The sequence below is a fragment of the Streptococcus nakanonensis genome, from assembly GCF_059738785.1.
Window position 1 is genome coordinate 362,501 of sequence record NZ_AP027139.1, and the last position, 230,686, is coordinate 593,186.

The following is a 230,686-nucleotide window of genomic DNA, read 5'->3' on the forward strand; positions in this document are numbered from 1 at the left end:
TTATAGAAGTATAATAACTCATCTGCAGGTGTTTCGAAGAAAGCACGCCAGATTTCTATGATTAATTCATTTCTTGTTATGGGTGCTGGTGATTTAAATAAGCTAGCAGCTTTTTCTTTTAATTCTTGTGGGAAGTCTTGAATAGTGAAGTTGATTCCTACTCCAATAATGATATCTGTGACTAAGCTTGTTTCTACAGAGGTCATTGCTTCAGTGAGAATTCCTCCAATTTTATGATTGTTTAGGTAGATATCATTGACCCATTTTATGTCGACATCTATTAAAGTTAGGTTCTTAATGGCTTTGTAGACAGCTCCGGCTACAAGTAGTGTGTAGGATGGTAATTTATCGTAGGGGAGATTTGGTTTAAGATGGAGGGTCATATAAATGCCACCTTGTGGTGAGTAGAAGGAACGTTGAAAACGGCCTCGGCCTGCTGTTTGATAGGAAGCTAGATAGAGGGTATTTGCTTCATGGCCTAAATCAATTGCTTCTTTTGCATCTAGTTGTGTTGATTTTGTTTCGGGTTTAAAGCTGACTTTAATTGGAAGATTTTCTTCTAGAAGTTCTGGAAGAATAAGGTCTCCATTCATCAATTTATAGCCTTTGTTTTTGATACTATCAATTTCAATGCCTTCTTGTTCTAGTCGCTTGATAGCTTTCCAAATTGAAGTTCGGGTCAGTGATAGTTCTTCTGCAATCTTTTCTCCGCTGATATAATCGGTTTCTTTTGCTAGAATTTGGTAGACAGCTTGGTAGGATTTCATAGTGTTTCCTTTCTCACTAGTTGATGTTGGGAATATTCTTTTCTTGTATGACTTGGGGTCTGATTAAAGTATTGTTTATAAGCTTTTGAAAAATGGAGTGGATCTGAAAAACCTACCGAGTATGCAATTACCTTGATGGACTCTTGGGTATTTTCGAGAAGTTGTTTAGCTCGGTGCATTCGAACGTAGAGTAGGTATTCTTTGGGGGATAAGGTGTTAAACTCTTTGAATACGCTTGATAAGTAGCTTCTGTGAACGGATAGTTCTTTTGCTAAATCTTGAATTGTAAGTGATTGAGGATAGTGGCTATCAATTAATCGTTTGCATTCAAGATAGAGTTGGTGGGTTGATGAAATATTCTTTTTTTTCTGATTGGGAGCAATAGTTCCCAGATGAAACATCAGTTCATGGAGCTGTCCCATGATATGGAGTTGAGCTAATTCATTTGATTTTGTAATCTGAGCGAAGCGGACAATGTCTGAGATGAGTTTTGCAGTAGACTGAGTATGACAAGTTTCAGATTGGATGAGATAGGATTGGTCAGAAATTTGAGAAAGTGCAAAATAATCAGGAGCTTTCCCTCCAGTGATTCCTAACCAGTAGTAGGCCCAAGGTTCTTTACTATCTGCTTGATAAAAGGTTAGTTCCTCTGGTTTTAATAGAAAGAAATCTCCTTCTTTTAAATCAACAATTTTACCCTTGTAATGAAATTTTCCTTGTCCTTTACTAATGTAATGTAGGACGTATGTATCTCGAATTGCTGGACCAAAAGAGTAATTAGGTGTGCATTCCTCATATCCATAAAAGCTTAGGGAAAGGTCAATTGTTCCAGTCTGGTATTCTGAAAAAACTAGCATGTGCTACCTCCTACCTAACATTTTACCATATTCTTGAGACATTTTTCTATTTTGGAAAGCGGTTTCAGGTGATAAAATAGAATCAATAAAGTGATGAGGTGAAGTAAATGGGAATTAGGATAGAGAATAATCTATTTTATGTTGAGAGTAAAAATTTAAGTTTGATTATTGAAAATCGAAATGGCTACTTACTTTTGAAACATTTAGGAAAGACTATTAAGAACTATAAAGGTTCCAATAGTGTTTACGAACGAGATCATGCTTTTTCAGGGAATCCGACAGCTACTAATCGAACCTTTAGTTTAGATACGCAACGTCAGATTTTTGGACAACATGGTTTGGGTGATTTTAGAAAACCAACTTTACAGATTCAGCACGATGCAACTGAGGTAACAGATTTTCGGTTTATAAAAGCAAAGATTTTAAAAGGTCAAAATGGTCCACAGGGTTTACCTTCTCCACACAGCATGGATGGTACAGAGACTCTTGCCTTGATTTTAGAAGATTCTAAGGCTCAACTTAGTCTGACTCTGTATTATACTGCTTTTGATAATAATGCGACAATTGCTAGCTACAGTAAATTGGAGAATAAGAGTAACCAGGAAGTTATCATCCATAAAGACTTTTCTTTTATGGCTGATTTTCCAGCGGTAGCTTACGAAATCGTAACTCTTCAGGGAGCTTATGCTCGTGAAAAGACTGTTCGACGTCAACAGGTAGAACAAGGAATCTTTTCGATTAGTTCGAACCGTGGTGCTTCTGGCCATGCCCAAACACCAGCTCTTCTCTTATGTGATCAAGGAGTCACAGAGGATGCTGGAAATGTGTTTGCTATTCAACTACTGTATAGTGGCAACTTTGAAGCTTTTGTTCAAAAGAATCAATTGAATGAAGTTCGGCTGGCTATTGGGATTAATCCGGAAAACTTTTCTTGGAAGTTAGACCCTGAGGAATACTTTGAAACACCGGTAGCTTTAATGACCTATTCAGACAAGGGATTAACTGGTGTTAGTCATGAAAGTCAGAATTTTGTACTGAAGCACATTATGCCAAGTAAATTTTCTACAAAAGAACGCCCAATTCTAATTAATAACTGGGAAGCTACTTACTTTGATTTTCAGAGAGAAAAACTGTTAGATTTAGCAGATGAAGCTAAGAAAGTTGGCATTGAACTTTTTGTATTAGATGATGGTTGGTTTGGCAATCGTTTTGATGATAATCGTGCTTTAGGTGATTGGGTTGTTAATGAGGAAAAACTGGGTGGAAGTCTTGAAAGTCTGATTTCAGCTATCCACGAAAGAGGTTTGCAGTTTGGGCTTTGGTTGGAACCTGAGATGATTTCTGTAGATAGTGATTTGTATCGTCAACATCCTGACTGGGCTATTCAGGTTCCAGGATATGAACATACCTATTCTAGAAATCAACTAGTACTTAACCTTGCCAATCCTCAGGTAGTAGAATACTTGAAAAATGTCTTAGATCAACTCCTATCTTATCATGAGATTGATTACATTAAATGGGACTTGAACCGCAATATCACTAACTTAGGAAATGGCTTAACTTATCTAGAGACACAGATGCAATCTCATCAGTACATGCTGGGGCTTTATGAACTTGTCGCTTATCTGACAGAGAAGCACAGCCATATTCTCTTTGAGTCCTGCTCTGGTGGCGGTGGACGAAATGATCTGGGTATGATGCGCTATTTCCCACAAGTCTGGGCTAGTGATAATACTGATGCGATTGCACGTTTACCAATTCAATATGGTTCATCCTATCTCTATCCAACCATTTCTATGGGGGCTCATGTGTCAGCAGTACCGAATCATCAGATGGGACGAACGACACAATTAGAAACACGTGGCCATGTAGCAATGATGGGAAATTTGGGATATGAGCTTGATTTGACAAGTTTATCAGATGAAGAGAAAGCTGAGATTGCTAATCAGGTGAACTTGTATAAAGAATTACGACCAGTAGTTCAGTTAGGACAACAGTATAGGTTAATCAATCCCGATTCTGCATCCAATGAAGCAGCTGTACAATTTAACTACGGAAATCAAACGATTGTAACCTACGTTCGCGTTTTGTCAGTTGTAGAGACCATGGAAACAACTTTAAAGTTAAAAGATTTGGATGAAGAGGGACTATATGAATTACAGGAAAATGGAGTAGTTTACTCAGGTGCAGAACTCATGTATGCAGGCTTAACTGTTATCTTATCCCAAGGAGATTTTTTGAGTAAACAGTATATTTTTAAAAGGCTATAATAAAGGTGTATAAATTTATAAAGGAGGCTTTCCAATGAAATGGTATAAAAAAATCGGACTTCTTGCAACTACAGGTTTAGCTTTGTTTGGGCTCGGCGCTTGCTCCAACTATGGTAAATCTGCGGATGGCACAGTGACCATCGAGTATTTCAACCAGAAAAAAGAAATGACCAAAACCTTGGAAGAAATCGCTCGTGATTTTGAGAAGGAAAACCCTAAGATCAAGGTCAAAGTCGTCAATGTACCAAATGCTGGTGAAGTATTGAAGACACGTGTTCTCGCAGGAGATGTGCCTGATGTGGTCAATATTTACCCACAGTCCATCGAACTGCAAGAATGGGCAAAAGCAGGTGTCTTTGAAGATTTGAGCAACAAAGACTACCTGAAACGCGTGAAAAATGGCTACGCTGAAAAATATGCTGTAAACGAAAAAGTTTACAACGTTCCTTTTACAGCTAATGCTTATGGAATTTACTACAACAAAGATAAATTCGAAGAGCTGGGCTTGAAGGTTCCTGAAACCTGGGATGAATTTGAACAGTTAGTCAAAGACATCGTTACTAAAGGACAAACACCATTTGGAATTGCAGGTGCAGATGCTTGGACACTCAATGGTTACAATCAATTAGCCTTTGCGACAGCAACAGGTGGAGGAAAAGAAGCCAATCAATACCTTCGTTATTCTCAACCAAATACCATTAAATTGTCGGATCCGATTATGAAAGATGACATCAAGGTCATGGACATCCTTCGCATCAATGGCTCTAAGCAAAAGAACTGGGAAGGTGCTGGCTATACCGATGTTATCGGAGCCTTCGCACGTGGGGATGTCCTCATGACACCAAATGGGTCTTGGGCGATCACAGCGATTAATGAACAAAAACCGAACTTTAAGATTGGGACCTTCATGATTCCAGGAAAAGAAAAAGGACAAAGCTTAACCGTTGGTGCGGGAGACTTGGCATGGTCTATCTCAGCCACCACCAAACATCCAAAAGAAGCCAACGCCTTTGTGGAATATATGACCCGTCCAGAAGTCATGCAAAAATACTACGATGTGGACGGATCTCCAACAGCGATTGCAGGGGTCAAACAAGCAGGAGAAGATTCACCGCTTGCTGGTATGACCGAATATGCCTTTACGGATCGTCACTTGGTCTGGTTGCAACAATACTGGACCAGTGAAGCAGACTTCCATACCTTGACCATGAACTATGTCTTGACCGGTGATAAACAAGGCATGGTCAATGATTTGAATGCCTTCTTTAACCCGATGAAAGCGGATGTGGATTAGGAGTAGAGAGACTATGAAAAAAGTATTACAAAAATATTGGGCATGGGCTTTTGTGGTCATCCCCCTCTTGTTACAAGCAATTTTCTTCTATGTGCCGATGTTTCAAGGAGCCTTTTACAGTTTTACCAACTGGACAGGATTGACTTATAACTACAAATTTGTCGGCTTAAACAACTTTAAGCTCCTCTTCATGGATCCAAAATTCATGAATGCGATTGGCTTTACCGCAATCATTACGATTGCCATGGTGGTTGGTGAGATTGCACTCGGGATCTTCATTGCGCGTGTCTTGAATTCTAAAATCAAAGGCCAAACCTTCTTCCGTGCTTGGTTCTTCTTCTCAGCTGTTTTGTCTGGTTTGACAGTGGCTTTGATCTTCAAGCAAGTCTTCAACTACGGTCTTCCAGCGATGGGGCATGCCCTTCATATTGAATTTTTCCAAACCAGTCTTTTAGGGACTAAGTGGGGAGCGATCTTTGCGGCTGTCTTTGTCCTTCTTTGGCAAGGGGTGGCTATGCCCATCATCATCTTCCTAGCTGGTTTGCAATCTATTCCAACTGAGATTACAGAGGCAGCAAGGATTGATGGCGCGACTAGTAAGCAAGTTTTCTGGAACATTGAATTGCCTTACTTGCTACCAAGTGTCTCTATGGTCTTTATCCTAGCCCTAAAAGGTGGGCTGACTGCCTTTGACCAAGTCTTTGCCATGACCGGTGGTGGTCCAAACAATGCCACAACCTCACTTGGGCTTTTGGTTTATAACTATGCCTTTAAAAACAACCAATTCGGTTATGCCAATGCCATTGCCGTAATCTTGTTCTTCTTAATTGTAGTGATTTCGATCATCCAATTGAGAGTATCTAAGAAATTTGAAATTTAAGAGGAGAAGCATGATGAAACAAGATGAAAGAAAAGACCTGATTGGCAAATACATTCTATTGATTCTAGGATCGGTTCTGATTTTAGTGCCGCTCCTTGCTACCCTCTTTAGTTCCTTCAAACCCACTAAGGATATTGTAGACAATTTCTTTGGCTTTCCAACCAACTTCACATGGGACAACTTTAGTCGTCTCTTAGCTGATGGGATCGGAGGCTATTATTGGAACTCTGTCGTCATCACTGTCTTGTCTTTACTTGCAGTAATGATCTTTATTCCTATGGCAGCCTACTCCATCGCTCGCAATATGAGTAAAAGAAAAGCCTTTACCATCATGTATACCCTCTTAATCCTCGGAATTTTCGTACCTTTCCAAGTCATCATGATTCCGATTACGGTTATGATGAGTAAACTCGGTTTGGCTAATACCTTTGGTTTGATCTTGCTCTACTTGACCTATGCGATTCCACAGACCCTCTTTCTCTATGTTGGCTATATCAAAATCTCGATCCCAGAAAGTCTGGATGAAGCAGCAGAGATCGATGGGGCTAATAAATTTACAACCTATTTCCGCATCATCTTCCCAATGATGAAACCGATGCATGCGACAACCATGATCATCAATGCCCTTTGGTTCTGGAATGACTTCATGTTGCCACTCCTTGTCTTGAACCGGGATTCAAAAATGTGGACTCTGCCTTTGTTCCAATACAACTACGCAGGCCAATACTTCAACGACTACGGGCCAAGCTTTGCCTCATACGTTGTCGGCATTATCAGTATCACCATTGTCTATCTCTTCTTCCAACGCCATATAATCGCAGGAATGAGCAACGGGGCAGTGAAGTAAGAAGAGACTAGAGAAGCTATAATTCCTGATACAGGGGAATAGTTCAGCTAGTTGACAATTTTATGTGAAAACAAGAAAGTAGTACTTAGTTTATTGAAGTCTATATTTAGTACGAGTTTGATGATAAACAGAGATTTAATACTCAATGAAAATCAAAGAGCAAACTAGGAAGCTAGTCACAGGTTGCTTAAAACACTGTTTTGAGGTTGCAGATAAAGCTGACGTGGTTTGAAGAGATTTTCGAAGAGTATAACATGAATTTGATTTACGAAGCCAAGTCATACGAGACTTGGCTTCAATTTAAAAAGGAGAGTAATGATGCCAATTCAGAATAAAACCATGTTGATTACCTATTCAGATAGTCTGGGAAATAATCTTAAAGACTTATATGAGAATTTGGAAGAGCATTTTGGAGATGCTATTGGGGGAGTTCACCTTCTACCATTTTTCCCATCAACAGGTGATCGTGGATTTGCGCCAGTTGACTACGACGAAGTGGATTCAGCTTTTGGTGATTGGGAGGATGTTAAGCGTTTAGGTGAGAAATATTATCTTATGTTTGACTTTATGATTAATCATATTTCTCGTCAATCTAAGTATTATAAGGACTATCAAGAAAAACATGAAGCCAGTGAATTTAAAGATCTCTTTTTAAACTGGGATAAGTTTTGGCCGGAAAACCGTCCGACACAGTCTGATGTAGATTTAATTTACAAGCGTAAGGATCGTGCACCAAAGCAAGAGATCGTGTTTGAAGATGGTTCAGTGGAACATTTGTGGAATACCTTTGGTGAGGAGCAGATTGATCTTGATGTGACCAAAGAAGTAACGATGGAATTTATCCGTAAGACCATTCAGCACTTGGCAAGTAATGGGTGTGATTTGATTCGCTTAGATGCCTTTGCTTATGCAGTGAAGAAATTGGATACCAATGATTTCTTTGTGGAACCAGATATTTGGGATTTATTGGACAAAGTTCGAGATATTGCTGCTGAGTATGGGACAGAGCTCTTACCTGAAATTCATGAACACTACTCGATTCAGTTTAAAATAGCGGATCACGATTACTATGTTTATGATTTTGCTCTTCCAATGGTGACACTTTATACTCTTTACAGTTCTAGAACAGAGCGTTTGGCTAAGTGGTTAAAGATGAGCCCAATGAAGCAATTTACGACGCTAGACACCCATGATGGGATTGGAGTGGTGGATGTCAAGGATATCCTGACTGACGAGGAAATCGACTATGCTTCAAATGAGCTCTATAAGGTTGGAGCTAATGTCAAACGTAAGTACTCTAGTGCAGAGTATAACAATCTAGATATCTACCAAATCAATTCAACCTATTATTCTGCGCTTGGAGATGATGATGTTAAGTATTTTCTTGCACGCTTAATTCAAGCTTTTGCCCCAGGTATTCCTCAGGTTTACTATGTAGGTCTATTAGCAGGCAAGAATGACTTGAAATTGTTAGAAGAAACTAAAGAAGGTCGAAATATTAATCGTCATTACTATAGCAATGAGGAAATAGCAGAAGAGGTCCAACGTCCTGTAGTGAAGGCCCTTCTCAATCTATTTTCTTTCCGAAACCGTTCAGAAGCATTTGATTTAGAAGGAACTATTGACGTTGAAACACCAACAGCCCACAGCATTGTAATCAAACGTCAAAATAAAGATAAGTCCGTAACAGCAGTAGCAGAAATTGATTTGCAAAATCAGACTTATCGGGTAATTGAGAATGGAGTTGAAGTAACATTTTGAAGCCTTGATATGATTGATAAAATAGGTTTTTATTTTAGTAAACGTTTCCTTTGTTTTCAAATTGCTAAAAAAGTGGTACAATAGTGGTACAATATAGGATAGCTTACTATTATCTGAATCAACTGATTTGGAGAGAAAGGATTCATTTTGAAATCAATAGGCTTTATTGAAAAGCTGAGAGGGTTGTCTAGTAAAGAGCTGATTTTATTGGGAATTATCCTGAGTATCTTTTTACCCTTTTATCTTTTTGTAGTTGTATTCTGTTTATATATTATCAGTTTGATTTTTACAGGAGACATGAAAAGTATTCTTCAGAAAATGGGGGAGCATCTGATGCTGCTTCTTTTTCTTGGATATAGTACTGTTATATCCATTCTTGCACAAAATTGGATGGGTCTTGTGGCTTCAGTAGGAATGTTTCTATTTACTGTTTTCTTTTTGCACTATCAGTCGATTTTATCCCATAAATTCTTTCGCTTGATTTTGCAGCTCGTCTTGTTTGGTAGTGTATTGTCAGCTGCTTTTGCGAGTTTAGAGCATTTCCAAATTGTGAAGAAATTCAACTATGCTTTTCTTTCACCCAATATGCAGGTCTGGCATCAGAATCGTGCAGAAGTGACCTTCTTTAATCCTAATTATTATGGAATTATTTGTTGTTTCTGTATCATGATTGCCTTCTATCTGTTTACAACGACCAAGTTAAATTGGTTGAAAGTATTCTGTGTGATTGCGGGCTTTGTTAATCTCTTTGGTTTGAATTTTACGCAAAATCGAACTGCCTTTCCTGCTATTATCGCTGGAGCCATTATTTATCTCTTTACGACCATTAAAAATTGGAAGGCCTTTTGGCTTAGTATTGGGGTCTTTGCGATTGGCTTGAGTTTCCTCTTTTCCAGTGATTTGGGAGTTCGTATGGGGACTTTAGACTCTTCTATGGAAGAACGCATTTCTATCTGGGATGCTGGGATGGCTTTGTTTAAGCAAAATCCTTTTTGGGGTGAAGGGCCATTAACCTATATGCACTCTTATCCTCGGATACATGCTCCTTATCATGAACATGCTCACAGTCTTTATATTGATACGATTCTGAGTTACGGAATTGTGGGAACTATTTTATTAGTTTTGTCTTCTGTTGCTCCTGTTCGCTTGATGATGGATATGAGTCAGGAGTCGGGGAAACGTCCGATTATCGGTCTTTATCTATCTTTCCTTACAGTGGTTGCTGTGCACGGAATCTTTGACTTGGCTCTTTTCTGGATTCAGTCAGGCTTTATTTTCTTGCTAGTTATGTGCAGTGTGCCATTGGAGCATCGAACCTTGGTATCGGACATGACGGATTAAGTATATAAGATTAGAATCTTCTACCTTGGGTAGGAGATTTTTTATGCGATAGGCATGTCGTGCATCTGAGGTGTAAGTTCTCTGTAGGGATCCACTACCGGCGAATACAATAGCGCTCCCCAAGCCTGACTATCGTGAGGTAGCGGATTAAAATGGTCTGGAGATAGATCGTTTTAAGTCTGACGCAGGAAATAAGAGTTGTCAGAGGAAAGGATAGCGAAATCGTGGCACTACTAACAGGAACGTGATAGCAAGGCGTATATAGTGGACAAGGTAGCGAGAAATTTTAAAGTATAAAAGATAGTCTTAATCTATATGTGTAAATCACGAAAGTAATTGAATTCGGAATAAGGTTGGTGTGAAAAAGATATAGTAAACTGAATCTTGAATACTAGAATGATACTTCTACAATATTGTGATAAAATGATTTGAATTCCAAAATCACATTGTTCAGTCTGTATTTCGTTTTACTATAGGTCTTCCTAAGCTCCAAAGTTTCTGCGTCAAATTTCTTATTTTCGCTGTAGTCTTTGATACTTCGAACGACAATTTGAATCATATATTCAGAAAAAATGAAAAATTTGTGTTAATAAGCCTAAATATTCTGAAAATTCGTTTATTTTTCTTGAAACATCTTAAAATCTATGGTATAATTGACAATAACCTATACTTTATTACGAGGAGTGAAGAAATGAAAAAAAGTCAAGTGCTTGCTGTAGCAGGAGCTACCTTATTAGCGTCAGGAGTTCTAGCTGCGTGTTCAAACACTAGTTCAAGTAATGCTAAACTAGCAAAAGATTACCAATATGTTTATCAAACAGATCCAGAAACTTTGGATTATATTGTCAGCAATATCGATTCAACATCATTCATCACAACAAATGCTGTAGATGGTTTGTTGGCTAACGATAAATATGGTAATCTGGTTCCTTCTATCGCTGAATCATGGACAGTTTCAAAAGATGGTTTGACGTATACCTATAAAATCCGTAAGGATGCTAAATGGGTAACTGCAGAGGGAGAGGAATATGCTCCTGTCACTGCTAAAGACTTTGTCACTGGTTTGAAACATGCTGTAGATGGAAAATCAAAAGGACTTTCAATCGTTAGCTCTTCTATTAAGGGATTAGAAGCCTATATCAAGGGTGAAACAAGCGATTTTTCAACCGTCGGAGTAAAAGCACTTGATGACCAAACACTAGAGTATACCTTGAACCAGCCAGAAACTTTCTGGAATGATAAGACAACTAGTGGTGTTTTGATGCCAGTTAATGAAGAATTCTTAGCTTCAAAAGGGGAAGGTTTTGGTTCTCCAACAGATGCTAACTCTATTCTTTATAACGGTCCATTTGTCTTGAAAGCTGTAACTCCTAAATCATCTATTGAGATGGCTAAAAATGACGCTTACTGGGACAAAGAAAATGTAAAAATTGAGAATGTTAAGTTCACTTTCTGGGACGGTAAGGATCAAGATGTAATTGCCAAAGGTTTTTCTGATGGTCAATATAGCAAGGCTCGTATCTTCCCTACAAGTTCTACATATGAAAAATATGCAGCTGACTTCAAAGATAACATTTACTTTAACGAACCAGGTGCGGGTGTTGCAACTGTCAGCTTGAACTATGGCCGTACAACTTATAACCACACTGCTAAGACAAGTGATGCCCAAAAGACATCTACTCAAAAAGCTTTGCTAAATAAGGAATTCCGTCAAGCCTTGAACTTTGCGGTCGATCGCAATTCTTACTCAGCTCAAACAAATGGTACTGATGGAGCGGCAGTAGCCATCCGTAATACATTTGCACCATATAATCTTCAAGTTGGTAAGAAAACATTTGGTGAATTGGTACAAGATAGCTTGGCTAAGACAAATTCTTCTACTTGGTCAAACGTGTCTCTAGCAGATTCTCAAAATGGTCTTTACAATGAAGAAAAAGCTAAAGAAGTCTTTGCTAAAGCTAAATCAAGCCTACAAGCTGAAGGTGTTGAATTCCCAATCCACTTGGATGCCTTGGTTATCCAAGAATCAACAGCGGTTGTAAACCGTGTTCAATCATTGAAACAATCAATTGAAAAAGTATTGGGTTCAGATAATGTTGTTGTAGACTTGCAACAAATGACTCAAGCAGAAGCTTTACCAATTTCATTTAGTGCTCCAACAGCTAAAGAGCAAGATTGGGATATCCACACCTTGCTAGGATGGAACCCTGACTATCAAGATCCTTCTACTTTCTTGGATCAGTTTGTCATCAAGGGAGGAAACACTCGCCTTTACCTTGGTATTGACCAAAACACTGATGCATCAGTAGTAAGCAAACTTGCTTTAGCTGACTATGGAAAATTACTTGATGATGCAAACAGCGAAAACCAAGATGTTCAAAAACGTTATGAAAAATACGCGGTAGCACAAGCTTGGTTGACTGACAATGCTTTGACAATTCCAGTAATGGCTTCTCCTAAAGAAACAGCCGTTTCATATGTTTCAAAAGTTCTACCATTTAGCTCATCATATTCTGAATCTGGTCTTAAAGGTGAAAATTCAGGATACTTGAAGTACACTGAAGTTGGTGAAAAAGCAATCACCAAAGAAGAGTATGAAAAAGCTCGTGAAAAATGGTTGAAAGAAAAAGCTGAATCAAATGAGAAAGCTCAAAAAGAATTGGCAAGTCATGTGAAGTAAATAATTTCTAATAGAACTTTCTCTCCATGAGGAGAAGGTTCTTTTGGGATTTTTAAAGGAAATAATATGAAAAAATATATTTTTATGCGTGTTTTGCGGTCATTGGTTTCGATTTTCTTAGTGACGACTTTGACCTACACGATTATCTATACCTTGGTTCCTCGAAAATTGATTTTCAAGCAGGACCCTAACTATAATAAAATTGCGACAACGGCTGATAAACGTGATAACTATGAAAATACTGTGTTTGAGCGTATGGGCTACATTGAGTATTACGATACTAAGGAGTTGCAAGAAAAGGCAAGTAGCATGGATTCTTCTGTAACAGTAGAGGCAAATGCGACCAATAAAGCTATTTATGAAAAGTACATCAATCAATTAGGTCGTGGTTGGACTTTGGGAGAATTTACTGAAAGTGGTCAATTTTATGCTACTCGTGAAATTCCAATTTTTGAACGTGTTTTTCACTTCTATGCTAACTTGATTGACATTGACCATACAAATAAAATTCAAGACCCTGAAAATCCAGACTTGAAACGTTACCTTCGTTTCGAAAATGATCCAGCTATCGGATGGTCCTTGGTCGGTTCAGGTACTAAACATAAATATCTCTTGTACTTCAACAGTCAGTTCCCATTTGTGCATCAAAATTTTGTGAATATCAATTTAGGTGACTCTTATCCAACCTATGCTAATACACCAGTTCTTCAGGTTATTACTCAAGGTCAAGGACAAACCAAAACTGCTCAAGTTCAGTTCCCAACAGGTAAGAAAACCTCTTCTGTAAATATTTACTCAAGAACCTACAAGTCACCTAGTCAGGCTGACTCTCGTGAAGTAGCTAGCTATGGGAAAGATGATCCTTATACAGCGACTGAAAGTAATTACCAATATCCATCTATGATTGTCAGCTCTGCTATTGCTGGTTTGATTGGTTTGGTGATTTCTTATGCGATTGCAGTGCCACTTGGTTCAGCCATGGCTCGTTTCAAGAACACTTGGATTGATAGCTTCTCAACAGGGGCTTTGACCTTCTTGCTTGCTCTTCCAACCATTGCCTTGGTTTACATCGTTCGATTGATTGGATCATCTATTGGTCTTCCAGATTCGTTCCCTATCTTGGGAGCTGGAGATTGGCGTTCTTACGTTTTACCAGCAGTCATCCTTGGTTTGTTGGGTGCTCCTGCTACAGCTATTTGGATTCGTCGTTACATGATTGACTTGCAATCACAAGACTTTGTTCGTTTTGCTCGTGCAAAAGGTTTGTCTGAAAAAGAAATTTCAAACAAACACATCTTTAAAAATGCCATGGTTCCGCTGGTTTCAGGAATTCCTGGTGCCGTTATTGGGGTTATCGGTGGTGCAACTCTTACTGAAACAGTCTTCGCCTTCCCAGGTATGGGTAAAATGTTGATTGACTCTGTAAAAGCATCCAATAACTCTATGGTCGTTGGTCTTGTCTTCATCTTTACATGTATTTCTATCTTCTCACTTCTTTTGGGAGATATTTGGATGACGATTATTGACCCACGTATTAAATTGACTGAGAAAGGAGGCAAATAATGTCTACAATCGATAAAGAAAAATTTCAGTTTGTAAAACGTGACGATTTTGCCTCTGAAACTATTGATGCGCCAGCATATTCTTACTGGAAGTCAGTGTTTAGACAATTTATGAAGAAAAAATCAACTGTAGTCATGTTGGGAATCTTAGTAGCCATCATTTTGATGAGTTTCATCTACCCAATGTTTTCTAAGTTTGATTTTAATGATGTCAGCAAGGTAAACGACTTTAGTGCTCGTTATATCAAGCCAAATGCTGAGCATTGGTTCGGTACAGACAGTAACGGTAAATCGCTCTTTGACGGTGTCTGGTTCGGAGCTCGTAACTCTATCCTCATTTCTGTGATTGCGACAGTGATTAACTTGGTTATCGGTGTTTTTGTCGGTGGTATTTGGGGAATTTCAAAATCAGTTGACCGTGTCATGATGGAAGTTTATAACGTCATCTCAAACATCCCATCTCTTTTGATTGTTATTGTCTTGACTTACTCAATCGGAGCTGGATTCTGGAATCTGATTTTTGCTATGAGTGTAACGACATGGATTGGGATTGCCTTTGTAATCCGTGTGCAAATCTTGCGTTACCGTGATTTGGAATACAACTTGGCGTCACGTACTTTGGGAACGCCAACCTTGAAGATTGTTGCCAAAAACATTATGCCACAATTGGTATCTGTTATTGTGACAATGATGACCCAAATGCTTCCAAGTTTTATCTCATACGAAGCCTTCTTATCTTTCTTCGGTCTTGGATTACCGATTACCGTACCAAGTTTGGGGCGTTTGATTTCGGATTATTCACAAAACGTAACAACCAATGCTTACTTGTTCTGGATTCCATTGACAACCCTTGTCTTGGTATCCTTGTCCCTTTTCGTAGTTGGTCAAAACTTAGCGGATGCTAGTGATCCACGTACACATAGATAGGAGTAGAAATGACAAAAGAAAAAAATGTAATTTTGACTGCTCGCGATATTGTCGTGGAATTTGACGTTCGTGACAAAGTATTGACAGCCATTCGCGGCGTTTCTCTTGAACTAGTTGAAGGAGAAGTATTAGCCTTGGTAGGTGAGTCAGGATCAGGAAAATCTGTTTTGACAAAAACTTTCACAGGTATGCTTGAAGAAAATGGTCGCATTGCCCAAGGTAGCATTGACTACCGTGGTCAGGATTTGACAGCCTTGTCTTCTCACAAGGATTGGGAACAAATTCGTGGGGCTAAGATTGCGACTATCTTCCAGGACCCAATGACTAGTTTGGACCCCATTAAAACAATTGGTAGTCAGATTACAGAAGTTATTGTAAAACACCAAGGAAAAACAGCTAAAGAAGCGAAAGAATTGGCCATTGACTACATGAATAAGGTTGGGATTCCAGACGCAGATAGACGTTTTGATGAATACCCATTCCAATATTCTGGAGGAATGCGTCAACGTATCGTTATTGCGATTGCCCTTGCCTGCCGACCTGATGTCTTGATTTGTGATGAGCCAACGACTGCCTTGGATGTGACTATCCAAGCACAGATTATTGATTTGCTGAAATCTTTGCAAAATGAGTACCATTTCACAACAATCTTTATCACCCACGACCTTGGTGTGGTGGCAAGTATTGCAGATAAGGTAGCGGTTATGTACGCAGGAGAAATTGTTGAGTATGGAACTGTTGAGGAAGTCTTCTATGACCCTCGCCATCCATATACATGGAGTCTCTTGTCTAGCTTGCCTCAGCTTGCTGATGATAAAGGGGATCTTTACTCAATCCCAGGAACACCTCCGTCACTTTATACTGACCTGAAAGGGGATGCCTTTGCTTTGCGTTCTGACTATGCAATGCAGATTGACTTCGAACAAAAAGCTCCTCAATTCTCAGTATCAGAGACACATTGGGCTAAAACTTGGCTTCTTCATGAGGATGCTCCAAAAGTAGAAAAACCAGCTGTGATTGCAAATCTCCATGATAAAATCCGTGAAAAAATGGGATTTGCCCATCTGGAAGACTAGGAGGAAGGAAATGTCTGAAAAATTAGTAGAAATCAAAGATTTAGAAATTTCCTTCGGTGAAGGAAGTAAGAAGTTTGTCGCAGTTAAAAATGCTAACTTCTTTATCAACAAGGGAGAAACTTTCTCGCTTGTAGGTGAGTCAGGTAGTGGGAAGACAACTATTGGTCGTGCTATCATCGGTCTCAATGATACAAGTAATGGTGATATTATTTTTGAGGGTCAAAAGATTAATGGTAAGAAATCGCGTGAACAAGCTGCGGAATTGATTCGTCGAATCCAGATGATTTTCCAAGACCCTGCTGCAAGTTTGAATGAACGTGCGACTGTTGATTATATTATTTCTGAAGGTCTTTACAATTATCATCTGTTCAAAGATGAAGAAGAACGTAAAGAGAAAGTTCAAAATATTATCCGTGAAGTAGGTCTTCTTGCTGAGCACTTGACTCGCTACCCTCATGAATTCTCAGGTGGTCAACGTCAACGTATCGGTATTGCCCGTGCCTTGGTCATGCAACCAGACTTTGTTATTGCGGATGAGCCAATTTCAGCCTTGGACGTTTCTGTACGTGCCCAAGTTTTGAACTTGCTCAAAAAATTCCAAAAAGAACTTGGTTTGACCTATCTCTTCATCGCCCATGACTTGTCGGTTGTTCGCTTTATTTCAGATCGTATCGCAGTTATTTATAAGGGTGTTATTGTAGAGGTTGCAGAAACAGAAGAATTGTTTAACAATCCAATTCACCCATATACTCAAGCCTTGCTTTCAGCGGTACCAATCCCAGATCCAATCTTGGAACGTAAGAAGGTCTTGAAGGTTTACGACCCAAGTCAACACGACTATGAGACTGATAAGCCATCTATGGTAGAAATCCGTCCAGGTCACTATGTTTGGGCTAACCAAGCCGAATTGGCGCGTTATCAACAAGGACTAAACTAATAATGGTTTTATAATTTCCATGTCAATTTTTATGGAAATTATAAACCTTTTTTTGTTGGACTGATTTGAAAACCTTTGAAAGTGGCTTGAAAGAATTTTCGAAAGAAATAGAATTCTTAGAAAATCATTGAATTATAGTGAGATGAAATAAAATCTGAACAACTTTATTAGGAAAGTCAAATTCATTTCTAGAAAAGGTTTAGAAGTCGCGGCGTATTACTCTAGCTTCAATCTACTATAGTCTAATACTCTTCGAAAATCTCTTCAAACCACGTCAGCGTCGCCTTATCGTATATATGTGACTGGCTTCGTCAGTCTTATCTACAACCTCAAAACAGTGTTTTGAGCAGCCTGAGGCTAGCTTCCTAGCTTCCTAGTTTGCTTTTTGATTTTCATTGAGTATAATATCTACAATGTAAAAAACTCTAGCTATCAGTTCATTGATAGTTAGAGTTTTTTCTATTCATATGATTTAAGGAGATTAAATAAGGCTTCTACTTCTGATGACGGTGTAGCTGATTTAAGGTAAGCGTAATAAACTGTAAAAGTTATCTTGTCCTTCGGTATAAGAGGAATTTTTATTAAATCATCATCTTCATCAGAAAGTGCGATATCAGCCAGTAAACTAAGGCCAATCCCTTTCTTTAAAAGTTCTTTAAGGATGGCAATGTCATCAGTCTTAAAGAATATTTCTGCCTTGTTTTGATACTTTTGATTAAGCGTTTCAAAAGCTTTCAGGTGAACAAAGTGTTCGTCTAAGAGTATAAAGGATTGATCTGTTAATTCTTCAAAAGCGAGTGAAGGAGCAGTAGCAAAAGGATGGTTCTTAGATAAAACGACATACAGTTCTTTATGAAATAGCTCGTGTGACTCTATTGAAGGATAGTTGAGAGGTTCAATCAAACCGAGTAGGCTTGCATCAAGGTCTCCTTTGACGAGAAGGTTTAATAGCTCCACGGAGCCACCGCGGATAGGGCGTACCTTTTTTAAAAAATCGAATTTATCTTTTTCGTTTAAGGCAGCAAAGAGATACTGAATGATAATAGGAGGGAATCCTACAGTAGAGTATTGTGCCAAGGAGCGATTAATTTCTTTGCGAGTAGAAATGACCTCAGGTAAAATCAGTTCTGTATGCTTTAGAAGGATTTGTCCTTGAGGAGTTAGCTTGAAGGAACGATGCGAGGGGTCATGGTGAATCAATTTGCAGTTAAAGGATTCCTCTAAGCGCTTGATAGCATAAGAAATAGATGGTTGGCTGACTTTATGTTGTTTTGCTACTTCCGTATAGGATTGAAGCTGGCAGAGGTCATAAAAATATTGTAGATCTTTTAAATTCATATGGGCTCACTTTCATTAGTTGGAGAAGGAAAATAAATGGAAAACAGCAGATAAATAATTTTTATCCGTATCCTACAATTTGACTATACGAGTATTCACCAGTTAAAATGTAAGTGAGTCAGGGATCTCAAAGATTATCTAAGATACTCTCAAAAATGACCAACATCTTTTCTCGTTTATCAATAGGGAGCTGTTTAATCTTCATGTTGATTCTTTTGAGTGAAAGATTGTCACTCTTATCAGAGGTTGATTCAAGGCTATCAAAATTGAAAAATTCCTCTGGGGTCATTTCTAGGGCGTCAATCACTTTTTCAAGACTGTGAATGGTCAGATTCACATTTTGGTTTTCAAGTTGATTGATATACTTAAGCCCGAGTCCTGCTTGTTCCGAAAGTTCTTCCTGGCTCATTTTATTTTGTGTTCGAAAATATTTCACTTTTTTGGAAATATATTGTTGTAAATAGTTTTTAGTTGTCATATAAATAGAATACAAGTTTTATATGACAAAAAAACACCTTAAAAAATACAAAGTACTACATAACAAACTTATATGATATTTATTTTAATGAGGATTGTCAATTTGTATGATTGGTTTCTTTTACTCGAAACTTTTAGTAAAGAGTGATCATCGAGAGTTTGATGAGTTCAGAAATTTATAAAATATAACAACTTAAAGTATTATCAATAATAGTGTTTTAAGTATCAAAGAGCCTATTAGAAATTGTTTTCGTAGGCTCATTATAACATATGCGTATACAATTGTATTGTTTAAACAACAACGTTTCATGAACAATTCGTTTCATGTGGTATAATATAAGTAAAAAGGAGGTTGCACTATGACTGCACATGATATTTTAAACAATCCTTTCCTCAATAAAGGTACTGCCTTTACCTTAGAAGAGCGAAAGGAACTAGGCCTTATTGGTTTACTGCCACCGTATGTTCAAACGATTGAAGAACAAGCGGCGCAAACTTATGCACAAATGCAAACAAAAGCCAATGATTTGGAAAAACGTCTTTTCCTAATGGAAATTTTTAATACCAACAGGACTCTTTTCTATTACCTCTTTTCTCAACATTTGGAAGAATTCAATCCAATTGTATATGATCCAACCATCGCAGATACCATTGAAGGCTATAGTGATCTTTTTGTAGATCCCCAATATGCGGGATATCTTGATATCAGTCATCCTGAAAATATTGAAGCCACTTTGAAAAACGCTGCCGGGGGTCGCGAGATTCGTCTCATTGTTGTAACAGATGCAGAAGGAATCCTTGGAATTGGCGACTGGGGAACAAATGGTGTCGATATTTCTGTTGGGAAATTGATGGTCTATACGGGTGCTGCTGGAATCGATCCTTCAATGGTCCTTCCTTTAGTTATTGATGCAGGGACTAACCGTGAAGAACTTCGAAACAATCCTAATTACTTAGGAAATCGTCACGAACGGGTCCGCGGAGATCGTTACTACGACTTCATTGACCAATTTGTTCAAACAGCAGAACGTCTCTTTCCTAAACTCTACCTTCACTGGGAAGATTTTGGTCGCATGAATGCTGCCAATATTCTTGAAAAATACCGGAAACAAATTCCGACCTTTAATGATGATATTCAAGGTACAGGAATCGTTACCTTGGGTGGTATCTTTGGTTCGCTGGATATTAGTGGTGAAAAATTAACAGATCAAGTTTATCTCTGCTATGGTGGTGGTACTGCGGGTGCAGGAATTGCCTCTCGTGTTCTTCGTGAAATGGTAAGTGAAGGTCTTTCTGAAGAAGAAGCCTATAAACGTTTCTTTATGGTTGATAAACAAGGTCTTCTCTTTGATGACATGGATGACTTGACACCAGAGCAAAAACCATTTGCTAAGAAACGTACTGACTTTAGTAACACAGATAAGTTGACTGACCTGCTTGAAGTAGTGAAGACTGTGAAGCCAACCATTCTTGTAGGAACTTCAACTCAGCCTAATACCTTCACTAAAGAAATAGTAGAAGCTATGTGTGAAAACACAGAACGTCCAATGATCTTCCCTTTGTCAAACCCAACTAAATTGGCAGAAGCTAGTGCCAAAGATTTGATTGAATGGTCAGATGGCAAAGCTTTTGTCGCAACAGGAATTCCTGCTGATACGGTTTCTTATAAAGGTGTAGACTATGTGATTGGTCAAGCAAATAATGCCTTGATTTACCCAGGTCTTGGTCTAGGTATGCTGGCTTCTGAAGCAAGTCTTTTGACTGATGAAATGATTGGAGCGGCGGCGCATTCATTGAGTGGTATTGTCAATCCAGGCCAACCAGGAGCTCCTGTCTTGCCACCATTCAAGTATGTAGCAGATGTTTCTATTAAAGTAGCAGAAGCAGTCGCTAAAAAAGCACAAGAGCAAGGTCTTGCACGCGTTAAGGAAACAGATATGGCCAAAGCAGTTCGTGATTTGAAGTGGTATCCAGAGTATAAATAATTCATTTCTGCTGCTATCCTTCTATAGTGGCAGATTTGTATGGGCTGTGGACTTAAGTAATTTAGAAAGGATACCTATGTCACTCTTTTTAACCTCGATTACGAGTATCATTCCGATTATTGCTATTATTGTTTTGGGGTATATTCTTCAGGTGAGGGGATGGTTTGGAGATAGTTTTGGATCCAATCTATCTCGTTTGATCATGAATGTAGCCTTGCCAGCGTCAATCTTTGTGTCGGTGATGAAATACCTAACGCTAGATAAACTAATCAGTCTTTCTGGAGGACTCTTTTATACTTTTGTAGCATTTAAATTGGGATATATAGTAGCTTATATTGCAGTTAGGCTTTTCAAGGTTCGTCCGGGACGGCGAGGAACCATGATTAATACCTTTGTGAATGCCAATACTATTTTTATCGGTTTACCATTAAACGTTGCTCTTTTTGGTAATCAGGCTCTTCCATATTTCTTAATCTACTATATCACCAACACGATTTCCACCTGGACATTAGGCGTGTATGTGATGACGAGCGATAGTAAATCGGGTCAAAGCAAGAAGAAAACTAAATTTGACTGGAAGAAATTGCTTCCAGCTCCGCTTGTAGGTTTTCTTGTCGCTCTACTATTTTTGATCCTCCGAATCTCTATTCCAGATTTCGCAACAAATACCTTAACTTATGTTGGAAATATCGTCACTCCCTTATCTCTGATTTATATTGGTATCGTTCTTGCAAAGGCAGGCTTGAATACTATTACTTTTGATAAAGATACAATTGTCACTTTAGTTGGACGCTTTATCCTAGCTCCTCTGATTATGCTTCTTGTATTGAAGTTCTCTGCACCAAATATGGCGACAGTAGAATTTAAGACCTTTATGATTCAGTCCGCTACACCAGCTCTAGTTGTTCTCCCAATCCTTGCTAATCAGGGAAAAGGAGATGTGGAATTCTCTACGAATGTGGTGACTCTAAGTACGGTTCTATTTATCGTTGTTATTCCAATATTACAAACTTTATTAGGATAAGAGGAAGAGCTTGTGAGAACAATTTTGAATTGCGTGAAAAAATGGCAGATACTCATCAAGATTACCTTATTTTTATCTATTGTTAGTCTAGTTATTGTAGAGATAATCAGACTTTTTAAGACAATTTCGTTTGATAAGATTGGAGAAATCTTGGGGGAACTCTCTCCAATAAAAGTCATTGCTTTAGCTTTGCTCGGTTCTATGGCTGTTGCGCCAATGATGCTCTATGATAGAATCCTAAATAAAGAACTTAATCAGAAACAAAAATTATCTTACTTACTAGAAACAAGTTGGACTATAAATAGCTTGAATAATATGATTGGCTTTGCCGGTTTGGTGGATGTTGGTTTACGCTATTCTTTCTATGGAGATGAAGAACGCTCTGAAAAAAGTATGCAAGGAATTTCTCGTGTCATCCCTTATTTTATGAGTGGTTTCTCACTGTTTGCACTGATAAGTTTAATTTTCACAATTATATTTCCTATTTCAATGGGGATTAAACAATATTGGCCAGCTCTTTTGGGAGCTTGTCTCTATCTTCCAATTATTTTATTTGTTTCAAATAGAAAAAAATGGGTCTATTTTGGTCAATTGAGTGGAAGGACAATTTTATCTTTAGTGCTAACTTCTGCCCTTGATTGGGCTAGTGTATTAAGTTTTTTCCTTTTGGTTGGGTATGTTTTAGGCTACAATTTACCAATTTATGATGTAATCCCCCTCTTTATGATTGCTATTACAATTGGCATTATATCGATGATTCCTGGTAGCCTAGGTAGTTTCGATTTAATTATGGTATCTGGTTTAGTTGGCCTTGGTATTGATAAAGATCAGGCGCTAAGTTGGTTACTAGTATTTCGTTTATTCTATTATATTCTTCCTTTCTGTTTAGGAGTTGTTTTATTCTTAAAAAATATGGGTGGCCGACTTAATGAGAAATATTTGGGAATTCCCCAAAAGGTTATTGGATCACTATCAACTATAGTATTGGTTTGGGGGTTACGACTGTTTGCTTTCTTCCTCGTGGTTTCAGCTATAGTTCCTCAAGAATTAGGACATCTTCCTTTGTTTAAAGAACTTTCACCTAGCACTGGACAGTTTGTTTTTCAACTTCCTAGTATCATTCTCGGCGTTCACTTCTTCCTTCTTGCAAGACTAGTGAAACGACGTTTAAAATTTACATTACCATTAGCTACTGTACTAGGTCTAGTAAGCCTTGTTTATTTGAATATTGGTAGTCTTTCATTCGCAAGTAGTTTTTTTCTAATCATTATTTTGTCTATCATATGGTGGATTAGAAATACATTTGTTCGCAGTCATTATATTTATGCTTGGGAAGATTGTTGTAAGGATATATCGTATATTGGTGGAAGTTTCTTCTTGACCCTTGTTTTGTTAGGACATTTGAACCCTCATCATGTATTTGAAGTTAAACATCTTCCTCATTTGATTACACACTGGATTCATCTTTTTGGCTCGTCTCTGATATTGGTGATTTCGTATGTTTTGGTACTCCGTGAGAGCAATCAAACCAAAGAGAATTTTGGAGAAGTTTTCGATAAGCAACGTTATCAAGACTTTATTGCAACAATACCAAATATAAATTTAGATGCTACCCTGGCTTATTTAGATGACAAATACCTTTATTGGTACCAAGAGGATGGTCAAGACAAGGTTGTTTTCCAATTTGCAATTGAAAATAATAAATGTGTCGTTATGTCGGATCCACTGGCACAGTCAGGATACTTAGAAAAAGGCGTATCGAAGTTTTTAGAGGATGCGGAGGACACAAATGTCTCTGTTATTTTCTACGAAATTAATCAAGAAACAACCCTATTACTTCATGAATATGGGTACGACTTTATGAAATTTGGGGAGACTGCTCAGGTATTACTCGATAGATTTACAACCGAAGGAAAACAAGGAAAGAAATTTAGAACAGTTGTTAATCGATTAGAAAGCAAGGGGTATCAATTCCAAGTATTACAACCACTTTTTGATAAGAAGTTACTTAACACCCTTAAAGAAATATCGGATAATTGGCTAGATGGTCGCCAAGAAAAAGGGTTTTCACTTGGATTTTTTGATGAGAAGTACATTCAATTAGCACCAATAGCCCTTGTAAGGGATCAGGAAGATAAGGTTCAGGCTTTTGTTACCTTTTTAGCTTGTAATGGTCCTGAAGAAGCTAGCATCGATTTGATGCGCTACCACTTAAAGACAGCACCCAATGGTATTATGGATTATCTCTTTGTGAAATTATTACTTCATTTTAAAGAAGAAGGAGTTCGTTTATTTGAATTAGGCATGGCGCCGTTGTCAAATGTAGGAACTGAGAAACATAGCTTTCTACAAGAAAAAGTAGCCTATCTCATCTATGCCTTCACTAATCGATTCTATTCATTTAATGGTCTTAGACAGTATAAACAAAAGTTTAATCCTATCTGGACACCTAGATATGTTGCCTATCCTCGGGATACTTGGCTTATTTTGGATATGTTAGCAATCTACAGAGTTGATAACCGAAAAGTAAAGAAATTGTCGTATTGACTATTGGTTTTAAACAGTATAAAATAACTGTCGATTTTTTGTCCGACTGCCAAGAGTCAGTTTAATACTATACTAAAATCAAAACGCATTATATAATAGTGATATAAAATCAACCAAAGAAGAAATACAAGCCATCAAAACACTTTTAAAAGACTCTAGTACAACCAAATACCAAAAAAGTCTTCAAATCGTTCTATTTTGTCTAATGGGCAAATCTTTGAAATTATCCTAAAAGAATTGAAAGCATCCTGAAAGAATTTTCGAAAAATTTTAAAATATTCTGAAATATTCTTGACAGGTGATGAAAAAGGTGGTAAGATAGGAAACATCAAAAAAGAAAGCAGAAAAGAAATGAATAAAAGACAAGCTGTAACGATGAATCAAAACTTTTACTTTAGCTACTTTAGATAGTGTTTGTAGACATGTCACCATGGATGCAAACAGTTCAAGCAATTTGTTTGTATCTATGTGGCTAAGATTTTTGATTGTGGTCCATATAGATGAATATCTAAATGGACTAGCAAAGTTATAACTTGTTAGATTATTTCAAGCATCCGTTTAGATAGTATCTAGGCGGTTTTTTGTTTTATACTCTTCGAAAATCTCTTCAAACCACGTCAACGTCGCCTTGCCGTACTCAAGTACAGCCTGCGGCTAGTTTCCTAGTTTGCTCTTTGATTTTCATTGAGTATTATCTTTTCTGAGAAGGAGTTTCATTATGAAAGTTGTTCGAAAATTACTAGCACCCCTCTTGGTAGTGGGGATTCTCTTGACCTCTCTGATTAGTTTGCATCAGTTGAAGGCAGATAAGAAAAAAGATGTATTTCGTATCGGTATTTCGCAGTTTATTACTCATCAATCTTTGGACGCTACTAGAGAAGGTTTTGTGGATGAGCTGGCCAAGCAAGGCTATGTTGAGGGGGAAAATATTGAGATTGATTTGCAAAATGCACAAGGAGAACAACGAAATCTTAAAATGATTTCCCAGCAACTAGCAGAATCTAGTGATGTCGTTCTAGCTATCGCAACGCCTTCTGCTCAGAGCTTGGCCAATACAACACAAACGACACCTGTTATCTTTTCAGCGGTAACAGATCCTGTCAGTGCCAAGTTGGTTGAGTCAAGAGAGCATCCTGGGGGCAATGTAACTGGGACAAGCGATCAGTCATCAGATGCCATTTCAACCCAAATCAATTTGATAAAGAAAGTGTTGCCAAAAGCTAAAACGATTGGAATTCTTTATACTCAGAGCGAGCCAAACTCAGTTGTCCAAAAGGATGAAGCTAAGCGCCTTCTGGAAGAAAAAGGCTTTACCGTTGTTGAAAAAACAATCTTGGACAGTAACAACGTCAAGGCGGCTGCAGAAAGCTTGATGGCAGAGGTGGATATGGTTTTTGTACCAACGGATAATATCATTTCATCAACCATGGAAACAGTCAAGCAGGTTTCTATTAAACACAAGGTTCCAGTATTTGGTGGTTCAACAGAAATGATTGCTGTTGGTGGCTTGTATAACTACGGAACCAATTATGAAGAATTGGGACGTCAGACAGCACGTATGCTGATTCGTATTTTAAAAGGTGAAAAGCCAGAAAATATAGCAGTTGAGTTGCCTGAAAAACTGGAATTGCATACCAATCAAGAAATGGCAGATGCATTGGGAATTGATATTAGTAAGTTAGAAGGCAAGGAATAAGGAGGTTTAAGATGAATTTTGTGTTATCTAGTTTATCAGAAGGTTTGTTGTGGTCGATTATGGCGATTGGGGTCTACTTAACTTTCCGTATTTTGGATATTGCGGATATGACTGCTGAGGGAGCCTTTCCACTGGGGGCGGCTGTCGTCGTATCTCAGATACAGGCAGGGACAAATCCTTGGATTGCGACCTTACTTGCCTTGCTGGCAGGTATGGTAGCAGGTCTAGTATCAGGAATGCTCCACACCAAGATGAAAATTCCAGCTCTCTTGACAGGGATTGTGACCTTGACAGGGCTTTATTCGATCAATATTAAAATCATGGGAAGTGTGCCTAATCTTTCCTTGGGAGATTCTTCGACTGTCTTTAAACAGTTGGCGAGCTTGGGGCTGTCAAATGAAGAAGCTGTTTTCTCATTCAGTTTGGCCTGTCTCTTACTTGTTTGTTTGGTCTTGACTCTTTTGATGAAAACAGAGATTGGCTTGGTCTTGCGTTCGACTGGGGACAATATTCCTATGAGTGAGGCTAATGGGGTCAATGTAGACACCATGAAGATTGTTGGTTACATGATTTCAAACGGCTTGATTGCCCTATGTGGTTCCTTGTTTGCCCAAAATGATGGATTTTCAGATGTGACTTCTGGGACAGGAACCATCGTTGTTGGTTTGAGTGCAGTGATTATTGCGGAAGTCTTGATACACGACTTGACCATTGGAGGCCGCTTGTTATCCATCGGAATCGGTGCTATTGTTTACCGTTTGATTATTTTAAATATCTATGAAATTCCAAATCTAGATCAAAACCTAGTTCGTCTCTTTAATGCAATCTTGTTAGCCTTAGTTTTATTTGCACCAGAATTGCAAAAGAGATTAAAGATTCGTGGTCTGAAATTGAGAAATGAATAGGAGGAGAAAGTTATGGCAAGTTTGTTAACACTTGAAAATATTCACAAGACATTTGAAGCAAGGACGGTCAATGAGAACCATGTCCTCAAAGGATTAGACTTAGAGGTTGAAGAGGGAGATTTTATCTCTGTGATTGGTGGAAATGGAGCAGGGAAATCCACTTTGATGAATATCCTGGCTGGCAATCTATCGGTGGACGAAGGGGATCTTTTATTGGCAGGCAAATCCATTAAAAATCTGAGTGTAAGAAAGAGAGCCAAGGATATCGCTCGTGTTTTTCAAGATCCTAAGATGGGAACAGCTTCTCGTTTGACGATTGAGGAGAATATGGCTATTGCCTTGAGACGCGGTCAGAAGAGAGGGCTTGGTTGGGGTGTGAAGGAGAAGGATAGAATCCAGTTCCAAGAGGCCTTGAAGGAGTTGAATATTGGTCTTGAAAACCGCTTAAAAGTAGATACCCAATATCTCTCAGGAGGCCAAAGACAGGCCTTGACCCTAGTCATGGCAGCTCTGGTGAAACCCAAACTTTTGCTTTTGGATGAACACACTGCGGCACTTGATCCGAAAACTAGTCAAATGGTGATGGACTTGACGCAAAAGATTGTGGAATACCATCAGTTGACGACTTTGATGATTACCCACGATATGAACCATGCGATTGAGTACGGCAATCGTCTCATTATGCTCTATCAGGGTAAGATAGTGGTGGATGTCAAGGGAGAAGAGAAAAAGCATCTGACAGTTGAAGACCTTATGCATCTTTTCCAGAAAAATAGTGGCCAAAGTCTAGTTAGTGATGAATTGGTTTTGGGATAAAGAAAAAGGCTGAGATCCAGTGTCTCAGTCTTTTATTTCTTGCGCTTTGCAAAGTCTACAAAGTGAAATTTTTCTAATTTATGGCGACTTTCGGTAAACTGAAATTGGCGTCCGTCTTGGAGATAGACTTTTGATTTAATCGAAACGACATAAGGGTCTTTGCCAATGTCCATGAGAATCTTGTCTCGGTCATTTGAGTGGTCAATGGTTATTTCCTTTTGAGCATAATCAATAAGGAGTTTGAGGTCGTCCTCTATATAAGAATAGATAGAATGCTCAGCAATTTGGCGAGTGATATTTGGGATTAGTTCCATATCCAGATAGTCCGTATCCAGAACGGATACCAGATCATCCACCACACGCTGGCGGACCACCTTCCAAACCATGCGAAATTCTGGGAAGCCGGTTATTAGTGAGGATTTTTTATCAATAATAATCTTGTCCAGACTGACCACGTTGGTTTTAGAGCGCAGTCCAAGTTCTTGAACTAGTTCTTGGTAGCTGGTTAGGTTGGATACAGGGAAATTGACGGTTTCTTCTTTGACGACTTGAGAACCTTGCCCCCGTATCTTTTTAATCAATCCTTCCTCTTGGAGGAGAGACAGGGCCTTTCGGACGGTATCACGGCTTACCTGATATTGCTCCATGAGGTCATGCTCGCTAGGAAGGAAATCTCCGACAGCGTAAGTCTCGTTTTGAATGGTTTCTTGGATTCGCTTAAATAATTGTTGGTATTTCTTCATTGTACTTCCTTATACTCTTCGAAAATCTCTTCAAACCACGTCAGCTCTATCTGCAACCTCAAAACAGTGTTTTGAGCAACCTGCGGCTAGCTTCCTAGTTTGCTCTTTGATTTTCATTGAGTATTAAATGGGTTTTTAGTCTAGTTTAATGAACACCTGTATCTATTTTACCATACAAGTGCTAGAAAATTTACAAAAAAACACTCTTTTTACACCAAACAAGTTGCAGACAAGTTTGGTATCGTTTACAATATACTTATCAAATCAAACTTGCTTTGACAAGTATAAGGAGAATCAAATGGGAAAATTTGAACAAGAAGCCAAAGATTTGCTTCAGGCAATTGGAGGTAAAGAGAATGTGACTGCCGTCACCCACTGTGCGACACGGATGCGGTTTGTTTTAGGAGATGATAAGAAGGCTAATGTTAAAGCTATCGAGTCAATTCCAGCTGTTAAAGGAACCTTTACAAATGCAGGTCAATTTCAGGTAATCATTGGAAATGACGTGCCCATCTTTTATAATGATTTTACAGCCGTTTCAGGTATTGAGGGTGTTTCCAAAGAAGCAGCCAAGTCTGCAGCTAAGAGTAATCAAAACGTGGTCCAACGTGTTATGACCACTCTGGCGGAAATCTTTACTCCGATTATTCCAGCCTTGATTGTTGGTGGATTGATCCTCGGTTTCCGTAATGTCTTGGAAGGTGTCCATTGGTCGATGTTGGATGGCAAGACCATCACAGAATCCTCTCAGTTTTGGGCAGGGGTTAATCACTTCCTCTGGTTGCCTGGTGAAGCTATCTTCCAGTTCTTACCAGTAGGGATTACTTGGTCTGTATCTCGTAAGATGGGAACCAGCCAAATCTTGGGAATTGTTCTCGGAATCTGTTTGGTATCGCCTCAGTTGCTCAATGCCTATGCGGTTGCTTCAACGCCAGCAGCTGATATTGCGGCAAACTGGGTTTGGAATTTTGGTTACTTTACTGTTAATCGTATCGGTTACCAAGCCCAAGTTATTCCAGCCTTGCTTGCAGGTTTGAGTCTGTCTTATCTTGAAATTTTCTGGCGCAAGCATATTCCAGAAGTGATTTCCATGATTTTTGTGCCTTTCTTGTCATTGATTCCAGCTTTGATTTTGGCTCATACTGTTTTGGGACCAATTGGTTGGACAATTGGTCAAGGACTTTCATCAGTTGTATTGGCAGGTTTGACGGGTCCAGTTAAATGGCTCTTCGGTGCGATTTTTGGTGCCCTCTACGCTCCATTTGTCATCACAGGTCTACATCATATGACCAATGCTATTGATACACAATTGATTGCGGATGCTGGTGGAACTGCCCTCTGGCCTATGATTGCTCTTTCTAATATTGCCCAAGGTTCGGCCGTATTTGCTTACTATTTCATGCACCGTCATGATGAGCGTGAGGCTCAGGTTTCACTTCCTGCCACTATTTCAGCCTATCTTGGTGTTACAGAACCAGCCCTCTTTGGGGTCAATGTCAAATACATCTATCCATTTGTAGCTGGAATGACTGGTTCAGCTCTTGCAGGCATGTTATCCGTTACTTTTAATGTAACTGCGGCTTCTATTGGTATCGGTGGTTTGCCAGGTATCCTCTCTATTCAACCTCAATACATGTTGCCATTTGCAGGAACTATGCTAGTCGCTATTCTTGTTCCAATGCTCTTGACTTTCTTCTTCCGCAAGGCCGGTCTCTTTACAAAAACAGAGGACGATACGGACTTGCAGGCAGAATTCGTTGCTCAAGAAGAAGCGGAATTTGTGAGCTATGAACCAGTAGAACATACTCCAGTAGAAATTGTTAGCCCACTGACTGGTCAAGTAAAAGAACTAAGTCAAGCAACGGATCCAGTCTTTGCTTCAGGTGTCATGGGGCAAGGTCTGGTCATTGAACCAAGCCAAGGTGAGTTGACTTCTCCAGTCAATGGGACAGTCACGGTTCTTTTTCCTACCAAGCATGCCATCGGTATTGTCTCTGACGAGGGGGTGGAATTGCTCATTCACATCGGTATGGATACAGTAGGTCTTGATGGCAAAGGATTTGAAAGTCTTGTAGCCCAAGGAGATCATGTCACAGTTGGTCAGAAACTGATTCGTTTTGATATGGATGTCATTAAGGCTGCAGGCCTGGTAACAGAAACTCCTGTCATTATTACCAATCAAGATGCTTATACAGCGACCATCACTGGAACTTATCCGACAACGATCCAAGCTGGAGAAGATCTCATGGTCGCAACACGAATCTAATACTCTTCGAAAATCTCTTCAAACCACGTCAGCTCTATCTGCAACCTCAAAACAGTGTTTTGAGCAACCTGCGGCTAGCTTCCTAGTTAGCTCTTTGCTTTTCATTGAGTATAATTGAAATAAAACAAACAGGGACGGAAGACAGCTTCCTCCCTTTTATCAGAAAAGGAGAAACAGATGACACTTGATAAAGGAAAAGTAGTCTATCAAATCTATCCAAAATCTTACAAAGACACCACTGGCAATGGTATTGGGGACTTCCGTGGAATTATTGAAAAAATCCCTTATCTAGCCAAACTAGGTGTGGATATGGTCTGGCTCAATCCATTCTATCCAAGTCCTCAACGGGATAATGGTTACGATATTTCAGATTATATGGCAGTAGATCCTCTTTTTGGTGATATGACTGATTTTGAGGAAATGGTGTGTGTTGGTAAAGAACACAAGATTGACTTTATGCTGGACATGGTCCTCAATCATTGTTCGACAGAGCATGAATGGTTTCAGAAAGCCTTAGCTGGGGACAAGTATTATCAAGACTTTTTCTTCATCCAAGACCAACCAACAGATTGGCAGTCTAAGTTTGGTGGCTCTGCATGGGCGCCCTTTGGGAATACAGGGAAATACTACCTTCACCTCTTTGATGAGACCCAGGCTGACCTTAACTGGCGCAATCCCAATGTCCGTAAGGAGCTTTTCAAGGTTGTTAATTTCTGGCGCGACAAGGGTGTCAAAGGTTTCCGATTTGATGTGATCAATTTGATTGGCAAGGATGAAGTCTTAGTGGATTGTCCTGAAAATGAAGGAAAGCCAGCTTACACAGACAAGCCCATCGTTCATGACTATTTGCGTATGATGAATCAAGCCACTTTTGGAGCAGACGATAGCTTTATGACAGTTGGGGAAATGTCTTCTACAACTATGGGAAATTGTGTCCTCTATTCGTCGCCTGACCGTCAGGAATTATCCATGACCTTTAATTTTCATCACCTCAAGGTGGACTACAAAGATGGGCAAAAGTGGACCTTGGCTCCCTTTGATTTTGAAGAGTTGAAGAGTCTTTACCATAGTTGGGGTAAGGAAATGAGTGATAAAGGCGGTTGGAGTGCCCTCTTTTGGAACAATCACGACCAACCACGCGCCCTGAATCGTTTTGTCGATATTCAGAACTTTCGCAAGGAAGGGGCTACCATGCTAGCAGCCAGCATTCACCTGTCACGTGGGACACCTTATATTTATATGGGCGAGGAAATCGGGATGATTGACCCTGATTATGATTCTATGGCTGATTATGTGGATGTCGAATCGCTTAATGCTTATCAGATGCTCTTAGAAGAAGAGAAGAGTCAGGAAGAAGCCTTCCAGATTATTCAGGCTAAGTCGCGTGATAATTCACGAATTCCTATGCAGTGGGATGTTTCTGAAAATGCAGGATTCACAGTAGGCACACCTTGGCTCAAGGCAGGAAAATCCTATCCTCACATCAACGTTGAAAATGAAATCCAAGGCCCGATTTTCACCCTCTATCAAGACTTGATTCGACTTCGCAAAGAAATGCCTATCATCTCAGAAGGAAGTTACAAACCAGCCTTTGAAGATAGCAAACAAGTCTATGCTTTTGAACGCCAGTATGAGGATCAAAAGTTACTAGTGCTCAATAATTTTTATTCCACAGAAGTGGAAATCGATTTACCAGTAGCCTACCAAAATGGACAGATTTTGCTTTCAAACTATGAAGATGCAGAAGTGTCTGAAAAAATGCTACTCAAACCTTATCAAACACTGGCTATCTATGTAAATTGATACTTTTCTAAAATCTCTTCAAACCGTGTCAGCTCTATCTGCAACCTCAAAACAGTGTTTTGAGCAGCCTACGGCTAGCTTCCTAGTTTGCTCTTTGATTTTCATTGAGTATAAATTCAGTAAGGAGCTCTCTTTCGCAGAAAAGCAGGGTTCTTTTTGCTGTCTATTCCCTCCCTGAAAGCGTAAAACAAACTAGTCAGGGTGGCTAGTTTGTGGTATAATGAAAGAGACTCAAAAAGAAACAGGAGAAAAATGATGGATTTACTTTTAGCAATTGTATTGATTGTGCTAGCTTTTCTAGGAGGAGCTCTTGGAGGAATGTACTTGGTTCGTAAGCAAATTGAAAAAGAATTCGCTGACAACCCACGTTTGAATGCTGAAGCAGTTCGTACTCTTTTGAGTGCAAATGGTCAAAAACCAAGCGAAGCTAAGGTACAACAAGTTTACCACCAAATCATCCGCCAACAAAAGGCAGCCCTTGCTAACAATAAAAAGAAAAAATAAATAAGGAAAAGTCTGGGATGAAAGTTCCAGACTTCTCACTATGTTGGTTATGGTTTAGGGATGAGACTTTTTCCTTGCATTCTATTGATATTTGATTATGATTAAGAGAGATAGTTGTTGATTAGGCTGTCATTATTCAGTTCATAAGGAACGGTAATCATAATGAACTATCAATCAGAAAAAAGACTAGAAAGAAGACTGTATGGATAATCGACCAATTGGTTTTTTGGATTCGGGTGTCGGGGGCTTGACCGTTGTGCGCGAGCTCATGCGCCAACTTCCCCATGAAGAAATCGTCTATATTGGAGATTCGGCACGGGCGCCTTACGGGCCCCGTCCTGCTGAGCAAATTCGTGAATATACTTGGCAGTTGGTCAACTTTCTTTTGACCAAGGATGTCAAGATGATTGTCATTGCTTGTAATACTGCGACTGCCGTCGTCTGGGAAGAAATCAAGGCTCAACTAGACATTCCCGTCCTAGGTGTGATTTTGCCAGGAGCTTCGGCAGCTATCAAGTCCAGCCAAGGTGGGAAAATCGGAGTGATTGGAACGCCCATGACGGTACAATCAGATATCTACCGTCAGAAAATCCATGATTTGGATCCGGACTTACAGGTGGAGAGTTTGGCCTGTCCCAAGTTTGCTCCCTTGGTTGAGTCTGGCGCCCTGTCAACCAGTGTCACCAAGAAAGTGGTCTATGAAACCCTGCGTCCCTTGGTTGGAAAGGTGGATAGCCTGATTTTGGGCTGTACCCATTATCCACTCCTCAGACCTATTATTCAAAATGTCATGGGGCCCAAGGTTCAGCTCATCGATAGTGGGGCAGAGTGCGTACGGGACATCTCAGTCTTACTTAATTATTTTGAAATCAATCGTGGTCGCGATTCTGGACCACTTCATCACCGTTTTTACACAACAGCCAGTAGCCAAAGTTTTGCACAAATTGGTGAAGAATGGCTGGAAAAAGAGATTCATGTGGAGCATGTAGAATTATGACAAATAAAATTTATGAATATAAGGATGAACAGGACTGGTATGTCGGGTCCTATGGTATTTTTGGTGGCGTCCGGACGTTGACGGATGATGACTTGGATTTTCCTCTATTGGAGTTTGCCCAAAGATTTCGAGATGAGGATCGAGGTTTTCCTGTTTCTGTTACTGTTTTACGCTATGGTTCTCTCTACCGTTTATTGTCTTTTGTGGTAGATATCCTCAACCAAGAAATGGGACGAAATGTGGAAGTCATTCAACGTCAGGGGGGGGTTCTCTTAGTTGAAAATGGGCAACTCCTGCATGTAGCATTGCCTAAAGAAGGTGTTGATGTAGAAGCCTTCTTTGAGACAAACAAGGTCAGAGAAACCTTATTGATTGCGACTCGTAACGAGGGCAAGACCAAGGAATTCCGAGCTATCTTTGACAAGCTAGGCTACGATGTGGAAAATCTTAATGATTATCCAGACTTACCTGAAGTAGCAGAAACAGGCATGACCTTCGAAGAAAATGCTCGTCTCAAGGCAGAAACTATTTCTCAATTAACGGGCAAGATGGTTCTGGCAGATGATTCTGGACTCAAGGTCGATGTCCTTGGTGGCTTGCCAGGTGTCTGGTCAGCTCGTTTCGCAGGTGTGGGAGCAACTGATCGTGAAAACAATGCCAAGCTCTTGCACGAATTGGCCATGGTCTTTGAACTCAAGGACCGCTCGGCTCAATTCCATACAACCCTAGTCGTAGCCAATCCAAACAAGGAAAGCTTGGTTGTTGAAGCAGACTGGCCTGGCTACATTAACTTTGAACCCAAGGGTGAAAATGGCTTTGGCTATGACCCTCTCTTCCTTGTAGGAGAGACAGGCAAGTCCTCAGCTGAATTAACCCTTGAAGAAAAAAATAGTCAATCTCACCGTGCCTTAGCCGTTAAGAAACTTTTGGAGGTATTTCCATCATGGCAAAGCAAACCATCATTGTAATGAGCGATTCCCATGGCGATAGCTTGATTGTGGAAGAAATCCGTGATCGCTATGTGGGCAAAGTTGATGCCGTTTTTCATAACGGCGATTCTGAACTGCGTCCTGATTCTCCCCTTTGGGAAGGCATCCGTGTTGTTAAAGGGAATATGGACTTCTATGCAGGTTACCCAGAACGTTTGGTGACTGAGCTTGGTTCGACCAAGATTATCCAAACCCATGGTCACTTGTTTGACATCAATTTCAACTTTCAAAAGTTGGACTACTGGGCTCAGGAAGAAGAGGCCGATATCTGTCTCTATGGTCACTTGCATGTGCCAAATGCTTGGATGGAAGGAAAGACTCTTTTTCTAAATCCAGGTTCTATCAGTCAACCACGTGGGACCATCAGAGAATGTCTCTATGCTCGTGTGGAGATTGATGACAGTTATTTTAAAGTGGACTTTTTGACACGAGACCATGAGGTGTATCCGGGCTTGTCCAAGGAGTTTAGCCGATGATTGCCAAGGAGTTTGAGACTTTCTTGTTGGGGCAGGAGGAAACTTTTTTGACCCCTGCTGAAAATTTAGCCGTGTTGATTGATACCCACAATGCGGATCATGCGACCCTCTTGCTCAGTCAGATGACCTATACCCGTGTTCCTGTTGTGACAGATGAAAGACAGTTTGTTGGGACGATTGGGCTCAGAGATATTATGGCTTATCAGATGGAGCATGACTTGAGTCAAGAAATTATGGCGGATACGGATATTGTTCATATGACCAAAACGGACGTAGCGGTCGTCTCGCCTGATTTTACTATTACGGAGGTCTTGCACAAGCTGGTAGATGAGTCTTTCTTACCGGTTGTGGATGCAGAGGGTATTTTCCAAGGGATTATTACACGCAAGTCCATCCTCAAGGCCGTTAATGCTCTCTTGCATGACTTTAGTAAGGAATATGAGATTCGATGCAGATGAGAGATAGGATTTCAGCCTTTTTAGAAGAAAAGCAGGGTCTGTCTGCCAATTCCAAGCAGTCCTATAAGTATGATTTGGAGCAATTTTTAGACATTGTAGGCGAGCGGATTTCTGAGACCAGTCTCAAGATTTACCAAGCCCAGCTAGCCAATCTAAAAATCAGCGCCCAGAAGCGAAAGATTTCGGCCTGTAACCAATTTCTCTACTTTCTCTATCAAAAAGGAGAAGTGGATAGCTTTTATCGTTTGGAATTAGCTAAACAAGCTGAAAGGAAGACCGAAAAGCCAGAACTGTTAGACCTAGACTCTTTTTGGCAAGAAAGTGACTATTCAGAGGGTCGCTTGCTAGCGCTCTTAATCCTAGAAATGGGGCTCTTGCCGAGTGAGATTTTAGCTCTAAAGGTTGCGGATATCAATCTGGATTTTCAAGTGTTGCGAATCAAGAAGTCTTCCCAACAGAGGATTGTCAGCATTCCCACAACCTTGCTTTCAGAATTAGAACCCTTGATGGGACAGGCCTATCTCTTTGAAAGGGCAGGGAAAGCCTATTCTCGTCAGTGGGCCTTTCGTCAGTTAGAAGCTTTTGTCAAGGAGAAAGGTTTTCCAGCCTTATCAGCCCAAGCCTTGCGGGAACAGTTCATTCTACGACAAATTGAAAACAAGGTCGATTTGTACGAAATTGCAAAAAAATTAGGATTAAAAACAGTCCTGACCTTAGAAAAATATAGATAATGGATATTAAACTAAAAGATTTTGAAGGGCCCCTGGACTTGCTCTTGCACCTGGTTTCTAAGTACCAGATGGATATCTACGATGTGCCCATTACGGAAGTTATCGAACAGTATCTAGCCTATGTCTCAACCCTGCAGGCCATGCGTCTGGAAGTGACGGGTGAGTACATGGTCATGGCCAGTCAGCTCATGTTGATTAAGAGCCGCAAGCTCTTGCCAAAGGTAGCGGAGGTGACAGATTTGGAAGATGACCTGGAGCAGGACCTTCTCTCTCAAATCGAAGAATACCGCAAGTTCAAGCTCTTGGGTGAACACTTGGAAGCTAAGCACCAAGAACGGGCCCAGCACTATTCCAAAGCGCCGACAGAGTTGATTTACGAAGATGCGGAGCTTGTTCATGACAAGACGACCATTGACCTCTTTTTGGCTTTTTCAAATATCCTAGCCAAGAAAAAAGAGGAGTTTGCACAGAATCACACGACTATCTTGCGGGATGAGTATAAGATTGAGGACATGATGGTTATCGTGAAAGAGTCCTTGACTGGACGAGATCAATTGTGCTTGCAGGATTTGTTTAAGGAAGCCCAGAATCTCCAAGAGGTCATCACCCTCTTTTTGGCAACCCTAGAGTTAATCAAAACCCAGGAGCTGATCCTCATGCAAGAGGAGAGTTTCGGAGATATCTATCTCATGGAAAAGAAGGAAGAAAGTCAAGTGGCCCAAAGCTAGACTTGATAGAGAGGAAAGATGATTACTTTAGCAAAAATAGAAGCGCTCTTGTTTGTAGCGGGTGAAGATGGGATTAGAGTCCGCCAGTTAGCTGAACTCCTCTCTCTGCCACCGACAGGCATCCAACAGAGTTTAGAAAAATTAGCCCAGAAGTATGAAAAGGACCCAGATTCCAGTTTGGCTCTGATTGAGACAAGTGGTGCTTATAGATTGGTGACCAAGCCTCAATTTGCAGAGATTTTGAAGGAATACTCTAAGGCACCTATCAACCAGAGCTTGTCTCGGGCTGCCCTTGAGACCTTGTCCATTATTGCCTACAAACAGCCGATTACGCGGATAGAAATTGATGCCATCCGTGGGGTCAACTCGAGTGGGGCCTTGGCAAAGTTGCAGGCCTTTGACTTGATACGAGAAGACGGGAAAAAAGAAGTGTTGGGTCGCCCCAACCTCTATGTGACTACAGATTATTTCCTAGATTACATGGGGATAAATCATTTGGAAGAATTACCAGTGATTGATGAGCTTGAGATTCAAGCCCAAGAAAGCCAATTATTTGGTGAAAGGATAGAAGAAGATGAGAATCAATAAGTATATTGCCCACGCAGGTGTGGCCAGTAGGAGAAAAGCAGAAGAGCTGATCAAGCAAGGCTTGGTGACGGTCAATGGTCAAGTAGTGCGTGAACTAGCAACGACCATCAAGTCAGGCGACAAGGTCGAAGTGGAAGGTCAACCTATCTACAACGAAGAAAAGGTCTATTATCTGCTTAACAAACCACGTGGTGTGATTTCCAGTGTGACAGATGACAAGGGCCGCAAGACGGTTGTCGATCTCTTGCCCAACGTGAAGGAGCGCATCTACCCTGTAGGTCGTTTGGACTGGGATACATCAGGAGTCTTGATTTTGACCAATGATGGGGACTTTACGGATGAAATGATTCACCCTCGTAATGAGATTGACAAGGTTTATGTCGCGCGTCTTAAAGGTGTGGCCAATAAGGACAATCTCCGTCCCTTGACCCGTGGACTTGAGATTGATGGTAAGAAAACCAAGCCGGCTGTCTATGAGATTCTCAAAGTGGACCCAGTTAAAAACCGCTCTGTGGTGCAGTTGACCATCCATGAAGGGCGTAACCACCAGGTTAAAAAGATGTTTGAAGCTGTCGGTCTCCAAGTGGACAAGTTGTCACGTACCCGTTTTGGACATCTAGACTTGACAGGACTCCGTCCAGGAGAATCTCGTCGTCTTAATAAAAAAGAAATCAGCCAACTACACACCATGGCTGTAACCAAGAAATAATGAAACGAATCTTAATAGCGCCTGTGCGCTTTTACCAACGGTTTATCTCACCAGCCTTTCCACCCTCTTGTCGCTTTGAGCCGACTTGTTCCAACTACATGATTCAGGCTATTGAAAAACATGGCTTCAAGGGTGTTTTGATGGGTTTGGCTCGAATTTTACGTTGCCATCCATGGTCGAAAACAGGTAAGGACCCCGTCCCAGACCATTTTTCCCTTAAACGGAATCAAGAAGAAAAATGAGGCGGGGTAAAAATATTTTAGTAAAATGATAAAAACGCATCCAATCAGGTTTGAGTGAGCTTGATTGGATGCGTTTTATCATGTAAAGATGTTAGTTGATACTCAATGAAAATCAAAGAGCAAACTAGGAAACTAGCCGCAGGCTGTACTTGAGTACGGCAAGGCGACGTTGACGTGGTTTGAATTTGATTTTCGAAGAGTATGAGTTTAAAGTAGCTTATTTCAAGGCTTTTTGTGCATCTTCAATCATGAGTTTGGTTGATTCAAGTCCGCCTCCGCTTAGATACCAGAGGTCTGGTGTTAATTGGATAATCTTACCATTTTTAGCAGCAGGTGTTTCAGCGATAAGGGCATTTTCTAGGACACCGTCGTTGCTAGAGTTGTCCCCACCGATGGCAAGGGTACGGTTGATGACAAAGAGGATGTCAGGATTGATTTCTTTGACACTTTCAAAGCTGACTTCTTGTCCGTGGCGAGAATCTTCAAATTGAGTATCAGTTGGCTTGAATTTCAAGGTTTGGTACAAGAAAGAGAAACGAGATTGGGCACCAAAGGCTGCCATTTTTCCCTCGTTGAGGAGGATGGCAAGGGCTTTTTTGTCAGAACTTTCATTTTTAGTTGCGACTTCTTGAATGCTCTTGTCAAGCTTGGCCAATTCTTCCTTGGCTTTCTGTGTACCTGTTTCGCTGAAGGCGCTTGCTAGGGATTCAATATTAGCCTTGGTAGAAGTCCAGTAGTCATCTTTGCCTGCTTGGAAGAGAACAGTCGGAGCGATTTCGTTGAACTTATCTACGAATTTTTGGGTACGTGGTGAAGCGATAATTAGGTCTGGTTCAAGAGCAGCAAGGGCTTCTAGGTCTGGCTCAACCATAGAACCAACATTTTTAACTTTTCCAGCTAGATCTTTTAGATAAGTCGGAACAGTTTTTGTAGGCATTCCGACGATATTCTTTTCAAAACCTAAAGCGCGAATAGTATCCGCAGCACCGAGGTCAAAGGTCACAATCTTTTCAGGGACTTTTGAAAGTGTGACTACACCTAGTGAACTTTTAATGGTTACCTCTGTTGGAGCAGAGCTACTTGACTCCGTCTTACTAGTGCTTGAGTTTGTACTACATGCACCAAGTAGGAGCAAGAAGCTGGCCGCTAGGGCAGTGAGATAAAGTTTAAGGGATGTTTTCATAATTTCTCCTTTTTAAAATGTGATAACGATTTAGGGAGTCTCTAGGTTTTATTGACTAAGAGACTGAAGGTTCTCTAACTTGAACTTCTATGTTATTAGCTATAGATACAGATCTTTTTGCCATTGATGTCAGCCAGCGTGATGGGAATCTCATAAAGTTGACTGAGCAGGTCAGCCTGCATGATTTGATCTGTTCTTCCCTTGCTAAAGACTTGACCGTCTTTGAAGGCGACAATTTCATCTGCATACTGACTGGCCATGTTGATATCGTGAAGGACGATGATAATGGTTTTCCCTAGTTCTTCCACCAGTCTCCGAAGAATCTGCATCATGCTAACGCTTTGTTTGATGTCGAGATTGTTGAGTGGTTCGTCCAGCAAGATAAAGTCTGTATCCTGGGCCAGTACCATAGCGATAAAGACTCGCTGGAGTTGTCCCCCAGACAGGCTGTCGATGTAGCGGTCTTTTAAGTTGGTTAGTTCCAGATAGTCCAGAGTTTCTCGGATTTTTTCCCAATCTTCTGGTCTCAGTCGACCTCGGCTGTAGGGAAAACGTCCAAAACTGACCAGTTCTTCCACCGTCAATTTGGCTTGGTAATTGATTTTCTGCTTTAGGATAGTCAGTTCTTGAGCCAGTTCTTGCGAATTCCAACTCTCGATTTCACGGCCTTTGATACTGAGAATTCCCTGATCTTTCTTGGTCAGTCTGCTCATGATGGAGAGGAGAGTCGATTTTCCAGCACCATTTGGACCAATAAAGGCTGTCAGTTTCTGAGGACTGACTTCAAGTGAAATGTCTTGCAAAATATCCTGTTTTTGAATGGATTTGTCAATGTTTTCCAGTTTCACTGACGCGCCCTCCTGTATAGTAAGATAAAGAATAAGAGACCACCTACGCTCTCGATGATCATGCTGATGCGAATTTCCAGCGCAAAGACTCGTTCAATCAGGGCTTGTCCCAAGGTCAAACTAATAAATCCAACCAGAATGGCTACGATAAAGAGTAACTTGTGCCGATAGTCTTTGACAATCAGGTAGGTGAGGTTAGCCAACATAAAGCCGAAGAAGGCCATAGGCCCTACCAAGGCAGTGGCCGTTGAAGTTAAAAGCACGATGCCCCAGAGGAGTTCTCTCTGTTCTTTTTCAACATCGAGTCCCAATATCTGAGCCGTTTCTCTTTGTAGGTGCAAGACATCCAGAATGACTGCTTTCCGAAAGAAAAAGATGGTCAAAGCAAGGATAATCAGAGAGCCGATGGCTAGGATGGAAGTATTGAGATGCTGAAAGGAAGCAAAGAGACTGTTCTGCAGTTTATCGTATTCGTTTGGATCCATCAGGACTTGGAGGAAGGTACTGATATTTCGAAAGAGACTTCCGAGGGCTAGACAGATCAGCAGGATGAAGACCAGATTTTGTTTCATCAGTGTCTTCAAATAGCCTTGCAAGGCGAGAAAGAAGAGGGATTGGAGCAGAAGCAAGACTAGGAATTCTAAGATAGGAGACTTCCCAAGCTGTAGAAATTTGTTTTCAAAAACCAGTAGCAGGGTTTGTAGTAGGACGTAGAAGGATTCGATTCCCAAAATACTAGGTGTTAGGAAGCGATTTTCCGTTAGGGTTTGAAAACTAATGGTCGAAATCCCTGTTGCGATAGCCACCAAGAGATAAACAACTATCTTTTGTGAACGCAACTTCCAAGCAAAGGCAGACAGATGGGTGATGGGCCAAAAGTAGAGAAGACAAGCTCCGATGGCCAGAATAATGAGAAGCCAGAAGAGTTTGGTATGTTTGCTTTTAGACTGCATCTTTTCGTCCCCCTCTCCATAGAAGTAGGATAAAAACGAGGCTACCTATGATTCCTAGCAAGAGGCTGACAGACAGCTCATAGGGTCGAATCAAGACTCGAGAGAGGATGTCGCAGGCCAGAACCAGATTGGCACCGACCAGTACGACCATGAGTTTGGTTTGACTCAGATTATCTCCATAGCGCTTGCGAACCAGATTGGGAACGATGACCCCGAGAAAAGGCAAGCCACCCACGGTAATCATGGTGACGCTTGTCGTTAGCGCAACCAGAAAGAGGGCCAGTTTTTCAAGTAGAGAGTAGGAAATCCCCAAACTTTCGCTAGTTTCTTTTCCTAGATTCATGATGGTAAAGGTTTGGGATAATTTCCAAACGGCTATCAGGATAATGAGCCCTGAGAAAAGCCATTCATACTGATGAGTCTGAATCATGGAGAAGGAGCCCTGGGTCCAAGCGGTCATACTCTGAACCAGATTGAAACGATAGGCGATAACTTCTGTCACAGAGCCGAGAATCCCGCTATAGATGATCCCAATCAAGGGTAGCATCCACCTTTCCTTTACAGTAAAAATGGTCATAAAGGCTAGGAAGAAGAGAGTAAGTACGATGGATGAAACAAAAGCAAAGAGCATCTTTTGAGTCAGACTAGCCGACGGAAAGACAAAGAGGCTCAATACCATTCCTAGTTTAGCGGCTTCAGTGGTTCCAACTGTACTCGGAGCAGCAAACTGATTTTGAGTGATAGTCTGCATGAGGAGTCCTGCCATACTCATACTAGAGGCAGTAAGGAGAATGCTAATGGTTCTTGGAAGACGGGACTCTTGAAAGAGAAGCCAAGTTTCATGATCCAGTGCAAAGAGTTTTCCCCATGAAAAATCACTGGTCCCAATGCTAATAGATAGAAAGACCAGGAGTAGAAGTAAGCCAATTAAATAATGAGAAAGTTTCATACCCCATCCTTTCATGTTGATTTGGTACCGAAAGATACCTGCGGATATTACTGTAACACGATTTCTTTAATCTGTCAATAAATTTTCTGACAATTTAATGTGAAAAGAAAGAAAAATTCCTGAAAGAACATCTGTCTCTCTTTTTTATAGGAAAACTGAGTAAAAAACTATCAACCTTCCTGCTATCCTTCTCCTATAAAAAGTGGTAAAATGGATGAAAGAAAGAAGGAACTGAAATGACAACATTATTTTCAAAAATCAAAGAAGTAACAGAACTTGCTGCGATCTCAGGTCATGAAGCGCCTGTCCGTGCTTATCTTCGTGAAAAGTTGACACCGCACGTGGATGAAGTGGTGACAGATGGCTTGGGTGGTATTTTCGGGATTAAACATTCAGAAGTTACGGATGCACCGCGCGTCTTGGTCGCTTCTCACATGGATGAAGTTGGTTTTATGGTCAGCGAAATAAAGCCAGATGGTACCTTCCGTGTCGTTGAAATCGGTGGTTGGAACCCCATGGTAGTCAGCAGCCAACGTTTCAAACTCCTGACTCGTGACGGTCGTGAAATTCCTGTGATTTCGGGTTCTGTCCCTCCACATTTGACTCGTGGAAAGGGTGGACCAACCATGCCTGCTATTGCAGATATCGTCTTTGATGGCGGTTTTACGGATAAGGCTGAGGCAGAAAGCTTTGGCATCCGTCCTGGCGACACCATCGTACCAGATAGTTCTGCAATCTTGACAGCCAATGAAAAAAATATCATCTCAAAAGCTTGGGATAACCGCTACGGTGTTCTTATGGTTAGCGAGTTGGCGGAAGCTCTGTCAGGTCAAAAACTGGGAAATGAACTCTATCTTGGCTCTAATGTCCAAGAAGAGGTTGGTCTTCGTGGTGCTCATACATCTACAACTAAGTTTGACCCAGAAGTTTTCCTAGCAGTTGACTGCTCACCTGCTGGTGATGTTTATGGCGGTCAAGGCAAGATTGGAGATGGAACCTTGATTCGTTTCTACGATCCAGGTCACTTGCTTCTCCCAGGAATGAAAGATTTCCTTTTGACAACTGCTGAAGAAGCTGGAATCAAGTACCAATACTACTGTGGTAAAGGCGGAACAGACGCTGGCGCAGCTCATTTGAAAAATGGTGGTGTCCCATCTACAACAATCGGTGTTTGCGCTCGTTATATCCATTCTCACCAAACCCTCTACGCTATGGATGACTTCTTAGAAGCTCAAGCTTTCTTGCAAGCCTTGGTGAAGAAATTGGATCGTTCAACGGTTGATTTGATTAAAAATTATTAAACTTAAGGAGGTGGTAGGGATGGTAGAACCAAACCTAGAAAGCCTTGTAACAGATCTTTACAATCATGCTCGACATGATTTGAGTGAAGATTTAGTTGCTGCTCTCCTAGAGACTGCTAAAAAACTGCCTACTACAAATGAGCAATTGCTGGCAGTTCGTCTCTCAGGACTGGTCAATCGTGAATTGCTCAAGAATCCCAGACATCCGGCACCTGAGTTGCTCAACTTGGCCCGCTTTATCAAAAGAGAAGAAGCTAAGTACAGAGGAACCGCAGCTTCTGCGCTTATGTATGGGGAGATTTTTAAAATGCTTTGATTCCATTGTGGATCAAAGCATTTTTTATAAGACCTATCTCGTGAGCGCTCAGATAGTAGTAACAAGGAATCATGAGAAGTTAGCCGAGACCATAGTAGTGAAGAAACTTCTGTAATGGAAGTGGAGAGAAGTGAGGAATCGTCAAACGGTAGGGGATAGGCTGTTTGAAGAGTGCTATGAGAAAGATAGGGTAAGGTAAAATTAAATACGAACAAATTGATTGGGAAATTCAAATCGCTTTCTATCAATGTTTTAGAAGATACAGTGCCCTAGTCCAACTTCAATATACTATAAAAGAACAGATGGAAGCAATTAAGATTGACTTCTATCTTTAAAATAAATGGTCTGATAGGAAAAACGTATCCCCTAATAAAATATAGGACAGTACGGATGGAAGACTTTTGTAGACTGGAGGACGAGGGAGTTTAGAAACTCTCGTTAAAAGTTAGTTGAGCCGGAGTATGGTGGTGTGAATCATTAACAAAAATTATTTCTATATCGAAATAGTTGACAGTTGGAAGGACAAGTGTTACAATTATTTTATTCGTTTCGATATCGAAATAAATTGGAGGTGTTATGAAAAATAGTCATTTGCTAGCCCATCATATTCGTTTGTTGAATGGACGGATTTTTCAGAAGTTACTGAGTCAAGATCCTGAGGCTCTTTATAGGGGTGAACAGGGCAAGATTTTAGCGGTTTTATGGAATAGTGAAACTGGCTGCGCAACTGCGACAGATATCGCGCTTGCGACTGGGCTTGCGAATAATACGCTGACGACTATGATAAAAAAGCTAGAGGAACAAAAGCTTGTAATTGTTAGTCCGTGTGGAAAAGACAAGCGTAAGAAGTATTTAGTTTTAACGGAGTTAGGCAAGTCCCAGAAAGAAGTGGGACATCGTGTCAGTCAGAAATTGGATACGATTTTTTACAAAGGATTTTCAGAGGAAGAAATTCGGCAATTTGAAGCCTTTCAAGAAAGAATTTTGGCAAATCTGAAAGTGAAGGCAAAAGAGGATTAAAATATGTCACAACAAGTGAAAAATGCTCACAACCTATACATCCATGCCATTCAAGACGGACGAGTTGCTGAGGCTCAAGCCCAGTCTGTAGGGGATACCTATATCCAACATTCGACAGGTGTTCCTGACGGGAAAGAAGGATTTGCAGCCTTCTTTGCAGATTTCTTTGAGCGTCATCCAGAGCGTCAGATTAAGATTGTCCGCACCATTGAGGATGGCAATCTGGTCTTTGTTCATGTTCATCAATATCTGAATGGTGGAGAAGCTCAATGGGTGACGACGGATACTTTCCGTGCGGATGAGAATGGTCGTATTGTTGAGCATTGGGATGTCATTGACTACTATCGAACACCTGAAAATGACCAACTAGATCAAATTTTTGGAGATTTTGAAATCAAGGATTTGGATAAGAAAGCAGAAAATAAAAAGCTGGTTCGCCGTTTCTTGACAGAAATTTTCCAAAATGGGGAGCTAGAGCAGTGGAGTGATTATGTGGCAGACGATTTGATTCAGCATAATCATGAAATTGGACAAGGAAGTGCTGCGTATAAAAACTATGTGGCTGAACATGGTGTCACTTTCGACTTTGTTTTCCAACTCTTAGGACAAGGAAACTATGTGGTTAGCTATGGTCAGACTCAGATTGACGGAGTTGCCTATGCCCAGTACGATATCTTCCGTTTAGAGAACGGGAAAATTGTGGAGCATTGGGACAATAAGGAAGTCATGCCTAAGGTAGAAGACTTGACCAATCGAGGGAAGTTTTAAATGAGGATACAGAATGATTGAATACAAAAATGTAGCTTTACGTTACACAGAAAAAGATGTTTTGAGAGATGTCAATTTACGGATTGAGAATGGGGAATTTATGGTTTTAGTTGGACCTTCTGGATCCGGTAAGACGACCATGATTAAGATGATTAACCGTCTCTTGGAACCGACTGATGGAAATATTTATATGGATGGCAAGCGCATCAAAGACTATGACGAGCGGGAGCTTCGTCTGTCTACTGGTTATGTTTTACAGGCCATTGCTCTCTTTCCCAATCTAACGGTTGCGGAAAATATTGCCTTGATTCCTGAGATGAAGGGCTGGACTAAGGAAGAAATTGCTCAGAAAACTGAAGAGCTTTTGGCTAAGGTTGGTTTACCAGTAGCCGAGTATGGGCATCGACTTCCGAGTGAATTATCTGGTGGAGAACAGCAACGGGTCGGTATTGTCCGAGCCATGATTGGTCAGCCTAAGATTCTCCTCATGGATGAACCTTTTTCAGCCTTGGATGCTATTTCGAGAAAACAGTTGCAGGTTCTGACAAAAGAATTGCATAAAGAATTTGGGATGACAACGATTTTTGTGACCCATGATACGGATGAAGCTTTGAAATTGGCGGACCGTATTGCTGTCTTGCAGGATGGAGAAATTCGCCAGGTAGCGAATCCCGAGACCATTTTAAAAGCGCCTGCCACAGACTTTGTAGCAGACTTGTTTGGAGGTGGTGTTCATGACTAATTTAATTGCAACTTTTGAGGATCGTTTTAGTGATTGGTTGACAGCTCTATCTCAACATTTGCAGTTGTCACTTTTGACCCTGTTACTAGCTATTTTTATCTCAATTCCCTTGGCTGTTTCTCTTCGCTATCATGAGAAGTTGGCCGACTGGGTCTTGCAGATTGCAGGGATTTTCCAGACCATCCCGTCTCTGGCCTTGTTGGGACTCTTCATTCCCTTGATGGGAATTGGAACTTTGCCTGCATTGACAGCTCTAGTGATTTATGCGATTTTTCCGATTTTGCAAAATACAATCACTGGGCTAAAGGGAATTGATCCGAGTCTGCAAGAGGCTGGGATTGCCTTTGGGATGACTAGGTGGGAGCGACTCAAGAAGTTTGAAATTCCGCTTGCTATGCCCGTTATCATGTCTGGGATTCGGACAGCAGCGGTCTTGGTTATCGGTACGGCAACCTTGGCAGCCTTGATTGGGGCGGGAGGACTGGGTTCCTTTATCCTTTTGGGAATTGACCGTAATAATGCCAGTCTGATTTTGATTGGGGCACTTTCTTCTGCAGTGCTTGCCATTGCCTTTAACTTCCTACTAAAAGTGATGGAAAAAGCAAAATTACGGACGATTTTCTCAGGTTTTGCCTTGGTGACCATATTGCTCGGTCTGTCTTATAGCCCAGCCCTCTTAGCTCAAAAAGAGAAAGAAAACTTGGTGATTGCTGGAAAATTGGGACCGGAACCAGAAATTTTGGCCAATATGTATAAGTTACTGATTGAAGAAAATACCAGCATGACTGCGACTGTTAAACCGAATTTTGGGAAAACAAGTTTCCTCTATGAAGCTTTGAAAAAAGGCGATATTGACATCTATCCTGAATTTACCGGTACGGTGACTGAAAGTTTACTTCAGCCATCACCGAAAGTGAGTCATGAGCCAGAGCAGGTTTATCAGGTGGCGCGTGATGGCATTGCCAAACAGGATCATCTAGCCTATCTCAAACCCATGTCTTATCAAAATACCTATGCTGTGGCTGTTCCGAAAAAGATTGCTCAAGAATATGGCTTGAAGACCATTTCGGACTTGAAAAAAGTGGAAGGGCAGTTGAAGGCAGGCTTTACACTTGAGTTTAATGACCGTGAAGATGGAAATAAGGGCTTGCAGTCAATGTATGGTCTCAATCTCAATGTGGCGACCATGGAACCAGCCCTTCGCTATCAGGCAATTCAGTCAGGTGATATTCAAATCACAGATGCCTATTCGACAGATCCAGAGTTGGCGCGTTATGATTTACAGGTCTTGGAAGATGACAAGCAACTTTTCCCACCTTATCAAGGGGCACCACTGATGAAAGAAGCTCTTCTCAAGAAACATCCTGAGTTGGAAACAGTTCTCAATAAATTGGCTGGCAAAATTACTGAAAGCCAGATGAGCCAGCTCAACTACCAAGTCGGTGTTGAAGGCAAGTCAGCAGAACAAGTAGCTAAAGAGTTTCTCCAAGAACAAGGTTTGTTGAAGAAATGATGTGGCAGAGACTTTAAGCAAACTGAACTCAACTTTCTTAAACGACTAGATAAAAGAACGCTCAGACAATGTCGTCTGGGCTTTTTTGATGTGAGAATTACTGAATGTCACTTAAAAGGGAAAGAAAGAGAAAATTTTCAGGATTTTGTAAACTTTACTGTAAAGACACTTGGCTATTCACAAAATAGGTGTATAATGTGTTGTGAACCATTTAAAATATAAGGATTTTCAGCTCATGTCGACTAAGGCTGGAAATCTTGTGTATAGACAGTTCATTATCTAATAGAGCGTTGCGTCCGAAAGTCTATCCAGACACGGCTCTTTAAAAACAAAAGGAGAAATGATGCATACTTATTTGCAAAAGAAAATTGAAAATATCAAAACAACTCTAGGTGAAATGTCAGGTGGTTACCGCCGTATGGTTGCGGCTATGGCTGATTTAGGATTTTCAGGAACTATGAAGGCTATCTGGGATGACCTCTTTGCCCATCGTAGTTTTGCCCAGTGGTTGTATTTGCTGGTTTTAGGAAGTTTTCCTCTCTGGCTAGAGTTGATTTACGAACACCGTATTGTTGACTGGATTGGGATGATTTGTAGTCTGACAGGGATTATCTGTGTTATCTTTGTATCGGAAGGTCGAGCAAGTAATTATCTTTTTGGCTTGATTAACTCTGCTATTTACCTTATTTTGGCCCTACAGAAAGGCTTTTATGGTGAGGTACTGACGACACTTTACTTCACAGTCATGCAGCCAATTGGACTTCTAGTGTGGATCTACCAAGCACAGTTCAAGAAAGAAAAGCAGGAGTTTGTTGCACGTAAATTGGACGGCAAGGGTTGGACAAAGTATCTTTCCATTAGTGTTCTTTGGTGGTTGGCCTTTGGTTTTATTTATCAGTCTATTGGTGCTAATCGTCCTTATCGCGATTCCATCACTGATGCGACCAATGGGGTAGGGCAAATCCTCATGACAGCTGTTTACCGTGAGCAATGGATATTCTGGGCAGCTACCAATGTCTTTTCAATCTATCTCTGGTGGGGAGAAAGCCTGCAAATTCAAGGGAAATACCTAATTTATCTCATTAACAGTCTAGTTGGTTGGTATCAATGGAGCAAGGCAGCAAAGCAGAATACTGATTTACCTAACTAGGAAAAGATGTTTTAAGTTTTGGGATAAAACAGATAGAGTTGATAATCAAGGATTGGATATGATGAAAAAGAGGAGCAGTAGTTCCTCTTTTATTGTCGAAAAGATAAAAACTCAGTAGCCTGGGCATAAGGCAACTGAGCTCTAGTCTGTATTTAGTCTTTAGAAATGAGAAGGTCTAGATAAAACTGGACAACTTCCTGATTTGTGAAGTCTTGCCCTTTTTTGAGCCACCAGGTCAAGGTTTCGATAAAGTTGGTCACGACCAAGTGTTGGAGATAAGAAACAGGCAGACTTGGGTGAGATTCTTTCAACTCATCAGCCAACATGGGATAGACATGGTGCTCCAGTTCTTTATGAAGTTGGCGAAGGAAATAGTCATTTTTGGAGAATAGCAGACTGGTGATATGGTCTTGGTTTTTCTGAAAATGAAGAAAGAGATGGGCGAGATAAACCTTAGTTGAAATGGATTTTTCTCTTTCAAAGAGGTGATGGAAGAGGTAGCGGCAGAGCTCGTCCAGAAGCAGCTCCTTACTCTCATAGTGACAGTAAAAGGTGGAGCGTCCCACATCTGCAAGATCAATGATATCCTGAACAGTAGTGGTCTCGTAGCCCTTAGCATTCAAAAGTTGTAGAAAAGCTTGATAGATGGCTTTTTTTGTTTTACTGATACGGCGGTCAATGTTAGTCATATGGACACTTGGGGCAAATTGTTCAGAACTGAATAAAGCTGACCTTTTGCTTCTATCCTTTCTTTGAGTTTTAGTGGATAATGATAATGAACAAGATGTTCATAAATCTATTATAACAAAGGAATGAGAAATATGAAGGCAAAATATACTGTTTGGCTAGCTTTTTTCTTAAATTTGACTTATGCCATTGTCGAGTTTATCGCTGGTGGAGTGTTTGGGTCCAGTGCAGTTCTTGCTGACTCGGTGCATGACTTGGGAGATGCGATTGCTATTGGGATCTCAGCCTTTTTGGAAAGTATCTCCAATCGTGAAGAAGACAGCCACTATACCTTGGGCTACAAGCGTTTTAGCCTTTTAGGGGCCATGGTAACGGCTGTGATTCTTATGACAGGGTCCGTTTTGGTCATTTTGGAAAATATAGCGAAAATCTTTCATCCACAACCGGTCAATGATGAGGGGATTCTCTGGTTAGGAATTATTGCGATTACTATCAATGTGCTAGCGAGTCTCGTCATTCGCAAAGGACAAACCAAGAACGAATCCATTCTCAGCCTGCACTTTCTGGAAGATACCTTGGGTTGGGTGACTGTCATCCTGATGGCCATTGTTCTTCGATTTACCGATTGGTATATCTTGGATCCGCTCTTGTCTCTTGTTATTTCCTTCTTTATTCTGTCAAAAGCCCTTCCACGTTTTTGGAGCACGCTCAAGATATTCCTCGATGCAGTGCCAGAAGGAGTAGATATCCAGAAGATCAAGACGGATTTAGCAGAATTGGACCATGTCGCTAGTATCAATCAGCTTAATCTCTGGACTATGGATGGTTTGGAAAAAAATGCCATTGTCCATGTTTGTTTAAAAGAGATGGAGCATATGGAAACTTGTAAAGAATCTATTCGAATTTTCCTCAAAAATTGTGGCTTTCAAAATATTACCATTGAAGTTGATGCAGACCTAGAAAGTCACCAAGCACATAAGCGAAAGGTGTGAGTTGGAGCAGAATCATAGAGATTATTAGAGAAACAGCCTTGCTAGAGGTCGTTTTGTAATCCTAATCATTCCTTGTACTCTCTCTCAATGTCAGTCTGGTTCCCAGCATAGTAAGGCTAGGGATTTTGCGACCGTGGAGTACTTCCTTATTAAGAATATCCATGCCTGCTCTGCCCATTTCTTCGGTATAGACGGTGATGCTGGAGAGGGGAGGATAGACTTGCTTGGTCAGGCTAGTATCGTTAAAGGAAATGAGGCTGACGCGGTCTGGCAGGCTGATTCCAGCTTCTTGGAGGGCACGGAGGGCACCGATAGCCAAACTATCGCTGGCTGCGAAAAAGGCTGGTGGGAGTTGGTCTCCTAAACTCTGAATGGCCTCCTTCATCAAGTCATAGCCAGACTGGGCAGTAAAGCTTCCTTGAAAGACTAGTTCATCATGATAGATTCCCTTTGCTTGACTGTAGTTTCTGAAATTTTCCAGCCGCTTATCCTCAATGATTTCTTCTTGGTCGGTTGTTTCCTCAAGCCCTGTTAGAATCCCGATACGGTTCATTCCTTGGCTGAGGAAATAATCGATAACCTGTTTCATGGCAGTGTAAAAGTCCGTGATAATGCAGGTGTGTCCTAGTGAGAGGGTATCGCTGTCTAGAAAGACAAGAGGCTTTTGGTATTCTTCAAAGGCAGAAATCTGAGCTCGGCTAAACTTTCCGATGCAGAGAATCCCAATCACCTCCTCGCTTAGGGTAAAAGGATGGTCATTAAAATAGCGCAAGATATCATAGTCCAACTCTTGGGCTCTTTTTTCTATGCCTAGGCGAATCTGGTAGTAGTAGAGATCGTCCAGCTCTCCTTGTTCGCTGACCCATTGGATAATGGCAATCTTTTGCTTGGGTTTGTGGGACTCGCCTGTCTTGAGGTGCTTGGTGTAGTCCAGCTCTTCAGCAACGGTTAAAATACGGTGTCGGGTTTCTTCTGTAACAGATAGACTCTGGTCGCGATAGAGACAGAAGCTAGTTGTGCAATGTCTTTTAAGGTAGCCATAAATCCTCCTTCTTTAAGGTTAGTATATCATATTTTTCTGCTTTTTACTGATAATTTAGTAAAATTTTAGTAAAAAGGATTGACCTTGGGAAATCCCTTGGATACAATAGAAGAAAACGATTACACGTTAAGGTGACTTAACGGACAGTCAAAGGAGAATTCATATGTCACAACATCTTACTGCAGAAGCACTTCGTAAAGACTTTCTTGCTGTTTTTGGTCAAGAAGCAGATCAAACCTTCTTTTCACCAGGTCGTATCAACTTGATTGGTGAGCACACAGACTATAATGGTGGACATGTATTTCCAGCAGCCATTTCCTTAGGAACTTATGGGGCTGCTCGCAAACGTGATGACCAAGTCTTGCGTTTCTACTCAGCTAACTTTGAGGACAAGGGTATTATCGAAGTGCCTCTCGCCGACCTCAAGTTTGAAAAAGAGCATAACTGGACCAACTATCCAAAAGGGGTTCTTCATTTCTTGCAAGAAGCTGGGCACGTGATTGATAAAGGTTTTGATTTTTATGTTTATGGGAATATCCCAAATGGTGCTGGTTTGTCTTCTTCAGCATCCTTGGAACTTTTGACAGGAGTAGTGGCTGAGCATCTCTTTGACTTAAAATTAGACCGTTTGGATTTGGTTAAAATCGGAAAACAAACAGAAAACAACTTTATCGGAGTCAACTCTGGTATCATGGACCAATTTGCTATCGGTATGGGAGCTGACCAACGTGCTATTTACCTTGATACCAACACCTTAGAGTATGATTTGGTACCACTTGATTTGAAGGACAATGTCGTTGTTATTATGAACACCAATAAACGTCGTGAATTGGCGGATTCTAAATATAATGAACGCCGTGCTGAGTGTGAAAAAGCAGTGGAAGAGTTGCAAGTTGCTTTAGATATTCAGACCTTGGGTGAATTGGATGAGTGGGCCTTTGACCAATATAGCTACTTGATTAAAGATGAAAATCGTTTGAAACGTGCTCGCCATGCTGTGCTTGAAAACCAACGTACCCTCAAAGCTCAAGCAGCCCTTCAAGCAGGAGATTTGGAAACATTTGGTCGCTTGATGAATGCGTCACACGTTTCCTTAGAGCATGACTATGAAGTAACTGGCTTGGAATTGGATACCCTTGTTCACACAGCTTGGGCACAAGAAGGCGTTCTCGGTGCTCGTATGACAGGGGCAGGTTTTGGCGGATGTGCCATTGCTTTGGTGCAAAAAGATGCTGTTGATGCCTTTAAAGAAGCTGTAGGCAAGCATTACGAAGAAGTAGTTGGATACGCTCCAAACTTCTATATCGCTGAAGTTGCAGGTGGCACTCGCGTCCTTGACTAGTCAAAAGGAGGCTCTATAGTGACCTTAGTAGATAAATTTGTAACACATATCATTTCTGAAAATTCATTTGAGGAAATGGATCGAATCTACCTGACCAATCGTGTCTTGGCACGAGTGGGAAATGGTGTTTTGGAAGTTGAGACCAATCTGGATAAATTGATTGACCTCAAGGACCAGCTAGTTGAGGAAGCCGTTCGATTAGAAACGATTGAGGATAGTCAGACTGCGCGTGAAATCCTTGGTGCTGAACTGATGGACTTGGTGACTCCTTGTCCGAGTCAGGTCAATCGTGACTTTTGGGCAACCTATGCCCAGTCACCAGAGCAAGCGATAGCGGATTTCTACCAACTCAGTCAGAAGAATGACTACATCAAACTCAAGGCCATTGCTAAGAACATTGCTTACCGTGTTCCATCTGATTACGGTGAACTTGAAATTACCATCAATCTCTCTAAGCCTGAAAAGGATCCAAAGGAGATTGCGGCAGCTAAGTTGGTGCAAGCTAGCAATTATCCTCAGTGTCAGCTTTGTCTAGAGAATGAAGGCTACCATGGTCGGGTCAACCACCCAGCCCGTAGCAATCACCGAATTATCCGCTTTGAAATGGCGGGTCAGGAGTGGGGCTTCCAGTATTCGCCCTATGCTTACTTTAATGAGCACTGTATTTTTTTAGATGGCCAGCATCGTCCCATGGCCATTAGTCGTCAGAGTTTTGAACGTCTGTTGGCTATCGTAGAGCAGTTTCCAGGATATTTTGCTGGATCTAATGCCGACTTGCCGATTGTGGGGGGCTCTATTCTGACTCATGACCACTATCAGGGAGGTCGTCACGTATTTCCTATGGAATTAGCTCTCTTGCAAAAGACCTTCCGATTTGCTGGTTTTGAGCAGGTTAAGGCTGGGATTGTCAAGTGGCCAATGTCAGTGTTGCGTTTGACTTCGGATTCCAAAGAAGATTTGATCAACTTGGCTGATAAGATTTTGCGAGAATGGCGGCAATATTCAGATCCTGCAGTGCAGATTTTGGCAGAGACAGATGGGACACCGCATCACACCATCACACCTATAGCGCGTAAGCGTGATGGACAGTTTGAGTTGGACTTAGTCTTGAGAGACAATCAGACTTCTGCAGAACATCCTGACGGGATCTATCATCCTCACAAGGATGTCCAACATATCAAGAAGGAAAATATCGGCTTGATTGAGGTCATGGGCTTGGCCATCTTGCCACCACGTCTAAAAGAAGAAGTAGAGCAAGTCGCTAGCTATCTTGTAGGAGAAGCTGATACAGTTGCCGATTATCATCAGGAATGGGCAGACCAACTTAGAGGCTAATATCCAGACATAACAGATAAAGAAAAAGCCCTTGAAATCGTCAAGGACTCTGTGGGTACTATCTTTGCGCGTGTACTTGAGGATGCAGGAGTCTACAAGCAGACGGAACAAGGGCAGACAGCCTTTATGCGCTTTGTGGAGCAGGTCGGAATTTTGCCAGACTAGGTGCTTTCTCCTTGCACAGTCCTATAAAAAGTAGTATCATAGTGTCGTTTGAAATATCAGGAGGAAACGATGAAAGACTTTCATTTTGACGCTATATCTGCCTTTGAAAATTACGAAATTGAACAAATGAGAGATGGTCACGTTGTGGTGACGACGAAAGTAGTGGACTCGTCGCTCAACTACTATGGCAATGCCCATGGTGGCTATCTATTCACACTATGTGACCAAATCAGTGGTTTGGTGGTTATCTCGCTGGGGCTTGATGGGGTGACACTCCAATCTTCTATCAACTACCTCAAAGCAGGAAAACTCGACGATGTATTGACCATTAAAGGAGAATGTGTCCATCAAGGTCGCACAACCTGTGTAGTGGATGTCGATATTACCAATCAAGAAGGCAGAAATGTCTGCAAAGCAACCTTCACCATGTTTGTCACAGGCCAACGGTCAGAAGATAGACAGGTAAGGATATAAAGAGTAATTTAATAGAGTGAGGTGAATTTTGGAATTTATAAAATTTGCCTTACTCATTTTTTGATATTGATATGATTTAATTCTAAAATAGAAAATTTAGTAATGTGGTAGAAAATACAAGAGTTGTGTTTTAATTTCTATGGTATAATTAAAAGCATGAAGATAAAAGAAATAAAGGAAGTTACTTTACAACCGTTCACGAAATGGACAGGTGGTAAAAGACAATTATTGCCTGTTATTAGAGAATTAATGCCTAAAACCTATAACAGGTATTTTGAACCTTTTGTTGGAGGTGGAGCTTTATTTTTTGATTTAGCTCCTAAAGATGCAGTCATTAACGATTTTAACGCTGAACTAATAAATTGCTATCAACAAATTAAGGACAATCCTCAAGAATTGATTGAAATTTTGAAAGTTCATCAGGAATATAATTCAAAAGAATATTATTTAGATTTACGTTCTGCTGATCGTGATGAAAGAATAGATATGATGTCTGAAGTACAAAGGGCAGCACGTATACTCTATATGTTGAGAGTAGACTTTAATGGTTTATATCGTGTGAATTCTAAGAATCAGTTTAATGTACCTTATGGTCGTTATAAAAATCCTAAAATTGTTGATGAGAATTTGGTATCTGCTATTTCAACTTATCTGAATAATAATCAAATAGAAATTAAAAAAGGAGATTTTGAAAAGGCTGTTTTGGATGTTCAACCAGGGGATTTTGTATATTTTGATCCCCCGTATATTCCATTGTCAGAGACAAGTGCCTTTACTTCCTACACTCATGAGGGGTTTTCATATGATGATCAAGTAAGATTAAGAGATACCTTTAAGAAATTGAGTGATGCAGGGGCTTATGTTATGTTGTCAAACTCCTCTAGTTTTTTGGTAGAGGAGTTGTATCGAGATTTTAATATCCATTATGTTGAAGCTACCCGAACTAATGGAGCAAAATCTTCGAGTCGAGGAAAAATTTCTGAAATTATAGTCACAAATTATGAAAAATAACGAATATAAGTATGGAGGTGTTTTAATGACAAAACCATACTATAATAAAGATAAAATGATTCTTGTTCATGCAGATACGTTTAAGTTATTATCGAAAATGAAACCAGAAAGCATGGACATGATCTTTGCTGATCCTCCATATTTTTTGAGTAACGGTGGTATATCAAATTCTGGGGGACAGGTTGTATCTGTAGATAAAGGTGACTGGGATAAGATTTCTTCCTTTGAGGAAAAGCACGAATTCAATCGTAAATGGATTCGTTTAGCAAAAGAAGTTTTGAAGCCTAATGGGACTATTTGGATTTCAGGGAGTTTGCACAACATATACTCAGTTGGAATGGCATTAGAGCAAGAAGGTTTTAAAATTCTAAATAACATTACTTGGCAGAAAACAAACCCTGCCCCCAATTTATCTTGTCGTTATTTTACCCATTCTACAGAAACCATTTTATGGGCCAGAAAAAATGATAAAAAAGCTCGTCATTACTACAATTATGATTTGATGAAAGAGCTAAATGATGGTAAGCAAATGAAAGATGTTTGGACAGGTGCTTTGACGAAAAAAGCTGAGAAATGGGCTGGCAAGCATCCAACACAAAAACCAGAATATTTATTGGAACGTATAATTTTGGCCTCTACTAAAGAGGGTGACTATATTCTAGATCCATTTGTTGGTAGTGGCACTACGGGTGTTGTTGCGAAGCGATTAGGTAGAAGATTTATAGGTATCGATGCTGAAAAAGAATATTTGAAGATAGCTAGAAGAAGATTAGAGGAGGAAAACTATGGCTAGAAAACCAAATAAACATGGAGGAGGAGCCAAAACGACCACTAATGGTTTGAAATTTGAAAGAGATACTGATTTTTCGGAATTAGTAGATTCCCTTCCAGGATATGAAGTTAACGAAATAGATTTCAAGGATAGAAAAGCAACAAAAGGATTTGAAGTTTTTAGAGTTGGGGAAGAAGAAATCATTGGTAAAATTATGCCTCAATATAGATTTTATGATTTTTTGAAAGAATTGGGGATTAAGAATACCAATTCTAAACAATGGAAACCAGATGAAGTATTTATAAATTTTGAAAATCATACAGTTTATATAGTTGAGAAAAAATGGCAGGAAAGCGAAGGAAGTGTTGATGAAAAACTACTGGGCTTTGGCAATAAAAGACGTATTTATCAACGTTTGTTAGATAGTGTGCAAGAGGGTGAACCATTTTCTGTGCAATTCATATTTGTTGGAAATAAAAGTTTTTTTGGTCAAGATAAATATCGTGATACTTTTGAAATGTTACGAGGGGATGGCATCAAAATAATGCTTGATGAATACGACATGACATTTTTTGGTTTATTTTAATTACAAGGTGAATTATGGATTTTAATACTTACATTTCTTCATCATCAGAAGATAGATTACAAAATTTTTTAAATACTCTCTCAATTACCAACAGAACTCCTGAATACTATGTAAATTGGGAGAAAGTTGATCGTGAGACAAAGAAGTATGAACTAGAGTTGAACACTTTAAACTACTTAATTGGTAAAGATGATATTTATATAGAAGCTCTTGACTTGTTCTCTAAACAACCTAATTTGTTAAAAGCAATTCCTAGTCTGATTGCAAGTCGTGATAATGTTTTAGATATTCTGACAATAGATAATGACGATAATATGTCTTTTGAGCAATTGGATTTCAAAACGATAGACACTAGCAGAATAGATGATTACATCAAATTTATTGAGAAATCTGGTTTATTAAAGTTTTTACAACAACATGCTAATCGTTCATTAGTTGATTATGTTTATGGAGTGGAGACTGGATTAGATAGCAATGCACGAAAAAACCGAAGTGGGACAACCATGGAGGGAATTTTAGAGAGACACGTAGCAAAGATTTCTCAGGAACAAAAATTGGATTGGAAAGCTCAAGCTACAGCCCAATATATTAAAGATAAGTGGGGGATTAAAGTACCTGTCGATAAGTCTGAAAGAAGATTTGATGTTGCAGTTTATTCCCGAGAAAAACATAAGGTTTGGTTGATTGAAACGAATTACTATGGCGGAGGAGGAAGTAAATTAAAAGCGGTTGCTGGAGAGTTTACTGAACTCAGTCAATTTGTTATTACTTCAGATGACGATGTTGAATTTGTTTGGGTTACTGATGGTCAAGGATGGAAAACAGCACACTTACCATTAGCAGAAGCATTTAGTCATATTACGAACGTATTTAATTTAGAGATGTTAAGAGAAGGATTTTTAGCTGATTTATTTTTATAATGATTGCTCATTAGCTACACAAAAAAGAGGTTCGCACCTCTTTTTCTTATTTCTTTTTATGATTTAATACGGCATTGAGGACAATGGCGAGGAGGCTGGCTACGACGATTCCGTTTGAGAAGAACATTTGGAAGGCTGTCGGCATGCTGACAAAGAGATTACTGTTATTTAGACCGACACCTGCAGCGATTGAAACAGCTGCGATAAGGAAGTTATGTTCATTGTTAGCAAAGTCAACACGGGCGAGGATTTGCATCCCTTGAATCGATACAAAACCAAACATCACCAGCATAGCACCACCGAGGACAGGGCTCGGAATGATTTGGGCAAGGGCACCAAACTTAGGAAGGAGTCCAAGGAGAACCAGGAAACCAGCTGCGTAGTAGATTGGCAGGCGAGTCTTAATGCCTGACAATTTAACCAAACCAACGTTTTGTGAAAATCCTGTGTAAGGGAAGGTGTTAAAGATTCCTCCGAGAAGTACGGCCAAGCCTTCTGCGCGATAACCGTTGCGCAGGCGCGTGCTGTCGATTGGGTCTTTCGTGATATCAGACAAGGCTAGGTAAACACCAGTAGACTCAACCATAGACACCGTTGCGATTATACACATCATGACGATAGATGAGATTTCAAAGGTTGGCATCCCAAAGTAGAGTGGAGTTGGGACATGGACAAGAGGTGCTGCTGCAACAGGAGAGAAGTCAACCAAGCCCATGCTAGCAGCAATGGCAGTTCCAACAACCAAACCAATCAAAATAGAGATAGACTTGATAAATCCTTTGGTAAAGATGTTAATCAAGAGGATAATCAAAACAGTGATAGCTGCAAGCAAGAGACTTTGACCAGTTGGTTCTGGAACGTTATTTCCCATATTTCCAATAGCGACAGGAATCAAGGTTAAACCAATCGTAGTAATAACAGATCCTGTTACGATAGATGGGAAGAGATTGGCTACTTTTGAGAAGATGCCTGAAACAAGAACCACGTAAATACCTGATGCGATAAGGGCACCAAACATAGCACCACTACCATGGCTTTGCCCAATCATAATCAAGGGAGCGACCGACTGGAAAGCAACTCCTAGAACGACTGGGAGTCCAATACCAAAGTATTTGTTGAGTTGGAGTTGTAGGAAGGTTGCCACCCCACACATGAAGATATCTGTAGAAATCAGGTAGGTCAACTGCTCAGCTGAATAGCCAAGGGCTGTCGCAATCATGATGGGAACCAGGATGGATCCTGAGTACATGGCTAGTAAGTGTTGCAAGCCAAGAACGGCTGCTTGCGAATGTTTTTCTTGAGTTTGCATTAGAGATCTGCCTCCTTAAATACGACTTGACCATTTTCAAAACGATCCAAACGAGCGAGTGATAGAACAGGGTAGCCTGCTTTTTCAAGCAAATCACGGCCATCTTGGAAGGATTTTTCAATCACAATACCGATAGCTTCGACTGTGGCTCCAGCTTGTTCGATGATTTGAATCAAGCCTTTAGCAGCTTGGCCATTAGCAAGGAAATCGTCGATAATCAAGACCTTGTCCTCTGGTGAGAGGAATTTTCCAGCGATAGAAACAGTGCTGGTCACTTGCTTGGTAAAGGAGTAAACTTGGGCAGTTAAGATACCTTCGTTCATAGTGATGTTTTTAGCTTTTTTAGCGAAAATCATGGGAACGTTTAAGGCTTCAGCTGTAAAAACGGCTGGAGCAATACCTGACGCTTCAATGGTTACGACCTTGGTAATGCCAGCAGCAGCGAATTTTTCCGCAAAAACCTTACCAATCTCTCGCATCAAGCTAAAGTCAACTTGGTGGGTTAAGAAGGAATCCACCTTTAGGATGTTATCACCCAAGATATGCCCATCCTTGAGGATGCGCTCTTCTAATAATTTCATAAGACCTCCTAAAGTCTAAAAGCCAATCCATTTGCTTGTTTATAGTTTCTAGCAAGAAATAGAAAAAGGACCTACTTAATCTCTAAGTAAGTCCCCAAAATAGGCATGGCAAAAACGACCATACCTCACTGCTGACTTACTTATTGTTAGGTGTTCCGGCACCTTGTAGAAACGTCGTGCCAATTCACGACATAAACAAGTAAAATGATATTCAATTTCAAATAGGCTTGAGCCAATGTTTTTATTTTACACTAAATAACTTTAGAAATCAAATATTTTATCAGTGTTTTGAAATAAAAAAACGAATAAAATGAAGAAAAATGGACGAATTCTCAATTATAAGCTAACCTTTAGAAGGTTTTTCCATCATAAAAGGCATATTATCAAGATTTTTCAAGATCTGCCAATATACCTTTCTCTAACTTTAAAGACTTTTTCCCAATCTTTATTATTCTACTCGCTAAATCTTAAAAAATAGCCATCTGGATCCAAAATCGCAAATTCATGAGGATAGATATAGTGATCCCCAACACGAAACTTTCTTTTGGTTAAGGGACGGTAAATAGGATAGTTTGCCTCCATCACTTTTTGATAGAGTTTTGGAACATCCTTTATGCCAAAGGAAATATTGACACCACGGCCGAAAGGATAGGTCAGCTGAGCTAATTCTTCTGCGCTGCCTTCTTCTAGCATAAGCTGGCAATCTTCAAGTGAGAGGAAGAGAAATTTCTCCTCTGGACGCTCGTATTCGACAGAAAATCCCAGCAAGTCGCAGTAGAAGTGGCGTGACTTTTCGAGGTCAGATACTACAAATTCAGGAATGACAGATTGATAGTCCATTAGCTTTCTCCTTAGAGCTCAATCTCCATGACAATCGGTGTATGGTCTTGGCGAGCTCCTGAGTCAATCATATCAGATTTAGTGACCTTGTCTGCGAGACGGTTACTTGTGAGCCAGTAGTCGATTCTCCAGCCTGTATTGTTGATTTTAGAAGTCTTGCTGCGCTGTGCCCACCAAGTGTAGCGTTCTGGAACATCGCCGTGAATGTGGCGGAAGGTATCCGTAAATCCAGTTGCTAAAAGGTTGGTAAATCCAGCACGTTCCTCGTCTGTAAATCCTGGTGAACGGCGGTTGCTAGCAGGATTTGCAAGGTCGATTTCATTGTGGGCTACGTTGTAGTCACCGGTCGCAAGGACTGGTTTTTCTTTGTCTAGTTCAGTCAAGTATTCAGCATATTTGACATCCCAGACTTGACGTTCTTCCAAGCGTTTGAGACCGTCGCCAGCGTTTGGAGTGTAAACTTGAGTTACGAAAAATTCATCAAATTCCAAAGTGATGATGCGGCCTTCCAAGTCCATGGTAGAAGGGGCACCAATTTCTGGAAAACTGATTGTAGGCGTAAGTTCTTTCTTATAAAGGAACATGGTTCCAGCATAGCCTTTACGGGCAGGCTCTTGAGAAGAGCGCCACGTGTTTTCGTAGCCTGGGAAGAGTTCTTCTAAAATTTCCAAGTGTTTCTTTGTAGGACCCTTGGCAGAAAGCTTGGTTTCTTGGATAGCAATGATATCAGCATTTTCAGCGACCAAGGTTTGTAGGACTTCTTGGGACAATTTGGCACGAGCTGAGTCACTAGTTAGGGCTGCGTTAAGGGAATCAATATTCCATGAGATAAGTTTCATAAAGTTACCTTTTTCATTCAGATTATAGATTTTATTATACCAAAAAAAGGACTATTTCCCCAACGTATGGTTTGAAAAATCACTCTTTAGACTTTATCCTGAGAAAATAAAAATTCCCTAAACTATTTAGAAAAAAATCTAAATAGTTCTTGTGTTTAGAATAGAAAGGTGTATAATATTATTTAGAAAAACATCTAAATAGAAAGTGAAGTTACATATATGTCAAATAAGAGAACAATCCTTCTTTTTGTAGTCTTGTCTTATGGGCTTGCTTGGATAATATGGTTGGCACTATGGCTAAGTGGTGTTGGTCTAAATTCTCCATGGAGTCAACTTGCTAGTATTGTAGCCATGTGGATGCCTGCACTTGCAGTCTTTATTTTAGGGAAAATCACGAATCAGCCTAGTGGAATCAAATCTAAATTAGTTGTGAATCTCAAGAGCAACTGGCGCTTTTACTTACTAGCTATCTGGTTACCAGCAGTCATCAGTTTTTTAGGAGCGGGACTTTATTTTCTTGTATTTCCTAGCAATTTCAGCCTTGGTTTTGAATCTATTCAAGCTATTTTACAAGAAAAAGGTGTCTCTCAATCAACCATTCCCTTATCTTTCTTGGCTTTGATTCAAATCCTATCTAGTTTGACCTACGCTCCTTTTCTTAATAGTTTCTTTGCATTGGGGGAGGAAATTGGTTGGCGTGGCTATCTTTACCCAGTGCTAAGAGGACGCTTTTCACTAGTCCAGACTCATGTCTTACTTGGTCTCATTTGGAGTCTATGGCATTTACCAATCAATTTGCAAGGATATAATTATGGCCTTACTTATTTTGCTTATCCCGTTTTGGGAGTTGTTGCTATGTTTCTATCTTGTTTTAGCCTAGGAATATTGTTGAGCTGGTTGTTGGAAAAGACAGGTTCTATCTGGGCTTCTGCCCTATTTCATGGGGCAATCAATGCAACTGCAGGTATTGGGTTACTCTTTCAATTACCAGGAGAAAAAGTTTCAAGTCTCTTGATTTTAGGGCCATCACCGACTGGAATGCTATCAGTTCTACCTTGCTTATTCCTAGCCCTACTAATATTACAAAGGGAAAGGAGTCATTATGAGTTTTGCAAATAGTTTTAAAGCCTTATCTCATCCAGTTAGGAGAGAGATTTTAAATTTACTCAAAGCAGGTAGATTATCTGCAGGAGAAATTGCCAGTTATTTCGAGTTGACAGGTGCAACGATTTCACACCATCTCACGATTTTGAAAGCAGCGGATTTAATTCATGAAATGAAAGAAAAAAACTTTATTTATTATGAGTTAAATACATCGGTTTTAGAGGATATAATGGTTTGGTTAGCAGAACTGAAAGGAGATCATTTTGATGAAGATAAAAATCAATAAGAAATTGGTATTATTTACGAGCATTCTCATCCTACTACCTTCCCTTGTAGGTTGTGTTTTCTGGAATCAATTACCAGAGGAGATACCCACTCATTTTAATCTACTGGGTCAAGCAGATGGCTACAATCATAAAATGTCTGCTATCTTTGGATTACCGACTCTCATGCTTTTGATGCATTGGTTGCTTCTATTTTTAATGATTAAGGATCCTAAATCTAGCAATATCAGTTCAAAAATACAAGTTTTGATTTACTGGATTATTCCTTTTGTATCTTGTCTATTAATGATTTCTATCTTCGGAGAATCTTTGGGTTATTCCATGATGAGTGGGCTACTAGCTCAGATTTTTATGGGAGTCGTGATGATCGTAATTGGAAATTATCTACCAAAAACACACCGAAATTATATAATCGGTATTCGACTACCGTGGACCTTGGAGAATGATGAAAACTGGAGAAAAACGCATCGCCTAGCTGGAAAAATTTGGGTATTAGGAGGATTGTTATTGTTTCTAAATTCCTTTGTGCAACTGTATGTTTACTGGGTATTCTTCTTGACACTTTTCTTTGTAGTGATAATTCCTAGTGTCTATTCTTATCAATTATCAAAATCAGAATCTTGAAATAGCTAATGGAGTCATTAGTTTGAGAAGTTGGTCTGATAAGTCTATTTCCCCAACGTATGGTTTGAAAAATCACCCTCTTTCGTTTATAATGAAGAATGATTTTATGAAAGGGAGTGAAAATAAATGAAATTTTACTCATATGACTATGTGCTTAGCCAAATCAGTCAGCAAAATGGCATCATGATTGGCTTTGGGATTGTGCTCCTAGCTATCACAGGATTTTTTGCTTTTAAGGCTTATCGTGATAAAAAGGGAACTAAATTTCGGGAATTGGTCATGATTTTGGCTTTGACTTTGGTAGCCATGCTTTTGGTGACAATTTCAAAATACCAGACCAATCAAGCCTCTAACAATCAATTTCAAACCTCCCTTCATTTTATAGAGGTTGTTTCCAAAGACTTGGGAGTAGATAAATCAGAAGTTTATGTCAATACTTCTGCAGCCACTGATGGAGCGCTAATCAAGGTAGGTTCAAATTTCTATCGCGCTTTGAACGGGAGCCAACCAGACAAGTATCTTTTAGAAAAATTAGAATTCAATCAAACAGACGCTATTGAATTGGTGGAGGTAAACAAATGACACTCAACTATATGGAAATTTTAATCAAACTGGCCTTGGGTCTTTTCTCGCTTGTTTTTGTTATCAATGTGACAGGAAAGGGAAATCTGGCGCCTAACTCTGCGACAGACCAAATTCAGAACTATGTTCTCGGTGGTATTCTCGGTGGGGTGATTTACAATAGTTCTATTAGCATTCTCCAGTACGCAGTGATTTTGATGATGTGGACGATTTTGGTTTTGACCCTCAAATGGCTTAATAACAATGTTCGTTTTGTCAAACACTTGATTGATGGAAAACCGACTCTCCTCATCAAAAATGGGCAGATTGATCCAGAAGCCTGTCGTTCAGTTGGCTTGTCTGCAGCGGATGTTGCTCTCAAACTTCGTAGCCAAGGAATTTTCCAGATGAAACAAGTCAAACGAGCTGTGCAAGAGCAAAATGGCCAACTCATCGTGGTCCAAATGGGGGATGAAAATCCTAAGTATCCAGTTGTGACTGACGGTGTGATCCAAGTGGACGTCTTGGAATCGATTGGTCGTAGCGAAGAGTGGCTGCTTGATAACCTCAGCAAACAAGGACATGACAATGTAGCCAACATCTTTATCGCTGAGTATGACAAGGGTGCGGTCACAGTCGTAACCTATGAATAAGAAAAACCTGGGGTCTTGTACTCTTCAAAAATCTCTTCAAACTGCGTCAACGTCGCCTTGCCGTATGTAGGTTACTGACTTCGTCAGTTCTATCTACAACCTCAAAGCAGTGCTTTGAGCAGCCTGCGGCTAGTTTCCTAGTTTGCTCTTTGATTTTCATTGAGTATTGGCCTCAGGTTTCCATTTGCAATCAGAAAGGGATTTTATGTCCATTATTCAAAAACTTTGGTGGTTTTTCAAGTTAGAAAAACGCCGTTATCTAGTCGGGATTGTGGCCCTGGTCTTGGTTTCCGTCCTCAATCTCATTCCCCCCATGGTCATGGGGCGAGTCATTGATGCTATTACATCGGGGCAATTAACCCAGCAGGCCCTCCTTCTTGACCTATTTTACCTGCTGCTTGCAGCCTTTGGGATGTACTATCTGCGCTATGTTTGGCGTATGTATATCCTTGGGACTTCCTACCGTTTGGGACAGATTATGCGCTCTCGCTTGTTTGAGCATTTCACAAAAATGTCTCCAGCTTTTTATCAAACCTACCGGACGGGGGACCTGATGGCGCATGCCACCAACGATATCAATGCCCTAACGCGTCTGGCAGGGGGTGGTGTTATGTCTGCGGTAGATGCCTCTATCACGGCTCTAGTGACCTTGCTGACCATGCTTTTTAGCATTTCTTGGCAGATGACGCTAGTTGCCATTCTACCCCTGCCTTTCATGGCTTATGCGACCAGTCGTCTAGGGAGAAAGACTCACAAGGCCTTTGGCGAATCCCAAGCTGCCTTTTCCGAACTTAATAACAAGGTACAAGAGTCCGTATCAGGTATCAAAGTGACCAAGTCTTTCGGTTACCAGGCGGACGAGTTGAAGTCTTTCCAGGCAGTCAATGAATTGACCTTCCAAAAGAACCTCCAAACCATGAAATACGATAGTCTCTTTGACCCCATGGTTCTCTTGTTTGTTGGTTCATCCTATGTCTTAACCCTCTTGGTAGGCTCCTTGATGGTTCAGGAGGGGCAGATTACGGTTGGTAATCTGGTCACCTTTATTAGCTACTTGGATATGCTGGTTTGGCCTCTTATGGCCATCGGCTTCCTCTTTAATATTACCCAGCGAGGGAAGGTTTCTTATCAGCGGATTGAGGAACTTTTGTCTCAGGAATCACCTGTACAAGACCCTGAGTTTCCTTTAGATGGAATTGAAAACGGGCGCTTGCAGTATGCCATTGATAGCTTTGCCTTTGAAAATGAGGAAACACTGACAAATGTTCACTTTAGTTTGGGAAAAGGGCAAACACTGGGCTTGGTTGGTCAGACAGGCTCGGGGAAAACGTCCTTGATCAAGCTTCTCTTGCGTGAATACGATGTGGATAAGGGAGTCATTTATCTAAACGGTCACGATATTCGTGACTATCGTCTGACAGATTTTCGCGGTCTAATGGGCTATGTTCCTCAGGACCAGTTCCTCTTTGCGACTTCGATTTTAGACAATATCCGCTTTGGAAATCCTAACTTGCCCCTTTCAGCGGTCGAGGAAGTGACTAAGCTAGCTCAAGTTTACCAAGACATTGTAGCCATGCCACAGGGATTTGATACGTTGATTGGTGAAAAAGGAGTCAGTCTTTCTGGTGGTCAAAAGCAGCGTCTGGCCATGAGTCGAGCTATGATTTTAGACCCTGATATCTTGATTTTGGATGATTCTTTGTCAGCTGTGGATGCCAAGACAGAGTATGCGATTATCGACAACCTCAAGGAGACGCGAAAGGACAAAACAACCATTATTACGGCTCATCGCCTCAGTGCAGTTGTCCATGCAGATTTGATTTTAGTCCTGCAAAATGGTCAAATTATCGAACGAGGCAGGCACGAAGACTTGCTAGCTTTGGATGGCTGGTATGCCCAAACCTACCAGTCTCAGCAGCTGGAAATGAAAGGAGAAGAAGATGCAGAATAAGAAAGAACAATGGGCTGTATTGAAGCGCTTGATGTCTTATCTCAAGCCTTATGGACTCCTTACCTTTTTGGCACTCAGTTTTCTCCTAGCGACGACGGTGATCAAAAGTGTCATTCCCCTTGTGGCTTCCCACTTTATCGACCAGTATCTCAGCAATCTCAATCAACTCGCTGTGACCGTTTTGCTGGCCTACTATGGCCTTTATATCCTACAAACTCTGGTCCAGTATGTCGGCAATCTTCTCTTTGCGCGCGTGTCTTACAGTATTGTTAGGGATATTCGTCGCGATGCCTTTGCCAATATGGAAAAGCTGGGCATGTCTTATTTTGACAAGACGCCAGCAGGCTCTATCGTCTCTCGTTTGACAAATGACACCGAGACCATCAGTGATATGTTTTCGGGAATTTTGTCCAGCTTTATCTCAGCAGTTTTCATCTTTCTGACAACTCTTTATACCATGTTGGTGTTGGATTTTCGTTTGACTGCATTAGTCTTGCTCTTTCTCCCTTTGATTTTCCTTTTGGTCAATCTCTATCGGAAAAAATCAGTGAAAATCATTGAGAAAACCAGAAGTCTCTTGTCGGATATCAATAGCAAGCTGGCTGAAAACATCGAGGGAATCAGAATAATCCAGGCCTTTAATCAAGAGAAGCGCCTACAGTCAGAGTTTGATGAAATCAACCAAGAACACTTGATCTATGCCAACCGTTCTGTAGCCTTGGATGCCCTCTTTTTGAGACCTGCCATGAGTTTGCTGAAACTTTTAGGTTATGTTGTCTTGATGGCCTATTTTGGCTATCGTGGACTTTATCTGGGAATAACGGCAGGAACCATGTATGCCTTTATCCAGTATATCAATCGTCTATTTGATCCTCTGATTGAGGTGACGCAAAACTTTTCAACCCTGCAAACGTCCATGGTTTCTGCAGGCCGTGTCTTTGCCTTGATTGACGAGAGGACCTATGAGCCCTTTCAAAATGATGGACAAGCCAAAATCCAAGAAGGCAATATTCGTTTTGAACATGTATGTTTCTCATATGATGGCAAGCACCCGATTCTGGATGATATTTCCTTTTCGGTTAATAAGGGTGAAACCATTGCTTTTGTGGGGCATACAGGTTCAGGGAAATCTTCGATTATCAATGTCCTCATGCGCTTTTATGAATTTCAGTCAGGGCGAGTTCTCTTGGATGGTGTGGACATCAGGAACTACAGTCAGGAAGAGTTGAGAAAAAACATCGGTCTGGTCTTGCAGGAACCCTTCCTCTATCATGGAACCATTAAGTCCAATATCGCCATGTACCAAGAGATCAGTGATGAGCAGGTAAAGGACGCAGCTACTTTTGTCGATGCAGATTCCTTTATTCAGGATCTTCCTCAAGGTTATGATTCCCCTGTTTCAGAGTGTGGTTCGAGCTTCTCTACTGGGCAGCGCCAGCTTCTGGCCTTTGCTAGAACAGTCGCCAGTCAGCCTAAAATTCTGATTTTGGATGAAGCGACTGCCAATATTGACTCTGAAACAGAAAGTCTGGTTCAAGCTTCTCTGGCGAAGATGAGACAGGGGCGGACAACTATTGCCATTGCTCACCGTCTTTCTACTATCCAAGACGCCAACTGTATCTATGTTTTGGACAAGGGGCGCATTATCGAGAGTGGAACCCATGAGGAACTTTTGGCCTTGGGAGGAACCTACCACAAGATGTATAGCTTGCAGGCGGGTGCCATGTCTTAATACTCTTTGAAAATCTATTCAAGCCATGTCAGCTTTATCTGCAACCAAAAAGCTGTACTTTGATTTTCATTGAGTGTAAGAAGGAAATCCTTCAAATTACAGATTTCTTTCACCGCCTTTTCCATTTTGTGGTATAATGAAAAATGTTGACAAATAGTATAATAAAAACAAAGGAGAAACAGCATGCTGAAATGGGAAGACTTGCCCGTGGAAATGAAATCAAGCGAGGTTGAGTCTTACTACCAGCTTGTCTCTAAAAGGAAGGGTTCGCTGATTTTCAAGCGTTGTTTGGACTGGGTTCTAGCCTTGGTCTTACTGGTTCTGGCCTCTCCCATCTTTCTTATCTTGAGCATTTGGATCAAGTTGGATAGCAAGGGGCCAGTGATTTACAAGCAAGAGCGCGTGACCCAGTACAACCGTCGGTTCAAGATTTGGAAGTTCCGTACCATGGTGACGGATGCGGATAAAAAAGGGAGTCTGGTGACTTCTGCTAACGATAGTCGTATTACCAAGGTTGGCAATTTCATCCGCCGTGTGCGTTTGGACGAACTGCCTCAGCTGGTCAATGTCCTTAAAGGCGAAATGTCCTTTGTCGGTACACGACCTGAAGTGCCACGCTACACTGAGCAGTATAGCCCTGAAATGATGGCGACCTTGCTCTTGCCAGCAGGAATTACCTCTCCAGCCAGCATCAACTACAAGGATGAGGATGCTATCATCAGTCAAATGACGGAGAAAGGTTTGTCGGTTGACCAAGCCTATGTAGAGCATGTTCTTCCTGAAAAGATGTGCTATAACCTTGCCTATCTCCGAGAGTTTAGTTTCCTTGGAGACATAAAAATCATGTTTCAAACCGTGTTTGAAGTGCTAAAATAAAGTAGTCATGAGAAAATGAGTACAGATAAAAGGAGCAAATCAATGCCAAATTACAATATTCCATTTTCACCACCCGATATTACGGAAGCAGAAATTGCTGAAGTAGCGGATACCCTGCGCTCTGGCTGGATTACAACAGGTCCGAAGACAAAAGAATTAGAGCGTCGCTTGTCCCAATACACACAGACGCCTAAGACCGTCTGCCTCAACTCTGCGACTGCCGCGCTTGAGTTGATTTTGCGCGTCTTGGAAGTTGGACCTGGTGATGAAGTTGTCGTTCCAGCCATGACCTATACAGCTTCATGTAGTGTCATTACTCACGTAGGAGCGACCCCTGTCATGGTGGATATCCAAGCAGATACGTTTGAGATGGACTATGACTTGCTTGAGCAAGCTATCACTGAGAAAACTAAGGTGATCATCCCAGTAGAGCTCGCAGGGATTGTTTGCGACTATGACCGTTTGTTCCAAGTCGTGGAGAAAAAACGTGACCTATTTACTGCTTCAAGCAAGTGGCAAAAAGCCTTTAACCGTATTGTGATTGTTTCTGATAGTGCCCACGCTTTGGGATCTACTTATAAAGGGCAACCTGCTGGTTCTATCGCTGACTTTACTTCCTTCTCATTCCATGCCGTTAAGAACTTTACAACGGCAGAAGGTGGAAGTGCGACTTGGAAGGCCAATCCAGCGATTGATGACGAAGAGATGTACAAGGAATTCCAAATCCTTTCCCTTCACGGGCAAACTAAGGATGCTCTTGCCAAGATGCAACTGGGCTCATGGGAATACGATATCGTCACACCAGCCTACAAGTGCAATATGACTGATATCATGGCTTCCCTTGGTTTGGTACAATTGGGTCGCTATCCAAGTTTGTTGCAACGTCGTAAGGACATCGTGGACCGCTATGATCGTGGTTTTGCAGGTTCTCGTATCCATCCATTGGCACACAAGACTGATACAGTTGAATCATGCCGCCACCTCTACATCACCCATGTAGAAGGAGCAAGCTTAGAAGAACGCAATCTTATCATCCAAGAATTGGCTAAAGCAGGAATTGCAAGTAATGTGCACTACAAACCGCTTCCGCTCTTGACCGCCTACAAGAATCTTGGCTTTGATATAGCCAACTATCCTAAGGCCTATGCCTTCTTTGAAAATGAAATTACGCTCCCTCTTCACACTAAATTAAGAGATGAAGAAGTAGACTATATCATTGAGACTTTCAAAACAGTTTCTGAAAAAGTACTAGCTTCATCAAAAAAATGACAAACTACAGTCAAGTAATAGTGATTCTGTTTCTAAAAAGTCTAATTGAGTGTAAAACTGTTGTTTTCAATTGAAAGTCCTATAGTAAAATGAAATAAAAACAGGACAAATCAATCAGGATAGTCAAATTAATTTCTAGCAATATTTTAGAAGCAAAGGTGTACTCTTATAGTTTCAATATACTGTATGGTTTGAAATGAGATGTGAGCAATTTGGTGTAGCATTTAGAATTTTTATTAGGCATCATTTAGAAAATGTAGTGTCTTGTTCTAGTTTTCAATTCACCCTATTTTTTGAAAGACGCGAGTTTCCACGAATGAGGTTGTGGAAACTCGCGTCTTTCTTTTTTGTTTTCAGAATATTGTTCAAAGTTTTGAGACTATTTTTCATGTTCTAGTCATTCTTTTGAAATAATCTATAAAATACGTGTCTACAATGATCTATATGTCCTATTCCAGTATTTTAGAAGAACTGCGTCTATTTTTATAGAGCTTGAATTTAGCTTTTATAGAAAATCTATTTAAGAAATATATTGTATTGTTTTGATTTCAATCCGCTATATGAACGATATTCATGTAAATATACCTGGTGAATGCTTGCATGACAAGATATTTGTTTTTGTATTTATAAATTAGTATTTTACGAGATATCAACATGCTTTAAATACAGTGAATAGGATATTTTTATGTTCAGGCTAAGAAAGATAGTAATCACTTTTGAATGGAAGGCTAAAGAATTATTAGAAGTATGGTTAGATATATAAATGGTCACGCTTTCACAATTTTGATATTTTATTGTGTTATTCCTTGACAATTTTGATTTAAAAATATATTATAAAGAAAATGACAGCGGTGTCATTTTCTGGTATGGAATTTATATGAATATTAAATTAGGACATAATATTTTTAATTGGAGGCTAATATGAAATCTTTTCAACAAAATGAGGTTTTCTCTATTCGTAAGTCTAAGGTGGGAGTTTGCTCAGTTCTCTTAGCGGTTTTATTTATTGGAACACAAAGTGTTTTAGCTAATGAAGTAGTTGGTGAAACTTCTTCGTCTAAAGATAATATGCAAATGAACTCTTTGTTGAGTAGCACATCTACATCATTATCTGCGGAACCCCATTCTGATACTCTCAGTCTTGATAACAATTCAAGTTTAAGTACTGATAATAATGGAGGAGTGAGTATTAATCAAAATAAACCTGATATAACAAATGATACTATGATGGGTAACATCTCTGGGATGGAAGTGAATACTATTTTAAGTACTAATCTGAACGAACACGTAGCTTTGAATGTTAAAGATTATGGAGCAATAGGTGACGGGGTTCATGATGATCGACAAGCAATTCAAGATGCAATAGATGCTGCAGCTCAAGGGCTAGGTGGAGGAAATGTATATTTTCCTGAAGGAACTTATTTAGTAAAAGAAATTGTTTTTTTAAAAAGTCATACACACTTAGAATTGAATGAGAAAGCTACCATTCTAAATGGTATAAATATTAAGAATCACCCTTCTATTGTTTTTATGACAGGTTTATTTACGGATGATGGTGCGCAAGTAGAATGGGGCCCAACAGAAGATATTAGTTATTCTGGTGGTACGATTGATATGAACGGTGCTTTGAATGAAGAAGGAACTAAAGCAAAAAATCTACCACTTATAAATTCTTCAGGTGGATTTGCAATTGGAAACAGTACTAATGTCACAATTCGAAATGTAACTTTCAAAGATAGTTATCAGGGGCATGCTATTCAAATTGCAGGTTCGAAAAATGTATTAGTTGATAATTCTCGTTTTCTTGGGCAAGCCTTACCCAAAACGATGAAGGATGGGCAAATTATAACCAAGGAGAGCATTCAGATAGAACCATTAACTAGAAAAGGTTTTCCTTATGCCTTGAATGATGATGGGAAAAAATCTGAAAATGTGACTATTCAAAATTCCTATTTTGGTAAAAGTGATAAATCTGGAGAATTAGTAACAGCAATTGGCACACACTATCAAACATTGTCGACACAGAACCCCTCTAATATTAAAATTTTAAATAATCATTTTGATAACATGATGTATGCAGGTGTACGTTTTACAGGATTTACTGATATTTTAATTAAAGGAAATAGATTTGATAAGAAAGTAAAAGGAGAAAGTGTACATTATAGAGAAAATGGTGCAGCCTTAATAAATGCTTATAGTTATAAAAATGTAAAAGATGAACTTGATTTAAATAAGAAAGTCGTTATTACTGAAAATACATTTTATATTTCTGATCCTAAAACAAAGGCTATTAGAGTAGCAAAAGATAGTGCAGAATATTTAGGAAAAGTATCAGATATTACTGTAACAAAAAATGTAATTAATAATAATTCTAAGGAAACAGAACAACCAAATATTGAATTATTACGAGTTAGTGATAATTTAGTAGTCTCAGAGAATAGTATATTCGGTGGTAAAGAAGGAATTGTTATTGAGGATTCAAAGGGTAAAATAACCGTTTTAAATAACCAATTTTATAATTTATCCGGTAAGTATATATCATTCATCAAATCTAATGCAAATGAGAAAGAACCTGTTATACGTGATAGCGATGGTAATTTCAATATTGTAACGGAGAATGGGCTTTACAAAATTGTAACAAATAATTTAAGTGATAAAAACAAAGAGGAAAAACAATCTAATTCAAATAATGTAATTGATAGTAACCAGAAGAACGGAGAGTTTAACTCAAGTAAAGATAATAGACAAATGAATGACAAGATCGACAATAAACAAGATAATAAGACAGAAGAAGTAAACTATAAAATAGTTGGAGATGGCAGAGAAACTGAAAATCATATTAATAAATCTAAAGAAATAGTAGATGTAAAACAAAAATTACCAAAGACTGGTTCGAACAAGATTATGGAACTATTCTTAACAGTGACAGGAATTGGTTTACTTTTGACACTAAAAGGGTTGAAGTATTATGGTAAAGATAAATAAAATTTGTTCGATACAAGGAAGTTCTGTAGAAAATGAGGATACTGTAGGTTCACAAAATCAGTATTTTTGGATTATCGATGGAGCTACAGATTTATATAATTCTAAAGAGGAGATAGGTTATTCAGTCTCAGAAGTTGTACATATTTTATCAGAAAGTTTGTCGGTTAATTGTAAAGAATCAAAAACTCTTAAACAAATATTTGAAACTGCTTTACTCGAGGTTAAAGATGAAATCGGTTTAAACTCATATGAATTAACAGAGTATTATCGCTTACCAACATTTGCTTTTATATTTGCTAAACTTTCAGAAAAAAAGTTGGAGTATATGATGCTAGGTGACTGCGTCATGTTAGTAAACGAAATGGAAATAACTGATCATAGAGTAGATAACTTATTTGAAAAAGGGAAAAATGAGATAAAAGACTCAATTGGTACAAATAGTGTTTTAAATAAAAAAATTATTTTACAAAAAATCAGAAAATTATCTAATCAACCGAGTGGGTACTGGATAGGTTCGTTGGATGAGAGATTTTTAGACTATGCTATTATTAATCAAATAGATGTTACTAGTGAACAAATTGTTTTAATGAGCGATGGCTTTTATGAATTCTATCAAAATAATCAAAATAAAACTTTTGAAGAGTTAATTAAGATGAGATTTAATTCTTCTGCTATTGATCCAATCTATGGAAAGAAGGATGATGCAAGTATTCTAGTTATTGATGTTTGATATATTGTTTAAAATATTAATTGTTACTATTGAACTTTGTTAAGAAGAGGTACCTAAATGTTAAGGTTATATTTAGAAAATGAAATTATAGAATTATCAAATAATTTAGAGACCATTTGGGTATCTGTGCTTGATAAATATGAGAAGTTATTTGAATATTTATCAAATGAAGAACGAGTAGAATTGATTAAAGAAGATTTAATCATAAATGAGTCAGTTCTAAATATTGATAAAAAAGGATATGAGTTAATTTGTTTACAACATCCTGTTTCATATGACTTAAGAAGAATTATTAGTGTAATAAAAATATCAACTGACATTGAACGTATTGGGGATAGAATTGTTGAAATTTTAAAAAATCTACAGATTATTCAAAATAATGAAATTTTGAAGAAAATTATTTCAGAAATAAAAATACTTCATGAAGTTATCGGACTGCATATGAATAGGGCTATATCTTGTTATAGAGAGGAACAATCTGGATGTTTAGATATGGTTGTTATACAAAAACAGAATGAGATAGAAGAGCTTAGTATAAATATTGAAAAGAAAATAATGAATTATATATTTGAAGATGATGGGAACGTTTCTGAAGTAATTGGTGCTTTGGATATTATTCATCACCTTGATAAAATTGCTCATACTACGCAATCAATTTATAAATGGATAATGTATAGAAAATATGGGAACATAAATTAGAAAGAAAAATATATGAAAACAATTATTGATAATTTTGTTGATAGAGTAATTGAATACGGAATGTATAATGAAATTGACAAAATATATGTGAAAAATAGAGTACTAGCGTTAATAGGTGAGGAGGGAACTGATCGCATTTCCGATGAAAATGACCTGAAACAAATAAAAGATTACTTAGTGGAAATCGCCTTAAAAAACGGTAAAATTAAAGATTTAATCGAGGAAAAGGAATGTTTAGGAGCAGAGTTAATGAATTTCATAGTTCCTTTACCTAGTCGATTAAATGATATTTTTTGGAGTTCATATGATATATCACCTCAAGAAGCAGTTGAAGAGTTTTATAAGTTAAGTAAAGATAGTGATTATATTAAAACTTCTGCTATTGCTAAGAATATTGAATTTAGAGCATCAACTAAATACGGAGAGCTAGAGATTACGATAAATTTGTCAAAACCCGAAAAAGATCCAAAAACAATTGCTGCTGAAAAATTAGTAAAAGCAACTAATTATCCCAAATGTTTACTATGTATGGAAAATGAAGGATATCAGGGGCGAATAAATTATCCAGCACGTTCGAATCATAGAATTATTCGGTTGAAACTTGGTGACGAAGTATGGGGATTCCAGTATTCTCCTTACTCATACTTTAATGAGCATGCGATATTTTTAAATAGTCAACATGTACCAATGGCTATTACCTCTAAAACATTTGAACAATTATTGGAGATTGTTGATATTTTGCCAGGATATTTTGCTGGTTCAAATTCTGATCTTCCTATCTCAGGAGGCTCCATTCTTAGTCATAACCACTACCAGGGAGGGAAACATATTTTCCCAATGGAAAAAGCAAAATTTGAGAGTGAATTTCGTTTTAAAGACTTTGAGGATGTTAATGCTGGTATTGTAAAATGGCCAATGTCAGTAATTAGGTTACAAAGTGAAAATAAAAATCGCTTGTTAGATTTAGCTACTAAAATTCTAAATAAGTGGAGAGAATATTCAGATTTAGAAGTAGACATCATTGCTATGACTGAAGATGTCCCACACCATACGGTGACTCCTATTGCTCGTAAAGTGGACGGGAGATATGAATTAGATATTGTTCTAAGAGATAATCATACTACTGAACAATACCCAGATGGTGTTTTCCATCCTCATCAAGATGTACAACATATTAAAAAGGAAAATATCGGGTTAATCGAAGTGATGGGACTTGCGATATTACCACCTCGTTTGAAACCAGAGTTAGAAGAAGTTGGAAAATATCTTTTAGGAGAGGATAACGCAATTGCGGATTATCATTTAGAATGGGCCGACCAATTGAAAGAAAAATATCCTCGCATTAATAAAGAAGAGGTTAATAGCGTAGTTCAACACGAAGTAGGACAAGTGTTTGCGAGAGTTCTGGAAGATGCAGGAGTTTATAAGAATACACCGTCTGGGCATGAAGCGTTTATGAGATTTGTTAAGTCGGTTGGAATTAATTAGGAGGAAACCCAAATGGCAATATTGGTAACAGGCGGAGCTGGTTATATTGGTAGCCATACCGTAGTAGAATTACTAAATTTAGGAAAGGAAGTTATCATTGTCGACAACCTTTCGAACTCTAGCATCTTGGTGCTAGACCGTATTGAAGCAATTACAGGAATACGTCCCGTGTTTTACGAATTAGATGTTTGTGATAAACAAGCATTGAGAAAGGTATTTGAACAAGAATCGATTGATGCTGCAATTCATTTTGCAGGTTATAAAGCTGTCGGAGAATCCGTGCAAAAGCCTGTGATGTACTACAAAAATAATATTATGAGTACATTGGCACTTGTTGAAGTGATGTCAGAATTTAATGTTAAAAAGATTGTCTTTTCTTCAAGTGCGACTGTATATGGAATTAACAATCAGTCACCACTAATTGAGACAATGCAAACAAGTGCTACAAATCCTTATGGGTATACGAAAGTGATGCTTGAGCAAATTTTAAAAGATGTTCATGTGGCAGACTCAGAATGGAGTATTGCGTTGCTTCGTTATTTCAATCCAATTGGTGCTCATGAGTCTGGTTTGATTGGGGAAGATCCCTCAGGAATTCCTAACAACTTGATGCCCTATATTGCACAAGTAGCGGTAGGTAAGCTGTCAGAACTAAGTGTGTTCGGAAATGATTATGATACGCTTGACGGTACTGGTGTGCGCGATTATATCCATGTAGTAGATTTAGCAATAGGACATATAAAAGCTTTAGAAAAAGTATCTGAAAAAACAGATGTTTATATCTATAACCTAGGCTCGGGAGAAGGAACTAGTGTATTACAACTAGTAAATACATTTGAAAGTGTTAATAAGATCCCTATTCCTTATAAAATAGTTCCAAGACGTTCAGGAGACGTTGCAACTTGTTATGCAAATGCAGACAAAGCATATAAGGAATTAAATTGGAGGACAACAAAATCGATTGAAGACATGTGTAGAGATACATGGAATTGGCAATCAAAAAATCCCAATGGCTATAATTGATGATACTGTCTATATGAGTGCTGTATTTTGGAAAAATTACTTAACCTTTTAATGAAATGCATATTTAATGAAAGATAAATTTTTTTTAAAAAATTTTTGAAAGCGCTTGACAAAGTAAACGGTTTCGTTATATAATATAAGCATAGATGACACCGGTGTCAAATATAAAAAAGAGGGTCTTTATATGAAAAACCTAACAAAAATTAAGTTCAAAGAAAATGGAGAATTTAATCATTTTCCAGGAAATACTGTTGTAGCAAATCTTTATAATAAACAAGATTTGATGGAAGTTGTTGATATTATTCAATCACGTTATAGAGAATTACCATTTATTGATAAGTTCACTTTAACTCCAAGGAATTCTATTCACATGACTGTAATTGAATTGTTGTGCCATGAAAATCGTGAAACGGAGTTTTGGAGCAGTAATCTTCCTTTAGATACACCTTTACAGAAAATACATGATTACTTTGCTAAACAACTTGAAATTTTTCCATTGTTAAATGAAGAAATTCATATGCGTGTGACTGAAATGGGAAAACAAAACATACTAGTTGAACCTGCAGATGAAGCTTCTGCAAAGAGATTAGAAGAAATTCGTACTTATGTTTCAGAAAAAGCAGGTGTTCGTTTCCCTAATCATGATAGATATCAATTCCATATTTCAATTGGATATCTTCGGATTCCTCTAACCGAAGAGGAGGAAGAAGAGTTTACTAAAGTCAGAGCAGAATTAACTGAAATCTTATTAGAGAAGATTCCAACTATTACTGTAAACCGTATTGACTATACTGTATTTGAAGATATGAGACAATTTGTTCCATATCACGAAAAATTTAAATAAAATAATAAAAAAGGAGAACTTATCATGAAAAAAATGAAAATTTGGTCTACTGTACTTGCAACGGGAGTTGCTCTTACTACACTTGCTGCTTGCTCTGGAGGTTCAAATTCTACGACTGCTTCTTCATCTGAAGAAAAAGCTGATAAAAGTCAAGAATTAGTAATCTATTCGAACTCAGTTTCAAATGGTCGTGGTGATTGGTTAACTGCTAAAGCAAAAGAAGCTGGTTTTAATATAAAAATGGTTGATATTCCTGGCGCTCAATTAGCAGACCGTGTTATTGCCGAGAAGAATAATGCAGTTGCAGATATGGTATTTGGAATTGGTGCTGTTGATTCAAATAAAATTAGAGATCAAAAATTACTAGTCCAGTACAAGCCTAAATGGTTAGATAAAATTGATCAATCTTTATCAGATAAAGATAATTATTATAATCCTGTGATTGTTCAACCATTAGTTTTAATTGGGGCGCCTGATGTAAAAGAAATGCCTAAAGATTGGACTGAATTAGGTAGTAAGTATAAAGGTAAATATTCAATTTCTGGTCTTCAAGGTGGTACAGGACGGGCAATTCTAGCAAGTATCTTAGTTCGATACCTTGATGATAAAGGTGAATTAGGTGTTTCCGAAAAAGGTTGGGAAGCAGCAAAAGAATATTTGAAAAATGCATACACTCTTCAAAAGGGAGAAAGTTCAATTGTTAAGATGTTAGACAAAGAAGATCCAATACAATATGGAATGATGTGGGGTTCTGGTGCATTAGTTGGACAAAAAGAACAAAATGTTGTTTTCAAAGTTATGACTCCTGAGATTGGTGTACCATTTGTAACTGAACAAACTATGGTTTTAAGCACTAGTAAAAAACAAGCGTTAGCTAAAGAATTTATTGATTGGTTTGGTCAATCAGAAATTCAAGTAGAATATAGTAAGAACTTTGGATCTATTCCTGCAAATAAAGATGCCCTAACAGAGTTACCTGAAGATACGAAAAAATTTGTTGATCAAGTGAAACCACAAAATATTGACTGGGAAGCTGTTGGAAAACATTTGGATGAATGGGTAGAAAAAGCTGAATTAGAATACGTACAATAAGAAATAAGAGTTAATTTTTATGTCCAAGTCTCTCTATTATTTCTAAATTTAAGGAAGAAATAAAGAGAGGCTTTTGGTTTAGTAATAGAGGGAGTTAGTGAGATGATTAAATTTGATAATATTCAAATTAAATATGGTGATTTTGTTGCAATTGATAATCTAAATTTAGATATACATGAAGGGGAATTCTTTACATTTCTTGGGCCTTCAGGGTGTGGTAAATCAACTACTTTGAGAGCATTGGTAGGTTTTCTAGATCCATCATCAGGAAGTATTGAAGTTAATGGAACAGATGTCACTCATTTGGAACCTGAAAAGCGTGGAATTGGTATTGTATTTCAATCTTATGCGCTATTTCCAACTATGACTGTTTTTGATAATATTGCATTTGGTTTAAAAGTTAAGAAGGTAGCTCCAGATGTTATTAAAGCAAAAGTATCAGCAGTAGCAGCAAAAATTAAGATCTCTGATCAACAGTTACAGCGTAATGTATCAGAATTATCTGGGGGTCAACAACAAAGGGTAGCATTGGCTCGTGCTCTGGTTCTTGAACCTAAAATTCTTTGTCTAGATGAACCATTGTCAAACCTTGACGCAAAATTACGTGTAGATTTGAGAAAAGAGTTGAAAAGACTTCAAAAAGAGTTAGGTATTACTACTTTATATGTTACTCATGATCAAGAGGAAGCCTTGACTTTATCTGATAGAATTGCAGTCTTTAACAATGGATACATCGAACAGGTCGGTACACCAGTAGAAATTTATCATAATTCTCAAACTGAATTTGTATGTGATTTTATTGGAGATATTAATGTTTTGACCGATGAAACAGTCCACGAAGTATTACTGAAAAATGCAAGCGTTTTCTTAGAAGATAAAAAAGGATACATTCGATTAGAGAAAGTTCGATTCAATCGTGAAACTGAACAAGATTTCACTCTAAAAGGGACAATTATTGATGTTGAGTTTTCTGGAGTTACAATTCACTATACAATAAAAGTTTCTGAAAGTCAGATTCTTAATGTAACAAGTATTGATAGTCAGGCTGCTATTAGATCTGTCGGAGAAAGTGTGGAATTATTTATCACACCATCAGACGTTCTGCAATTTTAAGGAGGTGCAGTATGCGTCATAAATTAAATTTAAAAGATTGGCTTATTCGTTTAGGGTTAATCTGGTTCTTAGTAACATTTATTATTTATCCAAACTTTGATCTAGTAGTGAATGTATTTGTAAAAGGAGGAGAATTTTCCCTTGATGCTGTACATCGTGTTCTAAAATCTCAGAGGGCACTTCAGAGTATTATGAACAGTTTTAAGTTAGCATTTTCACTCATTATTACAGTTAATGTCGTAGGTATTCTTTGTGTTCTATTTACAGAGTACTTTGATATTAAAGGGGCTAAAATTTTAAAATTAGGTTATATGACCTCTTTAATTTATGGAGGAGTGGTTTTAGCGACTGGATATAAATTTGTCTATGGTCCTTATGGATTGATTACAAAATTTTTACAAAATGTTATCCCTTCTTTAGACTCTAACTGGTTTATTGGGTATGGTGCAGTCTTATTCATTATGACATTTTCAGGAACTGCTAATCATACATTGTTTTTAACAAATACAATTCGAAGCGTTGACTATCACACTATTGAGGCTGCTCGAAATATGGGAGCAAAACCATTTACTGTTTTCCGAAAAGTAGTGTTACCAACCTTAATTCCAACTCTATTTGCACTTACTATTATGGTTTTTCTTAGTGGTTTATCTGCAGTAGCAGCACCCATGATTGTTGGTGGTAAAGAATTTCAAACTATAAATCCAATGATTATTACATTTGCAGGGATGGGGAATTCTCGTGATTTAGCTGCCTTACTTGCAATTATTTTAGGTATTGCAACTACAATTTTGCTTACTATCATGAATAAGATAGAAAAAGGTGGAAATTATATTTCTATCTCTAAGACTAAAGCGCCTCTTAAAAAACAAAAAATTGCGTCTAAGCCTTGGAATATCATTGCTCACATTGTAGCATATGGATTGTTCACAGTTTTCATGCTTCCACTAATTTTTATAGTATTATACTCATTTACAGATCCAGTTGCAATTCAAACAGGTAACTTAACATTATCAAACTTTACTTTAGAAAATTATCGCTTATTCTTTAGTAATAGTGCGGCATTCTCTCCATTCTTGGTCAGCTTTATTTATTCTATTATTGCTGCGACAACAGCAACAATTCTCGCAGTTGTATTTGCTCGTGTTGTCAGAAAACATAAATCTCGTTTTGATTTCTTATTTGAATATGGTGCTCTACTTCCTTGGTTACTACCAAGTACACTTTTAGCAGTAAGTTTATTATTTACTTTTAATCAGCCACAATTTCTTGTCTTGAATCAGATTTTGGTAGGTAGTTTGGTAATTCTACTTATTGCATATATAGTTGTAAAAATCCCATTTTCTTATAGAATGGTACGTGCTATTTTATTTAGTGTTGATGATGAGATGGAAGATGCAGCAAGAAGTATGGGTGCTTCACCTTTTTATACTATGATGAAGGTTATCATCCCATTTATTTTACCGGTTGTTCTCTCTGTTATTGCTTTAAACTTTAACTCTTTATTAACTGACTTCGACTTATCTGTATTTCTTTACCATCCATTAGCTCAACCACTGGGTATAACTATTCGTTCAGCAGGTGATGAAACAGCAACTTCAAATGCTCAAGCACTTGTATTCGTTTATACTATTGTATTAATGATAATTTCTGGTTCTGTTTTATACTTTACTCAGAGACCAGTTAGTAGAAAAAGGAAATAATAATGCAAGCAACAAGCTTAGGACTATCATATATCGAAATTGTATTAAGAATTGTACTTTCATTAGTTATTGGTGGTGTAATTGGTTTAGAGAGAGGAAGTAAATCTCAACCAGCAGGTATTCGTACACATAGTATTGTTTGTCTGGCTGCATGTTTAATTATGATGACTAATGAGTATGTATCTTATAAATTTGGTACAGGAGATCCTACACGCTTAGGTGCGCAGGTTATATCAGGTGTTGGTTTTCTTGGGGCTGGAACAATACTTATTACAGATAAAAAGAAAATAACTGGTTTAACAACTGCAGCCGGAATATGGGCTTCAGCTGGAATCGGTCTAGCTATTGGTGTTGGTTTTTATGAAGGAGCCATACTAGGAGCAATGTCTGTTTGGAGTGTTATAACTATGTTCCAACCTTTAAAAAAATATCTTCAAAGTCGTTCAAAGATAATCGAATTGTATATCGTTGTTAGATCTACAGAGGCATATAATCGGGTACTAGTATACTGTGCTGAGAATGGCATTAGAATGACTGATTCTAGAACTGCATTTGGAGATGTTAATTCAGAAAGAATTGAATATTTTGATGTTCCAGACAAAAAAATCGCGTCATTTATTACTCTGGAATTATCAGGTAGATTTGAGCACCTTAAACTAATGGAAGAAATTGCTAATATTGTTGGTGTGATTTATGTTGAGGAAATCAGCTAATCTAGGGATAAACAAAGGGACGGATTATTCTAGTCCTTTTGTTTTCTTTAAATAATAAGAAATATAAGGGCACATCTAAAAACTCAATTTCAATACTTTTAAACATTGATGTATCAACGTTTTCTGAGCAATAAAAATAGAAAATCGGTAGTTTTTAGAGGTGTCCATAATAATTTTTGAAGAAAAGGATCTAACTAATTTGAGAGTATATAAAGTGGATTTTGATGCAGGAAAAATAACTTATTTTGATGACTATAATCTCATACAGGTATACCACTTCCATTCATTTTATGATGTTTGTGAGATGGTGTTCGCTTGTCATTTACCATTTGAAGAAATGCTTAGAAATGTTATTGTTAAGGAGAAAGCTGTTCCCATATTAGAGTGTTATATTGAACAGATAATGAATACATTTCTAAATACAGAAGGATTTACTGAAAATGATTCCTTGGAATTTTCAGGTAGTGTATTTTCTTATACGGTGATTTGTAATGCAGTTTACAAAATAGTACAAAACAGTGAATTGAATTGTAAAATTTATGTTACTAGTACTGAAAGTTAATGTAGATTTAGTGAAGTATTTCCTCCAGATGTAAACTAGATTAAAAGATTAGAATGTAATTTTCTTGTTAAAATAATTTAAATATTGTATAGTTATAGTGAAGGTTTATGACAGGAGTATTTTAATGGAAAAAGGGAAAAAGGTAACGATATATGATATTGCACGTTTGTCTGGTTTTTCTCCAAAGACAGTTTCACGTGTAATAAATGGAGGGAATAGAGTAAAACCTGAGACTTATAATGCCATAAAAAAAGTCATCGATGAGTTATCCTATATTCCAAATGCCTATGCTCAGAATTTAACGAAGAAAGAAACCACGAATATTTTAATATCTGTGAAGAAGATTGATTCTTTTCCTTTAATCTGGTTTCAAACACTTTTAGATAAAGTTTTACAAACTTGTAGACAATTTGGAGTAAATGCTATTGTTGAATATTTTGGAGAGGAAGATTCGATTAGTAATTCAATTATTTCAAGTATTGGTAGCCTTGTAGATGGAGTGATTGTCTTTTATGAGGGGGAGAATGATATTCGAATCCAATATTTAAAGAAAAATAATATGCCTTTCATTGTCTTTGGAGAGTCTCAAACACCTGGAGTAGTTTACGTATCTAACAATAACTTTCAAGCTACTTATGATATGATGAAAGTAGTTTTGGAAAAGAATTTTAAAGATATGTGGTTACTTATGGGAGGTGAGTCTTATGTAAATAAGGATCGAGAGAGAGGAGTGAGAACTTTTTTAAAGGATAATAATTATTCTATGGATTTGAAGGTAGTTTATGGTTTAACTACAATAGAGTCAGTTTATTCCTTTGCTGTGAATGATTTGTCTTTTGGAAATTATCCAGATATTATATTTGTTTCAGGCGATGAAAAAGTTCAGGGACTAATTCGTGCGTGTTACGAAAAAGGAATAGCGATTCCGGATAATATATCCGTTGTTGGATTTGATAATATTCCAATTTCACAGTATTACACTCCTGCTTTATCTACAATTTCTCCTAATTATGTTAAATTAGCTCAAGAAATGATTGAAGGGGTATTAGCAATTATAAAGGGGGAAAGTGTCACATCTGTTGAAGTTTCTACTAAACTTGTTAGGAGACAGAGTTTCTAGTATTGTTTAATTCTTGAAAATCCTAATGGAAAAGATGGAGTGTTCTAAAGTAAGTTCTGTTTAGCCTCCATTCAGTTTCTATTGAGTTGGATCCAATTTCTAACAAGTGGGACATTTTCACGTTCGATTTACTAAAGACATTATCACATTCGAATCACACATCTTTCAAAAAAATTGTAAAAAAGTCTTGACAAAGAAAAAACAAAGTATTAAAATAAGTTCAACAAATCAGAAAAGTAACTATTTTTAATCTTCAGGGAGCCTGTGGTGATTGTGAACAGGTGGTTGGAAGTAGTGAAAGTGGGCTGATTTTAAAAATGAATTTGAAACAATGAAAATTCGGTGCGCACACCTTACAGTGCAACTTGTTGTTAGACAAGGTAGAGATGTAAAGGGATAGTCCCTTTATAATTGAGGTGGCACCGCGTTACCAACGCCCTCACACGGAATCCAATCTGTGTGTGGGCTTTTTTCATATCTTGAAATCAATACTGAAAGAGGAAAATTTTATGACAACTAAAGGTTATTTTGGACAATTTGGTGGAAGTTTTGTACCAGAGCCGATTCAGGCTTTGTTGGACGAGTTGGAAGTGACATTTGACAAGTACAAGGATGATCCAGAATTTTTGGCAGAATTTCGTCATTACTTGAAGGACTATTCAGGTCGCGAAACACCGCTCTATTTTGCGGAAAGTTTGACAGATCACTTAGGTGGTGCTAAGATTTATCTCAAGCGCGAAGACCTTAACCACCTTGGTTCTCACAAGCTCAACAACGTTTTAGGACAAATTCTTTTGGCCAAACGCATGGGCAAAAAACGAGTAATCGCAGAAACAGGAGCTGGTCAGCATGGTGTTGCGACAGCAGCGGCTGCAGCCAAGTTTGGTATGGCCTGTGATGTCTACATGGGAGCAGAGGATGTGGAACGTCAACGTCTCAATGTTTTCCGTATGGAGATGATGGGAGCAACTGTTCACGCGGTTGAAACAGGGACTCGTACCCTCAAAGATGCTGTTGATGCAGCCTTTGGAGCATGGATGAATGACCTTGAAGCCTTTTATGTTCTGGGATCTGCTGTGGGACCTCACCCATATCCAACCATTGTTCATGAGTTCCAAAAGGTCATCAGTGAAGAATCTCGCCGTCAAATCTTAGAAAAAGAAGGTCGTTTACCAGACTACGTTATTGCCTGTGTAGGTGGTGGTTCCAATGCCATTGGTGCTTTTTCTCAGTATGTTGCTGATAAAGAAGTCAAGTTGGTTGGGGTTGAAGCTGCTGGTCACGGACTTGATACAGACAAGCACGCAGCTACTATGACAAAAGGTAGTATCGGAATTGTCGACGGTATGAAGACCTATGCAGTCTTTAAGGAAGACGGAGAGCTGGCTCCAGTTTACTCTATCTCAGCTGGATTGGACTATCCAGGGGTTGGCCCAGAACACGCCTACTTCAAAGATTCAGGTCGCGTGGAATATGTCGCTGCGACGGATGAAGAAGCTGTTCAGGCTCTCCTCCTTCTCAGCAAGACTGAAGGAATTATCCCAGCGATTGAAAGTTCGCACGCTATCGCAGAAGCAGTTAAACGCGCACCGAAACTAAGTAAAGACGACATTATCATCATCAATGTCTCTGGTCGTGGAGACAAGGACGTAGCTGCAATTGCGGACTACCTAGAAGCTAAAAAATAATAGATGGAAAAATTACAGTCCTTTCTCTCACAGAGAGCTTGTGGTTGCTGGAAACAAGCAGAGAAAGCTGTAAGGTTGGGTCCATCTGAAATAAGAGAAGAAAACATAATTCTCAAGGGAGTGCCCTTTATCGCACAGCCTGTTACAGGAGGTATCTGAGACAGGAATGAGAGATAGGAGAAATCCTATAATTGAGGTGGCACCGCGAATTTCGTCCTCACGCAAGTTGTTTTGCGTGGGGATTTTTTATACAGTCGCCACCAACTAGAATTAGAACTGAAAGGGAAATTACAATGGAACGAATCATTCATGGAGATGTCTTATCACCAATCTTGGCTTACATGCGCCTAAAGGGGCAACACAAGGTTATCTTAGAGAGTATTCCGAGAGACAAGGAAACAGCTCGTTTTTCTATCCTAGCCTATAATCCTGTTTTTGAGATTAAGTTTGAAAATGGGGTCCTTTATCAAAATGGTCAAGTGATTGATCGTGATCCCTTGGATTTTCTTTATGAAGTGACTCATAAGAGACAACACCATTCAGATCTACCTTTTGGTGGAGGAGCCATTGGTTTTGTTGGTTACGATATGATTTCGCTTTATGAAGAAATTGGTCAAATCCCTGAAGATACAATTGGAACGCCAGACATGCATTTCTTTGTTTATGAGAGCTACATGGTCTTTGACCACAAGAAGGAAAAAATCCATGTCATCGAGGATGCTCTCTATAGTGAGCGAAGTCAAGAAGACTTGGAAAAAGCCTTGAACCAAGTGCTTGAGGAATTACGCATTCCTGCTCCAAATGAATTTGAAGATTTGGATTTATCACCACTTGACTTCAAACCCCATATCGCTCCTCAAAAGTTTGAGGAAATGGTGGAAACAGCTCGTGACTTGATTCGTAACGGGGATATGTTCCAATGCGTACTCAGCCAGCGTTTCTCAGCAGAAGTTACTGGAAATCCATTTGATTTCTACAGAAATCTCCGCGTGACCAATCCTTCTAATTACCTTTATTTCTATGATTTTGGGGATTATCAAATCATCGGTGCCAGTCCAGAAAGTTTGGTTTCTGTCAAAAATGGCATCGTGACAACCAATCCGATTGCGGGTACACGACCAAGAGGAGCTACGGATGAAGAAGACAAGGCTTTGGCGACAGACCTGCTTTCGGATGAGAAGGAAACAGCAGAGCATCGAATGTTAGTAGACTTGGGTCGTAATGATATTGGTCGCATCTCTGAAACGGCCAGTGTTCAAGTTACCAAGTATATGGAAGTGGAGCTCTTCCGTTATGTTATGCATTTGACCAGCGTGGTTAAGGGGCGTTTGCTTCCAGAACTCACTGCCATGGATGCCTTGAAAGCAACACTTCCTGCTGGAACAGTTTCAGGAGCACCAAAGATTCGAGCGATGAGACGCATCTATGAACTGGAAAAAGAAAAACGTAGCGTATACGCAGGAGCAATCGGCTACTTGTCGGCAACGGGTGATATGGATTTTGCCATTGCCATCCGAACGATGATTCTCAAAAATCAAACAGCCTATGTGCAGGCTGGGGCAGGGATTGTCTACGACTCCATCGCCCAAAACGAATACAAAGAAACCATTAACAAGGCTAAATCTATGACTAGAATTGGAGAACTAAAACCATGATTTTATTGATTGACAACTATGATTCTTTTACCTATAACTTGGCCCAATACATTGGGAACTTTGCAGAAGTTCAGGTCTTGAGAAATGATGATCCCAAGCTGTATGAAGAAGCTGAAAAAGCAGATGGTTTGGTCTTTTCTCCCGGTCCAGGTTGGCCAGTTGATGCTGGAAAGATGGAAGATATGATTCGTGATTTTGCTGGCAAGAAACCGATTCTTGGAATTTGTTTGGGTCATCAAGCCATTGCAGAAGTCTTTGGTGGTAAGTTAGGCTTGGCTCCAAAAGTCATGCATGGGAAACAGAGCAATATCAACTTTGAAGCGCCATCTGTTTTGTATCAAGGTATTGAGGATGGCCGTGCGGTCATGCGTTACCACAGTATTTTGATTGAGGAAATGCCAGAAGACTTCGAAGTGACAGCTCGTTCAACTGATGACCAGGCCATTATGGGAATTCAACACAAAAATCTACCAATTTATGGTTTCCAGTACCATCCAGAGAGTATCGGAACGCCAGATGGCTTGTCTTCTATTCGGAATTTTATCGAGAAGGTTGTAAAGTGAGGAAACTAGGATGAAAGAGATTATTGAAAAACTAGCAAAATTTGAAAATTTATCAGGTGTAGAAATGACGGATGTCATTGAGCGTATCGTAACTGGGCGTGTAACGGAGGCGCAGATTGCTTCTCTCCTTTTAGCTCTTAAGATGAAGGGGGAAACACCTGAAGAACGCACAGCCATTGCCCAAGTCATGAGAGGACATGCCCAACATATTCCAACTGAGATTCATGATGCCATGGACAACTGTGGTACAGGTGGGGACAAGTCTTTCAGCTTTAACATCTCCACAACTGCAGCCTTTGTCTTGGCTGGTGGTGGTGTTCACATGGCAAAACACGGTAACCGCTCGATTTCTTCTAAATCTGGTTCTGCAGATGTCCTCGAAGCCTTGGGTATCAACCTAGACCTCAAACCAGCTGAACTAGGTAAGGTCTTTGATAAAACTGGAATCATCTTTCTCTTTGCTAAAAATATGCACCCAGCAATGAAATACATCATGCCAGCTCGTTTGGAATTGGGAATTCCAACGATTATGAACTTGACTGGTCCCCTGATTCACCCAATGGCTTTGGAAACACAGCTTCTTGGTATTAGTCGTCCAGAACTTCTAGAAAGTACAGCTCAGGTTTTGAAAAATATGGGTCGCAAACGTGCCATCGTAGTTGCTGGACCAGAAGGACTGGATGAAGCTGGATTGAACGGAACAACCAAGATTGCTCTTCTGGAAAATGGCGAAATCACCTTGTCAAGCTTCACTCCAGCGGATTTGGGGATGGAAGGCTACGCTATCGAAGACATTCGTGGAGGCAATGCTCAGGAAAATGCAGAAATTTTGCTCAGCGTTCTTAAAAATGAACCAAGTCCATTCTTGGAGACTACAGTTTTAAATGCTGGTCTTGGTTTCTATGCTAATGGTAAGGTAGCTAGTATCAAGGATGGAGTTGCCTTGGCTCGTCAAGTGATTGCTAGTGGCAAGGCCCTTGAAAAACTCAGACTGTTACAGGAGTACCAAAAATGAGTCAGGAATTTTTAGCACGAATCTTGGAGCAGAAGGCGCGTGAGGTTGAGCAGATGGAGCTGGAGGAAATCCAACCTCTGCGCCAAACCTATCGCTTGGCTGACTATCTAAAACAACACCAGGACCGTTTACAGGTAATCGCTGAGGTCAAGAAAGCTAGCCCTAGTCTGGGAGATATCAATCTCGATGTGGATATTGTGCAACAGGCCCAGACTTATGAAGAGAACGGAGCAGTGATGATTTCTGTTCTGACAGATGAAGTTTTCTTTAAAGGACATTTGGATTATCTACGGGAGATTTCCAGTCAGGTACAGATTCCGACGCTTAACAAGGACTTTATTATCGATGAAAAGCAAATCATCCGCGCTCGCAATGCAGGTGCAACAGTTATCTTGCTCATCGTGGCAGCCTTGTCCGAAGAACGCCTCAAGGAACTTTATGACTATGCGACAGAGCTTGGTCTGGAAGTCTTGGTGGAGACCCACAATCTAGCTGAACTAGAAGTGGCTCACAGACTTGGTGCTGAGATTATCGGGGTCAACAATCGCAATTTAACTACCTTTGAAGTTGACTTGCAGACCAGTGTAGACTTAGCCTCGTACTTTGAGGAAGGTCGCTATTACATTTCTGAATCTGCCATTTTCACAGGGCAGGATGCGGAACGAGTAGCACCATACTTTAACGGAATTTTGGTGGGAACAGCTCTCATGCAGGCAGAAGATGTGGCCCAGAGAATCAAGGAGTTGCAGATTGACAAAGGTTAAAATTTGCGGATTATCGACCAAAGAAGCGGTGGAAACAGCCGTATCAGCAGGAGCCGACTACATCGGTTTTGTCTTTGCACCTAGTAAAAGACAGGTGACTTTGGAAGAGGCTGCTGAGCTGGCAAAGCTTATTCCTGCAGATGTCAAAAAGGTTGGTGTATTTGTTTCACCAAGTCGGGCAGAACTGCTAGAAGCGATTGAAAAAGTTGGTTTGGACTTGGTTCAAGTTCACGATCAGGTGGCAGATGATTTGTTTGATAATTTGCCTTGTGCCAGCATTCAGGCTGTGCAAGTGGATGGAGAGGGGCATGTACCCAATTCTCAGGCAGACTATCTACTCTTTGATGCCCCTGTGGCTGGGAGTGGCCAGACCTTTGACTGGGGCCAACTGGATACGACTGGACTAACTCAGCCCTTCTTTATCGCAGGTGGGCTTAAGGAAGACAATGTAGTAAAAGCAATTCAACACTTTACTCCCTATGCAGTAGATGTATCAAGCGGAGTGGAGACAGACGGACAAAAAGATCATGAAAAGATTAGAAGATTTATAGAGAGGGTAAAGAATGGCATATCAAGAACCAAATAAAGATGGATTTTACGGAAAATTCGGTGGACGTTTCGTCCCAGAAACATTGATGACAGCAGTTTTGGAGTTGGAGAAAGCCTACCGTGAAAGTCAGGCAGACCCAAGTTTCCAAGAGGAATTGAACCAACTCTTGCGACAGTATGTGGGACGTGAAACTCCCCTTTACTACGCAAAAAACTTAACCCAGCATATTGGCGGAGCTAAGATTTATCTTAAACGTGAAGACCTTAACCATACAGGGGCCCACAAGATTAACAATGCCTTGGGACAAGTTCTTCTGGCTAAACGCATGGGTAAAAAGAAAATTATCGCTGAAACAGGTGCTGGTCAGCACGGTGTGGCAACTGCAACTGCTGCAGCCCTCTTTAACATGGAATGTACTATCTACATGGGTGAGGAAGATGTCAAACGCCAAGCCCTCAATGTCTTCCGTATGGAGCTTTTGGGAGCCAAGGTTGAGGCAGTGACAGATGGTTCGCGCGTGCTCAAGGATGCGGTCAATGCAGCCCTTCGTTCATGGGTAGCTAATATCGATGATACCCACTATATCCTTGGTTCTGCCTTGGGGCCTCATCCTTTCCCAGAAATCGTTCGAGACTTCCAAAGTGTCATCGGTCGAGAAGCTAAGCAACAGTATCGCGATATGACAGGTCAAGATCTGCCAGATGCCCTAGTAGCCTGTGTTGGTGGTGGGTCGAATGCCATCGGTCTCTTCCATCCATTTGTAGAAGATGAGTCAGTAGCTATGTATGGAGCTGAAGCAGCAGGACTTGGTGTAGACACAGAGCACCACGCAGCGACTTTGACTAAGGGTCGTCCGGGTGTCCTTCACGGTTCTCTCATGGATGTGCTCCAAGATGCCCATGGTCAAATTCTTGAAGCCTTCTCTATCTCAGCAGGTTTGGACTATCCTGGTATCGGTCCAGAACATTCTCACTACCACGATATCAAACGTGCCAGCTATGTTCCTGTGACTGACGAGGAAGCCTTAGAAGGATTCCAACTCTTGTCTCGTGTGGAAGGGATTATCCCAGCCTTGGAATCTAGCCATGCTATCGCCTTTGCAGTAAAATTGGCCAAAGAACTCGGACCAGACAAGTCCATGATTGTCTGCCTATCAGGTCGTGGAGACAAGGATGTGGTTCAAGTCAAAGACCGCTTGGAAGCAGATGCAGCAAAGAAGGGAGAAGCTAATGCCTAAGACTCTAACAGAAAAATTGAACGCTATCAAAGCAACTGGAAAAGGAATTTTCGTTCCCTATATCATGGCTGGAGACCACGAAAAAGGTTTGGATGGACTAGCTGAAACAATTCACTTTTTAGAAGATTTAGGTGTTTCGGCCATTGAAGTGGGCATTCCCTTTTCAGATCCTGTCGCAGATGGACCTGTTATCGAAGAAGCTGGTTTGCGTAGTTTAGCCCATGGGACTTCGACACAAGCTTTGGTTGAAACCTTGAAAACCATTCAAACAGAGGTTCCGCTGGTCATCATGACCTACTTTAACCCCCTCTTTCAGTACGGTGTGGAGAACTTTGTCAAAGAATTGGAAGATACAGCGGTTAAGGGTTTGATTATTCCAGACCTGCCTCATGAGCATGCCAACTTTGTAGAACCATTTTTGGCAGATACAGATATCGCCTTGATTCCCTTAGTTAGTTTGACGACAGGGATTGAGCGCCAGAAAGAGTTGATTGAAGGGGCAGAAGGATTTGTCTATGCGGTTGCCATCAATGGGGTGACAGGGAAATCTGGCAATTACCGTGCAGACTTGGACAAGCACTTGGCACAATTGCATCAAGTGGGCGACATTCCAGTCTTGACAGGATTTGGCGTATCTAGTCAAGACGATGTAGAACGTTTTAATGCGGTGTCAGATGGCGTTATCGTCGGTTCAAAAATCGTAAAAGCTCTCCATCAAGGAGAGCCGATTGAGGACTTTATCAAACAAGCAGTAGCTTACCAAAAATAAGCACACAAGTAGCAAGTAAGAGGAAAGGCACGAAAGGAAGTCTTTCCTTTTTCTTTTGCAGGAGAAAGGCTAGAATTCCCATCGCAGAAGCAAACTGAATCAAGATGAGTAATTCTGTTGCGCTAAAGACGAGAGCACAAGAAGCTAAAAAGAGAAAATCCCCTGCGCCCATGCGGATATCGATAAAATGAGCCAACATTCCAAGGACAAGGAAGAAGACCATGACTAGATTCCAGCCAGAGGAAGCCATGAGGATTAGGTGGAAAATCATCCAGACCAGTAAGGGATATTCCTGATGGCGAAAGTCGTAGATGCCCAAGGTCAAACCAGCAGTGATTAGGATGACTTGACTCAAGGAAAGTAATTCCCAAGAGTAAAGCAGAAAGAGGAGTCCTAAGCCTAGTTCAAAGAGGGCATACCAGACAGGATAAGGAGCCTTGCAGTAGCGACAGCGAAAGCGATTGAAGACCTGCGAGAGAATCGGAATCAAATCTAAGGGACGCAAGCGAGTCTGACAGGAATCGCAGTGACTAGCTGGACTGATAATGGATTGCTCAGGAAAACGGTCAATGACCAAGCCAAGAAAGGAAGCGAAAATGCTCCCAACAAGAAAAAAATAAATATCAATCATACTTATCTATTCGTAAAAAATGGGAGAAGTAGTATAATGGAGAAACATAGATAAGATGGGGAGGTCAAGATGACAATTCGTTTTGAAGAAAAGGTGAGTATAGAAAACGCTCAACGCGTATGTCAATGGTCCAACTCCCTTGGCAAAGTCTTTCAAGAACAATGGATGGGACCAAGGATTCCTTTTCCCTTGACAATTCAAGTTTTGCAAGAGTTGGAAGGAATCTTTTCAATCTTTGAAGGACAAGAGTTTGTGGGGCTTATCCAGAAAATCAGATTGGAAAATAGCAATCTTCATATCGGACGATTCTTTATCAACCCCCAGAAACAGGGGCAAGGCTTAGGTAGTCAGGCTTTAAGGAAATTTGTTAGTTTGGCCTTTGAAAATGGAGACATAGATAGTATTTCTTTAAATGTCTTCGAAGCAAATCAAGCAGCCCAGCACCTTTATCAAAAAGAAGGATTTGAAATCGTTCAAATGATTGAAGCACCAGAACGAAAATACATCATGAAAAAGGGGAGATAGGAGCAAAAAAGCCTTTTTGTCTAGTCTAATTGTTTAGTTATTTTTTTCGATGATTCATATCTAAATCTTTTAATAGTTTCCCAGTTAAGTGAAGAGTTTTATCCTGTTTACAGTTTGTTATAATATCAAAAAGTTCCTTTGATATTTCTTTAAAAATTTTCTTTGATTCATCAGTTTGAAGTCTAGGAGATGTTTCTTTGGCTACATAGTAAGCATGATTGTCTCCAACAGTTATTAAACTCAGAATTTTATTAGCAATATTCTCATCGAAATAGTATGGTTTGAAAGAATCTCCTTTTTCTTTCATAGGTAAAAACTACTCGGTTTCATCACCTATACAAGTATAAAGTTTCTTTTTATTATGTTCAGTCAAATTACCATCATAGCAATCTGGCAAGTGATAATTCTTTATTTTGGGATTAAAGATTTCAGGAAGTATTTCTTTGTTTCTTTGCCCTTTTTCAGGCCACTTGTATAGTTCTTTGGCTTTTATAATTGTGTCAATTTCCAGGATTTCCTTATTATTTTCATCCTTAGCTTTAGATACAAATACAAAATAAACTTCCTCTTTTTCCTCTTTGGTTTCAATCCACTCTCTGACATCTTTACTTAGAGAAACATTTGTATGACAAAATGTATAAAGAAAATTATCATTCCAAATGAAGGGATCTTCATTGTGTTTCCCAGATTTAAATTCATCAAAACTAATTTCATATTCCTTATTTTCGATAGATAGAGTTTTCTTTTCTCGTTTAGGGTGCCCAATGATAATAATATGTTTCATATTTCCAACTCCTTTATTGGCAATAAATTAGATTTTAAGATGTTTCATTTTTATTGTGGGAAGATTTACTTCGTTTTCTCCTGAAATTGAGTTCCTGCCCAGTCTTCCTCTTGTAATAAATTTCTAATCAAGCTCGGCGTATTTCTATTTAAACAACTCAATTTTATCATTACAGTAATTGATTAAATCTCGAGCCTTCTCAAAAGTATAGCCTTTTTTAGATACAGATTTCACTTTCTTCTCATCAAAATAGTAGCCAGTCAAACCAGTGATTTCTTCTGATAATGTAAGATAGTAATCTGTTTCAATTCCCTCGTCTAGATTTTTGGAAAATGACTTCATCAAACGTCCAAAGAGAGGCTTTTTTGTCTTTTCATCACTGGAATCATTCCCTAAATTTGTTGAAATTAAGTCCGGATGGTAAGAATTGACGGTGATGCTTGAACCTTTTAGAAAGAATTCTCTGGCTAGATGGCGTGTCATCCAAATAGTGTAAAGTTTGGAATTATTGTAGGCTAAACCAGGATTGTAGTTCGTCTCAAATCCAAAGTCTAAATCCTTGATCTTGGCAAAATGATGCATATAGGAAGAAGTATTAATGACACGGCCGTCAGACGCTTTTTCTAACAAGGGACTTAGCTCAGCTGTTAACATATAGGGAACCAGAACAGATAACATAAAGGTCAACTCGACCTTTTCAGCACTCGCTTCTCGTTCTTTTCCTGCATACAGGCCTGCATTGTTAAACAAGACATCGATCTTTGAAAAGTCTCGCTTGATTTCCTCTACAAATCGATAAACATCGTCTAATTTTGAAAAATCTGCCAAGTAGCTAGAAACTCTCCCTCTCAAGGAAACTGCCCGAACCTCTTGAAGCGCCAGCTCAAGTTTTTGGGGATTTCGACCATGGAGGATGACATGATGCCCTTTACTGACCAATTTCTTTGCCAAATGTTTACCGATACCGTCAGTAGCACCTGTAATCAGAATGGTTTTGACCATATTAGTCCTCCAAGAAAGCTATTAGTTCTGTTGAAAATTCATCTGCATATTGGAAAATCGAACCGTGGCCAGCATTTGGATAGATGATGAGTTTACTATCTTTTATTTTCTCATGCATATCATAAGAATTTTCCGTTGGAACCTGCATATCCTTATCCCCGTTGACGATTAAGGTTGGTTGGGTGATAAATTTTAGGTCGTCCTGAGAATCTTTCCCCCAACGTTTAATGGCTTTGAGCTGGGTCAAAAATCCCGGTACCTTCATGTCTTTGTCCGCAAATTCCTTGGTTCTCATCCCCATTCGTCCTAGGACTTTCAAAGCTTCAATTTTCCCTTGTTCATCATGATTATAGAAGATATAGCGTTTAGGATCAATGCGCTCGAGTCCCGCTTTAAACATATAGTTAAAGGTTTTCCCTGTTACCTTATCGACCTCTTTTCCACCTCGAGGTCCTGTTCCAGCCAAGATTAAACGATTGACTAGAGTAGAATTTATTCGGATGATTTCTTGAGCAATCATACCTCCCATAGAAAGGCCAAGAAGATTGATTTTATCGTAACCAAGCGCTTTTACAAAGTCAATTGTCTGCTCAGCCATTCCAGGCATCGTCGAAGCAACTTTGCCCTGACTTGCTCCAACACCAGGAAGATCGACTACAATGACATGGTGCTTTTCAGCAATCAAGTCTAAGAGTTTAGGATCCCAGTTATCGAGAGTTGCTGCCAAATGGACCAGCATCAGAAGAGGTAGTTTTGATTTGCCTTTACTAAGTTCGCGATAGGCAATTTGATTTCCTTGGACAGTGATGTATTGATTTTTAGTTGTAATATATGACATGATTTTTTCCTTTTTATTTCTTAAAGCTGAGGACTGTTTTTCCACGTGAGCGACCATTAGCAACCTTGTCTAATGCGCTATTTACCTCTTCAAATGGATAAACTGTATCGATAGAGGGTTTGATTTCTAATTTACTAAAGAGGTCAGCTACCTCTTGTAATTGAGCGCCATTGCTTTCTACAAAGATAAAATGGAAGTGAACGCCGTATTTGTCAGCCATTTTATCAAATTTGCGACCCACTAGTCCAAGTAAGATTTGTTTCCATTTTGGTAGATTCATGCGTTTGGCAAAGGCACCGTTTGGCATGGCACGAAGTGAAACAAGATGACCACATTTTTTCATGATAGACATTTGTTTTTCAGTTTCAGCCCCACCAAGTGTATCGAGGACATAATCCACCTTACTAACAGTTTTTGTATAATCCTCTGTTTTGTAATCGATAAAGCGGTCTGCTCCTAGTTTTAACACACGCTCAGCACTATCTCCAGATCCATTGGTGATGACTTTCAATCCTTTGGCCTTGGCAATCGGAATGGCCATTCCACCCACTCCGCCAGCACCACCAGAAATAAAGATCGTTTTCCCAGCTTGAGCGCCCATGAGGTCAAGAGCCTGCATGATAGTTAAGGCAGTAAGCGGAACAGCAGCAGCCTCCTCGTCTGATAGATAGTCTGGAACCTTGGCTAAGGCTTGGCTATCGACAGCTACGTATTCTGCAAAGGCGCCGATATGATCAAGTGGCAGACGGCCAAAGATACGGTCTCCTACCTGAAAGTTGTCAACTTGCTTGCCAATGCTTTCAACGATTCCAACCACTTCGTTACCTGCAGTTTGAGGAAGTTTGTAAGGAACAATCATCTTAACCTCACCACGAGAGATCATGTTATCCAGAGGATTAACCCCGGCTGCGTATACTTTCACCAAGACTTATTTGCCTGTAATACTTGGTTTAGCGATTTCTGTGATGTTCAGTGTGATATTGTTTTTGTTATAAGTGGTGTGTTGTGCGGCTTTCATTGTTTTCTCTTTTCTTTTTAATATGATTTTATATACCTGTATCTGATACAAGTATATGTTGTTTCCAGTAAAAACTGACTTGTTATCAAATCAGTTTCGGACTTGTTTGGCTTGTTTATATAGATTGTCAATGACATCTTCTAAAGTTTGATTTGCTAATTCCTTCTCTAATTGAGATTCGGAACTAGCGAAAAGCGGTGAAACTGCTCCTTGGATATGTTTTCCAACAGGGCAATCGGGATTACTATTTTGATGAACAGGGAATAAACTAATGTGATTGATTTCTTGAGTAGCATAGTAGATCTCTAGTAAAGTCATTTTCTTTGGAGGCTTACTGAGCTGATAGCCTGTTTTTCCTTGCTGGGAATGAATCAAACCTGCATTTTTCAACAAGGCAATCACCTTTCGAATGTAACTAGCGTTAGTTCCAACACTAATAGCTAATGCTTGAGAACTTAATGTTTCCTTGCTTTCACTAATCATTGTTAAGATATGCAAAGCAACTGAGAATTTTGTATCCATCTGAACTCCTCTTTTGATAAACTTGTATCAGGTACAAGAACAAGTATAGCATAAATTAAAAGAAAAGCAAGACTTTTGTTTTAAATTTTTTAAAATTTTAAGTGTAATCAGATTAGAGATGTCTGGAAAGGGTGTTCACAAAATTATATCTTTAATATCCATTGGTAGAACAAAAGTAGAACAGATACGAAAAAAAGCCTTTACTCAAGGCTTTTCCTGTTGTATGTAGATGCCCCCTACAGGATTTTCAAAATATATGTTGCTTTGATATTCTTGATTTTATAGTGTTTTCGTGATGTTTAAGTGAATATATGAGTTTGTAAATAGTATGTTTCACGTCAAATTCACTCCAAAATTGAAATTTTTAAGGATAGACGCTTGACATTGGAAGAAAAAAGTAGTATAGTGGTCTTATCAAGATACATGAGAGGAATTATGAGGATATATAAAAGTGTTCGCCTAGCTTCTATTGTTAATGCCTGGGTTGATGATTTGGTAAACTTAAAACAGATAGAGTTAGAAAATGAAGAAGGGTTAGCAGAAAGAGCAGAAACTAGCTTGTTAGATACTTTTCCGGTTTTAAATGGAGTTTCTAGAAATATTTCATTTAAAGTAAGTTTTTCAAGTATTGTTGAAATGTGTTATAGAAATACTGCTAATTATACTAAAAATGAATGGGAGGTACTTGCAAACGAGATGGAGAAACAAAATTATAAGATAGAAACTAGTACCACCACTCCAAAGCTATACTTAGACAATGAAATTTGGAATGGCTTAGAAAGTTACCAGAGAAAATTAATGGGAGAAAACAATAGACGAATTTTAAGGCTTTCTTACATCATAAAGTTGGTAATTTTTGCTGGTTGGAAGCAATATCAAAATTAAACCTCTGTAAAGGTTTAATTTTTACCCAATTGTGTATCTTAGCGTAACCACTAAGAATATTTTAATAAAGGAGAATGAAGATGAAAGCTAGAGCTTCACCGTTTATAACAGTATAAAAACGTATAATAAAAATATTTTAACTTGAATTATAGAAAAGGAGAAACAGACTATGAAACAAAAACAACCGATTGTTTCTAGAACGAAACAACATACATTTGAAGAGCTTATTCAAGCCCAAAAGTTAGAAAGATTGGCTAAGTTGGCGCCCGATTTGGTTGGGAGGTATGGTTTTACTGCTAGCTGTGCATCTTCATTTGCGAACTTGATTAAAGAAGCGTATGGGGGTAAAAATCTAAACGTAGTTTATGCGAGTCGGATGTTGGCTCTCTGGAATATTGCTTGCAGTTGTTATCATAAGGCTGATGGGTATTCTTTAGCAGATGCGCTTTTTAGTGATAAAAAAATTTTTCTAGAATCTTTTTATTATCACGATAATACATCAGATATCATCACTATTGATATGATAGAAGACGTTCGTCAAAACTGTTTAATGTTAAGTACTTTTGCTACTTCTGATAGTATTTCTGTTATTGAGTTTGAGATGGAGGAAGAATCCGACTTGTATTATTTTATTAAAGCAACATTAGGTTCTTCTTTTAGTCGCATGCACTATTCAGTATTAGTCAAGGCTCTTGCTGGTGCACTTACAAAGAATATATAAATGTATATTGTGATGGGGAGGACCTCCTCCCTATTACATAGTTGAGAAATGGAGGTTTTCTTTTATGAGTAACAATATTTATAAATATTTATTCTATATATCATTCTTGGGGTTCGCCGGTCTGTTGTACTATGCATTAATTTTAATGAATGTCTTTTCTCCATTGTACGAAGGGACGGCAATCTTGTTATCTTATGTTATTATAATATTTCTTCTCATATGCATAGACATGGCTGCTACACCATTAGAGAAGAATAAAGAGGAGAATAAAAATGATAAGGAAATATAGATTTTGCTTTTTTTGTATGTTCGTCTTCGCTCTTTTATCTGTGTATAACCCCATAGGCTTTGGTTCAGCCCTCAGTGTGCTGTTTTCAATTATAGCATTTCTTTTCTTTGCTATATTCCTTTACTATTTTATTAGAGTTAAATTGATAGCTCTTTCTCTTATTATCAAGGATATAAGAAATAAGATGAGGTAAAATATGTTTCATATAAATATGTTTCATATAAATCGTAGAGTCTCTCTTTGTGAGTCATACATATTATCAACCTCCTTAATGAAGACTTGTTATTGGGCTTGTATACTATCTCAAGTTTTTATATTTATTTTATTGGTTTTAATCTTTAATATCTCAGGACTTTTACTAGTTTTGGCTGTGGTCTTAGAAATTTTAATCGCCAAGAAATTTATATCTAAGCTGAGTGAACTATATAATAGAATTCAGCCCATTCTTGCTATACGCGAGCAATTACTGTTTTTGCTTGAATCTAACAATCTATTTGTGTCTTCTTCTGACGGAGTTATAGTTCGTTCTGTTGTTCTAGACTTTTCTATAGATGAGGAATACATATTTATTTATGCTCGTGTTATGGGTGATAATTTCTCTAATAAGGTGTCAGAGATAGATATATATTTGAGTGCTTGTTTGAATTTGAACTTAGAAGAGAAAGTACAGACTGCTAGTTGTGTTAAGTATACATTTAGAATATATCCTGAAAAAAGAGTGTCTTGGGAGAGCACTCTACAAACTACAAAGCTCACAATTTCCGATAGCGTTGGTTTCCAGTTTGGTTGTCCGCCCCATGTCCTTTTGGCAGGGTCGACACGTTCAGGCAAGACGGTGATGATAGAGAACCTTGTGGCTCAATACTTAATTTTAGGGTCTGACATAAAATTGCTGGATCCGAAAAAAGGCGATTTGAGTTTTCTAATTGGTAAGAAGCTAGAAGATAGATTAAGTTATAAGGTAGTATATAATTCTCCATTCCAGATTGCTGGTGCTTTAAGAGAGGCTGTTGAAGAAATGAATAGACGCTTTCAGGTTATGGCGGATAACCCAGATATATATGTTTCCAAAGGGAAGGTTCTGTCTTGGGCTGATGTCAAGGGAAATTTCCCCCTTGTAGTGGTACTTGATGAAGGGATTGCCTTTAAAACCGAGGCCGAGACGTCTAAAGAAGGGAAAAAAGCCTATGAAGAGGCAATGTCAAATCTTGGGAGTCTCTTGGTAAAATCACGCCAAGCTTCAATAGAGGTGATAGTCGGTTTACAGAGGGCTTCAAGTGACTTTATTCCCACTTATATGAGACAAAACTTTGGGGTAGCTTTATTGTTGGGGGCAACTACGGCTGATTCTGACTCCTGTCGCATGATGTTTTCAAGTCAAGATATTGATTATAAAACTTGCGACATTGGGACAGGGTACATTCAAATAGATGGGGTTATCCCTACTCCTCGGTATGTCGAGACACCGTTTAAGTCTGATGAATTAGACTTTGAGGCATATTTTGACGAAGCTTGTGATAGGTATATGAGGATGCGAAATGAACGAAATTAGTGTTGTTGTGAAGTTATCGAACGGCAGTTTAATGGGTGCTACTGAATGTGATGAAAATCCTTATAAAGCTTTGTTACAAATTTTACAAGTAGTACATATGCAAATTGTAGATGAATTAGAATAATGTAAGGTGGTATTTGAAATGCTGTTGAAACATATTTGCGAGGTATGTGAAAAAAGTGAAATCATTGATTCAGATTTAGCTTTTGATGAAGGATGGGAATATCCTCCATTAATGGGTAGTTTTAGGATTTTATCCCCCAGAACCTGCCCTAATTGTACGATTGAAAAAACTGTGTGGTGGGCATTAGCTATGGAGGGTAAGTCTCTTGAAGATTTATCAAAAAGGCAAATAGAGGTATTAACGAGGATAAACAATGAACCTCTGAGTATTTTACCAAATTCAGATGACGGTCTTTTGGACTAGCGGAATAGGGAGGATTGCCCAGGGGGGCATAATCGAGCGGAGCGCTCATCTTTCCGCTAGTCCAAAAGAGCCAACCGACTGCTTTGCAGGAGGTCAGAAAAAACAGCCCCAGTACTAACTAGGGGGGTATACCATACATAAAATGGTGCTTGAAGCTTTGATACAGTAAGGCGTGGGGCTTGTTGGTTACTGATTCATAGAAATTTGACAAAAGCCCTTGTCCTATAAGGTTTTTGGGCGACTTGTTGAGTAGGGTACGATTTTTAACATAGAAATGGAGTAAAAAATATGACTTATAACATGACGGATACAAACATCAAAATTGGGGCACTTGACTTGGATATGTCCCAGTTTGATATTCCAAAGAAATTCGTTATTTTATCGGCGAGAGTTAATAATAAATATAACGAAGTGAATGGGGAAAAAGTAAAAACTGAGGAAGTATCAAAAATCAGTTGTACTGCTCTTGATTTTGACAAAGTGAAAGTTTTAACAGACATGGGAATCTCAACGGATGATTTAAAGGCTATTAACTTAGAAATTGTTGGTAATGTAGATAAAATTGCAAAAATTGCTCAGAGTGAGGCTTTATTGAATGTTCCTGTAGAACTAGTTCAGCCAAAGGTAAGACTGGCTTGGAATATTTCACGAAGTAACTGGGCAGGTGTTAAACTTGTCTGTGAGGATATTAAAATACTAGGATAGGAGTATATTCCTATGAATACAGTTAGAATTGATTATTTTGCTGTAACAGTTAAGGATGTTTCGCCAGAAAAAGTTCTGACTGACATCCTTTTGATTCCTCTTGAAAGCTTTACCTTGAATGATTGGGGGCTGAATAAGTATAAGCAACACTATTCATGTTCAGAAATTAAGGTGTATTTTAATGCCGATAGGCCTTCTATGGGAGTATTCATCGAATTGAAGGGGCAAGGGTGCCGCCAATATGAGGAATTTATGGAGGGGAATGTTAATAACTGGATTGCCCTAATTACTCGTTTATATCAGTATAATGTTAATTTCACTCGTTTAGATATTGCACATGATATATTTGATGGTACTTTAGACGTACAACGAATATATGACTATTGCAAAAAAGGGTTATGTATTTCTAAGGCAAAGCATTTTGAGTATCATGAGAAATCAGTTCTAGATACTGGGGAGTGTGTAGGAGAAACAGTTGCGATAGGTTCACGAGGTAATCAGCAGTGGTGTGTATATAATAAACGCATGGAGCGACTTGGTAAGCAAGAGCTTGTAGAAGTTTCGTCTTGGACTCGCGCAGAGCTTAGATGTTGGCAGGAGAAGGCTAATATAATTGCTGAGCAGTTATATTTAAAACGTCCCTTATCGTCAATATATTTTGAGGCTATCAACGGTCATTATCGCTTTATTCGTCCAAATGCTACAGATAGCAATCGTTGGAGAAGAAAAAAAGTTAAGTGGTGGGTAAACTATCTAGGGACAGAAAATCAGACAGTTCTTAGTATTACAAGGGCTAAAACGACACTACGGCAGTCTGAGGTTTGGACAGAGAAACAAGTTGCTAAAACATTAGCAAAAGTCTATATTGCAAAGTATCAGGCTTATGATGTTCAAAAGGCAGAGGAATACATTCAAAGCTTACTTAAAGAGGGGCTTTCGAGGCTAACTGATAATGATGAAAAGGATATAGAACAATATATAAGAGAACAGAATAGTTCCCAACTTTGGGGAATTGATGGAAGGAGTGACTGACATATGGCGGATACTATATCAAATAAGGATTTGATTTCAATGGGTTATAGGCCATCAACAGCTAATGCTATTATTCATCAGGCAAGAGATATACTTGTTTCCAGAGGGTATACATTTTATAATAGAAAACGTTTGATGGTTGTTCCAAAAAGTGTTGTGAAAGAGTTGTTGGGAATGGACTTGTGAAATGGCTTATATCGAGTATAAACAGCGTGGGAAGAAAAGGCTTTGGTCGTTCTCTATACGTGAGAGGAGCAAGAGCCTACTCCATAAAAGCGGATTTAAAACAAAACGAGAAGCTAAAATAGAAGCTGAGAAGGTGCTTCATAAGATAAACACAGGAAGTGTCTTGCGCTTTGATATGACCTTACCAGAACTGTACCAAGAATGGCTTGATTTAAAAATTTTTCCTAGCAATAGAAGTGAAGTCACAAAAAAGAAATATCTTATGAGAAAAAATGTTATTAAAAGGCTATTTGGAAATAAACCTGTATCACAAATTAAGCCTAGTGAATACCAAAGAATTATGAATAAGTATGGGCAAACAGTTAGTAGAAATTTTCTGGGTAGATTGAATTCTGGAATTCGTGCAAGTATACAGATGGCTATTGCTGATAAGGTGGTAATAGAAGATTTTACTGCTTATGTAGATTTATTTTCATCCAAGAGTGGACAAAAGGTTGAAGAAAAGTATTTACATACTGAATCTGACTATCAAAAAGTCTTAGTGTATTTGAAAAATAAGTTTGATTATCAGAAATCTATTGTACCGTATGTGATTTATTTTCTTTTTAAAACTGGCATGCGTTTTTCTGAGTTGATAGCTTTGACTTGGAATGATGTTGATGAGGTTGGAGAGCAAGTTAAAACTTATCGTCGTTACAATACCGCTATTCATAAGTTTACTCCACCAAAAAACAATACTTCAATAAGATTAGTTCCCATTACTTCAGATATGCTTTCCTTGTTAAAAACATTGAAAATATTACAACTAAAAACAAATAAAGAATTAAACATTGACAATAAAAATAATTTGATTTTTCAGCATTTTGGCTATGCCTACGATGTTCCAGATATTGCAACAGTCAATAAATCTATAAAAGTAATGTTGAAGGAATTGCAAATTTCTCCATTGATTACTACCAAAGGAGCTAGACACACTTATGGTAGTTATTTATGGCATAATAATATTGATTTGGGAGTTATTGCGAAAATTTTAGGACACAAAGATATCTCTATGCTGGTTGAAGTTTATGGTCATACATTGGAGGAAAAAATTAGTGAGGAATTTATGGCTGTGAAAAGTTTGTTGTAAAAACACGGCAAATTGCACGACAATTTTTAAAAGGAAAGCAAAAAAAGCCCTATATTATAAGACTTTTCCTGTTGTATTTAGATGCCCCCTACAGGGATCGAACCTGTGACCCACGGATTAAGAGTCCGCTGCTCTGCCAGCTGAGCTAAGGAGGCAAAGAAAAAAGCTGTATTGGTGCCGAAACTTCACGGTTTGTATTGAACCCGCGCAATTAAGCAGGTGGGCAACTCGCTCTAACTGAAGCTGTTTCCGTGTGAGACGGCCTACATGCTGTTAGAAGACTTTTGTTTCCCTAATAATACAAAAAATAGTCGGTCAACACTTAAGTGTGAAGTCGTACACCACAGCGTTTCTATGTTTATATGATACCACTTTTTCAAAAAAAATCAAGAGGAAAATGCAATTTTTTGAAAAGGATTTCAGATTTTTCGCAAACGGTCGATAGCTTCCTTTCTTTGAGCCAAAGCCCGTTCATATTTACCAGTATCTTCTGCTTGGAAATAGTGATGATTACGAATTTTTTCTGGCAGATAGTCTTGCTTGACCCAATTTCCAGGATAGTTGTGTGGATAGAGATAGTCTTGGGCATTCCCCAGTTCCTTGCTTCCGCTGTAGTGCCCATCACGCAGGTGTCGCGGAATAGGCAAGTGCCCTGATGTTTTGAGGTCAGCAAGTGCCTTATCCATAGCCACATAGGCCGAGTTGGATTTTGGAGAAAGGGCTAAATCAATCACCACATTGGCAATGAGAATGCGAGCTTCGGGGAATCCAATCCTTTGTGCAGCATCCAGAGCAGTCACGGTATGAATCTGGGCTTCAGGATTGGCCAAACCGATATCTTCATAGGCGATAACGGTCAAGCGACGCGCGAGACTAGGAAGATCCCCAGCCTCTATCAAGCGAGCAGCATAGTGAAGACTGGCATCAACATCTGAGCCACGGATAGACTTTTGCAGGGCAGATAGAACGTCATAGTGACCGTCTCCATCCTTGTCCATGGTAATGTAGCTCCGCTGCAGGCTATTTTCCATGATGTCTAGAGTGATATGGCGGATGCCCTCGTCATTCTCAGGGGTAGAGAGAACAGCCAAGTCCAGTGAGTTGAAGGCAGAGCGCAGGTCTCCGTTTGTAGAGGTTGCGATGAAATCCAGTGCATCCTCATCTAGTTCTACTGGGAAATCAAAACCACGTTCAGGATTATTTAGAGCTATCTGAAGAGCCTCTTTGACGTCTTGGTTAGACAGAGGTTCCAACTCAAAAATTTGAACACGACTGCGAATGGCAGGAGTGACAGAGAAGAAAGGATTTTCAGTCGTAGCGCCAATCATGATGACCAGACCACTTTCCAAGAGAGGCAAGAGGAAGTCTTGCTTGGTTTTATCTAGTCTATGAATCTCGTCTAGTAATAGGACGAGACCACCAGAGAATTTAGCCTCTTCCGCAATTTCTTGCAATCGCTTTTTGCTATCAACTGTCGCATTGAAAGTTCGAAAGGCATACTTAGTAGTCCCAGCGATGGCTGAGGCAATACTGGTCTTGCCTATTCCCGGAGGGCCATAGAGAATCATGGAGGACAGGCGGTTGGCTTCTACCATGCGGCGGATGATTTTTCCTTGTCCGACCAGATGTTCCTGACCGATGACTTGATCGATGGTTTTAGGGCGCATGCGAAGCGCGAGATTGTCTGGCATAGCAGTCCTTTCTAACGTGGATTTTCTGATGTATATGTGGTAAGATGGTAGTATCTATTTTAGCATATTTCCGAGCAATCGGGGCGATTTAAGAGTCGCATAGAAAGAGGACAAAATGGCAACATATGGATTTTTAGATGTTTTAGAGGAAGAGTTGGAGAAGAATTTTCCCTTTGACTTTGAGATTAGTTGGGACAAGCGCAATCACGCGGTAGAAGTGAGTTTTCTACTGGAAGCGCAAAATGCTGCAGGTGTGGAGATGGTGGATGAGGACGGAGAGGTTTCATCAGATGACATTCTCTTTGAAGAAGCAGTGCTTTTTTACAATCCTGCCAAATCAACCGTCAATGAGGAAGACTATTTGACGGTTATCCCTTACCTGCCTAAAAAAGGATTTTCTCGCGAATTTTTAGCTTATTTTGTGTTATTCCTTAAAGATACTGCCGAGGTTGGACTAGATGCCCTTATGGACTTTTTGGAAGACCCAGAAGCAGAGGAATTTGTCATGGAATGGAACCAAGAAGTCTTTGAAGAAGGAAAAGTCGGCTTGGAAGAGGGGGAGTTTTATCCTTATCCGAGATACTAGGAGTTGGATGGAGATTTTATGAAGAAAATTGGGATTTATTTGGTTTATGTGCTAGCTGTTGTCTTTATTATGTTGGCTTGTGCTTGTGGTACAATCGCATTTGCAGAGCTGGGATATTCCGCAGTTTTAGTCTTTACTTTTGGTTATGGCTTCGCTCTTCTAAGTATGTATTTAATCTTTATTCTTCATGAGCTGGGACATGCTTTTTGTGGCTATCTGACAGGCTATCGTCTGGTGGCTTTTGGATTAGGGAACTTTCTTTTAACCAAAAAGTCAGGAAGGCTTCATCTTAGTCGAACAGCAGTTATAAAAAATGTTGGTGCTCAATACATTGGATTAAAAGAGGATGAAAGCGATCAAAGAATCATCCTGATGCTTTCAGGAGGCTTGATGGTTCATCTCAGCTTGATATTATTGGCGATAGTGTTTGGATTTTTGACAAGAAGCTGGTATTTTGCAGGGACTTGGATTTTTCTTAATTTGTCTTTCTTCCTAAATAACATTTTGCCAGTTGGCATCACCGATGGCGCAAAAATTTGGGAATTGCTACAACACCCTGCAAATACGAAATGCGCCTACCTGATGTTGAGGCATTCTGCCCAGACCTTGCTAGCTCCTCAAGAATATGATTTAAAAGACTTTATCATGTCTGTTGATGAGGATGTGAGAGGGAGTTTTGCAGAAAGTGTTCAGACTCTTCAGGGATTGGTATTCATATTGGATGATAATATAGAGCTTGCAAAGCAACAGTTTCAGTCTGTGTTAGAGAAAACAGATAATCCAATGTCTAAAACTATTTCTCAAATATACCTTCTTCAAGTTGCTCTGATGGAAGGAGATAATAAGAAAGCGGAAGAATATGCAAGTATTCGAGGTGTCAAATCCTTTTTATCTCTAAAAACAGCAGATATGCAGGTCATTCAAGCTTGGTATCAATTTAAGGTAAAGAAAGATATAGTTCAAACTCACAAGGCTATGAAGATTGCTAGACAGAAAATGAATAGCAGCCGGATGTTACGGGATGAGAAAATCTATTATCAAAACTGGTTAGCCGAGCTGGAAAAGGAATTGACCGAAGGAGTCTAATATGGAAATAGAAATTTCTGATTTCACAGGCTGTAAGATTGCTTTGTTTTGTGTGGATAAGCTCTTGACTATCTTACGCGATGATAAGGCAAGCATTCCCTGGCCCAATATGTGGGAACTGCCAGGTGGGGGACGAGAGGGGGATGAAAGTCCTTTTGAGTGCGTGGCGCGTGAAGTTTATGAAGAACTGGGAATTCATCTGACTGAGGATTGTCTGCTTTGGAGTAAGGTTTATCCAAGTATGCTTTTTACGGATAAACAATCTGTATTTCTAGTTGGCAAGTTGGCTCAGGACCAATTTGACAAGATTGTCTTTGGAGATGAAGGACAGGGCTATCAGTTGATGAATGTCGAGGAATTTCTTAGTTCCAGTCAAGTTGTACCTCAGTTGCAGAATAGAGTGAGAGATTATTTGGAGGAAGTTCGATAAATGGCGAAGCGTAGCAAAAATATCAATATGTTTCTCATGGATGGTGAAGTGACTGGAAAAATCAAATGTACTTTGTCAAATTGGACGGGAGTGATTTACAAAATACCTCGTATTCAGTTGGGAGATTTGAAGTCGCGTGATGAAATGAAACAAAGTGGTATTTATTTCTTATTTGGTCGAGATGAAGATAAACAGAAAGATGTGACCTATATTGGTCAGGCGACAACTCGGAAAAATGGTGAAGGGGTATTGTTGCGAATTCAAGAGCATACCCGCGATACTCATGCAGATTATTTTAATGATGTCATCATTCTAACAACTCAAAATAATTCTTTCGGGCCAACAGAAATTAGCTATTTGGAAAATAAATTTACTCAACTTGCTAAAGAAGCTGGTCGCTATATTGTGAAAAATGGGAATGATCCAAATCCTGGTAATGTGACTGAGGAAAAGGAATCTGAACTGGATGAAATTGTTGAAAATACGCTAATGATTATTGGAACTTTAGGTTATCGTGTTTTTGTTCCAATGACAAAGAAAGTTAGTCAAGATTTACCTGATAATCATTCAACTTATCTTTATTTAAAGCGTAAAACTAAGAAATCTAACAAAGTAATAGAAGCAACTTGTGAACGGACAACTGAAGGTTTTGTTGTTTTAGAAGGAAGTCAAGTAGAAATAAAGGATTCTCCATACCTTCCAGCAAGTTTAAAAGAAATGCGTCAGAATTTAATAGCTTCTCGGGTCATTCAAGATGGAGTGTTAAAAGAAAAACAACTCTTTTCTAGCCCTTCTTATGCAGCGGCTTTTTTACTGGGTATGCAAACGAACGGTCGAACTGATTGGAAGGATCAGGATGGAAGAACTTTAAAAGAATTAGAAGAATTAATAGATTGATAAGGAAAAAATTTATGGAAACATGGCAAGAGTTAAAAGTTACAGTGAAGCGTGAGGGGGAGGAGTTAGTTTCCAATCTCTTGATTGAGCTGGGAGCGCAAGGTGTTGCGATCGAAGATAGTATGGACTATGTGGGAAATGTGGATCGTTTCGGCGAGATTTTCCCAGAGGTCGAGCAACAAGAAGAAATCGTAGTGACAGCCTATTACCCTGATACGGTTGATATAGCAACGGTTGAGGCAGATTTGCAGGCTCGTCTCGCGGAACTAACTGATTTTATGGACTTGGGAGAGGTAAAAATGGGTACGACTGCCTTGACTGAGGAAGACTGGGCAGACAACTGGAAGAAATACTATGAACCTGCTCGCATCACTCATGATTTGACTATCGTGCCATCTTGGACAGACTATGAGGCGACTGCTGGGGAAAAGATTATCAAGCTAGATCCTGGTATGGCCTTCGGGACAGGAACCCACCCAACTACTAAGATGAGCCTCTTTGCCTTGGAGCAGGTTCTTCGTGGTGGCGAAACGGTGCTAGATGTGGGGACTGGTTCAGGGGTTCTCTCTATTGCCAGTTCACTTCTGGGTGCTAAGGAAATTTTCGCCTACGACCTAGATGATGTGGCGGTTCGTGTTGCTCAGGAAAATATTGAACTAAACCCTGGTATGGAAAACATCCATGTAGCAGCAGGAGATTTGCTTAAGGGAGTTGAGATTGATGCAGATGTGATTGTAGCTAATATCTTGGCGGATATCCTTGTTCATCTGACGGATGATGCTTATCGCTTGGTCAAGGATGAAGGCTACCTCATCATGAGTGGAATTATCAAGGACAAGTGGGACATGGTGCGCGAGTCGGCTGAGTCAGCTGGATTTTTCCTTGAAACCCACATGATTCAGGGGGAATGGAATGCCTGTGTCTTTAAGAAAACCAAGGATATTTCCGGTGTGATTGGAGGCTAGCATGCAACAGTATTTTGTCAAAGGCAGTGCAGTCTCTCCTGTCACCATCGAGGATAAGGAAACCAGCAAGCATATGTTTCAGGTTATGCGCCTGAAGGAAGATGATGAGGTTACTTTAGTCTTTGATGCTGGGATTAAGCGCTTAGCGCGCGTGCTGGATGTGGAAGCTCGTCAGTTCGAATTGGTAGAAGAACTAGATGACAATGTGGAACTGCCAGTCCAGGTGACCATCGCATCTGGATTTCCTAAGGGGGACAAGCTGGAGTTTATCACTCAAAAAGTAACCGAGCTCGGAGCCAGCCAAATCTGGGCCTTTCCTGCCGATTGGTCCGTTGCCAAGTGGGATGGCAAGAAATTGGGTAAAAAGGTTGAAAAACTAGAAAAAATTGCCCTTGGAGCGGCCGAGCAAAGCAAGCGTAATTTGGTCCCAAGTATCAAGCTTTTTGAGAAGAAAGGAGATTTTCTAGCCCAACTTGACCAATTTGACCGCATTGTAGTGGCTTATGAAGAGTCGGCAAAAGAAGGAGAAGCCGCTGCGCTTCTGCAAGCAGTCTCTGGTCTTGAAAAAGGAGCAAAACTGCTCTTTATCTTTGGTCCAGAAGGTGGTCTGTCACCTGCAGAAATCGAAAGTTTTGAAGCTAAGGGAGCAGTCTTGGCAGGTCTTGGTCCTCGTATTTTGCGAGCAGAAACAGCACCACTTTACGCCTTATCAGCCCTTAGTGTTTTATTAGAATTAGAGAAATAAGAGGAAGAAAATGGAACAAAAACACCGTTCAGAATTTCCAGAGAAGGAACTTTGGGATTTAACAGCCCTATACCAAGACCGTGAGGATTTCTTGCGCGCAATCGAGAAGGCTCGCGAAGACATCAACCAGTTTAGCCGTGATTACAAGGGTAATCTTCATACTTTTGAGGATTTTGAAAAGGCCTTTGCGGAATTGGAACAAATCTACATTCAGATGAGCCATATTGGCAATTATGGCTTTATGCCTCAGACGACAGATTATAGCAATGACGAATTTGCTAACATTGCCCAAGCTGGGATGGAATTTGAAACAGATGCTAGCGTAGCCTTGACCTTCTTTGACGATGCCTTGGTAGAAGCTGATGAGGAGGTCTTAGACCGTTTGGGTGAATTGCCTCACTTGACGGCAGCCATTCGTCAGGCAAAAATCAAAAAAGCCCACTATCTAGGGGCTGATGTGGAGAAGGCCTTGACCAATCTCGGTGAAGTTTTCTACAGTCCGCAGGACATTTATACTAAGATGCGAGCTGGGGATTTTGAAATGGCCGACTTTAAAGTCAATGGCAAGACCTACAAAAACAGCTTTGTGACCTATGAGAATTTCTACCAAAACCACGAGGATGCTGAGGTTCGTGAGAAATCTTTCCGTTCCTTCTCAGAAGGTCTTCGTAAGCACCAAAATACGGCTGCAGCAGCCTATCTAGCCCAAGTCAAGTCTGAAAAACTACTGGCAGATATGAAGGGTTACGACTCAGTCTTTGATTATCTTCTGGCTGAACAAGAAGTGGACCGTGCCATGTTTGACCGCCAGATTGACCTCATCATGAAGGATTTTGCGCCCGTTGCTCAGAGATACCTCAAGCATGTTGCCAAGGTAAATGGTCTTGAAAAGATGACCTTTGCAGACTGGAAATTGGATTTGGATAGTGCCCTCAATCCTGAAGTGACCATTGACGACGCCTATGATTTGGTCATGAAGTCGGTAGAACCTTTGGGACAAGAATATTGTCAGGAAGTTGCTCGTTATCAAGAAGAGCGCTGGGTGGACTTTGCTGCCAATAGTGGCAAGGATTCTGGTGGCTATGCAGCGGACCCATATCGCGTGCATCCTTATGTACTTATGAGTTGGACAGGCCGTTTGAGCGATGTCTATACCTTGATTCATGAAATCGGGCATTCTGGTCAATTTATCTTTTCTGACAACCATCAAAGCTACTTCAACGCCCATATGTCGACTTACCATGTCGAAGCGCCATCAACTTTCAATGAATTGCTTCTCAGTGATTACTTGGAGCACCAATCTGACGACCCTCGTCAAAAACGCTTCGCTCTTGCTCACCGCTTGACAGACACCTACTTCCATAACTTTATCACTCACCTTTTGGAAGCAGCCTTCCAGCGTAAGGTGTATACATTGATTGAAGAAGGAGAAACCTTTGGAGCAAGCAAACTCAACAGTATTATGAAGGAAGTCTTGACGGATTTCTGGGGAGATGCCATTGAAATTGACGACGATGCGGCTTTGACTTGGATGCGTCAAGCTCACTACTATATGGGCTTGTATAGTTACACCTACTCAGCAGGACTAGTCATCTCGACTGCGGGTTACCTTCATCTAAAGAATTCAGAAACTGGAGCTGAAGACTGGCTCAATCTCCTCAAATCAGGAGGTAGCAAGACACCACTTGAGTCAGTCATGATTATCGGAGCAGATATCTCTACAGATAAACCACTCCGTGATACAATCCAATTCTTGTCTGACACAGTTGACCAGATTATCGCCTACAGTGCTGAGTTGGGGGAGTAGAGGAATTTAGGATAACGATATGAACAGAATTAAAAAATGGCTGGAACACGATTCACAAAGAATACGTTTTATCAAAATAGGCCTAGTCTTGTTGGGAATCATTTTATTGATTGCTTTGCCTGCTCTCTATCTAGTTTTGAGTGGAGTTGGTATTTGGTATTTTGTAAAGAAAGTACCAGATATTCGAAAAAGAAATTTAATGATAGGACTTTTTGTTGTTAGTTTTGTTGCAGCTGCTCTTCAAACCCCAACAGTCACAAAGAAAACTTCATCTTCTCAGTCAGAAACTAAGCAAACTGCGGCATCCACTGCTAAAGTAGAGTCAACAACCGATGCTTCATCTAGTACAGAAGAAGCAAAACGAGTTGAAGAAGAGAAAAAAGTTGAAGAAGAGAAAAAAGCTAAAGAAAAAGCAGAAGAAGAGAGAATTGCCAAAGAAAAGGCCGCAAATGAGTTGCAAGAAAAAGGTGAAGACTTAGTCAAACAATTGGAAGAAAGTCAAGATCCGAGTCAAGTGAAGTCTGCCAAAGAAACAGTTAATCAGATTGAAAATAACGATAAAAAGGCAGAATTGCTCGACAGGATAGGTGCAGTTGAGTCATTAATTTCTCAAAAAGAAGAAGAGAAAAGAATTGCACGTGAAGCTGAAACTAAAGCCCAACAGCAAGATAGAATTGTTTACGTCGCTAAGAATGGTCAAGCGAAAGTATATTGGTATAACAAGGATAGAATGCCGTCAAATACTAATAAAGCCAACGTTGTCGAGATGACAGAGGCTGATGCAATTGCAGCAGGCAAACGTCCATCTAAAAAAGAATAAGATAGAAAGTTATCTTGGACTAGCTTTTTGAACAGTTGCTAGAAATGTAGAGGTATTGACCATGTATCAAGAGTTACTTAGGAAAATAACAGAAGAAAAACCAAGTTATAGCCATGAGGAAATCAAGTGGCTACTTGATCATTTGGGAGATCCTTCTCCAGAAATTCGCGATGACCTTGTTTTTACAAGCTTTGCTAGAGGAATTCAGGAAGAGCTATTTACACAGGAACAATTTCATTTCATTGCTGAGGAAATTTTATCTGATGGAGGACTAGATAAAGAGATTGATAAGGTAGGCCTGCCAACACTTGAACGTTCTTTTAGGGCGCTTATTTATGCAAATCTCTTGGCTGCAGATGCCAACCAGCAATCGGTTTTTTATCAGGGATTAAAAGGAGAGATTCGCAATGTCCTTTTAAATCAAGGTTTGCACTATCTTTCAAAAGAAAAAGACACGACAGGTTTTTCAAGCCAGTATGGTTGGGTTCATGCTTTTGCACATGGAGCCGATTTACTGACAGAGGTGGTTTGTCATCCAGACTTTCCTAAAAACAGAGTTCATGAAGTATTTGATATACTTGGCCAACTATTTAAAAGGATTTCGATTCGCTTTACAGATGATGAGGATTGGCGTTTAGCAAGAGTGATCTATGAACCTATTTTACAAGGGAAGTTAGCGCAAGAGCAAGTAGCATCTTGGATAAAAGCTGTTGACTTTCCGATAGAAGAAAGGGAAGATTTTTATAAATTTTCAAACTTCAGATCCTGTCTGTTGGAAGTCTATGTCCAACTTGACCAGAGAAATAGTTTACAAGATGACTTGAAAGAAGCTATCCAGTCTTTTCAATACTAGGGATAAGCTAATATTGCCTATTGAGAGAGTTTCTATTGTATCCTTCTAACTAATAATGAAGACTAATAAAAGAGGTTGAATCATTTTCCAACCTCTTTTTGTGTATCTTAATGGAATTGCATACCACCATCAACGATAATGGTTTGTCCTGTAATGTAGTTTGAATCTGGTCCTGCAAGGAAGCTGACAGCAGCAGCCACATCTTCTGGTTCAGATAGACGTTTTAGAGTAATATCTTTTGCAAATGTCTGCATACCCCACTCGTCATCTTTTCCTGCATTTTTACCAACTTCATGAGCGATGTCGTACATCATTGGTGTTTTCACAATACCTGGTGCGTAGGCGTTAACAGTGATTCCTGAGTCTGCTAGATCACGTGCTAATGTTTGCGTAATTCCACGAACAGCAAATTTGGTTCCACCATAAACAGTTAGATTTGGATTGCCGACTACACCGGCTTGAGAAGTTGCGTTGATAATTTTACCTCCGTGGCCAAGTGCTTTAAATTGCGCTTGTGCAGCTTGTGAACCCCAAATGACACCACCAACGTTGATACCGAAAGTGCGTGTAAATTGTTCCTCAGTAATTGTATCAAGAGGAGTAGTTGGAGCAACACCAGCGTTATTTACGACAACATTCAAATCACCAAAATGGTCAACAACCTTTTGAAATGCTTGTGCAACTTCGGTCTGTTTCGAAACATCGGCCACGACAGCGAAGGCATTTTCAGCTGATAATTCGGCAACAGCTTTTTCAGCTGTTTCGGGATTGTAGTCTAAGACTCCTACCTTAAAGCCATCTTGAACCAATCTTTTTGCGATTGCAAAACCGATTCCTTGACCTGCACCTGTGACAATAGCAACTTTAGACATATGATTCCTCCTTGGTATCCACGATACCATTCAAACGTTCATAAAAGAACAGCAAAGTTGTAAAAATTAGTTCAAATTAGGGAATAAATAATTTATTAGAACTATATTGACATTATATACCTTTAGAAAAAATGTTTCAAATAAATGCTACCGTTTTTATAGAATTTTATCCTGAAAATTTCCAATCAATTTTCTTGAAACCCTTTCCTACTTTTGATAGACTAGTATCTAGTTTTTGAAAAAAAGGAGAAAGAAAATGAAAAAATTTGTTGCTGAGTTAATCGGTACGTTCATGCTTGTGTTCGTCGGGACAGGAGCTGTTGTTTTTGGAAATGGTCTTGATGGCCTTGGTCACCTAGGGATTGCCTTTGCCTTTGGTCTGGCAATCGTGGTCGCGGCTTACTCAATTGGAACTGTTTCAGGTGCTCACTTGAACCCAGCTGTTTCGATTGCTATGTTTGTTAACAAACGTTTGTCATCAAAAGACCTTGTCAACTACATCCTTGGTCAGGTTGTTGGAGCTTTTATTGCTTCTGGCGCGGTATTCTTCCTCTTGGCTAACTCAGGTATGTCAACTGCTAGTCTTGGTGAAAATGCCTTGGCAAACGGTGTCACTGTCTTTGGTGGTTTCTTGTTTGAAGTCATCGCAACTTTCTTGTTTGTCTTGGTTATTATGACCGTGACTTCAGAAAGCAAGGGAAATGGCGCGATTGCTGGTTTAGTAATTGGTTTGTCATTGATGGCGATGATTCTTGTGGGGTTGAATATTACTGGACTTTCAGTAAACCCAGCTCGTAGTTTGGCACCAGCTGTCTTGGTAGGTGGCGCAGCACTTCAACAAGTATGGATTTTCATCCTTGCACCAATCGCTGGTGGAGTTCTTGCAGCCCTCGTTGCGAAAAACTTCCTTGGAACAGAAGAATAATTGAAACTCAAAAAGCCTTGCTCCTCATTTTGAGGAACAGGGCTTTTTCGTATGATACTTTTCAAAAATCTCTTCAAACCGCGTCAGCTTCCATCTGCAACCTCAAAACCATGTTTTGAGCTGACTTCGTCAGTCTTATCTACAACCTCAAAGCTGTGCTTTGAGTAGCCTGTGGCTAGCTTCCTAGTTTGCTTTTTGATTTTCATTGAGTATGAGTTTAACGGTTGTCAATTTTCTCTGGGTAAAGGTCGTGTTGGAAGAGGCGTTGTTCTGCCAAGCCTTCATACTTAGTTCCTGGCTTACCGTAGTTGTAGTAGGGGTCAATTGAGATGCCACCGCGCGGAGTGAATTTTCCCCAGACTTCTAAATAGCGAGGGTCTAGCAAGTTGACCAAGTCTTTCCCGATGGTGTTGATACAGTTTTCGTGGAAATCTCCGTGGTTTCGGTAGCTAAAGAGGTAGAGTTTGAGGGATTTTGACTCGACACAGAGCTTGTCAGGAATGTAGGAAATATAGATAGTCGCAAAGTCTGGCTGAGCAGTGATTGGGCAAAGTGAGGTAAATTCAGGACAGTTAAATTTGATGAAATAGTCATTTTCCACATGACGATTGTCAAAGGATTCGAGGACTTCTGGTTGATATTCGAAAATGTAGTTGGTTTCTTTGTTGCCTAGTAGGCTTAGGTTTTTCATTTCTTCTTGTTGTGACATGATTTTTTCTTTCTAATCTTAAACACCACGTTGGTTATCGTAGAGGAGGGTATGTAGTTGAGGAAGGACGCGGACATTGCCCCAGCTATCGTCGGCAGCGATGCGTTCCCAGAGTTCTTTGAGGCGGTCCAGTTGGTCTTGGACAATATTGCCTCTAGCCTTGGGCTCAGGATTTCCTGCAGATAAGAAAAGAACATCTGGTTGGTAACGTTCTTGTATGCCTCTGGCAAAGGCCAAATCTGCATCGTCAAAGACAGGGATTTTAAAGGTGATCTTGTCTGGATCAAGTTGGGAAACGATAAAGTCCAAGGTCTCAAAGTTGACTTCCATCTTGGATGAAGGAGGTTTGGGGCTGAGAGTAACCTGGTCGATGTCTTTCAACCAATTTTGCCAGCGGGAGCCTTGGGTCTCAACAGCTAGAGTGACACCACGTTCTTTGAGTTTGGTTACTAGCTCAGCCATGTTGGCTGCTAGGATAGCAGGATTTCCCCCAGACAGGGTGACATAGTCGTAGCTCCCCAATTTATCCAAGGCAGCAATTACCTCGTCAGCAGTCATGCGAGTTGGTTTTTCAGAGCCATCCCATGTAAAGGCAGAGTCGCACCAGTCGCAGTGGTAGTCGCAACCAGCAGTGCGGACAAACATGGTTTTCTGCCCGATTGCACGGCCTTCGCCTTGAAAGGTTGGGCCAAAAATTTCCAAAACTGGTAGTTTGAGGACACGTTCCCTAGTCATCTAACCACTCCCGTCTAAACTCCGCAAAGGCAGTCGGAGTCTCATAGAGGCGAACGTATTCCAAACGGAGACCACGTTCGTCTGGTAACTCTTGATTCATGGTTTGGAAAATCCAGTAAACCATATTTTCAGCAGTCGTGTTCATATAGGGCAGGGTTTCATTGAGATAGCGATGATCCAAGTGGGGCGCTAAGTAGTTCTTGTAGATCGCTTTGATGTCTCCGAAATCGTAGGTCATGCCACGTTCATCTAAAAATCCACTGACAGCAATCTGCAGATGATAGGTGTGGCCGTGCAGGGATTTGCATTTTCCCTCATAGTGAAAGAGGTGGTGGGCAGCATCAAAGGTAAATTCTTTTGATACCAAGGTTCTGTGAGGATTGTAGACAAGAGACTCCCCAGTTTCCTGTTTGATTTCTTTGGGTGCAAAAAACATTAGGCTTCTCCTTTCTGTGAGAGATAAACATCTAAACCATGTTGACGTAGGTGGCAGGCTGGACAATCTCCGCAGCCACTCCCGATAATTCCGTTGTAGCAGGTTAAGGTCTTTTCACGAACATAGTCAAAGGCACCGAGTTTGTCAGCTAATTCCCAAGTTTCAGCCTTGTCCAGCCACATGAGAGGTGTTTGGATAACAAAGTCGTAATCCATGGCAAGGTTGAGGGTGACATTGAGGGATTTGACAAAGGCATCCCGACAGTCAGGGTAGCCTGAGAAGTCTGTCTCGCAGACACCTGTCACGATGTCTTTAATGCCCCGTTGCTTGGCAAGAACTGCCGCAAAAGATAGAAAGAGGTGGTTGCGACCGTCGACAAAGGTATTGGGAACCTCTCCCTCTTTTTGCTCAATTTCCAGATCAGAAGTCAAGGCATTTTCAGTGATTTGTCCCAGCAGAGACATATCTAGGATATGATGACGGATCCCCTGTTCCTTAGCGATTTCTTGGGCAACTTGAATTTCGAAATGGTGACGTTGACCGTAGGCAAAGGTAACGGTTTCGACCGTTTCATAGTGTTCTTTAGCCCAAAAGAGGCAGGTTGTAGAATCTTGACCGCCACTAAAGACGACCAAGGCTGATTGACGTTTCATAGTACTCCTTCCAAAATGGGAAATGTTCAGAGCACGCAAAAAGCTCCCATGAGGGAGCTAAAAAATACCAAGTCAAGGTTTTTTTTAGCGATGGCGTGTCCCAAACATCGTAATATTCTACATACAGTCTAGCATATTTTTTGAAAAATGGCAAAGGGCAAGAAAAAAGAGACCAAAGCAAGTACTTGGTCTCTAATGTGATTAGCTCAATTCAGCAACGATGGCCTTGATTTGGTCTGCTGTGTGAACACCAGCAACTTGTTTGACAACTTGGCCGTCTTTTTTGAAGAGAAGAGTTGGGATAGACATGATTCCAAAAGCACGAGCTGTGTTTGGATTTTCATCAACGTCCATTTTAACGATTTTCAAAACATCTTCTGAAAGTTCTTCAGACAATTTATCCAAGATTGGACCTTGCATACGACATGGACCACACCAAGTTGCCCAGAAGTCTACCAAGACCAAACCGTCTTTAGTTTCTTGTTCGAATGTTGCATCTGTAATTGCTTTTGCCATTGTATTTCTCCTTTTTTAGTTATATTGGCTTAAATCTTGTTTCTTGAGATAGAAGAAGACATCTCCGTAAGTCCCATGATAGTCCAAATCATGACCGTTGTAGGTTAATTTTTGGACAGGGTAGTAGTCTGCGACGCCGATAAGGCAAGCTTGTTGCGAACGATCAAAGTCTTCATAAGAATCGAAGGATACAGTTCTTTCGTTCTTGCTGGCATCTAAATAGGTGATTTCAATCATGTTTAAAACTCCTTTGTTTAATGATGACTTTATTTTACTCCTTGTAAAAGAGAATGTCAAGAAAAATGATTGCGCACGCAACTTTTTTTCTAAAATCATCTTAAATCAAGAAGTTCAAACCAGTTTCCAAGCTTGCTTCGACAGCCTTTTGTAGCGAGGTCAGTGTCTTTTGCCCATCACTTGTCAGGCAGATAAAACTAGAGCGTCTATCTTGATGGCAACACATGCGACTGAGTAGACCGCAATTTTTAGCTTCCAAGCGAGCCACCATCCGAGAAACAGCGCTCGGGCTCAGATGAAGTTTATCTGGCAGGTCAATCTGGCGTAGAGATTTTTCTTGAGCCAAGTCCAGATAGTAGAGCAGGTAAAACTCTTTCAAGGTCAGACTTTGCTCGCTCTGCTGGGCAATAGTCTCTTCCAAGAGACTTTCAATTTCTTTCTGACGCCGATTGAAGTCAAACCATTTTTCCAAATAGGTCATAGTATCTCCTCTCTTTTTAGAGTTATAACATAGAAGAATGTCCATTCACGGACAGTCTCTGCATCACAAGATGATTGCGCATGCAATAATTATACTACTTTTCAAAAGAGCTGGCAAGCTCTGTTTTTTAGTGGTTTTATTTTTTACTGTCCATATTTTTGATAAAAGTCAACTTTTACTTGGATGAAGGTTTTGGCTTCACGTAGGAGTTGAAGAAGGGTGGCGCGGGTTTCAAATTCGTCTCTTGTTTTGGGTAGACTGCGGTTGCGGAAGACTTCCAGATAGCGTTCAATTTCATCTAGTAAATCAGAAGCAGGATTGGTCTGACTCAGTTGACCGGCAATTTTTGAAAAGAGCTGCGCTAAAATCAGGCTTTCACTGGCAGCTAGGTGACAGGTGTTGATTTGCTGGGCCATATTTCGCAGGATACGACTTTGTCGCTGTCTCATCTCAAAGTAGTGGATATGGTAGTCGGTCTGGTGAAAGAGGTGGTCAGAGTGATCTAGATAGACTAGTTTGAGGGCTTTTTCCAAAAGAGTGTCTAATTCTTCCACCAGCTGTGCTCGGTTGCGTCCATCCCCTCTGGATAAATAATATTTGAAGCGTAGGAGAATATTTTTTAACTTTTCTTCCACCAGCGTATGGTAGTACTGGATTTCCTCTTCTCGTGAAGGCATGTAGAGATTGACCAGTAAAGCAAATCCAGTACCGATAGCAAAGAGAAGGAATTCATTGACTAGGAGGTCTGGAGAGGTTGACTCTTGTACCAAGAGGTGACTAACCAAGACGCTACTTGGTGTGATGCCAATTTCCCAGCCCATCTTGTAGGCTAGGGGAACATAAAGAGCCAGATAGAGGCCAAGGCTCCAGATATGAAATCCGCTCAAGTGAAAAGCTAGAACACCGATAGCCAGAGCTAGAATCATGGAAAAGAGTCGATTGCGAGCCAGTTTTAAGGTACTTCTACGCGTATCAGATAGGCTCAAGAGAGCGATAATTCCAGCTGAAACTGCTGACGAAAGATTGAGAAAATAAGCAAGAAAACAGGCAAGACAGGTAGCTAAGATGAGCTTGGTCGTACGTTGGCTAATAGACATAAGAATTTCCTGATAATACTCAATGAAAATCAAAGAGCAAACTAGGAAGCTAGCCGTAGGCAGTACTTGAGTACGGCAAGGCGAAGCTGACGTGGTTTGAATTTGATTTTCGAAGAGTATAAGTTAGAATAAAAGAGCAAAAGACAAAACCTGAGCAGGCTTGTCTTCTTGCTTATTTTTTACGGGCTGCTGCGTATTCGGCAACGGCAGTAAAAAGGACATCTGTAGAAGAGTTAAGGGCTGTTTCACATGAGTCTTGGATGACCCCAATCACAAAACCAACTCCGACAACTTGCATGGCAATATCGTTAGAAATACCGAAAAGGCTACAAGCAACTGGGATAAGAAGGAGGGAACCTCCAGCAATACCAGAAGCACCGCAGGCTGAGATAGCTGCTACTACACTGAGGACAAAGGCTGTGGCAAAGTCAACAGGAATTCCAAGAGTATTAACTGCAGCAAGGGTCAAAACGTTAATGGTAATCGCTGCTCCAGCCATGTTGATAGTAGAACCAAGTGGGATAGAAACAGAATAGGTATCTGGGTTGAGTCCAAGGTCATGGCAGAGTTTCATGTTGACAGGAATGTTAGCCGCAGAACTACGAGTGAAAAAGGCTGTTACACCGCTGACACGGAGGCAGTTCCAAACTAGAGGGTAAGGATTGCGTCTCATAAAGAAGAAGGCAATCAAAGGGTTGACCACAAGGGCAACAAAAAGCATAGTCGTTACTAATAGAACCAATAAAATACCATAGTTGGCTAGGCTTCCGATTCCCTTATCAGAAATGGTTTTGAAGACAAGACCAAGGATACCAAATGGGGCTAGGTTAATGATCCATTCGACAATTTTAGAAGTCACGTCAGCGATAGTTTTTAGTAATTCTTTACTATTTTTGCTGGCTTCTCTCATGGCAATCCCGAAAACAACTGCCCAAGATAGGATACCGATGTAGTTGGCAGTAAGCAGGGCATTGACTGGATTGTCAACCAGTTTGAGTAAGAGGTTGCTGAGGACCTGCCCAATCCCATCTGGTGGTGCAATTTCAGTATTGGCACTATTTAGGGTAATTTCAATAGGGACGATGAAACTTGCTAGTACAGCTACAAGAGCAGCAGCAAAAGTTCCTAGGATATACAAGAAAATAACAGTTTTCATATTGCTATCTTGCCCCTTTTGGTGTTGGGAAAGGGCATTGGCAACGAGGGCAAAGACTAGGATAGGAGCAACAGCTTTTAGACCTCCGACGAATAAATCCCCGAGTAGCCCAATCCCTGAGAGATTAGGAAGGGTCAGTCCTAGGATTCCCCCACAAAGCATACCAATCAAGATACGTTTGATCAGGCTTGCCTTGTTCCAAGCATGAATGATTCTTTTCATAATAATCTCCTTTTTGTGTAGTGATTATGATTATAGTATAAATAATAGACAAAATCAAGAATTTTCTGTCTATTTTTTGAATATTTATGGAGAATGAGACTGATGAAAATATGGTATAATGAAATAAAGGAGTTTTCTATGCAAAAATTTATTCAAGCTTATATTGAAAAGCTAGATGTGACAACCATTATCGAGAATATTCTAACCAAGGTCATTTCTCTTTTACTGCTTTTGATTGTATTTTATATTGCTAAAAAAATGCTTCATACTATGGTGCAGAGAATTGTCAAACCTTCTCTAAAAATGTCTCATCATGATGTCGGGCGCCAAAAGACTATTGCGCGTTTACTAGAAAATGTGTTTAATTATACGCTATATTTCTTTTTACTCTACTGCATTTTGTCGATTTTAGGTTTGCCAGTTTCTAGTTTGCTTGCTGGAGCTGGTATTGCTGGGGTGGCTATTGGGATGGGAGCCCAAGGCTTTCTATCTGATGTCATCAATGGCTTTTTCATCCTCTTTGAACGTCAACTGGATGTGGGAGACGAGGTCGTTCTGACAAATGGTCCTATTACTGTATCGGGCAAGGTTGTCAGTGTGGGAATTCGTACGACCCAGCTTCGTAGTGAGGAGCAAGCTCTTCACTTTGTCCCTAACCGAAATATCACGGTTGTTAGCAATTTCTCACGCACAGACTAGACCTGTTATTTTAAGTAATTTGTGGTACAATAGAAAGAGTTTAATTTTAATAGAGGAGAAAAAAAGATGGTTTTAGAAAAGCAGTTGGGCAATGGTTGTATTTGGATAGACCTTGATGTGGATAAGATTAAAAATATGGAAGATCTTTCTGACATCTATGGATTGGACAAGGAAACCATTGAGTATGCTCTGGATAGAAATGAACGAGCTCATATGGATTATAACCGTGAAACGGAGACGGTAACCTTTATTTATAATGTTCTTGATTTAGAAAAAGACAAAGAATATTATGAAGCGATTCCGATGACCTTTATCGTTGAAAAACAACGAATGATTACCATCAGCAACCATAAGAATGCTTATGTCATTGATCAGATGTCAGCTTATCTGGATAGCCATGAGTCGCTTTCTATTTACAAGTTTCTCTTTGCTGGTTTAGAGATTATCAGTAACGCTTATTATCCTGTCATTGAAGAGATGGATAAAAGTAAGGACGAAATTAGTGCCTTGCTACGTCAAACTACAACAAAGAAAAATCTCTTCGCCCTCTCTGACTTGGAGACTGGTATGGTTTACTTGACAGCAGCAGCAAAACAAAATCGACTCCTCTTGGAACATATCCAGGGCCATGCTCTTTATCGGAGATTTAATGATGTCGAACGAGAGCAGTTTGATGATGCCATGATTGAAGCCCATCAGTTGGTGTCTATGACAGACTTGATTTCTCAAGTCTTGCAACAACTCTCAGCTTCTTACAACAACATCCTAAACAATAACTTGAATGATAGTTTGTCAATTTTGACTATTATCTCCGTCTTACTAGCAGTACTTGCGGTTATTACAGGTTTCTTCGGAATGAATGTTCCTCTACCATTTACAGAAGAGCCAAATGCTTGGATTTATATCTTAATGACTAGCTTGATTTTATGGGTGGCCTTATCTCAATGGCTGAAGAAAATTACTAGAAAATAAAAGAAAAGGAGCCAAAATGGTGATTGAAAACTACATGCCAGACTTTGCTGTGGAAGCAGTCTATGATCTGACAGTCCCAAGCCTGCAGGCGCATGGAATCAAGGCTGTTTTGGTCGATTTGGACAATACCCTCATTGCTTGGAACAACCCTGACGGGACGCCAGAGATGAAGCAATGGCTACATGATCTTCGGGACGCGGGCATTCGCATCATTGTGGTATCAAATAACACTAAAAAACGCGTCCAACGAGCAGTTGAGAAATTTGGGATTGACTACGTTTATTGGGCTCTGAAGCCCTTCACATTTGGGATTGACCGTGCCATGAAGGAATTTCATTATGAGAAAAGTGAAGTGGTCATGGTTGGCGACCAGCTCATGACAGATATACGAGCAGCCCACCGTGCAGGCATTCGCTCGATTTTAGTCAAACCCTTGGTCCAACATGACTCGATCAAAACGCAGATCAACCGAGCTCGTGAGCGCCGTGTGAAGCGAAAAATCACTGAAAAGTACGGACCGATTACATATAAAAAAGGAATTTAACTATGGAAGAAATTCTCTGTATTGGTTGTGGAGCAACCATTCAGACGACAGATAAGGCTGGTCTTGGTTTTACCCCCCAGTCGGCACTTGAAAAAGGTTTGGAGACAGGTGAAGTCTATTGCCAACGTTGTTTCCGTCTCCGTCATTACAATGAAATCACAGATGTCCAGTTGACGGACGATGATTTCCTCAAGCTCTTGCACGAGGTAGGAGACAGTGATGCCTTGGTAGTCAATGTCATTGACATTTTTGATTTTAATGGCTCTGTCATTCCAGGTTTGCCACGTTTCGTCTCGGGCAATGATGTCCTCTTGGTGGGAAATAAAAAAGATATCTTGCCCAAGTCAGTTAAACCGGGCAAGATTAGCCAGTGGCTCATGGAGCGTGCCCACGAAGAAGGACTTCGTCCAGTTGATGTCGTCCTAACCTCAGCACAAAATAAACATGCCATTAAGGAAGTCATTGACAAGATTGAACACTACCGTAAGGGCCGCGATGTCTATGTGGTCGGTGTGACCAACGTTGGAAAATCAACTCTAATCAATGCTATTATCCAAGAAATTACGGGTGACCAGAACGTGATTACAACTTCACGTTTCCCAGGAACAACCTTGGACAAGATTGAGATTCCGCTTGACGACGGATCTTATATTTACGATACGCCAGGAATCATCCACCGTCACCAAATGGCTCATTACTTGACTGCTAAAAATCTCAAGTATGTCAGCCCTAAAAAGGAAATCAAGCCAAAAACCTATCAGCTTAATCCCGAGCAAACCCTATTTTTAGGTGGACTAGGACGCTTTGACTTCATTGCAGGTGAAAAGCAAGGTTTCACTGCCTTCTTTGATAATGAACTCAAACTCCATCGTACCAAGCTAGAAGGAGCGACTGCCCTTTACGACAAGCACCTAGGAACCCTTCTGACACCACCAAATAGCAAGGAAAAAGAAGATTTTCCAAAACTAGTTCAGCATGTATTTAACATCAAGGATAAAACTGACCTAGTTATCTCAGGCCTAGGCTGGATCCGCGTAACAGGCGCAGCCAAAGTCGCCGTCTGGGCACCAGAAGGCGTCGCAGTCGTCACACGAAAAGCAATTATTTAAAATAAAATCACTGAGCGAACAAAGTGAGCTCATACAAAGATAGTTATTGCCGTGGTGTCTTGCCAATCGATAGATTGGCAAGGGGCGCAATTGAGACCAAGGCTCAATTGTGAGGTCAGGAAATCCATTTTTCAAAGATGAGATCTTTGGAAAATTAGTTCCGACCGTCCCTCACCACCTAAAATAACTATCAAAAAACAAGGAAGAAAATTATGTCATTAACATCAAAACAACGTGCCTTCCTCAACAGTCAGGCACACACCCTCAAACCCATCATCCAAATCGGGAAAAATGGTCTCAACGACCAAATCAAAACCAGCGTTCGTCAAGCTCTTGATGCGCGTGAATTAATCAAGGTAACTCTTTTACAAAACACAGATGAAAATATCCACGAAGTAGCTGAAATCTTGGAAGAAGAAATCGGTGTGGATACAGTCCAAAAAATCGGACGCATCTTGATTTTGTTTAAACAATCTAGCAAGAAAGAGAATCGCAAGATTTCTAAAAAAGTCAAAGAAATCTAAACACCTACTCCAAACAACTGTTTTACAGAGAATTGAAGGAGACTAGACTATGGCAATCGAACTATTGACTCCCTTTACCAAGGTAGAGTTGGAGCCAGAAATCAAGGAGAAAAAACGCAAACAAGTCGGGATTTTAGGGGGGAATTTTAACCCTGTTCACAATGCCCATCTCATTGTTGCGGATCAAGTGCGGCAGCAGTTGGGACTGGACCAAGTTCTACTTATGCCTGAATACCAACCTCCTCACGTAGATAAAAAGGAAACCATCCCTGAACACCATCGTCTCAAGATGCTTGAATTGGCGATTGAGGGGATTGAAGGGCTAGCCATTGAAACAATCGAGCTAGAGCGCAAGGGTATTTCTTACACCTACGACACCATGAAGATTTTAACAGAGAAGAATCCAGATACAGATTATTACTTTATTATCGGTGCCGACATGGTGGACTATCTGCCTAAGTGGTACCGAATTGATGAATTGGTTGACATGGTTCAGTTTGTAGGGGTTCAGCGCCCACGCTATAAGGCTGGAACTTCCTATCCAGTTATCTGGGTAGATGTGCCTCTCATGGATATCTCGTCTAGTATGGTGCGTGACTTCCTTGCCCAAGGTCGGAAACCCAACTTTCTCCTACCTCAGCCTGTGCTAGACTATATCGAGAAGGAGGGGCTTTACTGATGGCCTATCAAGACTATATCAACTGCTCCCGTGAGGCTTTGTTGGAAAAAATGGCAGAGCTTCTGCCTGAAAAACGCTTAACCCATTGCTTGGGTGTGGAGCGTGCAGCCATAGAACTGGCTCAGCGCTTTGGAGTCGATGCCGAGAAAGCAGGTCTAGCAGGCCTTCTTCATGACTATGCTAAAAAGTTGTTAGATCAGGAATTTCTGAATTTGATTGACCGTTATCAGTTAGACCCCGATTTCAAAAAATGGGGTAATAATGTCTGGCATGGTATGGTCGGAATTTACAAAATTCAGGAAGATTTGAATTTGCATGATTCTGAAATTCTACGAGCCATTGAAATCCATACAGTCGGTGCTGGTCAGATGACAGACCTAGATAAAGTCATCTACGTCGCAGACTACATAGAGCACAATCGTGCCTTTCCAGGAGTGGATGTAGCACGTGAGATTGCAAGTCTATCACTTAATAAGGCGGTGGCCTACGAAACAGCTCGTACTGTGGAGCATCTAGCTCATCAGGGATTCCCTATCTATCCCCAAACCCTTGAAACCTATAACGCCTTTGTACACTATTTGAAAGAGGACTAAATGAACGAAAAAGAATTACTAGAACTAGTCGTGAAAGCGGCTGATGAGAAACGTGCAGAGGATATCCTCGCACTTGACGTACAAGATTTGACTAGTGTGACGGATTACTTTGTTATTACTAGTTCAATGAATAGCCGTCAGTTGGATGCTATCGCTGACAATATCCGTGAAAAAGTAGCGGAAGCAGGATTTAAAGGCAGTCATGTCGAAGGCGACGCAGCTGGAGGTTGGGTCTTGCTGGACCTTGGTGCTGTCGTTGTGCATGTCTTTTCAGAAGAAATGCGTGCCCACTATAACCTAGAAAAACTATGGCATGAGGCGGATTCAGTAGATATTTCAGAAGCTCTTGCTTAGAAGATGAACTCAGTTGTAGTCAACTGGGTTTCTTTGCTTATTTTAGAAGAAAATGGATAGAAAGGTATAGGGCGAGTGGTGTTTGCCATGGAGGCTCTTGGTATCATGATTATGGCAACTTATGAAACCTTTGCGGCGGTCTATGATGCAGTAATGGACGATAGTTTATACGACAAATGGACGGATTTTTCTTTGCGTCACTTGCCTAAGACCAAGGAGAGAAAGAAACTCTTGGAATTGGCTTGTGGGACAGGAATTCAATCTGTGCGCTTCTCTCAGGCTGGTTTTGATGTGACTGGACTTGATTTGAGCGCGGATATGCTGGGGATTGCGGAGAAGAGAGCTGCTTCAGCCAAGCAAAAGATTGATTTTATTGAAGGCAATATGCTGGATTTGTCTAAAGCAGGTCAATACGACTTTGTCACTTGTTATTCGGACTCAATCTGCTACATGCAGGATGAGGTGGAAGTAGGGGACGTCTTTAAGGAGGTGTATAATGCTCTCAACGAAGATGGAGTTTTCATCTTTGATGTGCATTCGACTTACCAGACGGATGAGGTTTTTCCAGGCTATTCCTACCATGAAAATGCGGAAGATTTCGCCATGCTTTGGGATACATATGAGGACGAAGCTCCTCACTCCATCGTGCATGAGTTGACTTTCTTTATCAAGGAGGCGAACGGTTCCTTTAGTCGCCATGATGAAGTGCATGAGGAGCGGACTTATGAGGTTCTGACCTATGATATTTTGCTGGAACAGGCCGGTTTCAAGTCCTTCAAACTCTATGCGGACTTTGAGGACAAGGAGCCAACAGAAACTAGCACCCGTTGGTTTTTTGTGGTGCAGAAGTAGGAGATTAGCATGACCATCACGGGTATTATCGCGGAGTTTAATCCTTTTCATAATGGGCATAAATACCTGCTGAATCAGGCAGAGGGTTTGAAAATCGTAGCCATGTCTGGTAATTTTATGCAGCGAGGAGAGCCTGCTATCGTTGACAAGTGGACACGGGCTCAGATGGCGCTGGAAAATGGAGCGGATCTGGTAGTAGAATTGCCCTTTTTAGTCAGTGTTCAGGCGGCAGATTTCTTTGGCCAAGGGGCTGTGGATATCTTGACTCATTTGGGCATTGATACTCTAGCTTTTGGGACAGAGGAAGTTCTAGATTACCAGAAAATCGCTGACTTATACACAGAGCAGGGTGCTGAGATGGAGCAATTTGTGGAAAATATGCCTGATTCCCTTTCCTATCCCCAGAAAACCCAGGCCATGTGGAAGGAATTTGCAGGTCTTGATTTTTCAGGTAATACACCCAATCATGTCCTTGCTCTGGCCTATGTCAAGGCAGTTGCAGGACGAGACATCAAACTTGAGCCAATTCAGCGTCAGGGGGCAGGCTACCATTCTGTGGACAAGGATGTGGACTTTGCTTCGGCAACAGCCCTCCGTCAGCACCAGAGGGACAAAGATTTCTTAGAACGCTTTATGCCTTCTGTTACCCTTTTTGAGCAGGCCAGTAAGGTGAGTTGGGACGACTATTTTCCTTTGCTCCGCTATCAAATCTTGTCAAATCCCGACCTAACCACCATCTATCAGGTCAATCAAGAAATGGCAGTGCGCATTAAAGATGCTATCAAGACAGCCCAGTCTGTGGAAGAATTGGTTGAAGCGGTTGCGACCAAGCGGTACACCAAGGCTCGTGTCAGACGCCTCTTGACCTATATCTTGGTGCAGGCCAGAGAAAGTGACTTGCCAGAAGGGATTCATGTCCTTGGATTTACTGAAAAAGGCAGGCAACACCTCAAATCCTTGAAGGGACAGGTCAATCTAGTCAGCCGTATTGGAAAAGAACCTTGGGATGTCATGACTCAAAAGGCAGACCAGATTTACCAACTAGGAAATCCAAGTGTAGCAGAACAGAATTTTGGAAGAGTGCCGATTAGAATAGAAACAAACTAAGTCTACTGCAAAGTAGGCTTTTTGAGATTTTTTACGAATAAATAGATAGAAAAGAAAATCTTGTACAGGTTCCTGACAATTTCTTTCTTTTTGTGTATAATAGTGGAAAAGAGGTAAAACGAGGTATGGTTATGGAAGCAGTTCTTTACTCAACGTTCCGAAATCATTTAAAAGACTACATGAAGAAGGTAAACGATGAATTTGAGCCTTTGACGGTGGTTAATAAAAATCCAGATGAGGACATTGTAGTTCTTTCAAAGAGCGAATGGGACAGTATTCAGGAAACCCTGAGAATCGCTCAAAATAAGGAGTTATCAGACAAGGTTTTGCGAGGAATGGCTCAAGTTCGTGCTGGAAGCACTCAGGTCCATATTATTGAGGAGTGAGGAATGCTACTCAAGTTTACAGAAGATGCCTGGGCAGATTATTGCTACTGGCAAACTCAGGACAAGAAAACGTTAAAAAGAATCAATAAACTAATCAAGGATATTCAACGTGATCCCTTTACAGGAATAGGTAAGCCAGAACCACTCAAGTATGACTACCAAGGAGCCTGGTCACGGCGTATTGATGCAGAAAATCGCTTGATTTATATGATGGATGGAGATAGCGTGGCTTTCTTGTCCTTTAAAGATCATTACTAAGTCTACTGAAAGGTAGGCTTTTTCTCAAGTCTCTACTAAACTACTATTCCTAAATAACAAGTTTATTTTGGCAAATGTGTTCCAATTTCCCCAAAACATATTCTATTTTAGGTTTGTGAAAATCACTTTTTTATGGTAGAATGTAAAAGAATGTATGTCATTCGGAATAACAATAATAAAATGAGGTAAAAACATGGAAATCATGTCGCTTGCGATTGCTGTTTTTGCCGTCATCATTGGTTTAGTCATTGGATATGTCAGCATCTCAGCTAAGATGAAATCATCTCAGGAAGCTGCAGAGTTGATGCTTTTAAATGCTGAACAAGAAGCAACTAATTTACGTGGACAAGCTGAACGTGAAGCGGATTTACTGGTTAATGAAGCTAAACGTGAAAGCAAGTCTCTTAAAAAAGAAGCACTATTGGAGGCCAAAGAAGAAGCCAGAAAATACCGTGAAGAAGTGGACGCTGAATTCAAATCAGAACGTCAAGAACTCAAACAAATCGAAAGTCGTTTGACAGAGAGAGCTACAAGTCTCGACCGTAAGGACGACAATTTGACGAGTAAAGAACAAACACTTGAACAAAAAGAACAAAGTATTTCTGATAGAGCGAAAAACCTTGATGCGCGTGAAGAGCAATTAGAGGAAGTCGAAAGACAAAAAGAAGCAGAGTTAGAGCGTATTGGTGCCCTGTCTCAGGCGGAAGCACGAGATATTATCTTGGCTCAGACAGAGGAAAACTTGACAAAGGAGATTGCTAGCCGTATTCGCGAAGCTGAGCAAGAGGTCAAGGAACGTTCTGACAAAATGGCCAAGGACATCCTGGTTCAAGCTATGCAACGTATCGCTGGTGAATATGTAGCGGAGTCAACAAACTCAACAGTTCATCTGCCAGATGATACTATGAAGGGACGCATTATTGGTCGTGAAGGTCGTAACATTCGTACCTTTGAAAGTTTGACAGGGGTCGATGTGATTATCGACGATACGCCAGAAGTGGTGACCTTGTCAGGTTTTGACCCGATTCGTCGTGAGATTGCCCGTATGACTATGGAAATGTTGCTCAAAGATGGTCGTATCCATCCAGCTCGTATCGAAGAGTTGGTTGAGAAAAACCGTCAAGAGATTGACAATAAGATTCGTGAATATGGTGAGGCTGCTGCCTATGAGATTGGCGCACCAAACCTTCATCCGGACTTGATGAAGATTATGGGACGTTTGCAGTTCCGTACTTCATATGGACAAAATGTCTTGCGCCATTCGATTGAAGTTGCTAAGTTGGCTGGTATCATGGCGAGCGAGCTTGGTGAAAATGCGGCTCTTGCCCGTCGTGCTGGTTTCCTTCACGATATTGGGAAAGCCATTGACCGCGAGGTTGAAGGTAGCCACGTGGAAATCGGTATGGAATTGGCTCGCAAGTACAAGGAACATCCAGTTGTAGTGAATACGATTGCTAGTCACCACGGCGATGTAGAACCTGAAAGCGTCATTGCAGTGATCGTTGCTGCGGCAGATGCCTTGAGTGCAGCCCGTCCAGGTGCTCGTAGTGAGTCTCTTGAAAGCTACATCAAGCGTCTCCATGATTTGGAAGAAATTGCGAATGGCTTTGAAGGAGTACAAACTAGCTTTGCCCTTCAAGCAGGACGTGAAATCCGTATCATGGTCAATCCAGGCCAAATCAAGGACGACAAAGTTACAATTTTGGCTCACAAAGTTCGTGAGAAAATTGAAAACAATCTCGATTACCCAGGAAATATCAAGGTAACCGTGATTCGCGAGCTTCGTGCAGTAGATTATGCTAAATAAATAAGAAAGAGCAGTTGAAAAATTACTGCTTTTTTGTTACACTAGATAGAAAGACTGTAAAGGATAATCTGGCTTTTTGCCATTATTCTAGAGAAATGTTATTTCACAGACTGACTAAAGGAGACACAATGGCAGACCGAGGCTTACTAATCGTTTTTTCTGGTCCTTCAGGGGTTGGCAAAGGAACGGTTAGAAGAGAGATTTTTGAGAGTTCTGAAAACCAATTTCAATACTCTGTATCGATGACGACACGCGCACAACGTCCTGGAGAAGTGGACGGTGTTGACTATTTCTTCCGTACTCGCGAAGAGTTTGAAGAGCTGATTCGTCAAGGACAGATGTTGGAATACGCAGAATATGTCGGCAACTACTATGGAACTCCTCTGACCTATGTCAATGAAACCTTGGACAAGGGAATCGATGTTTTCCTTGAAATTGAAGTTCAAGGTGCTCTTCAGGTCAAGAAAAAGGTTCCAGATGCTGTCTTTATCTTCCTGACACCACCAGATTTGGATGAATTGCAAGATCGTTTGGTAGGACGTGGAACAGACAGTGCAGAAGTGATTGCCCAACGAATCGAAAAAGCCAAGGAAGAAATTGCTCTCATGCGTGAGTATGATTATGCGATTGTCAACGATCAGGTGCCCCTAGCTGCTGAGCGTGTCAAACGTGTGATCGAAGCAGAGCACTTCCGTGTGGATCGTGTCATTGGTCACTATCAGGAGATGTTACCGAAATCTCCAACTACCCGATAAAATTTAGAAAATAGGTACAAGCAAATGATGTTAAAACCCTCTATTGATACCTTGCTTGACAAGGTTCCTTCAAAATATTCACTCGTAATCTTGGAAGCAAAACGTGCCCACGAATTGGAAGCAGGTGCGCCAGCAACTCAAGGTTTCAAGTCTGAAAAATCAACTCTTCGCGCTTTAGAAGAAATCGAATCAGGAAACGTTACAATTCACCCAGATCCAGAAGGAAAACGTGAAGCGGTGCGTCGCCGTATCGAAGAAGAAAAACGTCGTAAAGAAGAAGAAGAAAAGAAAATCAAAGAGCAAATCGCTAAAGAAAAAGAAGATGGTGAAAAAATTTAAGGTTGGGGGGACTCAATCTTATTTTTTCTATTGCAAGAATATACTGACAAGGAGGAGGTGAGAAGATGGCTATAGCCAAGATTATTGTAGATGTTCCCTTGATGCAGACGGATCAGCCCTATAGTTACAGGATTCCTAAGGAATTTGAGGGAATGCTGGAAGTTGGGATGCGGGTCCATGTACCTTTTGGTAAGGGCAATCGCCTGATTCAAGGGATTGTTCTTGGTTTGGAATCCCGATCAGCTGAGGAAGAGATGGAGCAAGATTTAAAAGATATTGCTGAGGTGCTGGATTTTTCTCCTGTTCTCACGCAAGAACAACTCTGGCTGGCTGAAGAGTTACGTAAATCTGTCTTCTCCTACAAGATCTCCATCCTCAAGGCTATGTTACCAGGGTTTCTGAACTCCAGCTATGACAAAATTCTCTATCCTAAGGCAGGTCTGAGTCAGGAAGACCGAGAGCGTCTATTTGGCTCAGAAGATTCGCTTGCCTTTTCTTCTCTGGATTTAGCTAAGCAAGCCGAAATGATGCGTTTGACTAGAAAAGGTCTACTTGGCCTGGAATATCAGGCTGTCGATCAGAAGAAGGTCAAGACCCAGTCTTGGTATGAGGTTGACCTTGTTCAGTTAGAAGGTGTAGAGATTTCTGCACGCGCCAAGAAAAAGTTAGAACTGAGAGACTATCTGCTGTCTCATCCAGAGAGTGATTCCTTGGCTAGTTTGTTAGAGTCCTACTCGCGGGAGCAAGTTAACTTCTTTGTGGAACAAGGTGCTGTGACCATAGTCAAAAAGGAAGTGCAACGCTCGGCTGCTTATTTTGAAGGTATTGAGGCAAGTCAACCTTTGGAATTGAATCCAGAACAAAGGCAGGCGCGTGATGCGGTTGTCAGTGCTATTGGTAGTCATCAGCCTCCCTTCCTCCTTCAAGGGATTACAGGAAGTGGAAAGACGGAGGTTTACTTGCAGATTATCCAAGGGGCCTTGGACAAGGGTAAAACAGCTATTTTGCTGGTACCTGAGATTTCCTTGACTCCACAAATGACGGAGCGTTTTATTGCTCGTTTTGGGGACAAGGTAGCCATTCTTCACTCAGGCCTGTCTAATGGTGAAAAGTATGATGAATGGCGCAAGGTGGAACGAGGAGATGCCCAAGTTGTGGTTGGCGCCAGATCAGCCATCTTTGCTCCGCTGAAAAATCTAGGTGTTATGATAATCGATGAGGAGCATGAAGCGACTTATAAGCAGGACAGTAATCCCCGTTACCATGCCAGAGAGGTGGCTATTTTACGGGCCCAATATAATCAAGCGGCATTGGTTCTTGGTTCCGCGACACCGAGCTTAGAGAGCCGGGCGCGTGCTGGCAAAGGCGTCTATCAACACTTGCGTCTGACCCAACGGGCCAATCCTTTGGCTACAATCCCTGAGGTTCAAGTGATTGACTTTCGAGACTATATCGGACAAAATGAGACGTCAAACTTTACGCCTCCCTTGCTAGAAGCCATCCAAGACCGTCTGGCTAAAAAAGAGCAGGTGGTTCTCATGCTCAATCGTCGTGGTTATTCTAGCTTTGTCATGTGTCGGGAGTGTGGAACTGTGGATACTTGTCCCAACTGTGATATTTCTTTGACCTTGCACATGGATACCAAGACCATGAATTGCCATTATTGTGGTTTTTCAAAGGACATTCCTCAGGTCTGTCCTAACTGTAAGAGTCGCAGTATTCGTTACTACGGGACGGGGACACAGAAGGCTTATGACGAGCTGGTAGAACTCTTTCCAGAGGCACGTATTCTGCGCATGGATGTGGATACAACTCGCAAAAAAGGTAGTCACCAAGCACTTCTTGACCAGTTTGGACGAGGGGAAGCAGATATTTTACTAGGAACTCAGATGATTGCCAAGGGTTTGGATTTTCCCAATGTGACCTTAGTCGGAGTGCTCAATGCGGATACTGCCTTAAATCTGCCTGATTTCCGTTCTTCTGAGAGAACCTTCCAGCTTTTGACTCAGGTTGCAGGCCGGGCAGGTCGTGCTGAAAAAGCTGGTCAGGTCCTGATTCAGTCTTACAATCCTCAGCACTACGCTATTCGATTTGCAAAAGACCAGAACTACGAAGGATTTTATGCCTATGAAATGGGTATTAGACGACAACTTGGCTATCCACCTTACTATTTCACCATTGGCATTACCCTTTCTCATAAGAAAGAAGAAGAGGTGATCAAACGTGCCTATGAAGTCATGAACATTTTGCGGTCAGGTTTGTCAGAGACCAGTAATATTCTTGGTCCAACGCCCAAACCGATTGCCCGTACCCACAACCTCTATCATTACCAGATTTTAATTAAATACCGTTTAGAAGATGAGCTGGAGCCGACTCTAAATCAGGTTCTGGCCTTGACTCAAGAACGGGAAAATAGTGAGCTCCGTCTCAGTATTGACCATGAGCCACAGCAATTTTTATAAGAAGGAGAAGATATGACAAAACTAATCTTTATGGGGACACCCGACTTTTCAGCAACAGTCTTAAAAGGACTTTTGACAGATGACCGTTACGAAATTCTAGCCGTTGTGACCCAGCCAGACCGTGCTGTTGGTCGTAAAAAAGTGATTCAGGAAACCCCAGTTAAACAAGCTGCCAAAGAGGCTGGACTTCCTATCTACCAACCTGAAAAACTATCTGGAAGTCCAGAGATGGAAGATCTTATGAAGCTAGGAGCGGATGGAATTGTGACTGCTGCATTTGGGCAGTTTCTCCCAAGTAAACTCCTTGATAGCATGGACTTTGCGGTCAACGTTCATGCCTCTCTTCTCCCTAAACACCGTGGTGGTGCGCCTATCCATTATGCCTTGATTCAAGGGGATGAGGAAGCTGGCGTGACCATTATGGAAATGGTTAAGGAAATGGATGCAGGAGATATGATTTCTCATCGCAGTATTCCTATCACGGATGAGGACAATGTCGGCACCTTGTTTGAGAAATTGGCGCTAGTTGGTCGTGATTTGCTTTTGGATACTTTGCCTGCCTACATTGCTGGTGACATCAAACCTGAACCGCAAGATCCAAGTCAGGTTACCTTCTCGCCAAATATCAAGCCAGAGGAAGAAAAATTGGACTGGAATAAAAGCAATCGTCAACTTTTCAACCAAATCCGTGGGATGAACCCGTGGCCTGTTGCCCATACTTTCCTTAAGGGCGACCGCTTTAAGATTTATGAAGCTCTAGCTGTAGAAGGTCAGGGAAATCCAGGTGAGATTCTCTCTATCGGCAAGAAAGAATTGATTGTCGCAACGGCAGAAGGGGCTCTATCCCTCAAACAAGTGCAGCCAGCGGGGAAGCCTAAGATGGACATTGCTTCCTTCCTCAACGGAGTTGGACGTACATTGACTGTAGGAGAACGATTTGGTGACTAAAGTAGAAACGGCTAGAAGTTTAGCCCTAGCAGTATTAGAGGATGTTTTTATCAATCAAGCATACTCAAATATCGCCTTAAATAAGCATCTCAAGGGAAGTCAACTTTCGGCAGCAGACAAGGGTTTGGCGACTGAGCTGGTCTATGGAACGGTAGCCCGTAGACTGACTCTGGAATGGTACCTATCACACTTTATCGAAGACAGAGACCAGTTAGACAGTTGGCTCTATGTCCTTCTTCTCATGAGTGCCTACCAGCTCCGCTATTTGGACAAGATTCCAGACCATGCTGTGGTTAATGAAGCAGTAGAATTGGCCAAAGTCCGTAAAAAAGGCAGTGAAAAATTGGTCAACGCTGTTCTTCGCCGTATCTTGCGTGAGGGCTGGCCAGATATTGCTAGCATCAAGCGAAAAAACAAGCGTGACTCCATTGCCTATTCTCTCCCAGTTTGGCTAGTTGCCAAGCTCAAGGAAGAATACGGAGAAGAGCGAGCAAAAGCCATCTTTGAAAGTCTCTTGGTGCGAAACAAGGCCAGTATTCGTGTAACAGACCTAAGTCGAAAAGAGGAAATCCAAGCCTTGTTGGAGGCGAATAATTCCCTTTTAGCAACCACTGGTCTGGTTAAGGAGCAAGGGAATTTTGCAGGCCATAATTTGTTTGCGGATGGAGCCATTACCATCCAAGACGAGTCCAGTCAGCTGGTTGCTCCGACGCTTGATTTACAAGGTGATGAACGAGTGCTTGATGCCTGTGCGGCTCCGGGTGGAAAAACAGCCCATATAGCCTCTTATCTCACGACAGGTCAGGTTACGGCTTTGGACCTTTACGATCACAAGTTGGACTTAATCCAAGAAAATGCCCAACGTTTGAGGGTTGTAGATCGGGTTCAAACTCAAAAATTGGATGCCAGAAAGGTACATGAGTTTTTTGGTCAGGATTCTTTTGATAAGATTTTGGTGGATGCTCCCTGTTCAGGAATCGGTCTTCTTCGCCGAAAACCAGACATCAAATACAATAAAGAAACGGCAGATTTCGCGTCCTTGCAGGAAATTCAGCTAGAAATATTAGGTAGTGTTTGTCAAACACTACGCAAAGGTGGTATAATAACTTATAGTACCTGTACTATTGTCTCAGAGGAGAACTTTCAAGTCGTACAGGCATTTTTAGAAAGTCATCCTGAATTTGAGCAGGTAACACTAGAACATGAATGTAAGGATATCATGAAAGATGGTTGTATCCTCATCACACCTGAATTGTATGGAAGTGATGGATTCTTCATCAGTCAATTTCGCAAGATATCGGATTAGGAAGGAACTAACACATGGAAATTTCATTATTAACAGATGTTGGTCAGAAACGGACAAATAACCAAGACTATGTCAACCACTATGTCAATAGAGCTGGACGTACCATGATTATTTTAGCTGATGGGATGGGAGGTCATCGCGCAGGGAATATCGCTAGTGAAATGGCGGTAACAGACCTAGGTATAGCTTGGGTCGATACCCAGATCGATACAGTCAATGAAGTGCGTGAATGGTTCGCCCATTACCTAGAAATTGAAAATCAAAAGATTCACCAGCTTGGTCAGGATGAAGCTTACAGAGGCATGGGAACTACTTTGGAAGTCCTTGCTATTATTGGCAATCAAGCTATCTATGCTCATATTGGTGATTCGCGTATCGGCTTGATTCGTGGAGAAGAATACCATCAGTTGACGAGCGACCATTCTTTGGTCAATGAATTGCTCAAGGCTGGTCAATTGACACCAGAAGAGGCAGAAGCTCACCCGCAAAAAAATATTATCACCCAGTCTATTGGGCAAAAAGATGAAATTCAGCCTGATTTTGGGACAGTGATCCTTGAGTCAGGTGACTATCTCTTGCTCAATAGTGACGGCTTGACCAACATGATTTCAGGCAGTGAGATTCGTGATATTGTAACCAGTGATATTCCTTTAGCAGATAAAACGGAGACACTTGTTCGTTTTGCTAACAATGCAGGAGGTTTAGACAACATTACGGTTGCCCTTGTTTCTATGAACGAGGAGGATGCAGAATGATCCAAATCGGCAAGATTTTTGCCGGACGCTATCGGATTGTCAAACAGATTGGTCGAGGAGGCATGGCGGATGTCTACCTAGCTAAAGACTTAATCTTAGATGGGGAAGAAGTGGCAGTGAAGGTTCTGAGAACCAACTACCAGACGGACCCGATAGCTGTAGCTCGTTTTCAGCGGGAAGCGAGAGCTATGGCAGATTTAGACCATCCTCATATCGTTCGGATAACAGATATTGGCGAGGAAGACGGTCAACAGTACCTAGCTATGGAGTATGTGGCTGGGCTGGACCTTAAACGCTATATCAAGGAACATTATCCTCTCTCTAATGAAGAAGCTGTCCGTATTATGGGACAAATCCTCCTAGCCATGCGTTTGGCCCATACCAGAGGAATTGTTCACCGGGACTTGAAACCTCAAAACATCCTCTTGACACCAGATGGGACTGTCAAGGTTACAGACTTTGGGATTGCAGTAGCCTTTGCTGAGACGAGTCTGACTCAGACTAACTCTATGCTGGGTTCAGTTCATTACTTGTCACCAGAGCAGGCGCGTGGTTCGAAGGCGACTGTACAAAGTGATATCTATGCCATGGGGATTATCTTCTATGAGATGCTGACAGGTCATATCCCTTATGATGGGGATAGTGCAGTGACCATCGCCCTCCAGCATTTCCAAAAACCACTGCCGTCCGTTATTGCTGAGAATCCATCTGTGCCCCAGGCTTTGGAAAATGTTGTTATCAAGGCAACTGCTAAGAAATTGACAGATCGCTATAAATCAGTTGCTGAAATGTATGTGGATTTGTCTAGTAGTTTGTCTTATAATCGTCGTAATGAACCAAAGCTGGTCTTTGACGATGCGACCAAGGCGGACACCAAGACTCTACCAAAAGTATCCCAGAGCACCTTGACCTCGATTCCTAAGGTTCAAGCGCAGACAGAACACAAACCAATCAAAAAAACAAGTCAGGCTGTGACAGAGGCAACTTACCAACCACAAGCACCGAAAAAACGTAGATTTAAGATGCGTTACCTGATTTTTTTGGCCAGCATTGTATTGGTGGCAGCTTCTCTTATTTGGATACTATCCAGAACTCCTGCAACCATTGCCATTCCAAATGTGGCAGGTCAGACAGTTGCGGAAGCCAAGGAAACCCTCAAGAAAGCCAATTTTGAGATTGGAGAGGAGAAGTCAGAGGCTAGTGAAAAGGTGGAGGAAGGGCGGATTATCCGTACAGATCCTGGCGCTGGAACTGGTCGAAAAGAAGGAACGAAAATCAATTTGGTTGTCTCATCAGGCAAACAATCCTTCCAAATTAGTAATTATGTTGGTCGGAAATCCTCTGATGTCATTGCGGAATTAAAAGAGAAAAAAGTTCCAGATAATTTGATTAAAATTGAGGAAGAAGAGTCGAATGAGAGTGAGGCTGGAACGGTCATGAAGCAAAGTTTACCAGAAGGTACGACCTATGACTTGAGCAAGGCAACTCAAATCGTCTTGACAGTAGCTAAAAAAGCTACGAAGATTCAATTAGGGAACTATATTGGACGGAAATCCTCTGATGTCATTGCGGAATTAAAAGAGAAAAAAGTTCCAGATAATTTGATTAAGATAGAGGAAGAAGAGTCCAGCGAAAGCGAACCAGGAACGATTATGAAACAAAGTCCAGGTGCCGGAACGACTTATGATGTGAATAAACCTACCCAAATCGTCTTGACAGTAGCTAAAAAAGTTACAAGTGTTGCCATGCCGAGCTACATTGGTTCCAGCTTGGAGTTTACTAAGAATAATTTGATTCAAATTGTTGGGATTAAGGAAGCCAATATTGAAGTTGTAGAAGTGTCGACAGCTCCCGCTGGAACTGCTGAAGGTACAGTCGTTGAACAGAGTCCTAGAGCAGGTGAAAAGGTAGACCTCAATAAGACTAGAGTCAAGATTTCAATCTACAAACCTAAAACAAATTCAGCTACTCCTTAAAATCAGATGGATAATCAAAATAAGTAATCAATCTTTGTCATGATTTCATGGCAAAGATTTTTTTTGAGTCCGGATTTGTGATAGAATAGAGGGAGTTGATAAAAGGAGGCAAGCATGGAAGAATCAAGAGAATTAAATGCCGTCATCGATGTGATTATGTTAGCTGGAACCATTCTTCTCAAAAGTGGCTCAGAGATTCATCGTGTAGAAGATACCATGATCCGTATTGCGCATTCGCAGGGGATTGTGGATTGCAATGTTCTTGCCATGCCTGCTGCTATCTTTTTCTCTATTGAAAATACCAATATTTCGCGCATGAAGCGCGTGACTTCCTCTTCTTATAATATTGAAAAAGTCTGCGATGTCAACCAGATTTCTCGTCAGTTGGTAGAAGGAAATCTTGATTTAGAGACAGCCTTCAAGCAATTGACAGCTTTGCAAGCCCAACCCCTTCCTTATACCAAGTTGCAGGTGACTTTGGCTGCGACCTTAAGTGCTCCTTTCTTTTCAATTATGTTTAGTGGAAATATCTATGACGCACTTGGGGCAGGAGTGGCGACCTTATTTGGTTTTGCCTTTTCCCTCTATGTGGAAAAATTTATCCGAATTCCCTTTGTGACAGCCTTTGCTGGAGCCTTTGTCTTTGGGATAATTGCCCAGTTTTGGGCTCGCTACACAGGTTTTCCTTCAACAGCAGACTTGATTATAGCTGGTGCAGTCATGCCTTTTGTACCAGGTATTGCCTTGACCAATGCGGTTCGTGATATTATGACCAACCACATAAACTCTGGTATGAGTAAGATGTTTGAATCTCTACTCATTACCCTTGCTTTAGGCGCAGGAACTTCTGTCGCCTTGGTATTGATGAACTAATATGACACTAACAACCTTTTTATTACAAGCAGTAGCAAGTCTTCTTGCTATTATCACTTTTCTAATCGTACTCAATGTGCAACGCTCTATGCTCTTACCTGGAGGGATTTTGGGCATGGCTGTCTGGCTAATCTATCTCTTTCTTAAGGAACCGACCAATGTTATTGTGGCTACTTTTATTGCAGCCATTATCGGTTCTTGTGTCAGCCAGATTTTAAGTATTCTTTATAAGACTCCTGCTGTGGTCTTTATCTTGGCCATCTTGGCACCACTGGTTCCGGGATACCTTTCTTATCGGACAACAGCCTTTTTTGTGACAGGAGACTATAATAAAGCGCTGGCAAGTGCAACATTAGTTGTTATGCTGGCTCTGGTCATTTCCATTGGCATGGCTAGCGGAACAGTGATTCTCAGACTGTATCATTATATAAAAACACATCGAGTATTGTAGACTTTACAGAAATAAAAGAATTTTCTGAAAAATGAGATAAATAAATTGACAAGGCTTTCTATGTATGCTATTCTCTCTATATAAAGGAGGAAAAATCATGAAAAAATCACTATTTTCCTTATTGTTTGTAAGTCTACTGACCTTGTTATTTTTCCCAGTCATGGTTTCTAATTCAGGCTCAGAATTTCAAAGTGGATGGCAAGAGCATCAGTTGATTGCCGAAAAGGTTAGTAAAACACTTGACAAGACATTTGATAAGGATGTCAGAGAAATTCCGACCAGTCAGTTTTATCAAGAATTTGTAGATGAGATGGGAAGGACTTACTCAGGAGATTTAATCCTCCAGGAGCTGAGAACTGTGAATGGGGCTTATAAAGCTACTTATATCGGTGAACTCTATAGCAACTAATCATTCTTTGAAATTATGACCAATAAGAGGCTTGATTGGGTGAATCAAGTCTTTTTTCTCTCTTTTACTACCATTTGTGATAAAATAGTACTGAACGATTTTTTACATGAATGATAAAACAGAGGTAAATATGACAATCGGTATTGATAAGATTGGTTTTGCGACCAGTCAATATGTCTTGAAATTACAAGACTTAGCAGAAGCGAGGGGAATTGACCCTGAAAAATTAAGTAAAGGACTCTTACTCGAGGAATTGAGTATTGCGCCCTTAACTGAGGATATCGTGACCTTGGCGGCTAGTGCAAGTGACTCTATTTTAACTGAGCAAGAAAGAGCAGAAATCGATATGGTCATTGTGGCTACCGAGTCAGGAATTGACCAAAGTAAAGCTGCAGCCGTCTTTGTACATGGTTTGCTGGGCATCCAGCCCTTTGCTCGTAGTTTCGAGATTAAAGAAGCCTGCTATGGAGCGACAGCTGCCCTTCATTATGCCAAATTGCATGTGGAAAATTCTCCAGAGTCCAAGGTCTTGGTCATTGCCAGTGATATTGCCAAATACGGTATTGAAACTCCAGGAGAACCAACTCAGGGTGCTGGAAGTGTGGCTATGTTAATTACACAAAATCCACGCATGATGGCCTTTAATAATGACAATGTAGCTCAAACCCGTGACATCATGGATTTTTGGCGTCCAAATTACTCGACAACTCCTTATGTAAATGGTGTCTATTCTACCCAACAATATTTGGATAGTTTGAAAACGACTTGGCTGGAATATCAAAAACGCTACCAGCTTACTTTGGATGATTTTGCGGCGGTTTGCTTCCACTTGCCTTATCCTAAATTAGCGCTAAAAGGCTTGAAAAAAATCATGGATAAGAGCCTGCCTCAAGAGAAAAAAGACCTCTTGCAAAACCATTTTGACCAGTCTATTCTCTACAGTCAAAAGGTGGGGAATATCTACACAGGTTCCCTCTTCCTCGGACTCTTGTCTCTCTTGGAAAATACAGATAGCTTGAAGGCTGGGGATAAAATCGCCCTTTATAGTTATGGAAGCGGGGCTGTGGCTGAGTTCTTCAGTGGTGAATTGGTTGAAGGATATGAAGCTTATCTGGATAAAGACCGTTTGAACAAGCTCAACCAACGAACTGCCCTGTCTGTTGCAGACTATGAAAAAATCTTCTTTGAGGAAGTAGACTTGGATGAAACAAACTCTGCCCAGTTTGCTGGCTATGAAAATCAAGATTTTGCCTTGGTTGAAATTGTTGACCACCAACGCCGTTATAGCAAGGTTGAAAAATAATGAAGATAAGTTGGAATGGATTTTCTAAAAAATCATACCAAGAGCGCCTCGAGCTGTTAAAAGTTCAGGCGCTCCTTAGTCCTGAGAGACAAGAGAGTTTGGAGCAGGATGAACAGATGAGTGTGACTGTGGCAGACCAGCTGAGTGAGAATGTAATGGGAACTTTTTCTCTGCCTTATTCGCTGGTCCCAGAGGTTCTCGTTAACGGTCAGGAATACACAGTTCCCTATGTGACAGAAGAACCCTCAGTGGTTGCTGCGGCCAGCTATGCCAGTAGAATCATCAAGCGAGCAGGCGGTTTTATTGCCCAAGTCCATGAGCGCCAGATGATTGGGCAGGTAGCCCTTTATCAAGTTGCTAATCCTGAACAAGCCCAAGAGAAGATTGCCAGCAAGAAAGCGGAGCTCTTGGAGCTTGCCAATCAAGCCTATCCTTCCATTGTTAAACGTGGGGGCGGGGCGCGTGATTTGCATGTAGAGCAGATCAAAGGCGAAACAGACTTTCTCGTTGTTTATCTCCATGTCGATACCCAGGAAGCCATGGGTGCCAATATGCTCAACACCATGCTGGAAGCCTTGAAACCAGTCTTAGAAGAACTCAGCCAGGGACAGAGTCTTATGGGAATCCTGTCCAACTACGCGACCGATTCTCTGGTGACTGCAAGTTGTCGTATCGCCTTTCGCTACTTGAGCAGTCAAAAGGATCAAGGACGAGAAATTGCGGAGAAGATAGCCATGGCTAGTCAGTTTGCGCAGGCTGATCCTTATCGAGCCGCTACTCACAATAAAGGGATTTTTAATGGTATTGATGCCATTTTGATTGCCACTGGTAATGACTGGCGTGCCATTGAGGCGGGAGCTCATGCTTTTGCCAGTCGAAATGGACATTACCAAGGTCTTAGTCAATGGACGCTGGATCTTGAAAGAGAAGAATTGGTTGGTGAGATGACCCTGCCCATGCCTGTGGCGACCAAGGGTGGCTCTATCGGCCTTAACCCTCGTGTAGCCCTCAGTCATGAGCTACTGGGAAATCCTTCTGCCAAAGACTTAGCTCAGATTATCGTGTCTATCGGACTAGCTCAAAACTTAGCGGCCCTAAAAGCCTTGGTGAGCACAGGAATTCAGCAAGGTCACATGAAATTGCAGGCCAAATCCTTGGCTCTCGTAGCAGGTGCCAGTGAGGCCGAAGTTGCTCCCCTAGTCGAGCGCCTCATCGCAGATAAAACCTTTAACCTAGAGACAGCCCAGCGTTATTTAGAAAATTTAAGATCATAAAAAACTCAGACGAAGGCAGTCTGAGTTTTTTTGTGTTTAAATACTTTTTCCTGGTAATAGAGTAACTGGTAAGAAGTAACCAGTTGTGGCGACTTCCTTGCCTTCAATCTTTTGTAAGAGAAGGTCAACAGTGAGGCAGGCAATCTCTTCCAAGGGTTGCTTGATGGTCGCCAGTTGAGGGTAGTAGTTCTCGATAAAGTAAGTCCCATCATAGCCGATGACCTTGAGCTCTTCAGGGACAGAAATGCCCAGTTCTTGAGCGATTTTAATGACCAGAATAGCTGTTAAGTCATCCGAAGCAAAGATGGCATCTGGTTTTGGTCGGGTCAAGATATTCTTGATTTCCATTTCTTTTCTGACAGGAGAAAAGTCACTGGAAACATTGATAATAGGAGCTTTTGGGAGAACGGATGCAAAACCAGCGTGGCGTAGTCCAGTTGGCGAATTGGAATTGTCATTCCCTGTAATCATAATGATAGACTGGGCGCCTGTCTTGACTAAGGTCTGAGCTGCGAGAACCCCACCAGCATAGTTGTCAGAAGAAACGACAGGGATGTCTGGTGACAGGTTGCGGTCAAAGGAAATAATCGGCGCTGTCACACGATTGTAGTCTTCGATTCCCAAGTTGTGACTACCAGAAATGATGCCGTCTACCTGATTGGCTTCCAACATTTCGATATATTCGCGTTCCTTTTCAGAATCGTGCTCACTGTTGCAGATGATGGTCTTATAACCATTTTTGAAGAGTTGGTGTTCCAGCTTATCAATCAATTCTGCATAGAAAACGTTAGAAATATTGGGAAAAATCAAGCCAATTAACTTAGCTGATTTTCCTTGCAGACTACGAGCTAGGTTGTTGGGCTTATAGCCCAATTCCCGCATGGCTTCATTTACCTTTTGAATGGTTTTTTCAGATAGATACCCTTTTTTATTGATAACCCGAGAAACGGTAGTAGGACTGACGCCTGCAAGTTTGGCGACATCAGTTAGTTTTGCGACCATAATCTAATTCATAGTAAGTTCCAGTTGGGTTTCCAGATTTGATGAGGATCCCATTTTGGTCCGCATGTGGGAAGACACGACCAGAAAATACTTTTTCTCCTTTATTGATGAAAATTTCAAAGACAGAGTTATCGATGAAGATCGTAGCAGTAGTAGGCTGATTATCGATAGGGCAAGAACGAGTAGTTCCAAATTCTTGGGCATACTGTTCACCAGCCTGGCTACGATCCACTGTCACTTGACCATTTACAAGGTCAAAGTTGATGGAAAGTCCCTTGCCTTCTTGATCAGCAAGTAAGACAATCTCGCTCTGGCTATTAGCTTCCAAGTTGAGTTCAAGTTCATAAGTGTTCTTGGTTTGGGCACGATTTGAGAAAGGTTCTTCAGAAGCACGAAGGTCCTTGATAGCTGCGACTGGGTATTGGTAGAGTTTGCCGTCTTTGATAGTGAGTTCCTTGACCAAAGAGAAGGTTCCTTGGTGGTCAAAACGGTCAGATGGATATGAAACATCAGGCAAGCCAAGCCAGCTAACAGCTAGAGCGCGTCCATCAGGAGCGTTGAAGGCTTGAGTTGCATAGGCTTCGAAACCATAATCCATGTTTTGAAGTTGAGACACATCTACCATTTTAGCATTTTCAGGGTCAAAGGAAGCTCCAATCTTATACATATTTGGAAAGATATTATCGTAGTCTAGAACTTTCTTATCCAATCCTTGTGGGCAGTAGAGAAGGACAGGTTGCTCCCCTACAAAGACCAGATTAGGACATTCCATCATGTAGGCAGTGCGGTCGTTAGCAAAGTCAAGGTCGCCAACAACTTGCCAGTTTGTGTAGTCGTTGTCAACAGCCTTGTAGAGACGGACGAAGCCTTTTTTCTCCAAGTCCTGTCCACCGACGATAGCATAGTATTGGCCCTTGAAGTTAAAAATTTGCGGATCACGGAAGTGGTCAGTAGAGTCTGCTGGCTGGTCAATCAAGATCTTGTCAATCTTCGTAATCTTGCCATCCTTATCCATCAAAGCTCCGATTTGGTATGGGTGACGAAACCAGTTTTCATCGCGGACATTTCCCGTATAAAATAGGAATAACTGATTACCGAATTGCATAGCAGAACCAGAGTAGGCGCCGTGGCTATCTAATGGAGTATCAGGCAAAACTTTGACTCCAGTTTCTGTGAAGTGAACCAAGTCCTCGCTTTCCAATTGCACCCAAGATTTCAAACCGTGGGCTGCACCAAAAGGAAAGTTCTGATAAAAAACAATCCACTTTCCATCAAAGCAAGAAAAGCCATTTGGGTCGTTTAGGAGTCCTGTTTTTGGCTCAACATGGTAATGAGTATGCCATGGAGATTGTGCCATATTTTCTTTAATATTCTTAATTTCTTCTTGCGTCCAATCTTGATAAAGTCTGTAACGACGCTCAGTTGTCCATTCCATTCTTTCATTCCTCCAAAAATCTTATCACTTTTAATAGTAACCGTTTTCGGAAAAAAAAGCAAGCCTTTTATGTTAAAAAAGAGAAAAAACTGTCAAACGTTTATCACAAATCAAAACCAGAAAACCAATCAAATTTTCACGAAAATATGAAAGATGATAAAATGAAAACCTTATCAACCAAGATTGAAAACTTATTTTTTCAAGGAATACCTGATAAAACAATCAAAAACAATCAATCTAAAGCGTGTCCACTAAGTGGATAGAATATTTTTCTGCAAAACGCTTGACATATTTCTAAAACATGATAAAATAATAGTCGTAAGGGCGAATAAAATCGCTTTCAAACAAGAACAAAATTTTATGTAAGGAGATTTTTGCAAATGAACAATCAGGAAATTGCAAAAAAAGTCATCGATGCCTTGGGCGGACGTGAAAATGTCAACAGTGTTGCCCACTGTGCGACTCGTCTTCGTGTCATGGTCAAAGATGAAGGAAAAATCAATAAAGAAGTGATTGAAAACTTGGAAAAAGTTCAAGGTGCTTTCTTTAACTCAGGTCAATACCAAATCATCTTTGGTACAGGTACAGTTAACAAAATGTACGATGAAGTTGTTGCACTTGGTTTGCCAACATCATCTAAAGATGACATGAAAGCAGAAGCTGCTAAACAAGGGAACTGGTTCCAACGTGCTATCCGTACTTTCGGTGACGTTTTCGTTCCAATCATCCCAGTTATCGTAGCGACAGGTCTCTTCATGGGTGTGCGTGGTCTTTTCAATGCTCTTAAAATGCCACTTCCAGGAGACTTTGCAACTTACACACAAATCTTGACAGATACAGCCTTCATCATCTTGCCAGGTTTGGTTGTGTGGTCAACCTTCCGTGTATTCGGTGGAAATCCTGCCGTTGGTATCGTTCTTGGTATGATGCTTGTTTCTGGCTCACTTCCAAACGCTTGGGTAGTCGCTTCAGGTGGTGAAGTAACGGCTATGAACTTCTTTGGTTTCATCCCTGTTGTTGGTTTGCAAGGTTCCGTTCTTCCAGCCTTCATCATCGGGGTTGTCGGAGCAAAATTTGAAAAAGCTGTCCGCAAGGTCGTTCCAGATGTCATTGACCTCTTGGTAACACCATTTGTGACACTTTTGGTCATGTCTATCCTTGGACTCTTTGTCATCGGACCAGTCTTCCACATTGTTGAAAACTATATCCTTATTGGTACAAAAGCAATTCTTGGCTTGCCACTTGGTCTTGGTGGTTTCTTGATTGGTGGGGTTCACCAATTGATCGTCGTGTCAGGTGTGCACCACATCTTCAACTTGCTTGAAGTGCAATTGCTTGCTGCTGACCATGCTAACCCATTCAACGCTATCATCACTGCGGCTATGACAGCTCAAGGTGCTGCGACTGTTGCGGTTGGTGTTAAAACTAAAAATCCAAAACTGAAAACACTTGCTTTCCCAGCTGCTCTTTCTGCCTTCCTCGGTATTACAGAGCCTGCTATCTTCGGGGTGAACTTGCGCTTCCGTAAACCATTCTTCCTCTCATTGATTGCTGGTGCAATCGGTGGTGGATTGGCTTCTATCCTTGGACTTGCTGGTAATGGTAGTGGTATCACCATCATCCCTGGTACAATGCTTTATGTTGGTAACGGACAACTTGCCCAATACCTTCTTATGGTAGCTGTATCATTTGCACTTGGTTTTGCTCTTACTTACATGTTTGGTTATGAGGATGAAAAAGAAGTTGCTACTGAAGCGGCGACAGAACGTTTGGTCCAAGAAGAAACAACTGGCAACATTCCAGCAGCCCTTCAAAATGAAACACTTGTAACTCCTATCGTCGGTGATGTTGTCGCTCTTGCTGATGTTAATGACCCTGTTTTCTCAAGCGGAGCTATGGGACAAGGTATCGCTGTGAAACCAAGTCAAGGTGTGGTATATGCACCAGCTGATGCTGAAGTTTCAATTGCCTTTCCAACAGGACACGCTTTTGGTTTGAAAACAACTGATGGTGCTGAAGTTTTGATTCACGTTGGTATTGACACTGTATCTATGAACGGTGAAGGTTTTGAAGCAAAAGTTGCTCAAGGTGATAAGGTTAAAGCAGGCGATGTTCTTGGAACATTTGACTCAAACAAAATCGCTGCAGCTGGACTTGATGATACAACAATGGTTATCGTTACAAATACAGCTGACTATGCTTCAGTAGCTCCAGTCGCAACAGGTTCAGTTGCGAAGGGGGATGCCGTTATTGAAGTGAAAATTTAATCAATCCTCTCTAATGTGAAAACGAACAAATGACATGTTTGTTCGTTTTTGCTTGAATGGTAAGATTTACAGAGGAAAAACTAAAATATAGAGAAAAGTAACTTTTTTGAAGTATGCTATAATTAAGAAAATAAAAACAAGAGGTTTATCATGACAAAATTATATGGAAGCTTGGAAGCGGGCGGTACAAAGTTTGTCTGTGCTGTCGGTGATGAAAACTTTAACGTTGTAGAAAAAACACAATTTCCAACAACAACTCCAATCGAAACAATCGATAAAACCATCGAGTTCTTCTCAAAATTCGATAATCTTGCTGGTCTTGCAGTCGGTTCATTTGGTCCGATTGATATTGATAAAAACTCAAAAACTTATGGCTTTATCACAACGACTCCAAAACCAAACTGGGCAAATGTGGACTTGCTTGGTGCCCTTCGTCGCGCCCTCAACGTGCCAATGTACTTCACTACAGACGTAAACAGCTCTGCTTATGGTGAAGTGGTTGCCCGTAATAATGCTGGTGGCCGTATCGAAAACTTGGTTTACTACACAATCGGTACAGGTATCGGTGCAGGTGTCATCCAACGTGGCGAGTTTATCGGTGGTGTGGGTCACCCTGAGATGGGGCATTACTATGTTGCTAGACACCCAATGGATATTGAAAAAGAATTCAACGGTGTTTGTCCTTTCCATAAGGGATGTCTGGAAGGCTATGCAGCTGGTCCAAGTTTGGAAGCTCGTACAGGTGTACGTGGGGAAAACATTGAACTCAACAACCCTGTTTGGGATGTTCAAGCCTACTATATCGCTCAAGCTGCGGTTAATGCGACAGTGACTTTCCGCCCAGACGTGATTGTCTTTGGCGGAGGGGTCATGGCTCAACAACACATGCTGGACCGTGTCCGTGAGAAATTTACATCTCTTCTAAATGGCTACCTACCAGTACCAGATGTGCGTGATTACATTGTAACGCCAGCAGTAGCAGGAAATGGTTCTGCTACTCTTGGAAACTTTGTACTTGCAAAAGAAGTTTCAAAATAAAGCACAAAATCCGCTTGGTTTCCCAAACGGATTTTGTGGTTGCAAATAATATTTTTGAGCCTTTCCTTAAGTGATTACGGACGGTAGCGACTTTCTTCGAAATTCCATACCTAAACTTTGAGCCTAATGTCTCAAAGTTTCCGAATACCTGAAACCATTAGATTTCAGGTGTTTCTATCACGGCGGAAAGGCTAGGTAAGTCCTCGCCTTACTATCGAAAAATATGCATGATTTCCATACCAAAGTATATTTAGTATTAAGCTATAGTTAATCTACGCTTTAAAAATCCACTTGGGAAACCAAACGGATTTTTTACGTGTCAAAGCATTTGCCAGAAAAAGTCAATAATATAGGTCAGACCGTAGGTATAAACCACGAGAGTAAAGGGCTTGGTCAGAACGATAATAATCATATAGCGCTTGAAGCTCATCTTGGTCAGGGCAGCCAGCATACAGAGAAAGTCAGCTGGACTAATGGGCCAAATCATCATAAAGATAAAGAAACGGTCAAAACGATTGCCCTTATCTAGCCAGCCGATGTACTTGTCATAGGTGCGCTTGCTGACGACAGACTGGACAAAGGCAGCCCCATAGAGGCGCACCAGATAAAAGATAATGGCACAGCCAATCACGATACCGATATAGTTGTAGATCGTACCGATGATGTGACCGTAGATAAAGACACCAGCCACCGAGGTCAAGGCTCCTGGAATGATAGGGACGACCGTTTGTAAAATCTGTAAAAAAATAAAGAGAGGTGGCCCCCAGATACCTGCTTGCTGGATAAAGGCAGAGAGGATTTCCTTAGACTGTAAAATCCCAGCCTGATAAGCCCAAATACAGAAAATCAAACTCCCAACCCCACCGACAATCGATGAGATATTGATAACTTGCTGCAGAAGGGGAGAAACAGCTTTCATTTGTTTATCCTGTGACATGTAAACTCCTCATAGATAGTATAACTCTACTATACCATATTTTGGAGGAGAAAGGGGGAATGAGTGTTTTTGATAAGAAATAGATGGGAATACAGGTCTTCGAGACTTAGAATAGGTCTGTCAACTAAAGTTTAAATGTATTCTAAGATTAGAATAATCGCAATTACATAAATTTAAAAGCATTCTAAGTTTCGAATAGCTTATCTAATATAATTTTGAGGTCTTCTAGCTTTCGAATAGTCGTCTTTCCTAAAGTTTAGATGTATTCTGAAGCTAGAAAAGCTAAAATCTAAAAATAATAAGAGTCTCTCTGATGGATGTAATTTATGTCTAGTATGAATCCTTTGAATCGTTAGTTAATTTTAATATTAATCAGTTCTGAAATAATTATTAAATATAGTTAGATGGTGAATGAATTATTGCTAAATTTCAAGTTCAAGTAAGCCATCCAGAAGTCTTCTCTAGGCGACTTGTAGTTCAAGCATTTTTTAGGATAGTTGTTAATCCATTTTTCGATGAATGCGATTTCTTTGGGAGTCGTTTTCTTAGTTCCCTTAGGCTTAGGTAACCATCTACGAATAAGCCTGTTGTGATTCTCATTAGTTCCCCTTTCCCAAGAGGTATAGGGATGTGCATAGTAGATATGTTCCTTAGAAAACATATCGGACAGGCGGTTGAATTCCGTTCCGTCCATTAGTAGATAAAGGATTACTCCTTCTTGAAATGACAGATGAACTTGTTTCTTATAAAAAATGTTGTCAAGAAATTATTCGCTTTTTTCCAGAAGTTTTAGAGGAAGAGAACTTTATGGGGAAAAAGGAGTTACTCAAATAACAATTCAGGATCAAAAATAGACAGTTGAGGAGCAGAGTGGATAAATTAAGTTTGCTACTGTATAATGGATTTATCACTAAAAACGCTCCATGCCATATTTTACATAGCATTAGTCTTCTAAAAATGGACAGAAATCATTGTAAAGGCTATCAAAAAAGAGTATAATGAGTGAAAGAAATTTCGGAGGTTAAAGATGCTAGAAGTAAGAAGTCTAGAGAAAAGTTTTGGATCCAAGCAAGTTTTGTTTGGTATTGACTTTCAAGCGCGACCAGGTCGTATTTTGGGACTAGTCGGAAAAAATGGTGCTGGGAAGACAACGATTTTCCACAGTATTTTGAAGTTTTTAGAATATCAAGGAGAAATTAGTCTTGATAATCAGGATATTCGTCAGGAGACCTACACTCGGATTGGCTATCTGCCTGAAGAACGCAGTCTCATGCCTAAATTGACAGTCCTTGAACAAGTTCGTTACTTGGCGACTCTAAAAGGTATGGATGCTAAGGAAATCAAGGAAAAACTCCCTCAATGGATGAAGAGGTTGGAAGTGAAAGGGAAGCTGACAGATAAAATTAAGAGTCTGTCAAAAGGAAATCAGCAGAAGATTCAGCTTATCATTACTTTGATTCATGAGCCAGACTTGATTATCTTGGATGAGCCTTTCAGTGGATTGGACCCAGTCAATACAGAATTGCTCAAACAAGTCATTTTTCAGGAAAAAGAGCGCGGAGCAACCATTATCTTTTCTGATCATGTCATGACCAACGTCGAGGAGCTTTGTGACGATATTCTCATGATTCGAGATGGTCGTGTGGTCTTGCATGGACCAGTTCAGGATGTCCGCAATCAATACGGGAAAACGCGTCTCTTTGTTGCAAGTGAACGAAGCAAGGAAGAACTGGAAAAACTTCCTCATGTTAAACAGGTGAGCTTGACCAAACAAGGCAGTTGGAAATTGATTTTGGAGGATGAGAGCGCTGGAAGGGAACTCTTCCCAATCTTGACTCAGGGGCAATATATCGCAACCTTTGACCAACAAGCGCCGACAATCGATGAAATCTTTAAACTAGAATCAGGGGTGGAAGTATGAGAAATATGTGGGTTGTAATCAAGGAAACCTATCTTCGACATGTCAAATCGTGGAGTTTCTTCTTTATGGTGATTTCGCCGTTCCTCTTTTTAGGAATCTTTGTAGGAATTGGGCATCTTCAAGGCTCTTCAATGGCTAAAAATAATAAAGTGGCAGTAGTGACAACAGTGCCATCTGTGGCAGAAGGACTGAAGAATGTAAATGGTATTAACTTTGACTATAAAGACGAAGCAAGTGCCAAAGAAGCGATTAAAGATGAAAAATTAAAAGGCTATTTGACTATTGATCAAGAAGATAGTGTTCTAAAGGCAGTTTATCATGGCGAAACATCGCTTGAAAATGGAATTAAATTTGCAGTTACAGGTACACTCAATGAGCTGCAAAATCAGCTTAATCGTTCAACGGCCTCCTTGTCTCAAGAGCAGGAAAAACGCTTAGCGCAGACAGTTCAATTCACAGAAAAGATTGATGAAGCCAAGGAAAATAAAAAGTTTATTCAAACAATTGCAGCAGGCGCCTTAGGATTCTTTCTTTATATGATTCTGATTACCTATGCGGGTGTGACGGCTCAGGAAGTTGCCAGTGAAAAAGGCACCAAAATTATGGAAGTCGTTTTTTCTAGCATAAGGGCAAGTCACTATTTCTATGCGCGGATGATGGCTCTATTTCTAGTGATTTTAACGCATATTGGGATTTATGTTGTAGGTGGTATCGCTGCCATTCTGTTATTTAAAGATTTGCCATTCTTGGCTCAGTCTGGTGTTTTAGATCACTTGGGAGATGCTTTCTCACTGAATACCTTGCTCTTTATTTTGGTTAGTCTCTTTATGTACGTCGTCTTGGCGGCCTTTCTAGGTTCTATGGTTTCTCGTCCGGAGGACGCAGGAAAAGCCTTGTCGCCTTTGATGATTTTGATTATGGGTGGTTTTTTTGGAGTGACAGCTCTGGGTGCAGCTGGTGACAATCTCATCTTGAAGATTGGTTCTTATATTCCCTTTATTTCGACCTTCTTCATGCCATTTAGAACCATTAATGGCTATGCAGGGGGAGCAGAAGCATGGATTTCGCTAGCTATTACAGTGATTTTTGCGGTGGTAGCAACAGGATTTATCGGACGCATGTATGCTAGTCTCGTTCTGCAAACAGATGATTTAGGAATCTGGAAAACCTTTAAACGTGCCTTAGCTTATAAATAGAAGAGCCTCGCGAAAGCGAGGTTTTTTAGAGATGAAAAGAGTGGAATCACGAACCTAATTACTTACACATTATGTAAATAGGTTACTTGAAAACTTGATTGTATAGTGAACTGAATCTGGAATAGGATAATATTGCTTCTAAAACATTCTTATAAATTGATTTGAATTCCAAAATCCCATCGTTTTCCGTTCTTATTTCATTTTGCGATATAGTGAAAGGAAATAAGTCAGCTCACAAAAAACGCATACTACCAGGATTTTTCAAGACCTGATAGTATGCGTTTTTTGATTGTGAAGACTTTTCATCCAGCCTCTTTATGTGATAAAGTATCGTTAATATTCAATGAAAATCAGACTGGGAAGTTAGCGGAAGGATCTTCGAAACTATGTTTTGAGGTTTAGGAACTGACCAAGTCAGTAACATATACACACTAAGGACAAGCTGACGTGGTTTGAAGAGTATAAAAATCTGTTTCGTAAGCATCTAATAATAGGGTGTTTTGATAGTGTAATCATTTGGATAAGCATTATAGTATAGTGATATGAAATCAACTAAACTAAATAAGAAATATAGATTATCAAAACTCTTTTAAAAGATTGCATTAAATCTAAATAACATAGATGTCTTCAGCGTGTGCTGTCTCATCTTATGCGAAAATCTTATAAGGAGAGTATAGAAAATCTCGATTGTAATCAACTAACTGATTGGAGAAATGTATAAATATGAGAAGTTAGCCCCCATGTCACTACCATAATGAGATTGCTCGAATTCCTTGCTTTTTATACTCAATGAAAATTAAAGAGCAAACTAGGAAACTAGTCGCAGGTTGCTCAAAACACTGTTTTGAGGTTGTGGATAAGACTGACGAAGTCAGTTACCTATACCTACGGCAAGGCGACGTTGACGCGGTTTGAAGAGATTTTCGAAGAGTATTAACTCAATATCAAACTGGCTACGATAGGGCTGACAAAGACATAGAGAATACCAGTGACACCGATAGCCAAACCACCCATAGCTCCTGCTACAGATCCGTATCGGAAGGCTGTCCCTGTTCCGACTGCATGGCCTGTTCCTCCAAGGGAAAGACCAACAGCTACTGGATCATCTATTTTCAACCACTTCAAAAGGGTTGGGCCGATTACACTGGTTAAAATCCCAGTCGCCACTACAACCACCAAGGTCACAGTAGTCAGACCTTGCAATTTTTCTGTTATTCCTACTGCCATGGCGGTTGTTACTGACTTGGGAAAAAGAGAAATGGCTAAGAAAAAGTCCATGCCAAAAATCTTAGCCACAAGAGCTGTGAAAGAGGTATTGACAACTACCGCTAATAGACTTCCAAAAAGAATACTCCGAGCATGATGCTTCATCAAGTGAAAACTCTTATAAAGCGGAATACCTAGAGCAACAGTCGATGGGACAATCAAGTTGTTCAGATAAACCCCACCTTGGTAGTAATCTTGGTAAGAAATACCCGTCACTTTCAGAAAGATAATAATGAAAACAGCTGATAAAAGCAAGGGCGTTGTCAATGGATGAGGAAAACGTCTGTAAATCAGCATTCCCACTAGATAAGCTAAGATAGACAGGGCAAGCCCAAACAGGGGATTGGAAACAAATTCACTCATTTGGCATCTCCTTTCTCATAATCTCCCTCAAACCGTCTCTTGATGAACTGAACTACCAAGGCTATGAGGATAATATTGATGACTGCTGCAAAAAAGACAATCAAAACAATAGGCAAGAGATAGGGAGCAATCACATCAAACTTCTCCATGATTCCCACTGCTGGCGGCAAAAAGAGAATGGTCATATTGGCTAGCAAGAAATTCCCCACCATATTGACATGCCTAGTTCTCAGCCACTTGAATTGTAGGGCTAGAAAGAGAATAATCAAACCGATAATACTGCCTGGAATGGGCAAATGAAAGAAACTGGAAATCCCCTCTCCGATTAGAGAAATCACAAAGAGAATCATTAATTGAACATATAATTTCATCCTATACTCCACGAAATAGACTTCTTGCATACCAGTTTACTCTTTTTTCAGAAAATTTCAAGGAAATGCACCAAGAGATAATGAAAATTAAAGAACAAACTAGGAAGTCAGCTGCATGTTGCTCAAAGCAAAGTATTGGGTTTGTAGGTCAAACTGACATAGTTTGAAGCGATTTTCGAAGAATATTACTTTTTTTTGCTTAAGTGAATGACTTGATTATAGTGTTTTAAGTCTTCTTCTGTGTAGTGGTGAATGACTTCAATGACTGTCTGTGGTAGGGAGAAGAGCAAGTCGCTAATTTTTCTGCTATTTTCCGAGTCAAGATTGGCCTTAATCTCATCGGCTAAGATGAGTTGGCTATCATGGTAGAGGGCACGAGCGATTTCTAGGCGTTGTTTCTCGCCACCAGACAGACTGTCATTGCTGAGGGTTCGATTTTTCAAATGATCTAATCCCGTTTTTTTGAGGATAAGATTTAAAGTCTCTGGATTTTTATCCAGTCCTAGAAGGATATTGTCTTCCAGAGATAGCGTGTCAAAGCAATGGCTATCTTGGAGAATATAGGAACTAATACTTGTGATTTCTTGACGTGACAGGTTCTGACCAGCAAAGCTAATCTGACCACTTGTTGGTGTCTCTTCTCCATGAATGATATTGAGCAGGGTTGTTTTACCAGAGCCACTTTCCCCGATAATGGCAATTTTTTCTCCTTGCTTGATGTGTATGGAAATCGGAGACAAGAGGCTATTCCCCTCTTTTTCAAGGGAGATGGTGTCAAGTTGGATAGGGAAAATATTTTCTATGCTTCTAGGCGAGATGGGATCAGACTGGTTCAAAAGTTTTTGGTATTTGTTGAGAAGAGTTCGATTCGCTTTTCGGGTGTTGGTAAAGTAAGCCAACTCTTGGAATTGATAGCCGATATTATGGGAAACCAGATAGATGGCCACAAAACTAGCCGCATCTAAATAATTATAGTAGGTCATAAAGCCACCGATGACAATAGGTGTGACGGAGCAAAAGGCATCGATGCTATTGATCAAGAGACTGTTTAAAGTTCGTTGCTTTTCATAGTTGATTTCGACATCCAGACTGGTTTGTAATTGCTTTTGATAGTGAGCAAAAAAGTAGTCTTGCCCCTGATAATGGCGAATTTGTTGGCTACCACCAATAAAATTTGTCAAGCTTGCTAAGTAGCTCTGGTTAACAGTGGACCGCTTTTCAGAAAGTGAATCCAAACGCTTGGATCCGATAGCACTGCAGAGTACAGGAAAGGAGTAGAAGAGGATGAAAATCAAGCCCAGGTGAAAATTGGTCCACAGGGCATAGAGAATGGACACAGTTGTGAAGCCAAGAGAAGAAATGATGATGACCGTTGGCTCAATATAGCTTTCTTCTAGTTGCTTGACGTCGTTTTCTAGGTCAGACAAAATATCCTTTTCATCAATCTCATAACTATTTAAAAATCGCTTGAAAATAGCACTCTTGATTCCATATTTGAAGTCAGTAATCAAACGAGCGTAGTAATAGCGTTTCCCAGCCAAGCCTAGTAAGAGGATGAGGTTTCCAAGGATTCCTAGAATCAATACTTTCCAAAGAAGGCCTAGTTCTTGATTGGTAAAACTGGCAACAATATTCTGAACAAGGGCTGGCGTGATAATTGCTTCCAGCCAAGTAATGGCAATAGAAAAGAAGTAAAGTACGAGGTGTTTCTTAGTAACAAATCTTCTCAGCATAAAGACTTAACCTCCTTATCAATATACATGTAATCAGTTTTAAAGTCATTATACTCCTTTTTGTTAAATACTTCATATAAAAATGTAAGTCCTGAGAACGAAAAAAGTCTAGCGAGTTATTGTCGCTAGACTTTAAAACTATTGCAAATTAACCTTGTTTCTCAAGATATAGTAGGTTCCGAGGTAAAAGATAGCTATGAAAATGAGTTCTTCAACAATACTTATACTTGCTCCCATATAGAAATGGTCATTGAGTCCTACAAGTGAATTGACATAGAAATTAGAACTAAGATTGAAGGAAAGTTCAATAAATCCAATGACGATTTGGATACCAATGTAGGCTGCAACAGCGAGTGCTGTACGGTATTCATTGAAAAGCTGTCCAATGGAAATAGCCAAGTAGATGCAGAGTATACTGGAAATGGTATTTAGTAGGAAGGATATACCTGTAAGAAAGATCTGAGGGAGATGTGTTTCTACAAATGTAATCACATAAGAAAGAGGGATCCATTCTGAAGCCGTTATGGTCACAATAATAACAGCACTTAGAGCTAGGACAGCAGTGCTAATCAACGACCAGATAAAGGCACCGATTAGTTTGGTTGTGATGATATGGTGTTCAGAAACTGGCAAGGTCAAAGTCAGATAGCCTTGTCGGTCATAGACACTGCCTTTAAAGCGTTTAATGATTAAGAAAAGAGTTGAAATCCCAAGTGTAATCATCAAGCCACCAAAGACGAGGGCTAGAAAAAGTAGCATAGTAGGTTGACTTTCTTTGACAGGCAGATTGTTATAGGTCTGTGCTTGTATCCCGATAAGGGCAGAAAGGACTAGCACGGCTGCGTAGAGGGCTAAATACCACTTGTTAACATTTTTAAATTCGTAGCGAACTAAATTCCAAAACATAAATAATCTCCTTTGCTTAGGCCTTAAATTCCTGACGGAAGAGTTGGTCAATGGATTCACCCGACTCATAGCGAATATCGTCTACATTGCCTTGACGAACGACTTTTCCGTCTTTGAGGAAGACAATTTCATCCAAGATTGGCTCGATATCTGAAATCAAGTGGGTAGAAATCAAAACGGTAGAAGTTGGTGAGTAGTTGTTGATGATGGTATTGAGGATATAATCACGGGCTGCTGGATCCACCCCACCAATGGGTTCATCCAAAACGTAGAGGCGAGCATCACGGCTCATAACCAAAATCAGTTGTACCTTTTCCTTGTTTCCTTTTGATAGTTTCTTGAGACGACTATTTTCATCAATTCCGAGGTCTGCAAGTAGATGATGGGCGCGTTCAATATTGAAATCTTTATAGAAAGTCTTGAAGTAGGTTAGGGCTTCTTTGACCTTCATTTGCTCATTGAGATAGGTCGTATCCGGCAAATAAGCTACGATGGCCTTGGTTGCTGGGCTTGGGTCCATGTCATTGATAAGGACACGTCCTTGATCTGGTTGCAAGAGGCCATTGATTAGTTTAATCAGGGTTGTTTTTCCTGAGCCATTTGGCCCAAGGAGACCGACAATTTTTCCAGCTGGGATCTCAAGGGAAACATTTTCAAGGGCTGGTGTTGCTCCATATGATTTGGATACATTTTCAAATGCTAGTAATGACATAGGCTTAAACTCCTTTAATATAATCGCCGACTACGCCTGGTAGTTCTTCTTTTTCATAGCCAAAATGGGTCATGGAGGAAACGAAGTGTTCCAATTCTTCTTCCGATAATTGTTTGCGTGATTGGGCGATTAGCTCCTTATCTTCAGTCACAAATCGTCCAGTTGTGCGCTTGCTGTAGACAAAGCCTTCTCGTTCAAGGTCTGACAAGGCTCTTTGGATGGTGTTTGGATTGACACCAGCCTCGCTAGCTAGCTCCCTCACGGTTGGAAGTTGTTGATTGGCTTCCAGTGTATGGGAAACAATCTGAAGCTTGATTTTCTCCATAATCTGTAAATAGATGGGTTTTTTGTTGTCAAATGTCCAGGACATCTTGGTCTCCTTTCTTTTATCTATTTGTCTTAATTAAATAATACAACAAAACAAAAAACTTGTCAAGCAAAAAGAAGAATTGTTTTGGGAATCGTTTAAAAAATGGTATAATGAAAAGAAAACGATAAGGAGGGAAAGGATGCGTTGTCCAAAATGTGGGGCTACCAAGTCAAGTGTTATCGATAGTCGCCAAGCAGAAGAAGGGAACACCATTCGTAGAAGACGTGAGTGCGATGAATGCCAGCACCGTTTTACAACCTACGAACGAGTAGAAGAAAGAACCTTAGTGGTTGTTAAAAAAGATGGCACACGGGAACAATTCTCCAGAGATAAAATCTTTAATGGGATTATCCGCTCAGCCCAGAAACGTCCTGTGTCAAGTGATGAAATCAACATGGTAGTCAATCGTATCGAACAGAAACTCCGTGGTCGAAATGAAAATGAAATTCAAAGTGAGGACATTGGTTCACTCGTCATGGAGGAGTTGGCTGAGTTAGATGAGATTACCTATGTACGTTTTGCCAGTGTCTATCGTAGTTTTAAGGATGTCAGTGAGCTAGAGAGCTTGCTCCAACAAATCACCCAGTCCTCTAAAAAGAAAAAGGAAAGATAAATGAAGCCAATTGACCGTTTTTCTTATCTAAAGAATAATCGGGTGTCGCAAGATACCTCATCTCTGGTACAGTGCTACCTCCCGATTATCGGTCAGGAGGCACTGAGCCTTTATCTTTATACGATTAGTTTTTGGGATAATGGCAGAAAGGAATACCTCTTTTCAAGTATTCTCAACCATCTCAACTTTGGGATGGATAGACTGATAAAATCCCTAAAAATCTTATCTGCTTTCAATCTCCTGACCCCCTATCAAAAGGGGGATGTTTATCAGCTAGCCCTCCATGCTCCCCTTTCGAGCCAGGACTTCTTGGAGCATCCTGTTTATCGCAGACTTTTGGAGAAAAAGATTGGCGATGCAGCTGTGGAGGATTTGGGAGTTGAGAGTGCTGAGGGAGAAGAAATACCTGTCTCACTCAATCAAGTCTTTCCAGACTTGGCAGAACTGGGAAGTCAAGAAGACCTTGGTCTCAAGAAGAAAGTGGCCAACGATTTTGACTTAGATCATTTTCGTCAGCTTATGGCTCGAGATGGGCTTCGCTTTGCGGATGAGCAGTCCGACGTCTTAAACCTCTTTGCCATTGCCGAGGAAAAGAAATGGACTTGGTTTGAAACCTATCAATTGGCTAAGTCAACAGCTGTTTCCCAGGTTATTTCAACCAAACGCATGCGGGAAAAAATCGCTCAAAAACCTGTTTCCTCTGACTTTAGTCCTAAGGAAGCAACCATTATCAAAGAAGCCAAAAGTAAAACTGCCCTGCAGTTCTTGGCAGAAATCAAGCAAACACGCAAGGGAACCATTACCCAAACAGAAAGAGAACTCTTGCAACAGATTGCTGGCTTGGGCTTGCTGGACGAAGTCATCAATATCATTCTTTTATTGACCTTTAATAAGGTCGATTCGGCAAATATCAATGAGAAATATGCCATGAAGGTGGCCAATGACTATGCCTATCAAAAGATTCATTCGGCAGAAGAGGCAGTCTTGCGGATCCGTGAGCGTGGGCAGAAAAGTCAGGCTCAAAAAAGCAGTAAACCGAGTCCTGCCAAGTCCAATGTACCCAAGTGGAGCAATCCAGATTATAAGAATGAAACCAGCGAGGAAACTCGTCTGGAATTAGAACGTAAGAAACAAGAACTATTAGCTCGATTAGAAAAAGGAGGAGATTAGATGGAAAGTGTCGGAGACGTACTCAAACGTCAACCTAGCCGTTTTCATTATCAAGATTTGGTCCAGAAAATCATGAAAGATCCTGATGTTGCGGCTTTTATCCAGCAAGAATCCTTGACCCCAGAGGAATTAAATCGCAGTATCTCCAAGTTTAATCAGTACATCACCGAGCGTGACAAGTTTCTTCGTGGTGATACGGATTATATTGCCAAAGGCTACAAGCCGATTTTGGTTATGAATCATGGCTATGCGGATGTCTCATATGAAGAAACTCCTGAACTAATCGCAGCTGAAAAAGAAGCGGCTATTAAGAACCGCCTCAAGTTAATCAATCTGCCAGCTACTCTCAAGAAAGCTAGTTTAGCTCAAGTAGATTTGGATGATTTGGGGCGCTTGCCAGTTTTTGAAAAGCTATTAGCCTTCGTGGAGCAATATCCAGCTATTCAAAAAGGTCTTTACTTGTATGGAGACTTTGGTGTGGGTAAAAGTTTCATGGTGGCTGCCTTAGCCCATGATTTATCAGAAAAACGTGGTGTTTCATCCACTCTCCTCCACTATCCTAGCTTTGTCATTGATGTCAAAAATGCTATCGGTGATGGTAATGTCAAGACCTTGGTGGATGAGATTAAACTGTCTGAAGTCCTGATTTTAGATGACATTGGTGCCGAGCAATCAACAGCTTGGGTACGTGATGAAATCCTGCAAGTCATTCTTCAATATCGGATGCAGGAAAATTTACCGACCTTTTTCACCTCCAACTTCAACTTTGAAGAATTGGAGCAGCATTTTGCTAAAGGGAAACATGGAAATGACGAGACCTGGGAAGCCAGACGCGTCATGGAACGCATCCGTTATTTGGCTGAGGAGACTCGTTTAGAAGGAGTAAACCGTCGATGACAGAAACGATTAAACTGATGAAAGCTCATAAGTCTGTTCGAAGATTTAAGGAGCAAGCCCTTCCTCAGGAAGACTTGACTGAAATCCTGACTGCAGCCCAGATGGCCTCGTCTTGGAAGAATTTTCAATCCTACTCTGTTGTGGTACGAAGTCAGGAAAAGAAAGATGCCTTGTATGAATTGGTACCTCAAGAAGCCATTCGCCAGTCAGCTGTTTTTCTTCTTTTTGTCGGAGATTTGAACCGAGCAGAAAAGGGAGCACGACTTCATACCGACATCTTCCAACCTCAAGGTGTAGAAGGTCTTTTGATTAGTTCGGTCGATGCGGCCCTTGCTGGTCAAAATGCCCTGCTGGCAGCTGAAAGTTTGGGCTATGGAGGTGTCATCATTGGTTTGGTACGGTACAAGTCAGAAGAAGTGGCAGAGCTTTTTAACCTGCCTGACTACACCTATCCTGTTTTTGGGATGGCACTAGGTTTACCAAATGAAGAGCATGAAGTCAAACCTCGCTTGCCATTGAATCAAGTGGTCTTTGAGGAAGAATACCAGGAACAAACAGTTGATGTGATTGAGGCTTATGACCGTGTACAGGCGGACTATGCTGGGGCGCGTGCGACAACAAGCTGGAGTCAACGCCTAGCAGAACAGTTTGGTCAAGCTGAACCAAGCTCAACTAGAAAAAATCTTGAACAGAAGAAGTTATTGTAGAAAGTGAGAAATTATGGCCCTACCAACTATTGCCATTGTAGGACGTCCCAATGTTGGGAAATCAACCCTATTTAATCGGATCGCTGGTGAGCGAATCTCCATTGTAGAAGATGTCGAAGGAGTGACACGTGACCGTATCTATGCGACGGGTGAGTGGCTCAATCGTTCCTTTAGCATGATTGATACAGGAGGAATCGATGACGTCGATGCTCCTTTCATGGAACAAATCAAGCACCAGGCAGAAATTGCCATGGAAGAAGCCGATGTTATCGTCTTTGTGGTGTCTGGTAAGGAAGGAATTACCGATGCGGACGAATACGTAGCCCGTAAGCTTTATAAGACCCACAAACCAGTTATCCTCGCGGTTAACAAGGTGGACAACCCTGAAATGCGAAATGATATCTATGATTTCTATGCCCTCGGTTTGGGTGAACCACTGCCTATCTCATCTGTCCATGGTATCGGTACAGGGGATGTGCTAGATGCCATCGTAGAAAATCTTCCAAATGAATATGAAGAAGAAAATCCAGATGTGATTAAGTTTAGCTTGATTGGTCGTCCTAACGTCGGAAAATCAAGCTTGATTAACGCTATTTTGGGAGAAGACCGTGTCATTGCCAGTCCTGTTGCTGGAACAACGCGCGACGCTATTGATACCCACTTTACAGATACAGATGGTCAAGAGTTTACCATGATTGATACAGCTGGTATGCGTAAGTCTGGTAAGGTTTATGAAAATACCGAGAAATACTCTGTCATGCGTGCCATGCGTGCTATTGACCGCTCAGATGTGGTCTTGATGGTCATCAATGCGGAAGAAGGAATCCGTGAATACGACAAGCGTATTGCAGGATTTGCCCATGAAGCTGGTAAAGGGATGATTATCGTGGTCAACAAGTGGGATACTCTTGAAAAAGACAACCACACTATGAAAAACTGGGAAGAAGATATCCGTGAGCAGTTCCAATACCTGCCTTATGCACCGATTATCTTTGTATCCGCTTTGACCAAGCAACGTCTTCACAAACTGCCTGAGATGATCAAGCAAATCAGTGAAAGTCAAAACACACGTATTCCATCAGCTGTCTTGAATGATGTTATTATGGATGCTATTGCCATTAACCCAACACCGACAGACAAAGGGAAACGCCTCAAGATTTTCTACGCGACCCAAGTGGCAACCAAACCACCAACCTTTGTTATCTTTGTTAACGAAGAAGAACTCATGCACTTTTCTTACCTGCGTTTCTTGGAAAATCAAATCCGCAAGGCCTTTGTCTTTGAGGGGACTCCAATCCATCTTATCGCAAGAAAACGTAAATAAAAAAGTAGAATCTGGAATGACATTTCCAGATTTTTTTGATATAATAAAATAATAGAAAACGCTATCAAAAAGGAGGTGTCGATGAAACATTTGTTTAAATTTATAATCTTATTTCCCTGGTTTTACTTTTTTAGCTGGATTGAAAAGGATAATAGAGAAAGTAAATTTTTCCCAATTTTTTACTATTTTTACTGGTTTTACATTCCCCTCTATGCTCTTTTTAGCCTTGCTTGGACAGTTATTTCAGTTCTGTTTTTCAATATCGTCTTGAGAAATTTGACAGATATCAAGTTATGGGGCATTTGGTTTCTTTTTATTCTGCTAGCTATTGGTCTGAATAGGTTAACTTATTTCTGTTTCAAAAAAATGCTTCGCTTGAGACGGGAACTAGGGAAGTCTAAAGGTGGAAGGCATTGATTTATATCGGTTTTTATTTGTAGGAGGTGGCTTATGGAACATCTAAAATCATTTATTACACGCTATTCTAAGGTCTATATTGGTTTAGTTCTGTTGATCTGGATTGCTTTCTTCTTTCTTCCTTGGGGCAGTCCGATTCTGGGGGGAAAGATTGACCTCTTCAGCATACAGAAAGTCTTGCTAGTTTTTGGTATTCTGTCTATTTTGATGGCCTTGCTGTCCAAGAAAGTCAGTCTCTTTGTTTTTGGATTGATCTGCTGTTTTTCTCTTTGGATAAATCTATTTATCCTATTTGCGATTTTGCCGATTTTTGTTGGCAATTAAAGCATCATAAAAGTCAGAGAGGTTAGCTTGGAAACTAGCCTCTTTTTCCTTTTCAAAATGGGGATTCTTCCTTGAAAATAATCAGTAATTGTGCTAAAATTAAAAGAACATTCTAAAATATTCGGAATTTAAAGTAAGGAAAAACATGGCTAATATTTTAAAAACAATTATCGAAAATGATAAAGGAGAAATCCGTCGTCTGGAAAAGATGGCTGACAAGGTTTTCAAATACGAAGACCAAATGGCTGCTTTGACTGACGACCAACTAAAAGCAAAAACAGTTGAATTTAAAGAACGTTATCAAAATGGAGAATCACTGGATTCATTGCTTTATGAAGCATTTGCGGTTGTCCGTGAGGGTGCCAAACGTGTCCTAGGTCTCTTCCCATATAAGGTTCAGGTCATGGGGGGAATCGTTCTTCACCATGGTGACGTGCCAGAGATGCGTACAGGGGAAGGGAAAACCTTGACTGCGACTATGCCGGTATACCTCAATGCCCTTTCAGGTAAAGGGGTTCACGTAGTTACGGTCAATGAATATCTATCAGAACGTGACGCGACTGAGATGGGTGAATTGTACTCATGGCTTGGCTTGTCAGTAGGAATCAACTTGGCTGCCAAATCTCCAATGGAGAAAAAAGAAGCCTATGAGTGTGATATTACCTACTCAACTAACTCAGAAATCGGATTTGACTACCTTCGTGATAACATGGTTGTTCGTGCTGAAAATATGGTACAACGTCCGCTTAACTATGCCTTGGTCGATGAGGTTGACTCTATCTTGATTGACGAAGCTCGTACACCTTTGATCGTATCAGGTGCAAATGCGGTTGAAACCAGTCAGCTCTACCACATGGCAGACCACTATGTAAAATCTTTGGACAAAGACGACTACATCATCGATGTGCAGTCTAAGACTATTGGTTTGTCTGATTCAGGGATTGACAAGGCTGAAAGCTACTTCAAACTTGAAAATCTCTATGACATCGAAAACGTAGCTCTGACTCACTTTATCGATAACGCCCTTCGTGCCAACTATATCATGCTTCTCGATATTGACTATGTGGTGAGCGAAGAGCAAGAAATCTTGATTGTCGACCAATTTACAGGTCGTACCATGGAAGGTCGTCGTTATTCTGATGGATTGCACCAAGCCATTGAAGCCAAAGAAGGTGTGCCAATTCAGGATGAAACCAAGACATCTGCCTCAATCACTTACCAAAACCTTTTCCGTATGTACAAGAAATTGTCTGGTATGACGGGAACAGGTAAGACTGAGGAAGAAGAATTCCGTGAAATTTACAACATTCGTGTTATTCCAATTCCAACCAACCGTCCTGTTCAACGTATTGACCACTCAGACCTACTTTATGCAAGTATCGAGGCTAAGTTTAAGGCGGTTGTCGAAGACGTTAAGGCTCGTTACCAAAAAGGTCAGCCTGTCTTGGTTGGTACAGTAGCTGTTGAAACAAGTGACTACATTTCTAAGAAATTGGTTGCAGCTGGCGTTCCTCACGAAGTCTTGAATGCCAAAAATCACTATAGAGAAGCCCAAATCATCATGAATGCTGGTCAACGTGGTGCTGTTACCATTGCAACCAACATGGCCGGTCGTGGTACCGACATCAAGCTTGGTGAAGGGGTTCGCGAATTGGGTGGACTTTGTGTGATTGGTACAGAACGCCATGAAAGCCGTCGTATCGATAACCAGCTTCGTGGACGTTCAGGTCGTCAAGGAGACCCAGGTGAGTCACAATTCTACCTATCTCTTGAAGATGACTTGATGAAACGTTTTGGTTCTGAACGCTTGAAGGGAATCTTTGAACGTCTCAACATGTCTGAAGAGGCCATTGAGTCTCGTATGTTGACGCGTCAGGTTGAAGCAGCTCAGAAACGTGTCGAAGGAAATAACTATGATACTCGTAAACAAGTCCTTCAATACGATGATGTCATGCGTGAACAACGTGAGATTATCTATGCTCAACGTTACGATGTCATCACTGCAGACCGTGACTTGGCACCTGAAATTCAGTCTATGATTAAACGCACGATTGAACGTGTCGTTGATGGTCATGCGCGTGCCAAACAAGATGAAAAACTAGAAGCGATTTTGAACTTTGCTAAGTACAACTTGCTTCCAGAAGATTCTATTACGATGGAAGACTTGTCAGGTTTGTCTGATAAGGCTATTAAGGAAGAGCTTTTCCAACGTGCCTTGCAAGTTTACGATAGTCAGGTTTCAAAACTACGTGATGAAGAAGCAGTTAAAGAATTCCAAAAAGTTTTGATTCTACGAGTGGTGGATAACAAGTGGACAGATCATATCGATGCCCTTGATCAATTGCGTAACGCGGTTGGACTTCGTGGCTATGCTCAGAACAACCCTGTTGTTGAGTATCAGGCAGAAGGTTTCCGTATGTTTAATGATATGATTGGTTCGATTGAGTTTGATGTGACACGTTTGATGATGAAAGCACAAATTCACGAACAAGAAAGACCACAGGCAGAACGCCATATCAGTACAACAGCGACTCGCAATATCGCTGCCCACCAAGCAAGTATGCCAGAAGATTTGGATTTGAGCCAGATTGGACGCAATGAACTTTGCCCATGTGGTTCTGGTAAGAAGTTTAAAAACTGTCACGGTAAAAGACAATAAAATGAGATAGTTTAGAGGCGGATACCTTGTGAAAAGTAAATTTTTACTTGGTATCCGTTTGCTTTATAAGGAGATGAGTTATGGTATTTACAGCAAAAAGTCCTAAAATCAATATTGAAGAAGTTCGTGCCTTGTCAAAATTAGAAGGTCGGGCTTTGGAGAGAAAATCACAGCGTGATCAAGAGCTAGAAGCCATTATATGTGGAGAAGACCAACGAATTCTCTTGGTAATCGGGCCATGCTCATCTGACAATGAAGAAGCTGTTCTTGAGTACGCTAAGCGTTTGGCAGTCTTACAAGAAGAAGTGGCAGACCGTATCTTTATGGTTATGCGTGTTTATACAGCCAAACCTCGTACCAACGGAGATGGCTATAAGGGCTTGATTCACCAGCCTAATGCGACAGAAGCGCCTAGTCTTATCAATGGAATCAAAGCAGTTCGCCATCTTCACTATCGTGTCATCACGGAAACTGGTATGACAACAGCTGATGAAATGCTTTATCCTGAAAATCTGCCGCTTGTAGATGATTTGATTTCTTACATGGCTGTTGGTGCCCGTTCAGTTGAAGACCAGCAACACCGCTTTGTGGCAAGTGGGGCAGGATTTTCTACTGGTTTTAAAAATCCAACCTCTGGAAATCTCAATGTTATGTTTAATGGGATTTATGCTGCTCAAAACAAACAAAGTTTCCTTTTCCTAGGAAAAGAAGTGGAAACAACTGGGAACCCGCTTTCGCACGCCATTCTTCGTGGTGCTCTTAATGAATATGGAAAAAATATTCCCAACTACTATTATGACAATTTAATTGATACCATTGCCCAGTATGAGAAAATGGGCTTGGAAAATCCTTTTATCATCATTGATACCAATCATGACAATTCTGGTAAGCAGTATATGGAACAGATCCGAATTGTCCGCCAGACCTTGATTAACCGTGATTGGAATGAAAAGATCAAGCAGTACGTTCGTGGTTTTATGATTGAGTCTTATCTGGAAGATGGTCGACAAAATGAGCCAGAAGTATTTGGCAAGTCTATCACAGACCCTTGCCTGGGTTGGGATAACACAGAAGCTCTTGTCAGAGAAATTTACAAAACGTTAGGAGAATAAGATGGCATTTATTGAAAAAGGTCAAGAAATCGATATGGAAGTCATCAAGGCTGAAACCCAATTGTCTGCGGAAGCCTTGAGACTCAAGGAAAGTCGTGACAGGGAATTGGCAGATATTATTTCAGGGGAAGATGACCGTATTCTCTTGGTGATTGGTCCTTGCTCTTCTGATAATGAAGAGGCTGTCTTGGAATATGCTCGCCGTTTATCCGCCTTGCAAAAGAGGGTAGCGGACAAGATTTTCATGGTTATGCGCGTGTATACTGCTAAGCCTCGTACTAACGGAGACGGCTATAAGGGTTTGGTTCACCAGCCAGATACTTCTAAGGCTCCAAGCCTGATTAACGGTTTGCAGGCTGTGCGCCAGTTGCACTACCGCGTGATTACAGAGACTGGTTTGACGACGGCAGATGAGATGCTTTATCCGTCAAATTTGATCTTGGTGGATGACTTGGTCAGCTACCATGCCGTTGGAGCTCGTTCTGTGGAAGACCAAGAGCACCGCTTTGTGGCTTCTGGGATTGATGCACCAGTAGGGATGAAAAATCCAACCTCAGGAAATTTGGGTGTTATGTTTAACGCCATCTATGCTGCTCAAAACAAGCAAACCTTCCTTTATCATGGGCAGGAAGTTGAGACTTCAGGTAATCCTTTGTCCCATGTCATCCTCCGTGGAGCAGTTAACGAGTATGGCAATTATATGCCGAACTACTACTATGAAAACCTACTCCAAGCCATTGAACGCTATGAAACCATGGGACTTGAAAATCCTTTTATCCTCATTGATACCAACCATGATAACTCAGGCAAGCAGTATATGGAGCAGATTCGAATTGTTCGCCAGACCTTGCAAAATCGTGATTGGAATGAGAAAATCAAAAAGACGGTTCGAGGCTTTATGATTGAATCTTACCTAGCAGATGGTCGTCAAAACCAACCAGAGGTCTTTGGTTGCTCTATTACCGATCCTTGCTTGGGTTGGGAAAATACAGAGGCCTTGGTAGAAGAGATTTATGCTACCTTGACAAAATAAGTGAAAAGGATGGAGTTGGGGAATCTCAACTCCTTTTGATGAGAATGATAGTTGGACACGGAATTGACATCGAAGAATTGGCTTCGATAGAAAGAGCGGCTGCACGACATGAAGGCTTTGCTAAGCGCGTGCTGACCGCTCAGGAAATGGAGCGCTTCACCAGTCTTAAAGGGCGCAGGCAAATCGAATATTTGGCAGGTCGCTGGTCGGCTAAGGAGGCCTTTTCCAAGGCTATGGGAACGGGTATTGGCAAGCTCGGTTTTCAGGATTTGGAAGTCTTGAACAATGAACGCGGGGCGCCTTATTTTAGTCAGTCACCGTTTTCAGGAAAGATTTGGCTCTCTATTAGCCATACCGATCATTTTGTGACAGCCAGTGTCATTTTGGAGGAAAATCATGAAAGCTAGTCCACATAGACCAACCAAGGCTCTGATTCATCTGGGAGCTATTCGACAAAATATTCAGCAAATGGGGGCTCATATCCCTCAAGGAACGCTCAAGTGGGCAGTGGTCAAGGCCAATGCTTATGGTCATGGAGCTGTTGCCGTTGCGACGGCGATTCAGGATGAAGTTGATGGCTTTTGCGTTTCCAATATCGATGAAGCCATTGAACTCAGACAAGCTGGACTGAGCAAGCGAATCCTCATTTTAGGAGTTTCTGAAATCGAAGCTGTTGCTCTAGCTAAAGAATATGACATCACCTTGACTGTGGCTGGACTGGAGTGGATTCAAGCACTCTTAGATAAGGAAGCGGACCTAACTGGATTGACAGTCCACCTCAAGATTGACTCAGGGATGGGACGGATTGGTTTTAGAGAGGCCAGTGAGGTTGTGCAGGCTCAAGACTTGCTCCAACAACATGGTGTTTGTGTTGAAGGGATTTTTACCCACTTTGCGACTGCTGATGAGGAATCAGATGACTATTTTAATGAGCAGTTGGGACGGTTTAAAACTATTTTGGCCAGTATGAAAGGTCTTCCAGAGCTGGTTCATGCTAGCAACTCGGCAACGACTCTTTGGCATGCAGAGACTATTTTCAATGCGATCCGTATGGGAGATGCCATGTATGGCCTCAATCCTAGCGGAGAGGTTTTGGACTTGCCTTATGACTTGACTCCAGCCTTGACCTTGGAATCTGCTCTGGTTCATGTCAAGACAGTCCCAGCTGGAGCTTGTATGGGCTATGGAGCTACCTATCAGGCGGATAGCGAGCAAGTCATCGCGACCGTGCCAATCGGCTATGCGGATGGATGGACACGAGATATGCAGAATTTCTCTGTCTTGGTAAATGGCCAAGCTTGCCCAATCGTTGGGCGGGTTTCTATGGACCAAATCACCATTCGTCTGCCTAAGCTTTATCCGCTGGGAACCAAAGTAACCTTGATTGGTTCTAACGGGGGCAAGGAAATCACAGCTACTCAGGTAGCGACCTACCGTGGAACCATTAACTACGAGGTGGTTTGTCTCCTCAGCGACCGCATTCCGAGAGAATATTATTAGAAAAGAAAGGAGTGGAGCATGAATCTACATCAACCCTTGCATGTCTTACCTGGTGTGGGACCAAAGTCAGCAGAAAAATACGCCAAACTAGGAATTGAAAACTTGCAAGACCTCTTGCTCTACTTTCCTTTCCGTTATGAAGACTTTAAGACCAAGCAAGTGCTGGAGCTGGAAGACGGGGAGAAGGCAGTCCTATCTGGTCAAGTCGTGACTCCTGCCAGTGTTCAGTATTATGGTTTCAAGCGCAATCGTCTGCGCTTTAGCCTCAAGCAGGGAGAAGTCGTTTTTGCCGTGAATTTCTTTAACCAACCCTACCTAGCTGATAAGATAGAGTTGGGAGCAACCCTTGCTGTCTTTGGAAAATGGGACCGTGGCAAGGCTAGTCTAACTGGGATGAAGGTTTTGGCTCAGGTAGAGGATGATCTACAGCCTGTCTATCGTCTGGCTCAAGGAATCAGTCAAGCCAGTCTAGTCAAGGTCATCAAGACAGCCTTTGATCAGGGACTGGACCTCTTGATAGAAGAAAATCTTCCCCAGTCTTTGCTGGACAAATACAAACTCATGTCCCGTTGTCAGGCTGTCCGAGCTATGCATTTTCCAAAGGATTTGGCGGAATACAAGCAGGCCCTTCGCCGTATCAAATTTGAGGAACTCTTTTATTTCCAAATGCAATTGCAGACGCTCAAATCTGAAAATAGAGTTCAGGGAAGCGGTCTGGTTCTAGATTGGTCTCAGGAAAAGGTGACAGCAGTCAAGGAAAGCCTTCCTTTTGCCCTGACCCCAGCTCAAGAAAAAAGTTTGCTGGAAATTTTAACCGATATGAAGTCGGACCACCACATGAATCGTCTCCTGCAAGGGGATGTGGGGAGCGGGAAAACGGTAGTCGCTGGCTTGGCCATGTTTGCGGCGGTGACAGCTGGCTACCAATCAGCCCTCATGGTACCAACTGAAATCCTTGCAGAGCAACATTTTGAGAGTTTGAAGAGTCTCTTCCCAGACCTAAAACTCGCTCTCTTGACAGGTTCCTTGAAAGCTGCAGAAAAAAGAGAAGTCTTAGAGACTATTGCCAAGGGTGAGGCTGATTTGATTATCGGGACTCATGCTCTGATACAAGATGGGGTGGATTATGCTCGTCTTGGTTTGATTATCATCGATGAGCAGCACCGTTTTGGCGTGGGGCAAAGGCGTATTTTACGGGAAAAAGGCGACAACCCAGATGTCCTCATGATGACGGCGACTCCTATTCCACGGACGCTGGCTATCACAGCATTTGGAGATATGGATGTGTCCATTATTGACCAGATGCCAGCAGGACGGAAGCCTATTGTGACACGCTGGATCAAGCATGAGCAACTACCTCAGGTTTTGACTTGGTTAGAGGGGGAAATCCAAAAAGGCTCTCAAGCCTATGTCATCTCTCCCTTGATTGAAGAATCAGAAGCTCTGGATCTGAAAAATGCTATTGCCTTATCAGAAGAGTTGACGGCTCATTTTGCAGGAAAGGCAGAGGTGGCTCTTCTACATGGTAAGATGAAGAGTGACGAAAAAGACCAGATTATGCAGGAGTTCAAAGAGAGAAAAACAGATATTCTGGTTTCGACAACGGTTATTGAGGTTGGAGTCAACGTTCCCAATGCGACCGTCATGATTATCATGGATGCTGACCGCTTCGGGCTCAGCCAGCTTCACCAGCTCAGAGGTCGTGTCGGTCGGGGAGACAAGCAGTCCTACGCTGTCCTTGTTGCTAATCCCAAGACGGATTCTGGGAAAGACCGCATGCGCATCATGACAGAAACCACCAATGGATTTGTCCTTGCGGAGGAAGATTTGAAAATGCGTGGTTCAGGTGAGATTTTTGGAACCAGACAGTCAGGACTCCCAGAGTTCCAAGTAGCTGATATTATCGAAGATTTTCCGATTTTAGAAGAAGCCAGAAAGGTTGCTAGCTACATTAGTTCTATCGAAGGTTGGCAAGAGGATCCAGAGTGGCGCATGATTGCTTTTCATCTGGAAAAGAAAGAACATCTGGATTAAGCTTTCTCTAAGGAAAACTTAAGCTAGCTTTCAGGTTTGGCCCTTATACTAGAGTCATCAAAAAGAAATGAGGACTCTCAGATGACAGTAACGATTAAAGTAAATTACCCAAGCACTTTCCAAAAGAAGGAAGCAACAAACTAAGATTGAATAAAGGAAGAAGAGCGAAATGCTCTTTTTTCGTTTCTAAAACTACTTTCAGTCAATAGGCTTGAAGGAGGAAAAGCTAAATTCACTTTCTATTTACCCTTCTTTCTTGCATTGCTTCCCTAGATGTGCTACAGTTGTGATAGCGATTACAAAACAAAAGGAGTATATTATGAAAAATTTAGCTTTGTTAGAAGAGATTAAGACTTATAAAGGCAGGGATGAGGTTCCAGAAGACTTTGATGCTTTCTGGGATGGGGAAGTGAAAAAAGTTTCAACTCTACCAGCCTACCAGTTGGAGGAAAGAAATTTCCACATTCCACAAGTCAAGTGCTATGAACTAACCTTTGAAGGAAGCAAGGAAGGCAAGGTCTATGCACGCGTCGTTCTTCCAAAGAGTGAGGAGAAGATTCCACTAATCTTCCATTTTCATGGTTATATGGGACGTGGCTGGGACTGGGCCGACATGCTAGTCTTCACCGTGGCTGGTTATGGTGTTGTTTCCATGGATGTCCGTGGACAGTCAGGTTATTCGCAAGATGGCTTGCGTTCTCCTCTAGGAAATACGGTTAAGGGGCATATCATCCGTGGTGCTGTGGAGGGTCGTGACCACCTCTTTTATAAGGATGTTTATCTGGATATTTACCAGTTGGTTGAAATTATTGCTAGTCTACATCAGGTAGATGAGAAGCGACTTTCCAGCTATGGTGCCTCACAAGGAGGGGCTCTAGCTCTAGTTGCAGCAGCGCTCAATCCTCGAATTCAGAAAACAGTTGCCATTTATCCCTTCTTATCAGACTTCAGACGAGTTCTTGAGATTGGTAATACTAGCGAGGCTTACGACGAACTTTTCCGTTATTTCAAGTTTCACGACCCCTTCCATGAAACAGAGGAGGAAATCATGGCGACCCTTGCCTATATCGATGTGAAAAATCTTGCCCATCGTATCAAGGGTGAAGTTAAGATGATTACGGGCTTGGATGACGATGTTTGCTATCCTATTACCCAGTTTGCGATTTACAACCGGCTGACCTGCGATAAGGCCTATCGCATCATGCCTGAGTATGCCCATGAAGCCATGAATGTTTTTGTCAATGACCAAGTTTACAACTGGCTCTGTGGCAGTGAGATTACTTTTAAATATCTAAAATAAGGAGTTGACTCTAAGCACAAAATCTTAAAAATCACAAACACGCATAGTATCAGGTGTTGAATAAGCTTGATACTATGCGTTTTATAGTGCATTGAATCTATATTAGGACACTACAATTCTTAAATCATTATTAGAAATTGGTTTGAATTTGCCAATCAATTTGCTCAATTTTCATATTATACTGTTATATCACAAGATTATTTCCTTCATTTTCTCCTAAAATTGACTTTCTTGTTTTCTTATCTTGTCCACTCGAAACAGGTCTTGCAAGAAACCTGCTTATTTTTGAAAGTACTTTTAATGTAGTTGATATAGTTAAAAAGATTTGAAACTAAATTCCAAATTAGAAAAAGACTTGAAATGCTAAAAAAAAAAAGTATACTCTAATTGAAAACGGTAACAAAACTAATTTAGAGTATTTCTCTCTTAAAAGTTCTTGGTGAAACGAGATGTAGAAAGGAGATTTAGCCAAAGAGTCTATTAGTGCTAGAATAATAGATTAGAATTATTTTAGAAAAACTAATACTCAATGAAAATCAAAGAGCAAACTAGGAAACTAGCCGCAGGCTGTACTTGAGTACGGCAAGGCGACGTTGACGCAGTTTGAATTTGATTTTCGAAGAGTATAAGTGAGCAGCTTATAAATTCAATTTCCCAAATAGATTCATACTAGTATCTTTTGCAAAAAATAAAGGGCGACTTCCTTCATGAATATCAATTTCATCTATAAGGAAGGTAGTTCATTGAACTAACTCATTTATTCTGTTTGTCGCTAGAAAAATCAGATCTCCTTGTGAAGGTTGAGGAGATACTGAATGAAAATCAAAGAAGAAACTAGCAAGCTAGTAGCAGATTGCCCAAAACACCGCTTTGAGATTGTAGATAAGACTGACCTATATAATCCAAGGTGAAGCGACTGTGGTTTGAGGAGATTTTCAAAGAGTATAGGCTAGAGAGTGTTGTGTTTTTATGTCCTTCTAGTAGAAAATGCTAGACAGAAGAATGGGGAACTTGGATAGGAAAAAGAGATTGAGAAAGGAGGTTAGAAGAGATGATTATTACAAAAATTAGCCGTTTAGGAACTTATGTGGGAGTAAATCCACATTTTGCAACATTGATAGATTTTCTAGAAAAAACAGGACTAGAAAATTTAACAGAAGGTCCGATTGCTATCGATGGAGATCGATTGTTTGGGAATTGCTTTACTTATCTAGCAGATGGTCAAGCAGGGGCTTTCTTTGAAACACACCAAAAATATTTGGATATTCATTTAGTTTTGGAAAACGAAGAAGCCATGGCTGTTACGTCGCCGGAAAATGTAAGCGTTACCCAAGAGTATGATGAAGAGAAGGATATTGAATTATACACAGGGAAAGTGGAACAGTTGGTTCATTTGAGAGCTGGCGAATGTCTCATCACTTTTCCAGAAGATTTACATCAACCCAAGGTTCGTATAAATGATGAACCTGTGAAAAAAGTTGTCTTTAAAGTTGCGATTTCTTAATGTAGAAAGGGAAGAACGATGAAAAAAATGAGAAAGTTTTTATGTCTAGCTGGAGTTGCGCTAGCAGCCGTTGCCTTGGTAGCTTGTTCAGGAAAAAAAGAAGCTACAACTAGTACTGAACCACCGACAGAATTATCTGGTGAGATTACAATGTGGCACTCCTTTACTCAAGGACCCCGTTTAGAAAGTATTCAAAAATCAGCAGATGCCTTCATGCAAAAGCATCCGAAAACGAAAATTAAGATTGAAACATTCTCTTGGAATGACTTCTATACTAAATGGACTACAGGTTTAGCAAATGGGAATGTGCCAGATATCAGTACGGCTCTTCCTAACCAAGTAATGGAAATGGTCAACTCAGATGCTTTGGTTCCGTTAAACGATTCTATCAAGCGTATTGGACAGGATAAATTTAACGAAACTGCCTTAAATGAGGCAAAAATCGGAGATGATTACTATTCTGTTCCTCTTTATTCACATGCACAAGTCATGTGGGTTAGAACAGATTTGTTAAAAGAACATAATATTGAGGTTCCTAAAACTTGGGATCAACTCTATGAAGCTTCTAAAAAATTGAAAGAAGCTGGAGTTTATGGCTTGTCTGTTCCGTTTGGAACAAATGACTTAATGGCAACGCGTTTCTTGAACTTCTACGTACGTAGTGGTGGTGGAAGTCTCTTGACAAAAGATCTTAAAGCAGATTTGACAAGTCAACTTGCTCAAGATGGTATTAAATACTGGGTTAAAATGTATAAAGAAATTTCACCTCAAGATTCTTTGAACTTTAATGTCCTTCAACAAGCTACCTTGTTCTATCAAGGAAAAACAGCATTTGACTTTAACTCTGGCTTCCATATTGGAGGAATCAATGCCAACAGTCCTCAATTGATTGATTCAATTGATGCTTATCCTATTCCAAAAATCAAAGAGTCTGATAAAGACCAAGGAATTGAAACCTCAAACATTCCAATGGTTGTTTGGAAAAATTCAAAACATCCAGAAGTTGCTAAAGCATTCTTAGAATCACTTTATAATGAAGAAGACTACGTTAAATTCCTTGATTCAACTCCAGTAGGTATGTTGCCAACTATTAAGGGGATTAGCGATTCTGCAGCCTATAAAGAAAATGAAACTCGTAAGAAATTTAAACATGCTGAAGAAGTAATTACTGAAGCTGTTAAAAAAGGTACTGCTATTGGTTATGAAAATGGACCAAGTGTACAAGCTGGTATGTTGACTAACCAACACATTATTGAACAAATGTTCCAAGATATCATTACAAATGGAACAGATCCTATGAAAGCAGCAAAAGAAGCAGAAAAACAATTAAACGATTTATTTGAGGCTGTTCAGTAGATGTAAAAGACTAGAAAATAGGTGGGCTAGTGAGCTGAAAAGCCCTAGCCCAATCTTGTAAAAGAAGGGAGAAGGAGAATGGTTAAAGAACGTAATTTAACTCGCTGGATATTTGTTTTGCCAGCTATGATTATCGTAGGATTACTCTTTGTTTATCCGTTTTTCTCGAGTATTTTTTATAGCTTTACCAATAAGCATTTGATTATGCCCAATTATAAATTTGTTGGTTTAGCTAACTATAAAGCTGTGCTATCAGATCCCAACTTCTTTAATGCGTTCTTTAATTCAATTAAGTGGACCGTTTTCTCATTAGTTGGTCAAGTTTTAGTAGGGTTTGTATTGGCTTTAGCTCTTCACAGAGTACGTCACTTCAAGAAATTATATAGGACCTTATTGATTGTTCCTTGGGCATTTCCTACCATCGTTATTGCCTTTTCTTGGCAGTGGATTCTAAATGGGGTTTATGGCTACTTACCGAATCTAATCGTAAAATTAGGTTTAATGGAACATACGCCTGCATTTTTGACAGATAGTACATGGGCATTCCTATGTTTGGTGTTTATCAACATTTGGTTTGGAGCGCCGATGATTATGGTTAATGTGCTTTCAGCTTTGCAAACAGTACCAGAAGAACAATTTGAGGCTGCTAAGATAGATGGTGCTTCAAGTTGGCAAGTGTTCAAATTTATCGTCTTTCCACATATTAAAGTGGTTGTAGGGCTTCTAGTTGTTTTGAGAACTGTATGGATCTTTAATAACTTTGACATTATCTACCTAATTACTGGTGGTGGACCGGCTAATGCTACAACGACACTTCCAATTTTTGCTTACAACCTGGGTTGGGGAACTAAATTGTTGGGTCGTGCTTCAGCAGTTACAGTATTGCTCTTTATCTTCTTGGTGGCGATTTGCTTTATCTACTTTGCTATCATCAGTAAGTGGGAAAAGGAGGGTAGAAAATAATGAAGAAGAAATCCGGTATTTATTTAGATATTCTCTCACATGTACTCTTGATTGGTGCGACCATTGTTGCAATTTTCCCATTGGTATGGATTATCATATCTTCTGTCAAGGGTAAAGGGGAATTAACTCAGTATCCAACACGATTTTGGCCTGAACAATTTACATTAGATTATTTCACTCATGTTATCAATGATTTGCACTTTATTGATAACATTCGAAACAGTTTAATCATTGCCTTAGCTACAACTGTTATTGCGATTATTATTTCTGCTATGGCAGCCTATGGTATTGTTCGATTCTTCCCTAAATTGGGAGCAATCATGTCGAGACTACTCGTCATTACCTACATTTTCCCACCAATTTTGTTAGCAATTCCCTATTCAATTGCCATTGCTAAAGTTGGGTTAACAAATAGTTTATTTGGCTTGATGATGGTTTATCTATCTTTTAGTGTTCCATATGCAGTTTGGCTCTTAGTTGGATTTTTCCAAACAGTTCCAATTGGAATTGAAGAAGCAGCTCGAATTGATGGTGCAAATAAATTTGTGACGTTTTATAAAGTTGTGCTACCGATTGTAGCACCAGGTATTGTAGCAACAGCTATTTATACATTTATCAATGCTTGGAATGAATTCCTGTATGCTTTGATTTTGATTAACAATACAGGAAAGATGACAGTAGCAGTAGCCCTTCGATCACTTAACGGTTCAGAAATCCTAGACTGGGGAGATATGATGGCAGCGTCTGTTATTGTAGTTCTTCCATCAATTATTTTCTTCTCTATCATCCAAAATAAGATTGCAAGTGGATTATCAGAAGGATCTGTGAAGTAATACTCAATGAAAATCAAAGAGCAAACTAGGAAACTAGCCGCAGGCCGCTCAAAGTACAGCTTTGAGGTTGCAGATAAAACTGACGAAGTCAGCTCAAAACATGTTTTTGAGGCTGTAGATGAAGCGACGTTGACGCGGTTTGAAGAGATTTTCGAAGAGTATAAGTTAAAATTAGAAAGTTTATTCAATAATAAAGGAGAAAAAACATGGTTAAATACGGTGTTGTTGGAACAGGATATTTTGGGGCTGAGTTAGCTCGTTATATGCAAAAGAATGATGGAGCAGAGATTACTCTTCTCTATGATCCAGATAATGCAGAGGCAATTGCAGAAGAATTGGGAGCGAAAGTAGCAAGCTCCTTAGATGAGTTGGTTTCTAGCGATGAAGTAGATTGTGTTATCGTTGCAACTCCAAATAATCTTCATAAGGAACCGGTTATTAAGGCTGCACAACATGGTAAAAATGTTTTCTGTGAAAAACCAATTGCGCTTTCTTATCAAGATTGTCGCGAGATGGTAGATGCGTGTAAAGAAAACAATGTAACCTTTATGGCAGGACATATTATGAATTTCTTTAATGGTGTCCATCATGCAAAAGAACTCATTAATCAAGGAGTCATCGGAGACGTTCTATATTGTCACACAGCTCGTAATGGTTGGGAAGAACAACAACCGTCCGTATCATGGAAAAAAATTCGTGAAAAATCAGGTGGTCACTTGTATCACCACATCCATGAGTTGGATTGTGTTCAATTCCTTATGGGTGGTATGCCTGAAACTGTAACCATGACAGGTGGAAATGTAGCCCATGAAGGTGAACATTTCGGTGATGAAGATGATATGATTTTTGTCAATATGGAATTTTCTAATAAGCGTTTTGCTTTGTTAGAATGGGGTTCAGCTTATCGTTGGGGTGAACATTATGTCTTAATCCAAGGAACGAAAGGTGCCATCCGCTTAGACTTATTCAACTGTAAAGGAACTCTTAAGCTAGATGGGCAAGAAAGCTATTTCTTGATTCATGAATCGCAAGAAGAAGATGATGATCGTACTCGTATCTATCATAGTACAGAAATGGACGGAGCAATTGCTTATGGTAAACCAGGTAAACGTACTCCATTATGGCTATCATCTGTCATTGATAAAGAGATGCGCTATCTGCATGAGATTATGCAAGGAGCTCCAGTATCAGAAGAATTTGCAAAACTTTTGACAGGAGAAGCTGCTCTCGAAGCAATTGCTACTGCAGATGCTTGTACCCAGTCTATGTTTGAAGATCGCAAAGTAAAATTGTCAGAAATTGTAAACTAAATTTTGGTATTCTCCTATTATAGGTCGACTTGCTCCTCTGAAAGTACTTTTAGAGGAGCTGTTTGACTTGGCTAGTTTTTGAAACTGAAATCTATTATACTACAAACTCTTGAAAGCGTTTTATTTTTAAGGTATAATAATCTCATAGAAACAAAGAAAAAGGAAAAGGAGGAAAGAGGATGCCACAGATTAGCAAAGAAGCCTTGATTGAGCAAATCAAAGATGGAATCATCGTTTCTTGTCAGGCTCTTCCTCATGAACCGCTTTATACAGAAGCGGGAGGGGTGATTCCCTTGCTGGTCAAAGCGGCTGAGCAAGGTGGAGCAGTCGGTATCCGAGCCAATAGTGTTCGCGATATTAAGGAAATCAAGGAAGTCACCAAACTTCCGATTATTGGGATAATCAAACGAGATTATCCGCCACAAGAACCCTTCATCACGGCTACCATGAAAGAAGTTGATGAATTGGCAGAACTGGACATCGAGGTGATTGCTCTGGATTGTACCAAGCGTGAACGCTACGATGGTTTGGAAATTCAAGAGTTTATTCGTCAGGTTAAGGAGAAATATCCTAACCAGCTCTTGATGGCTGATACTAGTACTTTTGAAGAAGGGTTAGCAGCGGTCGAAGCAGGAATTGACTTCGTCGGAACAACCTTATCAGGCTACACATCTTACAGTCCAAAAGTGGATGGTCCAGATTTTGAACTCATCAAAAAACTCTGCGATGCAGGTGTAGATGTCATTGCAGAAGGGAAAATTCATACACCAGAACAAGCCAAACAAATCCTTGAATATGGAGTGCGAGGCATCGTTGTTGGTGGCGCTATTACTAGACCAAAAGAGATTACAGAACGCTTTGTTGCTGGTCTCAAATAACACAATCTTAAAACAGAGGAGAGTGGTGGATGAGTAGGATGGAATGAAATCGCATACAAGGAATAAAGAACTCATTATCCAAGTTGGATACGCTTATAAAATAGGAGAATACAAATGAAATTTAGAAAATTAGCTTGTACAGTACTTGCGAGTGCTGCGGTTCTTGGTCTTGCTGCTTGTGGCAATTCTGGCGGAAGTAAAGATGCTGGCAAATCAGGTGGTGACGGTGCCAAAACAGAAATCACTTGGTGGGCATTCCCAGTATTTACCCAAGAAAAAACTGGTGACGGTGTTGGAACTTATGAAAAATCAATCATCGAAGCGTTTGAAAAAGCCAATCCAGATGTAAAAGTGAAATTGGAAACTATTGACTTCAAGTCAGGTCCTGAAAAAATCACAACAGCTATCGAAGCTGGAACAGCTCCAGACGTACTCTTTGATGCACCAGGACGTATCATCCAATACGGTAAAAACGGTAAATTGGCTGAGTTGAACGACCTCTTCACAGATGACTTTGTTAAAGATGTCAACAATGAAAACATCGTACAAGCAAGTAAAGCTGGAGACAAGGCTTACATGTATCCAATTAGTTCTGCCCCATTCTACATGGCAATGAACAAGAAAATGTTAGAAGATGCTGGAGTTGCAAACCTTGTAAAAGAAGGTTGGACAACTGATGATTTTGAAAAAGTATTGAAAGCACTCAAAGACAAGGGTTACACACCAGGTTCATTGTTCAGTTCTGGTCAAGGGGGAGACCAAGGAACACGTGCCTTTATCTCTAACCTTTATAGCGGTTCTGTAACAGATGAAAAAGTTAGCAAATATACAACTGATGATCCTAAATTCGTCAAAGGTCTTGAAAAAGCAACTAGCTGGATTAAAGACAATTTGCTCAATAATGGTTCACAATTTGACGGTGGGGCAGATATCCAAAACTTTGCCAACGGTCAAACATCTTACACAATCCTTTGGGCACCAGCTCAAAATGGTATCCAAGCTAAACTTTTAGAAGCAAGTAAGGTAGAAGTGGTAGAAGTACCATTCCCATCAGACGAAGGTAAGCCAGCTCTTGAATACCTTGTAAACGGATTTGCAGTATTCAACAATAAAGACGACAAGAAAGTTGCTGCATCTAAGAAATTCATCCAGTTTATCGCAGATGACAAGGAGTGGGGACCTAAAGACGTAGTTCGTACAGGTGCTTTCCCAGTTCGTACATCATTTGGCAAACTTTATGATGACAAACGTATGGAAACAATCAGCAGCTGGACTCAATATTACTCACCATACTACAACACTATTGATGGATTTGCTGAAATGAGAACACTTTGGTTCCCAATGTTGCAATCTGTATCAAATGGTGACGAAAAACCAGCGGACGCTTTGAAAGCCTTCACTGAAAAAGCGAACGAAACAATCAAAAAAGCTATGAAACAATAGTCCTTAGTTATTCTATAAAAAGTAGTTTTTTAAAGAACCTAAGAGTGTATACCCCCTTTTCCCTCTACACAGATAGTGTAAGAAAAGGGGGGCTTTTGTTTAAAATGTAAGGAACTGTCACGAAATTAAAATGAAGTTCTTACATAAGCGAATCATAAAAAATTTCATTTTGATTTTAAAACAGTTCAAGAAAGTCAAAAAATATTCTATTTGAAAGAGAGGTGCCGACTGTGAAAGTCAATAAAATCCGTATGCGGGAAACAGTGATTTCCTATGCTTTCCTAGCACCAGTGTTGTTCTTCTTTGTCATCTTTGTATTGGCTCCAATGATTATGGGCTTCATCACAAGTTTCTTTAACTACTCTATGACTAGCTTTGAATTTGTGGGCTTAGATAACTATATCCGTATGTTTAAAGATCCTGTCTTTACAAAATCTTTGATTAACACAGTTATTTTGGTTATTGGATCTGTGCCAGTTGTTGTTCTATTCTCACTCTTTGTAGCATCGCAAACCTATCACCAAAATGCTATTGCCAGATCCTTTTACCGTTTTGTCTTCTTCCTTCCAGTTGTAACAGGTAGTGTTGCCGTAACAGTTGTTTGGAAATGGATTTATGATCCGCTATCAGGTATCTTAAACTTTGTTTTGAAATCTAGTCATATCATTACTCAAAATATTTCATGGCTGGGCGACAAGCACTGGGCATTGCTGGCGATTATGATTATCCTCTTGACAACGTCTGTTGGTCAACCGATTATCCTCTACATCGCAGCTATGGGGAATATTGACAATTCATTGGTTGAAGCAGCTCGTGTTGACGGTGCAACTGAGTTTCAAGTTTTCTGGAAGATTAAATGGCCAAGCCTTCTTCCAACAACTCTTTATATCGCAATCATCACGACAATCAACTCCTTCCAAGTTTTCGCCTTGATTCAATTGTTGACATCTGGTGGGCCAAACTACTCTACAAGTACCTTGATGTACTACCTGTACGAAAAAGCCTTCCAATTGACAGAATACGGTTATGCAAACACCATCGGTGTCTTCTTGGCAGTCATGATTGCTATTGTAAGTTTTGTTCAATTTAAGGCGCTCGGAAATGACGTAGAATATTAAAGAAAGGAGACAGCTATGCAATCTACAGAAAAAAAACCATTAACAGCCTTTACTGTTATTTCAACAATCATTTTGCTCTTGTTGACTGTGCTGTTCATCTTTCCATTCTACTGGATTTTGACAGGGGCATTCAAATCACAACCTGATACAATCGTTATTCCTCCTCAGTGGTTCCCTAAAATGCCAACCATGGAAAACTTCCAACAACTCATGGTGCAAAACCCTGCTATGCAGTGGATGTGGAACTCTGTGTTTATCTCGCTGGTAACCATGTTCTTAGTCTGTGCAACTTCATCTCTAGCAGGTTATGTATTGGCTAAAAAACGTTTCTATGGTCAACGTATCCTATTTGCCATCTTTATCGCTGCCATGGCACTTCCAAAACAAGTTGTCCTTGTGCCATTGGTACGTATCGTCAACTTCATGGGGATTCATGACACTCTTTGGGCAGTTATCTTGCCTTTGATTGGATGGCCATTTGGTGTCTTCCTTATGAAACAATTCAGCGAAAACATCCCAACAGAGTTGCTTGAATCAGCTAAAATCGATGGTTGTGGTGAGATTCGTACTTTCTGGAGCGTAGCCTTCCCAATTGTAAAACCAGGGTTTGCAGCTCTTGCAATCTTCACCTTCATCAATACTTGGAATGACTACTTCATGCAGTTGGTAATGTTGACTTCACGTAACAATTTGACTATTTCACTTGGGGTTGCGACCATGCAGGCTGAAATGGCAACCAACTATGGTCTGATTATGGCGGGTGCTGCTCTTGCTGCTGTGCCAATCGTAACAGTCTTCCTAGTCTTCCAAAAATCCTTCACACAAGGTATTACTATGGGAGCGGTCAAAGGATAATACTCTGCGAAAATCGAATTCAAACTACGTCAGCGTCGCCTTGCCATACTTAAGTATTGCCTGCGGTTAGCTTCCTAGTTTGTTCTTCAATTTTCATTGAGTATAGGAAAATCAATCTATCAGAATACAGAAGTATATTTTATAGATTAAAAGAATATAGAGTTATAAGTGTCTACAAAATGGAGGGTATGCAGTTACTTTATGAAGTTTTGTCAGACACTTATCAACTTAAGAATGGTTTTAGTTAACTATTAGTTAACTATCAGAAACGAAGGAAAGAGTATGATTTTTGACGATTTGAAAAACATCACCTTTTACAAAGGAATTCATCCCAATTTAGACAAGGCTATCGACTATCTCTACCAACATCGTAAAGATTCTTTCGAATTAGGAAAATATGATATTGATGGTGATAAGGTCTTCCTAGTTGTTCAGGAAAATGTCCTCAATCAAGCTGAAAATGATCAATTTGAGTACCATAAGAACTATGCAGACTTGCATTTGCTGGTAGAAGGACATGAATATTCGAGCTACGGTTCACGTATCAAAGATGAAGCAGTAGCATTTGACGAAGCAAGTGATATTGGCTTTGTTCATTGTCATGAACACTACCCACTCTTGTTGGGTTATCACAATTTTGCGATTTTCTTCCCAGGTGAGCCACATCAGCCAACTGGCTATGCAGGTATGGAAGATCAAGTTCGCAAATATCTCTTTAAAATTTTGATTGATTAAAAATAGGATGAATTGTCTTTTTGTAAATCTTTGACAATAATCTACCATGCAATTGCTCTTTTTGAGGTAGAGAAATGAGCTCTTATTGTCAGTATCTTTATTCAGAAATGCTATTGGTATGGCAGGATTGAAGTTCAGCAAAGTCTTTATGGCTGCGGGAGCAAGAGTAGGATTACTGACCAAAATTTCTAGAAGGATTTTACAAATAGCTGTGAATATAGCTGATGTATATGGTTGTATAAACTTTTAAAATGTGAGAATGAAAGCACTTTGTATTTTTTTATTGAAAGCACTTTGTATTTTTTTATTGAATATGTTAGCTTGGACAGTGCTTGCAATGATAGTCCGTGGAGGGTTAGATGGATTTAATGAGCATACTTGGAGTACTATTTTAATTGCTTCGCTGTCCGGGATATATATAGATTATATGTCCATAGATAAAAATAGAAAAAAGTCCAAAAGAAAAAAGAAAAAATAGCTTTGTTCATGGTAGGGACTTATGAAAGTTTTACTGATAAAAAAGAAAATAGTTTACAAAGAAAAATGATGGGGGAGCAAAGATGTCACAAAAAGGAAGAAGTCTCATCAAGGCAGCATTTGATACAGACAACTTTCTCATGCGTTTTAGTGAGAAGGTTTTAGATATTGTAACAGTCAATCTTCTCTTTGTAGTAACTTGTTTGCCAATCGTAACGATTGGAGTGGCTAAAATTAGCCTCTACGAGACCATGTTCGAAGTTAAGAAGAGCAGACGTGTTCCAGTTTTTAGAACCTATCTAAGAGTTTTCAGGCAAAATCTGAAACTAGGTTTTCAGTTGGGGTTGTTGGAGTTAGGAATTGTATTTCTTGCTCTTTTAGATCTTTATCTTTTCTGGGGTCAAACAGCTCTGCCCTTCCAATTGCTGAAAGCTATTTGTCTAGGCATTTTGATTTTCCTTACTATCGTGATGTTGGCTAGCTATCCCATCGCTGCACGTTATGACCTATCTTGGAAAGAAATTCTTCAAAAAGGATTGATGTTGGCTAGTTTTAATGCTCCTTGGTTTATCTTAATGATTGTAATTATCTTTTTGATTTTGATGATTCTATATCTATCAGCCTTTACCCTGCTATTGGGAGGATCAGCTTTTATTCTCTTTGGTTTTGGATTTCTTGCTTTTTTACAAGTGGGAGTGATGGAAAAGCTATTTGCTAAGTATGAGTAAGGGGTGCAATTATTTCTGAAACTACTTTCAAACGCTCCAAACGCTATTCTATAAGCGAGAAACTAAAATCTAAGTGTCTATAAGATATTGAAAGCCTTTTCGGTAAAGTGTATACTAAAGAAGTACAGAAAGAATCTGCTTTAGCAGAAAATAAAAATAATAGGAGAAAATCTATGTCAGATTTGAAAAAATACGAAGGTGTCATTCCAGCCTTCTACGCATGTTATGATGATCAAGGAGAAGTAAGTCCAGAGCGTACGCGTGCCTTGGTTCAATACTTCATTGATAAAGGTGTTCAAGGTCTCTATGTCAATGGTTCTTCTGGTGAATGTATCTACCAAAGCGTTGAAGACCGCAAATTGATCTTGGAAGAAGTCATGGCAGTTGCCAAGGGTAAATTGACCATCATTGCTCACGTAGCTTGCAACAATACCAAGGATAGTATGGAACTTGCTCGCCATGCAGAAAGTTTGGGAGTAGATGCTATTGCAACGATTCCGCCAATTTACTTCCGCTTGCCAGAATACTCAGTTGCCAAATATTGGAACGATATTAGTTCTGCAGCTCCAAATACAGACTATGTCATCTACAACATTCCTCAATTGGCAGGGGTTGCTTTGACTCCAAGCCTTTACACTGAAATGTTGAAAAATCCTCGTGTTATTGGTGTTAAAAATTCTTCAATGCCAGTTCAAGATATCCAAACCTTTGTGAGCCTTGGTGGGGAAGACCATATCGTCTTTAACGGTCCAGATGAACAGTTCCTAGGTGGTCGCCTCATGGGTGCCAAAGCTGGTATCGGTGGTACATATGGTGCTATGCCAGAACTCTTCTTGAAACTCAATCAGTTGATTGCAGATAAAGATTTGGAAACAGCGCGTGAATTGCAGTATGCTATCAACGCTATCATTGGTAAATTGACTGCTGCACATGGAAATATGTACGGTGTCATCAAAGAAGTCTTGAAGATCAATGAAGGCTTGAATATTGGTTCTGTTCGTTCACCATTGACACCAGTGACTGAAGAAGATCGTCCAGTTGTAGAAGCAGCTGCAGCCTTGATTCGCGAAACCAAGGAGCGCTTCCTCTAATCCATAAGGAGGTATTTATGACACACTACGTTGCAATTGATATTGGTGGAACCAACATCAAATATGGTTTAATCGACCAAGAAGGCCAACTTGTTGAATCACATGAAATGCCAACAGAGGCGCATAAGGGTGGACCTCATATCTTACAAAAAACCAAAGATATTGTAGCTAGCTATTTAGAAAAAGGCCCAGTAGCAGGTGTTGCCATTTCTTCTGCAGGAATGGTGGATCCAGATAAGGGTGAGATTTTCTATGCTGGGCCTCAGATTCCAAATTATGCAGGAACCCAGTTCAAGAAGGAAATCGAGACTAGCTTTACTATTCCTTGTGAAATTGAGAATGACGTCAACTGTGCAGGTCTGGCTGAAGCGGTATCTGGTTCAGGCAAGGGAGCGAGTGTCACCCTTTGCTTGACCATTGGAACAGGTATCGGTGGTTGCTTGATTATGGATGGGAAAGTCTTCCATGGATTTAGCAATTCAGCCTGTGAAGTTGGGTATATGCATATGCAGGATGGAGCTTTCCAAGACTTGGCTTCTACGACAGCTTTAGTGAAATATGTAGCTGAAGCACATGGAGATCCAGTTGACCAGTGGAATGGCCGACGCATTTTCAAGGAAGCCACTGAGGGCAATAAACTCTGCATGGAAGGTATTGACCGCATGGTAGACTATCTAGGAAAAGGTCTGGCAAATATTTGCTACGTTGCCAATCCAGAGGTGGTCATTCTCGGTGGCGGTATCATGGGACAAGAGGCAATTCTCAAACCCAAAATCCGTACAGCCTTGAAAGAAGCCTTGGTGCCAAGCCTAGCTGAAAAAACACGATTAGAATTTGCCCATCACCAAAATACAGCAGGTATGTTGGGTGCTTATTATCATTTTATACTCAATGAAAATCAAAGAGCAAACTAGGAAGTTAGCCGTAGGCAGTACTTGAGTACGACAAGGCGAAGCTGACGTGGTTTGAATTTGATTTTCGAAGAGTATTAAGACAAAACAATCCTAGTTTGACTCAGCCAAACTAGGATTTTCTGACGCGTTTTTGTCTACGATAGCCGTTGAGTTTTTTATTTTCCCAGTAGCTATTAAAGATTTTCTCCTTGCTTTCGCGATTGATTTCCAAAAAGTAGGCATAAATCAAATCGATAAAGAAGAGCATAGGAAGTTGAGCGGATATTCGTTGGATGTAGGAAGGTTGGCTGTGGCTAGCAACGAGAACGGTCTCTGTATAGGTCTGGCTATCTTTACTGGGAACACTTGAAAAGAGTACAGTCTTTGCCCCCATCTCCTTAGCGTCTAAAAGACTGTCTAAAATAGAGGGAGTTGTGCCAGAAAGTGAGAAACCAAGTACGAGACAATTTTCGTCCATGATGCTGGTTGTCCAGGCAAAGCCGTCTTGATCGGTCAAAGCTTCGCAGACCACACCCAGACGCATGAAGCGCAATTTCATTTCACGGGCGACGAGGCCAGAACTCCCTGTTCCGAAGAAGTAGACACGCTCAGCATCTTCGATTAACTGGGCAATTCGTTCTAGTTGGCTTTCGTTAATCAAGTCTTGTGTTTGTTCCCTCATATTGCTATAACTTCTGAGGACTCGTTTGGTCAGTGGACTGTGCTTGGAGACTTGATTGGCTTGATTTTCTGCCTCATGTTGGTATTGGAAAATAAATTCTCGGTAGCCAGTATAGCCACACTTTTTAGCAAAGCGAGTTAGTGCAGCCTGAGAGATATGTAATTTTTGAGTGACCTGTTGGGAAGATAAATCATTTGTAATCGTTTCAGCTTGCAAAAAATAGCGAGCGATTTCTTGTTCTAGGTCTGTCATTTCTTCAAAATGTGAATCAATGACAGTTGCGATATCTGGTTTGTCCATAGGGAAGGCTCCTTTAAATGAGTCGTGTTGGAAAAAGACTAGATTATTGAACTTTTACATTCATTATAACATATAATATAGGGATGGATAAATAAAAACGTATCTTACTGTAAAAACGAAAAAAAGCTTCTTGCTTTTCCATAATTTTCTGCTCAAATTATGGTACAATGAAGAGTAAGATTTTAAGTTAGAAATGAGACTGATTTGTATGAGAAAATTTAACAGCCATTCGATTCCGATTCGGCTTAATTTATTGTTTTCAATCGTCATTTTACTCTTTATGACCATTATTGGTCGTTTGTTGTATATGCAGGTTTTGAACAAGGATTTTTACGAAAAAAAGCTAGCCTCAGCTAGTCAGACCAAGGTCACAACCAGTTCTGCTCGTGGGGAAATTTATGATGCTAGTGGAAAACCTTTGGTAGAAAATACGTTAAAACAGGTTGTTTCCTTTACGCGTAGCAATAAAATGACGGCTACAGACTTAAAAGAAATAGCTAAAAAGTTACTGACTTATGTGAGTATCAGTTCGCCAAATTTGACAGAACGCCAGCTGGCTGATTACTATTTGGCTGATCCTGAAATCTATAAAAAAACAGTGGAAGCTCTCCCAAGTGAGAAACGCTTGGATTCAGATGGCAATCGCCTATCCGAATCAGAACTGTATAACAATGCGGTCGATAGTGTCCCAACAAGTCAACTAAACTATACAGAGGATGAAAAGAAAGAAATCTATCTTTTTAGTCAGTTAAATGCTGTTGGAAACTTTGCGACAGGGACCATTGTGACAGATCCTCTAAATGATTCTCAGGTAGCTGTTATTGCCTCTATTTCAAAGGAGATGCCTGGCATTAGTATTTCTACTTCTTGGGATCGAAAGATTTTGGAAACTTCCCTTTCTTCTATAGTAGGGAGTGTATCCAGTGAAAAAGCTGGTCTCCCAGCGGAAGAAGCAGAAGCCTATCTTAAAAAAGGCTATTCTCTAAATGACCGTGTTGGAACCTCCTATTTGGAAAAGCAATATGAAGAGACCTTACAAGGGAAACGCTCGGTAAAAGAAATCCATCTGGATAAATATGGCAATATGGAAAGTGTGGATACAATTGAGGAAGGTAGTAAGGGAAACAATATCAAACTGACCATTGATTTGGCCTTCCAAGATAGCGTGGATGCTTTGCTGAAAAGTTATTTCAATTCCGAGCTAGGAAATGGTGGAGCCAAGTATTCTGAAGGTGTCTATGCAGTCGCTTTGAACCCCAAAACAGGTGCTGTTTTGTCTATGTCAGGTCTCAAACATGACTTGAAAACGGGAGACTTGACGCCTGATTCCTTGGGAACGGTAACCAATGTCTTTGTCCCAGGGTCAGTAGTTAAGGCCGCTACCATCAGCTCAGGTTGGGAAAATGGTGTTTTATCAGGAAACCAAACCTTAACAGATCAGCCTATTGTTTTCCAAGGTTCAGCTCCAATTTATTCTTGGTATAAATTGGCATATGGATCTTTTCCTATTACAGCTGTGGAAGCCTTGGAGTATTCATCTAATGCTTACATGGTTCAAACCGCTCTTGGAATCATGGGCCAGACCTATCAACCTAATATGTTTGTCGGCACCAGCAATCTAGAGTCTGCTATGGGGAAATTGCGTTCAACCTTTGGTGAATATGGTTTGGGTTCTGCGACTGGGATTGACCTACCAGATGAATCTACTGGATTTGTTCCCAAAGACTATAGCTTTGCTAATTACATTACTAATGCCTTTGGGCAGTTTGATAACTATACGCCCATGCAGTTGGCTCAGTATGTAGCAACTATTGCAAATGATGGTGTTCGTGTGGCTCCTCGTATTGTGGAAGGCATTTATGGCAATAATGATAAGGGAGGACTGGGTGACCTGATTCAGCAACTGCAACCGACAGAGATGAATAAGGTCAATATATCCGACTCCGATATGAGCATCTTGCACCAAGGTTTTTATCAGGTTGCCCATGGGACTAGTGGCTTGACCACTGGTCGTGCCTTTTCAAATGGTGCCTTGGTATCCATTAGCGGAAAAACGGGTACAGCCGAAAGCTATGTGGCAGATGGACAGCAAGCAACCAATACCAATGCGGTGGCCTATGCTCCATCTGATAATCCCCAAATCGCTGTTGCAGTGGTCTTTCCTCATAATACCAATCTAACAAATGGTGTAGGACCTTCCATTGCGCGTGACATTATCAATCTGTATCAAAAATACCATCCGATGAACTAGAAAGGAAATTATGCTTTATCCAACACCCATTGCCAAGCTGATTGACAGTTATTCTAAGTTACCAGGTATCGGAATTAAGACGGCCACGCGTCTGGCCTTTTATACGATTGGGATGTCTGATGATGATGTCAATGAATTTGCAAAAAATCTCCTTTCTGCTAAGAGAGAATTGACCTACTGTTCTATTTGTGGACGTTTGACAGACGACGATCCTTGTTCTATCTGTACCGATCCGACTCGTGACCAGACAACGATTTTGGTGCTAGAGGATAGTCGGGATGTGGCGGCCATGGAAAATATCCAAGAATACCATGGACTCTATCATGTCCTGCATGGCCTCATTTCTCCTATGAATGGTATCAGTCCAGACGATATCAATCTCAAGAGCCTCATGACTCGTCTGATGGATAGTGAGGTTTCAGAAGTAATCGTAGCAACCAATGCCACAGCAGATGGGGAAGCGACTTCCATGTATCTTTCCCGTTTACTCAAGCCAGCTGGGATCAAGGTTACGCGCCTGGCACGAGGCCTTGCTGTGGGAGCAGATATCGAGTATGCGGACGAAGTGACCCTCTTACGGGCTATTGAAAATCGAACAGAGTTGTAAGTGTAGACAAATTTACGAACTCCATTCATTTATAAAAAATCAAAGAGGCTGAAAATCGTTCCTATCGGCCTTTTTTGTATAGTGTGATGAGTAGGATCAGGTTCAAGTTTTAAAAAAACAAGCAAATATGATATACTAAAGAGCGAGTATTCTAGTAGAATTAGGACAAGTAATATGAAACAAACGATTATTCTTTTATATGGTGGACGGAGTGCGGAACGCGAAGTCTCTGTCCTTTCAGCTGAGAGTGTCATGCGTGCGGTCAATTACGACCGTTTCACAGTTAAGACTTTCTTTATCAGTCAGTCAGGTGACTTTATCAAAACGCAGGAATTTAGTCAGACTCCAGGTCAAGAGGACCGTCTCATGACCAATGCGACCATTGATTGGGATAAGAAAGTTGCACCAAGTGCCATCTACGAAGAAGGGGCAGTTGTCTTTCCAGTTCTTCACGGTCCGATGGGAGAAGATGGCTCTGTCCAAGGATTCTTGGAAGTTTTGAAAATGCCTTATGTCGGCTGCAATATCTTGTCATCTAGCCTTGCAATGGATAAAATCACTACCAAGCGTGTGTTAGAATCTGCTGGTATTGCCCAAGTTCCTTATGTGGCTATCGTTGAAGGGGATGATGTGACTGCTAAAATTGCTGAAGTGGAAGAAAAATTGACTTATCCAGTCTTCACTAAGCCGTCAAACATGGGTTCTAGTGTCGGTATTTCCAAGTCTGAAAATCAAGAAGAACTCCGTCAAGCTTTGAAACTTGCCTTCCAATATGACAGCCGTGTCTTGGTAGAGCAAGGAGTGAATGCCCGGGAAATCGAGGTTGGTCTACTAGGCAACTACGATGTCAAAAGCACGCTACCAGGAGAAGTAGTCAAGGATGTTGCCTTTTATGATTACGATGCCAAGTATATTGATAACAAGATTACTATGGATATCCCAGCTAAAATCAGTGATGATGTGGTAGCTGTCATGCGTCGAAATGCAGAAACGGCCTTCCGTGCCATTGGTGGCCTCGGTCTCTCTCGTTGCGATTTCTTCTATACAGATAAGGGAGAGATCTTCCTAAATGAGCTTAATACCATGCCAGGTTTCACCCAGTGGTCTATGTACCCACTACTTTGGGATAATATGGGAATCAGCTATCCAGACTTAATCGAGCGATTGGTTGATCTTGCCAAGGAAAGTTTTGACAAGCGCGAAGCGCATTTGCTATAAGAATGAAAGAGAGGGTAGGAGCCAGAACCATCACTGCAAGGTGACTAGAGTTCTCGAGCTTCGACCTTTTTTAAAGGAGTAGAAATGAAATTAACAATTCATGAAGTGGCTCAAGTTGTAGGAGCTAAAAATGATATCAGCATCTTTGAGGATACCCAGTTAGAGAAAGCTGAGTTTGACAGTCGTTTGATTGCGACAGGAGATTTATTTGTCCCCCTCAAAGGTGCGCGTGACGGTCATGACTTTATCGAAACAGCCTTTGAAAATGGTGCTGCTGTAACCCTGTCTGAGAAAGAAATCGAAAATCATCCTTATATTTTAGTAGATGATGTTTTGATTGCCTTTCAAACCCTAGCAGCCTACTATCTTGAGAAAACGGGAGTTGATGTCTTTGCAGTCACAGGTTCAAATGGCAAGACAACGACCAAGGATATGTTGGCGCACTTGCTATCAACAACCTACAAGACCTACAAAACACAAGGAAACTACAATAATGAGATTGGTCTTCCTTACACAGTTCTCCATATGCCTGAAGGAACAGAAAAGTTGGTCTTGGAGATGGGGCAGGACCACTTGGGAGATATTCATCTCTTGTCAGAATTGTCTCGTCCAAAAACAGCCATCGTGACCTTGGTTGGAGAGGCTCATTTGGCCTTTTTCAAAGATCGTTCGGAAATCGCTAAAGGGAAAATGCAAATTGCAGATGGCATGGCTTCTAATTCCTTGCTCTTGGCGCCAGCTGATCCTATTGTAGAGGACTACTTGCCAGCTGATAAAAAGGTGGTTCGTTTTGGGCAAGGAGCAGAGTTGGAAATTACCGACTTGGTTGAGCGCAAGGATAGTCTGACCTTTAAGGCTAATTTCTTGGAACAAGCCCTCGATTTGCCAGTGACTGGTAAGTACAATGCCACTAATGCTATGATTGCGTCCTATGTTGCCCTACAAGAAGGAGTTTCAGAGGAGAAAATTCGTTTGGCCTTCCAAAATCTTGAATTGACGCGTAATCGTACCGAATGGAAGAAAGCAGCCAATGGAGCAGATATCCTATCAGATGTTTACAATGCCAATCCAACTGCTATGAAGCTGATTTTAGAGACTTTCTCTGCCATTCCAGTCAACGAAGGTGGCAAGAAAATCGCTGTCTTGGCGGACATGAAGGAACTTGGTGACCAGTCTATTCAACTCCATAATCAGATGATTTTGAGCCTCTCGCCAGATGTGCTGGATACCGTGATTTTCTATGGAGACGACATTGCAGAATTGGCCCAATTGGCTAGTCAAATGTTCCCAATCGGCCACGTTTATTACTTCAAAAAAACATCCGACGAGGATCAATTTGAGGCTATGAATAAGCAGGTCAAAGAAAGCCTTGGAGCCCATGACCAAATCCTGCTCAAAGGCTCCAATTCTATGAATCTAGCCAAGCTGGTAGAAAGTTTAGAAAATGAAGCCAAGTGATTTTGTCAAACTTTTACGTATTTCTAAATCCATTTTTCTTAAGTAGCATGGTATAATAAAATGCAGGAAAATTTTGAATCATGAGGAAGACTAAATGAATTTATGGGATATTTTTTTTACAACTCAGGCAACCGAGCCGCCCAAATTTGACCTTTTTTGGTATGTCAGTATATTTACACTCTTGGCTTTGATCTTTTATACAGCCTATCGTTATCGTGAAAAGAAGGTTTACCAACGATTTTTCCAGATTTTACAGGCCGTTCAGTTAATCCTACTTTATGGTTGGTACTGGGTCAATCATATGCCACTATCAGAAAGCTTACCCTTTTACCATTGCCGTATGGCCATGTTTGTGGTACTTTTGCTTCCTGGTCAGTCCAAATATAGGCAGTATTTTGCATTACTAGGAACATTTGGGACATTAGCAGCCTTTGTTTATCCAGTGTCAGATGCCTATCCTTTCCCCCATATCACCATTTTATCCTTTATTTTTGGGCATTTAGCACTCTTGGGGAACTCTCTGGTTTATCTCTTGAGACAGTATAATGCGCGATTGCTGGATGTGAAGGGGATTTTTCTCATGACCTTTGCATTAAATGCCTTGATTTTTATGGTCAATTTGGTAACAGGTGGAGATTACGGATTCTTGACAAAACCGCCATTGGTTGGAGATCACGGCTTAGTGGCTAATTATTTAATCGTTTCTCTGGCCCTGTCAGCAGCGATTACGTTGACAAAGAAAATTTTAGAACTATTTTTAGAACAAGAAGCAGAAAAAATGATTGCAAAGAAAGCTTAACACAGAGCTTTCTTTTTTTGTCTTAGAGAGTTTTTACAAGCAGCTTACAAAATAAGAATTTCTGAACATAGAAACTCAAAAAATGGCTGGGAAATTTAGGAAAAAAGCAAGCACGATTAAATTTTTTGTGTTATAATATTCTGTGAATAGCTATGCCTAGGTTTAGCTATGGAATAATACGAAGTGCGAAACTTGGAAGATAGAGAGGATGCGATGTAATGGCTAGAGAAGGCTTTTTTACAGGTCTAGATATTGGAACAAGCTCTGTCAAGGTGCTTGTGGCCGAGAAGAGAAATGGTGAATTAAATGTAATTGGCGTGAGTAATGCCAAAAGTAAAGGTGTAAAGGATGGAATTATTGTTGATATTGATGCAGCAGCAACTGCTATCAAGTCAGCCATTTCCCAAGCAGAAGAAAAGGCAGGTATTTCGATTAAATCAGTGAATGTCGGCTTGCCTGGTAATCTTTTGCAGGTCGAACCAACTCAAGGGATGATTCCAGTAACATCTGATACCAAGGAAATTACGGATCAAGATGTTGAAAATGTTGTCAAATCAGCTTTGACAAAGAGTATGACACCTGACCGTGAAGTCATTACCTTTATTCCTGAAGAATTTATTGTGGATGGTTTCCAAGGGATTCGTGACCCACGTGGCATGATGGGGGTTCGCCTTGAAATGCGTGGCTTGCTTTATACAGGCCCTCGTACTATCTTGCACAATTTGCGTAAGACGGTTGAGCGTGCAGGTGTTCAGGTTGAAAATATTATCATTTCGCCACTAGCAATGGTTCAATCAGTTTTGAACGAAGGTGAACGTGAATTTGGTGCTACAGTGATTGATATGGGGGCAGGTCAAACGACTGTCGCTACAATCCGCAACCAAGAACTCCAATTCACACATATTCTCCAAGAAGGTGGAGATTATGTAACTAAAGATATCTCCAAGGTTTTGAAAACCTCTCGCAAATTAGCAGAAGGCTTGAAACTGAATTACGGGGAAGCCTATCCGCCTCTTGCAAGCAAAGAAACCTTCCAAGTAGAAGTTATTGGAGAAGTAGAAGCAGTCGAAGTGACGGAAGCCTACTTGTCAGAAATTATTTCTGCACGAATCAAGCACATCCTTGAACAAATTAAGCAAGAATTAGATAGAAGACGTCTATTGGAGCTCCCTGGTGGCATTGTCTTAATCGGTGGAAATGCTATTTTACCGGGTATGGTAGAATTGGCTCAAGAAGTCTTTGGCGTTCGTGTCAAACTCTATGTTCCAAACCAAGTTGGTATCCGTAATCCAGCCTTTGCGCATGTGATTAGTTTATCAGAATTTGCTGGACAATTGACAGAAGTCAATCTTTTGGCTCAAAGAGCGGTCAAGGGTGAAGTTGCTCTGACTCATCAACCAATTAGTTTTGGGGGAATGATACAGAAAACAGCTCAGTTTGTACAATCAACGCCTGTTCAACCAGCTCCTGCTCCAGAAGTAGAGCCGGTGGCGCCTACAGAACCAATGGCGGATTTCCAACAAGCTTCACAAAATAAACCGAAATTAGCAGATCGTTTCCGTGGCTTGATCGGAAGCATGTTTGACGAATAAAGAGGAAAAATAAATTATGACATTTTCATTTGATACAGCTGCTGCTCAAGGTGCAGTGATTAAAGTAATTGGTGTCGGTGGAGGTGGTGGCAATGCCATCAACCGTATGGTCGACGAAGGTGTTACAGGCGTAGAATTTATCGCAGCAAACACAGATGTACAAGCATTGAGTAGTACAAAAGCTGAGACTGTTATTCAGTTGGGACCTAAATTGACTCGTGGTTTGGGTGCAGGAGGTCAACCTGAGGTTGGTCGTAAAGCTGCTGAAGAAAGCGAAGAAACACTGACGGAAGCTATCAGTGGCGCAGATATGGTCTTCATCACTGCTGGTATGGGAGGAGGCTCTGGAACTGGAGCTGCTCCTGTTATTGCTCGTATCGCCAAAGATTTGGGCGCTCTTACAGTTGGTGTTGTAACACGTCCCTTTGGTTTTGAAGGAAGCAAACGTGGACAATTTGCTGTAGAAGGAATCAATCAACTACGTGAGCATGTAGATACTCTATTGATTATCTCAAACAACAACTTGCTTGAAATTGTTGATAAGAAAACACCGCTCTTGGAGGCTCTTAGCGAAGCGGATAACGTTCTTCGTCAAGGTGTTCAAGGAATTACCGATTTGATTACCAATCCAGGATTGATTAACCTTGACTTTGCCGATGTGAAAACAGTTATGGCAAATAAAGGGAATGCTCTTATGGGTATTGGTATCGGTAGTGGAGAAGAACGTGTTGTTGAAGCAGCGCGTAAGGCAATTTACTCTCCACTTCTTGAAACAACAATTGATGGAGCAGAAGATGTGATTGTCAACGTAACTGGTGGTCTTGACTTAACCTTGATTGAAGCAGAAGAGGCTTCACAAATTGTGAACCAGGCAGCAGGTCAAGGAGTGAACATCTGGCTCGGTACTTCAATTGATGAAAGTATGCGTGATGAAATTCGTGTAACAGTTGTCGCAACAGGTGTTCGTCAAGACCGCGTAGAGAAGGTTGTTGCTCCACAAGCTAGACCGACTACTAACTACCGTGAGACAGTGAAACCAGCTCATTCACATGGCTTTGATCGTCATTTTGATATGGCAGAAACAGCTGAATTGCCAAAACAAAATCCACGTCGTTTGGAACCAACTCAGGCATCCGCTTTTGGTGATTGGGATCTTCGCCGTGAATCGATTGTTCGTACAACAGATTCAGTCGTTTCTCCAGTTGAACGCTTTGAAGCCCCAACATCACAAGATGAAGATGAATTGGATACACCTCCATTTTTCAAAAATCGTTAAGTAAATGAATGTAAAAGAAAATACAGAACTTGTTTTTCGAGAAGTTGCAGAGGCTAGTCTGAGTGCTCATCGAGAGAGTGGTTCAGTCTCTGTCATTGCAGTTACCAAGTATGTAGATGTACCGACAGCGGAAGCCTTGCTTCCGCTAGGTGTTCATCATATCGGTGAAAATCGTGTCGATAAGTTTCTGGAAAAATATGAAGCTTTAAAAGATCGAGATGTGACTTGGCATTTGATTGGTACTTTACAAAGACGTAAGGTGAAAGATGTCATACAATTTGTCGATTATTTCCATGCATTGGACTCAGTAAAGCTAGCAGAGGAAATACAAAAAAGAAGTGACCGAGTCATCAAGTGTTTCCTTCAAGTAAATATTTCTAAAGAAGAAAGCAAACACGGTTTTTCGAGAGAGGAACTGCTGGAAATCTTGCCAGAGTTAGCTAGACTAGATAAGATTGAATATGTTGGTTTAATGACGATGGCACCTTTTGAGGCTAGCAGTGAGCAGTTGAAAGAAATTTTCAAGGCGACCCAAGATTTACAAAGAGAAATTCAAGAAAAACAAATTCCAAATATGCCTATGACAGAGTTAAGTATGGGAATGAGTCGTGATTATAAAGAAGCGATTCAATTCGGTTCCACCTTTGTTCGTATAGGTACATCATTTTTTAAGTAGGAGAGAACCATGTCTTTAAAAGATAGATTCGATAGATTTATAGATTATTTTACGGAGGATGAGGATTCTACGATTCCTTATGAAAAAGGAAATGAACCCGTGTTTACTCCAGTAAATTCTTCACAGGAACCGGCTCTCCCAATGAATCACCCTTCACAGTCGGCTGGTACAAAAGAGAACAATATCACCAGACTGCATGCACGACAACAGGAATTGGCAAATCAGAGCCAGCGTTCAACTGATAAGGTTATTATAGATGTTCGTTATCCTAGAAAATATGAAGATGCAACAGAAATTGTTGATTTATTGGCAGGAAACGAAAGTATCTTGATTGATTTTCAGTATATGACAGAGGTGCAGGCTCGTCGTTGTTTGGACTATTTGGATGGAGCTTGTCATGTTTTAGCTGGAAATTTGAAAAAGGTAGCTTCTACCATGTACTTGTTGACACCAGTGAATGTTATTGTAAATGTTGAAGATATCCGTTTACCAGATGAAGATCAACAGGGTGAGTTCGGTTTTGATATGAAGCGAAATAGAGTACGATAATGATTTTTTTAATTCGTATGATTTATAATGCAGTGGATATTTACTCCCTGATTTTGGTAGCCTTCGCTGTCATGTCTTGGTTTCCAGGTGCCTACGAATCCAGTTTAGGTCGTTGGATTGTAGCGTTGGTAAAACCAGTGCTTGCTCCCTTGCAACGCCTGCCTTTACAGATAGCGGGTCTTGATTTATCTGTTTGGGTTGCGATTGTTTTGGTTCGATTTTTAGGAGAAAACCTAGTGCGTTTTCTGGCGATGATAGGATGAATAAAGGGATTTATCAGCATTTCTCCATAGAAGATCGTCCGTTTCTTGACAAGGGAATGGAGTGGATAAAGAAAGTAGAAGATAGCTATGCTCCTTTTTTAACTCCTTTTATCAATCCTCATCAGGAGAAGCTATTAAAGATTTTGGCCAAAACTTATGGTCTTGCTTGTAGCAGTAGTGGGGAATTCGTCTCGAGTGAGTATGTTCGAGTTTTATTATACCCATATTATTTCCAACCAGAGTTTTCAGATTTTGAAATATCTCTCCAAGAAATTGTGTATTCCAATAAATTTGAACACTTAACGCATGCTAAGATTTTAGGGACAGTCATCAATCAATTAGGGATTGAACGGAAACTTTTTGGAGATATCCTAGTAGATGAAGAACGGGCGCAGATTATGATTAATCAGCAGTTTCTTCTTCTATTTCAAGATGGATTAAAGAAAATTGGCCGTATACCCGTTTCGCTGGAGGACCGTCCTTTCACCGAGAAAATAGATAAGCTAGAACAGTATCGAGAGCTGGATTTATGTGTGTCTAGTTTTAGATTAGATGTTCTTTTATCAAATGTTTTGAAACTATCTAGGAATCAAGCAAACCAGTTGATTGAAAAGAAACTTGTCCAAGTAAATTATCATGTGGTAGACAAATCAGATTATATTGTTCAAGTTGGAGACTTGATTAGTGTGAGAAAATTTGGGCGCTTGAGATTGCTTCAAGATAAGGGACAAACGAAAAAAGAGAAGAAAAAAATAACCGTCCAGTTATTATTAAGTAAGTGAGGAATAGAATGCCAATTACATCATTAGAAATAAAGGACAAAACCTTTGGAACTCGATTCAGAGGTTTTGATCCAGAAGAAGTCGATGAATTTTTAGATATTGTGGTTCGTGATTACGAAGATCTTGTTCGTGCGAATCATGATAAAGATTTGCGTATTAAGAGTTTAGAAGAGCGTTTGTCTTACTTTGATGAGATGAAAGATTCATTGAGCCAGTCTGTATTGATTGCCCAAGACACAGCTGAGCGAGTGAAACAGGCGGCGCATGAACGTTCAAACAATATCATTCACCAAGCAGAGCAGGATGCGCAACGCTTGTTGGAAGAAGCTAAATATAAGGCAAATGAGATTCTTCGTCAAGCAACTGATAATGCTAAGAAAGTCGCTGTTGAAACAGAAGAATTGAAGAACAAGAGCCGTGTCTTCCACCAACGTCTTAAATCTACAATTGAGAGTCAGTTGGCTATTGTTGAATCTTCAGACTGGGAAGATATTCTTCGTCCAACAGCTACTTATCTTCAAACCAGTGATGAAGCCTTTAAAGAAGTGGTTAGTGAAGTACTTGGAGAACCGATTCCAGCTCCAATTGAGGACGAACCAATTGATATGACACGTCAGTTCTCTCAAGCAGAAATGGCAGAGTTACAAGCTCGTATTGAGGCAGCCAATAAAGAATTGGCTGAATTTGAAGCTCAAGCTAAACAGGAAGTGGAAAATCCAACTCCTGTAGTGAGTCCTCAAGTTGAAGAAGAGCCTGCTCATCCAGTTGGTCCAATGTACGAAGAACCAGAAGTAGCTCCAGTACATCCTTCGGCTCCAACACCAGCTACAGAAACGTTTGATTCAGCACCAGGATTTGAAGCACCGCAAGAATCCGTTACAATTTTATAAGAAACGATGTGAGAACAATATCTTATCCTTATATTTCCAGCGAGCAGGAGATGGTGTGAGTCCTGCATTCCCTAATGATAAGATTATCCTCTCAAACAATCAAGTCTGAATGGAGTAAGATTTGACGTTCCCCACGTTACGGGATAAGAGGGAGAAAGACTAAATCTTTTTCCGAATAAAGGTGGTACCACGATTTTCGTCCTTTTTGGCAGTCGTGGTTTTTAATTTGTTATTATTTATAAAGGAGATACCATGAAACTCAAAGATACCCTTAATCTTGGGAAAACAGCTTTCCCAATGCGTGCAGGCCTTCCGACCAAAGAGCCAGTTTGGCAAAAGGAATGGGAAGATGCAAAACTTTACCAACGTCGTCAAGAATTGAACCAAGGAAAACCTCATTTCACCTTGCATGATGGCCCTCCATACGCCAACGGAAATATCCACGCTGGACACGCTATGAACAAGATTTCAAAAGATATCATTGTTCGTTCAAAATCTATGTCAGGTTTTTACGCACCATTTATCCCAGGTTGGGACACTCATGGTCTGCCAATCGAGCAAGTTTTGGCAAAACAAGGTGTCAAACGTAAAGAAATGGACTTGGTTGAGTACTTGAAACTTTGCCGTGAGTACGCTCTTTCTCAAGTAGATAAACAACGTGAAGACTTTAAACGTTTGGGTGTTTCTGGTGACTGGGAAAATCCATATGTGACTTTGACTCCTGACTATGAAGCAGCCCAGATCCGTGTATTTGGTGAGATGGCTAATAAAGGTTATATCTACCGTGGTGCAAAACCAGTTTACTGGTCTTGGTCATCTGAGTCAGCCCTTGCTGAAGCAGAGATTGAATATCATGACTTGGTTTCAACTTCCCTTTACTATGCCAATAAGGTCAAAGATGGCAAAGGTGTTCTAGATACAGATACTTATATCGTAGTTTGGACAACAACTCCATTTACCATCACAGCTTCTCGTGGTTTGACTGTTGGTGCAGATATTGATTACGTTTTGGTTCAACCTGCTGGTGAAGCTCGTAAGTTTGTGGTTGCTGCAGAATTATTGACCAGCTTGTCTGAGAAATTTGGTTGGGTTGATGTTCAAGTGTTGGCAACTTACCGTGGTCAAGAATTGAACCACATCGTAACAGCACACCCATGGGATACAGCTGTAGATGAGCTCGTTATCCTTGGTGACCACGTTACAACTGACTCTGGTACAGGTATTGTCCATACAGCCCCTGGTTTTGGTGAGGACGACTACAATGTTGGTATTGCTAATGGTCTTGAAGTCGCAGTGACTGTTGACGAACGTGGTATCATGATGAAGAATGCTGGTCCTGAGTTTGAAGGTCAATTCTATGAAAAGGTAGTTCCAACTGTTATCGAGAAACTTGGTAACCTCCTTCTTGCCCAAGAAGAAATCTCTCACTCATACCCATTTGACTGGCGTACTAAGAAACCAATCATCTGGCGTGCAGTACCACAATGGTTTGCTTCAGTTTCTAAATTCCGCCAAGAAATCTTGGACGAAATTGAAAAAGTGAAATTCCACTCAGAATGGGGTAAAGTTCGTCTTTACAATATGATTCGTGACCGTGGCGACTGGGTTATCTCTCGTCAACGTGCTTGGGGTGTTCCGCTTCCAATTTTCTACGCTGAAGATGGTACAGCGATTATGACTGCTGAAACGATTGAACACGTGGCTCAACTCTTTGAGGAACATGGTTCAAGCATTTGGTGGGAACGTGATGCCAAAGACCTCTTACCAGAAGGATTTACTCATCCAGGTTCACCAAATGGTGAGTTCAAAAAAGAAACAGATATCATGGACGTTTGGTTTGACTCAGGTTCATCATGGAATGGAGTTGTAGTAAACCGTCCTGAGTTGACTTACCCAGCAGACCTTTACCTAGAAGGTTCAGACCAATACCGTGGTTGGTTCAACTCATCACTCATCACATCTGTTGCCAACCATGGTGTAGCACCTTACAAACAAATTCTGTCACAAGGATTTGCTCTTGATGGTAAAGGTGAGAAGATGTCTAAATCTCTTGGAAATACCATTGCTCCAAGCGATGTTGAAAAACAATTTGGTGCTGAAATCTTGCGTCTCTGGGTAACAAGTGTTGACTCAAGTAATGACGTGCGTATTTCTATGGTTATCTTGAGCCAAGTCTCTGAAACTTACCGTAAGATTCGTAATACCCTTCGTTTCTTGATTGCCAATACATCTGACTTTAACCCAGCTCAAGACGCAGTAGCATACGAAGAGCTTCGCTCAGTTGATAAGTACATGACTATTCGCTTTAACCAGCTTGTCAAGACCATTCGTGATGCTTATGCAAACTTTGAATTCTTGACAATCTACAAGGCCTTAGTGAACTTTATCAATGTTGACTTATCAGCCTTCTACCTTGATTTTGCTAAAGATGTTGTTTACATTGAAGGTGCCAAATCATTGGAACGCCGTCAAATGCAGACTGTTTTCTATGACATTCTTGTGAAAATTACGAAACTCTTGACACCAATTCTTCCTCACACAGCAGAGGAAATCTGGTCATATCTTGAGTTTGAAGCTGCAGACTTTGTTCAATTGTCAGAATTGCCAGAAGCAGAAACTTTTGCTAATCAAGAAGAAATCTTGGATACATGGGCTGCCTTCATGGACTTCCGTGGACAAGCTCAAAAAGCCTTGGAAGAAGCTCGTAATGCCAAAGTTATCGGGAAATCGCTTGAAGCACACTTGACAGTTTATCCAAACGAAGTTGTGAAAACTCTACTCGAAGCAGTAAACAGCAATGTGGCTCAACTTTTGATTGTGTCAGACTTGACCATCGCAGAAGGACCAGCTCCAGAAGCTGCCGTTAGCTTCGAAGATGTAGCCTTTACAGTTGAACGCGCTGCAGGCCAAGTGTGTGACCGTTGCCGTCGTATCGACCCAACAACAGCAGAACGTAGCTACCAGGCAGTCATCTGTGACCACTGTGCAAGTATCGTAGAAGAAAACTTTGCAGAAGCAGTCGCAGAAGGATTTGAAGAGAAGTAAGGTTGAAAAGTCTCTATGCGTCTAGTATATAAAAATCAGTTATTCCAAGTTTATAATCTCTCTTGTGAGATGCTAAAGTTTAATGAGAATTGGTTTTGCTAATACTAGGAGAAAGTAAGTATGCTAAAATCGCAAGATTGTTTTTCTTGCGATTTCTTAAACTAGTGAGGAAAAATAAACATTATGAGACAAACAAATGTTAGAGGAAGCTTGTCCCTCCGTGGCTTTAGAAAATTGAGAACAGGTGCAATTGTTGCGACAGGTGTCATTTTGCTAGGTCTGGGCTTTTTAGCTCCAACTGTGTCAGCCAGTGAACAAGATGGTGTCTGGGTAGCCAGAACAGTTGAGGAAGTGAAAGCTGACCTTCAAAAAGAAGGTGATTTATTTAAGTATGTCATTAAGTGGGGAGATACATTAAGTGTTATCAGCGAAGCAAGCAATATCCCGGTAGATGTACTCCAAGAAATGAATCAAGCTTCAGGTAAGAATTTATTCTTACCACACAATGAATTGTACTTTACTGAAGCTGAAACGGTTTCAGATACAGTCACAAAACACAAGATTGTCATCAAAGAAAGTGGTGCAAGTGGCGAAGTTCGCACTTACGAAGTCTTGCTCAAGAAAGATCAGGAAACAAAAGCTGTTACCTTTGAATTAACAGATGTCACTGAGAAAGTTGAAAAAATGACTGTGAACTATAGCCTAGTTTATCAGCCTGTATCAGCACCAGTAGTGGAAAGAGCGGAAGAATCGGGTGAAGAACCTGCTTCAGAAGCACCAGCAGAGACAAGCCCAGAAGTTAAAGAAGAAACAGAAGCTCCAGTAGCACCAAAAGCAGAAGAGCCAACTGTAACAACGCCAAAAGCAGAAAAACCAGTGTCTCCAGCACCAACAGAATCAGCGCCAGAGGTAGAAAAACCAGCTGAGCCTAAAGAAGCAGAATCAACACCTGAAGGAACATTTACAGGAACAGCAGAATCAGCACCAGATTCAACAGAATTAGTGGCAAATGGAGCTTCAGGAAGAACAGAAGGGGCTTCAGAAGTAACTCCAGGAGTAACAGGAAAAGAAACTGAAGAATCAGGAACAGAAGCACCTACAACTCCAAAAGAAGATACACCTGAAGGAACAGTTTCAGAAGGAGAAACAGGAACAGAGTCAGCAGAATTGGCTGAACCAAAAACAGAAGCACCTACAACTCCAGAAAATAAAGAAGAACAACCAGGTGCAACAGAAGCACCGGAACCAAAAGTAACAGAGTCCGAGGCAGCGAAACCAGCTCCAAAAGAAGCAGGAACAACAGCAGGAAATGAAGTAAAAGAAACTGAAGAAGCAGGAACAGGTTCAGAAGTAGCTACAACAGGTGCACCAGCAGCGGAAGGAAGTTCAGAAGCGACTCTAGGTTCAACAGAAGAAGCTTCAGGAACAACACCAAAAGCAGAAGTTTCAGAAGCACCAGTGGTAGAGGCTACAACTTCAGGAGAACAAAGCCAACCAGCAGAAGAAACTCCAGCACCATCAAAACCAGAAACCCCAGCTTCAACAGAAGCAGCTACAGAGGCTACAACTTCAAGTGAAGTAGGCAATGCAGAAGAAACCTCTGTTGAGGAGACAGGAAAACAAGATAGCGCAACAAATACACCGTCAGCTGAGTCTAAAGAAGAAGCGGTAACAACACCAGAAGCAACAGAAAAAGAAGCAAAAGCAGAAGAGTCAGCAGAACCAGGAACATCTGCAACTGTGGAATCAACACCAGCAGGAGAAGAAGGTAAAGCCGAAGCAACGGAAGAAGCTGAAGAACCAGGAATAATAGCAGAAGCAACCCCAGCACCAAAAGAATCAGGAGAAGAAGGTAAAGCGGAGGATTCAGTTTCTTCAACTGAATCTTCATCAACTGCTTCTGAAGGGGAGTCAACAGCTACGCAGCCAGCTGTAGAAGAAGAAACAGATTCAACATCGGAAGCTGAAGAACTTGCAACTACGGAAACAGCAACAGCACCAAAAGCGGAAGAGCCAGAGGCGGCAACCCCAGCTTCAGAAGTACCATCAGAATCAGAGTCGAAAGAGGAAGATTCATCTGCAGGGGATACAACAGTTACAGAAGAACAGCCGGCTTCAGAAACTGTCTCTGAAGGTGGGTTACCAGCTACACAACCAGCTGGAGAAGAAAATAAATCCGAACCAACGTCAGAAACTTCAACTATTCCATCTGTAGATGCTACAAATGATTCAGGTAATTCAGAGTCATCACCTTCAGTAACAGAAGGCAATAAAGAAGAAACAAATTCACAAAATACTGAAGCTTCGACTGTGAACGAAAACTCAGAATCATCTAATTCAGATTCAGAAAAACCACAGGGTGATGAACCAGCTGTACAAGTAGGATCAGACCCAACAGCGTCAACAGAAGGAACATCTACAGGAAAAGAAGAATCAGCACCAAAAGCAGAAGAAAAACAAGTCGACAAGAAACTAGAGCTTAGGAATATTTCAAATGTGGAATTATTTACAGTAGAAAATAATAAATATCGACATGTAACCTCATTTGATACGGTTCCAAATAATCCTAGTAACTACTTTATGAAAGTAAAATCAGAGAAGTTTAAAGATGTGATGTTACCTGTCTCAAGTATTACAAGTGTCAGAAGAGATAATCAAGAAGTATATAAAATTGTTGGTCGAGCAAATGATTTAATTCAACATGAAAATGATAGTACTGTAGAAAATTATACTTATTATTTACCAAAAACTATTAATAGTGAAAACGAAGTTTATACATCATTTAAAAATCTAGTAGAAGCAATGAATAGAAATTTACATGGTACGTTTCGTTTAGGAGCAACTATGGATGCTCGTGAAGTAGAACTTTCGGATGGTCAAGAAAGTTATATAAATCAAGAATTTAGTGGTACATTAATAGGTACAAACAATGATAAGAACTATGCTATATATAACTTGAAAAAACCGTTATTTAAAGTTTTAAATCATGCTGCTATTCAAGATCTTTCAATAAAAGAAGCTAATGTTTCTTTGAAAGAAGATGCTGCTACAATAGCGAAAGAGGCGAATAATGGTACTACAATTACAAATGTTCATTCATCAGGTGTAATTGCTGGTGAGCGTAGCATTGGTGGTTTGGTTTCAAAAGTAACTGACTCTACAATTTCTAATAGTAGTTTTACAGGTAGAATAACAAATACTTATAATACAAATGCTACTTATCAAATAGGTGGTTTAGTTGGCAAACTTTCAGGTGTTGGTGCTTTAATAGAAAACTCAATTTCATCTATCGATATGGCGACAAACGCTAATCAAGGGGACCAAACAGTTGGTGGTATAGCTGGGGTTGTTGATAGAAGTGCTAGAATTAGTAATAGTTACGTTGAAGGAAATCTTAACAATGTGAAGCCTTTTGGTAAAGTAGGAGGAGTTGTAGGTAATCTTTGGGATAATTCAGGTGAAGTTGAAAATTCAGGTCGACTATCTGATGTATTAAGCGATGTCAATGTTACTAACGGTAATGCTATTGCTGGTTATGATTTTAATGGTATAAAAGCAACTAACACTTATAGTAATAAAAATAATAAGGTGGTAAAAGTAGTTCAAGTAGATGACGAAGTACTTAGTAAAGATTCTGAAGAGCAAAGAGGAACTGTGCTAGAAGCGGATGAGATTAATGTGAAAAAAGCTCAACTTGTTCCTAAAAATAATATTAAAACTGAGGACTTTAATTTCTCTTCTAAATATGGAACGGATTATAGTAAATTAAAAGATGTTGATGTTTCTAGGTTAAGGGTATATAAAAATATAGAAAAATTACTGCCATTTTATAACCGAGAGACTATTGTTAAGTATGGTAATTTAGTGGATACTAATAATGCTTTATATACTAAGGATCTTGTGTCTGTAGTTTCAATGCATGACAAAGAAGTAATTTCTGATATTAATAAACATAAAGCTAGTATTAATAAGTTGTTACTACATTATTCAGATAATACTTCTCAAACATTAGATATAAAATATCTACAAGATTTCTCTAAAGTAGCAGAATACGAAATAACTAATACAAAATTAATATACACACCTAATACGTTATTACATAATTACAATAATATTGTAAAATCTGTTTTAAATGATCTGAAATCTGTTCAATATAATTCAGCTGATGTTAGAAAAGTATTAGATATTTCTAATGATATAAAATTAACAGAATTATATCTAGATGAACAGTTCGATAAAACAAAAGCAAATATTGAAGATACTTTATCAAAACTTCTTTCTGCAGATGCGGCAATAGCTGTAAATAATAATTCGATAATAGATAATTATGTAGTAGAAAAAATTAAGAATAATAAAGAGGCGTTGCTTTTAGGTTTAACATATCTTGAACGTTGGTATAATTTTAAATATGATAATGCAAGTGCAAAAGATTTAGTATTATATCATTTAGATTTCTTTGGTAAATCTAATAGTTCTGCATTAGATAATGTTATTGAGCTAGGTAAATCAGGATTTAACAATTTATTAGCTAAAAATAATGTAATTACTTATAATGTATTATTATCAAAAAATTATGGAACTAAGAGTTTATTTGAGGCATTGGAAAAATATAGAAAAGTTTTAGTGCCGAATAAAACAAATAACGAATGGTTTAAAGAACAATCTAAAGCTTATATAGTAGAAGAAAAATCTACAATTCCTGAAGTAAGCGAAAAACAATCTAAGGAAGGGACGAAGTATTCTATTGGAGTATATGATAGATTAACTAGCCCTTCTTGGAAATATCAAAGTATGGTGTTACCGTTATTAACACTACCTGAAAAATCAGTGTTTATGATAGCGAATATTTCAACTATAGGATTTGGAGCCTATGACAGATATAGAAGTTCAGAATATCCTAAGGGAGAAAAATTAAATAAATTTGTAGAAGATAATGCAAAAGAAGCGGCTAAACGCTTTAGAGATCATTATGATTATTGGTACAAAATACTAGATACGAAAAATAAAGACAAATTGTTTAGAAGTATTTTGGTATATGATTCTTTCAGATTTGGTAATGATAAAGATAAAAATACTAGTCAAGCAGATTTTGAAACTGATCATCCAGCAATAAAACATTTCTTCGGTCCTGCGGGGAATAATGTTGTTCATAATGGACACGGAGCATATGCTACGGGAGATGCGTTCTACTATATGGCTTATCGTATGCTTGATAAGGCTGGCGCAGTAACATATACTCATGAAATGACACATAACTCAGATAGAGAAATTTATCTTGGAGGATATGGAAGAAGAAATGGGCTTGGACCAGAGTTTTATGCAAAAGGATTATTACAAGCTCCCGATCATCCAGATGATGCAACAATCACGATAAACTCTGTATTGAAATATGATGAAGCGGAAAATGCTAATAGACTACAAGTGAAAAATCCAACTCAACGATTTAATAATGCAGAAGACTTGCGTAAATATATGCATAACTTATTCGATTTAGTTTATACACTTGAAAAATTAGAAGGAGAAGCAGTAGTTAACTTAGGTGCCAATGAGAAAGGTGAGCTATTAAGGAAAATAGAGAATGAGTATAAACCTGATCCTGATGGAAATGATGTTTATGCAACGAATGTAGTCCGTAGATTAAAACCTGATGAGCTTAATAAGTTAACCTCTTTCAATAGTTTAATAGAAAACGATATAATCACAAGAAGAGGGTATATTGATGAAGGTGAGTATAAACGAAATGGATACTACACAATCAATCTTTTCTCGCCAATATATTCTGCCTTAAGTAGTGATAAAGGGACTCCGGGTGATTTAATGGCTCGTCGTATGGCATTTGAACTATTAGCTGCAAAAGGATATAAAGAAGGTATGGTACCATATATTTCTAACCAATATGAAAATGAAGTGAAAGCTAATGGAAGTAAAATTAATTCATACGGTAAAGAAGTAGGATTGGTAACTGATAAATTAGTGCTTAATAAGATATTTAATAACCAGTATTCATCTTGGGCTGATTTTAAAAAAGCTATGTATAAAGAACGAGAAAATAAATTTAATAACTTAACAAATATTAGCTTTATAAATCCTAATAATTGGGGACGTCAAGAGACGATAACTATTGATAGTATTGCTAAGTTAAGAAATATAATTAAAGAAGCGGTTCAGGCGGATGCTACTAATTATGCTTCAATATTATATCCAAAAGAAAGTAGTAAAGTTTACAAACTTAAAAAAGCTATTTTCAAAGCTTATCTAGATAAAACTGATGATTTTAGAAGTTCAATTTTTGATGAGGAAAATAAATTTACTAATTAGGGTAGCACATGAAGATAGGTTTCGTTTCTTCATGTGTGAAACTCTTTCCTTTTTGGTTTTGACTAGCTTTTTTGTGAAAAATTGTGTAAAATAGAATAGATAAACGAGGGGAAACCTCGGAAAATTTAAAGGAGAATCCATCTAATGGTAAAATTGGTTTTTGCTCGCCACGGTGAGTCTGAATGGAACAAAGCTAACCTTTTCACTGGTTGGGCTGATGTTGATTTGTCTGAAAAAGGTACACAACAAGCGATTGACGCTGGTAAATTGATCAAAGAAGCTGGTATCGAATTTGACCAAGCTTACACTTCAGTATTGAAACGTGCTATCAAAACAACGAACTTGGCTCTTGAAGCTTCTGACCAATTGTGGGTTCCAGTTGAAAAATCATGGCGCTTGAACGAACGTCACTACGGTGGTTTGACTGGTAAAAACAAAGCTGAAGCTGCTGAACAATTTGGTGATGAGCAAGTTCACATCTGGCGTCGTTCATACGATGTATTGCCTCCAAACATGGACCGTGATGATGAGCACTCAGCTCACACAGACCGTCGTTACGCTTCACTTGACGACTCAGTTATCCCAGATGCTGAAAACTTGAAAGTGACTTTGGAACGCGCCCTTCCATTCTGGGAAGATAAAATCGCTCCAGCTCTTAAAGATGGTAAAAACGTATTCGTAGGAGCTCACGGTAACTCAATCCGTGCCCTTGTAAAACACATCAAAGGTTTGTCAGATGACGAAATCATGGACGTGGAAATTCCTAACTTCCCACCATTGGTATTCGAATTTGACGAAAAATTGAACGTCGTTTCTGAATACTACCTTGGAAAATAAAAAATTGTAAGCCTAGGATTGATTTCTAGGCTTTTTATGTTAGTATGGTAGTATGATAAGGAATAAAAAACAAGATTATGTATTGGCCTACAAGCAACCAGCGTCAACAACATATAAGGGTTGGGAAGAAGAGGCCTTACCGATAGGTAATGGTTCTCTAGGGGCTAAAGTCTTTGGGCTTGTAGGGGCTGAACGGATTCAATTCAATGAAAAAAGTCTCTGGTCTGGAGGTCCACTTCCTGATAGTTCAGATTATCAAGGTGGAAATCTTCAGGACCAGTATGGTTTTTTAGCTGAGATTCGGCAGGCTTTGGAGAAGAGAGACTGCAATACTGCTAAGGAACTGGCTGAACATCATCTGGTCGGGCCAAAAACGAGTCAATATGGGACCTATCTGTCCTTTGGGGATATTCACATTGAGTTTAGTAATCAAGGCAAGACTTTGTCTCAGGTGACGGATTACCAGAGACAGCTGAATATCAGTAAGGCACTTGCGACGACTTCTTATGCCTATAAGGGAACGCGATTTGAACGTGAAGCTTTTGTGAGTTTTCCAGATAATCTCTTGGTTCAGCGTTTTATTAAGGAAGGGGCGGAAACTCTAGATTTTACTATAGAACTATCCTTGACCTGTGATTTGGCTTCTGATGGAAAGTATGAGCAGGAAAAATCTGATTACAAGGAGTGCCAGCTGGATATTACTGATTCTCATATCTTGATGAAGGGAAGAGTTAAGGATAATGATCAGCGGTTTGCTAGCTGTTTAGCTTGGGAAACGGATGGAGACATTAGAGTTTGGTCAGATAAGGTTCAGATATCAGGAGCCAGTTATGCCAATCTTTTCTTGGCAGCTAAGACGGATTTTGCCCAAAATCCTGCTAGCAATTATCGCAAGAAACTAGATTTAGAGCAACAGGTGATAGACTTGGTGGACACAGCTAAAGAAAAGGGCTATGCCCAATTGAAATCAAGGCATATTGAGGACTACCAAGCCTTATTCCAACGTGTTCAATTGGATTTGGGGTCTGATGTTGACGCATCCACTACAGATGAGTTGTTAAAAAATTATAAGCCACAAGAGGGGCAGGCTTTGGAGGAGCTGTTCTTCCAGTATGGACGGTATTTATTGATTAGTTCTTCCAGAGATTGTCCAGATGCTCTACCAGCTAACCTACAAGGGGTCTGGAATGCGGTCGATAATCCTCCTTGGAATTCGGACTATCACTTAAATGTCAATCTGCAGATGAATTATTGGCCAGCCTATGTTACCAATCTCCTAGAGACGGCCTTTCCGGTCATCAACTATGTAGATGATTTGCGTGTCTATGGTCGCATAGCGGCTGCAAGGTATGCAGGAATCGTCTCTCAGGAAGGGGAGGAAAATGGTTGGTTGGTTCATACTCAAGCGACTCCCTTTGGTTGGACAGCACCTGGTTGGGATTACTATTGGGGTTGGTCACCAGCTGCCAATGCGTGGATGATGCAAACCGTTTATGAAGCCTATTCATTTTACAGGGACCAAGACTATCTCAGGGAGAAAATTTATCCCATGTTGAGGGAAACGGTTCGTTTTTGGAATGCCTTTTTACATAAGGATCAGCAGGCGCAGCGTTGGGTCTCTTCTCCATCTTATTCGCCAGAACATGGGCCGATTTCGATTGGCAATACCTATGACCAATCTCTGATTTGGCAGTTATTTCATGATTTTATTCAGGCTGCTCAGGAATTGGGACTGGATGAGACTTTGTTGACTGAGGTCAAGGAGAAGTTTGACTTGCTTAATCCTCTTCAAATCACTCAATCTGGTCGAATCAGGGAGTGGTATGAGGAGGAAGAGCAGCATTTTCAAAATGAGAAAGTGGAGGCCCAGCATCGGCACGCTTCCCATCTAGTGGGACTTTATCCTGGAAATCTCTTTAGTCATAAGGGACAAGACTATCTTGAAGCGGCGCGTGCTAGCCTCAATGATCGTGGAGATGGGGGCACAGGCTGGTCCAAGGCTAATAAGATCAATCTTTGGGCGCGTCTAGGAGATGGCAATCGAGCCCATAAATTATTAGCAGAGCAGTTAAAGACATCCACCTTGCCCAATCTTTGGTGCACCCATCCTCCTTTTCAGATAGATGGTAATTTTGGTGCTACTAGTGGCATGGCGGAAATGTTGCTCCAGTCTCATACAGCTTATCTGGTACCTCTAGCCGCTCTACCTGATGCTTGGTCAACAGGTTCCGTTTCAGGCTTAATGGCACGTGGACATTTTGAAGTGAGCATGAGGTGGGCGGATAAAAAACTCTTACAGTTGACCATTTTATCAAGGAGTGGGGGAGATTTGCGAGTTTCTTATTCAGATATTGAGAAGAGTGTGATTAAAATGAATCAAGAAAAAGCAGAAGTGAAATGCATGGGGAAAGATTGTATTTCGGTGGCAACAGCAGAAGGTGATCTGGTTCAATTTTATTTTTAAGAAGATGTTAGAAGGCAGTAATTTGAAACTGCCTTTTAATAAGGATTTGAGAATGTAAGCAGTTTCCAACTAGTTGAAAAAGCGTTATAATGGTAGTAGGAAGTAATTTGTTTGAGAGAGGGTGGCACTGATGGCTTATATTGAGATGAAACACTGTTACAAGCGTTATCAGGTTGGGGACACGGAGATTGTGGCCAATCGTGATGTGAATTTTGAGATTGAAAAGGGGGAGTTGGTTATTATCCTTGGTGCTTCAGGTGCAGGCAAGTCAACGATTCTTAATCTTCTTGGGGGCATGGATACCAATGATGAAGGGGAGATTTGGATTGATGGTGCCAATATTGCAGACTATAGTTCCTACCAGCGAACCAATTACCGCCGCAATGATGTCGGTTTTGTTTTTCAGTTCTACAATCTAGTGTCCAATCTGACAGCCAAGGAAAATGTGGAGCTGGCTTCTGAAATCGTGACAGCAGCCTTGGATCCTGAGCAGGTGCTGACAGATGTAGGTCTGGCTCATCGACTCAATAACTTTCCAGCCCAGCTTTCTGGAGGGGAGCAACAGCGAGTCTCCATTGCACGCGCGGTAGCCAAAAATCCTAAAATTCTTCTTTGTGACGAACCAACAGGCGCCTTGGATTATCAGACAGGCAAGCAAGTCTTGAAGATTCTTCAAGATATGTCTCGTCAAAAGGGAGCGACGGTGATTATCGTGACTCATAATGGAGCTTTGGCGCCCATTGCTGATCGCGTGATTCATATGCACGATGCCAGTGTTAAGGATGTGGTGCTCAACCAGCATCCTCAGGATATTGACAGTTTGGAGTACTAGCATGATCAAGCGAAAAACCTATTGGAAGGACTTAATTCAGTCCTTCACAGGCTCCAAGGGGCGTTTTTTATCCATCTTGATCCTGATGATGTTGGGATCTCTAGCCTTAGTAGGCCTCAAAGTAACCAGTCCCAACATGGAGGCGACAGCTAATGCTTATTTAACAACTGCTAAAACCTTGGATTTGGCAGTTATGTCTAATTATGGTTTGGATCAAGCAGATCAAGAAGAACTAGAACAGATAGAGGGCGCAGAGGTTGAGTTTGGCTATTTGACAGATGTGACTATGGAGAATGGGCAGGATGCCATTCGGCTGTACTCCAAATCAGAGCGAATTTCAACCTTTCAGCTAAGAGAGGGACGACTTCCTCAGTCAGATAAGGAAATCGCCTTGGCAAGTCATTTGCAAGGCCAATATCGTGTGGGACAGGAGATTAGTTTTAAAGAAAAAGAAGAGGGTCATTCCTCTTTAAAAGACCATACTTATACCATTACTGGTTTTGTGGATTCAGCTGAAATCCTCTCCCAGCGAGATATGGGCTACGCAGCAAGTGGAAGTGGGACTCTGACAGCCTATGGGGTGATTTTACCTAGTCAGTTTGATCAGAAAGTCTATAATATAGCTCGTTTGAAATATCAAGATTTAGCAGGCTTAAATGCTTTTTCATCAGCTTATGAAGAAAAATCCAAGCAACATCAGGAAGAACTTGAACAAGTTCTATCAGATAATGGCAAGGCACGTCTGCAACTCTTGAAAAAAGAAGGGCAAGAGTCTCTCGACAAGGGCCAAGAGGCCCTTGACAAGGCTGAGACTAATTTGCAGGAAGGCAAGCGTCGTTTAGCAGCTGCTCAAGCTCGTATACTGGCTCAAGAAAGTCAACTAGCCTTGCTTCCTCAAGCCCAGAGAGAGCAGGCTAGTGCCCAACTTACTCAAGCCAAGCAGGAATTGAGCAAGGAAGAAGACAAACTAAAGCAGGCTGAACAAAATTTAGCCCAAGAAAAGGAAAAATTAGAAAAACATCAGCAAGTCTTAGATGATTTGGCGGAGCCAAGGTATCAGGTATATAATCGTCAGACCATGCCAGGTGGTCAGGGCTATCTCATGTACAGTAATGCTTCAGCCAGTATTCGGGCAGTGGGCAATATCTTTCCTGTAGTGCTTTATGCCGTAGCAGCTATGGTGACCTTTACAACTATGACTCGTTTTGTGGATGAAGAGCGAACTCATGCAGGGATTTTTAAGGCCTTGGGCTATCGCAGTAAGGATATTATCGTTAAATTTCTCCTCTACGGTCTAGTAGCTGGGACTGTCGGAACAGCTCTAGGTAGCATACTTGGCCATTATTTACTAGCCGGTGTGATTTCAAGTGTCATTACGAAAGGCATGGTGGTGGGAGAAACCCAGATTCAGTTCTATTGGACCTATAGCTTACTGGCTCTTGTCTTGAGTTGGTTGGCGAGTGTGCTACCAGCCTACTTGGTAGCTCGGAGGGAACTTCATGATGAAGCAGCCCAGCTTTTACTGCCTAAACCTCCTGTTAAAGGAGCTAAAATCTTACTGGAGCGCATCGGTTTTATCTGGCGCCGTCTCAGTTTTACTCATAAGGTAACTGCTCGCAATATCTTCCGTTATAAGCAGCGGATGTTGATGACGATCTTTGGTGTGGCAGGTTCTGTAGCCCTGCTCTTTGCAGGCTTGGGAATCCAATCCTCTGTGGCAGGAGTTCCGTCCAGACAGTTTCAACAAATCCAACAGTATCAGATGATTGTTTCTGAAAATCCTAGTGCGACCAATCAGGACAAGGTAAATCTAGAAGAAGTGTTGAAAGGGCAGGACATCAAAGCCTATCAGAAAATTTATTCTAAGACGCTAGACAAGGATTTCAAAGGTAAGGCTGGTCTTCAAACCATTACTCTTATGATGACAGATAAGGAGGATTTGACTCCCTTTATCCATCTGCAAGACCATCAGCAAGAGTTGACATTAAAAGATGGAGTTGTTATTACAGCTAAACTCGCCCAGTTGGCAGGTGTCAAGGTTGGACAGACTCTAGAAATTGAAGGTAAGAAGCTAAAGGTCGCTGCTATTGCTGAGAACTATGTTGGTCATTTTATTTATATGAGTCATACTGACTATGAGCAACTTTACGGACAGCTACCCCAAGCCAACACTTATCTGGTTTCGCTAAAGGATTCTAGTGCGCCTAGTATTGAAAGGCAGGCAGGCTTGCTTATGAATCAAGCTGCGGTGTCCAGCGTTGTCCAAAATGCTTCAGCCATTCGACTCTTTGACTCGGTCGCTAGCTCACTCAATCAGACTATGACTATCTTAGTTATCGTGTCGGTTCTGTTGGCTATTGTTATCCTCTACAATCTGACCAATATCAACGTGGCTGAGAGAATCCGTGAACTCTCCACTATCAAGGTGCTCGGTTTTCATAATAATGAAGTCACCCTCTACATTTATCGTGAGACGATTGTGCTGTCCCTTGTGGGAATCGTACTTGGTTTGGTATCTGGTTTCTATTTACATCAATTTTTGATTCAAATGATTTCGCCTGCGACTATTCTCTTTTATCCGCAGGTAGGCTGGGAAGTCTACGTAATCCCAGTGGCAGCAGTAAGCATCATTTTGACCTTGCTTGGTTTCTTTGTCAATTATCATCTGAGAAAGGTTGATATGCTTGAAGCCTTGAAATCTGTAGAGTAATACTCAATGAAAATCAAAGAGCAAACTAGGAAGCTAGCCGTAGGTTGCTCAAAGCACCGCTTTGAGGTTGCAGATAAAGCTGACATGATTTGAAGCGATTTTCGAAGAGTATAAGGTAGTTGTTTTTATCTGATTTAATTTATATTTACTCGTAAACAAAAATCCTCCGTTTCAAAGAGTAGAGAACTCTTTGTGACAGAGGATTTTTTCTATAGGGCTTTAGCAGCTGCAATTGCGGCTTCGAAGTTTGGCTCAGAGTTGATATTGTCTACGTATTCAACGTAGCGAATCGTATTGTCAGTATCGAGGACAAAGACTGCGCGTGCCAATAGGTGCCACTCATTGATTAAGAGGGCATAGTCACGTCCAAAGGAATGGTCGAAATAGTCTGAGAGCATGATGGCATTTTCAATACCTTCAGCACCGCACCAACGTTTCTGAGCAAAAGGCAGGTCCATGGAAACAGTCAAGACAACCGTATTGTCCAGTCCAGCCAGTTCTTCATTAAAGCGACGCGTTTGAGTTGAGCAGATGCCTGTATCGATAGAAGGCACGACACTCAAGACTTTTTTCTTGCCATCAAAATCAGCCAGAGATTTTTTAGAAAGGTCTGTTGTAGTGAGAGAAAAATCAAGCGCCTTGTCGCCGACTTGTAGTTGTTTACCTGTAAAGCTCACAGGATTTCCGAGAAAAGTTACCATAAGATACTCCAATCTTTTTTCTTCCATTTTAGCTGAAACGGTCGAAATTTTCCAATGATTTGACCGGAAATGTGGGCATAGAAAAAACGCCAGCTCATGTGAGAATGACGTTTTTCAGAGGTTTATTTTGCCAATCCTTCAGCAATCTTATCAAGGTTGTATTTCATCATGCTGTAGTAGCTGTCGCCTTCTTTACCTTCTTCTGCGATAGAGTCAGTAAAGATTTGTGCGTAGATTGGGATGTTTGTGTCTTGAGAAACAGTTTTCATTGGACGGTCATCCACACTTGATTCTACAAAGAGTGATGGAACTTTTGTTTGGCGAAGTTTTTCAACCAAGGTTTTGATTTGTTCAGGTGTTCCTTCTTCTTCAGTATTGATTTCCCAGATGTAGGCACTTGGGACACCATAGGCTTTAGAGAAGTATTTGAATGCTCCTTCGCTGGTTACAATGAGTTTCTTTTCAGCAGGGATGTTATTAAATTTATCCTTACTTTCTTTATCAAGTTTGTCTAACTTATCAGTATATTCTTTGAGATTTTTTTCATAGAATTCCTTGTTGTTAGGATCTTTAGCGCTCAATTGTTTGGCGATATTTTTAGCAAAGATAATTCCATTTTCAAGGTTAAGCCAAGCGTGTGGGTCTTCTTTACCTTTTTCATTTTTTCCTTCAAGGTAGATAACTTCAACACCTTCACTGACTGCAAAGTAGTCTTTGTTTTCAGTTTTCTTAGCATTTTCTACCAATTTGGTGAACCAAGCATTACCACCTGTTTCAAGGTTGATACCGTTATAGAAAATGAGGTCTGCCTCAGAAGTTTTCTTAACATCTTCAGGAAGTGGTTCGTATTCGTGTGGGTCTTGTCCAATCGGAACGATACTGTGAAGATCAATCTTGTCACCAGCAATATTTTTAGTAATATCAGCGATGATTGAGTTTGTAGCAACAACTTTTAGTTTTTGACCAGAAGCTGTATCTTTTTTTCCGCTAGCACATGCTACAAGAGCAATGACGGAAAGAAAGAGAACGAGTAATGTACCTAATTTTTTCATTAGATCCTCCAATTTATTGGGGCTTTGCCCCTTATTTTAACAAATGTTTATTTTTTAGTTTCAAATATCGTTGTTTTGGAGCGATAAAGAAGCTAATGAGAAAGAAACTAGCGGCTGTAAGCACGATACTAGAACCTGCCGCAACGTTAAAGCTATAGCCGATAAAGAGTCCCAAAACTGAAGCAGTCGCTCCAAAGGTTGAGGAAAGGAAAATCATACTTTTCAGGCTATTAGCATACAGATAAGCAGTTGCAGCTGGGGTAATCAGCATGGCTACAATCAGGATAGTTCCGACACTTTGCATGGCTGTCACAGACACGAGAGTCAAGAGTACCATGAGAAGGTAGTGATAGAAATTGACAGGCATTCCCATGGCTTTGGCCAAGAGTTCATCAAAGGAAGTTATCAAGAGTTGCTTGAAGAAAATCCAGATTAACAAGAGAATGGCTGCTCCCACACCCATAGTAATAAACATATCCGTATCTTGGACGGCCAGGATATTACCAAAAAGGATATGGAACAGGTCAGTTGAACTTTTAGCGACACTAATCAAGATGATACCGAGGGCTAAGAAAGAAGAAAAGGTAATGCCGATGGCGGTATCGCTTTTGATAATCGAGTTCCCCTTGATGTAGGTAATGATGATGGCAGCTAGCAATCCAAAGACAATGGCTCCGATAAAGAAGTCAAGGCCCAAGATAAAGGAGAGGGCTACACCTGGCAAGACAGCATGTGAAATAGCATCTCCCATGAGTGACATCCCGCGTAGAATGATGAAACATCCCACAGCTCCAGCTACGACCCCGACGACAATAGCTGTTATCAAGGCATTTTGTAAGAAATGGAATTTTTGCAATCCATCGATAAATTCTGCAATCATAGGTCACCTCCATTGAAAAATAGTCGATTACCGTAAGCTTCTTTGAGATTGGCTTCGGTAAAGGTTTCTTTGGTTGGACCAAAGGCAATCACTTCTCGATTGACAAGCAAGACTTGATCGAAGTAGTGGGCAACCTTGCTGAGGTCGTGGTGGACGATGAGAACCGTCTTCCCAGCTCTTTTCAGATCTCTCAGCGTATTCATGATGATTTCCTCACTGACAGAGTCAATCCCAACAAAGGGTTCATCCAAGAGGATATAGTCGGCTTCCTGTACCAAACATCTGGCAATCAAGACCCGCTGGAATTGACCTCCAGACAGTTGACTGATTTGACGTTCAGCGTAGTCAGCTAGACCGACAATTTCAAGGGCCTCTTGCACTTTCTTCCAATGTTTAGCCTTTAAACTTCGAAAGAGAGGGATAGAGGGAAAGAGTCCTAGCGAGACACATTCCTTGACCTTGATGGGAAAGTTGTAGTCGATATTGATTTTTTGTTCGACATAGGCGATTCGATGTAAGGATTTTTTAACTTCCTTGTCATCGAGAAATGCCTGACCTTGATGTGGGATAATTCCCAGCATCCCTTTTAATAATGTTGATTTTCCAGCACCGTTTGGACCAATAATACCGGTAATTGTTGGTCCTTGGAGCACTAGTGAAATATCCTTAAGTGCCAACGTTTCTTTGTAGGAGACACTGAGGTTTTCGATACGTATCATAAACTTGTATTCCTCCTAACTCTTAATATACCTTTAAAAAAAAATTAAGTCAAGTTAATTTTTGAAAAAATTAAAATAATAACTGAAAAACAATAGGAAACATCCGTTTATTTTTAATTGCATTCCCAAGCAATTTTTGTTAAGCTAAAAACAAGTACAAATGAAAGCGAGAACAAGATGACACGTTATCAAGATGATTTTTATGATGCAATCAATGGAGAATGGCAACAGACAGCTGAAATCCCAGCAGATAAGTCTCAAACGGGAGGTTTTGTTGATTTAGACCAGGAAATTGAAGACTTGATGTTGGCGACAACAGACAAGTGGTTGGCAGATGAAGAGGTGCCTGAGGATGCTATCTTGGCGAACTTTGTTAAATACCACCGCCTAGTTCGTGATTTTGACAAGAGAGAAGCCGACGGTATCAAACCTGTCTTACCACTTCTTAAAGAATTCCAAGAATTGGAGACTTTTGCAGATTTCACTGCCAAACTAGCAGAGTTTGAACTTGCAGGAAAACCAAACTTCCTTCCTTTTGGTGTATCGCCAGACTTTATGGATGCTAGAATCAACGTTTTATGGGCCAGTGCTCCAAGCACAATCCTGCCAGATACGACCTACTATGCAGAAGACCATCCTCAGCGCGAAGAGCTCTTGACTCTTTGGAAAGAAAGCAGCGCAAATCTTCTCAAGGCTTATGATTTCTCTGATGAAGAAATTGAAGACTTGCTAGAGAAAAGACTTGAATTGGACCGTCGAGTTGCGGCAGTAGTGCTTTCTAATGAAGAAAGTTCAGAGTATGCTAAACTTTACCATCCATATGATTACGAAGATTTCAAGAAATTTGCGCCTGCCCTACCTTTGGATGACTTCTTCCAAGCCGTTCTTGGACAAGTGCCAGACAAGGTTATTGTAGATGAGGAACGTTTCTGGCAAGCAGCAGATCAATTCTATAGTGAAGAGGCATGGCCTCTCCTCAAGGCAACCTTAATTTTAAGTGTTGTGAATCTCTCAACCAGCTATTTAACAGAAGAAATCCGTGTCTTGTCAGGTGCTTACAGCCGTGCGCTTTCAGGAGTTCCAGAAGCCAAAGACAAGGTCAAGGCAGCCTACCAGCTAGCACAAGGTCCATTCAAACAAGCCTTGGGGCTCTGGTATGCTCATGAAAAATTCTCTCCAGAAGCCAAGGCAGACGTAGAGAAAAAAGTGGCAACCATGATTGATGTCTATAAGGAACGCTTGGCTAAAAATGACTGGTTGACTCCTGAAACTCGTGACAAGGCCATCGTCAAACTCAATGTCATCAAGCCTTATATTGGTTATCCAGAAGAATTGCCAGCACGCTATAAGGACAAGGTAGTGGATGAAACGGCTAGCCTTTTTGACAATGCTCTAGCCTTTGCGCGTGTGGAAATCAAGCACAGTTGGAGCAAGTGGAATCAGCCTGTAGACTACAAGGAATGGGGCATGCCTGCTCATATGGTCAATGCCTACTACAATCCACAGAAGAACCTGATTGTCTTCCCAGCAGCTATTTTACAAGCACCTTTCTATGACTTGCATCAGTCATCTTCTGCTAACTATGGTGGTATTGGGGCGGTTATTGCCCATGAAATTTCCCACGCCTTTGATACCAATGGAGCTTCCTTTGATGAAAATGGTAGCCTCAAGGATTGGTGGACAGAGAGCGACTATGCTGCCTTTAAGGAGAAAACACAAAAAGTCATTGACCAGTTTGATGGACAGGATTCTTATGGAGCAACCATTAACGGTAAATTGACTGTATCAGAAAACGTGGCTGACTTGGGAGGAATCGCTGCAGCGCTTGAAGCAGCTAAGAGAGAACCAGACTTCTCAGCAGAAGAATTTTTCTACAATTTCGGTCGCATCTGGCGCATGAAAGGTCGTCCAGAATTTATGAAACTTTTGGCCAGCGTCGATGTGCACGCGCCAGCCAAACTCCGTGTCAATGTACAAGTACCAAACTTCGATGATTTCTTTACAACCTATGATGTCAAAGAAGGAGACGGTATGTGGCGTTCACCAGAAGAGCGCGTGATTATTTGGTAAGGCAAAAAATTTAGTCATCAGAAAAAAGGCATCCAATCAGGTGTGAAAACCTTGATAGGATGCCTTTTATAGTGGAAAGACTGCTGGATAATGTACTTAAAATGCGATAGTCATTGTCACCATCTTACTAGAAAAAGGGATTGAAGGTCTTTTCATGGGCGATGGTCGTAGCTGGACCATGTCCTGGATAGACATCGTAGTTTGGTAGGGTGAAGAGTTGAGTCTGGATACTATGGAGGAGTTGTTCCATGCTACCAGTTGGAAGGTCGGTCCGTCCGATTGTTTCACGGAAAAGAGCATCACCTGTCAAGACTAGGTGAGCATTAGGAAAGACGATAGAAACACCGCCGATGGAGTGACCTGGTGTTGGCAAGACAGTGAAACGAAATTCCTCCAGTTGGTATTCTTCGTGAAAGACAAAGGTGCGTTCAGCCGGTTTTGCGACCACATCTGCCATATCATCGTGGCGGGGAAGTCCAGAGAGATTGTCGACAGGAGTATAGAGCCAGCTGGCTTCGCTCTCTGCGATATAGACAGGAGGATTGCCAAAAGTCTCGCGAACCAAGTCCAGACTCATGATATGGTCATAATGGGCGTGGGTCAGGAGAATAGCGCAGATCGGTTTGTTGAGGTTCTCGATTGTCTGACGAATGGCTTCCCAATGACTACCAGGATCTACTACGATAAGGTGATTTTCGCCTTCCAGGTAATAGGTGTTTTCATAGGCAACAGGATTGACGGTTTTATGGATTTTCATATTAGCTCCAATCTCAAAGAATGTACTAAATAAGTATAGCACAGTTAGGGAGAATAGGTAAGGATTTAGGATGAACTTAAAAACCAGCATGACTAGATGAAGACAGGCTGGTTATCAATTTATCAATATTGGAGAGGTGTCAATTGCCCTTCATAGGTTGCATAAACTCCGTCATTAGCTTGTTTGATAGATGTGATGTTTAGAGTGCCACCGTAGTTGGCTTCTCGTTTGTCACTATATTCACTATAAGTTATTCTATTGGGCAGGTTCTGGTCGTTAGCATAGTATTGAACGACTGTTTTTTTATAGCCTTGCTGGCTGAATAGGAACAGGCAGCAAACTCCTAACACTAGGAGAGAAAAGATAGAAATAGCAGTTTTTTTCATAGGCGTTCTCCTTATAAACTAAAGGATAAAAGAAAGCATCTTGAGGATTTTAATTCCAAAATCCAGTCAAGGTACCAGTGTATGTGACACGAGTCCCACCGTTTGATCTTCGTACACTGTCTATTTCAAGTGTTCCTTTGAAGGTTGAATGGAAACTATCATTATATTCTGAATAGTAGATAGTTGGTGGGATGTAACCATCATCGTTATAGTATTTTGTTACTGTTTTACTATAACGATGAGAATATATACGCTCATAACGAGGACCTTCAAAGTTATTTGTTGTACTAGTTTCAGCAGCAGTGATTGGAACGGTAATAGATAGAGCAGTAGCTCCTAATAGTGTTAGTACAGTTTTTTTCATAGAATACTCCTTTGTAAAACGACGTCATTCAACTATATTGACTTGAATGAAAAGGTGATAAGGATAGGGAGTTAAATTATATTTAGGTTACAATATGGTTTCCGTTCTTCTATCTCTCCTTCTATCACCTAAATAGAAAATCTAACTGTACAATGTATTATAAAAAAATATTTCAGAATTGTCAAGCAATTCTGAAATATTTTTTTCCTATTCTGTTCCAATCTAGTTTTCATATTCTTAAAAAAGTGATAAAATGGTAGGAAGAATTGGAGAGTAGAGATGCCAAAAGAAGTGAATTTAACAGGCGAAGAAGTTGTCGCTTTAACCAAAGAATATTTAACAGAAGAGGATGTCCATTTTGTCCATAAGGCCTTGGTCTATGCGGTGGATTGCCACAGTGGTCAGTATCGCAAATCAGGCGAGCCTTATATCATTCACCCTATCCAAGTGGCAGGTATTTTAGCCAAACTCAAGCTAGATGCTGTAACGGTAGCTTGTGGTTTCTTGCACGATGTGGTGGAGGATACAGATGCGACCTTGGACGATTTGGAAAGAGAGTTTGGTCCTGATGTGCGGGTAATCGTAGATGGGGTTACCAAGCTTGGTAAGGTCGAGTACAAATCAATCGAGGAGCAATTAGCGGAAAATCATCGTAAGATGCTCATGGCCATGTCTGAGGACATCCGTGTTATCTTGGTTAAACTGTCTGACCGTTTGCACAATATGCGGACCCTAAAGCACCTTCGAAAAGACAAGCAGGAGCGCATTTCCAAAGAAACCATGGAAATCTATGCCCCACTTGCCCACCGTCTGGGGATTTCCAGTGTCAAATGGGAATTGGAAGACCTGTCTTTCCGTTATCTCAATCCAACGGAGTTTTACAAGATTACCCATATGATGAAGGAAAAGCGCAGGGAGCGTGAAGCCTTGGTGGATGAGGTGGTCACAAAATTAGAGGAATATACGACAGATCGTCACCTAAAAGGGAAGATTTACGGTCGTCCCAAGCATATTTACTCGATTTTCCGCAAAATGCAGGACAAGAGAAAACGGTTTGAGGAAATCTATGACCTGATTGCCATTCGTTGTATTTTAGACACCCAAAGTGATGTTTACGCCATGTTGGGTTATGTGCATGAACTTTGGAAACCGATGCCTGGTCGTTTCAAAGACTATATCGCTAACCGCAAGGCCAATGGTTACCAGTCTATCCATACGACAGTTTATGGGCCAAAAGGACCGATTGAGTTCCAAATTCGGACCAAGGCCATGCACGAGGTGGCTGAGTACGGGGTTGCGGCTCACTGGGCTTATAAGAAAGGCGTTAAGGGGCAGGTTAACAGCAAGGAATCTGCTATTGGGATGAACTGGATCAAGGAGATGATGGAGCTCCAAGACCAGGCTGATGATGCCAAGGAATTTGTGGACTCTGTCAAGGAAAACTATCTGGCTGAGGAGATTTATGTCTTTACCCCAGATGGAGCTGTCCGTTCTCTTCCCAAAGATTCAGGACCGATTGACTTTGCCTATGAAATCCATACCAAGGTTGGTGAAAAAGCGACTGGTGCCAAGGTCAATGGTCGTATGGTTCCTCTGACAACCAAGTTAAAAACTGGGGATCAGGTTGAAATTGTCACCAACCCGAATTCATTTGGTCCTAGCCGTGACTGGCTCAATATGGTCAAGACCAGCAAGGCGCGTAACAAGATTCGTCAGTTCTTTAAAAACCAAGATAAGGAACTGTCAGTCAACAAGGGTCGTGAGATGTTGATGGCCCAGTTCCAAGAAAACGGCTATGTGGCAAATAAATTCATGGACAAGCGCCACATGGACCAAGTTCTACAAAAGACCAGCTACAAGACAGAAGAATCCCTCTTTGCGGCTATTGGTTTTGGAGAAATTGGAGCTATTACTGTCTTTAACCGTCTGACTGAAAAGGAACGTCGTGAGGAAGAACGTGCCAAGGCCAAGGCGGAGGCAGAAGAACTTGTCAAGGGTGGCGAAGTCAAGGTTGAAAACAAAGAAACCCTCAAGGTCAAGCATGAGGGTGGTGTGGTCATTGAAGGTGCCTCAGGTCTCCTAGTGCGGATTGCCAAGTGTTGTAATCCTGTTCCTGGTGACGATATTGTCGGCTATATTACCAAGGGCCGTGGTGTGGCTATTCACCGTGTGGACTGTATGAACCTGCGTGCCCAAGAAAACTACGAGCAACGTCTCCTTGATGTGGAATGGGAAGACCAGTACTCAAACTCAAATAAGGAGTATATGGCCCATATTGATATTTACGGTCT

At 40.5% G+C, this 230,686-nt stretch carries 219 protein-coding genes, 1 tRNA gene, 5 pseudogenes, 1 riboswitch and 2 other annotated features (2 of these 228 cut by a window edge); of the genes and pseudogenes, 172 read left to right on the forward strand and 53 right to left on the reverse strand.

Annotation, left to right across the window (positions count from 1 at the left end; translation table 11 throughout):
- Both birA and AC6I9F_RS01960 read right to left on the reverse strand, forming a co-directional pair.
- Positions 1-767, reverse strand: the 5' portion of a protein-coding gene (gene birA / locus AC6I9F_RS01955) for a bifunctional biotin--[acetyl-CoA-carboxylase] ligase/biotin operon repressor BirA (RefSeq protein ID WP_498022386.1). It extends 169 nt beyond the left edge of the window; 767 of the gene's 936 nt are visible here — the first part of the coding sequence; the start codon lies at positions 765-767; its stop codon lies beyond the left edge, outside the window.
- Positions 764-1,624 carry an AraC family transcriptional regulator gene (locus tag AC6I9F_RS01960; protein ID WP_498022388.1) on the reverse strand — a complete coding sequence of 287 codons (861 nt, stop codon included), beginning with the start codon at positions 1,622-1,624 and terminating at the stop codon, positions 764-766. The genes birA and AC6I9F_RS01960 overlap by 4 nt, the downstream gene beginning before the upstream one ends.
- A gap of 107 nt (positions 1,625-1,731) precedes the next feature.
- Between AC6I9F_RS01960 and AC6I9F_RS01965 the strand changes: the two genes are divergently transcribed.
- The 11 genes from AC6I9F_RS01965 to AC6I9F_RS02015 all read left to right on the forward strand — a co-directional run bounded on the left by AC6I9F_RS01965 (position 1,732) and on the right by AC6I9F_RS02015 (position 17,199).
- The gene (locus AC6I9F_RS01965) at positions 1,732-3,894 is read left to right on the forward strand and encodes an alpha-galactosidase (protein WP_498022390.1); all 2,163 of its coding nucleotides are present in this window, start codon (positions 1,732-1,734) and stop codon (positions 3,892-3,894) included.
- Between the two features lie 34 nt (positions 3,895-3,928).
- Positions 3,929-5,188 carry a sugar ABC transporter substrate-binding protein gene (locus AC6I9F_RS01970; protein WP_498022391.1) on the forward strand — a complete coding sequence of 420 codons (1,260 nt, stop codon included), beginning with the start codon at positions 3,929-3,931 and terminating at the stop codon, positions 5,186-5,188.
- A gap of 13 nt (positions 5,189-5,201) precedes the next feature.
- On the forward strand, positions 5,202-6,068 hold the full coding sequence (locus tag AC6I9F_RS01975) for a carbohydrate ABC transporter permease (protein ID WP_498022393.1): 867 nt from the start codon (positions 5,202-5,204) through the stop codon (positions 6,066-6,068).
- Positions 6,069-6,081: 13 nt separating this feature from the next.
- On the forward strand, positions 6,082-6,915 hold the full coding sequence (locus AC6I9F_RS01980) for a carbohydrate ABC transporter permease (protein ID WP_075213618.1): 834 nt from the start codon (positions 6,082-6,084) through the stop codon (positions 6,913-6,915).
- Positions 6,916-7,233: 318 nt separating this feature from the next.
- Positions 7,234-8,676 carry a sucrose phosphorylase gene (gtfA, locus tag AC6I9F_RS01985; protein WP_045605759.1) on the forward strand — a complete coding sequence of 481 codons (1,443 nt, stop codon included), beginning with the start codon at positions 7,234-7,236 and terminating at the stop codon, positions 8,674-8,676.
- A 147-nt stretch (positions 8,677-8,823) separates the two neighbouring features.
- Positions 8,824-10,017 carry an O-antigen ligase family protein gene (locus AC6I9F_RS01990; protein WP_498022396.1) on the forward strand — a complete coding sequence of 398 codons (1,194 nt, stop codon included), beginning with the start codon at positions 8,824-8,826 and terminating at the stop codon, positions 10,015-10,017.
- Positions 10,018-10,708: 691 nt separating this feature from the next.
- Positions 10,709-12,697, forward strand: a complete 1,989-nt coding sequence (locus tag AC6I9F_RS01995) for a peptide ABC transporter substrate-binding protein (protein WP_498022398.1) — start codon at positions 10,709-10,711, stop codon at positions 12,695-12,697.
- 66 nt (positions 12,698-12,763) lie between these two features.
- Positions 12,764-14,260 (forward strand): ABC transporter permease, encoded by a 1,497-nt coding sequence (locus AC6I9F_RS02000; RefSeq protein WP_498022400.1) that lies wholly within the window; start codon positions 12,764-12,766, stop codon positions 14,258-14,260.
- The gene (oppC, locus tag AC6I9F_RS02005; protein WP_498022402.1) at positions 14,260-15,186 is read left to right on the forward strand and encodes an oligopeptide ABC transporter permease OppC; all 927 of its coding nucleotides are present in this window, start codon (positions 14,260-14,262) and stop codon (positions 15,184-15,186) included. Before AC6I9F_RS02000 ends, oppC begins: the two co-directional genes overlap by 1 nt.
- 8 nt (positions 15,187-15,194) lie before the next feature.
- A complete protein-coding gene (locus tag AC6I9F_RS02010) occupies positions 15,195-16,262 on the forward strand; it encodes an ABC transporter ATP-binding protein (RefSeq protein ID WP_000159551.1) in 1,068 nt (355 codons plus the stop codon).
- A gap of 10 nt (positions 16,263-16,272) precedes the next feature.
- A complete protein-coding gene (locus tag AC6I9F_RS02015; RefSeq protein ID WP_498022405.1) occupies positions 16,273-17,199 on the forward strand; it encodes an ATP-binding cassette domain-containing protein in 927 nt (308 codons plus the stop codon).
- 459 nt (positions 17,200-17,658) lie between these two features.
- Here AC6I9F_RS02015 and AC6I9F_RS02020 read toward each other — a convergent pair whose 3' ends face one another.
- Both AC6I9F_RS02020 and AC6I9F_RS02025 read right to left on the reverse strand, forming a co-directional pair.
- Complete coding sequence (locus AC6I9F_RS02020) at positions 17,659-18,537, reverse strand: LysR family transcriptional regulator (RefSeq protein ID WP_498022407.1); 879 nt, start codon at positions 18,535-18,537, stop codon at positions 17,659-17,661.
- Between the two features lie 127 nt (positions 18,538-18,664).
- A complete protein-coding gene (locus AC6I9F_RS02025; protein ID WP_498022408.1) occupies positions 18,665-19,015 on the reverse strand; it encodes a helix-turn-helix domain-containing protein in 351 nt (116 codons plus the stop codon).
- A 358-nt stretch (positions 19,016-19,373) separates the two neighbouring features.
- On the opposite strand from AC6I9F_RS02025, the gene AC6I9F_RS02030 reads away from it, so the two are divergent.
- From AC6I9F_RS02030 to AC6I9F_RS02060, 7 genes and pseudogenes are all read left to right on the forward strand, one after another.
- Positions 19,374-20,999, forward strand: a complete 1,626-nt coding sequence (locus tag AC6I9F_RS02030; RefSeq protein ID WP_498022410.1) for a malolactic enzyme — start codon at positions 19,374-19,376, stop codon at positions 20,997-20,999.
- Between the two features lie 76 nt (positions 21,000-21,075).
- Positions 21,076-22,023 carry an AEC family transporter gene (locus AC6I9F_RS02035; RefSeq protein ID WP_368081635.1) on the forward strand — a complete coding sequence of 316 codons (948 nt, stop codon included), beginning with the start codon at positions 21,076-21,078 and terminating at the stop codon, positions 22,021-22,023.
- A gap of 12 nt (positions 22,024-22,035) precedes the next feature.
- Complete coding sequence (gene mprF / locus AC6I9F_RS02040; protein WP_498022412.1) at positions 22,036-24,570, forward strand: bifunctional lysylphosphatidylglycerol flippase/synthetase MprF; 2,535 nt, start codon at positions 22,036-22,038, stop codon at positions 24,568-24,570.
- A 103-nt stretch (positions 24,571-24,673) separates the two neighbouring features.
- Positions 24,674-24,793, forward strand: a pseudogene (locus tag AC6I9F_RS02045) (IS630 family transposase); the annotation flags it as partial.
- Positions 24,794-25,288: 495 nt separating this feature from the next.
- Complete coding sequence (locus AC6I9F_RS02050) at positions 25,289-26,266, forward strand: ABC transporter substrate binding protein (protein ID WP_498022414.1); 978 nt, start codon at positions 25,289-25,291, stop codon at positions 26,264-26,266.
- Positions 26,267-26,277: 11 nt separating this feature from the next.
- Positions 26,278-27,171: an ABC transporter permease gene (locus tag AC6I9F_RS02055; RefSeq protein ID WP_125409758.1), complete on the forward strand. Its 894-nt coding sequence runs from the start codon at positions 26,278-26,280 to the stop codon at positions 27,169-27,171.
- Between the two features lie 12 nt (positions 27,172-27,183).
- Positions 27,184-27,987, forward strand: a complete 804-nt coding sequence (locus AC6I9F_RS02060) for an ABC transporter ATP-binding protein (protein ID WP_498022416.1) — start codon at positions 27,184-27,186, stop codon at positions 27,985-27,987.
- A 32-nt stretch (positions 27,988-28,019) separates the two neighbouring features.
- Here AC6I9F_RS02060 and treR read toward each other — a convergent pair whose 3' ends face one another.
- Entirely contained in the window at positions 28,020-28,730 is a 711-nt protein-coding gene (gene treR / locus AC6I9F_RS02065; protein WP_498022417.1) for a trehalose operon repressor, read from the reverse strand.
- A gap of 298 nt (positions 28,731-29,028) precedes the next feature.
- On the opposite strand from treR, the gene treP reads away from it, so the two are divergent.
- The 12 genes from treP to yidD all read left to right on the forward strand — a co-directional run bounded on the left by treP (position 29,029) and on the right by yidD (position 39,221).
- Positions 29,029-30,996: a PTS system trehalose-specific EIIBC component gene (gene treP, locus AC6I9F_RS02070; protein ID WP_498022419.1), complete on the forward strand. Its 1,968-nt coding sequence runs from the start codon at positions 29,029-29,031 to the stop codon at positions 30,994-30,996.
- Between the two features lie 177 nt (positions 30,997-31,173).
- Positions 31,174-32,799, forward strand: coding sequence for an alpha,alpha-phosphotrehalase (gene treC / locus AC6I9F_RS02075; protein ID WP_498022421.1), 1,626 nt, complete (start codon positions 31,174-31,176; stop codon positions 32,797-32,799).
- Between the two features lie 255 nt (positions 32,800-33,054).
- Entirely contained in the window at positions 33,055-33,303 is a 249-nt protein-coding gene (locus tag AC6I9F_RS02080; RefSeq protein WP_000364990.1) for a YneF family protein, read from the forward strand.
- 202 nt (positions 33,304-33,505) lie between these two features.
- Positions 33,506-34,300 (forward strand): glutamate racemase, encoded by a 795-nt coding sequence (racE, locus tag AC6I9F_RS02085; protein WP_050972309.1) that lies wholly within the window; start codon positions 33,506-33,508, stop codon positions 34,298-34,300.
- Positions 34,297-35,268 (forward strand): nucleoside-triphosphate diphosphatase, encoded by a 972-nt coding sequence (locus tag AC6I9F_RS02090; RefSeq protein ID WP_498022437.1) that lies wholly within the window; start codon positions 34,297-34,299, stop codon positions 35,266-35,268. The genes racE and AC6I9F_RS02090 overlap by 4 nt, the downstream gene beginning before the upstream one ends.
- Positions 35,244-35,765 carry a metallophosphoesterase gene (locus AC6I9F_RS02095; protein ID WP_020902175.1) on the forward strand — a complete coding sequence of 174 codons (522 nt, stop codon included), beginning with the start codon at positions 35,244-35,246 and terminating at the stop codon, positions 35,763-35,765. The genes AC6I9F_RS02090 and AC6I9F_RS02095 overlap by 25 nt, the downstream gene beginning before the upstream one ends.
- Positions 35,762-36,223, forward strand: coding sequence for a cyclic-di-AMP-binding protein CbpB (gene cbpB / locus AC6I9F_RS02100; RefSeq protein WP_498022439.1), 462 nt, complete (start codon positions 35,762-35,764; stop codon positions 36,221-36,223). The genes AC6I9F_RS02095 and cbpB overlap by 4 nt, the downstream gene beginning before the upstream one ends.
- The gene (gene xerD, locus AC6I9F_RS02105; protein WP_498022441.1) at positions 36,220-36,954 is read left to right on the forward strand and encodes a site-specific tyrosine recombinase XerD; all 735 of its coding nucleotides are present in this window, start codon (positions 36,220-36,222) and stop codon (positions 36,952-36,954) included. Before cbpB ends, xerD begins: the two co-directional genes overlap by 4 nt.
- Complete coding sequence (locus AC6I9F_RS02110) at positions 36,954-37,682, forward strand: segregation/condensation protein A (protein ID WP_498022443.1); 729 nt, start codon at positions 36,954-36,956, stop codon at positions 37,680-37,682. The genes xerD and AC6I9F_RS02110 overlap by 1 nt, the downstream gene beginning before the upstream one ends.
- 18 nt (positions 37,683-37,700) lie before the next feature.
- Positions 37,701-38,270, forward strand: coding sequence for an SMC-Scp complex subunit ScpB (scpB, locus tag AC6I9F_RS02115; protein WP_498022444.1), 570 nt, complete (start codon positions 37,701-37,703; stop codon positions 38,268-38,270).
- Positions 38,257-38,979, forward strand: coding sequence for a pseudouridine synthase (locus tag AC6I9F_RS02120; RefSeq protein ID WP_054376474.1), 723 nt, complete (start codon positions 38,257-38,259; stop codon positions 38,977-38,979). The genes scpB and AC6I9F_RS02120 overlap by 14 nt, the downstream gene beginning before the upstream one ends.
- The gene (gene yidD / locus AC6I9F_RS02125; protein WP_000821624.1) at positions 38,979-39,221 is read left to right on the forward strand and encodes a membrane protein insertion efficiency factor YidD; all 243 of its coding nucleotides are present in this window, start codon (positions 38,979-38,981) and stop codon (positions 39,219-39,221) included. The genes AC6I9F_RS02120 and yidD overlap by 1 nt, the downstream gene beginning before the upstream one ends.
- Before the next feature lie 217 nt (positions 39,222-39,438).
- On the opposite strand, the gene AC6I9F_RS02130 is transcribed toward yidD, so the two are convergent.
- The 4 genes from AC6I9F_RS02130 to AC6I9F_RS02145 form a co-directional block, all read right to left on the reverse strand.
- Positions 39,439-40,404 (reverse strand): siderophore ABC transporter substrate-binding protein, encoded by a 966-nt coding sequence (locus tag AC6I9F_RS02130; RefSeq protein ID WP_368081571.1) that lies wholly within the window; start codon positions 40,402-40,404, stop codon positions 39,439-39,441.
- 95 nt (positions 40,405-40,499) lie between these two features.
- A complete protein-coding gene (locus AC6I9F_RS02135; protein WP_368081572.1) occupies positions 40,500-41,252 on the reverse strand; it encodes an iron ABC transporter ATP-binding protein in 753 nt (250 codons plus the stop codon).
- Positions 41,249-42,205 (reverse strand): iron chelate uptake ABC transporter family permease subunit, encoded by a 957-nt coding sequence (locus AC6I9F_RS02140; RefSeq protein ID WP_498022448.1) that lies wholly within the window; start codon positions 42,203-42,205, stop codon positions 41,249-41,251. The genes AC6I9F_RS02135 and AC6I9F_RS02140 overlap by 4 nt, the downstream gene beginning before the upstream one ends.
- Positions 42,195-43,154, reverse strand: coding sequence for an ABC transporter permease (locus AC6I9F_RS02145; RefSeq protein WP_498022450.1), 960 nt, complete (start codon positions 43,152-43,154; stop codon positions 42,195-42,197). Before AC6I9F_RS02145 ends, AC6I9F_RS02140 begins: the two co-directional genes overlap by 11 nt.
- Positions 43,155-43,390: 236 nt before the next feature.
- Between AC6I9F_RS02145 and pepA the strand changes: the two genes are divergently transcribed.
- From pepA to pnuC, 7 genes are all read left to right on the forward strand, one after another.
- Positions 43,391-44,455 (forward strand): glutamyl aminopeptidase, encoded by a 1,065-nt coding sequence (gene pepA / locus AC6I9F_RS02150; RefSeq protein WP_498022452.1) that lies wholly within the window; start codon positions 43,391-43,393, stop codon positions 44,453-44,455.
- A gap of 19 nt (positions 44,456-44,474) precedes the next feature.
- Positions 44,475-44,771 (forward strand): bacteriocin immunity family protein, encoded by a 297-nt coding sequence (locus tag AC6I9F_RS02155; RefSeq protein WP_498022453.1) that lies wholly within the window; start codon positions 44,475-44,477, stop codon positions 44,769-44,771.
- Between the two features lie 576 nt (positions 44,772-45,347).
- Positions 45,348-45,791: a MarR family winged helix-turn-helix transcriptional regulator gene (locus tag AC6I9F_RS02160; protein ID WP_173213151.1), complete on the forward strand. Its 444-nt coding sequence runs from the start codon at positions 45,348-45,350 to the stop codon at positions 45,789-45,791.
- 3 nt (positions 45,792-45,794) lie between these two features.
- Positions 45,795-46,559 (forward strand): nuclear transport factor 2 family protein, encoded by a 765-nt coding sequence (locus AC6I9F_RS02165; protein WP_498022455.1) that lies wholly within the window; start codon positions 45,795-45,797, stop codon positions 46,557-46,559.
- 13 nt (positions 46,560-46,572) lie between these two features.
- Entirely contained in the window at positions 46,573-47,301 is a 729-nt protein-coding gene (locus AC6I9F_RS02170; RefSeq protein WP_173274764.1) for an ATP-binding cassette domain-containing protein, read from the forward strand.
- On the forward strand, positions 47,294-48,814 hold the full coding sequence (locus AC6I9F_RS02175; RefSeq protein ID WP_498022458.1) for an ABC transporter permease/substrate-binding protein: 1,521 nt from the start codon (positions 47,294-47,296) through the stop codon (positions 48,812-48,814). The genes AC6I9F_RS02170 and AC6I9F_RS02175 overlap by 8 nt, the downstream gene beginning before the upstream one ends.
- Before the next feature lie 343 nt (positions 48,815-49,157).
- On the forward strand, positions 49,158-49,964 hold the full coding sequence (gene pnuC, locus AC6I9F_RS02180; protein ID WP_498023160.1) for a nicotinamide riboside transporter PnuC: 807 nt from the start codon (positions 49,158-49,160) through the stop codon (positions 49,962-49,964).
- Positions 49,965-50,116: 152 nt separating this feature from the next.
- On the opposite strand, the gene AC6I9F_RS02185 is transcribed toward pnuC, so the two are convergent.
- Complete coding sequence (locus tag AC6I9F_RS02185; protein ID WP_049511522.1) at positions 50,117-50,653, reverse strand: TetR/AcrR family transcriptional regulator; 537 nt, start codon at positions 50,651-50,653, stop codon at positions 50,117-50,119.
- 132 nt (positions 50,654-50,785) lie between these two features.
- Between AC6I9F_RS02185 and AC6I9F_RS02190 the strand changes: the two genes are divergently transcribed.
- Positions 50,786-51,643 (forward strand): cation diffusion facilitator family transporter, encoded by an 858-nt coding sequence (locus AC6I9F_RS02190; RefSeq protein ID WP_049511521.1) that lies wholly within the window; start codon positions 50,786-50,788, stop codon positions 51,641-51,643.
- Between the two features lie 61 nt (positions 51,644-51,704).
- Here the strand turns inward: AC6I9F_RS02190 and galR are convergent.
- Positions 51,705-52,684: pseudogene (gene galR / locus AC6I9F_RS02195) on the reverse strand (DNA-binding transcriptional regulator GalR).
- Between the two features lie 164 nt (positions 52,685-52,848).
- Between galR and AC6I9F_RS02200 the strand changes: the two are divergent.
- The 7 genes and pseudogenes from AC6I9F_RS02200 to AC6I9F_RS02230 all read left to right on the forward strand — a co-directional run bounded on the left by AC6I9F_RS02200 (position 52,849) and on the right by AC6I9F_RS02230 (position 59,290).
- Complete coding sequence (locus AC6I9F_RS02200; protein ID WP_498022461.1) at positions 52,849-54,027, forward strand: galactokinase; 1,179 nt, start codon at positions 52,849-52,851, stop codon at positions 54,025-54,027.
- An 18-nt stretch (positions 54,028-54,045) separates the two neighbouring features.
- Positions 54,046-55,527 (forward strand): annotated as a pseudogene (locus tag AC6I9F_RS02205) (UDP-glucose--hexose-1-phosphate uridylyltransferase).
- 69 nt (positions 55,528-55,596) lie between these two features.
- Positions 55,597-56,001: a PaaI family thioesterase gene (locus AC6I9F_RS02210; RefSeq protein WP_000651223.1), complete on the forward strand. Its 405-nt coding sequence runs from the start codon at positions 55,597-55,599 to the stop codon at positions 55,999-56,001.
- Positions 56,002-56,157: 156 nt separating this feature from the next.
- Positions 56,158-57,012: a DNA adenine methylase gene (locus AC6I9F_RS02215; protein ID WP_004238417.1), complete on the forward strand. Its 855-nt coding sequence runs from the start codon at positions 56,158-56,160 to the stop codon at positions 57,010-57,012.
- Positions 57,002-57,805: a DNA methyltransferase gene (locus AC6I9F_RS02220; RefSeq protein WP_080976080.1), complete on the forward strand. Its 804-nt coding sequence runs from the start codon at positions 57,002-57,004 to the stop codon at positions 57,803-57,805. Before AC6I9F_RS02215 ends, AC6I9F_RS02220 begins: the two co-directional genes overlap by 11 nt.
- Positions 57,798-58,370, forward strand: a complete 573-nt coding sequence (locus tag AC6I9F_RS02225) for a PD-(D/E)XK nuclease superfamily protein (protein ID WP_498022464.1) — start codon at positions 57,798-57,800, stop codon at positions 58,368-58,370. The genes AC6I9F_RS02220 and AC6I9F_RS02225 overlap by 8 nt, the downstream gene beginning before the upstream one ends.
- Positions 58,371-58,384: 14 nt before the next feature.
- Positions 58,385-59,290 carry a type II restriction endonuclease gene (locus AC6I9F_RS02230; RefSeq protein ID WP_498022466.1) on the forward strand — a complete coding sequence of 302 codons (906 nt, stop codon included), beginning with the start codon at positions 58,385-58,387 and terminating at the stop codon, positions 59,288-59,290.
- A 46-nt stretch (positions 59,291-59,336) separates the two neighbouring features.
- Here AC6I9F_RS02230 and AC6I9F_RS02235 read toward each other — a convergent pair whose 3' ends face one another.
- From AC6I9F_RS02235 to AC6I9F_RS02250, 4 genes are all read right to left on the reverse strand, one after another.
- Positions 59,337-60,599, reverse strand: a complete 1,263-nt coding sequence (locus AC6I9F_RS02235) for a nucleobase:cation symporter-2 family protein (RefSeq protein WP_001194477.1) — start codon at positions 60,597-60,599, stop codon at positions 59,337-59,339.
- Positions 60,599-61,180 carry a xanthine phosphoribosyltransferase gene (locus AC6I9F_RS02240; protein ID WP_301351222.1) on the reverse strand — a complete coding sequence of 194 codons (582 nt, stop codon included), beginning with the start codon at positions 61,178-61,180 and terminating at the stop codon, positions 60,599-60,601. Before AC6I9F_RS02240 ends, AC6I9F_RS02235 begins: the two co-directional genes overlap by 1 nt.
- A gap of 123 nt (positions 61,181-61,303) precedes the next feature.
- Positions 61,304-61,399, reverse strand: a riboswitch (purine riboswitch).
- A 234-nt stretch (positions 61,400-61,633) separates the two neighbouring features.
- Entirely contained in the window at positions 61,634-62,020 is a 387-nt protein-coding gene (locus AC6I9F_RS02245; RefSeq protein WP_301351221.1) for a bleomycin resistance protein, read from the reverse strand.
- An 11-nt stretch (positions 62,021-62,031) separates the two neighbouring features.
- Entirely contained in the window at positions 62,032-62,859 is an 828-nt protein-coding gene (locus AC6I9F_RS02250) for an exodeoxyribonuclease III (RefSeq protein WP_498022469.1), read from the reverse strand.
- A 219-nt stretch (positions 62,860-63,078) separates the two neighbouring features.
- On the opposite strand from AC6I9F_RS02250, the gene AC6I9F_RS02255 reads away from it, so the two are divergent.
- The 28 genes from AC6I9F_RS02255 (at position 63,079) to trpA (ending at position 94,226) form a co-directional block, all read left to right on the forward strand.
- Positions 63,079-63,978 (forward strand): CPBP family glutamic-type intramembrane protease, encoded by a 900-nt coding sequence (locus tag AC6I9F_RS02255; RefSeq protein WP_498022471.1) that lies wholly within the window; start codon positions 63,079-63,081, stop codon positions 63,976-63,978.
- A complete protein-coding gene (locus tag AC6I9F_RS02260; RefSeq protein WP_498022473.1) occupies positions 63,962-64,249 on the forward strand; it encodes an autorepressor SdpR family transcription factor in 288 nt (95 codons plus the stop codon). The genes AC6I9F_RS02255 and AC6I9F_RS02260 overlap by 17 nt, the downstream gene beginning before the upstream one ends.
- Positions 64,230-64,871: an SdpI family protein gene (locus AC6I9F_RS02265; RefSeq protein ID WP_164226056.1), complete on the forward strand. Its 642-nt coding sequence runs from the start codon at positions 64,230-64,232 to the stop codon at positions 64,869-64,871. Before AC6I9F_RS02260 ends, AC6I9F_RS02265 begins: the two co-directional genes overlap by 20 nt.
- A 126-nt stretch (positions 64,872-64,997) precedes the next feature.
- On the forward strand, positions 64,998-65,453 hold the full coding sequence (locus AC6I9F_RS02270) for a DUF3290 family protein (protein ID WP_061439772.1): 456 nt from the start codon (positions 64,998-65,000) through the stop codon (positions 65,451-65,453).
- Positions 65,450-66,085: a DUF421 domain-containing protein gene (locus AC6I9F_RS02275; protein WP_261060932.1), complete on the forward strand. Its 636-nt coding sequence runs from the start codon at positions 65,450-65,452 to the stop codon at positions 66,083-66,085. Before AC6I9F_RS02270 ends, AC6I9F_RS02275 begins: the two co-directional genes overlap by 4 nt.
- Before the next feature lie 205 nt (positions 66,086-66,290).
- A complete protein-coding gene (locus AC6I9F_RS02280; protein WP_498022476.1) occupies positions 66,291-68,036 on the forward strand; it encodes an ABC transporter ATP-binding protein in 1,746 nt (581 codons plus the stop codon).
- Positions 68,026-69,768 (forward strand): ABC transporter ATP-binding protein, encoded by a 1,743-nt coding sequence (locus tag AC6I9F_RS02285; RefSeq protein WP_498022478.1) that lies wholly within the window; start codon positions 68,026-68,028, stop codon positions 69,766-69,768. The genes AC6I9F_RS02280 and AC6I9F_RS02285 overlap by 11 nt, the downstream gene beginning before the upstream one ends.
- A gap of 183 nt (positions 69,769-69,951) precedes the next feature.
- Entirely contained in the window at positions 69,952-70,644 is a 693-nt protein-coding gene (locus AC6I9F_RS02290) for a sugar transferase (RefSeq protein WP_498022480.1), read from the forward strand.
- 42 nt (positions 70,645-70,686) lie between these two features.
- Complete coding sequence (locus AC6I9F_RS02295; protein ID WP_498022482.1) at positions 70,687-71,913, forward strand: DegT/DnrJ/EryC1/StrS family aminotransferase; 1,227 nt, start codon at positions 70,687-70,689, stop codon at positions 71,911-71,913.
- A 921-nt stretch (positions 71,914-72,834) separates the two neighbouring features.
- Entirely contained in the window at positions 72,835-74,898 is a 2,064-nt protein-coding gene (locus AC6I9F_RS02300) for a glycosyl hydrolase family 28-related protein (RefSeq protein ID WP_498022484.1), read from the forward strand.
- Positions 74,882-75,628 carry a protein phosphatase 2C domain-containing protein gene (locus AC6I9F_RS02305; RefSeq protein WP_498022486.1) on the forward strand — a complete coding sequence of 249 codons (747 nt, stop codon included), beginning with the start codon at positions 74,882-74,884 and terminating at the stop codon, positions 75,626-75,628. Before AC6I9F_RS02300 ends, AC6I9F_RS02305 begins: the two co-directional genes overlap by 17 nt.
- A 57-nt stretch (positions 75,629-75,685) precedes the next feature.
- Positions 75,686-76,327: a phosphate signaling complex PhoU family protein gene (locus AC6I9F_RS02310; RefSeq protein WP_138700835.1), complete on the forward strand. Its 642-nt coding sequence runs from the start codon at positions 75,686-75,688 to the stop codon at positions 76,325-76,327.
- Positions 76,328-76,339: 12 nt separating this feature from the next.
- Positions 76,340-77,815, forward strand: coding sequence for a UDP-glucose--hexose-1-phosphate uridylyltransferase (gene galT, locus AC6I9F_RS02315; RefSeq protein WP_050206830.1), 1,476 nt, complete (start codon positions 76,340-76,342; stop codon positions 77,813-77,815).
- Positions 77,816-77,827: 12 nt separating this feature from the next.
- Positions 77,828-78,838 carry a UDP-glucose 4-epimerase GalE gene (gene galE, locus AC6I9F_RS02320; protein ID WP_000996560.1) on the forward strand — a complete coding sequence of 337 codons (1,011 nt, stop codon included), beginning with the start codon at positions 77,828-77,830 and terminating at the stop codon, positions 78,836-78,838.
- 184 nt (positions 78,839-79,022) lie between these two features.
- Positions 79,023-79,682 (forward strand): DUF1868 domain-containing protein, encoded by a 660-nt coding sequence (locus AC6I9F_RS02325; protein ID WP_498022490.1) that lies wholly within the window; start codon positions 79,023-79,025, stop codon positions 79,680-79,682.
- 24 nt (positions 79,683-79,706) lie between these two features.
- Entirely contained in the window at positions 79,707-80,774 is a 1,068-nt protein-coding gene (locus tag AC6I9F_RS02330) for an extracellular solute-binding protein (protein ID WP_338619708.1), read from the forward strand.
- A gap of 102 nt (positions 80,775-80,876) precedes the next feature.
- Positions 80,877-81,887 carry an ABC transporter ATP-binding protein gene (locus AC6I9F_RS02335; protein WP_173270134.1) on the forward strand — a complete coding sequence of 337 codons (1,011 nt, stop codon included), beginning with the start codon at positions 80,877-80,879 and terminating at the stop codon, positions 81,885-81,887.
- Positions 81,888-81,898: 11 nt separating this feature from the next.
- Positions 81,899-83,590: an ABC transporter permease gene (locus AC6I9F_RS02340; RefSeq protein ID WP_173270130.1), complete on the forward strand. Its 1,692-nt coding sequence runs from the start codon at positions 81,899-81,901 to the stop codon at positions 83,588-83,590.
- A gap of 2 nt (positions 83,591-83,592) precedes the next feature.
- Positions 83,593-84,303 carry an MgtC/SapB family protein gene (locus tag AC6I9F_RS02345; protein ID WP_001149044.1) on the forward strand — a complete coding sequence of 237 codons (711 nt, stop codon included), beginning with the start codon at positions 83,593-83,595 and terminating at the stop codon, positions 84,301-84,303.
- Between the two features lie 686 nt (positions 84,304-84,989).
- Positions 84,990-85,985, forward strand: a complete 996-nt coding sequence (locus tag AC6I9F_RS02350; protein ID WP_000410752.1) for a LacI family DNA-binding transcriptional regulator — start codon at positions 84,990-84,992, stop codon at positions 85,983-85,985.
- Between the two features lie 220 nt (positions 85,986-86,205).
- Positions 86,206-86,429 (forward strand) — a binding site (T-box leader).
- 65 nt (positions 86,430-86,494) lie between these two features.
- Positions 86,495-87,673 carry a tryptophan synthase subunit beta gene (trpB, locus tag AC6I9F_RS02355; protein ID WP_498022494.1) on the forward strand — a complete coding sequence of 393 codons (1,179 nt, stop codon included), beginning with the start codon at positions 86,495-86,497 and terminating at the stop codon, positions 87,671-87,673.
- Positions 87,670-87,895: a binding site (T-box leader), on the forward strand. It overlaps the preceding gene by 4 nt.
- 71 nt (positions 87,896-87,966) lie before the next feature.
- Entirely contained in the window at positions 87,967-89,328 is a 1,362-nt protein-coding gene (gene trpE, locus AC6I9F_RS02360; protein ID WP_369606630.1) for an anthranilate synthase component I, read from the forward strand.
- Positions 89,325-89,891, forward strand: a complete 567-nt coding sequence (locus tag AC6I9F_RS02365) for an aminodeoxychorismate/anthranilate synthase component II (protein ID WP_000601904.1) — start codon at positions 89,325-89,327, stop codon at positions 89,889-89,891. Before trpE ends, AC6I9F_RS02365 begins: the two co-directional genes overlap by 4 nt.
- A 10-nt stretch (positions 89,892-89,901) precedes the next feature.
- Entirely contained in the window at positions 89,902-90,906 is a 1,005-nt protein-coding gene (gene trpD, locus AC6I9F_RS02370) for an anthranilate phosphoribosyltransferase (protein WP_498022497.1), read from the forward strand.
- Positions 90,903-91,670, forward strand: a complete 768-nt coding sequence (trpC, locus tag AC6I9F_RS02375) for an indole-3-glycerol phosphate synthase TrpC (protein ID WP_498022499.1) — start codon at positions 90,903-90,905, stop codon at positions 91,668-91,670. Before trpD ends, trpC begins: the two co-directional genes overlap by 4 nt.
- Positions 91,657-92,256 carry a phosphoribosylanthranilate isomerase gene (locus AC6I9F_RS02380; protein ID WP_498022501.1) on the forward strand — a complete coding sequence of 200 codons (600 nt, stop codon included), beginning with the start codon at positions 91,657-91,659 and terminating at the stop codon, positions 92,254-92,256. The genes trpC and AC6I9F_RS02380 overlap by 14 nt, the downstream gene beginning before the upstream one ends.
- Positions 92,234-93,457, forward strand: a complete 1,224-nt coding sequence (gene trpB, locus AC6I9F_RS02385) for a tryptophan synthase subunit beta (protein ID WP_411863451.1) — start codon at positions 92,234-92,236, stop codon at positions 93,455-93,457. The genes AC6I9F_RS02380 and trpB (AC6I9F_RS02385) overlap by 23 nt, the downstream gene beginning before the upstream one ends.
- The gene (gene trpA / locus AC6I9F_RS02390; protein WP_498022503.1) at positions 93,450-94,226 is read left to right on the forward strand and encodes a tryptophan synthase subunit alpha; all 777 of its coding nucleotides are present in this window, start codon (positions 93,450-93,452) and stop codon (positions 94,224-94,226) included. Before trpB (AC6I9F_RS02385) ends, trpA begins: the two co-directional genes overlap by 8 nt.
- Here the strand turns inward: trpA and AC6I9F_RS02395 are convergent.
- The gene (locus tag AC6I9F_RS02395) at positions 94,198-94,857 is read right to left on the reverse strand and encodes a prepilin peptidase (RefSeq protein ID WP_498022505.1); all 660 of its coding nucleotides are present in this window, start codon (positions 94,855-94,857) and stop codon (positions 94,198-94,200) included. The genes trpA and AC6I9F_RS02395 overlap by 29 nt on opposite strands.
- Before the next feature lie 69 nt (positions 94,858-94,926).
- Here AC6I9F_RS02395 and AC6I9F_RS02400 point away from each other — a divergent pair, with 69 nt between their 5' ends.
- A complete protein-coding gene (locus tag AC6I9F_RS02400) occupies positions 94,927-95,382 on the forward strand; it encodes a GNAT family N-acetyltransferase (RefSeq protein WP_498022507.1) in 456 nt (151 codons plus the stop codon).
- Positions 95,383-95,419: 37 nt separating this feature from the next.
- Here the strand turns inward: AC6I9F_RS02400 and AC6I9F_RS02405 are convergent, their stop codons facing one another.
- From AC6I9F_RS02405 to AC6I9F_RS02430, 6 genes and pseudogenes are all read right to left on the reverse strand, one after another.
- Entirely contained in the window at positions 95,420-95,689 is a 270-nt protein-coding gene (locus tag AC6I9F_RS02405; RefSeq protein WP_498022509.1) for a hypothetical protein, read from the reverse strand.
- Positions 95,690-95,698: 9 nt separating this feature from the next.
- Positions 95,699-96,166, reverse strand: a complete 468-nt coding sequence (locus tag AC6I9F_RS02410) for a hypothetical protein (RefSeq protein WP_498022511.1) — start codon at positions 96,164-96,166, stop codon at positions 95,699-95,701.
- Between the two features lie 144 nt (positions 96,167-96,310).
- Entirely contained in the window at positions 96,311-97,168 is an 858-nt protein-coding gene (locus AC6I9F_RS02415) for an SDR family NAD(P)-dependent oxidoreductase (protein ID WP_498022513.1), read from the reverse strand.
- Position 97,169: 1 nt separating this feature from the next.
- Positions 97,170-98,006 (reverse strand): alpha/beta fold hydrolase, encoded by an 837-nt coding sequence (locus AC6I9F_RS02420; protein WP_498022515.1) that lies wholly within the window; start codon positions 98,004-98,006, stop codon positions 97,170-97,172.
- A 13-nt stretch (positions 98,007-98,019) separates the two neighbouring features.
- Positions 98,020-99,024 (reverse strand): annotated as a pseudogene (locus AC6I9F_RS02425) (NADP-dependent oxidoreductase).
- Between the two features lie 90 nt (positions 99,025-99,114).
- Positions 99,115-99,546 (reverse strand): Rrf2 family transcriptional regulator, encoded by a 432-nt coding sequence (locus tag AC6I9F_RS02430; protein WP_498022516.1) that lies wholly within the window; start codon positions 99,544-99,546, stop codon positions 99,115-99,117.
- 378 nt (positions 99,547-99,924) lie between these two features.
- Between AC6I9F_RS02430 and AC6I9F_RS02435 the strand changes: the two genes are divergently transcribed.
- The 9 genes from AC6I9F_RS02435 to AC6I9F_RS02475 all read left to right on the forward strand — a co-directional run bounded on the left by AC6I9F_RS02435 (position 99,925) and on the right by AC6I9F_RS02475 (position 106,472).
- Entirely contained in the window at positions 99,925-100,431 is a 507-nt protein-coding gene (locus tag AC6I9F_RS02435; protein WP_498022518.1) for a hypothetical protein, read from the forward strand.
- 169 nt (positions 100,432-100,600) lie between these two features.
- The gene (locus AC6I9F_RS02440) at positions 100,601-101,152 is read left to right on the forward strand and encodes a hypothetical protein (RefSeq protein WP_498022519.1); all 552 of its coding nucleotides are present in this window, start codon (positions 100,601-100,603) and stop codon (positions 101,150-101,152) included.
- A 500-nt stretch (positions 101,153-101,652) separates the two neighbouring features.
- The gene (locus AC6I9F_RS02445) at positions 101,653-102,993 is read left to right on the forward strand and encodes an FtsK/SpoIIIE domain-containing protein (protein ID WP_498023162.1); all 1,341 of its coding nucleotides are present in this window, start codon (positions 101,653-101,655) and stop codon (positions 102,991-102,993) included.
- Positions 102,980-103,117: a hypothetical protein gene (locus AC6I9F_RS02450; protein ID WP_001002894.1), complete on the forward strand. Its 138-nt coding sequence runs from the start codon at positions 102,980-102,982 to the stop codon at positions 103,115-103,117. The genes AC6I9F_RS02445 and AC6I9F_RS02450 overlap by 14 nt, the downstream gene beginning before the upstream one ends.
- A gap of 18 nt (positions 103,118-103,135) precedes the next feature.
- The gene (locus tag AC6I9F_RS02455) at positions 103,136-103,420 is read left to right on the forward strand and encodes a hypothetical protein (RefSeq protein ID WP_050237723.1); all 285 of its coding nucleotides are present in this window, start codon (positions 103,136-103,138) and stop codon (positions 103,418-103,420) included.
- A 288-nt stretch (positions 103,421-103,708) separates the two neighbouring features.
- Positions 103,709-104,125 carry a hypothetical protein gene (locus AC6I9F_RS02460; protein WP_061388751.1) on the forward strand — a complete coding sequence of 139 codons (417 nt, stop codon included), beginning with the start codon at positions 103,709-103,711 and terminating at the stop codon, positions 104,123-104,125.
- A 12-nt stretch (positions 104,126-104,137) separates the two neighbouring features.
- Positions 104,138-105,157 (forward strand): replication initiation factor domain-containing protein, encoded by a 1,020-nt coding sequence (locus AC6I9F_RS02465; protein ID WP_198457793.1) that lies wholly within the window; start codon positions 104,138-104,140, stop codon positions 105,155-105,157.
- Positions 105,158-105,160: 3 nt separating this feature from the next.
- Positions 105,161-105,343: a DUF3173 domain-containing protein gene (locus AC6I9F_RS02470; RefSeq protein ID WP_023943834.1), complete on the forward strand. Its 183-nt coding sequence runs from the start codon at positions 105,161-105,163 to the stop codon at positions 105,341-105,343.
- Position 105,344: 1 nt separating this feature from the next.
- Positions 105,345-106,472: a tyrosine-type recombinase/integrase gene (locus tag AC6I9F_RS02475; RefSeq protein WP_498022524.1), complete on the forward strand. Its 1,128-nt coding sequence runs from the start codon at positions 105,345-105,347 to the stop codon at positions 106,470-106,472.
- An 82-nt stretch (positions 106,473-106,554) separates the two neighbouring features.
- Here AC6I9F_RS02475 and AC6I9F_RS02480 read toward each other — a convergent pair.
- Positions 106,555-106,627 (reverse strand) — tRNA-Lys (locus AC6I9F_RS02480).
- A gap of 264 nt (positions 106,628-106,891) precedes the next feature.
- The gene (locus AC6I9F_RS02485) at positions 106,892-108,163 is read right to left on the reverse strand and encodes a replication-associated recombination protein A (protein WP_125451337.1); all 1,272 of its coding nucleotides are present in this window, start codon (positions 108,161-108,163) and stop codon (positions 106,892-106,894) included.
- A gap of 115 nt (positions 108,164-108,278) precedes the next feature.
- Between AC6I9F_RS02485 and AC6I9F_RS02490 the strand changes: the two genes are divergently transcribed.
- From AC6I9F_RS02490 to AC6I9F_RS02530, 9 genes are all read left to right on the forward strand, one after another.
- Positions 108,279-108,749 carry a DUF3013 family protein gene (locus AC6I9F_RS02490; RefSeq protein WP_261064699.1) on the forward strand — a complete coding sequence of 157 codons (471 nt, stop codon included), beginning with the start codon at positions 108,279-108,281 and terminating at the stop codon, positions 108,747-108,749.
- A gap of 18 nt (positions 108,750-108,767) precedes the next feature.
- Complete coding sequence (locus AC6I9F_RS02495) at positions 108,768-109,835, forward strand: M50 family metallopeptidase (RefSeq protein ID WP_498022526.1); 1,068 nt, start codon at positions 108,768-108,770, stop codon at positions 109,833-109,835.
- A 1-nt stretch (position 109,836) separates the two neighbouring features.
- Positions 109,837-110,265, forward strand: coding sequence for an NUDIX hydrolase (locus AC6I9F_RS02500; protein WP_120770484.1), 429 nt, complete (start codon positions 109,837-109,839; stop codon positions 110,263-110,265).
- Positions 110,266-111,162: a GIY-YIG nuclease family protein gene (locus AC6I9F_RS02505; RefSeq protein WP_001129470.1), complete on the forward strand. Its 897-nt coding sequence runs from the start codon at positions 110,266-110,268 to the stop codon at positions 111,160-111,162. It begins immediately after the preceding gene.
- Between the two features lie 14 nt (positions 111,163-111,176).
- Positions 111,177-112,127: a 50S ribosomal protein L11 methyltransferase gene (prmA, locus tag AC6I9F_RS02510; protein WP_498022528.1), complete on the forward strand. Its 951-nt coding sequence runs from the start codon at positions 111,177-111,179 to the stop codon at positions 112,125-112,127.
- A 1-nt stretch (position 112,128) separates the two neighbouring features.
- The gene (locus tag AC6I9F_RS02515; protein WP_498022529.1) at positions 112,129-112,872 is read left to right on the forward strand and encodes a 16S rRNA (uracil(1498)-N(3))-methyltransferase; all 744 of its coding nucleotides are present in this window, start codon (positions 112,129-112,131) and stop codon (positions 112,870-112,872) included.
- 10 nt (positions 112,873-112,882) lie between these two features.
- On the forward strand, positions 112,883-114,679 hold the full coding sequence (gene pepF / locus AC6I9F_RS02520) for an oligoendopeptidase F (RefSeq protein WP_498022531.1): 1,797 nt from the start codon (positions 112,883-112,885) through the stop codon (positions 114,677-114,679).
- 19 nt (positions 114,680-114,698) lie between these two features.
- Positions 114,699-115,499: a deoxyribonuclease gene (locus AC6I9F_RS02525; RefSeq protein WP_498022533.1), complete on the forward strand. Its 801-nt coding sequence runs from the start codon at positions 114,699-114,701 to the stop codon at positions 115,497-115,499.
- A 61-nt stretch (positions 115,500-115,560) separates the two neighbouring features.
- A complete protein-coding gene (locus AC6I9F_RS02530; protein ID WP_498022535.1) occupies positions 115,561-116,352 on the forward strand; it encodes a DUF2785 domain-containing protein in 792 nt (263 codons plus the stop codon).
- 107 nt (positions 116,353-116,459) lie between these two features.
- Here the strand turns inward: AC6I9F_RS02530 and AC6I9F_RS02535 are convergent, their stop codons facing one another.
- Positions 116,460-117,224 (reverse strand): (S)-acetoin forming diacetyl reductase, encoded by a 765-nt coding sequence (locus AC6I9F_RS02535; protein WP_203180152.1) that lies wholly within the window; start codon positions 117,222-117,224, stop codon positions 116,460-116,462.
- A 256-nt stretch (positions 117,225-117,480) separates the two neighbouring features.
- On the opposite strand from AC6I9F_RS02535, the gene AC6I9F_RS02540 reads away from it, so the two are divergent.
- Positions 117,481-118,149 (forward strand): MIP/aquaporin family protein, encoded by a 669-nt coding sequence (locus tag AC6I9F_RS02540; RefSeq protein WP_173219557.1) that lies wholly within the window; start codon positions 117,481-117,483, stop codon positions 118,147-118,149.
- Between the two features lie 83 nt (positions 118,150-118,232).
- On the opposite strand, the gene AC6I9F_RS02545 is transcribed toward AC6I9F_RS02540, so the two are convergent.
- The 10 genes from AC6I9F_RS02545 to sstT form a co-directional block, all read right to left on the reverse strand.
- Complete coding sequence (locus AC6I9F_RS02545; RefSeq protein WP_498022538.1) at positions 118,233-118,355, reverse strand: hypothetical protein; 123 nt, start codon at positions 118,353-118,355, stop codon at positions 118,233-118,235.
- An 11-nt stretch (positions 118,356-118,366) separates the two neighbouring features.
- Complete coding sequence (gene queF / locus AC6I9F_RS02550) at positions 118,367-118,858, reverse strand: preQ(1) synthase (RefSeq protein ID WP_000082587.1); 492 nt, start codon at positions 118,856-118,858, stop codon at positions 118,367-118,369.
- A gap of 18 nt (positions 118,859-118,876) precedes the next feature.
- Positions 118,877-119,593, reverse strand: coding sequence for a 7-carboxy-7-deazaguanine synthase QueE (gene queE, locus AC6I9F_RS02555; RefSeq protein ID WP_173282454.1), 717 nt, complete (start codon positions 119,591-119,593; stop codon positions 118,877-118,879).
- Positions 119,586-120,029: a 6-carboxytetrahydropterin synthase QueD gene (queD, locus tag AC6I9F_RS02560; RefSeq protein ID WP_173282455.1), complete on the reverse strand. Its 444-nt coding sequence runs from the start codon at positions 120,027-120,029 to the stop codon at positions 119,586-119,588. Before queD ends, queE begins: the two co-directional genes overlap by 8 nt.
- A complete protein-coding gene (queC, locus tag AC6I9F_RS02565) occupies positions 120,029-120,682 on the reverse strand; it encodes a 7-cyano-7-deazaguanine synthase QueC (protein ID WP_173282456.1) in 654 nt (217 codons plus the stop codon). The genes queD and queC overlap by 1 nt, the downstream gene beginning before the upstream one ends.
- A 201-nt stretch (positions 120,683-120,883) precedes the next feature.
- Positions 120,884-121,198 carry a thioredoxin gene (gene trxA / locus AC6I9F_RS02570; RefSeq protein WP_001029579.1) on the reverse strand — a complete coding sequence of 105 codons (315 nt, stop codon included), beginning with the start codon at positions 121,196-121,198 and terminating at the stop codon, positions 120,884-120,886.
- A gap of 15 nt (positions 121,199-121,213) precedes the next feature.
- Positions 121,214-121,435 carry a DUF4649 family protein gene (locus tag AC6I9F_RS02575; RefSeq protein WP_173282457.1) on the reverse strand — a complete coding sequence of 74 codons (222 nt, stop codon included), beginning with the start codon at positions 121,433-121,435 and terminating at the stop codon, positions 121,214-121,216.
- Positions 121,436-121,535: 100 nt separating this feature from the next.
- Positions 121,536-121,916, reverse strand: a complete 381-nt coding sequence (locus AC6I9F_RS02580; RefSeq protein WP_173282458.1) for a MarR family transcriptional regulator — start codon at positions 121,914-121,916, stop codon at positions 121,536-121,538.
- 143 nt (positions 121,917-122,059) lie between these two features.
- Entirely contained in the window at positions 122,060-123,013 is a 954-nt protein-coding gene (locus AC6I9F_RS02585; protein WP_173282459.1) for an aromatic acid exporter family protein, read from the reverse strand.
- A gap of 172 nt (positions 123,014-123,185) precedes the next feature.
- The gene (gene sstT / locus AC6I9F_RS02590; protein ID WP_173282460.1) at positions 123,186-124,391 is read right to left on the reverse strand and encodes a serine/threonine transporter SstT; all 1,206 of its coding nucleotides are present in this window, start codon (positions 124,389-124,391) and stop codon (positions 123,186-123,188) included.
- A gap of 138 nt (positions 124,392-124,529) precedes the next feature.
- Between sstT and AC6I9F_RS02595 the strand changes: the two genes are divergently transcribed.
- The 25 genes from AC6I9F_RS02595 to AC6I9F_RS02715 all read left to right on the forward strand — a co-directional run bounded on the left by AC6I9F_RS02595 (position 124,530) and on the right by AC6I9F_RS02715 (position 147,126).
- Entirely contained in the window at positions 124,530-125,090 is a 561-nt protein-coding gene (locus tag AC6I9F_RS02595; protein WP_172922536.1) for a mechanosensitive ion channel family protein, read from the forward strand.
- A 66-nt stretch (positions 125,091-125,156) separates the two neighbouring features.
- Positions 125,157-126,062, forward strand: coding sequence for a magnesium transporter CorA family protein (locus tag AC6I9F_RS02600; protein WP_498022544.1), 906 nt, complete (start codon positions 125,157-125,159; stop codon positions 126,060-126,062).
- Positions 126,063-126,078: 16 nt separating this feature from the next.
- Entirely contained in the window at positions 126,079-126,606 is a 528-nt protein-coding gene (locus tag AC6I9F_RS02605) for a YqeG family HAD IIIA-type phosphatase (RefSeq protein WP_000234217.1), read from the forward strand.
- A gap of 2 nt (positions 126,607-126,608) precedes the next feature.
- Positions 126,609-127,715, forward strand: coding sequence for a ribosome biogenesis GTPase YqeH (yqeH, locus tag AC6I9F_RS02610; RefSeq protein ID WP_498022546.1), 1,107 nt, complete (start codon positions 126,609-126,611; stop codon positions 127,713-127,715).
- A 212-nt stretch (positions 127,716-127,927) separates the two neighbouring features.
- A complete protein-coding gene (gene yhbY, locus AC6I9F_RS02615; RefSeq protein WP_000060169.1) occupies positions 127,928-128,239 on the forward strand; it encodes a ribosome assembly RNA-binding protein YhbY in 312 nt (103 codons plus the stop codon).
- A gap of 49 nt (positions 128,240-128,288) precedes the next feature.
- Positions 128,289-128,918, forward strand: a complete 630-nt coding sequence (locus AC6I9F_RS02620; protein WP_000963705.1) for a nicotinate-nucleotide adenylyltransferase — start codon at positions 128,289-128,291, stop codon at positions 128,916-128,918.
- Positions 128,918-129,511 (forward strand): bis(5'-nucleosyl)-tetraphosphatase (symmetrical) YqeK, encoded by a 594-nt coding sequence (gene yqeK / locus AC6I9F_RS02625; RefSeq protein ID WP_498022549.1) that lies wholly within the window; start codon positions 128,918-128,920, stop codon positions 129,509-129,511. The genes AC6I9F_RS02620 and yqeK overlap by 1 nt, the downstream gene beginning before the upstream one ends.
- Positions 129,512-129,865 (forward strand): ribosome silencing factor, encoded by a 354-nt coding sequence (gene rsfS, locus AC6I9F_RS02630; RefSeq protein ID WP_001003005.1) that lies wholly within the window; start codon positions 129,512-129,514, stop codon positions 129,863-129,865.
- A 111-nt stretch (positions 129,866-129,976) separates the two neighbouring features.
- Entirely contained in the window at positions 129,977-130,717 is a 741-nt protein-coding gene (locus tag AC6I9F_RS02635) for a class I SAM-dependent DNA methyltransferase (protein ID WP_498023164.1), read from the forward strand.
- 9 nt (positions 130,718-130,726) lie between these two features.
- Complete coding sequence (locus AC6I9F_RS02640) at positions 130,727-131,824, forward strand: nucleotidyltransferase (protein WP_498022552.1); 1,098 nt, start codon at positions 130,727-130,729, stop codon at positions 131,822-131,824.
- Between the two features lie 131 nt (positions 131,825-131,955).
- The gene (locus tag AC6I9F_RS02645) at positions 131,956-132,210 is read left to right on the forward strand and encodes a type II toxin-antitoxin system Phd/YefM family antitoxin (RefSeq protein WP_173254102.1); all 255 of its coding nucleotides are present in this window, start codon (positions 131,956-131,958) and stop codon (positions 132,208-132,210) included.
- A gap of 3 nt (positions 132,211-132,213) precedes the next feature.
- Positions 132,214-132,468 (forward strand): Txe/YoeB family addiction module toxin, encoded by a 255-nt coding sequence (locus tag AC6I9F_RS02650; protein ID WP_000924730.1) that lies wholly within the window; start codon positions 132,214-132,216, stop codon positions 132,466-132,468.
- Between the two features lie 193 nt (positions 132,469-132,661).
- On the forward strand, positions 132,662-134,275 hold the full coding sequence (locus AC6I9F_RS02655) for a ribonuclease Y (protein WP_049511849.1): 1,614 nt from the start codon (positions 132,662-132,664) through the stop codon (positions 134,273-134,275).
- A gap of 128 nt (positions 134,276-134,403) precedes the next feature.
- A complete protein-coding gene (gene gmk, locus AC6I9F_RS02660) occupies positions 134,404-135,030 on the forward strand; it encodes a guanylate kinase (protein ID WP_000775041.1) in 627 nt (208 codons plus the stop codon).
- Between the two features lie 24 nt (positions 135,031-135,054).
- Positions 135,055-135,369 carry a DNA-directed RNA polymerase subunit omega gene (gene rpoZ / locus AC6I9F_RS02665; RefSeq protein ID WP_000979235.1) on the forward strand — a complete coding sequence of 105 codons (315 nt, stop codon included), beginning with the start codon at positions 135,055-135,057 and terminating at the stop codon, positions 135,367-135,369.
- A gap of 65 nt (positions 135,370-135,434) precedes the next feature.
- Positions 135,435-137,831, forward strand: a complete 2,397-nt coding sequence (locus AC6I9F_RS02670) for a primosomal protein N' (protein ID WP_498022563.1) — start codon at positions 135,435-135,437, stop codon at positions 137,829-137,831.
- Positions 137,832-137,843: 12 nt separating this feature from the next.
- Positions 137,844-138,779: a methionyl-tRNA formyltransferase gene (gene fmt / locus AC6I9F_RS02675; RefSeq protein WP_498022565.1), complete on the forward strand. Its 936-nt coding sequence runs from the start codon at positions 137,844-137,846 to the stop codon at positions 138,777-138,779.
- Entirely contained in the window at positions 138,772-140,085 is a 1,314-nt protein-coding gene (gene rsmB, locus AC6I9F_RS02680; protein ID WP_498022567.1) for a 16S rRNA (cytosine(967)-C(5))-methyltransferase RsmB, read from the forward strand. Before fmt ends, rsmB begins: the two co-directional genes overlap by 8 nt.
- A 14-nt stretch (positions 140,086-140,099) precedes the next feature.
- A complete protein-coding gene (locus AC6I9F_RS02685) occupies positions 140,100-140,840 on the forward strand; it encodes a Stp1/IreP family PP2C-type Ser/Thr phosphatase (protein WP_050234902.1) in 741 nt (246 codons plus the stop codon).
- Positions 140,837-142,816, forward strand: a complete 1,980-nt coding sequence (gene stkP / locus AC6I9F_RS02690) for a serine/threonine-protein kinase StkP (RefSeq protein ID WP_498022569.1) — start codon at positions 140,837-140,839, stop codon at positions 142,814-142,816. Before AC6I9F_RS02685 ends, stkP begins: the two co-directional genes overlap by 4 nt.
- A 114-nt stretch (positions 142,817-142,930) precedes the next feature.
- A complete protein-coding gene (locus AC6I9F_RS02695) occupies positions 142,931-143,689 on the forward strand; it encodes a threonine/serine exporter family protein (RefSeq protein WP_498022571.1) in 759 nt (252 codons plus the stop codon).
- A 1-nt stretch (position 143,690) separates the two neighbouring features.
- Positions 143,691-144,140, forward strand: a complete 450-nt coding sequence (locus tag AC6I9F_RS02700; RefSeq protein WP_218774906.1) for a threonine/serine exporter family protein — start codon at positions 143,691-143,693, stop codon at positions 144,138-144,140.
- 160 nt (positions 144,141-144,300) lie between these two features.
- Positions 144,301-144,549, forward strand: a complete 249-nt coding sequence (locus tag AC6I9F_RS02705) for a hypothetical protein (RefSeq protein WP_057487170.1) — start codon at positions 144,301-144,303, stop codon at positions 144,547-144,549.
- Positions 144,550-144,679: 130 nt separating this feature from the next.
- On the forward strand, positions 144,680-145,852 hold the full coding sequence (locus AC6I9F_RS02710; protein ID WP_498022573.1) for a hydroxymethylglutaryl-CoA synthase: 1,173 nt from the start codon (positions 144,680-144,682) through the stop codon (positions 145,850-145,852).
- Positions 145,852-147,126 carry a hydroxymethylglutaryl-CoA reductase, degradative gene (locus tag AC6I9F_RS02715; protein ID WP_498022575.1) on the forward strand — a complete coding sequence of 425 codons (1,275 nt, stop codon included), beginning with the start codon at positions 145,852-145,854 and terminating at the stop codon, positions 147,124-147,126. The genes AC6I9F_RS02710 and AC6I9F_RS02715 overlap by 1 nt, the downstream gene beginning before the upstream one ends.
- A 36-nt stretch (positions 147,127-147,162) precedes the next feature.
- Here the strand turns inward: AC6I9F_RS02715 and AC6I9F_RS02720 are convergent, their stop codons facing one another.
- Together AC6I9F_RS02720 and AC6I9F_RS02725 are read right to left on the reverse strand one after the other, a co-directional pair.
- Positions 147,163-148,128: a LacI family DNA-binding transcriptional regulator gene (locus tag AC6I9F_RS02720; RefSeq protein ID WP_498022577.1), complete on the reverse strand. Its 966-nt coding sequence runs from the start codon at positions 148,126-148,128 to the stop codon at positions 147,163-147,165.
- A complete protein-coding gene (locus tag AC6I9F_RS02725; RefSeq protein ID WP_498022579.1) occupies positions 148,109-149,563 on the reverse strand; it encodes a sucrose-6-phosphate hydrolase in 1,455 nt (484 codons plus the stop codon). Before AC6I9F_RS02725 ends, AC6I9F_RS02720 begins: the two co-directional genes overlap by 20 nt.
- Before the next feature lie 380 nt (positions 149,564-149,943).
- Between AC6I9F_RS02725 and AC6I9F_RS02730 the strand changes: the two genes are divergently transcribed.
- Together AC6I9F_RS02730 and scrK are read left to right on the forward strand one after the other, a co-directional pair.
- On the forward strand, positions 149,944-151,830 hold the full coding sequence (locus AC6I9F_RS02730) for a sucrose-specific PTS transporter subunit IIBC (RefSeq protein WP_498022581.1): 1,887 nt from the start codon (positions 149,944-149,946) through the stop codon (positions 151,828-151,830).
- 150 nt (positions 151,831-151,980) lie between these two features.
- Positions 151,981-152,868, forward strand: coding sequence for a fructokinase ScrK (scrK, locus tag AC6I9F_RS02735; RefSeq protein WP_000164316.1), 888 nt, complete (start codon positions 151,981-151,983; stop codon positions 152,866-152,868).
- A 319-nt stretch (positions 152,869-153,187) separates the two neighbouring features.
- Here the strand turns inward: scrK and AC6I9F_RS02740 are convergent, their stop codons facing one another.
- A complete protein-coding gene (locus tag AC6I9F_RS02740) occupies positions 153,188-153,805 on the reverse strand; it encodes a TVP38/TMEM64 family protein (RefSeq protein WP_498022582.1) in 618 nt (205 codons plus the stop codon).
- Between the two features lie 400 nt (positions 153,806-154,205).
- Positions 154,206-154,496 (reverse strand): annotated as a pseudogene (locus AC6I9F_RS02745) (IS30 family transposase); the annotation flags it as partial.
- Between the two features lie 336 nt (positions 154,497-154,832).
- On the opposite strand from AC6I9F_RS02745, the gene AC6I9F_RS02750 reads away from it, so the two are divergent.
- From AC6I9F_RS02750 to AC6I9F_RS02760, 3 genes are all read left to right on the forward strand, one after another.
- A complete protein-coding gene (locus tag AC6I9F_RS02750) occupies positions 154,833-155,726 on the forward strand; it encodes an ABC transporter ATP-binding protein (protein WP_498022584.1) in 894 nt (297 codons plus the stop codon).
- Positions 155,723-156,922 (forward strand): ABC transporter permease, encoded by a 1,200-nt coding sequence (locus tag AC6I9F_RS02755; RefSeq protein WP_112443876.1) that lies wholly within the window; start codon positions 155,723-155,725, stop codon positions 156,920-156,922. Before AC6I9F_RS02750 ends, AC6I9F_RS02755 begins: the two co-directional genes overlap by 4 nt.
- A 789-nt stretch (positions 156,923-157,711) precedes the next feature.
- Positions 157,712-157,837 (forward strand): hypothetical protein, encoded by a 126-nt coding sequence (locus tag AC6I9F_RS02760; protein ID WP_411865981.1) that lies wholly within the window; start codon positions 157,712-157,714, stop codon positions 157,835-157,837.
- A gap of 18 nt (positions 157,838-157,855) precedes the next feature.
- On the opposite strand, the gene AC6I9F_RS02765 is transcribed toward AC6I9F_RS02760, so the two are convergent.
- The 6 genes from AC6I9F_RS02765 to AC6I9F_RS02790 form a co-directional block, all read right to left on the reverse strand.
- Entirely contained in the window at positions 157,856-158,551 is a 696-nt protein-coding gene (locus AC6I9F_RS02765; protein WP_001288952.1) for an LrgB family protein, read from the reverse strand.
- Positions 158,548-158,922 carry a CidA/LrgA family protein gene (locus AC6I9F_RS02770; RefSeq protein ID WP_000781325.1) on the reverse strand — a complete coding sequence of 125 codons (375 nt, stop codon included), beginning with the start codon at positions 158,920-158,922 and terminating at the stop codon, positions 158,548-158,550. Before AC6I9F_RS02770 ends, AC6I9F_RS02765 begins: the two co-directional genes overlap by 4 nt.
- Positions 158,923-159,107: 185 nt before the next feature.
- The gene (gene gggC / locus AC6I9F_RS02775) at positions 159,108-160,655 is read right to left on the reverse strand and encodes a streptosactin export ABC transporter GggC (protein ID WP_218774899.1); all 1,548 of its coding nucleotides are present in this window, start codon (positions 160,653-160,655) and stop codon (positions 159,108-159,110) included.
- 138 nt (positions 160,656-160,793) lie between these two features.
- Positions 160,794-161,561 carry a hypothetical protein gene (locus AC6I9F_RS02780; protein WP_112443879.1) on the reverse strand — a complete coding sequence of 256 codons (768 nt, stop codon included), beginning with the start codon at positions 161,559-161,561 and terminating at the stop codon, positions 160,794-160,796.
- 16 nt (positions 161,562-161,577) lie between these two features.
- Entirely contained in the window at positions 161,578-162,273 is a 696-nt protein-coding gene (locus AC6I9F_RS02785) for an ABC transporter ATP-binding protein (protein WP_498022588.1), read from the reverse strand.
- 4 nt (positions 162,274-162,277) lie between these two features.
- Positions 162,278-162,643 (reverse strand): GntR family transcriptional regulator, encoded by a 366-nt coding sequence (locus tag AC6I9F_RS02790; RefSeq protein WP_000119147.1) that lies wholly within the window; start codon positions 162,641-162,643, stop codon positions 162,278-162,280.
- Between the two features lie 139 nt (positions 162,644-162,782).
- Between AC6I9F_RS02790 and nrdR the strand changes: the two genes are divergently transcribed.
- From nrdR to AC6I9F_RS02935, 29 genes are all read left to right on the forward strand, one after another.
- Entirely contained in the window at positions 162,783-163,256 is a 474-nt protein-coding gene (gene nrdR, locus AC6I9F_RS02795) for a transcriptional regulator NrdR (RefSeq protein WP_001203672.1), read from the forward strand.
- A complete protein-coding gene (locus AC6I9F_RS02800; RefSeq protein ID WP_498022600.1) occupies positions 163,257-164,426 on the forward strand; it encodes a replication initiation and membrane attachment family protein in 1,170 nt (389 codons plus the stop codon).
- Positions 164,427-165,323, forward strand: a complete 897-nt coding sequence (gene dnaI, locus AC6I9F_RS02805; protein ID WP_301351184.1) for a primosomal protein DnaI — start codon at positions 164,427-164,429, stop codon at positions 165,321-165,323.
- Positions 165,320-166,030, forward strand: a complete 711-nt coding sequence (locus AC6I9F_RS02810; protein WP_498022603.1) for an NADPH-dependent oxidoreductase — start codon at positions 165,320-165,322, stop codon at positions 166,028-166,030. The genes dnaI and AC6I9F_RS02810 overlap by 4 nt, the downstream gene beginning before the upstream one ends.
- Before the next feature lie 13 nt (positions 166,031-166,043).
- A complete protein-coding gene (der, locus tag AC6I9F_RS02815) occupies positions 166,044-167,354 on the forward strand; it encodes a ribosome biogenesis GTPase Der (protein ID WP_001207696.1) in 1,311 nt (436 codons plus the stop codon).
- Between the two features lie 81 nt (positions 167,355-167,435).
- Positions 167,436-167,771: a hypothetical protein gene (locus AC6I9F_RS02820; protein WP_050101569.1), complete on the forward strand. Its 336-nt coding sequence runs from the start codon at positions 167,436-167,438 to the stop codon at positions 167,769-167,771.
- 33 nt (positions 167,772-167,804) lie between these two features.
- Positions 167,805-168,095 carry a hypothetical protein gene (locus AC6I9F_RS02825; protein ID WP_173228800.1) on the forward strand — a complete coding sequence of 97 codons (291 nt, stop codon included), beginning with the start codon at positions 167,805-167,807 and terminating at the stop codon, positions 168,093-168,095.
- 145 nt (positions 168,096-168,240) lie between these two features.
- On the forward strand, positions 168,241-170,754 hold the full coding sequence (gene secA, locus AC6I9F_RS02830) for a preprotein translocase subunit SecA (RefSeq protein WP_050251536.1): 2,514 nt from the start codon (positions 168,241-168,243) through the stop codon (positions 170,752-170,754).
- Positions 170,755-170,834: 80 nt separating this feature from the next.
- Positions 170,835-171,866: a 3-deoxy-7-phosphoheptulonate synthase gene (locus tag AC6I9F_RS02835; protein WP_173276527.1), complete on the forward strand. Its 1,032-nt coding sequence runs from the start codon at positions 170,835-170,837 to the stop codon at positions 171,864-171,866.
- 1 nt (position 171,867) lies between these two features.
- Positions 171,868-172,899, forward strand: a complete 1,032-nt coding sequence (locus tag AC6I9F_RS02840; protein ID WP_050222442.1) for a 3-deoxy-7-phosphoheptulonate synthase — start codon at positions 171,868-171,870, stop codon at positions 172,897-172,899.
- 44 nt (positions 172,900-172,943) lie between these two features.
- A complete protein-coding gene (gene acpS, locus AC6I9F_RS02845; RefSeq protein WP_498023166.1) occupies positions 172,944-173,306 on the forward strand; it encodes a holo-ACP synthase in 363 nt (120 codons plus the stop codon).
- Positions 173,296-174,399: an alanine racemase gene (gene alr, locus AC6I9F_RS02850; RefSeq protein ID WP_049511399.1), complete on the forward strand. Its 1,104-nt coding sequence runs from the start codon at positions 173,296-173,298 to the stop codon at positions 174,397-174,399. Before acpS ends, alr begins: the two co-directional genes overlap by 11 nt.
- 18 nt (positions 174,400-174,417) lie before the next feature.
- Complete coding sequence (recG, locus tag AC6I9F_RS02855; RefSeq protein ID WP_049511398.1) at positions 174,418-176,433, forward strand: ATP-dependent DNA helicase RecG; 2,016 nt, start codon at positions 174,418-174,420, stop codon at positions 176,431-176,433.
- Between the two features lie 319 nt (positions 176,434-176,752).
- A complete protein-coding gene (locus tag AC6I9F_RS02860; RefSeq protein ID WP_049511397.1) occupies positions 176,753-177,733 on the forward strand; it encodes an acetylxylan esterase in 981 nt (326 codons plus the stop codon).
- Positions 177,734-178,784: 1,051 nt separating this feature from the next.
- A complete protein-coding gene (locus AC6I9F_RS02865) occupies positions 178,785-179,237 on the forward strand; it encodes a YhcH/YjgK/YiaL family protein (RefSeq protein WP_049512399.1) in 453 nt (150 codons plus the stop codon).
- An 18-nt stretch (positions 179,238-179,255) separates the two neighbouring features.
- Positions 179,256-180,593: an ABC transporter substrate-binding protein gene (locus AC6I9F_RS02870; RefSeq protein ID WP_000738775.1), complete on the forward strand. Its 1,338-nt coding sequence runs from the start codon at positions 179,256-179,258 to the stop codon at positions 180,591-180,593.
- A 78-nt stretch (positions 180,594-180,671) separates the two neighbouring features.
- The gene (locus AC6I9F_RS02875) at positions 180,672-181,556 is read left to right on the forward strand and encodes a carbohydrate ABC transporter permease (RefSeq protein WP_000237988.1); all 885 of its coding nucleotides are present in this window, start codon (positions 180,672-180,674) and stop codon (positions 181,554-181,556) included.
- On the forward strand, positions 181,556-182,389 hold the full coding sequence (locus tag AC6I9F_RS02880; RefSeq protein ID WP_000730332.1) for a carbohydrate ABC transporter permease: 834 nt from the start codon (positions 181,556-181,558) through the stop codon (positions 182,387-182,389). Before AC6I9F_RS02875 ends, AC6I9F_RS02880 begins: the two co-directional genes overlap by 1 nt.
- A 6-nt stretch (positions 182,390-182,395) precedes the next feature.
- On the forward strand, positions 182,396-182,644 hold the full coding sequence (locus AC6I9F_RS02885; protein WP_225904801.1) for a hypothetical protein: 249 nt from the start codon (positions 182,396-182,398) through the stop codon (positions 182,642-182,644).
- A complete protein-coding gene (locus tag AC6I9F_RS02890; RefSeq protein WP_050073351.1) occupies positions 182,596-183,699 on the forward strand; it encodes a Gfo/Idh/MocA family protein in 1,104 nt (367 codons plus the stop codon). The genes AC6I9F_RS02885 and AC6I9F_RS02890 overlap by 49 nt, the downstream gene beginning before the upstream one ends.
- 179 nt (positions 183,700-183,878) lie before the next feature.
- Positions 183,879-184,577 carry an N-acetylmannosamine-6-phosphate 2-epimerase gene (locus AC6I9F_RS02895; RefSeq protein WP_001135655.1) on the forward strand — a complete coding sequence of 233 codons (699 nt, stop codon included), beginning with the start codon at positions 183,879-183,881 and terminating at the stop codon, positions 184,575-184,577.
- 114 nt (positions 184,578-184,691) lie between these two features.
- Positions 184,692-186,020, forward strand: coding sequence for an ABC transporter substrate-binding protein (locus AC6I9F_RS02900; protein ID WP_498022627.1), 1,329 nt, complete (start codon positions 184,692-184,694; stop codon positions 186,018-186,020).
- Positions 186,021-186,271: 251 nt separating this feature from the next.
- The gene (locus AC6I9F_RS02905; protein WP_498023168.1) at positions 186,272-187,138 is read left to right on the forward strand and encodes a carbohydrate ABC transporter permease; all 867 of its coding nucleotides are present in this window, start codon (positions 186,272-186,274) and stop codon (positions 187,136-187,138) included.
- A 15-nt stretch (positions 187,139-187,153) separates the two neighbouring features.
- Positions 187,154-187,993, forward strand: a complete 840-nt coding sequence (locus tag AC6I9F_RS02910; RefSeq protein ID WP_001192009.1) for a carbohydrate ABC transporter permease — start codon at positions 187,154-187,156, stop codon at positions 187,991-187,993.
- 282 nt (positions 187,994-188,275) lie between these two features.
- A complete protein-coding gene (locus AC6I9F_RS02915) occupies positions 188,276-188,728 on the forward strand; it encodes a NanQ anomerase/TabA/YiaL family protein (RefSeq protein WP_498022628.1) in 453 nt (150 codons plus the stop codon).
- Positions 188,729-189,011: 283 nt separating this feature from the next.
- Entirely contained in the window at positions 189,012-189,206 is a 195-nt protein-coding gene (locus AC6I9F_RS02920) for a hypothetical protein (RefSeq protein WP_025169385.1), read from the forward strand.
- A gap of 82 nt (positions 189,207-189,288) precedes the next feature.
- Positions 189,289-189,933 (forward strand): YesL family protein, encoded by a 645-nt coding sequence (locus tag AC6I9F_RS02925; RefSeq protein ID WP_498022630.1) that lies wholly within the window; start codon positions 189,289-189,291, stop codon positions 189,931-189,933.
- 173 nt (positions 189,934-190,106) lie between these two features.
- Positions 190,107-191,024, forward strand: a complete 918-nt coding sequence (locus AC6I9F_RS02930) for a dihydrodipicolinate synthase family protein (protein WP_001281495.1) — start codon at positions 190,107-190,109, stop codon at positions 191,022-191,024.
- Between the two features lie 17 nt (positions 191,025-191,041).
- Positions 191,042-191,938: an ROK family protein gene (locus AC6I9F_RS02935; RefSeq protein ID WP_112443899.1), complete on the forward strand. Its 897-nt coding sequence runs from the start codon at positions 191,042-191,044 to the stop codon at positions 191,936-191,938.
- A 109-nt stretch (positions 191,939-192,047) separates the two neighbouring features.
- Here AC6I9F_RS02935 and AC6I9F_RS02940 read toward each other — a convergent pair whose 3' ends face one another.
- The gene (locus AC6I9F_RS02940; RefSeq protein ID WP_498022632.1) at positions 192,048-192,899 is read right to left on the reverse strand and encodes a MurR/RpiR family transcriptional regulator; all 852 of its coding nucleotides are present in this window, start codon (positions 192,897-192,899) and stop codon (positions 192,048-192,050) included.
- A 193-nt stretch (positions 192,900-193,092) separates the two neighbouring features.
- Here AC6I9F_RS02940 and pbp2b point away from each other — a divergent pair, with 193 nt between their 5' ends.
- The 18 genes from pbp2b to AC6I9F_RS03030 all read left to right on the forward strand — a co-directional run bounded on the left by pbp2b (position 193,093) and on the right by AC6I9F_RS03030 (position 221,466).
- Positions 193,093-195,150, forward strand: a complete 2,058-nt coding sequence (gene pbp2b, locus AC6I9F_RS02945) for a penicillin-binding protein 2B (protein ID WP_498022634.1) — start codon at positions 193,093-193,095, stop codon at positions 195,148-195,150.
- A 10-nt stretch (positions 195,151-195,160) separates the two neighbouring features.
- The gene (recR, locus tag AC6I9F_RS02950; protein ID WP_000966754.1) at positions 195,161-195,757 is read left to right on the forward strand and encodes a recombination mediator RecR; all 597 of its coding nucleotides are present in this window, start codon (positions 195,161-195,163) and stop codon (positions 195,755-195,757) included.
- Positions 195,758-195,931: 174 nt separating this feature from the next.
- Positions 195,932-196,975, forward strand: coding sequence for a D-alanine--D-alanine ligase (locus AC6I9F_RS02955; protein WP_498022636.1), 1,044 nt, complete (start codon positions 195,932-195,934; stop codon positions 196,973-196,975).
- 84 nt (positions 196,976-197,059) lie between these two features.
- Positions 197,060-198,433: a UDP-N-acetylmuramoyl-tripeptide--D-alanyl-D-alanine ligase gene (locus AC6I9F_RS02960; protein ID WP_498022638.1), complete on the forward strand. Its 1,374-nt coding sequence runs from the start codon at positions 197,060-197,062 to the stop codon at positions 198,431-198,433.
- Between the two features lie 94 nt (positions 198,434-198,527).
- Positions 198,528-199,232 (forward strand): YwaF family protein, encoded by a 705-nt coding sequence (locus AC6I9F_RS02965; protein WP_173220112.1) that lies wholly within the window; start codon positions 198,528-198,530, stop codon positions 199,230-199,232.
- Between the two features lie 218 nt (positions 199,233-199,450).
- A complete protein-coding gene (gene ftsA / locus AC6I9F_RS02970; RefSeq protein WP_050121085.1) occupies positions 199,451-200,824 on the forward strand; it encodes a cell division protein FtsA in 1,374 nt (457 codons plus the stop codon).
- Between the two features lie 16 nt (positions 200,825-200,840).
- Positions 200,841-202,100, forward strand: coding sequence for a cell division protein FtsZ (gene ftsZ, locus AC6I9F_RS02975; protein WP_000144272.1), 1,260 nt, complete (start codon positions 200,841-200,843; stop codon positions 202,098-202,100).
- Positions 202,101-202,104: 4 nt separating this feature from the next.
- Positions 202,105-202,776: a YggS family pyridoxal phosphate-dependent enzyme gene (locus tag AC6I9F_RS02980; protein ID WP_498022641.1), complete on the forward strand. Its 672-nt coding sequence runs from the start codon at positions 202,105-202,107 to the stop codon at positions 202,774-202,776.
- Between the two features lie 9 nt (positions 202,777-202,785).
- Positions 202,786-203,325 carry a cell division protein SepF gene (locus AC6I9F_RS02985; protein ID WP_173306851.1) on the forward strand — a complete coding sequence of 180 codons (540 nt, stop codon included), beginning with the start codon at positions 202,786-202,788 and terminating at the stop codon, positions 203,323-203,325.
- Positions 203,325-203,588, forward strand: coding sequence for a YggT family protein (locus AC6I9F_RS02990; protein ID WP_000576513.1), 264 nt, complete (start codon positions 203,325-203,327; stop codon positions 203,586-203,588). The genes AC6I9F_RS02985 and AC6I9F_RS02990 overlap by 1 nt, the downstream gene beginning before the upstream one ends.
- The gene (locus AC6I9F_RS02995; RefSeq protein ID WP_173212435.1) at positions 203,585-204,370 is read left to right on the forward strand and encodes a YlmH family RNA-binding protein; all 786 of its coding nucleotides are present in this window, start codon (positions 203,585-203,587) and stop codon (positions 204,368-204,370) included. Before AC6I9F_RS02990 ends, AC6I9F_RS02995 begins: the two co-directional genes overlap by 4 nt.
- 8 nt (positions 204,371-204,378) lie before the next feature.
- Positions 204,379-205,260 carry a DivIVA domain-containing protein gene (locus AC6I9F_RS03000; RefSeq protein ID WP_498022653.1) on the forward strand — a complete coding sequence of 294 codons (882 nt, stop codon included), beginning with the start codon at positions 204,379-204,381 and terminating at the stop codon, positions 205,258-205,260.
- 252 nt (positions 205,261-205,512) lie between these two features.
- A complete protein-coding gene (gene ileS, locus AC6I9F_RS03005) occupies positions 205,513-208,305 on the forward strand; it encodes an isoleucine--tRNA ligase (protein ID WP_498022655.1) in 2,793 nt (930 codons plus the stop codon).
- Positions 208,306-208,488: 183 nt separating this feature from the next.
- Entirely contained in the window at positions 208,489-214,623 is a 6,135-nt protein-coding gene (locus AC6I9F_RS03010) for a ZmpA/ZmpB/ZmpC family metallo-endopeptidase (RefSeq protein ID WP_225904802.1), read from the forward strand.
- A gap of 144 nt (positions 214,624-214,767) precedes the next feature.
- The gene (locus AC6I9F_RS03015; RefSeq protein WP_000240129.1) at positions 214,768-215,460 is read left to right on the forward strand and encodes a phosphoglycerate mutase; all 693 of its coding nucleotides are present in this window, start codon (positions 214,768-214,770) and stop codon (positions 215,458-215,460) included.
- Between the two features lie 52 nt (positions 215,461-215,512).
- Positions 215,513-217,924, forward strand: coding sequence for a glycoside hydrolase family 95 protein (locus AC6I9F_RS03020; RefSeq protein WP_498022663.1), 2,412 nt, complete (start codon positions 215,513-215,515; stop codon positions 217,922-217,924).
- Between the two features lie 130 nt (positions 217,925-218,054).
- On the forward strand, positions 218,055-218,756 hold the full coding sequence (locus tag AC6I9F_RS03025) for an ABC transporter ATP-binding protein (protein WP_498022665.1): 702 nt from the start codon (positions 218,055-218,057) through the stop codon (positions 218,754-218,756).
- A gap of 1 nt (position 218,757) precedes the next feature.
- The gene (locus AC6I9F_RS03030; protein ID WP_498022667.1) at positions 218,758-221,466 is read left to right on the forward strand and encodes an ABC transporter permease; all 2,709 of its coding nucleotides are present in this window, start codon (positions 218,758-218,760) and stop codon (positions 221,464-221,466) included.
- 209 nt (positions 221,467-221,675) lie between these two features.
- On the opposite strand, the gene tpx is transcribed toward AC6I9F_RS03030, so the two are convergent.
- The 4 genes from tpx to AC6I9F_RS03050 form a co-directional block, all read right to left on the reverse strand.
- On the reverse strand, positions 221,676-222,167 hold the full coding sequence (gene tpx, locus AC6I9F_RS03035) for a thiol peroxidase (RefSeq protein ID WP_000256026.1): 492 nt from the start codon (positions 222,165-222,167) through the stop codon (positions 221,676-221,678).
- A 122-nt stretch (positions 222,168-222,289) separates the two neighbouring features.
- Positions 222,290-223,219: a metal ABC transporter substrate-binding lipoprotein/adhesin PsaA gene (psaA, locus tag AC6I9F_RS03040; RefSeq protein WP_050207836.1), complete on the reverse strand. Its 930-nt coding sequence runs from the start codon at positions 223,217-223,219 to the stop codon at positions 222,290-222,292.
- Positions 223,220-223,250: 31 nt separating this feature from the next.
- Positions 223,251-224,099 carry a metal ABC transporter permease gene (locus AC6I9F_RS03045; RefSeq protein WP_000559786.1) on the reverse strand — a complete coding sequence of 283 codons (849 nt, stop codon included), beginning with the start codon at positions 224,097-224,099 and terminating at the stop codon, positions 223,251-223,253.
- A complete protein-coding gene (locus tag AC6I9F_RS03050; protein WP_498022670.1) occupies positions 224,096-224,818 on the reverse strand; it encodes a metal ABC transporter ATP-binding protein in 723 nt (240 codons plus the stop codon). Before AC6I9F_RS03050 ends, AC6I9F_RS03045 begins: the two co-directional genes overlap by 4 nt.
- 177 nt (positions 224,819-224,995) lie before the next feature.
- On the opposite strand from AC6I9F_RS03050, the gene pepO reads away from it, so the two are divergent.
- The gene (gene pepO / locus AC6I9F_RS03055; RefSeq protein WP_498022672.1) at positions 224,996-226,888 is read left to right on the forward strand and encodes an endopeptidase PepO; all 1,893 of its coding nucleotides are present in this window, start codon (positions 224,996-224,998) and stop codon (positions 226,886-226,888) included.
- A 127-nt stretch (positions 226,889-227,015) separates the two neighbouring features.
- On the opposite strand, the gene AC6I9F_RS03060 is transcribed toward pepO, so the two are convergent.
- The 3 genes from AC6I9F_RS03060 to AC6I9F_RS03070 all read right to left on the reverse strand — a co-directional run bounded on the left by AC6I9F_RS03060 (position 227,016) and on the right by AC6I9F_RS03070 (position 228,395).
- Positions 227,016-227,645, reverse strand: a complete 630-nt coding sequence (locus tag AC6I9F_RS03060; RefSeq protein WP_173219873.1) for an MBL fold metallo-hydrolase — start codon at positions 227,643-227,645, stop codon at positions 227,016-227,018.
- A 122-nt stretch (positions 227,646-227,767) separates the two neighbouring features.
- Positions 227,768-228,031: a hypothetical protein gene (locus tag AC6I9F_RS03065; protein ID WP_164226494.1), complete on the reverse strand. Its 264-nt coding sequence runs from the start codon at positions 228,029-228,031 to the stop codon at positions 227,768-227,770.
- Between the two features lie 49 nt (positions 228,032-228,080).
- Complete coding sequence (locus tag AC6I9F_RS03070; RefSeq protein ID WP_016397434.1) at positions 228,081-228,395, reverse strand: hypothetical protein; 315 nt, start codon at positions 228,393-228,395, stop codon at positions 228,081-228,083.
- Between the two features lie 279 nt (positions 228,396-228,674).
- Here AC6I9F_RS03070 and AC6I9F_RS03075 point away from each other — a divergent pair, with 279 nt between their 5' ends.
- Positions 228,675-230,686, forward strand: the 5' portion of a protein-coding gene (locus AC6I9F_RS03075; RefSeq protein WP_173219876.1) for a RelA/SpoT family protein. 211 nt of this gene lie beyond the right edge of the window; 2,012 of the gene's 2,223 nt are visible here — the first part of the coding sequence; it begins with the start codon at positions 228,675-228,677; its stop codon lies beyond the right edge, outside the window.

What these genes read in the sequence shown, in the direction of transcription:
- AC6I9F_RS01960 (WP_498022388.1), bottom strand. Translation starts at nt 1,624, where the DNA reads ATGCTAGTTTTTTCAGAATACCAGACTGGAACAATTGACCTTTCCCTA.
- AC6I9F_RS01965 (WP_498022390.1), top strand. Translation starts at nt 1,732, where the DNA reads ATGGGAATTAGGATAGAGAATAATCTATTTTATGTTGAGAGTAAAAAT.
- AC6I9F_RS01970 (WP_498022391.1), top strand. Translation starts at nt 3,929, where the DNA reads ATGAAATGGTATAAAAAAATCGGACTTCTTGCAACTACAGGTTTAGCT.
- AC6I9F_RS01975 (WP_498022393.1), top strand. Translation starts at nt 5,202, where the DNA reads ATGAAAAAAGTATTACAAAAATATTGGGCATGGGCTTTTGTGGTCATC.
- AC6I9F_RS01980 (WP_075213618.1), top strand. Translation starts at nt 6,082, where the DNA reads ATGAAACAAGATGAAAGAAAAGACCTGATTGGCAAATACATTCTATTG.
- gtfA (WP_045605759.1), top strand. Translation starts at nt 7,234, where the DNA reads ATGCCAATTCAGAATAAAACCATGTTGATTACCTATTCAGATAGTCTG.
- AC6I9F_RS01995 (WP_498022398.1), top strand. Translation starts at nt 10,709, where the DNA reads ATGAAAAAAAGTCAAGTGCTTGCTGTAGCAGGAGCTACCTTATTAGCG.
- AC6I9F_RS02000 (WP_498022400.1), top strand. Translation starts at nt 12,764, where the DNA reads ATGAAAAAATATATTTTTATGCGTGTTTTGCGGTCATTGGTTTCGATT.
- oppC (WP_498022402.1), top strand. Translation starts at nt 14,260, where the DNA reads ATGTCTACAATCGATAAAGAAAAATTTCAGTTTGTAAAACGTGACGAT.
- AC6I9F_RS02010 (WP_000159551.1), top strand. Translation starts at nt 15,195, where the DNA reads ATGACAAAAGAAAAAAATGTAATTTTGACTGCTCGCGATATTGTCGTG.
- AC6I9F_RS02015 (WP_498022405.1), top strand. Translation starts at nt 16,273, where the DNA reads ATGTCTGAAAAATTAGTAGAAATCAAAGATTTAGAAATTTCCTTCGGT.
- AC6I9F_RS02020 (WP_498022407.1), bottom strand. Translation starts at nt 18,537, where the DNA reads ATGAATTTAAAAGATCTACAATATTTTTATGACCTCTGCCAGCTTCAA.
- AC6I9F_RS02025 (WP_498022408.1), bottom strand. Translation starts at nt 19,015, where the DNA reads ATGACAACTAAAAACTATTTACAACAATATATTTCCAAAAAAGTGAAA.
- AC6I9F_RS02030 (WP_498022410.1), top strand. Translation starts at nt 19,374, where the DNA reads ATGACTGCACATGATATTTTAAACAATCCTTTCCTCAATAAAGGTACT.
- AC6I9F_RS02035 (WP_368081635.1), top strand. Translation starts at nt 21,076, where the DNA reads ATGTCACTCTTTTTAACCTCGATTACGAGTATCATTCCGATTATTGCT.
- AC6I9F_RS02050 (WP_498022414.1), top strand. Translation starts at nt 25,289, where the DNA reads ATGAAAGTTGTTCGAAAATTACTAGCACCCCTCTTGGTAGTGGGGATT.
- AC6I9F_RS02055 (WP_125409758.1), top strand. Translation starts at nt 26,278, where the DNA reads ATGAATTTTGTGTTATCTAGTTTATCAGAAGGTTTGTTGTGGTCGATT.
- AC6I9F_RS02060 (WP_498022416.1), top strand. Translation starts at nt 27,184, where the DNA reads ATGGCAAGTTTGTTAACACTTGAAAATATTCACAAGACATTTGAAGCA.
- treR (WP_498022417.1), bottom strand. Translation starts at nt 28,730, where the DNA reads ATGAAGAAATACCAACAATTATTTAAGCGAATCCAAGAAACCATTCAA.
- treP (WP_498022419.1), top strand. Translation starts at nt 29,029, where the DNA reads ATGGGAAAATTTGAACAAGAAGCCAAAGATTTGCTTCAGGCAATTGGA.
- treC (WP_498022421.1), top strand. Translation starts at nt 31,174, where the DNA reads ATGACACTTGATAAAGGAAAAGTAGTCTATCAAATCTATCCAAAATCT.
- AC6I9F_RS02080 (WP_000364990.1), top strand. Translation starts at nt 33,055, where the DNA reads ATGGATTTACTTTTAGCAATTGTATTGATTGTGCTAGCTTTTCTAGGA.
- racE (WP_050972309.1), top strand. Translation starts at nt 33,506, where the DNA reads ATGGATAATCGACCAATTGGTTTTTTGGATTCGGGTGTCGGGGGCTTG.
- AC6I9F_RS02090 (WP_498022437.1), top strand. Translation starts at nt 34,297, where the DNA reads ATGACAAATAAAATTTATGAATATAAGGATGAACAGGACTGGTATGTC.
- AC6I9F_RS02095 (WP_020902175.1), top strand. Translation starts at nt 35,244, where the DNA reads ATGGCAAAGCAAACCATCATTGTAATGAGCGATTCCCATGGCGATAGC.
- cbpB (WP_498022439.1), top strand. Translation starts at nt 35,762, where the DNA reads ATGATTGCCAAGGAGTTTGAGACTTTCTTGTTGGGGCAGGAGGAAACT.
- xerD (WP_498022441.1), top strand. Translation starts at nt 36,220, where the DNA reads ATGAGAGATAGGATTTCAGCCTTTTTAGAAGAAAAGCAGGGTCTGTCT.
- AC6I9F_RS02110 (WP_498022443.1), top strand. Translation starts at nt 36,954, where the DNA reads ATGGATATTAAACTAAAAGATTTTGAAGGGCCCCTGGACTTGCTCTTG.
- scpB (WP_498022444.1), top strand. Translation starts at nt 37,701, where the DNA reads ATGATTACTTTAGCAAAAATAGAAGCGCTCTTGTTTGTAGCGGGTGAA.
- AC6I9F_RS02120 (WP_054376474.1), top strand. Translation starts at nt 38,257, where the DNA reads ATGAGAATCAATAAGTATATTGCCCACGCAGGTGTGGCCAGTAGGAGA.
- yidD (WP_000821624.1), top strand. Translation starts at nt 38,979, where the DNA reads ATGAAACGAATCTTAATAGCGCCTGTGCGCTTTTACCAACGGTTTATC.
- AC6I9F_RS02130 (WP_368081571.1), bottom strand. Translation starts at nt 40,404, where the DNA reads ATGAAAACATCCCTTAAACTTTATCTCACTGCCCTAGCGGCCAGCTTC.
- AC6I9F_RS02140 (WP_498022448.1), bottom strand. Translation starts at nt 42,205, where the DNA reads ATGCAGTCTAAAAGCAAACATACCAAACTCTTCTGGCTTCTCATTATT.
- AC6I9F_RS02145 (WP_498022450.1), bottom strand. Translation starts at nt 43,154, where the DNA reads ATGAAACTTTCTCATTATTTAATTGGCTTACTTCTACTCCTGGTCTTT.
- pepA (WP_498022452.1), top strand. Translation starts at nt 43,391, where the DNA reads ATGACAACATTATTTTCAAAAATCAAAGAAGTAACAGAACTTGCTGCG.
- AC6I9F_RS02155 (WP_498022453.1), top strand. Translation starts at nt 44,475, where the DNA reads ATGGTAGAACCAAACCTAGAAAGCCTTGTAACAGATCTTTACAATCAT.
- AC6I9F_RS02160 (WP_173213151.1), top strand. Translation starts at nt 45,348, where the DNA reads ATGAAAAATAGTCATTTGCTAGCCCATCATATTCGTTTGTTGAATGGA.
- AC6I9F_RS02165 (WP_498022455.1), top strand. Translation starts at nt 45,795, where the DNA reads ATGTCACAACAAGTGAAAAATGCTCACAACCTATACATCCATGCCATT.
- AC6I9F_RS02170 (WP_173274764.1), top strand. Translation starts at nt 46,573, where the DNA reads ATGATTGAATACAAAAATGTAGCTTTACGTTACACAGAAAAAGATGTT.
- AC6I9F_RS02175 (WP_498022458.1), top strand. Translation starts at nt 47,294, where the DNA reads ATGACTAATTTAATTGCAACTTTTGAGGATCGTTTTAGTGATTGGTTG.
- pnuC (WP_498023160.1), top strand. Translation starts at nt 49,158, where the DNA reads ATGCATACTTATTTGCAAAAGAAAATTGAAAATATCAAAACAACTCTA.
- AC6I9F_RS02185 (WP_049511522.1), bottom strand. Translation starts at nt 50,653, where the DNA reads ATGACTAACATTGACCGCCGTATCAGTAAAACAAAAAAAGCCATCTAT.
- AC6I9F_RS02190 (WP_049511521.1), top strand. Translation starts at nt 50,786, where the DNA reads ATGAAGGCAAAATATACTGTTTGGCTAGCTTTTTTCTTAAATTTGACT.
- AC6I9F_RS02200 (WP_498022461.1), top strand. Translation starts at nt 52,849, where the DNA reads ATGTCACAACATCTTACTGCAGAAGCACTTCGTAAAGACTTTCTTGCT.
- AC6I9F_RS02210 (WP_000651223.1), top strand. Translation starts at nt 55,597, where the DNA reads ATGAAAGACTTTCATTTTGACGCTATATCTGCCTTTGAAAATTACGAA.
- AC6I9F_RS02215 (WP_004238417.1), top strand. Translation starts at nt 56,158, where the DNA reads ATGAAGATAAAAGAAATAAAGGAAGTTACTTTACAACCGTTCACGAAA.
- AC6I9F_RS02220 (WP_080976080.1), top strand. Translation starts at nt 57,002, where the DNA reads ATGAAAAATAACGAATATAAGTATGGAGGTGTTTTAATGACAAAACCA.
- AC6I9F_RS02225 (WP_498022464.1), top strand. Translation starts at nt 57,798, where the DNA reads ATGGCTAGAAAACCAAATAAACATGGAGGAGGAGCCAAAACGACCACT.
- AC6I9F_RS02230 (WP_498022466.1), top strand. Translation starts at nt 58,385, where the DNA reads ATGGATTTTAATACTTACATTTCTTCATCATCAGAAGATAGATTACAA.
- AC6I9F_RS02235 (WP_001194477.1), bottom strand. Translation starts at nt 60,599, where the DNA reads ATGCAAACTCAAGAAAAACATTCGCAAGCAGCCGTTCTTGGCTTGCAA.
- AC6I9F_RS02240 (WP_301351222.1), bottom strand. Translation starts at nt 61,180, where the DNA reads ATGAAATTATTAGAAGAGCGCATCCTCAAGGATGGGCATATCTTGGGT.
- AC6I9F_RS02245 (WP_301351221.1), bottom strand. Translation starts at nt 62,020, where the DNA reads ATGGACTATCAATCTGTCATTCCTGAATTTGTAGTATCTGACCTCGAA.
- AC6I9F_RS02250 (WP_498022469.1), bottom strand. Translation starts at nt 62,859, where the DNA reads ATGAAACTTATCTCATGGAATATTGATTCCCTTAACGCAGCCCTAACT.
- AC6I9F_RS02255 (WP_498022471.1), top strand. Translation starts at nt 63,079, where the DNA reads ATGTCAAATAAGAGAACAATCCTTCTTTTTGTAGTCTTGTCTTATGGG.
- AC6I9F_RS02260 (WP_498022473.1), top strand. Translation starts at nt 63,962, where the DNA reads ATGAGTTTTGCAAATAGTTTTAAAGCCTTATCTCATCCAGTTAGGAGA.
- AC6I9F_RS02265 (WP_164226056.1), top strand. Translation starts at nt 64,230, where the DNA reads ATGAAGATAAAAATCAATAAGAAATTGGTATTATTTACGAGCATTCTC.
- AC6I9F_RS02270 (WP_061439772.1), top strand. Translation starts at nt 64,998, where the DNA reads ATGAAATTTTACTCATATGACTATGTGCTTAGCCAAATCAGTCAGCAA.
- AC6I9F_RS02275 (WP_261060932.1), top strand. Translation starts at nt 65,450, where the DNA reads ATGACACTCAACTATATGGAAATTTTAATCAAACTGGCCTTGGGTCTT.
- AC6I9F_RS02280 (WP_498022476.1), top strand. Translation starts at nt 66,291, where the DNA reads ATGTCCATTATTCAAAAACTTTGGTGGTTTTTCAAGTTAGAAAAACGC.
- AC6I9F_RS02285 (WP_498022478.1), top strand. Translation starts at nt 68,026, where the DNA reads ATGCAGAATAAGAAAGAACAATGGGCTGTATTGAAGCGCTTGATGTCT.
- AC6I9F_RS02290 (WP_498022480.1), top strand. Translation starts at nt 69,952, where the DNA reads ATGCTGAAATGGGAAGACTTGCCCGTGGAAATGAAATCAAGCGAGGTT.
- AC6I9F_RS02295 (WP_498022482.1), top strand. Translation starts at nt 70,687, where the DNA reads ATGCCAAATTACAATATTCCATTTTCACCACCCGATATTACGGAAGCA.
- AC6I9F_RS02300 (WP_498022484.1), top strand. Translation starts at nt 72,835, where the DNA reads ATGAAATCTTTTCAACAAAATGAGGTTTTCTCTATTCGTAAGTCTAAG.
- AC6I9F_RS02305 (WP_498022486.1), top strand. Translation starts at nt 74,882, where the DNA reads ATGGTAAAGATAAATAAAATTTGTTCGATACAAGGAAGTTCTGTAGAA.
- AC6I9F_RS02310 (WP_138700835.1), top strand. Translation starts at nt 75,686, where the DNA reads ATGTTAAGGTTATATTTAGAAAATGAAATTATAGAATTATCAAATAAT.
- galT (WP_050206830.1), top strand. Translation starts at nt 76,340, where the DNA reads ATGAAAACAATTATTGATAATTTTGTTGATAGAGTAATTGAATACGGA.
- galE (WP_000996560.1), top strand. Translation starts at nt 77,828, where the DNA reads ATGGCAATATTGGTAACAGGCGGAGCTGGTTATATTGGTAGCCATACC.
- AC6I9F_RS02325 (WP_498022490.1), top strand. Translation starts at nt 79,023, where the DNA reads ATGAAAAACCTAACAAAAATTAAGTTCAAAGAAAATGGAGAATTTAAT.
- AC6I9F_RS02330 (WP_338619708.1), top strand. Translation starts at nt 79,707, where the DNA reads ATGAAAAAAATGAAAATTTGGTCTACTGTACTTGCAACGGGAGTTGCT.
- AC6I9F_RS02335 (WP_173270134.1), top strand. Translation starts at nt 80,877, where the DNA reads ATGATTAAATTTGATAATATTCAAATTAAATATGGTGATTTTGTTGCA.
- AC6I9F_RS02340 (WP_173270130.1), top strand. Translation starts at nt 81,899, where the DNA reads ATGCGTCATAAATTAAATTTAAAAGATTGGCTTATTCGTTTAGGGTTA.
- AC6I9F_RS02345 (WP_001149044.1), top strand. Translation starts at nt 83,593, where the DNA reads ATGCAAGCAACAAGCTTAGGACTATCATATATCGAAATTGTATTAAGA.
- AC6I9F_RS02350 (WP_000410752.1), top strand. Translation starts at nt 84,990, where the DNA reads ATGGAAAAAGGGAAAAAGGTAACGATATATGATATTGCACGTTTGTCT.
- trpB (WP_498022494.1), top strand. Translation starts at nt 86,495, where the DNA reads ATGACAACTAAAGGTTATTTTGGACAATTTGGTGGAAGTTTTGTACCA.
- trpE (WP_369606630.1), top strand. Translation starts at nt 87,967, where the DNA reads ATGGAACGAATCATTCATGGAGATGTCTTATCACCAATCTTGGCTTAC.
- AC6I9F_RS02365 (WP_000601904.1), top strand. Translation starts at nt 89,325, where the DNA reads ATGATTTTATTGATTGACAACTATGATTCTTTTACCTATAACTTGGCC.
- trpD (WP_498022497.1), top strand. Translation starts at nt 89,902, where the DNA reads ATGAAAGAGATTATTGAAAAACTAGCAAAATTTGAAAATTTATCAGGT.
- trpC (WP_498022499.1), top strand. Translation starts at nt 90,903, where the DNA reads ATGAGTCAGGAATTTTTAGCACGAATCTTGGAGCAGAAGGCGCGTGAG.
- trpB (WP_411863451.1), top strand. Translation starts at nt 92,234, where the DNA reads ATGGCATATCAAGAACCAAATAAAGATGGATTTTACGGAAAATTCGGT.
- trpA (WP_498022503.1), top strand. Translation starts at nt 93,450, where the DNA reads ATGCCTAAGACTCTAACAGAAAAATTGAACGCTATCAAAGCAACTGGA.
- AC6I9F_RS02395 (WP_498022505.1), bottom strand. Translation starts at nt 94,857, where the DNA reads ATGATTGATATTTATTTTTTTCTTGTTGGGAGCATTTTCGCTTCCTTT.
- AC6I9F_RS02400 (WP_498022507.1), top strand. Translation starts at nt 94,927, where the DNA reads ATGACAATTCGTTTTGAAGAAAAGGTGAGTATAGAAAACGCTCAACGC.
- AC6I9F_RS02405 (WP_498022509.1), bottom strand. Translation starts at nt 95,689, where the DNA reads ATGAAAGAAAAAGGAGATTCTTTCAAACCATACTATTTCGATGAGAAT.
- AC6I9F_RS02410 (WP_498022511.1), bottom strand. Translation starts at nt 96,166, where the DNA reads ATGAAACATATTATTATCATTGGGCACCCTAAACGAGAAAAGAAAACT.
- AC6I9F_RS02415 (WP_498022513.1), bottom strand. Translation starts at nt 97,168, where the DNA reads ATGGTCAAAACCATTCTGATTACAGGTGCTACTGACGGTATCGGTAAA.
- AC6I9F_RS02420 (WP_498022515.1), bottom strand. Translation starts at nt 98,006, where the DNA reads ATGTCATATATTACAACTAAAAATCAATACATCACTGTCCAAGGAAAT.
- AC6I9F_RS02430 (WP_498022516.1), bottom strand. Translation starts at nt 99,546, where the DNA reads ATGGATACAAAATTCTCAGTTGCTTTGCATATCTTAACAATGATTAGT.
- AC6I9F_RS02440 (WP_498022519.1), top strand. Translation starts at nt 100,601, where the DNA reads ATGAAACAAAAACAACCGATTGTTTCTAGAACGAAACAACATACATTT.
- AC6I9F_RS02445 (WP_498023162.1), top strand. Translation starts at nt 101,653, where the DNA reads ATGTTTCATATAAATCGTAGAGTCTCTCTTTGTGAGTCATACATATTA.
- AC6I9F_RS02450 (WP_001002894.1), top strand. Translation starts at nt 102,980, where the DNA reads ATGAACGAAATTAGTGTTGTTGTGAAGTTATCGAACGGCAGTTTAATG.
- AC6I9F_RS02455 (WP_050237723.1), top strand. Translation starts at nt 103,136, where the DNA reads ATGCTGTTGAAACATATTTGCGAGGTATGTGAAAAAAGTGAAATCATT.
- AC6I9F_RS02460 (WP_061388751.1), top strand. Translation starts at nt 103,709, where the DNA reads ATGACTTATAACATGACGGATACAAACATCAAAATTGGGGCACTTGAC.
- AC6I9F_RS02465 (WP_198457793.1), top strand. Translation starts at nt 104,138, where the DNA reads ATGAATACAGTTAGAATTGATTATTTTGCTGTAACAGTTAAGGATGTT.
- AC6I9F_RS02470 (WP_023943834.1), top strand. Translation starts at nt 105,161, where the DNA reads ATGGCGGATACTATATCAAATAAGGATTTGATTTCAATGGGTTATAGG.
- AC6I9F_RS02475 (WP_498022524.1), top strand. Translation starts at nt 105,345, where the DNA reads ATGGCTTATATCGAGTATAAACAGCGTGGGAAGAAAAGGCTTTGGTCG.
- AC6I9F_RS02485 (WP_125451337.1), bottom strand. Translation starts at nt 108,163, where the DNA reads ATGCCAGACAATCTCGCGCTTCGCATGCGCCCTAAAACCATCGATCAA.
- AC6I9F_RS02490 (WP_261064699.1), top strand. Translation starts at nt 108,279, where the DNA reads ATGGCAACATATGGATTTTTAGATGTTTTAGAGGAAGAGTTGGAGAAG.
- AC6I9F_RS02495 (WP_498022526.1), top strand. Translation starts at nt 108,768, where the DNA reads ATGAAGAAAATTGGGATTTATTTGGTTTATGTGCTAGCTGTTGTCTTT.
- AC6I9F_RS02500 (WP_120770484.1), top strand. Translation starts at nt 109,837, where the DNA reads ATGGAAATAGAAATTTCTGATTTCACAGGCTGTAAGATTGCTTTGTTT.
- AC6I9F_RS02505 (WP_001129470.1), top strand. Translation starts at nt 110,266, where the DNA reads ATGGCGAAGCGTAGCAAAAATATCAATATGTTTCTCATGGATGGTGAA.
- prmA (WP_498022528.1), top strand. Translation starts at nt 111,177, where the DNA reads ATGGAAACATGGCAAGAGTTAAAAGTTACAGTGAAGCGTGAGGGGGAG.
- AC6I9F_RS02515 (WP_498022529.1), top strand. Translation starts at nt 112,129, where the DNA reads ATGCAACAGTATTTTGTCAAAGGCAGTGCAGTCTCTCCTGTCACCATC.
- pepF (WP_498022531.1), top strand. Translation starts at nt 112,883, where the DNA reads ATGGAACAAAAACACCGTTCAGAATTTCCAGAGAAGGAACTTTGGGAT.
- AC6I9F_RS02525 (WP_498022533.1), top strand. Translation starts at nt 114,699, where the DNA reads ATGAACAGAATTAAAAAATGGCTGGAACACGATTCACAAAGAATACGT.
- AC6I9F_RS02530 (WP_498022535.1), top strand. Translation starts at nt 115,561, where the DNA reads ATGTATCAAGAGTTACTTAGGAAAATAACAGAAGAAAAACCAAGTTAT.
- AC6I9F_RS02535 (WP_203180152.1), bottom strand. Translation starts at nt 117,224, where the DNA reads ATGTCTAAAGTTGCTATTGTCACAGGTGCAGGTCAAGGAATCGGTTTT.
- AC6I9F_RS02540 (WP_173219557.1), top strand. Translation starts at nt 117,481, where the DNA reads ATGAAAAAATTTGTTGCTGAGTTAATCGGTACGTTCATGCTTGTGTTC.
- AC6I9F_RS02545 (WP_498022538.1), bottom strand. Translation starts at nt 118,355, where the DNA reads ATGAAAATCAAAAAGCAAACTAGGAAGCTAGCCACAGGCTACTCAAAG.
- queF (WP_000082587.1), bottom strand. Translation starts at nt 118,858, where the DNA reads ATGTCACAACAAGAAGAAATGAAAAACCTAAGCCTACTAGGCAACAAA.
- queE (WP_173282454.1), bottom strand. Translation starts at nt 119,593, where the DNA reads ATGACTAGGGAACGTGTCCTCAAACTACCAGTTTTGGAAATTTTTGGC.
- queD (WP_173282455.1), bottom strand. Translation starts at nt 120,029, where the DNA reads ATGTTTTTTGCACCCAAAGAAATCAAACAGGAAACTGGGGAGTCTCTT.
- queC (WP_173282456.1), bottom strand. Translation starts at nt 120,682, where the DNA reads ATGAAACGTCAATCAGCCTTGGTCGTCTTTAGTGGCGGTCAAGATTCT.
- trxA (WP_001029579.1), bottom strand. Translation starts at nt 121,198, where the DNA reads ATGGCAAAAGCAATTACAGATGCAACATTCGAACAAGAAACTAAAGAC.
- AC6I9F_RS02575 (WP_173282457.1), bottom strand. Translation starts at nt 121,435, where the DNA reads ATGATTGAAATCACCTATTTAGATGCCAGCAAGAACGAAAGAACTGTA.
- AC6I9F_RS02580 (WP_173282458.1), bottom strand. Translation starts at nt 121,916, where the DNA reads ATGACCTATTTGGAAAAATGGTTTGACTTCAATCGGCGTCAGAAAGAA.
- AC6I9F_RS02585 (WP_173282459.1), bottom strand. Translation starts at nt 123,013, where the DNA reads ATGTCTATTAGCCAACGTACGACCAAGCTCATCTTAGCTACCTGTCTT.
- sstT (WP_173282460.1), bottom strand. Translation starts at nt 124,391, where the DNA reads ATGAAAAGAATCATTCATGCTTGGAACAAGGCAAGCCTGATCAAACGT.
- AC6I9F_RS02595 (WP_172922536.1), top strand. Translation starts at nt 124,530, where the DNA reads ATGCAAAAATTTATTCAAGCTTATATTGAAAAGCTAGATGTGACAACC.
- AC6I9F_RS02600 (WP_498022544.1), top strand. Translation starts at nt 125,157, where the DNA reads ATGGTTTTAGAAAAGCAGTTGGGCAATGGTTGTATTTGGATAGACCTT.
- AC6I9F_RS02605 (WP_000234217.1), top strand. Translation starts at nt 126,079, where the DNA reads ATGGTGATTGAAAACTACATGCCAGACTTTGCTGTGGAAGCAGTCTAT.
- yqeH (WP_498022546.1), top strand. Translation starts at nt 126,609, where the DNA reads ATGGAAGAAATTCTCTGTATTGGTTGTGGAGCAACCATTCAGACGACA.
- yhbY (WP_000060169.1), top strand. Translation starts at nt 127,928, where the DNA reads ATGTCATTAACATCAAAACAACGTGCCTTCCTCAACAGTCAGGCACAC.
- AC6I9F_RS02620 (WP_000963705.1), top strand. Translation starts at nt 128,289, where the DNA reads ATGGCAATCGAACTATTGACTCCCTTTACCAAGGTAGAGTTGGAGCCA.
- yqeK (WP_498022549.1), top strand. Translation starts at nt 128,918, where the DNA reads ATGGCCTATCAAGACTATATCAACTGCTCCCGTGAGGCTTTGTTGGAA.
- rsfS (WP_001003005.1), top strand. Translation starts at nt 129,512, where the DNA reads ATGAACGAAAAAGAATTACTAGAACTAGTCGTGAAAGCGGCTGATGAG.
- AC6I9F_RS02635 (WP_498023164.1), top strand. Translation starts at nt 129,977, where the DNA reads ATGGCAACTTATGAAACCTTTGCGGCGGTCTATGATGCAGTAATGGAC.
- AC6I9F_RS02640 (WP_498022552.1), top strand. Translation starts at nt 130,727, where the DNA reads ATGACCATCACGGGTATTATCGCGGAGTTTAATCCTTTTCATAATGGG.
- AC6I9F_RS02645 (WP_173254102.1), top strand. Translation starts at nt 131,956, where the DNA reads ATGGAAGCAGTTCTTTACTCAACGTTCCGAAATCATTTAAAAGACTAC.
- AC6I9F_RS02650 (WP_000924730.1), top strand. Translation starts at nt 132,214, where the DNA reads ATGCTACTCAAGTTTACAGAAGATGCCTGGGCAGATTATTGCTACTGG.
- AC6I9F_RS02655 (WP_049511849.1), top strand. Translation starts at nt 132,662, where the DNA reads ATGGAAATCATGTCGCTTGCGATTGCTGTTTTTGCCGTCATCATTGGT.
- gmk (WP_000775041.1), top strand. Translation starts at nt 134,404, where the DNA reads ATGGCAGACCGAGGCTTACTAATCGTTTTTTCTGGTCCTTCAGGGGTT.
- rpoZ (WP_000979235.1), top strand. Translation starts at nt 135,055, where the DNA reads ATGATGTTAAAACCCTCTATTGATACCTTGCTTGACAAGGTTCCTTCA.
- AC6I9F_RS02670 (WP_498022563.1), top strand. Translation starts at nt 135,435, where the DNA reads ATGGCTATAGCCAAGATTATTGTAGATGTTCCCTTGATGCAGACGGAT.
- fmt (WP_498022565.1), top strand. Translation starts at nt 137,844, where the DNA reads ATGACAAAACTAATCTTTATGGGGACACCCGACTTTTCAGCAACAGTC.
- AC6I9F_RS02685 (WP_050234902.1), top strand. Translation starts at nt 140,100, where the DNA reads ATGGAAATTTCATTATTAACAGATGTTGGTCAGAAACGGACAAATAAC.
- stkP (WP_498022569.1), top strand. Translation starts at nt 140,837, where the DNA reads ATGATCCAAATCGGCAAGATTTTTGCCGGACGCTATCGGATTGTCAAA.
- AC6I9F_RS02695 (WP_498022571.1), top strand. Translation starts at nt 142,931, where the DNA reads ATGGAAGAATCAAGAGAATTAAATGCCGTCATCGATGTGATTATGTTA.
- AC6I9F_RS02700 (WP_218774906.1), top strand. Translation starts at nt 143,691, where the DNA reads ATGACACTAACAACCTTTTTATTACAAGCAGTAGCAAGTCTTCTTGCT.
- AC6I9F_RS02705 (WP_057487170.1), top strand. Translation starts at nt 144,301, where the DNA reads ATGGTTTCTAATTCAGGCTCAGAATTTCAAAGTGGATGGCAAGAGCAT.
- AC6I9F_RS02710 (WP_498022573.1), top strand. Translation starts at nt 144,680, where the DNA reads ATGACAATCGGTATTGATAAGATTGGTTTTGCGACCAGTCAATATGTC.
- AC6I9F_RS02715 (WP_498022575.1), top strand. Translation starts at nt 145,852, where the DNA reads ATGAAGATAAGTTGGAATGGATTTTCTAAAAAATCATACCAAGAGCGC.
- AC6I9F_RS02720 (WP_498022577.1), bottom strand. Translation starts at nt 148,128, where the DNA reads ATGGTCGCAAAACTAACTGATGTCGCCAAACTTGCAGGCGTCAGTCCT.
- AC6I9F_RS02725 (WP_498022579.1), bottom strand. Translation starts at nt 149,563, where the DNA reads ATGGAATGGACAACTGAGCGTCGTTACAGACTTTATCAAGATTGGACG.
- AC6I9F_RS02730 (WP_498022581.1), top strand. Translation starts at nt 149,944, where the DNA reads ATGAACAATCAGGAAATTGCAAAAAAAGTCATCGATGCCTTGGGCGGA.
- scrK (WP_000164316.1), top strand. Translation starts at nt 151,981, where the DNA reads ATGACAAAATTATATGGAAGCTTGGAAGCGGGCGGTACAAAGTTTGTC.
- AC6I9F_RS02740 (WP_498022582.1), bottom strand. Translation starts at nt 153,805, where the DNA reads ATGTCACAGGATAAACAAATGAAAGCTGTTTCTCCCCTTCTGCAGCAA.
- AC6I9F_RS02750 (WP_498022584.1), top strand. Translation starts at nt 154,833, where the DNA reads ATGCTAGAAGTAAGAAGTCTAGAGAAAAGTTTTGGATCCAAGCAAGTT.
- AC6I9F_RS02755 (WP_112443876.1), top strand. Translation starts at nt 155,723, where the DNA reads ATGAGAAATATGTGGGTTGTAATCAAGGAAACCTATCTTCGACATGTC.
- AC6I9F_RS02760 (WP_411865981.1), top strand. Translation starts at nt 157,712, where the DNA reads ATGAAAATTAAAGAGCAAACTAGGAAACTAGTCGCAGGTTGCTCAAAA.
- AC6I9F_RS02765 (WP_001288952.1), bottom strand. Translation starts at nt 158,551, where the DNA reads ATGAGTGAATTTGTTTCCAATCCCCTGTTTGGGCTTGCCCTGTCTATC.
- AC6I9F_RS02770 (WP_000781325.1), bottom strand. Translation starts at nt 158,922, where the DNA reads ATGAAATTATATGTTCAATTAATGATTCTCTTTGTGATTTCTCTAATC.
- gggC (WP_218774899.1), bottom strand. Translation starts at nt 160,655, where the DNA reads ATGCTGAGAAGATTTGTTACTAAGAAACACCTCGTACTTTACTTCTTT.
- AC6I9F_RS02780 (WP_112443879.1), bottom strand. Translation starts at nt 161,561, where the DNA reads ATGTTTTGGAATTTAGTTCGCTACGAATTTAAAAATGTTAACAAGTGG.
- AC6I9F_RS02785 (WP_498022588.1), bottom strand. Translation starts at nt 162,273, where the DNA reads ATGTCATTACTAGCATTTGAAAATGTATCCAAATCATATGGAGCAACA.
- AC6I9F_RS02790 (WP_000119147.1), bottom strand. Translation starts at nt 162,643, where the DNA reads ATGTCCTGGACATTTGACAACAAAAAACCCATCTATTTACAGATTATG.
- nrdR (WP_001203672.1), top strand. Translation starts at nt 162,783, where the DNA reads ATGCGTTGTCCAAAATGTGGGGCTACCAAGTCAAGTGTTATCGATAGT.
- AC6I9F_RS02800 (WP_498022600.1), top strand. Translation starts at nt 163,257, where the DNA reads ATGAAGCCAATTGACCGTTTTTCTTATCTAAAGAATAATCGGGTGTCG.
- dnaI (WP_301351184.1), top strand. Translation starts at nt 164,427, where the DNA reads ATGGAAAGTGTCGGAGACGTACTCAAACGTCAACCTAGCCGTTTTCAT.
- AC6I9F_RS02810 (WP_498022603.1), top strand. Translation starts at nt 165,320, where the DNA reads ATGACAGAAACGATTAAACTGATGAAAGCTCATAAGTCTGTTCGAAGA.
- der (WP_001207696.1), top strand. Translation starts at nt 166,044, where the DNA reads ATGGCCCTACCAACTATTGCCATTGTAGGACGTCCCAATGTTGGGAAA.
- AC6I9F_RS02820 (WP_050101569.1), top strand. Translation starts at nt 167,436, where the DNA reads ATGAAACATTTGTTTAAATTTATAATCTTATTTCCCTGGTTTTACTTT.
- AC6I9F_RS02825 (WP_173228800.1), top strand. Translation starts at nt 167,805, where the DNA reads ATGGAACATCTAAAATCATTTATTACACGCTATTCTAAGGTCTATATT.
- secA (WP_050251536.1), top strand. Translation starts at nt 168,241, where the DNA reads ATGGCTAATATTTTAAAAACAATTATCGAAAATGATAAAGGAGAAATC.
- AC6I9F_RS02835 (WP_173276527.1), top strand. Translation starts at nt 170,835, where the DNA reads ATGGTATTTACAGCAAAAAGTCCTAAAATCAATATTGAAGAAGTTCGT.
- AC6I9F_RS02840 (WP_050222442.1), top strand. Translation starts at nt 171,868, where the DNA reads ATGGCATTTATTGAAAAAGGTCAAGAAATCGATATGGAAGTCATCAAG.
- acpS (WP_498023166.1), top strand. Translation starts at nt 172,944, where the DNA reads ATGATAGTTGGACACGGAATTGACATCGAAGAATTGGCTTCGATAGAA.
- alr (WP_049511399.1), top strand. Translation starts at nt 173,296, where the DNA reads ATGAAAGCTAGTCCACATAGACCAACCAAGGCTCTGATTCATCTGGGA.
- recG (WP_049511398.1), top strand. Translation starts at nt 174,418, where the DNA reads ATGAATCTACATCAACCCTTGCATGTCTTACCTGGTGTGGGACCAAAG.
- AC6I9F_RS02860 (WP_049511397.1), top strand. Translation starts at nt 176,753, where the DNA reads ATGAAAAATTTAGCTTTGTTAGAAGAGATTAAGACTTATAAAGGCAGG.
- AC6I9F_RS02865 (WP_049512399.1), top strand. Translation starts at nt 178,785, where the DNA reads ATGATTATTACAAAAATTAGCCGTTTAGGAACTTATGTGGGAGTAAAT.
- AC6I9F_RS02870 (WP_000738775.1), top strand. Translation starts at nt 179,256, where the DNA reads ATGAAAAAAATGAGAAAGTTTTTATGTCTAGCTGGAGTTGCGCTAGCA.
- AC6I9F_RS02875 (WP_000237988.1), top strand. Translation starts at nt 180,672, where the DNA reads ATGGTTAAAGAACGTAATTTAACTCGCTGGATATTTGTTTTGCCAGCT.
- AC6I9F_RS02880 (WP_000730332.1), top strand. Translation starts at nt 181,556, where the DNA reads ATGAAGAAGAAATCCGGTATTTATTTAGATATTCTCTCACATGTACTC.
- AC6I9F_RS02885 (WP_225904801.1), top strand. Translation starts at nt 182,396, where the DNA reads ATGAAAATCAAAGAGCAAACTAGGAAACTAGCCGCAGGCCGCTCAAAG.
- AC6I9F_RS02890 (WP_050073351.1), top strand. Translation starts at nt 182,596, where the DNA reads ATGGTTAAATACGGTGTTGTTGGAACAGGATATTTTGGGGCTGAGTTA.
- AC6I9F_RS02895 (WP_001135655.1), top strand. Translation starts at nt 183,879, where the DNA reads ATGCCACAGATTAGCAAAGAAGCCTTGATTGAGCAAATCAAAGATGGA.
- AC6I9F_RS02900 (WP_498022627.1), top strand. Translation starts at nt 184,692, where the DNA reads ATGAAATTTAGAAAATTAGCTTGTACAGTACTTGCGAGTGCTGCGGTT.
- AC6I9F_RS02905 (WP_498023168.1), top strand. Translation starts at nt 186,272, where the DNA reads ATGCGGGAAACAGTGATTTCCTATGCTTTCCTAGCACCAGTGTTGTTC.
- AC6I9F_RS02910 (WP_001192009.1), top strand. Translation starts at nt 187,154, where the DNA reads ATGCAATCTACAGAAAAAAAACCATTAACAGCCTTTACTGTTATTTCA.
- AC6I9F_RS02915 (WP_498022628.1), top strand. Translation starts at nt 188,276, where the DNA reads ATGATTTTTGACGATTTGAAAAACATCACCTTTTACAAAGGAATTCAT.
- AC6I9F_RS02925 (WP_498022630.1), top strand. Translation starts at nt 189,289, where the DNA reads ATGTCACAAAAAGGAAGAAGTCTCATCAAGGCAGCATTTGATACAGAC.
- AC6I9F_RS02930 (WP_001281495.1), top strand. Translation starts at nt 190,107, where the DNA reads ATGTCAGATTTGAAAAAATACGAAGGTGTCATTCCAGCCTTCTACGCA.
- AC6I9F_RS02935 (WP_112443899.1), top strand. Translation starts at nt 191,042, where the DNA reads ATGACACACTACGTTGCAATTGATATTGGTGGAACCAACATCAAATAT.
- AC6I9F_RS02940 (WP_498022632.1), bottom strand. Translation starts at nt 192,899, where the DNA reads ATGGACAAACCAGATATCGCAACTGTCATTGATTCACATTTTGAAGAA.
- pbp2b (WP_498022634.1), top strand. Translation starts at nt 193,093, where the DNA reads ATGAGACTGATTTGTATGAGAAAATTTAACAGCCATTCGATTCCGATT.
- recR (WP_000966754.1), top strand. Translation starts at nt 195,161, where the DNA reads ATGCTTTATCCAACACCCATTGCCAAGCTGATTGACAGTTATTCTAAG.
- AC6I9F_RS02955 (WP_498022636.1), top strand. Translation starts at nt 195,932, where the DNA reads ATGAAACAAACGATTATTCTTTTATATGGTGGACGGAGTGCGGAACGC.
- AC6I9F_RS02960 (WP_498022638.1), top strand. Translation starts at nt 197,060, where the DNA reads ATGAAATTAACAATTCATGAAGTGGCTCAAGTTGTAGGAGCTAAAAAT.
- AC6I9F_RS02965 (WP_173220112.1), top strand. Translation starts at nt 198,528, where the DNA reads ATGAATTTATGGGATATTTTTTTTACAACTCAGGCAACCGAGCCGCCC.
- ftsA (WP_050121085.1), top strand. Translation starts at nt 199,451, where the DNA reads ATGGCTAGAGAAGGCTTTTTTACAGGTCTAGATATTGGAACAAGCTCT.
- ftsZ (WP_000144272.1), top strand. Translation starts at nt 200,841, where the DNA reads ATGACATTTTCATTTGATACAGCTGCTGCTCAAGGTGCAGTGATTAAA.
- AC6I9F_RS02980 (WP_498022641.1), top strand. Translation starts at nt 202,105, where the DNA reads ATGAATGTAAAAGAAAATACAGAACTTGTTTTTCGAGAAGTTGCAGAG.
- AC6I9F_RS02985 (WP_173306851.1), top strand. Translation starts at nt 202,786, where the DNA reads ATGTCTTTAAAAGATAGATTCGATAGATTTATAGATTATTTTACGGAG.
- AC6I9F_RS02990 (WP_000576513.1), top strand. Translation starts at nt 203,325, where the DNA reads ATGATTTTTTTAATTCGTATGATTTATAATGCAGTGGATATTTACTCC.
- AC6I9F_RS02995 (WP_173212435.1), top strand. Translation starts at nt 203,585, where the DNA reads ATGAATAAAGGGATTTATCAGCATTTCTCCATAGAAGATCGTCCGTTT.
- AC6I9F_RS03000 (WP_498022653.1), top strand. Translation starts at nt 204,379, where the DNA reads ATGCCAATTACATCATTAGAAATAAAGGACAAAACCTTTGGAACTCGA.
- ileS (WP_498022655.1), top strand. Translation starts at nt 205,513, where the DNA reads ATGAAACTCAAAGATACCCTTAATCTTGGGAAAACAGCTTTCCCAATG.
- AC6I9F_RS03010 (WP_225904802.1), top strand. Translation starts at nt 208,489, where the DNA reads ATGAGACAAACAAATGTTAGAGGAAGCTTGTCCCTCCGTGGCTTTAGA.
- AC6I9F_RS03015 (WP_000240129.1), top strand. Translation starts at nt 214,768, where the DNA reads ATGGTAAAATTGGTTTTTGCTCGCCACGGTGAGTCTGAATGGAACAAA.
- AC6I9F_RS03020 (WP_498022663.1), top strand. Translation starts at nt 215,513, where the DNA reads ATGATAAGGAATAAAAAACAAGATTATGTATTGGCCTACAAGCAACCA.
- AC6I9F_RS03025 (WP_498022665.1), top strand. Translation starts at nt 218,055, where the DNA reads ATGGCTTATATTGAGATGAAACACTGTTACAAGCGTTATCAGGTTGGG.
- AC6I9F_RS03030 (WP_498022667.1), top strand. Translation starts at nt 218,758, where the DNA reads ATGATCAAGCGAAAAACCTATTGGAAGGACTTAATTCAGTCCTTCACA.
- tpx (WP_000256026.1), bottom strand. Translation starts at nt 222,167, where the DNA reads ATGGTAACTTTTCTCGGAAATCCTGTGAGCTTTACAGGTAAACAACTA.
- psaA (WP_050207836.1), bottom strand. Translation starts at nt 223,219, where the DNA reads ATGAAAAAATTAGGTACATTACTCGTTCTCTTTCTTTCCGTCATTGCT.
- AC6I9F_RS03045 (WP_000559786.1), bottom strand. Translation starts at nt 224,099, where the DNA reads ATGATTGCAGAATTTATCGATGGATTGCAAAAATTCCATTTCTTACAA.
- AC6I9F_RS03050 (WP_498022670.1), bottom strand. Translation starts at nt 224,818, where the DNA reads ATGATACGTATCGAAAACCTCAGTGTCTCCTACAAAGAAACGTTGGCA.
- pepO (WP_498022672.1), top strand. Translation starts at nt 224,996, where the DNA reads ATGACACGTTATCAAGATGATTTTTATGATGCAATCAATGGAGAATGG.
- AC6I9F_RS03060 (WP_173219873.1), bottom strand. Translation starts at nt 227,645, where the DNA reads ATGAAAATCCATAAAACCGTCAATCCTGTTGCCTATGAAAACACCTAT.
- AC6I9F_RS03065 (WP_164226494.1), bottom strand. Translation starts at nt 228,031, where the DNA reads ATGAAAAAAACTGCTATTTCTATCTTTTCTCTCCTAGTGTTAGGAGTT.
- AC6I9F_RS03070 (WP_016397434.1), bottom strand. Translation starts at nt 228,395, where the DNA reads ATGAAAAAAACTGTACTAACACTATTAGGAGCTACTGCTCTATCTATT.